210 protein-coding genes, 2 tRNA genes and 1 riboswitch (2 of these 213 running past the window's edge) are annotated in these 223108 nt (G+C 72.3%); of the genes, 116 read left to right on the plus strand and 96 right to left on the minus strand.

What is annotated here, in order from left to right; all coding sequences use genetic code 11:
• Positions 1-1004, plus strand: the 3' portion of a protein-coding gene (locus ACQP2Y_RS26610; RefSeq protein WP_433717754.1) for an FAD-dependent oxidoreductase. 115 nt of this gene lie to the left of the window's left edge; the window shows 1004 of its 1119 coding nt (coding positions 116-1119); its start codon lies beyond the left edge, outside the window; the stop codon is at positions 1002-1004.
• Positions 1005-1007: 3 nt separating this feature from the next.
• On the opposite strand, the gene ACQP2Y_RS26615 is transcribed toward ACQP2Y_RS26610, so the two are convergent.
• Together ACQP2Y_RS26615 and ACQP2Y_RS26620 are read right to left on the minus strand one after the other, a co-directional pair.
• Positions 1008-1556 carry a carboxymuconolactone decarboxylase family protein gene (locus ACQP2Y_RS26615; protein ID WP_433717755.1) on the minus strand — a complete coding sequence of 183 codons (549 nt, stop codon included), beginning with the start codon at positions 1554-1556 and terminating at the stop codon, positions 1008-1010.
• Between the two features lie 14 nt (positions 1557-1570).
• Positions 1571-1912, minus strand: a complete 342-nt coding sequence (locus tag ACQP2Y_RS26620) for a winged helix-turn-helix transcriptional regulator (RefSeq protein WP_433717756.1) — start codon at positions 1910-1912, stop codon at positions 1571-1573.
• Positions 1913-1999: 87 nt separating this feature from the next.
• Between ACQP2Y_RS26620 and ACQP2Y_RS26625 the strand changes: the two genes are divergently transcribed.
• Both ACQP2Y_RS26625 and ACQP2Y_RS26630 read left to right on the plus strand, forming a co-directional pair.
• Positions 2000-2995 (plus strand): NAD(P)H-dependent flavin oxidoreductase, encoded by a 996-nt coding sequence (locus tag ACQP2Y_RS26625; RefSeq protein ID WP_433717757.1) that lies wholly within the window; start codon positions 2000-2002, stop codon positions 2993-2995.
• Positions 2996-3047: 52 nt separating this feature from the next.
• Positions 3048-3818: an alpha/beta hydrolase gene (locus ACQP2Y_RS26630; protein ID WP_433717758.1), complete on the plus strand. Its 771-nt coding sequence runs from the start codon at positions 3048-3050 to the stop codon at positions 3816-3818.
• 7 nt (positions 3819-3825) lie between these two features.
• Here the strand turns inward: ACQP2Y_RS26630 and ACQP2Y_RS26635 are convergent, their stop codons facing one another.
• Positions 3826-4200, minus strand: coding sequence for a hypothetical protein (locus tag ACQP2Y_RS26635; RefSeq protein WP_433717759.1), 375 nt, complete (start codon positions 4198-4200; stop codon positions 3826-3828).
• A 113-nt stretch (positions 4201-4313) separates the two neighbouring features.
• On the opposite strand from ACQP2Y_RS26635, the gene ACQP2Y_RS26640 reads away from it, so the two are divergent.
• Positions 4314-5138, plus strand: a complete 825-nt coding sequence (locus ACQP2Y_RS26640) for an alpha/beta fold hydrolase (protein ID WP_433717760.1) — start codon at positions 4314-4316, stop codon at positions 5136-5138.
• Positions 5135-6025 (plus strand): ABC transporter substrate-binding protein, encoded by an 891-nt coding sequence (locus tag ACQP2Y_RS26645; protein WP_433717761.1) that lies wholly within the window; start codon positions 5135-5137, stop codon positions 6023-6025. The genes ACQP2Y_RS26640 and ACQP2Y_RS26645 overlap by 4 nt, the downstream gene beginning before the upstream one ends.
• A gap of 18 nt (positions 6026-6043) precedes the next feature.
• Here the strand turns inward: ACQP2Y_RS26645 and ACQP2Y_RS26650 are convergent, their stop codons facing one another.
• Complete coding sequence (locus ACQP2Y_RS26650; protein WP_433717762.1) at positions 6044-6850, minus strand: CDP-alcohol phosphatidyltransferase family protein; 807 nt, start codon at positions 6848-6850, stop codon at positions 6044-6046.
• 105 nt (positions 6851-6955) lie between these two features.
• On the opposite strand from ACQP2Y_RS26650, the gene ACQP2Y_RS26655 reads away from it, so the two are divergent.
• From ACQP2Y_RS26655 to ACQP2Y_RS26700, 10 genes are all read left to right on the plus strand, one after another.
• The gene (locus ACQP2Y_RS26655; RefSeq protein WP_433717763.1) at positions 6956-7939 is read left to right on the plus strand and encodes a zinc-dependent alcohol dehydrogenase; all 984 of its coding nucleotides are present in this window, start codon (positions 6956-6958) and stop codon (positions 7937-7939) included.
• Entirely contained in the window at positions 7940-8338 is a 399-nt protein-coding gene (locus ACQP2Y_RS26660) for a 6-pyruvoyl trahydropterin synthase family protein (protein ID WP_433717764.1), read from the plus strand.
• Positions 8335-9393 carry a glycosyltransferase family 4 protein gene (locus tag ACQP2Y_RS26665; protein WP_433717765.1) on the plus strand — a complete coding sequence of 353 codons (1059 nt, stop codon included), beginning with the start codon at positions 8335-8337 and terminating at the stop codon, positions 9391-9393. Before ACQP2Y_RS26660 ends, ACQP2Y_RS26665 begins: the two co-directional genes overlap by 4 nt.
• Positions 9390-10193 (plus strand): methyltransferase domain-containing protein, encoded by an 804-nt coding sequence (locus tag ACQP2Y_RS26670; RefSeq protein ID WP_433717766.1) that lies wholly within the window; start codon positions 9390-9392, stop codon positions 10191-10193. Before ACQP2Y_RS26665 ends, ACQP2Y_RS26670 begins: the two co-directional genes overlap by 4 nt.
• 61 nt (positions 10194-10254) lie before the next feature.
• A complete protein-coding gene (locus tag ACQP2Y_RS26675) occupies positions 10255-11295 on the plus strand; it encodes a lysylphosphatidylglycerol synthase transmembrane domain-containing protein (RefSeq protein WP_433717767.1) in 1041 nt (346 codons plus the stop codon).
• A 73-nt stretch (positions 11296-11368) separates the two neighbouring features.
• Positions 11369-12058 carry a RibD family protein gene (locus ACQP2Y_RS26680; protein ID WP_433717768.1) on the plus strand — a complete coding sequence of 230 codons (690 nt, stop codon included), beginning with the start codon at positions 11369-11371 and terminating at the stop codon, positions 12056-12058.
• Between the two features lie 49 nt (positions 12059-12107).
• On the plus strand, positions 12108-12770 hold the full coding sequence (locus tag ACQP2Y_RS26685) for a GTP cyclohydrolase II (protein WP_433717769.1): 663 nt from the start codon (positions 12108-12110) through the stop codon (positions 12768-12770).
• An 81-nt stretch (positions 12771-12851) separates the two neighbouring features.
• Positions 12852-14690 (plus strand): DNA helicase RecQ, encoded by a 1839-nt coding sequence (gene recQ / locus ACQP2Y_RS26690; RefSeq protein WP_433717770.1) that lies wholly within the window; start codon positions 12852-12854, stop codon positions 14688-14690.
• 76 nt (positions 14691-14766) lie between these two features.
• The gene (locus ACQP2Y_RS26695) at positions 14767-15624 is read left to right on the plus strand and encodes an NAD-dependent epimerase/dehydratase family protein (protein ID WP_433717771.1); all 858 of its coding nucleotides are present in this window, start codon (positions 14767-14769) and stop codon (positions 15622-15624) included.
• 145 nt (positions 15625-15769) lie between these two features.
• Positions 15770-17677, plus strand: a complete 1908-nt coding sequence (locus ACQP2Y_RS26700) for a hypothetical protein (protein ID WP_433717772.1) — start codon at positions 15770-15772, stop codon at positions 17675-17677.
• 23 nt (positions 17678-17700) lie between these two features.
• Here the strand turns inward: ACQP2Y_RS26700 and ACQP2Y_RS26705 are convergent, their stop codons facing one another.
• Positions 17701-18567 carry a hypothetical protein gene (locus tag ACQP2Y_RS26705; RefSeq protein ID WP_433717773.1) on the minus strand — a complete coding sequence of 289 codons (867 nt, stop codon included), beginning with the start codon at positions 18565-18567 and terminating at the stop codon, positions 17701-17703.
• 65 nt (positions 18568-18632) lie between these two features.
• Between ACQP2Y_RS26705 and ACQP2Y_RS26710 the strand changes: the two genes are divergently transcribed.
• The 3 genes from ACQP2Y_RS26710 to ACQP2Y_RS26720 all read left to right on the plus strand — a co-directional run bounded on the left by ACQP2Y_RS26710 (position 18633) and on the right by ACQP2Y_RS26720 (position 21251).
• The gene (locus tag ACQP2Y_RS26710; RefSeq protein WP_433717774.1) at positions 18633-18995 is read left to right on the plus strand and encodes a YybH family protein; all 363 of its coding nucleotides are present in this window, start codon (positions 18633-18635) and stop codon (positions 18993-18995) included.
• Between the two features lie 61 nt (positions 18996-19056).
• On the plus strand, positions 19057-20286 hold the full coding sequence (locus ACQP2Y_RS26715) for an EAL and HDOD domain-containing protein (protein ID WP_433717775.1): 1230 nt from the start codon (positions 19057-19059) through the stop codon (positions 20284-20286).
• 80 nt (positions 20287-20366) lie between these two features.
• On the plus strand, positions 20367-21251 hold the full coding sequence (locus ACQP2Y_RS26720; protein ID WP_433717776.1) for a glutathione S-transferase C-terminal domain-containing protein: 885 nt from the start codon (positions 20367-20369) through the stop codon (positions 21249-21251).
• On the opposite strand, the gene ACQP2Y_RS26725 is transcribed toward ACQP2Y_RS26720, so the two are convergent.
• On the minus strand, positions 21248-22405 hold the full coding sequence (locus ACQP2Y_RS26725) for an RNA polymerase sigma factor (protein WP_433717777.1): 1158 nt from the start codon (positions 22403-22405) through the stop codon (positions 21248-21250). The genes ACQP2Y_RS26720 and ACQP2Y_RS26725 overlap by 4 nt on opposite strands.
• Positions 22406-22461: 56 nt before the next feature.
• Positions 22462-22818, minus strand: coding sequence for a YciI family protein (locus ACQP2Y_RS26730; protein ID WP_433717778.1), 357 nt, complete (start codon positions 22816-22818; stop codon positions 22462-22464).
• A gap of 123 nt (positions 22819-22941) precedes the next feature.
• Between ACQP2Y_RS26730 and ACQP2Y_RS26735 the strand changes: the two genes are divergently transcribed.
• Positions 22942-24093: a hypothetical protein gene (locus tag ACQP2Y_RS26735; RefSeq protein WP_433717779.1), complete on the plus strand. Its 1152-nt coding sequence runs from the start codon at positions 22942-22944 to the stop codon at positions 24091-24093.
• Here the strand turns inward: ACQP2Y_RS26735 and ACQP2Y_RS26740 are convergent.
• Entirely contained in the window at positions 24090-25091 is a 1002-nt protein-coding gene (locus ACQP2Y_RS26740) for a 3-oxoacyl-ACP synthase III family protein (RefSeq protein ID WP_433717780.1), read from the minus strand. The two genes, ACQP2Y_RS26735 and ACQP2Y_RS26740, sit on opposite strands and share 4 nt — an antisense overlap.
• A gap of 111 nt (positions 25092-25202) precedes the next feature.
• Between ACQP2Y_RS26740 and ACQP2Y_RS26745 the strand changes: the two genes are divergently transcribed.
• On the plus strand, positions 25203-25472 hold the full coding sequence (locus tag ACQP2Y_RS26745) for a hypothetical protein (RefSeq protein WP_360542588.1): 270 nt from the start codon (positions 25203-25205) through the stop codon (positions 25470-25472).
• A 13-nt stretch (positions 25473-25485) separates the two neighbouring features.
• On the opposite strand, the gene ACQP2Y_RS26750 is transcribed toward ACQP2Y_RS26745, so the two are convergent.
• Positions 25486-25947: a hypothetical protein gene (locus ACQP2Y_RS26750; protein ID WP_433717781.1), complete on the minus strand. Its 462-nt coding sequence runs from the start codon at positions 25945-25947 to the stop codon at positions 25486-25488.
• A gap of 85 nt (positions 25948-26032) precedes the next feature.
• Positions 26033-28906: a M36 family metallopeptidase gene (locus ACQP2Y_RS26755; protein ID WP_433717782.1), complete on the minus strand. Its 2874-nt coding sequence runs from the start codon at positions 28904-28906 to the stop codon at positions 26033-26035.
• A gap of 153 nt (positions 28907-29059) precedes the next feature.
• Here ACQP2Y_RS26755 and ACQP2Y_RS26760 point away from each other — a divergent pair, with 153 nt between their 5' ends.
• From ACQP2Y_RS26760 to ACQP2Y_RS26770, 3 genes are read left to right on the plus strand one after another with little or no spacing between them, the layout of a single operon-like run.
• Positions 29060-30508: an FAD-linked oxidase C-terminal domain-containing protein gene (locus ACQP2Y_RS26760; RefSeq protein ID WP_433717783.1), complete on the plus strand. Its 1449-nt coding sequence runs from the start codon at positions 29060-29062 to the stop codon at positions 30506-30508.
• Positions 30508-31647, plus strand: a complete 1140-nt coding sequence (locus tag ACQP2Y_RS26765) for an FAD-binding oxidoreductase (RefSeq protein ID WP_433717784.1) — start codon at positions 30508-30510, stop codon at positions 31645-31647. Before ACQP2Y_RS26760 ends, ACQP2Y_RS26765 begins: the two co-directional genes overlap by 1 nt.
• Positions 31647-33023, plus strand: coding sequence for a (Fe-S)-binding protein (locus ACQP2Y_RS26770; protein WP_433717785.1), 1377 nt, complete (start codon positions 31647-31649; stop codon positions 33021-33023). Before ACQP2Y_RS26765 ends, ACQP2Y_RS26770 begins: the two co-directional genes overlap by 1 nt.
• Here ACQP2Y_RS26770 and ACQP2Y_RS26775 read toward each other — a convergent pair.
• A complete protein-coding gene (locus tag ACQP2Y_RS26775) occupies positions 32999-33562 on the minus strand; it encodes a TetR/AcrR family transcriptional regulator (protein WP_433717786.1) in 564 nt (187 codons plus the stop codon). The genes ACQP2Y_RS26770 and ACQP2Y_RS26775 overlap by 25 nt on opposite strands.
• A 68-nt stretch (positions 33563-33630) precedes the next feature.
• Here ACQP2Y_RS26775 and ACQP2Y_RS26780 point away from each other — a divergent pair, with 68 nt between their 5' ends.
• Entirely contained in the window at positions 33631-34155 is a 525-nt protein-coding gene (locus ACQP2Y_RS26780) for a hypothetical protein (protein ID WP_433717787.1), read from the plus strand.
• A 3-nt stretch (positions 34156-34158) separates the two neighbouring features.
• Here the strand turns inward: ACQP2Y_RS26780 and ACQP2Y_RS26785 are convergent, their stop codons facing one another.
• A complete protein-coding gene (locus ACQP2Y_RS26785; RefSeq protein WP_433717788.1) occupies positions 34159-36369 on the minus strand; it encodes a cellulose binding domain-containing protein in 2211 nt (736 codons plus the stop codon).
• Between the two features lie 196 nt (positions 36370-36565).
• Between ACQP2Y_RS26785 and ACQP2Y_RS26790 the strand changes: the two genes are divergently transcribed.
• Both ACQP2Y_RS26790 and ACQP2Y_RS26795 read left to right on the plus strand, forming a co-directional pair.
• Complete coding sequence (locus ACQP2Y_RS26790; protein WP_433717789.1) at positions 36566-37921, plus strand: glycosyl hydrolase; 1356 nt, start codon at positions 36566-36568, stop codon at positions 37919-37921.
• 5 nt (positions 37922-37926) lie between these two features.
• Positions 37927-39057 carry a cellulose binding domain-containing protein gene (locus ACQP2Y_RS26795; RefSeq protein ID WP_433717790.1) on the plus strand — a complete coding sequence of 377 codons (1131 nt, stop codon included), beginning with the start codon at positions 37927-37929 and terminating at the stop codon, positions 39055-39057.
• A 121-nt stretch (positions 39058-39178) separates the two neighbouring features.
• On the opposite strand, the gene ACQP2Y_RS26800 is transcribed toward ACQP2Y_RS26795, so the two are convergent.
• A complete protein-coding gene (locus ACQP2Y_RS26800) occupies positions 39179-39508 on the minus strand; it encodes a putative quinol monooxygenase (protein ID WP_360826678.1) in 330 nt (109 codons plus the stop codon).
• Positions 39509-39727: 219 nt separating this feature from the next.
• Here ACQP2Y_RS26800 and ACQP2Y_RS26805 point away from each other — a divergent pair, with 219 nt between their 5' ends.
• Both ACQP2Y_RS26805 and smpB read left to right on the plus strand, forming a co-directional pair.
• On the plus strand, positions 39728-40168 hold the full coding sequence (locus ACQP2Y_RS26805) for a helix-turn-helix domain-containing protein (protein WP_433717791.1): 441 nt from the start codon (positions 39728-39730) through the stop codon (positions 40166-40168).
• A 112-nt stretch (positions 40169-40280) separates the two neighbouring features.
• Entirely contained in the window at positions 40281-40742 is a 462-nt protein-coding gene (gene smpB / locus ACQP2Y_RS26810) for an SsrA-binding protein SmpB (RefSeq protein ID WP_433732076.1), read from the plus strand.
• Between the two features lie 10 nt (positions 40743-40752).
• Here smpB and ACQP2Y_RS26815 read toward each other — a convergent pair whose 3' ends face one another.
• From ACQP2Y_RS26815 to ACQP2Y_RS26830, 4 genes are all read right to left on the minus strand, one after another.
• On the minus strand, positions 40753-41064 hold the full coding sequence (locus ACQP2Y_RS26815; protein WP_433717792.1) for a hypothetical protein: 312 nt from the start codon (positions 41062-41064) through the stop codon (positions 40753-40755).
• Positions 41065-41121: 57 nt separating this feature from the next.
• Positions 41122-41700 (minus strand): hypothetical protein, encoded by a 579-nt coding sequence (locus tag ACQP2Y_RS26820; protein WP_433717793.1) that lies wholly within the window; start codon positions 41698-41700, stop codon positions 41122-41124.
• A 44-nt stretch (positions 41701-41744) separates the two neighbouring features.
• Complete coding sequence (locus tag ACQP2Y_RS26825) at positions 41745-43211, minus strand: FAD-dependent monooxygenase (RefSeq protein ID WP_433717794.1); 1467 nt, start codon at positions 43209-43211, stop codon at positions 41745-41747.
• Between the two features lie 82 nt (positions 43212-43293).
• Positions 43294-43902: a TetR/AcrR family transcriptional regulator gene (locus ACQP2Y_RS26830; RefSeq protein ID WP_433717795.1), complete on the minus strand. Its 609-nt coding sequence runs from the start codon at positions 43900-43902 to the stop codon at positions 43294-43296.
• Positions 43903-44027: 125 nt separating this feature from the next.
• On the opposite strand from ACQP2Y_RS26830, the gene ACQP2Y_RS26835 reads away from it, so the two are divergent.
• The 6 genes from ACQP2Y_RS26835 to ACQP2Y_RS26860 all read left to right on the plus strand — a co-directional run bounded on the left by ACQP2Y_RS26835 (position 44028) and on the right by ACQP2Y_RS26860 (position 48747).
• Positions 44028-45194, plus strand: coding sequence for a hypothetical protein (locus ACQP2Y_RS26835; RefSeq protein WP_433717796.1), 1167 nt, complete (start codon positions 44028-44030; stop codon positions 45192-45194).
• Positions 45195-45217: 23 nt separating this feature from the next.
• Positions 45218-46072 carry an SCO6745 family protein gene (locus ACQP2Y_RS26840; RefSeq protein ID WP_433717797.1) on the plus strand — a complete coding sequence of 285 codons (855 nt, stop codon included), beginning with the start codon at positions 45218-45220 and terminating at the stop codon, positions 46070-46072.
• Between the two features lie 98 nt (positions 46073-46170).
• Positions 46171-46902: an energy-coupling factor ABC transporter permease gene (locus tag ACQP2Y_RS26845; protein ID WP_433717798.1), complete on the plus strand. Its 732-nt coding sequence runs from the start codon at positions 46171-46173 to the stop codon at positions 46900-46902.
• A complete protein-coding gene (locus ACQP2Y_RS26850; protein WP_433717799.1) occupies positions 46899-47246 on the plus strand; it encodes a PDGLE domain-containing protein in 348 nt (115 codons plus the stop codon). The genes ACQP2Y_RS26845 and ACQP2Y_RS26850 overlap by 4 nt, the downstream gene beginning before the upstream one ends.
• On the plus strand, positions 47246-48007 hold the full coding sequence (cbiQ, locus tag ACQP2Y_RS26855) for a cobalt ECF transporter T component CbiQ (protein WP_433717800.1): 762 nt from the start codon (positions 47246-47248) through the stop codon (positions 48005-48007). The genes ACQP2Y_RS26850 and cbiQ overlap by 1 nt, the downstream gene beginning before the upstream one ends.
• On the plus strand, positions 48004-48747 hold the full coding sequence (locus ACQP2Y_RS26860; protein WP_433717801.1) for an energy-coupling factor ABC transporter ATP-binding protein: 744 nt from the start codon (positions 48004-48006) through the stop codon (positions 48745-48747). The genes cbiQ and ACQP2Y_RS26860 overlap by 4 nt, the downstream gene beginning before the upstream one ends.
• Here ACQP2Y_RS26860 and ACQP2Y_RS26865 read toward each other — a convergent pair.
• Positions 48744-49928 carry a thiolase family protein gene (locus ACQP2Y_RS26865; protein ID WP_433717802.1) on the minus strand — a complete coding sequence of 395 codons (1185 nt, stop codon included), beginning with the start codon at positions 49926-49928 and terminating at the stop codon, positions 48744-48746. The genes ACQP2Y_RS26860 and ACQP2Y_RS26865 overlap by 4 nt on opposite strands.
• An 82-nt stretch (positions 49929-50010) precedes the next feature.
• Here ACQP2Y_RS26865 and ACQP2Y_RS26870 point away from each other — a divergent pair, with 82 nt between their 5' ends.
• Positions 50011-50571 carry a TetR/AcrR family transcriptional regulator gene (locus tag ACQP2Y_RS26870; protein WP_433717803.1) on the plus strand — a complete coding sequence of 187 codons (561 nt, stop codon included), beginning with the start codon at positions 50011-50013 and terminating at the stop codon, positions 50569-50571.
• A gap of 225 nt (positions 50572-50796) precedes the next feature.
• Here the strand turns inward: ACQP2Y_RS26870 and nhaA are convergent, their stop codons facing one another.
• Positions 50797-52704: a Na+/H+ antiporter NhaA gene (nhaA, locus tag ACQP2Y_RS26875; RefSeq protein ID WP_433717804.1), complete on the minus strand. Its 1908-nt coding sequence runs from the start codon at positions 52702-52704 to the stop codon at positions 50797-50799.
• 91 nt (positions 52705-52795) lie between these two features.
• Between nhaA and ACQP2Y_RS26880 the strand changes: the two genes are divergently transcribed.
• Together ACQP2Y_RS26880 and ACQP2Y_RS26885 are read left to right on the plus strand one after the other, a co-directional pair.
• On the plus strand, positions 52796-54250 hold the full coding sequence (locus tag ACQP2Y_RS26880; RefSeq protein ID WP_433717805.1) for a peptide MFS transporter: 1455 nt from the start codon (positions 52796-52798) through the stop codon (positions 54248-54250).
• Between the two features lie 25 nt (positions 54251-54275).
• Positions 54276-54704, plus strand: coding sequence for a nuclear transport factor 2 family protein (locus ACQP2Y_RS26885; RefSeq protein WP_433717806.1), 429 nt, complete (start codon positions 54276-54278; stop codon positions 54702-54704).
• Here the strand turns inward: ACQP2Y_RS26885 and ACQP2Y_RS26890 are convergent.
• From ACQP2Y_RS26890 to ACQP2Y_RS26900, 3 genes are all read right to left on the minus strand, one after another.
• The gene (locus ACQP2Y_RS26890; protein ID WP_433717807.1) at positions 54694-55536 is read right to left on the minus strand and encodes a sugar ABC transporter permease; all 843 of its coding nucleotides are present in this window, start codon (positions 55534-55536) and stop codon (positions 54694-54696) included. The two genes, ACQP2Y_RS26885 and ACQP2Y_RS26890, sit on opposite strands and share 11 nt — an antisense overlap.
• A complete protein-coding gene (locus ACQP2Y_RS26895; protein ID WP_433717808.1) occupies positions 55533-57122 on the minus strand; it encodes an ABC transporter permease subunit in 1590 nt (529 codons plus the stop codon). The genes ACQP2Y_RS26890 and ACQP2Y_RS26895 overlap by 4 nt, the downstream gene beginning before the upstream one ends.
• An 85-nt stretch (positions 57123-57207) precedes the next feature.
• On the minus strand, positions 57208-58461 hold the full coding sequence (locus ACQP2Y_RS26900) for a sugar ABC transporter substrate-binding protein (protein ID WP_433717809.1): 1254 nt from the start codon (positions 58459-58461) through the stop codon (positions 57208-57210).
• 213 nt (positions 58462-58674) lie between these two features.
• Here ACQP2Y_RS26900 and ACQP2Y_RS26905 point away from each other — a divergent pair, with 213 nt between their 5' ends.
• Positions 58675-59727, plus strand: a complete 1053-nt coding sequence (locus tag ACQP2Y_RS26905) for a LacI family DNA-binding transcriptional regulator (protein WP_360828894.1) — start codon at positions 58675-58677, stop codon at positions 59725-59727.
• Between the two features lie 279 nt (positions 59728-60006).
• Positions 60007-61803, plus strand: coding sequence for a carbohydrate-binding module family 20 domain-containing protein (locus ACQP2Y_RS26910; RefSeq protein WP_433717810.1), 1797 nt, complete (start codon positions 60007-60009; stop codon positions 61801-61803).
• Positions 61804-61852: 49 nt separating this feature from the next.
• On the opposite strand, the gene ACQP2Y_RS26915 is transcribed toward ACQP2Y_RS26910, so the two are convergent.
• Genes ACQP2Y_RS26915 through ACQP2Y_RS26940 form a run of 6 tightly spaced genes read right to left on the minus strand, consistent with a single transcriptional unit; the run spans position 61853 to position 68232 of the window.
• Positions 61853-62779, minus strand: a complete 927-nt coding sequence (locus ACQP2Y_RS26915; RefSeq protein WP_433717811.1) for a 2-hydroxyacid dehydrogenase — start codon at positions 62777-62779, stop codon at positions 61853-61855.
• 5 nt (positions 62780-62784) lie between these two features.
• Positions 62785-63117, minus strand: coding sequence for a hypothetical protein (locus ACQP2Y_RS26920; protein ID WP_433717812.1), 333 nt, complete (start codon positions 63115-63117; stop codon positions 62785-62787).
• A complete protein-coding gene (locus ACQP2Y_RS26925) occupies positions 63114-64646 on the minus strand; it encodes a hypothetical protein (protein WP_433717813.1) in 1533 nt (510 codons plus the stop codon). Before ACQP2Y_RS26925 ends, ACQP2Y_RS26920 begins: the two co-directional genes overlap by 4 nt.
• Positions 64647-64650: 4 nt before the next feature.
• Complete coding sequence (locus ACQP2Y_RS26930) at positions 64651-66258, minus strand: hypothetical protein (RefSeq protein ID WP_433717814.1); 1608 nt, start codon at positions 66256-66258, stop codon at positions 64651-64653.
• A gap of 28 nt (positions 66259-66286) precedes the next feature.
• The gene (locus ACQP2Y_RS26935; protein ID WP_433717815.1) at positions 66287-67717 is read right to left on the minus strand and encodes an extracellular solute-binding protein; all 1431 of its coding nucleotides are present in this window, start codon (positions 67715-67717) and stop codon (positions 66287-66289) included.
• The gene (locus ACQP2Y_RS26940; RefSeq protein ID WP_433717816.1) at positions 67714-68232 is read right to left on the minus strand and encodes an RNA polymerase sigma factor; all 519 of its coding nucleotides are present in this window, start codon (positions 68230-68232) and stop codon (positions 67714-67716) included. The genes ACQP2Y_RS26935 and ACQP2Y_RS26940 overlap by 4 nt, the downstream gene beginning before the upstream one ends.
• A 180-nt stretch (positions 68233-68412) precedes the next feature.
• On the opposite strand from ACQP2Y_RS26940, the gene ACQP2Y_RS26945 reads away from it, so the two are divergent.
• Positions 68413-68784, plus strand: coding sequence for a hypothetical protein (locus ACQP2Y_RS26945; protein WP_360542655.1), 372 nt, complete (start codon positions 68413-68415; stop codon positions 68782-68784).
• A gap of 6 nt (positions 68785-68790) precedes the next feature.
• Here the strand turns inward: ACQP2Y_RS26945 and ACQP2Y_RS26950 are convergent, their stop codons facing one another.
• Positions 68791-69696 (minus strand): helix-turn-helix domain-containing protein, encoded by a 906-nt coding sequence (locus tag ACQP2Y_RS26950; protein WP_433717817.1) that lies wholly within the window; start codon positions 69694-69696, stop codon positions 68791-68793.
• A 213-nt stretch (positions 69697-69909) separates the two neighbouring features.
• Between ACQP2Y_RS26950 and ACQP2Y_RS26955 the strand changes: the two genes are divergently transcribed.
• The 6 genes from ACQP2Y_RS26955 (at position 69910) to ACQP2Y_RS26980 (ending at position 78349) form a co-directional block, all read left to right on the plus strand.
• Positions 69910-72693 carry a family 78 glycoside hydrolase catalytic domain gene (locus ACQP2Y_RS26955; protein WP_433717818.1) on the plus strand — a complete coding sequence of 928 codons (2784 nt, stop codon included), beginning with the start codon at positions 69910-69912 and terminating at the stop codon, positions 72691-72693.
• Positions 72694-72719: 26 nt separating this feature from the next.
• Positions 72720-74030 (plus strand): ABC transporter substrate-binding protein, encoded by a 1311-nt coding sequence (locus tag ACQP2Y_RS26960; RefSeq protein ID WP_433717819.1) that lies wholly within the window; start codon positions 72720-72722, stop codon positions 74028-74030.
• 64 nt (positions 74031-74094) lie between these two features.
• Entirely contained in the window at positions 74095-75021 is a 927-nt protein-coding gene (locus ACQP2Y_RS26965; RefSeq protein ID WP_433717820.1) for a carbohydrate ABC transporter permease, read from the plus strand.
• On the plus strand, positions 75018-75875 hold the full coding sequence (locus ACQP2Y_RS26970; RefSeq protein ID WP_433717821.1) for a carbohydrate ABC transporter permease: 858 nt from the start codon (positions 75018-75020) through the stop codon (positions 75873-75875). Before ACQP2Y_RS26965 ends, ACQP2Y_RS26970 begins: the two co-directional genes overlap by 4 nt.
• Before the next feature lie 230 nt (positions 75876-76105).
• Positions 76106-76939 (plus strand): DUF2268 domain-containing putative Zn-dependent protease, encoded by an 834-nt coding sequence (locus tag ACQP2Y_RS26975; RefSeq protein ID WP_433717822.1) that lies wholly within the window; start codon positions 76106-76108, stop codon positions 76937-76939.
• Positions 76940-76972: 33 nt separating this feature from the next.
• Positions 76973-78349, plus strand: coding sequence for a serine hydrolase domain-containing protein (locus ACQP2Y_RS26980; RefSeq protein WP_433717823.1), 1377 nt, complete (start codon positions 76973-76975; stop codon positions 78347-78349).
• 57 nt (positions 78350-78406) lie between these two features.
• Here the strand turns inward: ACQP2Y_RS26980 and ACQP2Y_RS26985 are convergent, their stop codons facing one another.
• Positions 78407-78883, minus strand: coding sequence for a DUF4241 domain-containing protein (locus tag ACQP2Y_RS26985; RefSeq protein ID WP_433717824.1), 477 nt, complete (start codon positions 78881-78883; stop codon positions 78407-78409).
• Positions 78884-78989: 106 nt separating this feature from the next.
• Between ACQP2Y_RS26985 and ACQP2Y_RS26990 the strand changes: the two genes are divergently transcribed.
• Positions 78990-79265, plus strand: a complete 276-nt coding sequence (locus tag ACQP2Y_RS26990) for a hypothetical protein (protein WP_433717825.1) — start codon at positions 78990-78992, stop codon at positions 79263-79265.
• A gap of 55 nt (positions 79266-79320) precedes the next feature.
• Here the strand turns inward: ACQP2Y_RS26990 and ACQP2Y_RS26995 are convergent, their stop codons facing one another.
• Positions 79321-80181 carry an alpha/beta fold hydrolase gene (locus ACQP2Y_RS26995; RefSeq protein ID WP_433717826.1) on the minus strand — a complete coding sequence of 287 codons (861 nt, stop codon included), beginning with the start codon at positions 80179-80181 and terminating at the stop codon, positions 79321-79323.
• Positions 80182-80271: 90 nt separating this feature from the next.
• On the opposite strand from ACQP2Y_RS26995, the gene ACQP2Y_RS27000 reads away from it, so the two are divergent.
• The 5 genes from ACQP2Y_RS27000 (at position 80272) to ACQP2Y_RS27020 (ending at position 84461) form a co-directional block, all read left to right on the plus strand.
• On the plus strand, positions 80272-80880 hold the full coding sequence (locus tag ACQP2Y_RS27000; protein WP_433717827.1) for a TetR/AcrR family transcriptional regulator: 609 nt from the start codon (positions 80272-80274) through the stop codon (positions 80878-80880).
• Positions 80881-80964: 84 nt separating this feature from the next.
• Positions 80965-81684 carry an SAM-dependent methyltransferase gene (locus tag ACQP2Y_RS27005; protein ID WP_433717828.1) on the plus strand — a complete coding sequence of 240 codons (720 nt, stop codon included), beginning with the start codon at positions 80965-80967 and terminating at the stop codon, positions 81682-81684.
• A 211-nt stretch (positions 81685-81895) separates the two neighbouring features.
• Positions 81896-82342 (plus strand): hypothetical protein, encoded by a 447-nt coding sequence (locus ACQP2Y_RS27010; RefSeq protein WP_433717829.1) that lies wholly within the window; start codon positions 81896-81898, stop codon positions 82340-82342.
• Positions 82343-82818: 476 nt separating this feature from the next.
• Positions 82819-83385, plus strand: a complete 567-nt coding sequence (locus tag ACQP2Y_RS27015; RefSeq protein WP_433717830.1) for a hypothetical protein — start codon at positions 82819-82821, stop codon at positions 83383-83385.
• Positions 83386-83963: 578 nt separating this feature from the next.
• The gene (locus ACQP2Y_RS27020) at positions 83964-84461 is read left to right on the plus strand and encodes an NUDIX domain-containing protein (protein WP_433717831.1); all 498 of its coding nucleotides are present in this window, start codon (positions 83964-83966) and stop codon (positions 84459-84461) included.
• Here ACQP2Y_RS27020 and ACQP2Y_RS27025 read toward each other — a convergent pair.
• A complete protein-coding gene (locus ACQP2Y_RS27025; RefSeq protein ID WP_433717832.1) occupies positions 84451-85176 on the minus strand; it encodes a DinB family protein in 726 nt (241 codons plus the stop codon). The two genes, ACQP2Y_RS27020 and ACQP2Y_RS27025, sit on opposite strands and share 11 nt — an antisense overlap.
• Before the next feature lie 108 nt (positions 85177-85284).
• On the opposite strand from ACQP2Y_RS27025, the gene ACQP2Y_RS27030 reads away from it, so the two are divergent.
• A complete protein-coding gene (locus ACQP2Y_RS27030; protein WP_433717833.1) occupies positions 85285-86523 on the plus strand; it encodes a serine hydrolase domain-containing protein in 1239 nt (412 codons plus the stop codon).
• A gap of 30 nt (positions 86524-86553) precedes the next feature.
• On the opposite strand, the gene ACQP2Y_RS27035 is transcribed toward ACQP2Y_RS27030, so the two are convergent.
• Positions 86554-87144 carry a PadR family transcriptional regulator gene (locus ACQP2Y_RS27035; protein WP_433717834.1) on the minus strand — a complete coding sequence of 197 codons (591 nt, stop codon included), beginning with the start codon at positions 87142-87144 and terminating at the stop codon, positions 86554-86556.
• A gap of 91 nt (positions 87145-87235) precedes the next feature.
• On the opposite strand from ACQP2Y_RS27035, the gene ACQP2Y_RS27040 reads away from it, so the two are divergent.
• On the plus strand, positions 87236-90052 hold the full coding sequence (locus ACQP2Y_RS27040; RefSeq protein WP_433717835.1) for an FtsX-like permease family protein: 2817 nt from the start codon (positions 87236-87238) through the stop codon (positions 90050-90052).
• 99 nt (positions 90053-90151) lie between these two features.
• Positions 90152-90781: an ABC transporter ATP-binding protein gene (locus tag ACQP2Y_RS27045; protein ID WP_433732078.1), complete on the plus strand. Its 630-nt coding sequence runs from the start codon at positions 90152-90154 to the stop codon at positions 90779-90781.
• Positions 90782-90788: 7 nt separating this feature from the next.
• Here the strand turns inward: ACQP2Y_RS27045 and fxsT are convergent, their stop codons facing one another.
• Positions 90789-93119, minus strand: a complete 2331-nt coding sequence (gene fxsT / locus ACQP2Y_RS27050; protein ID WP_433717836.1) for an FxSxx-COOH system tetratricopeptide repeat protein — start codon at positions 93117-93119, stop codon at positions 90789-90791.
• A gap of 145 nt (positions 93120-93264) precedes the next feature.
• Between fxsT and ACQP2Y_RS27055 the strand changes: the two genes are divergently transcribed.
• Positions 93265-94725, plus strand: a complete 1461-nt coding sequence (locus ACQP2Y_RS27055) for an aldehyde dehydrogenase family protein (RefSeq protein ID WP_433717837.1) — start codon at positions 93265-93267, stop codon at positions 94723-94725.
• A 1-nt stretch (position 94726) separates the two neighbouring features.
• On the opposite strand, the gene ACQP2Y_RS27060 is transcribed toward ACQP2Y_RS27055, so the two are convergent.
• From ACQP2Y_RS27060 to ACQP2Y_RS27075, 4 genes are read right to left on the minus strand one after another with little or no spacing between them, the layout of a single operon-like run.
• Complete coding sequence (locus tag ACQP2Y_RS27060) at positions 94727-95506, minus strand: ABC transporter ATP-binding protein (RefSeq protein ID WP_433717838.1); 780 nt, start codon at positions 95504-95506, stop codon at positions 94727-94729.
• Positions 95507-95520: 14 nt separating this feature from the next.
• Positions 95521-96288 carry an ABC transporter permease gene (locus ACQP2Y_RS27065; protein WP_433717839.1) on the minus strand — a complete coding sequence of 256 codons (768 nt, stop codon included), beginning with the start codon at positions 96286-96288 and terminating at the stop codon, positions 95521-95523.
• Complete coding sequence (locus tag ACQP2Y_RS27070; RefSeq protein ID WP_433717840.1) at positions 96285-97091, minus strand: ABC transporter permease; 807 nt, start codon at positions 97089-97091, stop codon at positions 96285-96287. The genes ACQP2Y_RS27065 and ACQP2Y_RS27070 overlap by 4 nt, the downstream gene beginning before the upstream one ends.
• A complete protein-coding gene (locus ACQP2Y_RS27075) occupies positions 97088-98053 on the minus strand; it encodes an ABC transporter substrate-binding protein (protein ID WP_433717841.1) in 966 nt (321 codons plus the stop codon). Before ACQP2Y_RS27075 ends, ACQP2Y_RS27070 begins: the two co-directional genes overlap by 4 nt.
• A 116-nt stretch (positions 98054-98169) precedes the next feature.
• Between ACQP2Y_RS27075 and ACQP2Y_RS27080 the strand changes: the two genes are divergently transcribed.
• Genes ACQP2Y_RS27080 through ACQP2Y_RS27120 form a run of 9 tightly spaced genes read left to right on the plus strand, consistent with a single transcriptional unit; the run spans position 98170 to position 105367 of the window.
• Positions 98170-99312 carry a 4-hydroxybenzoate 3-monooxygenase gene (locus ACQP2Y_RS27080; RefSeq protein ID WP_433717842.1) on the plus strand — a complete coding sequence of 381 codons (1143 nt, stop codon included), beginning with the start codon at positions 98170-98172 and terminating at the stop codon, positions 99310-99312.
• On the plus strand, positions 99309-100112 hold the full coding sequence (locus ACQP2Y_RS27085) for a CoA transferase subunit A (protein ID WP_433717843.1): 804 nt from the start codon (positions 99309-99311) through the stop codon (positions 100110-100112). The genes ACQP2Y_RS27080 and ACQP2Y_RS27085 overlap by 4 nt, the downstream gene beginning before the upstream one ends.
• Positions 100109-100867 carry a CoA-transferase subunit beta gene (locus ACQP2Y_RS27090; RefSeq protein WP_433717844.1) on the plus strand — a complete coding sequence of 253 codons (759 nt, stop codon included), beginning with the start codon at positions 100109-100111 and terminating at the stop codon, positions 100865-100867. The genes ACQP2Y_RS27085 and ACQP2Y_RS27090 overlap by 4 nt, the downstream gene beginning before the upstream one ends.
• Positions 100864-101535: a protocatechuate 3,4-dioxygenase subunit beta gene (gene pcaH / locus ACQP2Y_RS27095; RefSeq protein WP_433717845.1), complete on the plus strand. Its 672-nt coding sequence runs from the start codon at positions 100864-100866 to the stop codon at positions 101533-101535. The genes ACQP2Y_RS27090 and pcaH overlap by 4 nt, the downstream gene beginning before the upstream one ends.
• Positions 101532-102047 carry a protocatechuate 3,4-dioxygenase subunit alpha gene (gene pcaG, locus ACQP2Y_RS27100; protein WP_433717846.1) on the plus strand — a complete coding sequence of 172 codons (516 nt, stop codon included), beginning with the start codon at positions 101532-101534 and terminating at the stop codon, positions 102045-102047. Before pcaH ends, pcaG begins: the two co-directional genes overlap by 4 nt.
• Entirely contained in the window at positions 102022-103428 is a 1407-nt protein-coding gene (locus tag ACQP2Y_RS27105) for a lyase family protein (protein WP_433717847.1), read from the plus strand. Before pcaG ends, ACQP2Y_RS27105 begins: the two co-directional genes overlap by 26 nt.
• Positions 103425-104192, plus strand: coding sequence for a 3-oxoadipate enol-lactonase (gene pcaD, locus ACQP2Y_RS27110; protein ID WP_433717848.1), 768 nt, complete (start codon positions 103425-103427; stop codon positions 104190-104192). The genes ACQP2Y_RS27105 and pcaD overlap by 4 nt, the downstream gene beginning before the upstream one ends.
• Positions 104185-104565 carry a 4-carboxymuconolactone decarboxylase gene (gene pcaC / locus ACQP2Y_RS27115; RefSeq protein ID WP_360542698.1) on the plus strand — a complete coding sequence of 127 codons (381 nt, stop codon included), beginning with the start codon at positions 104185-104187 and terminating at the stop codon, positions 104563-104565. Before pcaD ends, pcaC begins: the two co-directional genes overlap by 8 nt.
• A 16-nt stretch (positions 104566-104581) precedes the next feature.
• Positions 104582-105367, plus strand: a complete 786-nt coding sequence (locus ACQP2Y_RS27120; RefSeq protein WP_433717849.1) for an IclR family transcriptional regulator domain-containing protein — start codon at positions 104582-104584, stop codon at positions 105365-105367.
• Here the strand turns inward: ACQP2Y_RS27120 and ACQP2Y_RS27125 are convergent.
• From ACQP2Y_RS27125 to ACQP2Y_RS27140, 4 genes are all read right to left on the minus strand, one after another.
• Complete coding sequence (locus ACQP2Y_RS27125) at positions 105348-106403, minus strand: diguanylate cyclase domain-containing protein (protein ID WP_433717850.1); 1056 nt, start codon at positions 106401-106403, stop codon at positions 105348-105350. The two genes, ACQP2Y_RS27120 and ACQP2Y_RS27125, sit on opposite strands and share 20 nt — an antisense overlap.
• Before the next feature lie 48 nt (positions 106404-106451).
• Positions 106452-106937, minus strand: a complete 486-nt coding sequence (locus tag ACQP2Y_RS27130; RefSeq protein ID WP_433717851.1) for a nucleoside 2-deoxyribosyltransferase domain-containing protein — start codon at positions 106935-106937, stop codon at positions 106452-106454.
• A gap of 167 nt (positions 106938-107104) precedes the next feature.
• The gene (locus tag ACQP2Y_RS27135; RefSeq protein WP_360827912.1) at positions 107105-107461 is read right to left on the minus strand and encodes an STAS domain-containing protein; all 357 of its coding nucleotides are present in this window, start codon (positions 107459-107461) and stop codon (positions 107105-107107) included.
• Positions 107458-107763 carry an STAS domain-containing protein gene (locus tag ACQP2Y_RS27140; protein ID WP_360827909.1) on the minus strand — a complete coding sequence of 102 codons (306 nt, stop codon included), beginning with the start codon at positions 107761-107763 and terminating at the stop codon, positions 107458-107460. Before ACQP2Y_RS27140 ends, ACQP2Y_RS27135 begins: the two co-directional genes overlap by 4 nt.
• Before the next feature lie 123 nt (positions 107764-107886).
• On the opposite strand from ACQP2Y_RS27140, the gene ACQP2Y_RS27145 reads away from it, so the two are divergent.
• From ACQP2Y_RS27145 to ACQP2Y_RS27160, 4 genes are read left to right on the plus strand one after another with little or no spacing between them, the layout of a single operon-like run.
• Positions 107887-108564: a response regulator transcription factor gene (locus ACQP2Y_RS27145; protein WP_433717852.1), complete on the plus strand. Its 678-nt coding sequence runs from the start codon at positions 107887-107889 to the stop codon at positions 108562-108564.
• Positions 108561-109913 (plus strand): sensor histidine kinase, encoded by a 1353-nt coding sequence (locus tag ACQP2Y_RS27150; protein WP_433717853.1) that lies wholly within the window; start codon positions 108561-108563, stop codon positions 109911-109913. The genes ACQP2Y_RS27145 and ACQP2Y_RS27150 overlap by 4 nt, the downstream gene beginning before the upstream one ends.
• On the plus strand, positions 109910-110464 hold the full coding sequence (locus tag ACQP2Y_RS27155; protein ID WP_433717854.1) for a GerMN domain-containing protein: 555 nt from the start codon (positions 109910-109912) through the stop codon (positions 110462-110464). The genes ACQP2Y_RS27150 and ACQP2Y_RS27155 overlap by 4 nt, the downstream gene beginning before the upstream one ends.
• An 11-nt stretch (positions 110465-110475) precedes the next feature.
• A complete protein-coding gene (locus ACQP2Y_RS27160; RefSeq protein WP_433717855.1) occupies positions 110476-110856 on the plus strand; it encodes a hypothetical protein in 381 nt (126 codons plus the stop codon).
• Here the strand turns inward: ACQP2Y_RS27160 and ACQP2Y_RS27165 are convergent.
• On the minus strand, positions 110841-112247 hold the full coding sequence (locus ACQP2Y_RS27165; protein WP_433717856.1) for a PLP-dependent aminotransferase family protein: 1407 nt from the start codon (positions 112245-112247) through the stop codon (positions 110841-110843). The two genes, ACQP2Y_RS27160 and ACQP2Y_RS27165, sit on opposite strands and share 16 nt — an antisense overlap.
• 50 nt (positions 112248-112297) lie before the next feature.
• Between ACQP2Y_RS27165 and ACQP2Y_RS27170 the strand changes: the two genes are divergently transcribed.
• From ACQP2Y_RS27170 to ACQP2Y_RS27180, 3 genes are read left to right on the plus strand one after another with little or no spacing between them, the layout of a single operon-like run.
• A complete protein-coding gene (locus tag ACQP2Y_RS27170) occupies positions 112298-113233 on the plus strand; it encodes a DMT family transporter (protein ID WP_433717857.1) in 936 nt (311 codons plus the stop codon).
• Entirely contained in the window at positions 113230-113907 is a 678-nt protein-coding gene (locus ACQP2Y_RS27175) for a B3/B4 domain-containing protein (RefSeq protein WP_433717858.1), read from the plus strand. The genes ACQP2Y_RS27170 and ACQP2Y_RS27175 overlap by 4 nt, the downstream gene beginning before the upstream one ends.
• Positions 113908-113944: 37 nt before the next feature.
• Positions 113945-115225 carry a hypothetical protein gene (locus tag ACQP2Y_RS27180; protein ID WP_433717860.1) on the plus strand — a complete coding sequence of 427 codons (1281 nt, stop codon included), beginning with the start codon at positions 113945-113947 and terminating at the stop codon, positions 115223-115225.
• Positions 115226-115281: 56 nt separating this feature from the next.
• Here ACQP2Y_RS27180 and fliQ read toward each other — a convergent pair whose 3' ends face one another.
• Together fliQ and add are read right to left on the minus strand one after the other, a co-directional pair.
• Positions 115282-115551: a flagellar biosynthesis protein FliQ gene (gene fliQ / locus ACQP2Y_RS27185; protein ID WP_360542727.1), complete on the minus strand. Its 270-nt coding sequence runs from the start codon at positions 115549-115551 to the stop codon at positions 115282-115284.
• Between the two features lie 68 nt (positions 115552-115619).
• Positions 115620-116585, minus strand: coding sequence for an adenosine deaminase (add, locus tag ACQP2Y_RS27190; protein WP_433717861.1), 966 nt, complete (start codon positions 116583-116585; stop codon positions 115620-115622).
• Positions 116586-116744: 159 nt separating this feature from the next.
• Here add and ACQP2Y_RS27195 point away from each other — a divergent pair, with 159 nt between their 5' ends.
• Entirely contained in the window at positions 116745-117716 is a 972-nt protein-coding gene (locus ACQP2Y_RS27195) for a SemiSWEET transporter (protein ID WP_433717862.1), read from the plus strand.
• Positions 117717-117730: 14 nt separating this feature from the next.
• On the opposite strand, the gene ACQP2Y_RS27200 is transcribed toward ACQP2Y_RS27195, so the two are convergent.
• Positions 117731-120475, minus strand: a complete 2745-nt coding sequence (locus tag ACQP2Y_RS27200) for a hypothetical protein (protein ID WP_433717863.1) — start codon at positions 120473-120475, stop codon at positions 117731-117733.
• Between the two features lie 117 nt (positions 120476-120592).
• On the opposite strand from ACQP2Y_RS27200, the gene ACQP2Y_RS27205 reads away from it, so the two are divergent.
• Positions 120593-122824 (plus strand): putative bifunctional diguanylate cyclase/phosphodiesterase, encoded by a 2232-nt coding sequence (locus ACQP2Y_RS27205; protein ID WP_433717864.1) that lies wholly within the window; start codon positions 120593-120595, stop codon positions 122822-122824.
• On the opposite strand, the gene ACQP2Y_RS27210 is transcribed toward ACQP2Y_RS27205, so the two are convergent.
• Genes ACQP2Y_RS27210 through ACQP2Y_RS27220 form a run of 3 tightly spaced genes read right to left on the minus strand, consistent with a single transcriptional unit; the run spans position 122805 to position 125477 of the window.
• A complete protein-coding gene (locus tag ACQP2Y_RS27210; protein ID WP_433717865.1) occupies positions 122805-123395 on the minus strand; it encodes a DUF305 domain-containing protein in 591 nt (196 codons plus the stop codon). The genes ACQP2Y_RS27205 and ACQP2Y_RS27210 overlap by 20 nt on opposite strands.
• A gap of 56 nt (positions 123396-123451) precedes the next feature.
• The gene (locus ACQP2Y_RS27215) at positions 123452-124723 is read right to left on the minus strand and encodes a primary-amine oxidase (protein WP_433717866.1); all 1272 of its coding nucleotides are present in this window, start codon (positions 124721-124723) and stop codon (positions 123452-123454) included.
• 16 nt (positions 124724-124739) lie between these two features.
• Positions 124740-125477: a hypothetical protein gene (locus ACQP2Y_RS27220; protein WP_433717867.1), complete on the minus strand. Its 738-nt coding sequence runs from the start codon at positions 125475-125477 to the stop codon at positions 124740-124742.
• A gap of 173 nt (positions 125478-125650) precedes the next feature.
• Here ACQP2Y_RS27220 and ACQP2Y_RS27225 point away from each other — a divergent pair, with 173 nt between their 5' ends.
• Positions 125651-126688, plus strand: a complete 1038-nt coding sequence (locus tag ACQP2Y_RS27225; RefSeq protein WP_433717868.1) for an LLM class flavin-dependent oxidoreductase — start codon at positions 125651-125653, stop codon at positions 126686-126688.
• Between the two features lie 31 nt (positions 126689-126719).
• Here ACQP2Y_RS27225 and ACQP2Y_RS27230 read toward each other — a convergent pair whose 3' ends face one another.
• The 6 genes from ACQP2Y_RS27230 to ACQP2Y_RS27255 all read right to left on the minus strand — a co-directional run bounded on the left by ACQP2Y_RS27230 (position 126720) and on the right by ACQP2Y_RS27255 (position 132748).
• Positions 126720-127511, minus strand: a complete 792-nt coding sequence (locus ACQP2Y_RS27230; RefSeq protein ID WP_433732080.1) for an SAM-dependent methyltransferase — start codon at positions 127509-127511, stop codon at positions 126720-126722.
• 29 nt (positions 127512-127540) lie between these two features.
• Positions 127541-129613 carry an EAL domain-containing protein gene (locus tag ACQP2Y_RS27235; RefSeq protein WP_433717869.1) on the minus strand — a complete coding sequence of 691 codons (2073 nt, stop codon included), beginning with the start codon at positions 129611-129613 and terminating at the stop codon, positions 127541-127543.
• Entirely contained in the window at positions 129610-130344 is a 735-nt protein-coding gene (locus ACQP2Y_RS27240; protein WP_433717870.1) for an RNA polymerase sigma factor, read from the minus strand. The genes ACQP2Y_RS27235 and ACQP2Y_RS27240 overlap by 4 nt, the downstream gene beginning before the upstream one ends.
• 83 nt (positions 130345-130427) lie before the next feature.
• Complete coding sequence (locus ACQP2Y_RS27245) at positions 130428-131414, minus strand: phosphotransferase (protein WP_433717871.1); 987 nt, start codon at positions 131412-131414, stop codon at positions 130428-130430.
• Positions 131411-131716, minus strand: coding sequence for a hypothetical protein (locus ACQP2Y_RS27250; protein WP_212988961.1), 306 nt, complete (start codon positions 131714-131716; stop codon positions 131411-131413). The genes ACQP2Y_RS27245 and ACQP2Y_RS27250 overlap by 4 nt, the downstream gene beginning before the upstream one ends.
• Positions 131717-131794: 78 nt before the next feature.
• Entirely contained in the window at positions 131795-132748 is a 954-nt protein-coding gene (locus tag ACQP2Y_RS27255) for a GlxA family transcriptional regulator (protein ID WP_433717872.1), read from the minus strand.
• 142 nt (positions 132749-132890) lie between these two features.
• Between ACQP2Y_RS27255 and ACQP2Y_RS27260 the strand changes: the two genes are divergently transcribed.
• Positions 132891-133022: a hypothetical protein gene (locus ACQP2Y_RS27260; RefSeq protein WP_360825430.1), complete on the plus strand. Its 132-nt coding sequence runs from the start codon at positions 132891-132893 to the stop codon at positions 133020-133022.
• Between the two features lie 74 nt (positions 133023-133096).
• Here the strand turns inward: ACQP2Y_RS27260 and ACQP2Y_RS27265 are convergent, their stop codons facing one another.
• Positions 133097-133858, minus strand: a complete 762-nt coding sequence (locus ACQP2Y_RS27265) for a hypothetical protein (protein WP_433717873.1) — start codon at positions 133856-133858, stop codon at positions 133097-133099.
• A 204-nt stretch (positions 133859-134062) separates the two neighbouring features.
• Here ACQP2Y_RS27265 and zwf point away from each other — a divergent pair, with 204 nt between their 5' ends.
• The gene (gene zwf, locus ACQP2Y_RS27270; RefSeq protein ID WP_433717874.1) at positions 134063-135457 is read left to right on the plus strand and encodes a glucose-6-phosphate dehydrogenase; all 1395 of its coding nucleotides are present in this window, start codon (positions 134063-134065) and stop codon (positions 135455-135457) included.
• Here zwf and ACQP2Y_RS27275 read toward each other — a convergent pair.
• Positions 135446-136066: a LysE family translocator gene (locus ACQP2Y_RS27275; protein WP_433717875.1), complete on the minus strand. Its 621-nt coding sequence runs from the start codon at positions 136064-136066 to the stop codon at positions 135446-135448. The two genes, zwf and ACQP2Y_RS27275, sit on opposite strands and share 12 nt — an antisense overlap.
• Positions 136067-136069: 3 nt before the next feature.
• Positions 136070-136816: a phosphodiesterase gene (locus ACQP2Y_RS27280; RefSeq protein WP_433717876.1), complete on the minus strand. Its 747-nt coding sequence runs from the start codon at positions 136814-136816 to the stop codon at positions 136070-136072.
• Positions 136817-136962: 146 nt separating this feature from the next.
• On the opposite strand from ACQP2Y_RS27280, the gene ACQP2Y_RS27285 reads away from it, so the two are divergent.
• From ACQP2Y_RS27285 to ACQP2Y_RS27310, 6 genes are all read left to right on the plus strand, one after another.
• Positions 136963-137036, plus strand: a tRNA-Cys gene (locus ACQP2Y_RS27285).
• A 37-nt stretch (positions 137037-137073) separates the two neighbouring features.
• Positions 137074-138603 carry an ankyrin repeat domain-containing protein gene (locus ACQP2Y_RS27290; protein WP_433717877.1) on the plus strand — a complete coding sequence of 510 codons (1530 nt, stop codon included), beginning with the start codon at positions 137074-137076 and terminating at the stop codon, positions 138601-138603.
• A 27-nt stretch (positions 138604-138630) separates the two neighbouring features.
• A tRNA-Glu gene (locus tag ACQP2Y_RS27295) sits at positions 138631-138703 on the plus strand.
• A gap of 22 nt (positions 138704-138725) precedes the next feature.
• A complete protein-coding gene (locus tag ACQP2Y_RS27300; RefSeq protein WP_433717878.1) occupies positions 138726-140057 on the plus strand; it encodes an SDR family NAD(P)-dependent oxidoreductase in 1332 nt (443 codons plus the stop codon).
• Positions 140054-141190 (plus strand): gala protein, encoded by a 1137-nt coding sequence (locus ACQP2Y_RS27305; RefSeq protein WP_433717879.1) that lies wholly within the window; start codon positions 140054-140056, stop codon positions 141188-141190. The genes ACQP2Y_RS27300 and ACQP2Y_RS27305 overlap by 4 nt, the downstream gene beginning before the upstream one ends.
• A 69-nt stretch (positions 141191-141259) precedes the next feature.
• Positions 141260-141517: a type B 50S ribosomal protein L31 gene (locus tag ACQP2Y_RS27310; RefSeq protein WP_360542768.1), complete on the plus strand. Its 258-nt coding sequence runs from the start codon at positions 141260-141262 to the stop codon at positions 141515-141517.
• 53 nt (positions 141518-141570) lie between these two features.
• Here ACQP2Y_RS27310 and ACQP2Y_RS27315 read toward each other — a convergent pair whose 3' ends face one another.
• Positions 141571-142452, minus strand: a complete 882-nt coding sequence (locus ACQP2Y_RS27315) for a TIGR03619 family F420-dependent LLM class oxidoreductase (RefSeq protein WP_433717880.1) — start codon at positions 142450-142452, stop codon at positions 141571-141573.
• Positions 142449-142952, minus strand: coding sequence for a nucleoside deaminase (locus ACQP2Y_RS27320; RefSeq protein WP_433717881.1), 504 nt, complete (start codon positions 142950-142952; stop codon positions 142449-142451). Before ACQP2Y_RS27320 ends, ACQP2Y_RS27315 begins: the two co-directional genes overlap by 4 nt.
• A 48-nt stretch (positions 142953-143000) precedes the next feature.
• On the opposite strand from ACQP2Y_RS27320, the gene ACQP2Y_RS27325 reads away from it, so the two are divergent.
• Complete coding sequence (locus ACQP2Y_RS27325; protein WP_433717882.1) at positions 143001-143360, plus strand: MerR family transcriptional regulator; 360 nt, start codon at positions 143001-143003, stop codon at positions 143358-143360.
• Here the strand turns inward: ACQP2Y_RS27325 and ACQP2Y_RS27330 are convergent.
• Entirely contained in the window at positions 143320-143886 is a 567-nt protein-coding gene (locus ACQP2Y_RS27330; protein ID WP_433717884.1) for a hypothetical protein, read from the minus strand. The two genes, ACQP2Y_RS27325 and ACQP2Y_RS27330, sit on opposite strands and share 41 nt — an antisense overlap.
• 101 nt (positions 143887-143987) lie before the next feature.
• Here ACQP2Y_RS27330 and ACQP2Y_RS27335 point away from each other — a divergent pair, with 101 nt between their 5' ends.
• Genes ACQP2Y_RS27335 through ACQP2Y_RS27345 form a run of 3 tightly spaced genes read left to right on the plus strand, consistent with a single transcriptional unit; the run spans position 143988 to position 146306 of the window.
• On the plus strand, positions 143988-144515 hold the full coding sequence (locus tag ACQP2Y_RS27335) for a SigE family RNA polymerase sigma factor (protein ID WP_433717885.1): 528 nt from the start codon (positions 143988-143990) through the stop codon (positions 144513-144515).
• The gene (locus tag ACQP2Y_RS27340) at positions 144515-145786 is read left to right on the plus strand and encodes a hypothetical protein (protein ID WP_433717886.1); all 1272 of its coding nucleotides are present in this window, start codon (positions 144515-144517) and stop codon (positions 145784-145786) included. The genes ACQP2Y_RS27335 and ACQP2Y_RS27340 overlap by 1 nt, the downstream gene beginning before the upstream one ends.
• Before the next feature lie 25 nt (positions 145787-145811).
• A complete protein-coding gene (locus ACQP2Y_RS27345; protein WP_433717888.1) occupies positions 145812-146306 on the plus strand; it encodes a pyridoxamine 5'-phosphate oxidase family protein in 495 nt (164 codons plus the stop codon).
• Here the strand turns inward: ACQP2Y_RS27345 and ACQP2Y_RS27350 are convergent.
• Positions 146293-146868, minus strand: a complete 576-nt coding sequence (locus tag ACQP2Y_RS27350; protein WP_433717889.1) for a DUF6197 family protein — start codon at positions 146866-146868, stop codon at positions 146293-146295. The genes ACQP2Y_RS27345 and ACQP2Y_RS27350 overlap by 14 nt on opposite strands.
• Before the next feature lie 114 nt (positions 146869-146982).
• Here ACQP2Y_RS27350 and ACQP2Y_RS27355 point away from each other — a divergent pair, with 114 nt between their 5' ends.
• Positions 146983-147564, plus strand: coding sequence for a GNAT family N-acetyltransferase (locus tag ACQP2Y_RS27355; protein WP_433717890.1), 582 nt, complete (start codon positions 146983-146985; stop codon positions 147562-147564).
• Between the two features lie 51 nt (positions 147565-147615).
• Here ACQP2Y_RS27355 and yjfF read toward each other — a convergent pair whose 3' ends face one another.
• The 4 genes from yjfF to ACQP2Y_RS27375 form a co-directional block, all read right to left on the minus strand.
• Positions 147616-148629, minus strand: a complete 1014-nt coding sequence (gene yjfF / locus ACQP2Y_RS27360; RefSeq protein WP_433717891.1) for a galactofuranose ABC transporter, permease protein YjfF — start codon at positions 148627-148629, stop codon at positions 147616-147618.
• A complete protein-coding gene (locus tag ACQP2Y_RS27365) occupies positions 148626-149657 on the minus strand; it encodes an ABC transporter permease (RefSeq protein ID WP_433717892.1) in 1032 nt (343 codons plus the stop codon). Before ACQP2Y_RS27365 ends, yjfF begins: the two co-directional genes overlap by 4 nt.
• Complete coding sequence (locus tag ACQP2Y_RS27370; RefSeq protein ID WP_433717893.1) at positions 149654-151177, minus strand: sugar ABC transporter ATP-binding protein; 1524 nt, start codon at positions 151175-151177, stop codon at positions 149654-149656. Before ACQP2Y_RS27370 ends, ACQP2Y_RS27365 begins: the two co-directional genes overlap by 4 nt.
• Positions 151178-151280: 103 nt before the next feature.
• The gene (locus ACQP2Y_RS27375; RefSeq protein WP_433717894.1) at positions 151281-152291 is read right to left on the minus strand and encodes an ABC transporter substrate-binding protein; all 1011 of its coding nucleotides are present in this window, start codon (positions 152289-152291) and stop codon (positions 151281-151283) included.
• 343 nt (positions 152292-152634) lie between these two features.
• Here ACQP2Y_RS27375 and ACQP2Y_RS27380 point away from each other — a divergent pair, with 343 nt between their 5' ends.
• Complete coding sequence (locus ACQP2Y_RS27380) at positions 152635-153636, plus strand: LacI family DNA-binding transcriptional regulator (protein ID WP_433732082.1); 1002 nt, start codon at positions 152635-152637, stop codon at positions 153634-153636.
• 56 nt (positions 153637-153692) lie between these two features.
• On the opposite strand, the gene ACQP2Y_RS27385 is transcribed toward ACQP2Y_RS27380, so the two are convergent.
• Genes ACQP2Y_RS27385 through ACQP2Y_RS27395 form a run of 3 tightly spaced genes read right to left on the minus strand, consistent with a single transcriptional unit; the run spans position 153693 to position 160486 of the window.
• Positions 153693-154820: a lytic polysaccharide monooxygenase gene (locus tag ACQP2Y_RS27385; protein ID WP_433717895.1), complete on the minus strand. Its 1128-nt coding sequence runs from the start codon at positions 154818-154820 to the stop codon at positions 153693-153695.
• A 10-nt stretch (positions 154821-154830) separates the two neighbouring features.
• The gene (locus ACQP2Y_RS27390) at positions 154831-157758 is read right to left on the minus strand and encodes a glycoside hydrolase family 48 protein (RefSeq protein WP_433717896.1); all 2928 of its coding nucleotides are present in this window, start codon (positions 157756-157758) and stop codon (positions 154831-154833) included.
• 28 nt (positions 157759-157786) lie between these two features.
• Positions 157787-160486: a cellulose binding domain-containing protein gene (locus tag ACQP2Y_RS27395; protein ID WP_433717897.1), complete on the minus strand. Its 2700-nt coding sequence runs from the start codon at positions 160484-160486 to the stop codon at positions 157787-157789.
• Positions 160487-160719: 233 nt separating this feature from the next.
• On the opposite strand from ACQP2Y_RS27395, the gene ACQP2Y_RS27400 reads away from it, so the two are divergent.
• Positions 160720-162096, plus strand: a complete 1377-nt coding sequence (locus ACQP2Y_RS27400) for a cellulase family glycosylhydrolase (RefSeq protein ID WP_433717898.1) — start codon at positions 160720-160722, stop codon at positions 162094-162096.
• A 222-nt stretch (positions 162097-162318) separates the two neighbouring features.
• Positions 162319-163896 carry a diguanylate cyclase domain-containing protein gene (locus ACQP2Y_RS27405; protein WP_433717899.1) on the plus strand — a complete coding sequence of 526 codons (1578 nt, stop codon included), beginning with the start codon at positions 162319-162321 and terminating at the stop codon, positions 163894-163896.
• Here the strand turns inward: ACQP2Y_RS27405 and ACQP2Y_RS27410 are convergent.
• The 7 genes from ACQP2Y_RS27410 to ACQP2Y_RS27440 all read right to left on the minus strand — a co-directional run bounded on the left by ACQP2Y_RS27410 (position 163880) and on the right by ACQP2Y_RS27440 (position 173530).
• Positions 163880-164695: a hypothetical protein gene (locus ACQP2Y_RS27410; RefSeq protein WP_433717900.1), complete on the minus strand. Its 816-nt coding sequence runs from the start codon at positions 164693-164695 to the stop codon at positions 163880-163882. The genes ACQP2Y_RS27405 and ACQP2Y_RS27410 overlap by 17 nt on opposite strands.
• Positions 164682-165224, minus strand: a complete 543-nt coding sequence (locus ACQP2Y_RS27415) for a SigE family RNA polymerase sigma factor (RefSeq protein ID WP_433717901.1) — start codon at positions 165222-165224, stop codon at positions 164682-164684. The genes ACQP2Y_RS27410 and ACQP2Y_RS27415 overlap by 14 nt, the downstream gene beginning before the upstream one ends.
• 228 nt (positions 165225-165452) lie before the next feature.
• The gene (locus ACQP2Y_RS27420) at positions 165453-168038 is read right to left on the minus strand and encodes a glycosyl hydrolase (protein WP_433717902.1); all 2586 of its coding nucleotides are present in this window, start codon (positions 168036-168038) and stop codon (positions 165453-165455) included.
• A 303-nt stretch (positions 168039-168341) separates the two neighbouring features.
• Complete coding sequence (locus tag ACQP2Y_RS27425; RefSeq protein ID WP_433717903.1) at positions 168342-170333, minus strand: beta-galactosidase; 1992 nt, start codon at positions 170331-170333, stop codon at positions 168342-168344.
• 20 nt (positions 170334-170353) lie between these two features.
• The gene (locus tag ACQP2Y_RS27430; protein WP_433717904.1) at positions 170354-171691 is read right to left on the minus strand and encodes an ABC transporter substrate-binding protein; all 1338 of its coding nucleotides are present in this window, start codon (positions 171689-171691) and stop codon (positions 170354-170356) included.
• Between the two features lie 22 nt (positions 171692-171713).
• The gene (locus tag ACQP2Y_RS27435; RefSeq protein WP_433717905.1) at positions 171714-172643 is read right to left on the minus strand and encodes a carbohydrate ABC transporter permease; all 930 of its coding nucleotides are present in this window, start codon (positions 172641-172643) and stop codon (positions 171714-171716) included.
• Positions 172643-173530, minus strand: a complete 888-nt coding sequence (locus ACQP2Y_RS27440; protein ID WP_360825673.1) for a carbohydrate ABC transporter permease — start codon at positions 173528-173530, stop codon at positions 172643-172645. Before ACQP2Y_RS27440 ends, ACQP2Y_RS27435 begins: the two co-directional genes overlap by 1 nt.
• Positions 173531-173714: 184 nt before the next feature.
• On the opposite strand from ACQP2Y_RS27440, the gene ACQP2Y_RS27445 reads away from it, so the two are divergent.
• The 4 genes from ACQP2Y_RS27445 to ACQP2Y_RS27460 all read left to right on the plus strand — a co-directional run bounded on the left by ACQP2Y_RS27445 (position 173715) and on the right by ACQP2Y_RS27460 (position 178357).
• The gene (locus ACQP2Y_RS27445) at positions 173715-174752 is read left to right on the plus strand and encodes a LacI family DNA-binding transcriptional regulator (RefSeq protein ID WP_433717906.1); all 1038 of its coding nucleotides are present in this window, start codon (positions 173715-173717) and stop codon (positions 174750-174752) included.
• A 35-nt stretch (positions 174753-174787) separates the two neighbouring features.
• A complete protein-coding gene (locus ACQP2Y_RS27450; RefSeq protein ID WP_433717907.1) occupies positions 174788-175189 on the plus strand; it encodes a hypothetical protein in 402 nt (133 codons plus the stop codon).
• A 50-nt stretch (positions 175190-175239) separates the two neighbouring features.
• Complete coding sequence (gene secD, locus ACQP2Y_RS27455; RefSeq protein ID WP_433717908.1) at positions 175240-177459, plus strand: protein translocase subunit SecD; 2220 nt, start codon at positions 175240-175242, stop codon at positions 177457-177459.
• Between the two features lie 103 nt (positions 177460-177562).
• Positions 177563-178357, plus strand: a complete 795-nt coding sequence (locus tag ACQP2Y_RS27460) for an SAM-dependent methyltransferase (RefSeq protein WP_433717909.1) — start codon at positions 177563-177565, stop codon at positions 178355-178357.
• A gap of 55 nt (positions 178358-178412) precedes the next feature.
• Here ACQP2Y_RS27460 and ACQP2Y_RS27465 read toward each other — a convergent pair whose 3' ends face one another.
• On the minus strand, positions 178413-179039 hold the full coding sequence (locus ACQP2Y_RS27465; protein ID WP_433717910.1) for a transglycosylase family protein: 627 nt from the start codon (positions 179037-179039) through the stop codon (positions 178413-178415).
• Between the two features lie 4 nt (positions 179040-179043).
• Positions 179044-179188, minus strand: a riboswitch (cyclic di-AMP (ydaO/yuaA leader).
• A gap of 173 nt (positions 179189-179361) precedes the next feature.
• Positions 179362-180219, minus strand: a complete 858-nt coding sequence (locus ACQP2Y_RS27470; RefSeq protein WP_433717911.1) for a GNAT family N-acetyltransferase — start codon at positions 180217-180219, stop codon at positions 179362-179364.
• Positions 180220-180503: 284 nt separating this feature from the next.
• Between ACQP2Y_RS27470 and ACQP2Y_RS27475 the strand changes: the two genes are divergently transcribed.
• From ACQP2Y_RS27475 to ACQP2Y_RS27485, 3 genes are all read left to right on the plus strand, one after another.
• Positions 180504-181403: a ricin-type beta-trefoil lectin domain protein gene (locus ACQP2Y_RS27475; RefSeq protein ID WP_433717912.1), complete on the plus strand. Its 900-nt coding sequence runs from the start codon at positions 180504-180506 to the stop codon at positions 181401-181403.
• Positions 181404-181500: 97 nt separating this feature from the next.
• Entirely contained in the window at positions 181501-182208 is a 708-nt protein-coding gene (locus ACQP2Y_RS27480; RefSeq protein ID WP_433717913.1) for a carbonic anhydrase, read from the plus strand.
• A gap of 26 nt (positions 182209-182234) precedes the next feature.
• A complete protein-coding gene (locus tag ACQP2Y_RS27485) occupies positions 182235-183551 on the plus strand; it encodes an acyltransferase family protein (RefSeq protein ID WP_433717914.1) in 1317 nt (438 codons plus the stop codon).
• On the opposite strand, the gene ACQP2Y_RS27490 is transcribed toward ACQP2Y_RS27485, so the two are convergent.
• The gene (locus tag ACQP2Y_RS27490) at positions 183512-184594 is read right to left on the minus strand and encodes a glycoside hydrolase family 26 protein (protein ID WP_433717915.1); all 1083 of its coding nucleotides are present in this window, start codon (positions 184592-184594) and stop codon (positions 183512-183514) included. The genes ACQP2Y_RS27485 and ACQP2Y_RS27490 overlap by 40 nt on opposite strands.
• A 365-nt stretch (positions 184595-184959) precedes the next feature.
• Here ACQP2Y_RS27490 and ACQP2Y_RS27495 point away from each other — a divergent pair, with 365 nt between their 5' ends.
• Positions 184960-185640: a hypothetical protein gene (locus ACQP2Y_RS27495; protein WP_433717916.1), complete on the plus strand. Its 681-nt coding sequence runs from the start codon at positions 184960-184962 to the stop codon at positions 185638-185640.
• 42 nt (positions 185641-185682) lie between these two features.
• On the opposite strand, the gene ACQP2Y_RS27500 is transcribed toward ACQP2Y_RS27495, so the two are convergent.
• Both ACQP2Y_RS27500 and ACQP2Y_RS27505 read right to left on the minus strand, forming a co-directional pair.
• Positions 185683-186555 (minus strand): NAD(P)-dependent oxidoreductase, encoded by an 873-nt coding sequence (locus ACQP2Y_RS27500; protein WP_433717917.1) that lies wholly within the window; start codon positions 186553-186555, stop codon positions 185683-185685.
• Between the two features lie 58 nt (positions 186556-186613).
• On the minus strand, positions 186614-187189 hold the full coding sequence (locus tag ACQP2Y_RS27505) for a DUF6642 family protein (protein ID WP_360831319.1): 576 nt from the start codon (positions 187187-187189) through the stop codon (positions 186614-186616).
• A 158-nt stretch (positions 187190-187347) separates the two neighbouring features.
• Here ACQP2Y_RS27505 and ACQP2Y_RS27510 point away from each other — a divergent pair, with 158 nt between their 5' ends.
• Together ACQP2Y_RS27510 and ACQP2Y_RS27515 are read left to right on the plus strand one after the other, a co-directional pair.
• A complete protein-coding gene (locus ACQP2Y_RS27510) occupies positions 187348-187479 on the plus strand; it encodes a hypothetical protein (protein ID WP_360831322.1) in 132 nt (43 codons plus the stop codon).
• A gap of 1 nt (position 187480) precedes the next feature.
• On the plus strand, positions 187481-188131 hold the full coding sequence (locus tag ACQP2Y_RS27515) for a DsbA family oxidoreductase (protein WP_433717918.1): 651 nt from the start codon (positions 187481-187483) through the stop codon (positions 188129-188131).
• A gap of 1 nt (position 188132) precedes the next feature.
• Here ACQP2Y_RS27515 and ACQP2Y_RS27520 read toward each other — a convergent pair whose 3' ends face one another.
• On the minus strand, positions 188133-189242 hold the full coding sequence (locus ACQP2Y_RS27520) for a DNA alkylation repair protein (RefSeq protein WP_433717919.1): 1110 nt from the start codon (positions 189240-189242) through the stop codon (positions 188133-188135).
• Positions 189243-189298: 56 nt separating this feature from the next.
• Positions 189299-190183 (minus strand): AurF N-oxygenase family protein, encoded by an 885-nt coding sequence (locus tag ACQP2Y_RS27525; protein WP_433717920.1) that lies wholly within the window; start codon positions 190181-190183, stop codon positions 189299-189301.
• 54 nt (positions 190184-190237) lie between these two features.
• Here ACQP2Y_RS27525 and ACQP2Y_RS27530 point away from each other — a divergent pair, with 54 nt between their 5' ends.
• Together ACQP2Y_RS27530 and ACQP2Y_RS27535 are read left to right on the plus strand one after the other, a co-directional pair.
• Complete coding sequence (locus ACQP2Y_RS27530; protein ID WP_433717921.1) at positions 190238-190909, plus strand: TetR family transcriptional regulator; 672 nt, start codon at positions 190238-190240, stop codon at positions 190907-190909.
• Positions 190906-191226, plus strand: coding sequence for a DUF4873 domain-containing protein (locus tag ACQP2Y_RS27535; protein ID WP_433717922.1), 321 nt, complete (start codon positions 190906-190908; stop codon positions 191224-191226). The genes ACQP2Y_RS27530 and ACQP2Y_RS27535 overlap by 4 nt, the downstream gene beginning before the upstream one ends.
• Here ACQP2Y_RS27535 and ACQP2Y_RS27540 read toward each other — a convergent pair.
• Positions 191180-192199 carry an AraC family transcriptional regulator gene (locus ACQP2Y_RS27540; RefSeq protein ID WP_433717923.1) on the minus strand — a complete coding sequence of 340 codons (1020 nt, stop codon included), beginning with the start codon at positions 192197-192199 and terminating at the stop codon, positions 191180-191182. The two genes, ACQP2Y_RS27535 and ACQP2Y_RS27540, sit on opposite strands and share 47 nt — an antisense overlap.
• A gap of 89 nt (positions 192200-192288) precedes the next feature.
• Between ACQP2Y_RS27540 and ACQP2Y_RS27545 the strand changes: the two genes are divergently transcribed.
• From ACQP2Y_RS27545 to ACQP2Y_RS27570, 6 genes are all read left to right on the plus strand, one after another.
• Positions 192289-193740, plus strand: coding sequence for a flavin-containing monooxygenase (locus ACQP2Y_RS27545; RefSeq protein WP_433717924.1), 1452 nt, complete (start codon positions 192289-192291; stop codon positions 193738-193740).
• A gap of 5 nt (positions 193741-193745) precedes the next feature.
• Positions 193746-194603: an SDR family NAD(P)-dependent oxidoreductase gene (locus ACQP2Y_RS27550; RefSeq protein ID WP_433732084.1), complete on the plus strand. Its 858-nt coding sequence runs from the start codon at positions 193746-193748 to the stop codon at positions 194601-194603.
• Entirely contained in the window at positions 194600-195463 is an 864-nt protein-coding gene (locus tag ACQP2Y_RS27555) for an alpha/beta fold hydrolase (protein ID WP_433717925.1), read from the plus strand. The genes ACQP2Y_RS27550 and ACQP2Y_RS27555 overlap by 4 nt, the downstream gene beginning before the upstream one ends.
• Before the next feature lie 105 nt (positions 195464-195568).
• Positions 195569-196630 (plus strand): S1 family peptidase, encoded by a 1062-nt coding sequence (locus ACQP2Y_RS27560; protein ID WP_433717926.1) that lies wholly within the window; start codon positions 195569-195571, stop codon positions 196628-196630.
• A gap of 46 nt (positions 196631-196676) precedes the next feature.
• A complete protein-coding gene (locus ACQP2Y_RS27565) occupies positions 196677-197909 on the plus strand; it encodes a PP2C family protein-serine/threonine phosphatase (RefSeq protein ID WP_433717927.1) in 1233 nt (410 codons plus the stop codon).
• Positions 197910-197937: 28 nt separating this feature from the next.
• Complete coding sequence (locus ACQP2Y_RS27570; RefSeq protein WP_433717928.1) at positions 197938-199149, plus strand: AGE family epimerase/isomerase; 1212 nt, start codon at positions 197938-197940, stop codon at positions 199147-199149.
• Between the two features lie 6 nt (positions 199150-199155).
• On the opposite strand, the gene ACQP2Y_RS27575 is transcribed toward ACQP2Y_RS27570, so the two are convergent.
• Positions 199156-200316, minus strand: a complete 1161-nt coding sequence (locus tag ACQP2Y_RS27575) for an MFS transporter (RefSeq protein ID WP_433717929.1) — start codon at positions 200314-200316, stop codon at positions 199156-199158.
• 177 nt (positions 200317-200493) lie between these two features.
• Between ACQP2Y_RS27575 and ACQP2Y_RS27580 the strand changes: the two genes are divergently transcribed.
• Entirely contained in the window at positions 200494-200700 is a 207-nt protein-coding gene (locus ACQP2Y_RS27580; RefSeq protein ID WP_433717930.1) for a hypothetical protein, read from the plus strand.
• 28 nt (positions 200701-200728) lie between these two features.
• Positions 200729-203413 carry a hypothetical protein gene (locus tag ACQP2Y_RS27585; RefSeq protein ID WP_433717931.1) on the plus strand — a complete coding sequence of 895 codons (2685 nt, stop codon included), beginning with the start codon at positions 200729-200731 and terminating at the stop codon, positions 203411-203413.
• Here the strand turns inward: ACQP2Y_RS27585 and ACQP2Y_RS27590 are convergent.
• The gene (locus ACQP2Y_RS27590) at positions 203408-204010 is read right to left on the minus strand and encodes a DNA-binding response regulator (RefSeq protein ID WP_433717932.1); all 603 of its coding nucleotides are present in this window, start codon (positions 204008-204010) and stop codon (positions 203408-203410) included. The two genes, ACQP2Y_RS27585 and ACQP2Y_RS27590, sit on opposite strands and share 6 nt — an antisense overlap.
• Positions 204011-204153: 143 nt before the next feature.
• Between ACQP2Y_RS27590 and ACQP2Y_RS27595 the strand changes: the two genes are divergently transcribed.
• Complete coding sequence (locus tag ACQP2Y_RS27595; RefSeq protein WP_433717934.1) at positions 204154-204510, plus strand: hypothetical protein; 357 nt, start codon at positions 204154-204156, stop codon at positions 204508-204510.
• A 199-nt stretch (positions 204511-204709) separates the two neighbouring features.
• Here the strand turns inward: ACQP2Y_RS27595 and ACQP2Y_RS27600 are convergent, their stop codons facing one another.
• From ACQP2Y_RS27600 to ACQP2Y_RS27630, 7 genes are all read right to left on the minus strand, one after another.
• A complete protein-coding gene (locus ACQP2Y_RS27600) occupies positions 204710-206044 on the minus strand; it encodes a nitrate/nitrite transporter (RefSeq protein WP_433717935.1) in 1335 nt (444 codons plus the stop codon).
• Positions 206041-206364: a Rieske (2Fe-2S) protein gene (locus tag ACQP2Y_RS27605; protein WP_212989015.1), complete on the minus strand. Its 324-nt coding sequence runs from the start codon at positions 206362-206364 to the stop codon at positions 206041-206043. Before ACQP2Y_RS27605 ends, ACQP2Y_RS27600 begins: the two co-directional genes overlap by 4 nt.
• Positions 206361-208817: a nitrite reductase large subunit NirB gene (nirB, locus tag ACQP2Y_RS27610; RefSeq protein WP_433717936.1), complete on the minus strand. Its 2457-nt coding sequence runs from the start codon at positions 208815-208817 to the stop codon at positions 206361-206363. The genes ACQP2Y_RS27605 and nirB overlap by 4 nt, the downstream gene beginning before the upstream one ends.
• The gene (locus ACQP2Y_RS27615) at positions 208817-209161 is read right to left on the minus strand and encodes a molybdopterin oxidoreductase (RefSeq protein ID WP_433717937.1); all 345 of its coding nucleotides are present in this window, start codon (positions 209159-209161) and stop codon (positions 208817-208819) included. The genes nirB and ACQP2Y_RS27615 overlap by 1 nt, the downstream gene beginning before the upstream one ends.
• Complete coding sequence (locus ACQP2Y_RS27620) at positions 209158-211242, minus strand: molybdopterin oxidoreductase family protein (protein WP_433717938.1); 2085 nt, start codon at positions 211240-211242, stop codon at positions 209158-209160. The genes ACQP2Y_RS27615 and ACQP2Y_RS27620 overlap by 4 nt, the downstream gene beginning before the upstream one ends.
• Positions 211243-211643: 401 nt before the next feature.
• Entirely contained in the window at positions 211644-212318 is a 675-nt protein-coding gene (locus ACQP2Y_RS27625; RefSeq protein WP_433717939.1) for a sirohydrochlorin chelatase, read from the minus strand.
• Complete coding sequence (locus ACQP2Y_RS27630) at positions 212315-213469, minus strand: uroporphyrinogen-III synthase (RefSeq protein ID WP_433717940.1); 1155 nt, start codon at positions 213467-213469, stop codon at positions 212315-212317. The genes ACQP2Y_RS27625 and ACQP2Y_RS27630 overlap by 4 nt, the downstream gene beginning before the upstream one ends.
• Before the next feature lie 244 nt (positions 213470-213713).
• Here ACQP2Y_RS27630 and ACQP2Y_RS27635 point away from each other — a divergent pair, with 244 nt between their 5' ends.
• Both ACQP2Y_RS27635 and ACQP2Y_RS27640 read left to right on the plus strand, forming a co-directional pair.
• The gene (locus ACQP2Y_RS27635) at positions 213714-215909 is read left to right on the plus strand and encodes a hypothetical protein (RefSeq protein WP_433717941.1); all 2196 of its coding nucleotides are present in this window, start codon (positions 213714-213716) and stop codon (positions 215907-215909) included.
• A gap of 61 nt (positions 215910-215970) precedes the next feature.
• Entirely contained in the window at positions 215971-217278 is a 1308-nt protein-coding gene (locus tag ACQP2Y_RS27640; protein WP_433717942.1) for a TIGR04013 family B12-binding domain/radical SAM domain-containing protein, read from the plus strand.
• Between the two features lie 97 nt (positions 217279-217375).
• Here ACQP2Y_RS27640 and ACQP2Y_RS27645 read toward each other — a convergent pair whose 3' ends face one another.
• Positions 217376-218494, minus strand: coding sequence for a threonine synthase (locus ACQP2Y_RS27645; protein WP_433717943.1), 1119 nt, complete (start codon positions 218492-218494; stop codon positions 217376-217378).
• 206 nt (positions 218495-218700) lie between these two features.
• On the opposite strand from ACQP2Y_RS27645, the gene ACQP2Y_RS27650 reads away from it, so the two are divergent.
• Both ACQP2Y_RS27650 and ACQP2Y_RS27655 read left to right on the plus strand, forming a co-directional pair.
• Positions 218701-219159 (plus strand): Hsp20/alpha crystallin family protein, encoded by a 459-nt coding sequence (locus tag ACQP2Y_RS27650; protein ID WP_433717944.1) that lies wholly within the window; start codon positions 218701-218703, stop codon positions 219157-219159.
• A 715-nt stretch (positions 219160-219874) separates the two neighbouring features.
• Positions 219875-221374, plus strand: coding sequence for a diguanylate cyclase (locus ACQP2Y_RS27655; protein WP_433717945.1), 1500 nt, complete (start codon positions 219875-219877; stop codon positions 221372-221374).
• Here the strand turns inward: ACQP2Y_RS27655 and ACQP2Y_RS27660 are convergent.
• Together ACQP2Y_RS27660 and ACQP2Y_RS27665 are read right to left on the minus strand one after the other, a co-directional pair.
• Entirely contained in the window at positions 221361-222263 is a 903-nt protein-coding gene (locus ACQP2Y_RS27660; protein WP_433717946.1) for a DUF5995 family protein, read from the minus strand. The genes ACQP2Y_RS27655 and ACQP2Y_RS27660 overlap by 14 nt on opposite strands.
• 60 nt (positions 222264-222323) lie before the next feature.
• Positions 222324-223108 carry the 3' portion of a threonine ammonia-lyase gene (locus ACQP2Y_RS27665; RefSeq protein ID WP_433717947.1) on the minus strand. It continues 187 nt past the right edge of the window, so the window shows 785 of its 972 coding nt (coding positions 188-972); its start codon lies off the right edge, out of view; it ends in the stop codon at positions 222324-222326.

The following is a 223108-nucleotide window of genomic DNA, read 5'->3' on the forward strand; positions in this document are numbered from 1 at the left end:
GCGCCGGCATCACGCTGATGGCCAACGCGCTGGCCGGGCTCGACGCCCTGGGCGTGGGCGACGAGGTACGCGCCCAGGGCCGGGTCGACGCGCCGGGCGGCACCCGTACGCCGGACGGCCGCTGGCTGGCCCGCATCAACGCCGCCGACCTGGAGTCGGCCCTCGGGACGGGTGCTCTCGGCATCCACCGCGCCACCCTGCACCGCATCCTGCTCGCCGCCCTGCCCGAATCCGCACTGGTCACGAACGCCGCGGTGAGCAGCGTCGAGCCGGGCGCGGTGCTCTCCTCGGCCGGCCGCTTCGAGGCCGACCTGATCATCGGCGCCGACGGCATCGACAGCGCCGTACGCCGCCAGCTCTGGCCGGACGCCGCCCTGCCGCGATACGTCGGGACGACGGCGTGGCGCGGCGTCACCGACGAACCGTGGACGGGCGAGCTCACGGTCGCCATCACCTGGGGCCCGGGCACCGAGTTCGGCATCGTGCCGCTCGGCGACGGCCGGGTCTACTGGTTCGCGGCCACCAACGCCTCGCCGGGCACCCGGTCCGAGGACGAGAAGGCGGTCGTCCGGGACATCGTCGGCGGCTGGCACGACCCCGTGCCGGCGCTGCTGGACGCTACGACGACCGTCCTGCACCACGATCTGCGGCACCTGCCGGCACCGTTGCCGACCTACGTGCGCGGCACCGTGGCCCTGCTCGGTGACGCCGCCCACGCCATGACGCCGAACCTCGGCCAGGGTGCGGCCCAGGCCATCGAGGACGCGGTGGTCCTCGGCGCCTCGTGCCCGCCGGGCCGGCCGCTCGCCGAGGGACTGGCCGACTACGACGCGCGGCGGCGGCCCCGGTCGCAGTCGGTCGCCCGGGCCTCGTACCGGATCGGGCGCTTCGGCCAGCAGCTCACCCAGCCGCTGCTGGTCGCCGCGCGCAACACCGCGATCCGCTGGACGCCGCCGCGCCTGGCGCTGCGGTCGATGGCCCGCTACGCCGACTGGCACCCGTGAGCCTCAGGGAGCGGCGACGTCCGCGAAGCGGGGAGCGCCCGGCTCCAGCGCGACCCGGACGGCTCGGGCGGTGAAGCTGATCGCGTGGTACCAGCCGCAGAGCAGCAGCAGGTCGAGCAGCTGGGGCTCGGTCAGCACCTCCCGCGCCGCCGCCCACAACTCGTCGCCGACGTCGCCGGTGTCGCACAGCGCGTCGACGACCCGGATCACCGCCCGCTCACCCGCCACCGTCCAGCACGGGTCATCGGCGGACCCGGCCGTCAATGAGCGGATCTGGTCTCCGGTGAGCCCGACGCGTTCGGCGAAGAACTTCAGGTGCACGCCCCACTCGTACTCGCAGCGGCACCGCGCGCAGGTCCGCACGATGGCGATCTCCCGCTCCCGCATGGACAGCGACAGCCGCGGTCCCAGCTCGTAACGGCCCCACCCGCTCATCGCGGCCGTCATCGGCAGGTTGCGCGCGAGGGTGCGGAACAGCCCGATCGGCGGCACCCCGGCCGGCATCATCGACTCCAGCTGGGCCGCCACCTCCGGCGCGTACGGGGGTTCCACGGGGGCGATCCTGGTCACGGGGCGCCGTCCTCGAGGGCGGTCGCCCAGTCGTCCGCCCACCGGACCAGCGGCCGCAGCGCCTTGTACGCGGCCAGGCCCAGCTCGGTGAGCGCGTACGCGGTGTCGGCCTCCTGCGCGACGATCCGGGCCTCGACCAGCTCGGACAGCCGTTGCCGCAGCACGCTGGAGGACATGTCGTCGCAGCGCTGCTGCAACGCCCGGAAGCCGAGCGCACCGTGCCGCAGCTCCCACACGATGCGCAGGCTCCAGCGCCGGCCGAACAGGTCGAGCGCCGCCATCAGCGGACGCCCGGTGCTCGATCCGCGTACCGGCAGTCCCGGTCTCGGCACCGTCATCGCGTTCCCACCTCTCCCCAAGTGCTTCTGTTTCCGATACGGTAACGCGTGGTGGGATGATTCGGAATCCGAAGCGGGGATCAGGTCATGACCGAGGGGATACGCACACCGCTGTGCGAGCGGCTGGGCATTGACGTGCCGATCGTGCAGGCGCCCATCGGCTCCGCGGCATGCCCGGAACTGGCCGCGGCGGTGGCGGACGCGGGCGGGCTGGGCATGCTGGCGGTGACCTGGCGAGGGGCCGAGCAGGCCCGCGACGACATCCGCCGGGTCCGCCGGCTGACGTCTCGCCCGTTCGGGGCGAACCTGGTGCTCGACTTCCCGGTGGCCGACACGCTGGACACGTGCCTGACCGAGGGCGTACCGGTGATCTCCACCTTCTGGGGCGACCCCGGGCCGGTCAGCGGGCCGATCCGGGCGTCCGGGGCGGTGCACATGCACACCGTCGGCAGCGTCGCGGAGGCCGTGCACGCCGCCGGCTGCGGCGTCGACGTCGTCGTGGCTCAGGGCTGGGAGGCCGGCGGCCACATCCGGGGCACGACGACCACCCTGGTCCTGGTGCCGGCCGTCGTGGACGCGATCGGCCCGGTCCCGGTCCTGGCCGCGGGCGGGATCAGCGACGGACGGGGTCTCGCCGCCGCTCTCGCCCTGGGCGCGCAGGGCGCGTGGCTTGGCACCCGCTTCCTGGCGTCCGCGGAGGCCCGCAGCCACGAGGTCTACCGCCGGCACCTCGTCGAGGCAGGCGCCGAGGACACCGTCCACACCCACTGCTTCGACGACGGATGGCCCGGCGCGCCGCACCGCGCGCTGCGGAACGCGACCGTGAGCCGCTGGGAGCAGGCCGGGTCACCCGCCGGCCCGGACCGCCCCGGCGAGGGTGACGTCGTCGCGGTCGACAGCACCGGCCGCGCCCATCACCGGTACGAGGACCTGATGCCCCTGCCCGGCATGACCGGTGAGCTCGCGGACATGGCCCTGTACGCCGGGCAGGCGGTGGAGCTCGTCCGCGACGTCGAACCGGCGGGCGAACTGATCCGGCGCATCGTGGCCCAGGCCACCGTGGTCCGGCCCGGCGCTGCCTGAGCCGCCGTCACCTCGCTGCCGCGAACGCCGTTGAAGGGGCAATGGAGATCGGGTGAGAAGGCGGACCCTGCTGGCCGGGGCCGGCGCGGCGGCGGGTGTCGCGGCCGTCAGTGGCTGGTATCAGCGGAGTGGCTCCGCCGTACCGGTGATCCCCGGGGCCCCGCTCGGCGACGAGCGGATGGAGCAGCGGCGATCGGCCGCCCGCGGCCGGACGGTCGACTTCTACACCGCCGTGCCGGCCGGGTACGGCGACGGCCGCGGCCTGCCGGTGCTGCTGGTCCTGCACGGCGCTTCGAAGACCGCCGCCGACTTCCCCGCGCTCGGGCTGGGCCGGTTCGCCTCCGACTCGGTCCAGCGGGGCAACGCTCCGTTCGTGCTGGCCGGGGCGACCGGGGGCCGGCTCTCCTGGCGACCGTCCGGGGCCGACGACCCGCAGCGGATGGTGCACGAGGAGATCCCGGCCTGGTGCGCCGAACGCGGTTTCGCCACCGACCGGCTGGCGGTGTGCGGCTGGTCCATGGGCGGGTACGGCGCCCTGCTGCTGGCCCAGACCTTTCCCGGCTTCGTGCGGGCCGTGGCCGCGTTCTCGCCGGCGGTCTCTCCCGGTGACGAGGTCTTCGCCGGCGCGGCCGCGTTGCGCGGGGTGCCGGTCGGGCTCTGGTGCGGCACCGACGACGGCCTGCTCGCCGACGTACGGGCGCTGGAACGGGCCCTGCCCCGGCCCAGGGCTGCCGGTTCGTACTCCGGCGGCCGGCACAACTTCGGTTACTGGAGCACGTGCCTGCCGGCCGCCTGTGATCTCGTCTCGCGAGTGTTCCGCTGACCGGCTGTCAGCGGGCGCGGGCCGGCGCGCGGTCGGCGGTGATCCACTGACCGGCCGGGGTGCGCAGCGCCAGCCCGGTCACCGGGGCGTCCGGCGCCGCGCCGTCGCGCAGGATCTCCACCACCGGGCAGCCCGCGGTCTCCGGATGCCAGAACCCGTCGGGGTCGTGGACGGACGAGAACCGGCAGTCCGGCTCGTCGGTCCAGCCCCAGGCCAGCAGCAGGTCACGGCCGCCCAGCGAGTAGCGGCCGGCCGAGGCCACCCGTTCACCCTCGGCGCGGTGGAAGAACTCGGCCCGCAGGCCCGGTACGGCGACGCCCTCGAAGGTGGCGTCCGTGACCGTGCGGTGCGGCGTGTAAGTGGCGAGATCGGGCAGAGGCACGGCCCGACCCTGACACGCACGATGATCTTCCGAGCCCGGAGCGCCGCGACGTGAGCCTTTCGGGGGACAGCGCGGCGCAGGAAACTGTCAGGCTGCGCGGCAATACTCCGGCCATGGGCGAGACGATGGTGCCGGCGAACGGGGTGGATCTGTGCCTCGAGGCGTTCGGCCGGCGCGACGATCCCGCGGTGCTGCTGATCGCCGGCGGCGCCCGGTCGATGGACTGGTGGGAGGACGGATTCTGCCGTCGGCTGGCCGACGGTGGCCGCTTCGTGATCCGCTACGACCACCGCGACACCGGCCGGTCGACGTCGTTCCCGGCCGGGGCGCCGCCGTACTCGCAGGTGGACATGGCCGAGGACGCGCTCGGGGTGCTCGACGCCCTGGGCGTGGCCCGCGCGCACATCGTGGGGCTGTCGCTCGGCGGCGGCCTGGCTCAGCGTCTGGCCGTCGAGGATCCGCCCCGGCTGCGCACGCTGACGCTGATCTCGACCACGCCGGGCCTGGTCGACGAGGTGCCGGCCGGGACGGTGCCGCCGCGGCCACAGCAGACCGACTGGTCGGACCGGGCGGCGGCAGTGGACGAGCTCGTCGCGTGCGTGGCAGCGGTGGGCGGGCCGTTCACTGCGGACGCGTTCCACCTGCGGCAGCTCGCCGAGCGGGTCTTCGACCGCACCACTGATCCGGCCGCGGCGTACAGCAATCACTGGCTGGCCGCCTGCGGCCCGCCGGTCCGCGACCGCCTGGGCACGGTCGGCGTCCCCACGCTGGTCATGCACGGCACCGTGGACCCGCTGCTCTCGATGGCGCACCCGGCCGCGCTGGCCCGGGAGATCCCGGACGCCCGGCTGGTGCCGCTGCCCGGCGTGGGCCACGAGTTCCCGCCGCAGGCCGTGTGGGGTGTCGTGATCGAGGAGATCCTGCGGCACACTGCATGACCATGCGCCTGGTCTCGCTGCTCCCGTCCGCCACCGAGATCGTGTACGCCCTCGGCCTCGGCGACAACCTCGTCGGCGTCACGTTCGAGTGCGACGAGCCACCGGCCGCCCGGCAGGAGAAGACGGTGGTGGTCGGCGGCCGCGACACCCGCGGCATGGACCCGGGCGAGATCGACGCGTACGTGAAGGAGCAGCTGGCGGCGGGCGGTGATCTGTACACGTTGCACGCCGACGCGCTGGCGGAGCTCGCGCCCGACCTGATCCTGACCCAGGACCTGTGCCGGGTGTGCGCGCTGCCCTCCGACCACGTGTCGGACGCGCTGGACTACCTGGGCTGCCGGGCCGACGTGCTGTCACTGGATCCGTACTCGCTGGACGAGGTGCTGGACACGTTCCTCGCCGTCGGCGCCCGGGCGGGTGTGCTGCCACGCGCGGAGGCACTGGTCGCGGGTCTGCGGGGACGGCTGGCGGCGGTCGCGTCAGCGGTGGCCGGCCGGGCCCGTCCCCGGGTGGCGATCGTGGAGTGGGTGGAGCCGCCGTTCACCGCCGGGCACTGGGTGCCCGACCTGGTCACGGCGGCGGGCGGTGACCCGGTCGCGGCCCGGCCGGGGGCCCGGTCCGTGCAGACGACCTGGGCCGAGCTGGCCGCTGACGAGCCGGAGATCGTGCTGGTCACCCCGTGTGGATTCCACCTGGACGGGGCCGCCGCCCAGGCCACGGGGATCCCGGCGCACTTCCCGGGAGCTCAGGTCTGGGCGATCGACGGTGACGCTCTGGTGGTGCGGCCCGGCCCACGCCTGGTCGACGGCGTCGAGGCGATCGCGGCGATCCTGCACCCGGACGCGGTGCCCGCTCCCCCGCCGGGCGCGATCGCCCGGGTCGCCTGACCGGTCCTGCTACCGGCCTCAGGCGTTCACCGAGGCGGGCCGGCGACGCGGGTCCGGCAAGAGGACCACTCGGCGCTGGGCTACGCGAGCCCGGGCGACGCTCAGCCGGCGGCGGCTCTCCTCGCGCCACAGCCACTGCACGTCGAGGCCGAAGGACCAGGTCAGCGAGGCCAGCGCGGCGGCCAGCACGACGAACGCGACGGCCTCGGGCAGCAGGCTCGCGGTGGCGACCACCAGCGCCACGCCCTGCACCGCCGCGACAACCTTGCGGGAGAACCTCGGCAGCAGCGGGACGCTGAGCCACGGCCACGCCCACGTGGCGGCGACGAAGACGTACCGGAAGGCGCCCATCGCGATCGTCCACCAGCCGAAGGTGCCGGCCACCGCGATGCTCAGCACCAGGACCAGGAACGAGTCGACCTCCATGTCGAAGCGGGCGCCCAGCTTCGTGGTGGAGTTGGTGCGCCGGGCCACCTGGCCGTCCACGCCGTCCAGAGCCAGCGCCACCCCGATCAGGGTGACCAGCACCGGCAACGGCACCGGCGCCGTGAAAGAGGTCACCACCAGGGCGGTCACGCCGCCGACCAGCGTCGCGCGGCCCAGGGTCACGGCGTTCGCGGGGCCGAGGGCGCGCATCCCGCTGCGGCGCAGACCCGCGCCGAGGACCACGGCCAGGACCACGGCGTACGCCGTACCGGCCAGCCAGCCGGCCGGGCTGACCCCCACGGTGGCGGCGAGGGCCGTCACCAGGATCAGATGAGCGGCCAGGCCGACGATCGGTCCCCGGCTCTCGCGAGCCGTCATCGTGGCGATACTGATAGTCACCGTGCCTCCGGGTGGGCAAGATCCGTTGCCGCGTATGGTTGCCGCTGTCGTCACTGAACACGCTTGATCCGCGCGTTCGGTTCAGCGCACGGAGGAGAATTACCGATGACGGGTGAGGCCCGCGCCTTCTGGCTCGCCGCGCCCGGCCGGGGAGAGATCCGGCCGGTGAGCGTCGGTCACCCCGGCCCCGGCGAGGTGCTCGTCCGCACTCTGCACTCCGGCGTGAGCCGCGGCACCGAGACCCTGGTGTTCCGCGGCGGCGTGCCGGAGAGCCAGCACGCGGCGATGCGCGCACCCTTCCAGGAGGGCGATTTCCCGGCCCCGGTGAAGTACGGCTACCTCAACGTCGGCGTCGTCGAGCAGGGCCCGCCGGAGCTGGTGGGCCGCACGGTCTTCGCGCTGTACCCGCACCAGACCCGCTACGTGGTGCCGGTCGACGCGGTGACCGTGGTGCCCGAGGGCGTGCCGGCGAGCCGCGCCGTGCTGGCCGGCACCGTCGAGACCGCCGTCAACGCGCTCTGGGACGCCGCGCCGCTGGTCGGTGACCGGATCGCCGTGGTCGGCGCGGGCATGGTCGGCGCGAGCGTCGCCGCCGTGCTGGCCCGCTTCCCCGGCGCCAAGGTGCAGCTGGTCGACGCGAACCCGGAACGCGCCACGCTGGCCGCCGCCCTCGGGGTCGGTTTCGCCCTGCCCGCGGACGCCACCGGCGACTGTGACCTGGTCGTGCACGCCAGCGCCACCTCGGCCGGCCTGACCCGGGCGCTGGAGCTGCTGGCCGCGGAGGCTACGGTCATCGAGCTCAGCTGGTACGGCGACCGCGAGGTCAGCGTCCCGCTCGGCGAGTTCTTCCACTCCCGCCGCCTGGTGGTCAAGAGCAGCCAGGTGGGCGGGATCGCCCCGGCCCGGCGCGGGCGCCGCAGTTACGCCGACCGGCTGGCGATCGCCCTGGACCTGCTGGCCGACCCGATCTTCGACGCCCTGCTCACCGGGGAGTCGGCGTTCGCCGAGCTGCCGGCGGTCATGCCGCGACTGACCAGCGGGGAGCTGCCCGCACTGTGCCACCTGATCACCTACCCGACAGGAGAGTGAATGTTCAGCGTCACCGTCCGTGACCACATCATGATCGCCCACAGCTTCTCGGGGGAGGTCTTCGGACCGGCCCAGAAGCTGCACGGCGCGACCTTCGTGGTCGACGCCACGTTCAAGCGTCCCGAGCTGGACGCGGACAACATCGTCGTCGACATCGGCCGGGCGAGCGAGGAGCTGCACGCCATCTGCGGCGCGCTCAGCTACCGCAACCTCGACGACGAGGCGGAGTTCGCCGGCGTCAACACGTCGACGGAGTTCCTGGCCAAGGTCATCGCGGACCGGCTGGCCGGCAAGGCGGAGTCGGGCGAGCTCGGGGCGGGGGCGCGCGGCCTGACCGGCATCGCGGTCACCCTGCACGAGTCGCACATCGCGTGGGCGAGCTACGAGCGGAACCTGTGACCGCTGCCCTGCAGGTGGTGCTGCCGGGTGGCATCGACGACCCGGCCGCCCCGAGCGGTGGCAACACGTACGACCGCCGGGTGCTGACCGGGCTGGCCGCGACCTGCGACGTCCACGAGATCGCGGTCGCGGCGGCCTGGCCGTACCCGGGGGAGGCGGCCCGCTCGGTGCTGGCGCGGGCGCTGGAGCAGGTGCCGCTCGGCTCGACGGTGCTGCTGGACGGCCTGGTCGGCTGCGCGGTGCCGGAGCTGCTGGAGCCGCTGGCGGACCGGCTCCGGCTGGTGGTGCTGGTGCACCTGCCGCTCGGTGACGAGACGGGGCTCTCCCCGGCCGAGGCCGCCGAGCTGACCGCCCGCGAGCGCCGATCGCTGCGTGCCGCCGCCGCGGTGGTGGCGACCAGTGCGGGTGCGGCGCGTCGCCTGGAGGCACTGCACGACCTGCCCGCCGGCAGCGTGCATGTCGCCGCGCCGGGCGTCGACCCGGCACCGCTCGCGGAGCCCAGCACCGGCGGCGACCGGCTGCTCTGCGTCGCGGCGGTGACCCCGCGCAAGGCCCAGGACGTGCTGGTCGAGGCGTTGCAGCTGGTCGCCGACCTGTCCTGGACCTGCACATTGGTCGGCGCCCTGGACCGGGCGCCGGCCTTCGTGACCCGGGTACGGGAGCTGACCGCGGCGACCCCCGGCCGGATCGAGTTCGCCGGGACGCGCACCGGGGAGGCTCTGGCCCGCACGTACGCGGAGGCGGACCTGCTGGTGCTGCCGTCCCTGGCCGAGACGTACGGCATGGTGGTGACCGAGGCGCTGGCGCGGGGCGTACCCGTGCTCGGCACCGAGGTCGCCGGCGTGCCGGAGGCGCTGGGCACCGCCCCGGACGGCAGCCTGCCCGGGGCGCTCGTGCCCCCGGGCGACCCGCAAGCACTGGCCGCTGACCTGCGCCGCTGGCTCACCGAGCCGGCGCTGCGCCACGACCGGCGGGCCGCGGCCCTCGCCCGCCGGGCCGGCCTGCATGGCTGGGACTTCACGACCCGACGATTGAGCGAGGTACTGCACCCATGACCGGAGAGTTCAGCTCGACCTGGCTCACCCTGCGCGAGCCCGCCGACGCGGCCGCCCGGGCCCGGGACCTGATCGCGACGCTGCGCCTGCCGGCCGCCGGTGGGCTGGTCATCCGTGACCTCGGCTGCGGCACCGGCTCGATGGGCCGGTGGCTGGCGCCGCAACTGCCCGGCCCGCAGCGCTGGGTGCTGCAGGACCGCGACCCCGCGCTGCTCGCCCACGCCGCCGCCCACCTGCCGACGGCCGCAGCCGACGGCACCGCGGTGACGGTGGAGACCGCCGAGGGTGATGTCACCGATCTGACGGTGGCCGACCTGGCGGACACGTCGCTGGTCACCTGCTCGGCGTTGCTCGACCTGTTCACCGCCGACGAGGTGACCGCACTGGCCGAGGTTTGTGTGGCGTCGGACACTCCGGCACTGTTCACCCTGTCCGTCGTCGGCGAGGTGGTCCTGGAGCCCGCCGATCCGCTCGACGCCCAGGTCACCGAGGCGTTCAACGCCCACCAGCGGCGCTCGGTGGGCGAGCGGCGGCTGCTCGGTCCCGAGGCGGTCGGCGCGGCGGCGGAAGCGTTCGCCGAGGCTGGGGTGTCGGTGAGCGTACGGCCGAGCCCGTGGCAGCTGGGGCCGGAGCAGGGCGCGCTGGCCGCGGAATGGCTGCGCGGCTGGGTCGCCGCGGCCGCCGACCAGCGTCCTGACCTGGACCTGGACGCCTACCTGGCGGCCCGGACGGAGGCGGCCGAGGCGGGCCGGCTGCGGGTAACGGTAGGGCATCAAGATCTTCTCGCGCAGAAAGACTGAACCACCTGCCGCCGCCGGGACGTACTAGTCCCAGTAAGGGTGAACCTGAGGGGGCAGTCGCATGAACCGATCGATCTGGGCGTGGGTACGGGTACTCGGCGGGGTGGGGATCCTCGCCGTGTTGCTCTGGCGCCTGGGCACCGGCGCCTTCCTCGACGGCCTCCGGGTGATCGACGGCCCGGCGCTGGCTCTTGCGTTCTCCATCGGCGTCACGACCACGGTGTTCTCCGCCTGGCGCTGGTGCCTGGTGGCCCGTGGCCTGGGCATGAAGCTCTCGCTGCGCGGCGCCGTCGCCGACTACTACAAGGCGCTGTTCATCAACGCGGCGCTGCCGGGCGGCGTGCTCGGTGACGTGGACCGGGCGGTGCAGCACGGCCGGGAAGAGGGCGACGTCGGCCGCAGCGTACGGGCCGTGGTGCTCGAACGGACCGCCGGTCAGGTCGTGCTCGTCTCGGTCGGCGTGACGGTGCTGCTGACCGTACCGTCGCCGGTTCTGTCCCACCTGCAGACCAACGCCCGCGGGCTCGCCGTCGCGGCCGCGACCACCCTCGGCCTCGCGGCCCTGATGGTCTTCTTCGTCGGGCGGCTGCGCAGCGGCGCCTCCCGGTGGGCCCGGGCCGCGCGGACCGGGATCACCGAGGTCCGCGCCGGGCTGCTGGCCCGCCGCAACTGGCCCGGCATCGTGCTCGCCTCGACGATCGTGCTGGCCGGCCACCTGGCCACCTTCGTCGTCGCGGCCCGGGCGGCCGGCTCCGACGCCTCGCTGCTGCGCCTGGCCCCGCTGATGCTGCTCGCGCTGCTGTCGATGGCGCTGCCGGTGAACATCGGCGGCTGGGGGCCGCGCGAAGGCGTGACCGCGTGGGCGTTCGGCGCGGCCGGCCTGAGCGCCACCCAGGGCCTGACCATCGCCGTGGTGTACGGCCTGTTCGCCTTCGTGGCCGCGCTGCCCGGCCTGGTGGTCATTGTCACGCGGGCCCTGGCCGGTGCCCGGGCGAAGGCGCGGATCCGGGCCGCCGCCGTGGTCAGGGCGGCCGAGCCGGTGGTCGTGCCGCCGCAGACGCTCATGCTGCCGGTGCGGGAGCTGGTCAGCACCGGTGCTTGAGGAGGCCTCCGCCGGCCGTTCGACTTATGGTGGACGCCGGAGTGACGATGGTCGCTCCCGAGGAGGAGCGTCCGTGCTCGACCGACCGTATGTGTTGCTCAGCTGTGGGATGTCGATCGACGGCTACGTCGACAGCCCGAGTGATGAGCGGCTGCTGCTCTCCAACGACGCCGATTTCGACCGGGTCGATGAGGTACGGGCGAGTTGTGACGCGATCCTGGTCGGCGCCACCACGGTCCGGGTCGACAACCCGCGGCTGCTGATCCGCGACGAGAACCGCCGCACCGCCCGGCTCGCCCGCGGGCTGCCGCCGGACCCGATGAAGGTCACCGTGACCAACGGCTGCGACCTCGACGCGGGGGCCCGCTTCTTCACCCTCGGCGACGCCGACAAGCTGGTCTACTGCGCCACCCCGGCCCTGCCGGGAGCCGAGGAACGCATCGGCAAGGTGGCCACGGTGATCGACGGCGGCGACCCGGTCGACCTGAGCCGGGTGGTCGGTGACCTGTCCGCTCGCGGCGTCGGCCGGCTGATGGTCGAGGGCGGCGGCACGATCCACACCGGCTTCCTCACCGCCGGCCTCGCCGACGAGCTGCAACTGGTGGTGGCGCCGTTCTTCGTCGGCGACTCCCGGGCACCGCGCTTCGTCGGCGACGGCAGCTTCCCGTGGGGCCCGCACCGCCGGGCCGACCTGACCGAGGTCCGGCAGATCGGCGACGTGGTGCTGCTGCGCTACGCCCTGTCCGAGCGCTACCAGGACTGAACGAGCCGTGATCTGGGAACCTGAACTGTCCGAACGAAATGGGGGGCCGATGTCCGAGACGGCCGGCTGGGGAACGCTCGACGTCGGGACGATTCCGCCAGCCACGGTACGGACGCGTGTCACGGTCCCGCTGCGCTTCGCGGACGGGTATGCGACCACCGCGCGGGTCCTGACCTTCGACGGCCTGGTCGACGGCCGCGAGCACCTGGCGCTGGGCCTGGGCGACTGGGAAAGCGCGGTGCAGGCGACACCACTGGTCCGCCCGCACAGCGAATGCCTGACCGGCGACGTGTTCGGCAGCCAGCGCTGCGACTGCGGCCCGCAACTGCGCGAGGCCGTCGAACGCATCGCCGAGCCGGGCGGCCTGCTGCTCTACCTGCGCCAGGAGGGCCGCGGCATCGGCCTGTACGCGAAACTGGACGCGTACGCGCTGCAGGAGGCGGGGCTGGACACGTACGAGGCGAACGTGGCGCTGGGCCGGGGCGAGGACGAGCGCGACTACACGGCGGCGGCGCAGATGCTGCTGGCCCTGGGCGCCAGGCGGATCCGGCTGCTGAGCAACAACCCGGACAAGGCGGCTCAGCTGGAGGCACGCGGGGTCGAGGTGACCGAGCGCATCCCGACCGGGGTGCACCTGTCGGCGGCGAACCTGCGCTACCTGGCGACCAAGGCCACCCACACCGCCCATACCCTGGACCTGCCGGGTCTGTAGAAGCCGGTTCGCCCGCCCGGCGATCCGCACGTTGTCCACAGGGTCCGAGCCCGCTCCGGAGGAAGTCACTACTATCGCGGGGTGACTTCCGCCCCCGAGATCCCCCGGTCCGCCGTCGACGTGCTCAACCGGGTCTTCGGCTACGACGCCTTCCGCGGCGAGCAGCGCGAGATCATCGAGCACGTCATCGCCGGCGGCGACGCCCTCGTGCTGATGCCCACCGGCGGCGGCAAGTCGCTGTGCTACCAGATCCCCGCGCTGGTGCGCGACGGCGTCGCCGTGGTGATCTCCCCGCTCATCGCCCTCATGCAGGATCAGGTCGACGCGCTGCGCACGCTGGGCGTGCGGGCCGGCTTCCTCAACTCGACGCAGGATCTCACCGAGCGCCGGCGGGTGGAGCAGGCCTTCGTCGCCGGCGAGCTCGACCTGCTCTACGTGGCGCCGGAGGGCCTCGGCGTCCCGGCCACCCAGCGGCTGCTGGACCGCGGCCGGATCTCGCTGTTCGCCATCGACGAGGCGCACTGCGTGTCGCAGTGGGGCCACGACTTCCGCCCCGACTATCTCAACCTGTCGATGCTGCACGAGCGCTGGCCCGACGTGCCGCGCATCGCGCTGACCGCCACCGCCACCGCGGCCACCCACGCCGAGATCGCCGAGCGGCTCGACCTGACCGGCGCCCGGCACTTCACCGCCAGCTTCGACCGCCCCAACATCCAGTACCGCATCGTCGCCAAGAACGAGCCCCGCCGGCAGCTGCTCGACCTGCTGCGCACCGAGCACCCCGGCGACGCCGGCATCGTCTACTGCCTGTCCCGGGCCTCGGTGGAGAAGACGGCCGAGTTCCTGGTGCAGAACGGCATCCCCGCGCTGCCCTATCACGCCGGTCTCGACTCACGCGTCCGCGCGGCCAACCAGTCCCGCTTCCTGCGCGAGGACGGCCTGGTCATGGTGGCCACCATCGCGTTCGGCATGGGCATCGACAAGCCCGACGTGCGCTTCGTCGCCCACCTCGACCTGCCCAAGTCCGTCGAGGGCTACTACCAGGAGACCGGCCGGGCCGGGCGCGACGGCCTGCCGTCCACCGCGTGGCTGGCGTACGGGCTGCAGGACGTGGTGCAGCAGCGCAAGATGATCGAGACGTCCGAGGGCGACTTCACCCACCGGCGCAACCTCGCGGCGCACCTGGACGCCATGCTCGCGCTCTGCGAGACCGTGCAGTGCCGGCGCGGCCAGCTGCTCGCCTACTTCGGCCAGAGCACGGCGGCGGCCTGCGGCAACTGCGACACCTGCCTCAATCCCCCGGAGTCCTGGGACGGCACGGTGCCGGCCCAGAAGCTGCTCTCCACGGTGCTGCGCCTGCAGCGCGAGCGCGGCCAGAAGTTCGGCGCCGGCCAGTCCATCGACATCCTGCTCGGCAAGACCACGGAGAAGGTCACCCAGTTCCGCCACCACGAGCTGAGCGTGTTCGGCATCGGCGCGGAGCTGCGCGAGGCGGAGTGGCGCGGCGTGGTCCGGCAGCTGCTCGCCCAGGGCCTGCTGGCGGTCGAGGGCGACTACGGCACGCTGGTGCTGACCGACGAGAGCGGCAGCGTGCTGCGCAAGGAACGCGAGGTCATGCTGCGCCGCGAGCCGGAACGCGCCGCCCGGGCACCCCGGGCCCGCACGGGCAAGGCGGCGGCACCGGCGGCTGACCTGCCGCCCGATGCGGCGCCGGTGTTCGAGCGGCTGCGGGCCTGGCGGGCCGCGGCGGCCAAGGAGGCGGGAGTCCCGGCGTACGTGGTGTTCCACGACGCCACGCTGCGGCAGATCGCCACCCAGCGCCCGGGCAGCCTGGCCGAACTGTCCACGGTGAACGGCGTGGGTCAGAGCAAGCTGGACAAGTTCGGCGAGCAGGTCCTGGCGGCGCTGCAGGAGGGCTGAGGCGCATTTTGTTCCCGGTCCGAGCGCGGCGATCGTCACGTACCGTGGTCGCCCGGCCGGGTCTAGCGTCGAGGTCATGACGATCGTAGTAACGGGTGGAACGGGTTATCTCGGGTCGGCGCTGATCGCGGAGCTGGTCGGCGCCGGGCACAGCGTCACCGCGCTGGTGCGCAACGAGGCGGGCGCCGCCAAGGCCACCGCGCTCGGTGCGCGGGCCGCCGTCGGTGACCTGTTCGACACCGGATGGCTCACCGAGCAGTTCGCCGCGGCCGACGCGGTCGCGCACCTCGCCGCCACCGGCGACGCCACCACCCGTGACCTCGACCGCGGTGTCGTGGCGGCGGCGACCACGGCCCTCGGCGGGACGACCAAGCCGTACGTGCACACCAGCGGCATCTGGATCTGGGGCGACAACGCCGACATCACCGAGCAGGCCCCGCTGAACCCGCCGGAGCTGACCGCGTGGCGCCTTCCGGTCGAGCAGTCCGTCCTCGAGTCCGGCCTGACCGCGACGATCCTCGCCCCCGCGATCGTGTACGGCCACGGCAGCGGCATCCCCGCCGGTGTCCTGAACCGCGACGGCCAGGGCCGCGTCCGCCTGATCGGCGACGGCCGCCAGCACTGGACAACCGTGCACGTCGACGACATCGCCACCCTCTACCGCACGGTCCTCGAACACGGCGAAGGCCTCGGCTACCTGGTCGGCGCGTCGGGTGAGAGCCCGACCGTGCGGGAGCTGGGCGAGGCGCTGGCCGGGGACGCCGGTGTGGCGCCCGAGGGTGTCGAGGCGTCGCGGGAGCGGCTGGGGGCGTTGTTCGCCGATGCGCTGCTGCTCGACCAGCAGGCGGGTGGGAGCAAGGCGCGGGAGCTGGGGTGGACGCCGAAGGGGCCGTCGCTGCTCGACGACCTGCGCACCGGCAGCTACGCCGCCTGAGCCGTCGCGGCCGCGGGGTTCGCCAACGTCATCGCCGGCGACCTCGGACTGACGATCGCCGGGCAAGGACCACCGGCGCCTCGCGTCACCGCACACGATTCGGTGAACGGCGGTTGCGCTGGACCGAGCGGGGCACCATGGTCGGGTGTCGGCCTCCTCAGCCCTGCACGACCCGCCCTTCGCACCCGACCTGAACGCTTGCCGGGAAGCAGCCCGTGCGGTGCGCGCGACGCCGTACTGGCCGCAGGTCAGGGACGTGGTGCGCCCGCCCGGCGTCGGCATCCACCGGTCCCGTCCCCCGCTCGCCCTGGTGCTCTACGGGGCCGCCCGTGACGGTCGTCTGGTGTGGCGGTCCGCCGACGAGTTCGCTCTGCTCGAGCCGCCGATCGCCCGGGGCAAGGAGTGGGCGAGCAGCGATGCCGGACGTACCTGGTCCGGCCGCTTGGATCGTTGGTGGGACCAGCTGGTGTTCGGCGTCCCACCGTTCCTGCTGCTGCTTCTCAGCGTTCCGACGGCGTTCGTTCCGCAGATGGGACCGCTCCTCGCGCTCCTGCTCGTCTGCATCGCGCTGCTGTACATCCTGGCGCAGATGACCTTCGGGCTTATCCCGCGTTCACTCAAGCGGATGCGGGGCACGCCCGACGACAGCGCCCGCAGTCTGCACTGGACCGTGGTCCTGGTCCACCTGGCCGACCCGGCGAAGGCCGATCGGCTGCTGCGGGCCGCCCTCGACCGGTCGCAGCACTTGACCAGGGCCAACATCCGGCCGGACGTCGCGGAGGGCACCCACGCGCTGATGTGCCTGGAGCGTGGAATCACGACCGGGGAGGCTCGGCGCGCTGTCGCGGCCGCGCCATCGGCGACCGGTTCGGGCCCCGACCGGCCTGGCGTGCTCGTCGTGCTCGACGGCGGTGATTTCGTGCCACCGGATCCAGGCGCACATCGGCCCATCAGCTTCATTCCGGTGCTCCTGACCGGTACGGCGCTGGTCGTCGGTGTGATCGGCCTGCTCACCGCGGACGCCGAGGCCACCGCGTGCGCCGCCGCGGGGGACTGCGCCGACCGGCCGGCGACCTGGATCGACGCCATGATGTGGCTGATCAATCGGATGGTTCTCAATGATGCCGGGTTGACCCCGGCGACCACGCAGGCACGGATTTTCGGCTGGCTGATGCCGCCGCTCGGCCTGGTCGTCCTGCTCTGCCTCGCGGTCGCGGGCCGGCGGCAGGCCAGCACGTTCAAGAAACGACAGGAGAGGACGTACACCCATCTGGACGCGACGATCAACCGGCGCATCCGCGTCCTCGTCCTGACCGTGCTCGACATCGAGCGAGACGCGATCATCAGCGCGGTCGCCGCCGGCAACGGCCGGCAGGCCGAACGGGACACACTGGTCGGCTATCCGATCTTCCGCCTGGGCCGGCTCGGTGACCACGGCACCGAAGTGCTGCTCGCCCAGGCCGCCCAGGGCATCGTGACCCCAGCGGCGATGATGCTCACCGCGGAACGACTCATTCCCGCCATACGGCCCGACTACGTGATCCTCGCCGGCATCTGCTTCGGGCTCTGGTCGCGCCGGCACGACAACGGCAAACAGGAGCTCGGCGATGTCGTCGTCTCCGAGTACGTGCACAACGTCGACCACCGCAAAGTCACCGACGAGGGCGGCCGCGAACGCATTGTCCGGCGCGGCGAGCGGGTCCAGGCGAGCACGCCACTGCTGCTGGCGCTCAAGGCGGCGACACACGGCTGGACCGGGCGACCGGTCCACTTCGGTACGGTCCTGTCCGGTAACACCCTCGTCAGCAGTGCGACGTTGCGCGCGGAACTGCGCCGGGAGTTCGAGGAGGCATCGGCCGGCGAGATGGAACTGACCGGGGTCTACGCGGCCACAGCCGGTCGCCGCAGCGGGTGGATCATGGTCAAGGGCATCTCCGACTGGGGCACCGGCGAACTGACCGACGACACCAGGCGGACCGCCGCGGAGGCCGCCGCCGCCTTCGTCGTGCAGGCACTCACCCTCGGCACGCTGCCGGTGCCCCCGCGAGGCTGACCGGTATCGCCATCGGCATCGGGTCAGGCCGGGCCGCCGACGGTGGCCCGGTGACCCGCCGTGCGGGCAGCGCCAGCCGCGATCAGCGCCGGCCCGGCCAGCAACGCCATCAACGCCAGCGCGGCACCGACCTCGAAGTCGACAACCACACTCGCCGTGGCCGAGGCGGACACATCCGTCCGAAGCCCGGGCTCCAGGAACGCCGAGCTGGTCTCGACACCCCGCAGCGACTCCGTGAGGTACCACGACCCCGACATGCTCCACGCCGCGTGCGCCGCCGCCAGTTGCACCAGCAGCGCGCCCGCCGGTGCCAGGAATCGCCGGTCCGCGCGGGACACGGCGAGCACCAGCAACAGCCCGCCGAGCACGGTCGCCAGCATCCCCGGCGCGACGTGCCGGAACAGCGCCCCTTGATCAGCGGCCGGCGCCAGCTGGTCGCGCTCGTCCGCGGCGTCCATCGCCACGACGGCGACCGGCACCAGCGCGACCACGCACGCGGCGGCGGTCAGCCAGACCGGCCGCCGGAACTGCGGCAGCGCCACCATCCCCACGGTCAGGGCGGCCACGGCGATGGCCAGCAGCACCGCCTCGGCGTACTGGCCTTCGGCCGCCGGCTCGTGGAACGTCGTGATCTCGGAGAAGCCGGCCGGAATCGGGTCGGTGTGCAGCTGGGTCACGATCGATGCGGCGGCCAGGACCACAGCAGCCGCGGTCAGGGTCCAGCGGGGCACCGGCTGCGCGACGTACAGGGCGGAGAACAGGGCGACCGTCAGCAGCGCCAGCACGCCGGACGCGTCCGGCAGCCAGCCGGTGAAGCCGGTGAGGGCGCTCAGCACCGCCACGGCGGCCGTGACGGCGAAGACCAGCACCAGGATCCGGCGAAGTGGCACGGGCCGAGATCCTGCCACACCGAAATCGGTGCCGCTGTCCCTCGCCCGGTGCCATGATGCGCGCCATGGACTTTCCCGCTGCTGTGAATCATCACCTGGCCGCCATCGCCCGCCGCGACCTCGACGGTTATCTCGCGACCGTGCATCCGGACGTCAATCTGATCATGCCGAACGGCACGCTGCTCAGCGGTCACGACGAGCTCGCCGCCTTCCACCGGGACTGGTTCGGTGACCCGGACTGGAGCTGGGAGCTGGACCTGCGGCGCACGGTGGTGGCCGGCGACACCGGCATCGCGATCTTCGCGGCCGACTACCACGACCTCGACGGCAAGGGCCAGCCGTACGAGCTGAGCTACCTGCTCACCCTGGTGTTCGCCCGTGACGGCGAGCGGTGGCTGCTGGTGCACGATCAGAACACGCTGCGATGACCGTGGCGGAAACCTCAAGCCGCCGCGGTGCCGGCCGATCAGTCAGGCCGTGAAACCCACGGTGCCGCTCCCCCTGCCGGGCACACAGCTCGTGCACGTCGGCCGGCAGCCGATCTTCGACCGGACCGGCGACGTCGTCGCCTACGAGTTGCTGTTCCGCGGCAGCATGGACGCCGTCGAGGCCGGCCGCCGCGACACGTACGCGACCAGCCAGGTCATCGTCAACACGTTCACCGAGTTCGGCATCGACGAGGTCGTCGGCGACCGGACCTGCTTCATCAACCTGACCCGCGAGTTCCTCACCGGTGAGCTGGTGCTGCCCTTCGGCCCGGAACACGTGGTGCTGGAGGTGCTGGAGACCGTCACGGTGGACGACGAGGTCGTCGCCGGGGTCACCAACCTGGTCACCCAGGGCTACCGGATCGCCCTCGACGACTTCGTCTACGGCTCCGGGCACGAGCGGCTGCTGCCCCTGGCCTCGTACGTCAAGCTCGACCTGCTCCAGGGCGACCTGACCCACCTCGACGACATCGTCGCGGCCTGCCGGGCGTACCCGGACATCCAGATCGTCGCCGAGGGCCTGGAGACGACCGAGCACCTCGCGCTGAGCAACCGCTACGGCTTCGAGCTGCGCCAGGGCTACGTGCTGAGCCGCCCGCAGGTCCTCACCGCCACCTCGCTGACCCCGTCGCGGCTGCGCCGGCTGGAACTGCTCGGCGCGCTCACCGCCCCCGACACCGACCTCGAGCGCATCCTGACGATCATCGCGGGTGACCCGGCGCTGACCATCCGGGTGCTGCGAGCCAGCAACTCCGCGGCGGTCGGGGCCACCACCAAGATCTCCTCGGTACGCCAGGCCGTCGTCATGCTCGGCGTCGCGCACATCCGGCAGTGGGCCATGCTCATGGTGGTCGACGACGTGGCCGAGGCGACCGAGGTGCAGATGGCCGAGGCGCTGACCCGGGCCCGGCTCTGCGAGAACGTGGCCGGTGCCTTCGGGGCCGCCTCGGACGCCGCGTTCATGGCCGGCCTGATCACCTCGGTGGCGGCCATGCTCGGCCTGTCCCCCGCCGCGATGGCCCACCAGCTGCCGCTGAGCGCCGACATCGCGTCCGCCCTGGAACGGGGAGCCGGACCGCTGGGTCAGGTGCTGCGGGTGGTGAACGCCTACGAGCGCGGTGACCTGGCCGAGGTGGCCGCCGCGTACGTCGGCGACGACCTGACCGGCACCGTGATGGACGCGATGCGCTGGTCCCGGATGGCCGTCCAGGCCACCCAGACCGCCGCGTAGGCCCCCGTCGCGGGCATTGCCCATTTCCTATCTCACAGCTAGGCTTTGGACGCCGTCTCGCCCGTGTGAAGGAGAGGGTCATGCCGAAGTTGTCGCCTGCCACCCGCCTGGCCAGCCCGGTCGACACCACGACCTTCGGCGAGTACCGGATACCGGACACCCCCGGGCCGCTGCTGCGCTTCACCGGCCGGATCACCACCGACGGCGAGTTCACCGCCCGCCCCTTCCGCTATCACGTGTACGGCGGCTGGTTCTGCCCCTGGTCCCACCGCGTCGCGATCACCCGCGCCTTGGCCGGCCTCGAGGACATCGTCACCATGTCGTTCGTCGACGGCGTCCGCGACGGGCGCGGCTGGGCCTTCCGCGAGCAGTACGGCCCCGACCCGGTCAACGGCTTCACCCTGCTGCGCGAGGTCTACGAGGCCACCGAGGAGGGCTTCGACGGCCACGTCAGCGTCCCCGCGCTCTGGGACCGGGCCGGGTCCCGGCTGGTCAGCAACGACAGCCACGGCATAGGCATCGACCTGGCGACCCGGTTCCGGCACCTGGCCGACCCGCTGGTGGAGACGTACCCGCCGCGGCTGCGCGAGCGCATCGAGGAGCTGGACCGCTGGCTCGGCCCGGCGGTCAACCACGGCGTCGGCGCGGCCGGGCGCCCCGGGCCGGTCCGCGAGGCGCTGCTGGAGGCGTTCGAGCAGCTCGACGGGCGGCTGGCCCGGTCGCGATATCTGCTCGGCGATGACCTGACCGAGGCCGACATCCGGCTCTGGGTGACGCTGGTGCGCTACGACGTGGGCGCCAACGCCTTCCGCGCGATCAACCCGGGCCTGCACGTCTACCCGCACCTGTGGTCGTACGCCCGGGCGCTCTACCGGATCCCCGCCTTCCGCGACACCACGGACTTCGCGGCGTTCGCCCGTCCCGGCGCGGCCCTGCCCGACTGGGACGCGCCGGTCGACCGCTAACGGACCTCGTTGAGCCGGGCCGTGAGGAAGGCCCGCTCGACGTCGTTGTCGGTCAGGGCCAGTGCCTCCTCGTACGCCCCGGCGGCCTCGGCCCGGCGGCCCAGCCGGCGCAGGAAGTCGGCCCGGGTCGCGCTCAGATAGCCGTACGTGGCCAGGGCGGGCTCCGCGAGCAGCGGTGTCAGCGCGTCCAGGCCGGCCCGCGGACCGTCGCGTTCCCCGAGCGCGACCGCCCGGTTCAGCTCGACCACCGGCGAGGGCCACAGCTCCCGCAACACGTCGTAGAGCCCGACGATCTCCGTGAAGTCGGTGTCCGCCCAGGTCGGCGCCTCGCTGTGGACGGCGGCTATGGCGGCCTGCACCGCGTACCGGGTCGGCGGCCCGGCCCGCAGCGCCTGGCCCAGCAGGGCCGCACCCTCGGCGATCTGGGCCCGGTCCCACCGGCTGCGGTCCTGGTCGGCCAGCAGGACCAGCCGCCCGTCGGCGGAGACCCGGGTGTCGCGCCGGGCGTCGGTGAGCAGTTCCAGCGCCAGCAGGCCGGCGACGTCGGCGTGCCCGGGCAGCAGCCGGTGCAGGGTCCGGGTCAGGTCAAGGGCGGCGTGCACGAGGTCGCGGCGCGCCAGCACCGCCCCGATCGGCGCCGTGTGGCCGGTGGTGAAGACCAGGTGCAGCACCGCCAGCACGGCGTCGAGCCGTTCCCCCAGCTCGTCCGGCCCCGGCACCCGGTATGGGATCCGCGCCGCGGCGATCTTCTTCTTGGCCCGGGTGATCCGGGCCGCCATGGTCGCGTGCTGAACCAGAAACGCCCGCGCCACCTCGGCGGTGGACAGCCCGCACAGCAGCCGCAGAGTCAGCGCCACCTGGGCGTCGCTCGCCAGAGCAGGGTGGCAGCAGGTGAAGATGAGCCGCAGGAGGTCGTCCTCGGCCGGGCCGGCCACCGGTTCCTCCATCACCAGCAGCGGCAGGGTCCGGCGCAGCACGGACGCGCGCCGCAACGCGTCCAGGGCCCGGTTGCGGGCGACGGTGGTGAGCCAGGCTCCGGGGCGGTCGGGGATCCCGTGGTCGGCCCAGCTGCTCAGGGCGTGGGTGTAGGCGTCCTGGGTGCATTCCTCGGCGAGGTCCAGGTCGCGGGTGACGCGCACCGTCGCGGCGAGCACCCGGGCCCACTCGCGACGGTGCGCGTCCGCGACGGCCTCGCGGACGCCCTCGGGGATCAGTTGTTCTCCCGGATCGGCCGGATCTCCACCCCGCTGTGGCTCGCGGCCACCTCCGGCAGCAGCCCGGCCAGGGCGATCGCCGCGTCGAGATCGGCTGCCTCGAGCACGTAGAAGCCGCCGAGCACCTCCTTGCTCTCCAGGAACGGGCCGTCGGTGACCGTCGGCCGTTCCGCCGGTCCCTGCCGCAGGCTGGTCGCCGTGCCGGGCGGCATCAGCTCGTGCCCGCCGATCACCGCGGCCCCGGCCGTGGCCGCGAACCGCTGGTGGCCGGCCTCGATCCGGGCCCGTTCCTGCGGTCCGGTGTTCGCCCATTCCTGCTCGTCGCCGTAGATCAGCACCAGGTACTTCGCCATGTCGGTCTTCCGTTCGCGCGGGACCCCGTGCGGGCCCGATCATCACTGCGACGTTTCAGCCGGCCGCGAATCGACAACCCGGCCCGGCTGTTCCGCAGTCATGCTGCCACTTAGCATCGTGCGGTGCGCTTCCCGCTTGCCATTGCCCTGACCGTGACCTGCGCCTTCACCGTGACCGGCTGCACCGGGGAAACGGTCGGCCCACCGCCGGCTGCCGGGGCGACCGCGCCGGCGAAAGCATCTGCGGCCCCATCGCTGTCCGCTGCCCCGGCGCCTTTCTCGGTCTCGCCGGCCCCGAAGCCGACCCCGAGGCCGCCACGGCCGCTGCCCAGCCCGGGCAACCCCGACGGTGACGCCGCGGTGCCGGCGGCGGCGAGGGCGGAGGACACCCGCAAGCCCGACCGGGTCGTCGGCCGGGGCACACCCGCGAGCTGCACGTCGGCCGCCGTGGTCGCAGCCGTCGCGGCCGGCGGGGTGATCACCTTCGACTGCGGGCCGGCGCCGGTGACGATCACCATGCACGCCACGGCCAAGGTCCGCAACGACCACGGCCCGGCCGTGGTGCTCGACGGCGGTGGCCGGGTAACCCTCAGCGGCGGCGGCAAACGGCGCATCCTCTATCAGAACACCTGCGACGAGGCCCAGCGCTTCACCACCTCGCACTGCCAGGACCAGGCAACACCCCGGCTCACCCTGCAGAACCTGACCCTCACCGGCGGCGACGCCACCGGCGAGACCGCCGAAGGCGGCGGCGGGGGCGCGATCTTCGTCCGCGGCGGCCGGCTGAAGGTGGTCAACTCCCGCTTCACGGCCAACCACTGCGACGGTACGGGCCAGGACCTCGGCGGCGCCGCGATCCGCGTGCTCTCCCAGTCGCAACCGGTGTACGTCGTGCACAGCACCTTCACCGGCGGCCGCTGCTCCAACGGTGGCGCGCTGAGCAGCATCGGCGTCTCGTGGACCGTGCTGAACAGCGTCTTCACCGGCAACAAGGCGATCGGCCGGGGCGCCAACCCGGCCCGCGGCGGCACCCCCGGCGGAGGTTCGGGCGGGGCGATCTACACCGACGGCAACGCGTTCGCCGTCACGATCCGGGACACCGTGATCCGCGACAACCACGCCAACGAGGGTGGCGGTGCGATCTTCTTCGTCAGCAACGACCGCACCGGCACCCTCACGCTCACCGGCTCGCCCCTGCGCGGCAACCGCAGTGCGGGCTTCGAGACCAGCGGGCAGCCGGGGATCTTCTTCCTCGGCGCGAAACTGAGCCGCTAGTTGCCGTACCAGCGCAGCAGCGCCGCGCCCACCGACATGCCGCCGCCGAAGCCGGCCAGCAGGACCAGCTCGCCGTCGTGCAGCTCGCCCGCCCGGGCGGCCGCGTCGAGCGCGATCGCCGCGGACGCGCTGCCGGTGTTGCCGTAGCGGTCCAGGACCAGATGGGTACGGGCGTCGCCCAGCCCGGCCGCCTCGACGAGTTCGCCGATCATCATGCCGTTGGCCTGGTGCGGCACGAAGTGGTCGACGTCGCCGGGCGTGACACCGGCCCGCTTGAGCAGGTCGGCCAGCACCGGCGGCACCCCGGCCAGCACGAAGTCGCGCACCCCGCGGCCGTTCATCCGGAAGTAGTGGTCGCCGTCGGCCACGGTCTCGGCGGACGCGGGCAGCCGGCTGCCCCCGGCCTTGACGTGGATGAGCTCGTGGGCGTCGCCGCGGGTGATCAGCTCGACGTCGACCAGCCCGTACGGCGCCGGCACGGCACCGACCACGGCGGCCCCGGCCCCGTCGCCGAACAGGATGGCGGTGCGCCGGTCGCCGAAGTCGAGGATCCGGGAGTAGATGTCGGCCGCGACCACCAGCACGACCGCCTCGGGCCGGGTGGCGACGAGGCTGTCGGCCAGGGCCAGGCCGAAGACGAAACCGGCGCAGACGACGTTGATGTCGAAGGCGGCCGCCCGGTGCGCGCCGATGGCGTGCTGCACGAGCGAGGCGGTGGGCGGCTGCGGCGAGTCACCCGTCGACGTGGAGACGATCAGGTAGTCGATCCGGTCGGCGTCGATCCCGGCCCGGCTGAGCGCCGCGAGCGCGGCCTTGGTGGCCAGGTCGGAGGTCGCCTCGTCGGGGGCGGCGAAGCGGCGGGCCTCGATCAGGGTGCGGCGGGAGATCCACTCCGGTGTGGTATCGGTCACCAGCTCCATCAGAGCCTCGTTGGTGACCTCGTGCTCGGGCAGGTAGGAACCCGTGCCCAGGATGCCGATTCGCGCTACCGGTTGCATGTCCCCGCTTATCGGCGCGGCGGTGACCCGGTTGAGGATCGGCCGGGCGCTTTTCGTCAGCCGGGGCCGGGCCCGCCGGGGCGTGCGGTCCGGCGATCACCAGTGATAATCATGACTGTGACGAATTGGGAGTACGCACGACTCGAGTACCGGGCGGCCGGCACCTTCGGGGCCGACAGGTTCATGGACTGGACGGCCACGTTCCACCACCCGGGTGGGACGCTGCGCTGGGGCACCGACGAGCGTTTCGACGACCTGCGTCACCTCAACCGGGCCGGGGCGGCGGGCTGGCAGGCGTACGACCGGGCCGCGATCCACGTGATCAACGAGCCGCACCGGCTGCACGGGGTCACCTACTCGATGCGGCGCCCGATCCCGTAGGCCCCCCCGCGGCCTACAGGCAGCACCAGCAGTAGAGGTGCTCGCCGGCGTCGCGGGCGCGCCGGGCCAGGCCGGCGATCTCCTCGATGACCGGCACCAGCTGCTCCGGCGGCAACGGGCCCGGCGAGGCCAGCTCCTCGATGCGGCCCCACTGCGCCGACAGCTCGCTCGTCCGCGCACCGGGGACGATGGCGGCTAGCGTGTCCCGGGTGGTGTCCTCGATGGACATCATCCAGGGACCCTCGTCGCCGCCGCTCCAGAGCAGCTCGGTGCCGACCAGGCGGGGCTGCCACGGGACATCGGCGGCAAGAGCCACGAGCTGGCCGAGGATCACATGCGGCTCGATGCCCTTCAGGTCGATCGCGTCCAGCCGGCTCTCACCCGCCACCGCGACGGGGCCGCCGTCGGTCTGCTCCATCAGGCTGATCGCCGCTGCGTCGTCCGCGGCGCGGAAGTAGTCGCACAAGACACCCATGCCGGGAAGCTGACCACATCGGTACGACACTTCCGGCGCCGGGAGGTACGCGGCCGCCACCGCGTACCTCCTCCGACCGTGCGGGTCAGCTGCTGAAGACCTCGAACTCCGCGGCCACCACGTTGGCGGCGGCGGGTGCGGCGGTCGCGCAGTCGCTGGCGCTGCGCGGGTCGTTCTCCTGCTCGCCGGCGTACAGCGGGTTGCCCGTGCACTGGTTGCTCAGGACCCGCAGCTTCACGTGGGTCGCCAGGGTCGGGCGGACGGAGAATGACTTGATCAGCAGGTTCGGCACCTTCGGCCGGAACGAGCCGGTGTCGAAGGCGTTCGCCGGGCTGGCGTACGCCACCTTGTAGCCGGCGTCGGTGGCGCAGTCCGCACCCGCGGTCGCGTTGCAGGTGAGGATCTCGAACTGGCGCACCGTGCTGTACATCGACGCCGTCGTGGCGCCCGGTCCCGGGAAGGTGCTCAGCTGCACCCGGGAGACCAGCTTGGCCGTGTCGGCCGGCAGGTCGACGGTGACCTGGCGGCCCGCCGCCCCGCCGGTGGCGGACCACGCGGCGTTCTCGGCGTCATCGGTGAGCCGGCCCAGGTTGGTGCCGTCGCCGGTGATCGTGGCGCCGGACGTGGCCGAGGCCAGGTTGGCCGGCATGACCACGCCGACCGTCGCGGTGACACCCGGGTAGACGGTCTGGGTGAACCGCTTGTGGCCGAAGCCCGCGCCGATGGCGAGGAACTTGTACGTGCCCGGGGCCAGCGTGACCGTGGCCGGCAGGTCGGTGGCCGGGTCGGTGTCGGCGATCGGCGTCGTGCCGAACTCGTGGTCGCCGACGTAGAGCCGGACCGGCTTGCCCGCCGCCTCGCCCAGCGCCTTGAACGTCACCTCGACGTTGTCGGCGTACGGCGACGCGAAGCTGGGCACCGGGTCGGTGTCCGACGGCCCGCTGGACGCGCCGGCGCCCATGCCCCGGGCGGAGAACGCGTTCCACAGCAGGTCGGCGTTCGCCCCGTCGAAGCGCAGCGCGTCGGCGGTGATCATGTTGTCGCGCATGTCGAGCATGCTGATCGAGCCGGTCGCCGCCAGCAGGTACGAGTCGAACACCAGCTGCGCCCAGCGCCGGTTGCCCGGGCACTCGGTCGCCGGCGTCGCCCCGGACGCGCAGCTCTCCTGCAGGGCCCGGGTGCCCGAGCCGTACCGGGTGACGAAGGCGCGCCGCACGTCGAAGTTCGTGGCGCTCCAGATCTCACCGTCGGCGTGCACGGCCGCGCCGCGGTCGTAGCCGTAGTTCGAGTAGTTGAGCGGGCTGGTGCTCATGTCGTAGTTGCGGATGCCCGTGCTCACGTCCCCGGTCACGTACGCGCCGGTGACGTACGGCGTGTTCCCCCGCGGGGTGTAGCCGCTCTCGAACAGGTACTCCATCGCCAGCAGGTCGGACCAGCTCTCGCCCATCGCCCCGCCCTGGCTGGAGCTGATGCCGCTGTCCGGCCCGGCGATCATCCGGTTGCTGATCGCGTGGGTGTACTCGTGCCCGATCACCGTCATGTCGAAGTCACCGTCGACACAGGGCGGGTACGCGCTGCCCGCGAACGGCTGCCACATGTACATGTTCGTGGTCGGCTGCATGCCGTCCGGCGGGGTCGCCTGGTTGGCGTTGTTGCGCGTGGTCGCCGTGGCCGCGCCCTGCTGGGCGTTGCCGCGCTCGGCGTCGCCGCCCTTGCCGTACGGCAGCACGTTGGTCTTCTGCAGGTTCCAGGTGGCCTCGGTGAAGCCGAGCCGGTAGGACCAGTCGTGCATCCGGTTGTGCATGGCGAACAGGTTCGCGGTGGCCGCGTCGGCGTCGGCCTGCTCGGGCGAGGTCAGCGCGTTCGGGTCGCACTTGCTGGTGTTCCACTGGTTGGTGAAGGGGTAGACGTACTCGCGGTCGGGCCGGGTGGCGGCCGGCACCGCCGGGTTCCCGTTGCCCCACAGCCGCACCGAGTCGGCGGAGTTGCCGCTGCTGGTGAAGGTCGGCGTGCCGGTGGCCGGGTCGATGTCCCAGGGCTTGCCGGTGGCCGGGTCGAGCACCTGGCGGGCGCAGCCGGGCGCGGTGGTCGCGCACCACGTCTGCCGGGTGTCGGTGCCGGCCGCGGTCGGCGTGGCCGGGAAGACCTTCCAGTGCGGGTCGTCCCCGGCGAAGTTGACGAGGTTCTCCCGGAGCAGCACCTTGCCGTCGCGGGCGTCGATGTAGGTCGTGTAGCCCAGCGGGTGGTCGGCGTCCTTGCTCAGCACGACCACCTCGTACGCCGTGCGCGGGGCGGCGCCGGGCATCGGCACCGCGACCTGACGGACCCGGGAGTCGGCGAGCTCGTCGCGGGCGATGCCGGCGTCGGCCAGGGCGGCGGCCAGCGCGGCGTCGGGCTCGATCGTCGCGGCGGCCGGTTCGGCGGTCTGCGGGCTCAGCGACGAGGTGACCCGCAGGACGTCGCCGCCCTTGACCGCCACGGCCACCAGGCCGTCGTGGGCGGCGGTGAGCTTGCCGTAGCGCTGGCGCATCAGCACGACCGTGCCCTCGCCGACCTTGGTCTGGGCGATGGTGTCCAGGTCGTCGACGGCGGCGCTGCGCAACGAGAACAGCCCCACGCTGTTCTTGAGGAACGCGCGCGCGACGGCCTCGGCGTCGCCCTTGAGGCCACCGGCGAGCTTGCCCTTGGCCGGGGTGACCGAGGCCGGGGTGCCCAGCTTGTTCCAGCGGGTGACCAGGTTGTCGTCGCGGACCAGGGAGCGCTGGCCGGCGGTGGGCGCGGCGCTGCCGCCGCGGTTGTCGACGAAGTCGTAGTCGTGGTCGGGGTGCTCGCCGGTCAGCGGCGTGGCCGCGGCCGGCTGCGGGTCGGCGGGTGCCGCGCTGGCGCCGATGGGCGCGGCGGCGATGATTGTGGTCGCGGCGAGGATTCCGGCGACGGCGGACCGTCTGCGTAAACGCACGCATGCCTCCTGGGATCGGCCTGGAGGATCTCTCCAGACGATCGAGACACTACGCGTGCATAGACGTGTATTGATGAACGAATTGTTTCAACCATGACGGCGGCTCTCGACTGCCGCGCCGGGGGAAGGTTACGTTGTCCCGGGGGGTCGCCGATGACCACGCTTGACGTACTCGCCGCCCGGCTGCGCGCCGAGCTGGGCGCCGACCGGATCGTGAACGACCGGCAGGAGCTGCGGACCTACGAGTGCGACGGGCTGGCCCACTACAAGGTCATCCCCGGCCTGGTGGTGCTGCCCCGCGACGCAGGCGAGTGCGCCCGTACGGTCCGCGCCTGTGTCGAGGCCGGGGTGCCGTTCGTGGCCCGCGGCTCCGGCACCGGGCTCTCCGGCGGCGCCCTGCCGCACGCCGAGGGCGTGCTGATCGTGACCTCCAAGATGCGCGCGATCGTCGAGGTCGCCCCGGACGACGAACGCGCGGTGGTCGAGCCCGGCGTGATCAACCTGCACGTCACGAAGGCGGCCACCCCGCACGGCTACTACTACGCCCCGGACCCGTCCAGCCAGCAGATCTGCTCGATCGGCGGCAACGTGGCGGAGAACTCGGGCGGCGCGCACTGCCTCAAGTACGGCTTCACCACCAACCACGTCACCGGCGCCCAGGTGGTCACCCCCGACGGCGAGCTGGTCGAGCTGGGCGGGCGCGCGCCGGACACCCCGGGCTACGACCTGCTCGGCGCGTTCGTCGGCTCTGAGGGCACGCTGGGCATCGCCACCCGGGTCACCGTCCGGCTGACCCGGCTGCCCGAGTCCGTGCGTACCCTGCTCGCCGCTTTTCCCTCCACCGACCAGGCCGGCGCCGCGACCTCGGCGATCATCGCCGCCGGGGTGGTCCCGGCGGCGGTCGAGATGATGGACGCGCTGGCCATCGAAGCCGCGGAGGCGGCCGTCGCGTGCGGCTACCCGGCCGGCGCGGGCGCGGTGCTGATCGTCGAGCTGGACGGCCCGGCCGCCGAGGTCGACGCGCAGTTCGACCAGGTCACCGCACTGTGCGAGGCCAGCGGCGCCTTCGAGCTGCGGATCGCCGCCGACCCGGCCGAGCGCGCGCTGTTCTGGAAGGGCCGCAAGTCGGCCTTCGCCGCGGTCGGCCGGATCAGTCCGGACTACATCGTGCAGGACGGGGTGATCCCGCGGACGGCGCTGCCCGAGGTGCTGCACCGCATCGGCGAGGTGTCGCGGGCGCACGGCGTACGCGTCGCCAACGTCTTCCATGCCGGCGACGGCAACCTGCACCCGCTGGTGCTCTTCGACAACGCGGTGCCGGGCGAGGCCGACCGGGCCGAGGAGGTCTCCGGCGCGATCATCGACCTGTGCATCGAGTACGGCGGCTCGATCACCGGCGAGCACGGCGTCGGCATGGACAAGGCCAAGTACATGCCGCGGATGTTCACCGACGACGATCTGGAGACCATGCACCTGCTGCGGTGCGCGTTCGACCCGGCCGGGCTGGCCAATCCCGGCAAGATCTTCCCGACGCCCCGGCTCTGCGGCGAGGTGCCCCGGCGGCACCGGGCCGGCGAGGCGACCCCGGCGGAGCTGTTCTGATGGCGCTGTGGAGCGACGCGACGGACGCGGACACGGTGGCCGGCGTGCCCGCGCGGTTCGTCGCCGCCCCGGCCAGCACCGAGGAGGCCGCCGCCGTCCTGCACGAGGCCGCGCGCGACGACCTGGCGGTGGTCGTCCGCGGCGGCGGCACGAAGCTGGACTGGGGCATGCCGCCGCGCCGGCTCGACCTGATCGTCGACACCCGGCGGCTGACCGGGGTGGTCGAGCACGCGGCCGGCGACCTGATCGTGGTGCTGCGGGCCGGGACCCCGCTCGACGGGCTGGACCTGGCCGGCCAGCAGCTCGCCCTGGACTCCCCGGTGCCCGGCGCCACCGTCGGCGGCGCCGTCGCGACCGCCACCAGCGGCCCCCGGCGCCAGCTCTACGGCACGGCCCGCGACCTGCTGATCGGCATGACGGTGGTCCGGCCCGACGGCCGGGTCGCGCACGCGGGCGGCAAGGTCGTCAAGAACGTCGCGGGGTACGACCTGGGCAAGCTGCTCACCGGCTCGTACGGCACCCTCGGCCTGATCACCGAGTGCGCGTTCCGGCTGCACCCGCAACCCCCCGTCTCGGCCCTGGTGCTGCGGACGGCCCCGGCCGCTGAAATCGGTGCGCTGCTCGCCGCGGTACGGGCCGAGCAGGTGGTGCCGTCCGCCGTGGAGATCGACGCGCCGGCCGCCGGCCCGGTCACGCTGGCCGTGCTGGTGGAGGGCACCGCCGCCGGCGTACGCGAGCGCGCCGCCCGGCTGGAGAAGGTGCTCGGCGGTCAGGCCACCGACGAGTTCCCGTCCTGGTGGGGCCGCTACCCGTGGGACCAGGCCGGGATGAAGCTCACGGTGCCGCTGTCGCACGTACCGGATCTGCTCGACGCCGGGGTGGCGGTCCGCGGCTCGGCGGGCACCGGCGTGCTCTACGCCGACGTGCCGGTCGATTCGGCGCCGACCGTGGTCGAGCGGCTGCGCGCGACCGCCGTCCGCGCGGGCGGGCACGCCGTGGTGCTCATCGCGCCGCAGCCGGTCCGGGAGATCGTGGACATGTGGGGACCGGTGGCCGGCCTGGCTTTGATGCGCCGGGTCAAGGACCGGTTCGACCCGGGACACCGGTTCGCCCCGGGACGCTTCGTGGGAGGCATCTGATGGTCGACGCGACCTGGGGCACCGGAGAAGCACCACGCGACGTGCTCGGCCCGGTCGCCGGCGAACCGGCCTTCGACGAGCACCGGCCGCCCCGGCGGGAGCTGGTGGACGACTGCGTGCACTGCGGCTTCTGCCTGACCACCTGCCCGACGTACGTGCTGTGGGGCGAGGAGATGGACTCGCCGCGCGGACGGATCTACCTGATGAAGCAGGGGCTGGACGGCGAGCCGATGAGCGACGCCATGGTCCAGCACATGGACGCCTGCCTGGGCTGTATGGCCTGCGTGACGGCGTGCCCGTCCGGCGTGCGCTACGACCGGCTGATCGAGGACACCCGCGCGCAGGTGGAACGGCGTCATCACCGGCCGCCCCGGCAACGGTTGCTGCGGGAGGCGATCTTCGCGCTGTTCCCGTACCCGCGGCGGTTGCGGTTGTTGCGGGTGCCGTTGCGGGCGTACCAGGTCACCGGCCTGCAGCGGCTGGTCGCCCGCAGCGGCCTACTGCCGCGGCTGGCGCCGACGCTGGCCACCCTGGAGTCGCTGGCGCCGCCGCTGACCCGGGTGCCCCGGCCGCCGCGCCGGGTCCGGGCCCGCGGCCCGCGCCGCGCGGTCGTGGGTGTGCTGACCGGCTGCGTGCAGGGCGCGTTCTTCCCGGACGTGAACGCGGCGACGATCCGGGTGCTGGCGGCCGAGGGCTGCGACGTGGTCGTGCCGCCGGGGCAGGGCTGCTGCGGGGCGCTGAGCGGGCACAACGGGCGCGACGAGGAGGCGCGGGGCTTCGCCCGCCGGCTGATCGACCGTTTCGAGCGGGCCGGCGTCGAGCGGGTGGTGGTGAACGCGGCCGGCTGCGGCTCGTCGATGAAGGAGTACGCGGACCTGCTGCGTGACGACCCCCGGTACGCCGAACGGGCGGCGGCGTTCGCGGCGAAGGTCCGGGACTTGTCGGAGATGCTGGTCGAGCTGGGCCCGGTGGCCCGCCGGCACCCGTTGCCGGTGACCGTCGCCTACCACGACGCCTGTCATCTGGCGCACGCCCAGGGCATCCGGGCGCAGCCGCGGGCGCTGCTCGACGGCATCCCCGGGCTCGAGGTGCGGGAGATCGCGGACCCGGAGATCTGCTGCGGCTCGGCCGGCATCTGGAACGTGCTGAACCCGGGCCCGGCGGCCGAACTGGGCGACCGCAAGGCCAAGGACGTGCTCGCCACCGGGGCCCAGCTGCTGGTCACGGCCAACCCGGGCTGCCTGATGCAGGTCGCGGCCTCGGTCCAGCGCCTCGGCGGCGAGATCGCGCTGGCCCACACGGCCCGGGTCCTGGACGCGTCGATCCGCGGCCTGCCGGTGTCGGCGCTGCTTCAGCCGGCCAGCTCGTCGAGGTAGGCGTCCAGCTCCGCCGCCGCCGCCTCGGGGCTCAGGTGGCCGGCCAGGACGTGCACCGTCAGGCCGTCGACGACCGCGTGCAGCCGGCGGGCGGCCGCCTCCGGCCCGGTAGTGACCATTTGGCGGACCAGGTGCAGGCAGAGGTCGTACATCGCGGTGAAGTGCAGGCGCTGCACCCGGGCCAGCGCCGGGTCGCCCAGGCCGAGCGTCAGGAACGAGAACATGATCGACGCCTCGGTGTGCCGTTCGGCGTCCAGCGGCATGGTCTGCGCCAGCACGGCACCGATCTGCTCGCGCAGCGTGCCCGGCGGGTCGAGCTCTCGGATGCGCTCGCTCGCCCGGGCGATGACCTGCTCGCAGGCGAACGCGAGCAGCTCGTCGCGGGTGGCGAAGTAGTGCCGCAGCGCGCCTGAGGACCAGCCCGACTCCGCCGCCACGGTGCGGATCGAGACGTCGGCGACGCCGTCACGGGCGATGACCCGCCACACCGCCTCGGCGAGTTCGCGGCGGCGTTCGGTGTGATCCACGACCTTCGGCACTCGCTCATTATCGCACGAGTGTGTTATCAAGGAAGCAACACAGTCGTGTGAAAACGGGGAGGGACGTCATGATCGCGCTGATCGTCGCGTGCGAGATCGGCTTCTGGGTGCTGCTCGGCGCCGGGCTGGCCGCCCGGTATCTGCTGCGCGCCCGGCGGCTGAGCACCGCCCTGCTGGTCGCCGTACCGCTGGTCGACGTGGTGCTGCTCGCGGCCACCGCCGTCGACCTGCGGCGCGGCGCCGAGGCCGGCTTCGAGCACGGCCTCGCCGCCGTCTACATCGGCGTCTCGCTGGCCTTCGGCCACCAGCTCACCAGCTGGGCCGACCAGCGGTTCGCCCATCGTTTCGCGGGTGGGCCCGCACCGGTACGCCCACCGCGTACCGGGCGGGCCCACGCCGCCCGCGAGCGCCGGCAGTGGCTGCGGCACTTGCTGGCCTTCGCCGTCGCCGCCACCGTGCTCGCTGTCCTCACCCTCATCGTCGGTGACCTGAGCCGGACCGTTCCCCTGTGGGCCGTCATGGCGCCCTGGTCCGTGGCTCTGGTCATCGACTTCATCGTGGCCTTCAGCTACACCCTGTCGCCCCGTTCCTGAGCGTCATGGCTGGGTGATGCTGGGCCGGGGCGGCGTCGCCATGTTCGCCCCGATGAAGAAGCTGGGGTGCGGGGGCTGGTTGTAGGCGGTGTTCTGCCAGGCGAGCGCGAGCCGGTACTGCGCGTCCTGGAGCAGGGTGGTGATCCGGCGGTCCGTGGCCGTGGGGGTGGCGTAGATCCGCAGCGCGGTGTTGTCCGCGGTCGGCCAGATCACCTCCTCCCGCCAGTCGCCGAACAGGTCGCCGGACAGCGACGGGGTCGACTTGGTGCCGTTGTTGGAGTGCACGCTCGCCGCGGTCAGCAGCCGGGTGTCGCCCGAGGTGCCGTACTTGTCGATGTGCGTGCCGTCCAGCAGCTCCCGGACCGGGTCGCCGTCCCACCAGGCCAGGAAGTTGGCCGAGCCGGGCTTGCGGGTGGCGACCACGGACCCGGTCGGGCCGCGGACGCCGTCGGCGGCCGACGACCAGGACTCCGCCCCGGCGCTGCCGGACCAGATGTCGGCCGAGACGCCGCGGCCGTTGTCACCGCTGGCCGGGGTCGACCACAGGACCTGACCGGTACGGGCGTCGGCGAACCACGACGACGGCTTGCTGGCGTCCTCGTCGACCTTGAAGACCTCGAGGCCGGCCCGCGCCGGGTTCAGATCGCCCACGTGCATCGCGTCTCCGTGACCATGGCCGGTGTTCCACAGCTTGGCCCCGTTGTCGTCGATGGCCAGCGAGCCGTAGACGATCTCGTCGCGGCCGTCGGCGTCCACGTCGGCCACCGACAGCTGGTGGTTGCCCTGCCCGGCGGTGCCCGAGTTGGTGGAGCTGTTGCTGTCGAAGGTCCAGCGCCGGGTCAGCGTGCCGTTGCGGAAGTCCCAGGCCACCACCACGGTGCGGGTGTAGTAGCCGCGGGCCATGATCAGGCTGGGCCGCTGGCCGTCGAGGTACGCCGTGCCGGCCAGGAACCGGTCGACGCGGTTGCCGTACGAGTCACCCCAGGAGGAGACCGTGCCGCGGGGCGGCTCGTAGTTCACCGTCGACAGCGCGGCCCCGGTGCGGCCGTCGAACATGGTCAGGAACTCCGGCCCGGCCAGCACGTAGCCGCTGGAGTTACGGTGGTCCGCCGAGGCGTTGCCGATCACCTGACCGGTGCCGGAGACGGTGGCGTCGGCGGTCTTCATGGCCACCTCGGCGTCGCCGTCACCGTCGTAGTCGTAGACCTGGAACTGGGTGTAGTGCGCGCCCGCCCGGATGTTGCGGCCCAGGTTGATGCGCCACAGCCGGGTCCCGTTGAGCCGGTACGCGTCGACGTAGACCGGATCGGTGACGCCGGACTGCGAGTTGTCCTTGGCGTTCAGCGGGTCCCACTTGAGCACGATCTCGAGCTGGCCATCACCGTCGAGGTCACCGACACTGGCGTCGTTGGCCGCGTACGCGGAGCCGTTGGGGTTCTGGATCGGCACGTCGAGGTAACCGTTGGCGAAGTTCAGCGCGGCGCCCGAGGCGGCCTGCTCCACTCCCCCGACCACGGCCCGCACGGTGTATGCCGCCCCGGCCGCGGCGCCCGCGTCGAGGTAGTTGGTCGAGGCGGTGATCGGGGTGGCGTTGACCTTGGTGGTGCCCCGGTAGACGTTGAAGCCCACGTCGGCCGGGTCGGCGGCGAGCCACCGCCAGCTGACCAGGTTGCCGCTGCCGGAACGGACGCTGATCAGGCCGCGGTCCAGGCGCTCCATCTGCCGCCCGCCGGCGTTCGCCGGTGGCGGTGAGGTCGGAGGGGTCGTGCTCGCCGGAGGTGTGCCGGCCGGGGTGGTGGGCGGGGTCGTGGTGGTGCCGCCGGTGCACGCGACGCCGTTGAGGGTGAACGCCGTGGGGTTCGTGTTGGCGCCGGTGAAGGCGCCGTTGAAGCCGAACGAGGCGCTCGCACCGGTGGCGATGGCCGCGTTGTAGCCCGCGTCGCGCACGCTGACCGCGGCCCCGGACTGGGTGACGGTGCCGCCCCACAGCTGGGTGACGGTCTGGCCGGACGGGAAGCTCCAGCCCAGCGTCCACCCGTTCACCGGGTCGCCGAGGTTGGTCACCTCGACAGCGGCACCGAAGCCGCCCTGCCACGTGTTGGTCACCGCGTAGGTGACCTGGCAGCCGGCCGCCGCCGACGCATTGACGGCCGTGAGCAACGCGGCGCCGAGCGCCACGACCCCCAGGCCGGCGAACTTGGTGATGGTGCGCATGTGGTCCCCTCGCAGTGACGCCCGTCGATTGGGAGCGCTCCCAACCTTGCCGTCGGGAAATGCTCCCGTCAAGCCCCGGAAATTTATTTGAAATTAACTTTCGTAAATCTGTGGCCTATTGCTGGGAGCGCTCCCATGTCACAATGCCGGGTATTCCTTACGCGGTTCAGCGCCGCGCCTCTCCCCGGGAGGAATGATGAGCAGAACCCGCCTGACAGCGTTGGCCGCGATACCGTGCCTGCTGGCGGCGACAGCGGTGGTCACCGCCGACCCGGCCGCCGCGGCAGCCGGTTGCCGGGTCGGTTACACCGTCACGAACACCTGGCAGGGCGGCTTCGGCGCGTCCATCGCTGTCACGAACCTCGGCGACCCGATCACCGGCTGGACGCTGGGCTGGAGCTTCCCGTCCGGCCAGACCGTCACCCAGTTGTGGAACGGCGTGGTCAGCCAGTCCGGCGCCACGGTCAGCGTGCGCGACGCCGGATACAACGCGGCCATCGCGACCGACGCATCCGTTTCAATCGGTTTCAATGGCGCGCTGACCGGTGGCAACACCTCGCCATCGGCATTCACTCTGAACGGCGTCGCCTGCACCGGTGGAGTGGGCACGCCACCGCCCACGACTCCGCCCACTTCTGATTCCTGCCCGGCCGCCCCGGTCGACCCGGCCGCCACGGCCGCGGCCCGGCGGTCGCTGTGCTACGTCTACAGCCAGTACGGCAACCACATCCTGTCCGGCCAGCAGGAGTCCACCTGGATCGACGGGCCGGACTACGAGATCAACTACATCCGCAACGCCACCGGCAAGTACCCGGCCATCCGGGGCCTGGACATGGGCGACTCCCCCACCTTCGGTGCCCGCGCGCTGGCCTGGTGGAACGCCGGCGGCATCCCGATGGTCGGCTACCACATGGGCGCGCCCAACCAGTCCCAGGACGGGTACGCCGGCTCGCAGCTCACCGCGAACATCAACGCCGCGCTGACCGAGGGCAGCACCGACAACGCCACTTTCAAGCGACGGATGGACGCCGTTGCGGCCCAGCTCGCACAGGTGCAGGCGGGCGGCGGTGCGGTGCTGTGGCGGCCGTTCCACGAGGCGGGCGGCACCTGGTTCTGGTGGAGCAAGGAGGGCGGCAGCCAGTACGTGCGGCTGTGGCGCTACATGTTCGACTACCTGACCCGGGTGAAGGGACTGCACAACCTGGTGTGGCTGCACCCGTACAACGGGGAGCCGCAGGCGTCGTTCTGGCCCGGCAAGGCCTATGTGGACATCGGCGGGGCGGACACCTATGCGGGCGATCACGGGCCGTTGACCGCGCTGTTCAACCGTACGAAGGCCATCGTCGGCAGCACTGTGCCGATCGCGTTGCACGAGAACGGCCGCATCCCCGATCCCGCCCAGCTGGAGTCGACCGCGACCCGCTGGGTGCTGTTCAACACCTGGCACAGCACGTTCGTCAGCGACACCGCCATCAACCCCGTGTCGACCTTCCAGGCCGTGTACGCCAGCCCGTACGTCGTCACCCGCGACGAAGTCCCCAACCTGAGGTGAATGTGATGTCGACGAGAAGAATCCTGGTCGCGCTGGCCGCGGCTGCCGCCGTACCCATCGGTCTGCTGGCCGCGCCGGCGTCCGCGGCCGCGGGCTGTCAGGTCACCTACACGGTGACCAGCCAATGGCAGGGTGGCTTCGGCGCGTCCGTGGCCGTGAAGAACCTGGGCGACCCGGTGACCGCCTGGACGCTGGGCTGGAGCTTCCCGTCCGGCCAGACCGTCACCCAGCTGTGGAACGGCGTGGTCAGCCAGTCCGGCGCCGCGGTGACCGTCCGCAACGCCGGCTACAACGGCTCGCTGGCCACCGGCGCGTCCACGTCGTTCGGCTTCAACGGCTCCTGGACCGGCAGCAACGCGGTGCCGAGCAGTTTCACGCTCAACGGGGTCTCCTGCACCGGTGGAGTCACCACCCCGCCCCCGTCGACCCCGCCGCCGTCCACTCCGCCGCCCACGACCCCGCCACCTACGACCCCGCCACCTACGACCCCGCCTCCCACCACCCCGCCGCCGGCCGGTGGCGTGGTCAAGGTGATGGCGCTGGGCGACTCGATCACCGGGTCTCCGGGGTGCTGGCGGGCCCTGCTGTGGCAGCGGTTGCAGCAGGCCGGGCGGGCCTCCTCGGTGGACTTCGTCGGGACCCTGCCGGGGCAGGGCTGCGGCTTCACCTACGACGGTGAGAACGAGGGCCACGGCGGCTTCCTCGCCACCAACGTCGCCGACCAGAACCAGCTGCCGGGCTGGCTGTCGGCCACGGACCCGGACGTGGTGATGATGCACTTCGGCACCAACGACGTGTGGAGCAACCGCTCCCCGGCCACGATCCTCGCGGCGTTCACCAAGCTGGTCGGCCAGATGCGCGCCTCCAACCCGGCGATGAAGATCCTGGTGGCGCAGATCCTGCCGATGACACCGAGCAACTGCGCCGAGTGCAACCAGCGGGTGATCGACTTCAACGCGGCGATCCCGGCGTGGGCGGCAGCGACCAGCACCGCGGCCTCGCCGGTGACGGTGGTCGACCAGTGGACCGGCTTCAACACGGCGACCGACACCCCGGACGGCGTGCATCCCAACGACAACGGGAACCGCAAGATCGCGGACCGCTGGTACCCGGCCCTGCTGGCGGCTCTCTCCTGAGCCGGCCTTCGAAATGGGCCGGCCTTCGAACTGGGCCGGCCCTCGAACTGGCCGGCCCGAGAGTTGGGCCGGCCCGAAGCGGCGGCCCCGGACCGGGCGGAGGTCCGGGGCCGTCCGGCGTTCACTCGCCGGGCACGGCCATCTCGCCCAGCTCGGACCAGTCGTCCTGCTCGACCGTCTGACTGACGATCTTCGGGGTCGCGGCCAGGTGCGGCGGCAGGTCCCGCTGGGCCTGCTTGAAGTGGGCCGACCCGACGTGCGCCGCCCCCGCCTCGCCGTCGCGGAAGGCCTCCACCAGCACGTACTCGGCGGGGTTGTCGAGGCTGCGGGACCAGTCGAACCACAGGCAGCCGGGCTCGGCGCGGGTCGCGGCGGTGAAGGCGGCCGCGATCTGCGGCCAGTTGTCGGCGTCCTCCGGCTTGATCAGGAACTTCGCGGTAATGAAGATCATCGGTGCCTGCCTCCCGTGCCTGCTCGCCGTGCCACCACGTACCCGGTCCATCTAACTCCGCGCGGCCCGCGGAGACGGCGGCGACAGGCGCGTGCAGATGGTGACAAGGGGTCACGCTGCGCCGGTCCCGGCGCTTGACAGTGCGACGCGGGCGCGCGGAAGCTACGAATCTGACTTCGCTGGAGCCACGGGACGCTGAGCACGGACATCGGGCAGGGCATGGACATCGGGCGGGCCGGGCAGATCACGCAGATCGTGCTGATCCTGCTGTCGCCGACACTGGCCTTCGGCGCGATCATCTACCTGCCCCGGGCCGCGCGCGCGGTGTGGCGCCGGGTGCACCCGGAACCTGACCCGGGCCCGCTGGCGCCGCCGATCGAACAGGTCGTGGCGAACCTGCACCGCCTCCTGCACCAGCACGACGCTCTGCTGCACTCCCCCGACGTGGCACTGCGGGCCCGGCGGCTCAAGGCACTCGAGGCCGCCATCACCGACAGCGCCCTGGAAGCGGCCCGCGCGCTCGACGTCCCGGCGCCGGACGCACCGGGGCACACCGGCCTGCGACCGGCCACGCTCAGCCGGCTGCTGCGTGACCTGGCCGCCGCCGGGCTGGTGCTGCCGCGCGGCATCGAGCTGGTCGACGGCGACCGGCTGAGCTGAGCTGCCCGGCCGGGGCGGTGGCGGGCCGGGACGTTTGCGAGGATGAGAGGCAGAGCGGCGGTCCGGCGACAGCGAGGGGGCGGCCACGGCCAGGGAGACCGGACGCAAGGTCATCGCGACGAACAAGAAGGCGCGACACGACTACGCGGTCCTCAAGACGTACGAGGCGGGCCTGGTGCTGGCCGGCACCGAGGTGAAATCGCTGCGCGCCGGGTACGCGTCGATCGTCGACGCGTTCGCCCAGGAACACGAGGGCGAGCTCATGCTCTACAACCTGCACATCGCCGAGTACGGCTTCGGCTCGTGGACCAACCATGCGCCGCGCCGTACGCGCAAGCTGCTGTTGCACCGCATCGAGATCGACCGGATCCTCGACAAGCTCCGGGAGCCGGGCAACACGCTGGTGCCGCTGTCGCTGTACTTCAACGAGGGCTGGGCCAAGGTCGAGCTGGCCCTGGCCCGCGGCAAGCGCGAGTACGACAAGCGCCAGGCCCTCGCCGAACGCGACGCCAACCGGGAGATCGCCCGCGCCATGGGCCGCCACCTCAAGGGCCGCACCGCCCGGGCGCGCTGAGCGGGCGCGCTCAGACCCGTACGAGATGGGTCGGGCAGTAGAAGTTCTGCGCGGTGTGCATGTCGTGCCAGTACGTCACCGGCACCGAGCTCTGCAGGCAGCCCTCATGGAAGCAGCGGACCCGCAGCTTGGTCCCGTCCGGCACGTAGTCGGTGCGGCCGGGATGACGCCGGCAGGTCGTGGTGGGCGTCAGGTCGTGCACGAAGTTGCGCCACTGACAGACCTCCTCACCGCAGACCGCCAGCCTCCCGCGCGGATGAGCGAAACGCGGGCCAGGAACGGGCAACAGCAGGGTCACCAGACCGAGCACGGCAGAGCGCATGCCGACCACCTCCGGGTGACGGGCTCCACCTCGGACGGTACGCCGCCCCACCGCCGGTCACAACGGCCGCTCGCCAGGCCCGAAAAGCGGAAGCTCGGTGGGCAGGGGAAGCGAAGCCGCCTCGCCCGGCAGGGGAAGCGAAGCGGCCTGACCCGGCCCTGGCAGGGGAAGCTCGGCCGCCTCGCCAGGGCCGGCCGGGGCCGCCGAATGGCTCGGAGCCGGCCGATCCGGCGCAGTCGTCCGCGAATACCGGCCACGACTCCGGGTCACCGGCAGAGTCACCAGCCGGATCGGCGATGGCGGCTCAGCGAACCGGCCCGGCCCCCAACGAACCCACACCGCGACGCGCCCCTCCGCAGCCTCGGCGAGCAGCTTCTCCACCGTCCGCTTGCGGTCGGTGTGGTCGACCTCGACGACGATCGGCGGCGCAGCCGGGCGAGCCAGGGCCACGTCGAGCACCGAATGCTGCTTGTCCATCGGCGGCGGCAGCCGGACCACGCTGGGCGCGCGCCGGTAGACGCGCCAGCCCTGGGCCAGGCCCCAGGCCGCCACCTCGTCGATGATCCGGCCGGTGACCTCGTCCTGGGTGAGGTCCGCGAACGTCAACTCCGCGAGCCGCTGTGCCAGGTCGTCCATCAGGGCAGATTAGCGGCACCCACCGACAACTCGTCCGGGGCCGGTCAGGGCTTGCCGAACCACGTCGCCATGGCCTCGGGTAGCCCGTCGCCGGTGGTGCCCTCCCAGGCGACGTAGCAGTCCGGGCGCAGCAGCAGCGCGGCCGGCAGACCCGGGGCGGCGGCGACGTCGACCCGGCCGGCCCACGGGCCCACGTCCAGCCGGCCGGTGGGGTCGAGCAGCAGCGGGCGCGCGGACCGGGTCAGTTCCCGCAGGCCCGGCACGTCCGGCGCCCAGCGTCCGACGTGCGGTCCTTCGGCCCCCGGGGTGTCGTAGCGGATGTCGGCCCCGGAGATCAGCTCGGCGATGTGCCGGCGGCCCTGCGGCAGCGCCAGCAGTTCGCCGACCAGCTCGCGCAGGGCGGTCACCTCACCGCCGGGGCCGATCAGGACGGACTGCGCCCGGGTGTGCATGGTCACCCGCCGGCCGACGGGCCGGCGCTCCGACTCGTACGTGTCCAGCAGCCCGACCGGGGCGTGGCCGAGCACCTCCGCGGCGAGTTTCCAGCCCAGGTTGATCGCGTCCTGGAGGCCGAGGTTGAGGCCGGGGCCACCGATGGCGGAGTGCACGTGCGCAGCGTCGCCGACCAGCAGCACCCGCCCGGCCCGGTACGCCGATGCCAGCCGGGTGTTGCCGCCGACGGCCCGCCGCAGCAGGTGTGGACCGGGCCCGTCCGGGGCGTCGAGCGGCAGATCGGCCCCGAGCACCCGGCCTGCGGCGGCGCGCAGCTCGGCAATGCTGGTCTCACCGTCACCCACGTCGTCGCCGGGCCGGTGGCGCTCCCCCACGCTGACCAGCGGGGCCCGGCCGGGCATCGGCGCCCACGCGATCAAGCCCTGCTCGGTACGGGTGTGCAGGAACGGCGGCAGCACCCCGAAGCCCGGCACGTGCAGCGCCCCGTGCGCGTCGACCATGCTCGCCGGCACGCTGACATGCGCCGTCCGCGACACCGTGTCGTCCTTGGTCACGCCGGGGAACGCGATGCCGGCGAACTTGCGTACCACGCTGTGCCCGCCGTCCGCGCCGACCAGGTAGGCCGCCTCGATCGGGGCCATGCCGGCGACCTCGACCGTCACCGACCGTTCGTTCTGGGTCAGGCCGAGGACCTCGTGACCACGGTGGATCGTCACGCCGAGCTCAGCTGCCCGCTCGGTGAGCATCTGCTCGATCCGCCGCTGCGGCACGAGCATCGTGTAGAGCGGGTTGTCCGGCAGGTCGTGCAGGTCGAGCGGGAAGGCGGCGAAGGTGAACCCGGGTGCCGGGCGGGGTGGACCGGGGGTGCCGGCGAGCCGCTCGTACAGGCCCCGCCGGTCGAGCATGCGGATGACCTGCCCGACCAGGCCGTTGGCGCGCTGCTCGGTGGTGGGCTCGGGCAGCCGCTCCAGGACCAGCGGCCGGACCCCGGCCAGGGCCAGCTCGCAGGCGAGCATGAGGCCGTTCGGCCCGGCGCCGGCGATGACGACGTCGATCATGGTGAAACCCTCTTCCGGGTACGGGGCACCGGCCCGCCGATGGACGGCGGGCTGACGCTGGGAATGTCGAGGTGGCGGCCGCTCAGGGCGGAGGCAGGCCCGCGGCGATCCGGGCGAGTGCCTCGGTCAGCAGCTCCGGCATCGACACGTGCGGGCCGGCGCGCAGGAAGTGGGCCTGGGCGACGTTGTTCGCGGCCATCACGACGGAGGCCACCAGGTGCGGATACATGTCCTTGCTCAGGTCGGTGCCGGTGCGCTCGGCGACGGCCGCGGCGACCTCCGCCTCGGCCAGCGCCCCGGCGCGCCGCAGGTCGCCCTGCAGGGCCGGCTCGGCGATCATCGTGCGCACCCCGGCGGCCCAGGCCTCCTGATCGGCCACCGGATGCGCGGCCAGCTCCGGACCGGGCTCGAGCTGGGCCAGGGCGACCGCGGTGATGGCCGTCCACAGCGGCTCGTCGGCCGGCCGGGCCCGCAAGTCGTCGGCGGCGCGCCGCAGCCTTTCGAGGTGACGCGACACGATGGCATCGCCCTTGCCGGCGAAATAGTTGTTGAAGGTGCGCGGGGACACCCCGGCCGCGGCGGCGATGTCCTCCACCTTGACGTTGTCCAAACCCCGCTCGACGGCGAGCCGGATGGCCGCCCAGCTGAGCGCGGCCCGGGTCTCGGCCTTCTTGCGCTCACGGAGTCCCATACCCACCACCGTAGCCGAAGTTGCGGGCCACGCAAAGATGCGGGACACGCAAGTTTCTGGGGAGAACCGATCCGGGGAGCGCCGGATTCCGTACCGGTGGACGGCACCGACATGGAGGTATCACCGTGCACGGAATCCCCGACGCCGGCTCCACCGACAGATCGCCGCAGCGGCCACCGCCGGACTGGCCCGAGCCCGGCACCCCGCTGGCCGGCGAGGAACCGACGGTCGAGCTGCCGGTCGTCACCGAAGCCATGCTCGCCGCGACCTCGACGCCCACCCTGGCCGGCGCCGCATTGTCGCTCGCGCTGAACAAGTCTTCGCGGGCCCGGCGCATCCCGGCCCTGGAGCGGCGCGGTCCCCGCCCCGCCCCGGCGAGGCAGGCCAGTTTGAACGACCTGCTGACCGGGCCGAACAACCCCGTCGGACCAACCCCATCCGCTCCGCCGAGTGACGGTGTCCGGCTTGATGACGGTGGCGGTGAGGAGCAACATTCGCCTGCTGCCCTGGCCGGGGGTCATCCGGTGAGCGGCGGGGAGCCGGCGCAGCCCGGCCGGGGCTGGCTGGTCGGTGCCGGAATCGCAGCCGCCGCCCTCCTGCTCACCGGCGCCGCCGTGGTGGCCCTGAGCCGCGACGGTGACCCCGGCGCCACCCCCTCCGGCTGGAGCCCGCCGGTGGCCGCCGCCCCCTCCGCCCCGCACCTGGCCACTGCCGCCCGCGACGGGCGTACCAGTGCCGGTTTTGATCTCATTGACGGCGCCGAGCGGGTCACCCTGCGGGCCGCCGACCTCGGCGACACCCTCTACCGGATCACCACGCCGGACGCCGGCGCCGTGGTGCCGCGCACCGACGAGCAGGACGGCCGGGTCCGGTTGCGCCTCGACGGTGATGCCGAGTCCGTCGACATCACCCTCAACGCGGCCGTGCGCTGGGATCTGCGGATCGCCGGCGGCGCCCAAGTGTCCACGATCGACCTCAGCGCCGGGCGGGTCGGCGGGGTGGATCTGACCGGCGGCGCGAGCCGGATCGCCCTGACGCTGCCGCGGCCGGACGGCACGCTGAGCGTCCGGATGTCCGGTGGGGTCAGCCTCTTCGACGTGCACACCGCCGAGCGGACGCCGGTCCGCGTGCGGGTCGGGCGGGGCGCCGGGCAGGTCACTCTCGACGGGCAGCGGCACGCCGGGGTGGCCGCCGGGCAGACCTTCACGCCGGCGAGCTGGGCCGCTGCGGTCGACCGGGTCGACGTCGATGCGGCAGCCGGGATGTCGTCCCTGACCGTCGCACCCTACTAGCCGGTAATGACAGGATGGCGGGCATGGATGTGACGCCCGCCCTCGCCCGTGAGGCCTGGCGGCTCGCCGAGCCGCTGCACGCGATGATCTATTTCGCCCCGGAGGTGCGGGAGCGTTTCGCGGCGCTCGGCGTGCCCGCCGGCGTCGACTACTTCGCCTCCCGGGGCGCCGCCTTCGGCCCGGTCGGTCCCGGGCCGGTGGTGGCCACGTTCTACAACTTCCACCCCGGCCTGGTGGCCCGGGCCCTGCCGGCGGCCTGGGAGATCGTGTCGCCGGCGACCGCGGTCGCGGCCCGGCTCGACGCCGCCGACGCGGCGCTGGTCCGGGGCCTGGGCGACGTCGTGCAGAGCCCCGAGGTGGCCGAGGCGGCGGAGCTGGCCCGGCGGGCGGCGGAGTCGGCGATCGCGTACGCCGCGGGACGGCCGCTGTTCGCCGCGCACGCGGGCCTCGACTGGCCGCAGGCGCCGCACCTGGTGCTGTGGCACGCCCAGACGCTGCTGCGCGAGTTCCGCGGTGACGCGCACGTGGCGGCGCTGCTGGTGGCCGGGGTCAGCGGGTTGCAGTCGATCATTCTGCACGCGGCGTCGGGCCAGGCCAACGGCCGGTTCCTGCGGGCCAGCCGGGGCTGGAGCCGGGAAGAGTGGGCGGACGAGGAGAGTGCGCTGCGGGAACGGGGCCTGATCTCCGGCGAGGAGCTCAGTGACGAGGGACGGGCGCTGCGGGACGGGATCGAGGCGGACACCGACCGGCTGGCCGCTCCGGCGTACCAGGTGCTCGGGGCCGACGGCGCGGCGCGGCTCGCAGAGCTGGCGCGGCCGCTCAGCCGGACTCTGGTCAAAGCGGGCTTTCTGAGCGCGGCGGCCCCGTCCCGGAAGTGATCCCGGTCGCAGCCACCCGGACGCTGTTGCCAATAGTTTGCAACTGCCACGGTGACCCATATGCTGATCGAGGCGTGCCCGCGGCCGGAGGGGGATCCATGGACGTCCAGACGATGCACATCGCCAACGGGATCGTGAACGGCCCGGTGTCGGCGATCTTCGCCGCTTTCGCCGCCCTCGCGCTGGCGTTCTGCGTGTGGCGGGCCCGGGCCGACCTCGACGACCGGCTGGCCCCGATGGCCGGCCTCGTCGCGGCCTTCATCTTCGCCGTGCAGATGCTCAACTTCCAGGTGCTGCCCGGCGTCTCCGGCCACCTGCTCGGCGGCACCCTGGCTGTCGTCCTGGTCGGACCGTGGGTCGGCGCGCTCTGCGTGTCCACCGTGCTGATCATCCAGTGCCTGCTGTTCGCCGACGGCGGCCTGACCGCCCTCGGGCTCAACATCACCAACATGGCGATCATCGGCACCGCCGCCGGTTACCTGCTGGTCGCCGGCCTGCTGCGGGTGCTGCCCAAGACCCCGTCCGGGCTCGGGGCGACCGCCCTGATCGCCTCGATCGTCGGGGTGGTGGCCGCCTCGCAGGGCTTCGTGTTCGAGTACTGGCTCGGCGGCACCACCCAGCTCTCCCTGCCCTGGGTCTCCGGCACGATGGCCGGCACCCACGTGCTGATCGGCATCGGCGAGGGCCTGATCGCGGCGACCACCGTGGCGACCGTGGCCAAGGTCCGGCCGGACCTGGTCTACGCGCTGCGCCGCTTCCGCACCCCACCGGCGCCGGTGGCGGCCACCCCCGCCGAAGCGCCCGCCACTGTCTCGGGAGGTAAGGCATGACCCGGCGACTCGGCTGGTTCCTGGCCGGCGGCCTGCTGGTCGCTCTGCTGCTGGCCGGCGTGGTCAGCAACTTCGCCTCCGGCAGCCCGGACGGCCTGGACGCGACTGCCCGCGAGGGCTGCACCTTCGACTCCCACGGGGAGATCACCGGCGGCACCTGCATGCTTCAGCGGGAGCAGGACCACCAGGTCGCCGACAGCCCGCTGGCCGACTACGGCATCCGCGGCATCGACAACCCGTACCTGTCGACCGGGCTGGCCGGGGTGCTGGGCGTGCTGGTGACGTTCGCGATCGGCGGCGGCGTCTTCTGGCTCGTCCGCCGGCGCAGCCCCGAGAAGGTCTGATGGGCGCGGGCCACGCCCACCCGCTGCACCTGGACCGGCCGAGCCCGGTGCACGCCCTGGCCCCCGAGGTGAAGATCCTCGCGACGCTGCTGTTCACCATCGTCGTGGTGGCCACCCCGCGCACCGAGTTCGCCGCGTTCGGCGGTTACGCGCTGCTGCTCGCGGTGGTGGCGGTGCTGGCCCGGGTGCCGCTGCCGTGGCTGGCCAAGCGCGCCACCATCGAGCTGCCGTTCGTCGTGCTCGCCGTCGCCCTGCCGTTCGCCGGGCACGGCGAGCGGATCACCTGGCTCGGCATGTCGCTGTCGGTGGACGGGCTGCACGGCGCGTGGAACATCGTCGCCAAGGGCACCCTGGGCGTGGTCGCCTCGCTGCTGCTGGCGGCCACCACCACCATGCGTGACCTGATCCTGGGCCTGGACCGGCTGCACTGCCCGCGGGTCTTCACCCAGATCGCCACGTTCATGCTGCGCTACCTGGACATCCTGGCCGACGACGCGCGCCGGATGCGCATCGCCCGGCTCTCGCGCGGCTACGACCCGCGGTTCCTGTGGCAGGTCAAGGCGTTCGCGGTCGGCGTGGGGGCACTGTTCCTGCGGGCGTACGAGCGCGGCGAGCGGGTGTATCTGGCGATGGTCTCCCGCGGCTACGACGGACGGCTCCCCCGGCCCGAGGCAGGCGGCGCCACGACCGCCGACTGGGCGGCCTCGGCCGTGCTGCCCGCCGCGGCCGCCGCCATCGCGCTCACGGCGGTGCTGGCGTGAGCCTGGAGATCGCCGGCCTCACCTACGCCTATCCCGACGGCAGCGTCGCGCTGCGCGGTGTCGACCTCTGCGTCGGCGCCGGGGACCGGGTCGCGCTGCTCGGGCCCAACGGCGCCGGCAAGACGACCCTGGTCCTGCACCTCAACGGCATCCTGCACGGCGGCGCCGGCACAGTCGACGTCGGCGGGCTGCGGGTGGACGCGCGCGACCGGGCCAGGCTGGCCGAGATCCGCCGGCGGGTCGGCATCGTCTTCCAGGACCCCGACGACCAGCTCTTCATGCCGACCGTCGCCGAGGACGTCGCCTTCGGGCCGGCCAACCTCGGGCTGCGCGGCGCCGAGCTGCAGACCCGGGTCGACGAGGCGCTCGAAGCCGTGGACATGGCCGCGCACCGCGACCAGGTGCCGCTGCACCTGTCGTTCGGCCAGCGCCGCCGGGTCGCAGTGGCCACCGTGCTGGCGATGCGGCCCGAGCTGCTGGTGCTGGACGAGCCCTCGTCCAACCTGGACCCGGCGAGCCGCCGGGAACTGGCCGAGATCATCGAACGGCTGCCGGTGACGGTGCTGATGGTGACCCACGATCTGCCGTACGCGCTGCAGTTGTGCCCACGCTCGGTGATCCTCGACGACGGCCGGATCGTGGCCGACGCCCCCACCGCCGATCTGCTGGCCGACGAGGAGCTGCTCCGGGCGCACCGGCTGGAGCTGCCGTTCGGCTTCCACCCGGTGCGACCGCTTTAGACCAGGCGCTCGATGACGGTGGCGTTGGCCGTACCGCCGGCTTCGCACATGGTCTGCAGCCCGAAGCGTCCCCCGGTGCGTTCCAGCACGCCCAGCAGGGTGGTCGCCAGCCGGGCGCCGCTGGCGCCCAGCGGGTGACCGATGGCGATCGCGCCCCCGTCGACGTTGACCTTCGCCGGGTCGGCGCCGGTCTCGGCCAGCCAGGCCAGCACCACCGACGAGAACGCCTCGTTGACCTCGAACGCGTCGATGTCGGTCAGGGTGAGACCGGCCCGGGCCAGCACCTTGGCGGTCGCCGGGATGATGCCGGTCAGCATCATGATCGGGTCGTCGCCCACGGCCGTCGCGGTGTGCACCCGCGCCCGCGGCCGCCAGCCCCGCTGCCGGGCGATCTCACTGGTGGTGACGACCAGCGCGGCGGCGCCGTCATTGACCGGGCTGGAGTTGCCGGCCGTGACCTTCCACTCCAGGTCGCCGAAGCGCTGGGCCCAGCGGTCGTCGGCGAACGCGGGCCGCAGCCCGGCCAGCGTCCCGACCGTGGTGCCGGGCCGGATCGTCTCGTCGGTCTCCAGTCCGGCCAGCGGCGCGACCTGGCCGGCGAACCAGCCCTGCTTCCACGCCTCGGCCGCCCGCTGGTGGCTGGTCGCGGCGAACTCGTCGAGCTGCGTGCGCGACAGACCCCAGCGCCGGGCGATCAGCTCGGCGCTGATCCCCTGCGGGATCAGCCCGCCGGGATAACGCTCCGCGACCGCGGGCCCGCCGACGAACGCCCGCGCGCCGTCGACCAGGGCGGAGCTGCCGATGGGTACGCGACTCATCGACTCGACCCCGGAAGCCACCACGATGTCGTAGGCGCCGGCGACGACCCCCTGGGCGGCGAAGCTCAACGCCTGCTGGCTGCTGCCGCACTGCCGGTCGACGGTGGTGCCCGGCACGGACTCGGGGAAGCCGGCGGCGAGCACGGCCAGCCGGGTGTTGTTGGTGCTCTGCTCGCCGACCTGACCGACCGTGCCCCCGATGACGTCGTCGAGCTCGGCCGGGTCGAGGCCGTCGAGCCGGGCGGTGACGGCGCGCAGGACGTGGGCGTGCAGGTCGACCGGGTGGATCTCCGCGTAGGCGCCGCCGGGCTTGCCCTTGGCCACGGGTGTGCGTACCGCTTCGACGATAACCGCGTCGCGCATGTCGTGCCTCCCCCTCGAATGGCGGACCGATCGGTCCGATCCTAAGGGCTGGGCGGACCGATCGGTCCGTTACATTGGCCACATGGCCCGCACGGCAGCACCCGGCACCCGCGCCCGCATCGTCTCGACGGTGGCCCCGCTCTTCTACAGCCAGGGCGTCCGGGCGGTGGGCATGGCCCAGATCGTGGCGGCGGCGGGCTGCGGCAAGAACCTGCTGTACTCGCACTATCCGGGCAAGAACGAGCTGGTGGCGGCTTATCTGTCCTTGGTTCGCGCCGAGCGGGAACGGTCGACCGAGCGGGCCCTCGCGGCGGCCGGTGAGGGGCGGGAGGCGGTGGTCGCTCTGGTGGCCGAGATCGCCGACCGGGTACGGGAGCCGGGGTTCCGAGGGTGCGCCATGCGCAACTACCTGACCGAGTTTCCGTCTGAGGACGACGTGCCGGGGCGGGTCGCTCGGGAGTACCTGGCGTCGTCGCGGGCTCGGGTTGATGAGCTTGCGCGGGCCGCTGGGGGTTCGCCGGGGCTGGCCGATCGGGTCTGGCTGGTCATCGAGGGCCTTTATGCGGTGGCGGGCCGGCCGGACGCTGCTCAGCAGGCCGATGTTGCGGTCGCCCTGGTCAAGGACCTCGTCGCGGCCAGTTAGAGCGCCGTCGCGGGCGCCTCGAGCGCCGGTCGCCGGTCGCCGGTCGCCGGTCGCCGGTCGCCGGTCGCCGGCAAGCATGCCCCTTCGTCGAGCAACCCCGAGGTGGGCGCGACGTGTCGCTCCTCTCACGGCGTAGGGCATCCTAGGTTACTGGGTTGAAGGGAGGGTCCCCCTCGCGAAGCTGGCCTTGCCTGCTGCATGGGCAAGCGGATGCGAGGGCCGCCGTCAGGCGGTCTCCTCCTCGTGGGCGGGCTGAGGAATCCGGGCCAGACCCGCCCGGACCCGAGCCGTCTTCACCGCCTGCTTGAGCGTCACGATGTCGTACGCCCCGTAGTGCCGGCTCCCGTTGATGAAGAACGTCGGCGTGCCGGACACCCCGCTCAGGTCGGCCGAGTCCACATCGTCCGTGACCCGTGGCGCGTGCCGGTGGTCCATCAGCTCGTCGTGGAAGCGGTTCGTGTCCAGGCCGAGCTGGTCGGCGTACCGGAGCAGGTCCATGATCTTGAGGTGGTCCTGGTGGGCCGGCAGCAGATCGTGGAACTCCCAGAACTTGCCCTGGCTGGCGGCCGCCTCCGCGGCTTCGGCGGCCAGCCGCGCCTGCGGGTGCACGTCCGGAAGCGGCAGGTGCCGCCAGACGTAGCGCAGATCCGTGTCGGTGATCAGGTCCCGGACCGCCGGTTCGGCCTGGCCGCAGTACGGGCACTGGAAGTCGCCGTACTCGACGACCGTGACCGACGCGTCCTGTGGTCCGCGGACGTGGTCGCGTTCGGGGTCGACGGCCGGGATCAGGTCGATCAGTTCCTCGGTGTCGCCGAGCATGGCCCGGGCCCGGCGTTGCGGGGCCAGCATCCGAGTCGCGCGGAAGACCGCCCAGGTGATCAGCGACGCGCCGGCCGCCGCGGTCAGCACGCCGATCTTGGCCTCGGCCAGCTCCGGGCCTTCGAACGCCAGCGCCGCGATCAGCAGCGACACGGTGAAGCCGATGCCGGCGATGGTGCCGCTGCCCAGCACCGCCGCCCAGCCGACCGTGGGGCGTACCCGGCCACCGGTCGCCGCCGTGAGCAGCGCGGACACCCCGACCACCGCGACCGGCTTGCCGATCAGGTAGCCGAGGATGACGCCCCAGGTCACCGGTGAGGTGAACGCCCGGCTCAGGAAGCTGCCGTCGATCGCGATGCCCGCGTTGGCCAGGCCGAACAGAGGCACGATCACGTAGCTTGACCAGGGGTGGTAGATCCGCTGGAGGCGGTCGTTGGGCGAGAGCGTCTGGGTGAGCCCGCGCGCGGCGGTACGGGCCAGCTCCGGCGTCGGCTGCTCGCGGAACAGCTTGAAGAGCCCGCTGGCGGCTTCGAGGTTCTCCCGTACCGGGGTGTAGGCCACCGCCGTGAGGCCCATCGCCAGGCCGGCCACCACCGGGTCGACGCCGCTGGCCAGCATCGCCGCCCAGAGCACCAGCCCCACGACCGCGTAGCTGAAGGCGCTGCGGACGCCGAACGTGCGCAGCAGCAGCCACACCCCGAAGGCCGCGCCGGCGATCAGCAGCGGCATCATGGCGATGTCCTCGCTGTAGACCACCGCGATGACCAGCAGCGCGACCAGGTCGTCGACCACGAACACGGTGAGCAGGAAGACCCGGATCGAGTCGGGCACGCCCCGGCCGACCAGAGCGAGCAGGCCCAGCGCCAGCGCCGTGTCGGTGGACATCGCGATGCCCCAGCCGTGCGCGCCCGGGCCGCCGTGGGTGACGGCCAGGTAGATCAGCACCGGGATCAGCATCCCGACCAGCCCGGCGGCGCTGGGCAGCAGGAAACGCCGCCGGTCGCGCAGGTCGCCGAGGTCGAACTCGCGCCGCGCCTCCAGGCCCACCACGAGGAAGAACAGCGTCATCAGCCCGCTGTTGATCCAGGTCCGCAGGTCCTCGGTGATCCCCATGGCGCCGAACCGCACCGAGAAATCGGTGCGCCACACCGCGTCGTACGACGCGGTGTCGACGTTGGCCCAGATCAGTGCGGCGGCGATGGCCGCGACGAGCACCCCGGCACTGCCCGATTCGGTACGCAGGAACGCCCGCAGCGGCGCACCGAGCCCCCGCGTCCACTGCGTGCGTTCCCGCATCCCACCCGACGTAGTCACGGCACCAGCCTGGTCATCCGCGCGCCGCGGGGCAAGATCCGGGCCGGCACGGTCGTTTACGGCGGCGTCGGATGCGGTATGCGACACAGTCATGACGCAGGAGACGGCACCGCGCGAGCGTACGTTCTTCGGTCAGCCACCGGTGCTGGCCAACCTGTTCGGGGTCGAGCTGTGGGAACGGTTCTCGTTCTACGGCATGCAGGGCATCCTGCTGATCTACCTGTACTACTCCGCGGCCGACGGCGGGCTGGGCCTGTCCGAGCAGACCGCCACGAGCATCGTCGGCGCGTACGGCGGCTCCGTCTATCTGGCCACGATCCTCGGCGCCTGGGCAGCCGACCGCCTGCTCGGGCCGGAACGGGTGCTGTTCCTCAGCGCGGTCCTGGTGATGGCCGGGCACATCAGTCTCGCGGCGCTGCCCGGGCTGACCGGTGTCACCGTCGGCCTGATCCTCATCGCGATCGGCAGCGGCGGGGTCAAGGCCACAGCCACGTCGCTGGTCGGCGGCCTGTACGACGAGCACGACGAACGCCGCGACGCCGGCTTCTCCCTGTTCTACCTGGGCATCAACCTCGGCGCCCTGGTCGGCCCGCTGCTGACCGGGCTGCTGCAGAAGAACTGGGGCTTCCACGCCGGCTTCGCACTGGCCGCGGTCGGCATGGCGATCGGGCTGATCCAGTACACGATCGGCCGCAAGCGGCTCACCGGGGCCGCCCGGGTCGTACCCAATCCGCTGCCGCCGCAGCGCCGCCTGCCGGTGGCGTTGGTCGTTGCCGCGGCCGCGGTGCTGATCCTGGTGCTGGCCCTGACCGGCGTGCTGCAGGCCAGTGCCTTGTCGAACGTGGTCATCGTGCTGAGCATCGCCGCGGCGGTCGCCTACTTCGTGGTCATCCTGCGCAGCCACCGGATCACCGACGTCGAGCGGCGCCGGGTGTACGCGTTCATCCCGCTGTTCATCGCCAGCGCGGTGTTCTGGTCGCTGTACCAGCAGCAGTTCACGGTCGTGACGATCTACTCCGACCAGCGCCTCGACCGTGACCTGTTCGGCTGGGAGATGCCGGTGTCCTGGGTGCAGTCGATCAACCCGGTCTTCATCATCGTGCTGTCCGGCGTCTTCGCCGCGCTGTGGACCCGGCTCGGCCCGCGCCAGCCGGGAACCCCGATCAAGTTCGCCGCCGGCACCGCGATCATGGGCGTGGCGTTCCTGCTCTTCCTGCCGCTGGCCGGCGGCGGCCCGAACAGCGCTCCGCTGCTCGCACTGGCCGGCATCCTGCTGGTCTTCACCGTCGCCGAGCTGCTGCTGTCCCCGGTCGGACTGTCGCTGTCCACCAAGCTGGCGCCGGCGGTGTTCCACACCCAGATGGTCGCGCTGTTCTTCCTGTCGGTGGCGCTGGGCACGGCGGCCTCGGGCACCCTCGCGAAGTACTACAGCGAGGACCACGAGACCGCGTACTTCGGCATCCTGGGCCTGGTCGCGATCGTGATCGGGGCCGCCCTGGCCCTGGCCGCCCGGCCGATCGGCCGGCTGATGAGCGGTGTGCGCTGACCGGCGCGCGTCCTATCCTGTCGGCATGACGAATGCGACCCGGACCCGCGGCGCGCTCGGCGTCGTCGAGCAGTGGCTGACCGCCGTCAACGCCGGCGACGGCGCCCGCGTGGAGTCCCTGAGCCAGGAGCAGGTCGACATCGTAGGACCCCGCGGGCGCGGCAGCGCTCCCCGCGCGGTGCTGAGCGAGTGGCTGGCCCGCTCGGGCTTCTCGTCGCAGCCGCTGCGCTGGTTCTGCGGCGGCGACGGCCTCGTCGTGGTCGAGCAGGACGCCACCTGGCACGACCCGGCCACCGGCGAGCCGCAGGACAGCTTCCGGATCGGTTCGCTGTTCCGGGTCGAGGACGGCCGGGTGGCCCGCTACGAACGCTTCGACGACGGGGCCGCCGGCGCGCTGGCCGCAGCGGGCCTCGACGCCGCCCGGGACGAGGTGACCCGCCCGGTCAGCCCTTGACTGCCCCCGCGGTGAGGCCGTTGACGATGTAGCGCTGCAGGAACTGGAAGACCAGCACGGTCGGGACCGCCGTCAGCAGGGTGCCCGCGCAGAACATTCCGAAGTTGTTGTTGCGCTCCCCCGCCACCAGGCCGTACATGCCGACCGACAGGGTCTTGGCGTCCGTGTCGGTCAGGAAGACGTTGGCGATCAGGAACTCGTTGATCGTGCCGATGAAGGCCAGCAGGCCGGTCACCGCCAGGATCGGGGCGACCAGCGGCAGCAGGATCCGGAAGAACGTCTGGGCGTGCGACGCGCCGTCCATCGTGGCCGACTCGTCCAGCTCCCTCGGCACCGTGTCGAAGAAGCCCTTCATCAGCCAGGTGTTCACCCCCAGCGCCCCGCCCAGGTAGAGCAGGATCAGGCCCCAGGCCTGGTTGAAGCCGATGGCCGGCCACAGGTCGGTGATGGTGGAGAACATCAGGAAGATCGCCACGATCGCCAGGAACTGCGGGAACATCTGGATCAGCAGCAGGGCCAGCAGGCCGATCCGGCGGCCGCGGAAACGCATCCGGCTGAAGGCGTACGCGGCCAGCGCCGACAGGAACACCGACGCCAGCGCCGACACGCCCGCGATCAGCACGGAGTTGCCGAACCAGCGGGCGAAGTCCGTGTCGGCGAGCAGGTTGCCGAAGTTGCCCAGCGACGCCCCGGTCGGCACGGCCGCGGTCGACGACAGCGTGCCCAGCGGGTTGAGCGCCGCCGACACCACGAACACGATCGGGAACAGCGAGAAGATCAGGGCCAGCACCGCGACCCCGTGCCGCCACCCGACCCGGGAGAACCAGCTCATGAGTAGACCTCTTCCTGGCGGCGGGTGCGGCGGAAGCTGACCGTGGAGATCACCGCGACGATCACGAAGATGAAGATGGACACCGCCGCGGCGAAGCCGTACTGGGCGCCGGAGCCGCCGAAGGCCAGCCGGTAGGTGTAGGTGATCAGCAGGTCGGTGGCGCCGTTGGCCGGGTTGTCGGCCGGGAACGGCGCGCCGTCGGTGGTCAGGTAGATCGCGTTGAAGTTGTTGAAGTTGAACGCGAACGACGAGATCAGCAGCGGCGTCAGCGCCACCAGCAGCAGCGGCAGGGTGACCCGCTTGAGCGACTGCCACGGCGAGGCCCCGTCGATGCGGGAGGCCTCGGACAGCTCGGGCGGGATCGCCTGCAGCGCCCCGGTGGCGACCAGGAACATGTACGGATAGCCGAGCCACAGCTGCACCAGGATCACCGCGATCCGGGCGGACGCGGCCCCGCCGAACCAGTCCACGTCCAGCCCGAACAGGTTGTTGATCAGCCCGAAGTCGGTGTTGAACATGTCCCGCCAGACCAGCAGCATCGCGAACGACGGCATCGCGTAGGGCAGCACCAGCAGCGTCCGATAGAGGCCCCGACCACGGACCCGTGGCGAGTGCAGAGCCAGAGCACAGCCCAGGCCGAGCACGAAGGTCCCGCCGGTGGAGGCCAGGGCGAAGAACAGGTTCCAGATCAGGGTACGGGCGAACGGGCCGGCGATCGCGGAGTCTGTGACGAGCCGGGTAAAGTTGCTCAGCCCGACGCCGACCCGCCAGCCCTGGGCCAGCCGCTCGCCGTCGGCCGCCACGAACGCGCCCACCTTCTCGTCCGCGGTCCAGGTCCGGCCGGTGGTCGTGTCCCGGACGCAGTCGCAGCCCGCTTCGTACGCCCGTCCGGCCTTGCCCTCGTACGCCCGCGACAGTCCCTGCGAGCGGATCGCCCCGCCCGCGGTCGGCACGGCCAGGTCGGTGATCTCCTGGCTGCGCGCGCTGGCCTGACCCCCGTTGAGCAGCGTGTAGCCCGCGGCGGCGGTGACCCGGCCGGTGGCGGTCACGGTCACGTCGCCGGCCGGGAGCGCCTTGAGCCCCTCGCCGGTGCCGGCCGAGACAACCTTGGTGGCCGGGTCGGTCACGAGGAAGGTCAGGGGCCCGGTCGCCGGGTCGCCGGTGGTGGCGACCGTCAGCGCGTACTCGGTGGAGCCCGGCACCCGGGTGACCGACGCGGTCTGGATGGCCACGACGGCCTCCCGCTTGTCCCCGCGGTGCCCGTCGCTGAAGTTGGTGAACGCGGTCGCCGCCGTGTACGCCACCGGGAACAGCTGGAAGACGATGAGGAACAGGGTGCCGGGCACGAGGTACTTGGCGGGCACCCGCCGGCGGCCGGTGTACAGGTAGAACAGTCCGGCCGTGGCGGCCAGCAGCACGGCCAGGCCGATCCAGGCCCGCTCGGCGATCAGCGGGAACGCCGCCCAGACGGCGAGCCCGGCGACCAGCCCGAGCAGGGCGATCTTGACGAGGGGGCCGGCGAGGCCACCCCGGCCGGGGCGCGGGGCCTCGGCCGGGGCGGTCTCCCGCTCGAGAAGAGCAGTCATTGCCGGGCCACCTTCGTCATGCCCTTCTGGCCCTCACCGGCGCGGCCGTCGGCGACTCCCGCCGGGCGAGGTTCGGTGCAGTCGGTCATGACTTGATCTGGCCCGAGATCGTCTTGGCTGCCGCGGTCAGAGCCGTCTTCGGGTCGGCGCCGCCGACCACTGCGGACTCCGCCTTGCTGAACGGGTCCCAGACCGACGCCATCTCCGGGATCGCCGGCAGCGGCACCGCGTTCTTGCCGGCCTCGACGAACTTGGCCAGGTCCGGGTCCGCTCCCTTGACCTGGTCGTAGGCCGCGGTGAGCACCGGCGGGCGGGGTTCGGCCTGGTAGAGCGCCACGGCGAGCTCCGGCGTGGTGACGTAGTTGGTGACGAACTCCTGCGCCAGCGCCTTGTTCTTGCCCTTCGCCGCGACGTAGAACGACTGCACACCCAGGAACGGCTGGGCCGGCTTGGCGCCGGCGAAACCGGGCACGACCGAGATGTCGTACGCGATCTTGGCCTTCTTCACGTCGGTGACCGCCCACGGCCCGGAGACCAGGTACGCGCACTTGCCCGCGGTGAAGGTGGCGATGGAGTTCTCCACGGTGATCGACCGCTTCAGGGCGCCGTCACCCTTCTCGCCCAGCGCCCGGATCTTCTGGAAGGCGGCGATCGACTCGGGCTTGGCGATGCCGAGGTCGTTCTTGTCGTAGTCGCCGTTGGCCGCGGTGCCGAACAGGTAGCCGCCGGCCGAGCTGAACAGCGGGTACGCGTGGTAGGCGTCGCCGTTCTGTCCCACCTGGAGGCAGAGCAGCTCGCTCGCCTTCTTGCCGGACCGCAGCTTCTTGGCCGTCGCGACCAGATCCTCCATCGTGGCCGGGGCCTCGGGCGCCAGCTTGGTGTTGCGGATCAGCGCCAGGTTCTCGGTCGCGTACGGCACGCCGTAGACCTGGCCGTTGAAGGTGACCGCCTTGACCGCGTTCGGGGCCAGGCCCTGCTGCTGCTCGGCGGTCAGCTGCACCGGGTCGATCGCGCCGTTCTGCACGAGGTTGCCGATCCAGTCGTGCGCGCCGACCATCACGTCGGGCCCGCTGCCCTGCTGCGACGCGGTGACGAAGGTGGTCTGCTGGTCCTTGGAGATGGCCTGCACCTCGACGGTGACGCCGTTCTCCTGGCCGAACTTGTCGGCGAAGGGCTTGAGGGCGGCGGCGCGCTTGTCGTCGCCCCAGATGACCAGCTTGCCGCCGGCTCCGGCGGGCGCGGCGGAGGAAGGGGTTTCGGGATCGCCGCCGCTGCTGCAGCCCGCGGCGGCGAGCGCCAGGGCGAGAGCGGTGACGACACCCGCGGTACGGATGCGCATAATCTTCTCCTATCGGGCACGGCACGGCCCGAAGAGGTGGCACGGACATAAAGGGGGGAACCGGAAGCAAGGCCCCCATAGGCCCAGCTCGGCTGTTGCGGGGACGTTAGCAAGGGATTACCACCAATGGAAGACCTTGCAATGCTTCCGCAAGAAGTTCCAGACGCGGTCAGTCGGCGATCCCGCATCGCGGACGGCTCTATAGTGACGCCCATGCGCGCACGTTTGTCCGACATCGCGCGCCAGGCCGAGGTCAGCGAGGCGACGGTGTCGCGGGTCCTCAACGACCGGCCCGGCGTCTCCACCGAAACCCGCCAGGCGGTGCTGACCGCCCTCGATGTGCTGGGCTACGAGCGGCCCGAGCGGTTGCGCAAGCGCAGCGCCGGGCTGGTCGGCCTGATCGTCCCGGAGCTGGAGAACCCGATCTTCCCGGCCTTCGCGCAGACCATCGAGTCGGCGCTGTCGCAGAGCGGCTTCACCCCGGTGCTGTGCACCCAGACGCCGGGCGGCGTCACCGAGGACGAGTACGTCGAGATGCTGCTCGACCGCCAGGTGTCCGGCATCGTCTTCGTCTCCGGCCTGCACGCCGACACCACCGCCGACCACGAGCGCTACCGCCGCCTGGTGCAGCGGCCGCTGCCGATCGTGCTGATCAACGGGTACGCCGAGGGCCTGGACGCCCCGTTCATCTCCTGCGACGACCGGCTGGCCGGCGAGCTGGCGGTCTCCCACCTGGTCGCGCTCGGGCACACCCGGATCGGCTTCGTCTCCGGCCCGGACCGCTTCCTCAACGTGCAGCGCAAGCTGGCCGGCTACCGCGCCGCCATGCGCCGTGAGCTGGGCGCCGGCGACCGCGAGCTGGAGGAGCTGGTGGCGCTGACCCTGTTCGGTGTCGAGGGCGGCGAGGTGGCGGCGGGTCAGCTGCTCAGCCGGGGTGCGACCGGCATCGTGTGCGGTTCGGACCTGATGGCCCTGGGCGCCATCCGGGCGGCCCGCCGGCGCGGCCTGAGCGTGCCCCGGGACGTCTCGGTGGTCGGCTTCGACGACTCGCCGCTGATCGCGTTCACCGACCCGCCGCTGACCACGCTGCGCCAGCCGGTGGCGGCGATGGGCAACGCGGCGATCCGCCAGCTCGTCGACGAGATCAACGGCCACGGCGCGCCCCGCTCGGAGTACGTCTTCTCCCCCGAGCTGGTGGTGCGCGGCTCCACCGCGATCCACAAGGCCGGCCGGGCCGCCGAGAGCGTGGACATCACCGCCGCCTGACATCGGCGCGTAACGCTTGTTAAGTTGATCTTTGAAATTTCTTGCGGATGCAACGACCTGCGAGAACGCCGTCGACCTGCCCTTTCTCGGTGTCGACGTCCTTGATCAACTGTCTTTACTGCAAGAAGAACAGGACAGTGCCCGACAATCCGGGCAGACGTATCGAGAGCGGTCTCTTTACCGGCGCGAAACACCCTGATAACTTTTCCGGCACTTGCGCAAGAAGTTTCACGGTGCCGTCCCCCGCCGTACCGCTCCTCGCGTCCCCTGGAGGTCTCCATGCGTACCCGTCAGGTTGTCGCCGCCGCGACGACCGCCGTCCTGGCCACGGCCCTGCTGGCCGTCGGCGTCGTCCGCAACGCCGAGAACGCCGAGGCCTCCACCGCCTCGCCCGGCGCCAAGGACGTCATCGTGCACCTCTTCGAATGGCCGTGGGCCTCGGTCGCGAACGAGTGCACGACCACGCTCGGCCCCAAGGGCTTCGGCGGCGTGCAGGTCTCGCCGCCCCAGGAGCACGTGGTGCTGCCCGGCAGCGGCTATCCGTGGTGGCAGGACTATCAGCCGGTCAGCTATCAGCTCACCACCCGCCGCGGCGACCGCAACGCCTTCGCGAGCATGGTGCAGACCTGCCACGCCGCGGGCGTCAAGATCTACGTCGACGCGGTCGTCAACCACATGGCCGGCGGCGCGTCCACCGGCACCGGCAGCGGCGGCAACGGCTACAGCCACTACGCGTACCCGGCCGTGCCCTACGGCACCGACGACTTCCACCACTGCGGGCGCAACGGCAACGACGACATCGCCAACTACGGCGACAAGTGGGAGGTGCAGAACTGCGAGCTGGTCGACCTGTCCGACCTCAAGACCGAGTCCTCGTACGTGCGCGGCAAGCTCACCGCGTACCTCAACGACCTGGTCGGCCTGGGCGTCGACGGCTTCCGGGTGGACGCGGCCAAGCACATGCCGGCCGGCGACATGTCGGCGTTCATCGCGCCGGTCACCGGCGACCCGTACGTCTTCTCCGAGGTGATCGAGGGCGGCTCCGGTGAGCCCACGCCCGAGGAGTACGCCGGCTTCGGCGACGTGACCGAGTTCCGCTACGGCGACGTGGTGGGCGGCGCGTTCCAGAACGGCAACCTGGCCAACCTCAACAACCTGGCGAGCTCGATGCGGCTCAGCTCCGGTGACGCGGTGGCCTTCGTGGACAACCACGACACCCAGCGCAACGGCCGGGCCAAACTGACCTACAAGAACGGTTCCGCGTACGCGCTCGCCGAGGCGTTCATGATCGCCTGGCCGTACGGTGTCCCGCATATCATGTCCAGCTTCACGTTCTCCGGCCCCGACGCCGGCCCGCCCGCCGCGAGCAACGGCACCACCAACCAGGTGAGCTGCGGCAACGGCTGGGAGTGCGAGCACCGCTGGCGCACGACGGCCAACATGGTCGCGCTGCGCAACACGGCGGCCGGCGCCGGCGTCACCAACTGGTGGAGCAACGGCTCGAACCAGATCGCGTTCGGCCGCGGCAGCACCGGTTACGTCGCGTTCAACCGCTCCGGCTCGGCGCTGACCCGCACCTTCCAGACCTCGCTGCCGGCCGGGACCTACTGCGACGTGATGGCCGGGGACCTGTCCGGCGGCTCGTGCACCGGGCCGGCGTACACGGTGAACGGCAGCGGCCAGGTCACCGCGACCGTCGCCGCCAACGCCGCGCTCGCCCTGCACACCAACGCCCGTACGAGCGGGACCGGCACGCCGACCACGCCGCCGGCGGGCTGCACCACCGCCGCGACCACCTTCGCGGCGACCGTCAGCACCACCTTCGGCCAGAACGTCTTCGTCACCGGCAACACGGCGGCGCTGGGCAACTGGAACCCGGCCAACGCGGTCGCGCTGTCCTCGGCGACGTATCCGGTCTGGCGGGGCACGGTGTCGCTGCCGGGCAACACCGCGGTGGAGTACAAGTACATCAAGAAGGAAGGCTCAGCCGTGGTCTGGGAGAGCGACCCGAACCGTACGCGGACCACCGCCGCCGCGTCACCGTGCACGGCGACCTGGACCGACACCTGGCGCTGACGCCCTCGGCCGCCGCTGCCCGCCTCCGGACGGGTGGCGGCGGCCGGCCTCAGGACCGCAGCACCACATTGACCGGCTCGGCCCCGGCCAGCAGCAGGTCGAGCTGCCGGCGCACCAGCCGGGCCACCCGCGGCAGCATGGCGCTGGACATGCCCCCGGCGTGCGGGCTGATCAGCACGTTGGGCAGCCGGAACAGCTCATGGCCGGCCGGCAGCGGCTCCGGATCGGTGACGTCGAGGGCGAACCGCAGCCGCCCGGACCGGGCCTCCCGCAGCACCGCGGCGGTGTCCGCCACCCGCCCGCGCGCGACGTTGACGACGATCGCACCGTCGGGCAGCGCGGCGAGGAACGCGGCGTCCACAAGGTGCACGGTGTCCTCGGTCAGCGGCACCCCGACGACGACAACCTCGCACGTGGGCAACAGCTCCGGCAGCTCCGCGATGCCGTGCACACCCTCGCGGGCGGTACGCGCGACCCGTACGAGATCAACCTCGAACGGCGCCAGCCGGGCCTCGACCGCCTGCCCGACCCCGCCCTGCCCGAGCACCAGCACCCGCCGGTCAGCCAGGCTCGGATACCAGTCGGGCGCGATCGGCCCCGCGGCCCGGACATAGTCGGGGATGCCCCGCTGCGCGGCGAGCAGCAACGCGAGAGCCAGCTCGGCGGTGGAGGTCTCGTGCACCCCGCGGGCGTTGGCGTAGACATGCCCCGGCGGCAACACCTCGGCCACGCCGTCGTAGCCCAGATACTGCGCCTGGACCAGCCGGGTCCGCACCCCGGCCAGCTTGCGCAAGTGCTCGTTGCCCGGCACGTACGGCACGACCACGAGGTCGATGTCGTCCGCGGGCGCGGGACCGGTCATGTCCCAGCGCAGCACCTCAATCCGGGCCGAGATGTCACCGAGCGCCCCGGCGAGCTCCTCGCTGGGCAGGCTGATCCGGAGCCGGGCGATTCCCGCCTGTCGTGCCTGTTCCACGCCGGTCACTTCTTCCGGCGCAACCGGCGGCCGTCGGGGGTGATCGTGATGTCGGCCCGGGCCCCCGGGCCGGTGAAGACCACGCCGGCATCCACGATGGTGTTGTGGGGAGGCGGATCCCCGGCGGCTGGTGCCTCCCTGATCGGAGGCGCCTCCGGCGCCGGTGCGTCACCCCGGTGGCGCAGGTGCAGGGCCACGCTGCCGCCGGCCACGGCCAGCGCGAGCAGGAAACTGCCGACGCTCGCGTACTGGTCGGCGCGGCCGAGATCCTGGACGGCGAAGAACACTCCGGCGCCGGCGAGCAGCACGGCGAGCCCGATCGGAGCCGTCCACCTCATGAGCGCGACTTCTTACCAGCGGGCCGCTCGGCCGCCCGGCGGGCTTTCTCGCGGCGCTTGCGAACCTGCCGGTCGAACCTGGCCAGGTTGCCCGCACCGGCCGGCCCCGCATTGACCTCGCTCTTGCGGGTCAGCGTGTTGCCGGCACCGACCATCACGGCAGCGGCGAGATCCACCCGCCGGGTGCCTGGCGAGCGCCGCACGGTGGTGCCTCCCCCGTCCCCGCCCGTCGCGTGCCGCAGCAGCGCCAGGTCTTCGACCTTGCCGAGGGCGTCCATGATCGGCTGCTCCAGGCCGGCGTCGCCCTCTCCCGCGGCCAGCGCCCGCACCAGATCCACGCGTTCGTTCAGCAGGTCGGCAAGGGGGACGACGGTCTCCCGGACGTGATAGTGCGTCGCCGAGCGCACGTGCGAATCGTCGCCGAGAACCGCGACGTCCGGGTGGTCGAGATGGGTGTTGACCCGCGGCGCCACCCGCTCCCGGTAGGACTGCCGGCCGGGCTCAGGCGCCGGGTCTGCGATCCGGCGCAGCTGGTCGCGGAAGTCCTGGATGGTCTCCTCGCAAGGCTCGGCCAGCATCGCGGCGAACGATTCGACCGCGGCCGCATCCCGGTAGAGGCTGGCGCAGTCGAGTGACACCCGGCGCAGGTGGTAGTGGTCGACGGCGTCGAGCTTGCAGTCGTTCGCCACCACCACGGCTTCGGCATCGGTGGCCGCCACGTGCCCGGGACGGAAGAAGGTGCGCGCACCCGCGACGTTCACCTGGCCGTGCGCCGGGGATGCCACATCCAGCCATTTCGGCTGGCGGGTGGGCGCGGCGACCTGCTCGAACCCGACGCCCAGGCAGCCGGCGAGGCCGCCGAGCTCCTGATACAGCTGGTCGCGCCGCTGCCCGGGCAGCACACCCAGGGACTCGGCGATGTCGAGCTCGCGGGCCAACTCCCGGGCGGCGATCAGGGTGCGGACCAGCCGGGCGGGACGCGGCGCGCTGTCTCCGGCCTCGGCGCGCGACTCATCCAGCCGGTCGCGCAGGCGGAGCGCGGCTTCGTGGGTGCGGTCGAGCCGCTCGGCCGAGGCGTGCTGCCGGATCCGGTCGACGGCCTCAGCCGCGCCCGCCCATGCCTTGGCCGTGGGGCGCTCCCTGACTTTCGCGGTCTGCGCGCGCTTTGGCCCGAGGAGCGGGCCCGTGGGAATGGTCGCCGCGCGGTCGGTGACTCCGCGCGGGCGCAGCGGCTGTGAACGCGGGCGGCTCCAACCGGTGATCGATCCCAGGGCGTCGCCTGCGACCGGCTGCTCGGCCGGGCGCACCGACGCGGGCGCGGGCGCGGCCGGCCGGGCCCTGGGCCGCTCCTGGAACATCATCAAGACCTCCCGGCCGCACCTCAGGCACCCGCGTCGCTCGGCGTCAGAAAAGCATGACACGAAACCGGGCGCCCCCGAGCGTCCGATCAAGGACTTCCGCAGCTCGGCGTTGTCGGGAAACGCGCGGGACGGGAGGACCGGCAGAACCCGCCGGCCCTCCCGCCTCATCCCCCTACCGGACCGCGGTGGGCACCGTCGACGGCTCCCACGTCGGCGGGCTCGCCGCGATCGTGTCCCGGAGCGTGGCGAACCGGGACCCGGACGCCGGCGCCCCGGTCACCGTCGCCACCGCGAAGCGCACCAGCCTTTCCCGTACGTACGCCACGTTGGCCGGCCCGTGCTCGTTCTCCGAGTGCGGACCGCGGACCAGCGCCAGTTCCGCCCGGCCGCCGGCCCGCCGGTACGCGCTGAACGACGCCAGCGGGCCCTGGTACTCGTCCCACGCGCCCTGGGCGATGAAGGTGGCCGGCCAATCGCCCAGGCCGGCCAGGGGTTCGCTGGTGGGTGCGTAGATGAAGTGGTTGACCTCGGCCTGCGCGGCGGCGTAGACGAGGTCGCCCGGGTCGAAGAACGGGAAGCCCCACTGGGCCGAGAGCAGGAGCGCGCCGCGGATGTTGCGGTGTCCCCACGGCTCGGAGCAGGGCTGCCCCGGCGTGTCGAGGGCGCACCAGCGGTGCAGGTTCGCGTTCATCGCCCACTGGGTCGCGTACGCGCCCTGGCTGGCCCCGCCCAGCAGGATCGGCATGGTGCGGGCCAGGTGGCCGGCGCCCAGCATCCGCCGGGCGGCGTCGGCGCCGGTACGGGTGGTGCCGTCCGGGCCGAGCGCCCGCAGGCCGGTGCCGTCCTGCAGGGCGTCCACCATGCGCAGCATGTCCAGGCCCTGTTGCAGGGTGTTGTCCGCACTGAGGCCGCCGGAGATGCCGTGCCCGCGCTTGTCGACGGTCAGCACGTCGAAGCCGGCCCGGTGCAGCGCGAGCAGGTACTCGCGCCACTGCCGCGCACCCCATTTCTCCGTGCCCCGCGACGGGTAGCTCACGCCCAGGTACGCCCCCGTGGCGTCCTTGGTGTAGAGCGGGTCGGCGGGATCCTGCACGGCCGTCGTCTCGATGGTCCGGCCGCCGAGCAGGACGGCCAGTGCGCGGACCCGCCGGCCACCAGGCGCGCTCACGCCGGTTCCGCGCAGGTACCAGCCGCGCAGCCGCACCGGCTCGGTGCTACCGCGGTTGATCACCTCGTACGGTTCGGCGGGCACGGTGAACTCGACGGTGGACGTGCTCTTCTCCGCGGCGGCGATGCCTTCGGAGTACGGCGCGCGGCTGAAGTACGCGGGCCGGCGGATGTCGGCCAGGTCGACCCGGGCCGCGAACGGGTCGATGGCCCCGGTGGGGTCGACCAGGCCGGTGGACCGGAACTGCCCGGGCTCGTAGCCGGCCACGTCGGACAGCGCCGAGCACGGTGGCACCGCCCGGCACTCGTCGAGCCGGCGCTGCGCGGCCGCGAACGAGAACTCGCGCACCCGATAGTCGCCGGAGTAGCCGGCCGGCGCGGGCGTGAGCTGGCTGAACGGCACGCAGACGCGTCCCAGCTGGCGGTCCGGCACGGCGTAGCCCGGCAACGCCTTGTTGTGCGGGTAGCCGACCTGCGCGGTGCAGTCGGTCGGTGGAGCGGCGGCGTTCTCGTCCGGCGGTGACCCGTACGCCGGGGCGGGCAGGGTCAGAGCCAGGGACAGGGCGAGCAGGACGCCGGTCGTCGCGGCGATCCGGGCATGCGGAATCAGCACAGGTGCCTCCCGTGAACGGTGGTGGTGGTCAGCGGGTCGCGGCCATGGCGGCCACGAACTGGTCGGGGGTGATCTCGAGGCGGAAGAGTCGTTCGGTCTGGTCCAGGAGCTCGCCGGCGACGCCCGAAGGCAGGGCCTGGTCCCAGACGAGGGTGAAGGTGGGCGCGTCGGCGGCCAGCCGGTGGGTGAAGCGGGCGAAGTCGGCGTGCGGGTGGGCGGCCAGCCGTGGTTCCAGGTCGCGGACCGCCGGCACCTCGCCGGCCTCGAGCAGGCCGTCCAGGTACGCGTCCGACGTCACGGTCCGCAGCAGGAAGTCCACCGCCTCCGTCCGGTACGGGCTCTGCGCGTCGACAGTGAGGTAGTTGGCCGGTACGCCGACGAGGGCGGCTGGATCACCGATGCCGCCGGCCACCCGGGGGAACGGCACCCAGCCCAGGTCCCGGGTCGCGAACGCGGAGTCGGCGCGCAGCTGGTTGCCGTACTCCCAGCTGCCCATGACCTGCATGGCTGCCTGGCCGGCCGCGAGCGCCTGGGACGCGGCCCCGGACTCGTAGCCCATCACGTCGGCGGCCGGGCCGAACGCGCCGCGGTTCACCAGGTCCCGCACCAGCGTGGCCGCCTGCTTCAGCGCCGGGTCCCGCCAGGCGCCCGGTCGTCCGGCGGCGATGTCGGCGAAGACGCCCGCGCCGCCGATCCGGTCGGTGAGGTAGGCGAGGTACATCAGTGCGGGCCATCGCTCGCTGCCGCCCAGCGCGATCGGCGTGATGTCCTTGTCGCGGAAGGTGTCCACCGCGGTGAGCAGCTCGGCGTAGGTCCGCGGCGGGTCGAGGCTCGCGTCGGCGAACACCTTCTTGTTGTAGAAGAGCACAACCGGCTGGACCCCGGTCATCGGCAGGCCGTACAGCAGGTTGTCGACGCGGGCGCCGGCGAGCACGCAGGGCAGCAGCACGTCGGCCACCTCGGGGTGCGCGGCGACCGCGTCGGTGAGGTCAGTGGCGTGGCCGGCCCGTACCGGCTCGGTGAGGCTCGCGCCGCCCCAGTTCTCGTACACGTCCGGCGCCGGATCCGGCCACGGCCCGGCCATCACCCGCTTGTAGGCGTCGTTGCCGAAGGTGGACAGCTGCACGCTCACGTCCGAGCGGTCGTTGAAAGCGCCGATGCGGTCGCGCAGGCCGGGATTGCGGTCGGCGGTGCCGAGCGTCCACAGGTGGATGATGCCGGTGTGCGGCGTGGCCGGGGTCGTACGCAGGCCGAGGCGCGGGCCGGCCACCGCCACCACTGTGGCCAGCGCGACGAGTGCGGCCGCCGCGCCGGTGAGCATCCGTACGCGGCGCCGGCGGCGGGCGAAGCGTCGCCGGACCGTGCCGACCGCGTCGGCCGGGGCGCCGGGCAGCGCGGTCGCGGCCTGGGCCAGCGTGACGGCGAGCCGCCGGGCGAGCATGTCGTCGTCGGTGGTCATGGCGTCATCCTCAGCATCCAGTCGTGGCCGGGCTCCGCGTCCGCCTGGGCGCGCAGATGCTGCCGCAGCGCGCGCAGCGCCCGGGTGTAGCGGCTGGACACCGTGCCGCGCGGCTCGCCGGACATCGCGGCGATCTCGTCGAACGTGTACCGGAACAGCACGTGCAGCACGACCACGGTCCGCTCCGGCTTGCCCAGCGCGTGCAGCGCGTCCCACAGCGCCGGGTCGGTGACCCGCCGGTGGGCCGGATCCTCGCCGTCGCGGTCGGCGATGGTCGACGGCACCTCGCGCCGCCAGCGCCGCCACCGGCTGACGTTGCGGGTCACGATGACGCGCCGGGCGTACGCCTCGGGGTCGGTACGGACCGTGGCCCAGCGCCGCCACACCTCCACGACGGCGACCTGGGCCAGGTCGTCGGCCTCGGCCGCGCTGCCGCAGACGAGGTACGCGAACCGGCGCAGCGAGTCCAGCCGGGTACGCGCGAACTCGTCGGCGTCCTCCCCTGCGGCGCTCATCAGCCACCTCCTCGCCGGGCAGACGCTCACCGTGGTCGATGTGCTGCATCGCCGGGTGTCGGGTAGCCGACAGTTGCCGGGGCCGCACACCCTGTCCGATCGAGATCAGTCTTCGCCGATCACGATGGAACGCGTGGGTAGCTTCGCACTCCGCCCACCCGACCCCTGGAGGACAAAGACATGGCCGAGATGGACATTGCCCTCAAGGACGCCATGACCATCGACGGCGCCATCGGTGTCGCGCTGGTCGACCACACCAGTGGCATGGCGCTGGGTATCGCGGGCGGCACCCGCGACTTCGACCTCAACGTGGCCGCGGCCGGCAACACCGACGTCGTCCGGTCCAAGCTGCGCGCGATGGAGCTGCTGGGCATCCAGGAGCAGATCGAGGACATCCTGATCACGCTGGAGAGCCAGTACCACCTGATCCGGCCGCTGACCGCGCGCTCCGGGCACGGGCTGTTCCTCTACCTGTCGCTGGACCGCTCGCGGGCCAACCTCGCGATGGCCCGCCACCACCTGCGCCGCATCGAGAACCTGCTCAACATCTAGGACCGCTCACGGGGACCAGGAGCGCAGGCCCACCGAGTTGTGGGTGAAGCGGGACCGGTAGGCCGACGCGCTCAGGCCGTAGTGGGCGCGGAACCGCCGGGCGAAGTAGTTCTGGTCCGGCCAGCCGACCGACTCGCCGATCCGGCTGATCGCGTCGTCGGTGTGCAGCAGCCGGGCCGCCGCCAGCTCCACGCGGTGCCGCGACAGGTACGCCATCGGCGGCAGCCCGGTCGCCGACTTGAACAGCCGGACCAGGTAGCCGGGCGCCAGGTGCAGTGCCTCCGCGAGCTCGGTGAGCGTCCACTGGTGGGCCGGGCGGGCCTCCATCATCCGCATGGCGTCGACGACCGCGGGATGGGTGTGCCCGGTCCCGGCATCGACCCCGTCGACGACCGCCCGGGCAAGGCAGCTGAGGAACAGCGAGAGCCGCCCGATGATGTCGCCGCGGTGCCGGCTCACCGGCCGGAAGCGCAACTGATCGAGCGCGTCCAGGTGTTGCACGCACTCGGCGAGCAGCTCGGGTCCCAGCCGGGCGGTCAGGATGCCGCGCCGCTGGTCGGAATACGGCCCGGTCCAGAGCAGGTAGCCCAGCAGCGGGTCGGCCCTGGTCCAGGCAAGCTCGCGTTGCAGCAGCTCGGTGGAGAAGCAGCAGTTGTACAGGTCCAGGTGCCGGCAGTCGTCGTAGCCGTGCCACACGCCGGGGCGCAGCAGGATGACGTCGCCGATCTGGAGCTGCTGGCGGCCGGCGAGGCTGTGGTGCACGCCCGCGCCGCCGGTCATCACGGCGACCTCGACGAAGCTGTGCGTGTGCACGGGGTGCATCCCCTCGTGCAGGTAGTGCCCGGCGTAGGCCAGTGAGCCGTCGGAGAAATACAGCATGGCGTGCGAGTTCTCCACCGGTGGCTCGGCCATCCGCTGACCATACGACACCGGGCCGCGACCGGCGCCAGGTGCATTTCGTGCTACCACCGGTGCACTGCGGCCTATGTCACACCCGGGCCCGGGCGCAGGATCAGGGGGCGGACGAAACGTTCTCGCCACCCAGCCGAAACATCTCCGACGGCGTTCCGCGGTGCCGTTCTTGAATCGTTTCAGCCGCGGTGACCGACTCCCTCTGGAGTGCCCATGTCCCCCGCCGCCGCCCCCGCCGGGCTCCGCTTCGAGCACCACACCGCTGACCGGCCCGTCCTCGGCATCGGCACGCCCGCACCCCGGATCTCCTGGTACGTGCCGACCGCCCCGGACGACTTCCGGCAGAGCGCGTACCAGGTCGAGATCAGCCGGGCCCGCGGGCCGGTCGAGCTCACCACGATGACCTCGGCCGAGCAGGTGCTGGTGCCGTGGCCGGCCGCGCCGCTGGCCTCGCGGGAGTCGGCGCAGGTCCGGATCCGGGTCGGCGGCGCGGACGACGATTGGAGCGGCTGGAGCGCGCCGGCGGTCGTCGAGCGTGGCATCGACGACTGGGCCGCCCGCTTCATCAGCCCGGCGACGCTCGGCGGCGAGGGCATGCCCGCCCCCGTGCTGACCGGGACCGTGGTCCTGCCCGACGGCATCGTCAGCGCCCGGCTCTACGCCACCGCGCACGGCCTCTACACCGCCGAGCTCAACGGCGCCCGGGTCGGCGACCACGAGCTGGCCCCGGGCTGGACCAGCTACCAGCACCGGCTGCGCTACCAGAGCTACGACGTGACCGGGCTGGTCCGGCCGGGCGAGAACCGCCTCGACGTGCTGCTGGGCAACGGCTGGTACCGCGGCCGGCTCGGCTTCCAGGGCCGGCGCGGCCTGTACGGCGACCGGCTGGCACTGCTGGCCCAGCTGGAGGTGACCACCGCCGACGGCACCGTGCACCGGCTCGTCACCGACGAGTCGTGGCGCGCCGCCGACAGCGGAGTGCTCGCCGACGACCTCTACGACGGCCAGCGCACCGACCTGCGGGCCGGCGAGCGGCGGACGGACACCGTCGAGGTGATCGACGCGGACCTGGGCCGGCTGGTCGCGCCGGACGGCCCACCGGTACGGGTCACCGAGGTGCTGGCGGCGCAGCGGGTGTGGACCTCACCGGCCGGCCGGACACTGATGGACTTCGGCCAGAACGTCGTCGGCCGGGTCCGGCTGCGGGTCCGCGGCCTCGGCGCCGGTCACGAGGTGGTGGTCCGGCACGCCGAGGTGCTGGAGCACGAGGAGCTCGGCGTCCGCCCGCTGCGTACGGCCCGGGCCACCGACTCGTACGTGCTGGCCGGACCGGACGAGACGGTGTGCGAGTCCACGCTGACCTTCCACGGCTTCCGGTACGCCGAGGTGACCGGGGTGCCCGACCTGCGCCCGGACGATATCGAGGCCGTGGTGATCGGCTCCGACCTGCGCCGTACGGGCTGGTTCGAGTCCTCGCACGCGCTGCTGAACCGCTTCCACGACAACGTCGTCTGGGGCATGCGCGGCAACTTCGTGGACGTACCCACGGACTGCCCGCAGCGCGACGAGCGGCTCGGCTGGACCGGCGACATCCAGGTCTTCTCCCCCACCGCGAGCTTCCTGTTCGACAGCGCCGGCTTCCTCGGCAGCTGGCTCGCCGACCTCGCCGCCGAGCAGCAGAAGGACGGCTCGGTGCCGTTCGTGATCCCGGACGTGATCCGGCAACCGGGTCCGGCCACCGCGGCGTGGGGCGACGCGGCCACCATCGTGCCGTGGGTGCTCTACCGGCGTACCGGTGATCTCGGTCTGCTGGCCCGGCAGTTGCCCAGCATGCGCGCCTGGGTCGACCGGATGGCCGAGCTGGCCGGTCCGGACCGCTTGTGGTCCGGCGGCTTCCAGTTCGGTGACTGGCTCGACCCGACCGCGCCGCCGGACTCGCCCTTCCAGGCGCAGGCCGACCCCGACGTCATCGCCACCGCGCACCTCGCCCGGTCGGCCGAGATCGTGGCCCGGGCCGCCGAGCTGCTCGGCGACACCGCCGGCGCCCGGCACTACGACCTGCTGGCGGCGCAGGTCCGGGCCGCGTTCGCCCGGGAGTACGTGACCAGCTCCGGCCGCGTCCTCGGCGACGCGGCCACCACCTACGCCCTGGCCCTGCAGTGGTCCCTGCTGCCCGCGGAGGCCCAGCGGCAGCACGCCGGGCGGCGGCTGGCCGACCTGGTCCGCACCGCCGGTTTCCGGATCGGCACCGGCTTCGTCGGGACGCCGCTGATGACCGACGCGCTGACCGACGCCGGGGAGGAGGAACTGGCGTACCGGCTGCTGCTGCAGACCGGCTGCCCGTCCTGGCTCTACTCGGTGACGATGGGCGCGACCACGGTCTGGGAACGCTGGGACAGCATGCTGCCCGACGGCAGCATCAACCCGGGCGAGATGACCTCGTTCAACCACTACGCGCTCGGCGCGGTGGCCGACTGGCTGCACCGGCGGGTCGCCGGACTCGCCCCGGCCGCGCCGGGCTACCGCCGGCTGCTGGTCCGGCCGGTGCCCACCCATGCGCTCACGTCCGCTTCGGCGCGGCACCTGACCCCGTACGGCGAGGCTGCCGTCTCGTGGCGGCGGGCGGACGGGCAACTGCGGCTCAGCGTCACCGTTCCGGTGGGTGCCGAGGCTGAGGTGCACGTGCCGGGCGTGGCGGCGGCGGTCGAGGTGCGGCACGGCACCCACGATTGGACCGTGCCCGACCCGTACGCCGAAGCGCCCGTCCTGGCCGCCGAGCCCACCATCCGCGAGGTCATGGACCACCAGCCGGCCTGGGCGCAGGTGGTGGCCGCGGCCGAGGCGGCCGGCGCCGGCGACGAGGCGCAGGTGGCCCGGCGGCTGCGGCCCTACCTGGACGCCCCGGCGACCGCCATGGTCGACGCCCTCACCGCCGGAGGTTTCGTCCCCGGCGCCGTCGAACTACAGGCCCGGCTGGCCGGGCTGTCCTTCCTCTGACAACAACTTCTCCTGGAGGCCCCCTGATGAGATTCCGACCCTTGATCCTGCTCGCCGCCACCGCGCTGGCCCTCTCCGCCTGCAGCGCCGGCAGCCTCGGCTCCAGCGACGACGAAGGCGGCGGCAAGGTCGCGCTCGCCTTCCTGGTCGACAACTCCGAGGACAGCGTGCGGATCGGCGAACAGCTCGCCAAGGACTTCACCGCCGCCAACCCGGACATCACCGTCAAGGTCGAGACCCGCCCGCAGGGCACCGAGGGCGACAACCTGGTCAAGACCCGGCTGTCCACCGGCGACATGACCGACGTCTTCCAGTACAACTCCGGGTCGCTGTTCCAGGCGCTCGCCCCGCAGAAGAACCTGGTGGCGCTGGACGACCAGCCCTGGGCGGGCCAGCTCGACGACAACTTCAAGACCACCGTGTCGACCGGCGGCAAGACCTACGGCGCGCCGTGGGGCGGCTTCATCGCCGGCGCCGTCATGTACAACCGGGCCGTCTACGCCAAGCTCAACCTCCAGGTCCCGAAGACCTGGGCCGAGTTCATGGCCAACAACGCCAAGATCAAGGCCGCCGGGATCGCGCCGGTGATCCAGACCTACCAGGACACCTGGACCTCCCAGCTGTTCGTGCTGGGCGACTTCCACAACGTCACGGCGGCCGAGCCGGACTTCGCCGACAAGTACACGAAGAACCAGGCCAAGTACGCCACCTCGGCGGCCGCGGTCAAGGGCTTCCAGCACCTGCAGGAGGTGCACGACGCCGGCTACCTCAACAAGGACTTCGCCTCGGCCAAGTTCGACGACGGGCTGAAGAAGCTGGCCAAGGGCGAGGGCGCGCACTACCCGATGCTGTCCTCGGCCATCAGCACCATCGTGGCCAACTACCCGGAGCAGGCCAAGGACGTCGGCCTGTTCGCCATCCCGAGCGACGACGCCACCCGAAACGGCCTGACGGTCTGGTCCCCGGCCGGCGTCTACATCCCCACCTCGACCGAGGGCGCCGCCCTGGAGGCGGCCAAGAAGTTCCTCGGCTTCATCGCCAGCCCGGCCGGCTGCGCCTCCGCCGGCACCGCGAGCACCCCGGTCGGCCCGTACGCGGTCAAGGGCTGCGCGCTGCCGGCCGACGTCACCCAGGTCGCCAAGGACACCCAGCCGTACCTGGACCGCGACGGCGGCTCCAGCCTGGCGCTGGAGTTCCTGTCCCCGATCAAGGGCCCGGCGCTGGAGCAGATCACCGTGGAGGTGGGCTCGGGGATCCGCAAGGCGGCCGACGGCGCGGCCCTCTACGACAAGGATGTGCAGAAGCAGGCCCAGCAGCTCGGGCTCGAGGGCTGGTAGCAACCGCGGTGGCGCCCCGGCCGGCCGGTGACGACGGGCCGGGGCGCAGGCCAAGGAGGACCCCATGGTGACGACAACCATCGACAAGACGCCGTCCCGGCCCCGGACCGCGGCCACCCCGGCACCGGGCGGCAAGGCGCGCAGCCCGTACCCGTACTGGTTCTACCTGCCCGCGGCCGTGATCTACGGCCTGCTGTTCATCATCCCGACCATCACCGCGTTCTACTTCAGCCTGACCCGCTGGACCATCTTCGACTCGCAGTTCATCGGCCTGGACAACTACGTCACGTTCTTCCGTGAGCCGGCGCTGGTCTCCGGCCTGACCCACACGCTGATCTACGCGGTGGTCACCTCCGCCGCCAAGGTCGTGCTGGGCATGCTGCTGGCGCTGCTGCTCACGTCCCGGATCGTCGGGCGCGGCTTCCTGCGCTCGGTGGTGTTCTTCCCAGTGCTGGTCAGCACGATCGGGGTCGGCCTGACCTTCACCGTGCTGATGAACCCGGACCAGGGCCTGATCAACGACGCGCTGGCGGTGATCGGCATCGACGGGCCGGCCTGGCTGACCGACCCTAGCTACGCGCTGCTGTCGGTGGCCCTGGTCGACGTTTGGAAGGGCGTCGGGCTGGCCACGGTCATCTACATCGCGGGCATCGTGAGCATCCCGAGCGAGTACTTCGAGGCGGCCAAGGTCGACGGCGCGGGCGCCTGGGACAACTTCCGCCGGATCATCCTGCCGCTGGCCCGCCCGGCCACGGTCACGGTCATCCTGCTGTCGCTGATCGGCGGGCTGCGCTCGTTCGACCTGATCTGGGCCATGACCCGCGGCGGGCCCGGCTTCACCTCCGACGTCATCGCCTCGGTGATCTACAAGCAGTACCAGGCCGGTTTCTACGGCCTGTCCACCGCCGGCAACGTCGTGCTGTTCCTGGTCGTGACGGCGATCGTGTTCCCGCTGTCCCGGCTGCTCAACCGCAAGGAGGTCGACCTGTGAGCGCCGCGCCCGCTTCCGTACCGCGCCGCAAGCCGCGCCCGAACTACCTGCTCAGCGCCGTCGCGATCCTGGCCTCGCTGGTGGTCTTCGTGGTGCCGTTCGTGTTCATCGTGCTGACCGCGGTGAAGGACCGGCGGCAGGCGGCCGAGTTCGACTTCTCCTGGCCGCAGCAGTTCCAGCTGGTGCAGAACCTCGTCGACGTGGTTCAGGCCCGCGACTACCTGCTGATCATCGCCTACATCAACAGCACCATCCTGACGGTGGCCAGCGTGAGCATCATGGCGGTCACCTCGGCGATGGTCGCGTACGTGCTGCAACGCCGGCGCAGCCGGTGGAACGGCTTCGTCAACTTCCTGGTGCTGTCCGGGCTGATCATCCCCCCGGCGGTGGTGCCGACGATCTGGGTGCTGCAACGCCTCGGGCTGTTCCGCACGATGCCCGGCCTGATCCTGGTCGAGGTGGCCTTCGGGCTGGCCTTCTGCGTGCTGCTGTTCCAGGCGTTCATCGCGACGATCCCCCGGGAACTGGACGAGGCGGCGGTGATCGACGGTGCGGGCCCGGTCCGGCTGTTCTTCCGGGTCATCTTCCCGCTGCTGCGCCCGGTGATCGTGACGGTCGTGCTGGTGCAGTCGGTCTTCGTCTACAACGACTTCGTGAACCCGCTGTACTTCCTGCCGGGCGAGCAGAACGCGACCGTGCAGCTGACCCTGTACAACTTCAACAGCCAGTTCAACACGCAGTACAACCTGCTGTTCATGGACATCCTGCTGATCACGATCCCGCCGCTGATCATGTTCCTGGCCTTCAACCGCCAGATCGTGGCCGGCATGACCGCGGGCGCGGTGAAGGGCTGACTCAGAGCCATGTCCCGGTCATGGCGACGAGGCGGGCGGCGACCGCGCCGGGATCGACCAGCTGTGCAGGTGGCCGCCGGGGAGCTGGTCGGCGTGAGCAACGTGGACGAGCCGCCGTCCTAGGGAGGGCACTGCGGTCGCCCCTCCGGAAGCGGCCAGCAAGCCGCCGGCCTTGATGGTCCTCATTGTCTCCTGGTGTACATCGCTGAGGGCTCTGCCACGATTTCACGATGATGATCCAAGACCTCGTGGCACCGTTCGCTGAGTTCGCCGACGAAAAGCCGGACGATGACATGACCACCCGATGGCGGAAACGGGTCGTCGAGCCCCATGCGGAGATCTATCGCGTGATCGAGCCGTGGATGGGCGTAGCCGACGCCGGTCAAAGACTGCCCGACCTGGTACGGAGCCGCGACGAGCTGGTGGTTCGGGCACGACGGGCTCAAGAGGCCGTGCACCGAGCTCACAGCTTGCTCAGGCGTGCCCTACCGGACGCCGGCCGGATGAATGCCGTGGTGCTTGTCGGGCTGGGTAAGGCGAATGGATGGGCTACTCCCGTCAACGGGACACCGACCCTGTTTCTCGCGGTCGACCGGCTACCCGAGCCCGGCTACGACGTCGTGCTGGCCCTGCACGAGATGCTGCACGCCGAGCACCTGCGACGCGCCTCCCATGACTGGCCGGACAACCGGGTGGATGCCGACCTCTTCCGGGAAGGGCTCGCCGTGCACGTCACGGCCCGCCTGATACCGGAGATGGATGCCAGCGGACACCTCTGGTTCGCGCCAGGACACCACGAGTGGATTCTACGATGCCAGGACCGAGAAATGACCTTGAGGCGGCGGCTATTGGCTGATCTGCGCCGTACGGACAGGTCAAGCGCCTGGTTCAGTGGCGCCGCTGATCGCGATGGTGACCTGCCCGGTCGGTGCGGTTACTGGCTCGGCTGGCGCCTGCTCGATCGCATGATGGTTGATACCTCGCTCGAGGCTGCGATGCACTGGCCTCTGCCTGAGGTGTCATCGAGGCTTCAGCACCTCCTGGAAGAGCCGGTGCCGGGTTGACACGGCTGTGCGGGCCGCCGATAGGTTCGCCGCATGTCATCGATCCCGCCAGAGCTGTTGCCGGATACTCGTCGTGCGCTGGTCCACCGGCTGGCCACAGGTCAGGTGCAAGGGCGGGCGCCTTCGGTCGTCGCTGCCGTGGTGCGTGACGGCCAACCGGTGTGGGTGGACGGCTGGGGAACGGTGGACGGCCGGGTGCCGGACGGTGACATCCAGTACCGGATCGGCTCGATCACCAAGACATTCGTGGCCGTGCTGGTGCTGCGCCTGCGCGACGAGGGTCGGCTCGCGCTGACCGACCCGCTGGCCCGGTACCTGCCCGACACGGTGGCGGGCGAGGTCACCATCGGTGCCTTGCTGGCGCACACCGCCGGCCTGGTCTCCGAGGCACCCGGTCCGTGGTGGGAACGAACCCCGGGGACGCTGCGCCCTGAGCTGCCCGACGTGCTGGGCAGCGATCCGCGGGTGCATCCGGCCGGACAGCGCCATCACTACTCCAACCCCGGCTACGCACTGCTCGGCGCGCTGGTGGAGCGAGTTCGCGGTCAGGCGTGGGGCGAGGTCCTGCGGCGTGAGGTGCTGGAACCGCTCGGGATGACCCGGACCACCCTGCTGCCGGTCGCACCGCACGCCACGGGCTGGGCGGTGCACCCCTGGGCTGATGTGCTGCAGGCGGAGCCCGCCGTGGACACCGGCCTGATGGCACCCGCCGGGCAGCTGTGGTCGACCGCAACGGACCTGGCCCGGTTCGCCGCGTTCCTCATCGACGGCGACGAGCGGGTGCTGCATCCGGACACCGTCGCGCAGATGCGCGCCCCGGCGAGTCCGCCGGAGGCGAAGGACTGGGACCACGGGTACGGGCTCGGCATGCAGCTGCTGCGCCGCGACGGCCGGCTGCTGGCCGGACACACCGGCTCGATGCCGGGCTTCGTCGCCACCGTCTGGGTCAGCCCCGAAGACGCCCTGGGCGCAGTCGCGCTGGGCAACGTGACCTCTGGCCTGGCCGTCAGCTCTCTGGCCGCTGACCTGCTGCAGACGGTCGCCGAGCGAGAGCCACGGATTCCGGCGCCGTGGCGTCCGTTGCCGTCGGTCGAGCCGCAGCTCCTGGAGATCGCCGGCCCGTGGTACTGGGGGCCGGCCCCGTACGTGTTGCGCCCGCTGGCCGACGGCTTCCTGGAGCTGGGCCCATTGTCAGGGGGCGGACGCGGCACCCGGCTGCGCCCCACCGGCGACGGCAGCTGGGAGGGGCTCAGCGGCTACTTCGCCGGCGAGCGGCTACGGGTCCAACGCGACGCTGCCGGCGCGGTCAGCCACCTCGATCTGGGCACGTTCATCTTCACCCGGCAGCCCTACCACCCCGAGGGGCCGGTGCCCGGCGGTGTCGATCCGGCTGGTTGGCGGGCCGGCTGACTGTGGCCGAGGCTCCAGCGATGCCCAGACCGCGTAGTTGTCGGTCGCGTTCCTGTGCTAATCGAGCGGGATGACGCGGAAGTCGGTGACGAAGCCGACGATCCGCCCGTCCTCGGCCCTGCCCACATAGGTTGCGTACACGCCGTCTCCCCACCCTGAACCGACGACGTACACGTTCGCCGCCGTGCGCTCGTCGACGACCGCGGCAATGACGGCTTCGATCGGGTCAGCGGGGATCTGCGCCGGGATGAACGTCTCTTCGATCTGCTCGTAGTCCCACTGGCTCAGCGCCTCGATCGCGACCTGGTCGGCGAGCGTGCCGGTGCCCGCGTCCACCCCGTATCCGAAGAAGCCATCGTCGCCCAGAGCGGTCACGTCCTGTCCTGGGAGCAGTGCCATGGTCCATTCGGCGACCGGCTCATCCGCGACCACCAGGTGCAGAGCGGCTATCCGCCGTTGCGACTCCGAGCCGTCCTTGGACAGAACCGCGACCGAGGCCCGCAGGGGGGTAACGGCCCGGCGCCACCGCGTCAACGAACGGCGTGGCCTGCGGGACGAGCGGGTCGCACCCGACGACCTTGCCGGTCGGCAGCACTACCGGACCGAGCTCACGAGGCTCGACAACGTAGACGATCCCGTCGTGCTCGACGCGATGCCCAGCGGTCAGGACCAGATCAAGATCGGGCACGTACGGCATGCCGCGCAGCCTATCCAGATCACCGTCGTGCGGGTGTGGACTGCGGCGGGTCCGCAGGTTTGGCCTTCTGTGGGTAGATCGTCAACTCTTCAAGTTCGGCTTTTGCCACCACGGCAGGCTGACCGCGCATCGCGACGGCAGCCCCCGCTCGGCCACGTCGACAGCCGGCAGCGCGCCTTGTCGGCGGCAGATCCGGATGTCTGGTTCTGGCAGGTCTGAGCGACCCATATCAATGACGAGGCTCGTTCATGGCGACCTACCGTTCAGGCGGATGTCAGCGCGGCATGCGGGCGATCACGTCGTCCCAAATGCTTTCGGGCCAGTCGTGGCCGACGCCGGGGTATTCCACGAACTGCGCGCCGGGGATCTGGGCGGCCAGGTCATGGCCCGCGCTCGGCTTGAGCATGGGATCGTCGGCGCCCGAGACGACCAGGGTGGGCGTGGTGATGCCGGACAGCGGCGGCAGCTTCACGGCCCGGCCGGCGGCGAGGTGCCGCTGGGTGGTGCGTGGATCGCGTGGCGCGCGGGTGTGGCTGAGCGTCGCCGCTTCGCGGACCCACTTCTCCGGGAACGGGTAGCCGGGCGAAGCCTGCGCCCGGTAGATCGCGACCAAATTGTCGATCTCCTGCTCGGGTGTGGTCGCCTTGGGCAGCTTGCGGAATTCGCGGAAGATGCCGAACTTGAGATAGCGAAGGGTCTGCAGAACTCCCGCAGTGGCCGGGCTGCTCATGCAGAGCGTGAGTCCGCGGACCCGCCCGGGGTGCAGCAGCGCTATGGCCTGCGCGATCGCCGACGTGCCGCCCAGGATGTGCGCTTCGGACCAGCCGAGCGCGTCCATCACCGCGAGCCCGTCGGCGGCCATGTCGGCGATTGTGTAGAGGGGGCGAGTGCGGCCGAGCAGCGCCCGCCAGGGGCTGCCGTCCGCCGGCTGCGGGTAGTGCGTGGACAGGCCGGTGTCTCGGTTGTCGTAGCGGGCCACGTGATAACCCGCCTCGACCAGGCGCTCGCAGAACTCGTCGGGCCACCAGACCATCTGATAGTCCAGTCCCAGGACCAGCAGCAGCGGCTCACCGGCCGTGCCGAAGGTCTCGTAAGCGATCCTGACGTCCCCGTTCACGGCGTACTCGATGCCCATGTCGGCCTCCCCCATATTTTGTAATGCGATCGCATGATAACGGTCTGCGGGCGGCTATGGCAATGCGTCCGCATGAGATAGGTTCGGTGGGTGCCGAAGCAGGTCGATCACGAACAACGCCGCCGCCTCCTGGCCACAGCGGTCTTCGCCGTCATCAGCACAGAAGGGTTCGAGGCAGTGAGCCTGCGTGACGTCGCCGACCAGGCCGGCGTCTCGATGGGCACCGTGCAGCATTACTTCCCCACCAAGCACCAGATGCTGTCGTTCGCGCTGTCTCACATGCGCGAACGCGTGATGGCCCGGCTCCAGGCCGCCATCGCCGCTCTGCGTGAGCCCACCCGGCGTGACCTGATTCGTGCCGCTACCGCGGTGATGCTCCCGGTCGACCCGGCCGGCCACGAAGAGGCGTGCGTGAACATCGCGTTCTTCTCTGCCGCGACTGTCACACCGACGTATGCCGAGCAGCTTCGCGACGGATACGGACGCATCCTCACGGTGTCGGTCGCCAACTTCCGCGAGGCGTCTCGGCTGAGCGAATTACGCGACGGGGTCGATCCCGACGTGGAAGCACCCGCCCTCTACTTCCTCACCCAGGGCCTCGTTGGGCCGATCCTTGTCGGCCTCTACAGCCCGGACCAGGCACTGGCCCTCATTGACGCCCAACTCGACCGAGTGTTTCGTCCGACATCACCGATCTGACCGGCGCTCTCCGTCCCGGGGATGACCGCAGGACCGATCCCTGGACCGATGCGATCGAGCCCCCGACAACGGTCTAGTAGAGGCATGACGAACGATCTCGCTCCCGCCCGCCACCGCGGTTCCTACGGCATCGACGCCCCGTACCTGCTCGCCGTACCGGCGGCGCTCGTTCTGTCCACCTGGTGGCAGGTCATCATCACGAAGTCCGCCTGGCCACTGGTCGGTGCGGGGCTGATCCTCGTCTGTGTCGGGCTTTCGGTGCATGCCACCAAGCGGGGCAAGTTCGTCGTCTGGGGCGAGCTGCTCAGGTCGCTGCGCGGCGACGAGCGGCTGCTCGACATCGGCTGCGGGCGTGGTGCGGTGCTGATGACCGCGGCCCACCGGCTGCCGCGTGGCCGGGCCGTCGGCGTCGACCTGTGGCGGACGCAGGACCAGTCGGGCAACTCAGCCCAGGCGACCCGGCGCAACGCCTTCCTCGAAGGTGTCGCCGACCGGGTCGACGTGGAGACCGGTGAACTGACCGACCTGCCGTTCCCGGCCGGATCGTTCGACGTGGTGGTCTCCATGGGCGCGCTGCACAACGTCGGCCGGGACCGGGTCGACCTGGCGATCGACGAGGCGGTGCGGATGCTGCGCCCCGGCGGCCGTCTGCTGATCGCGGACATCCGGTTCACCCGCCGCTACGAGCGGCGCCTGCGTCACCTCGGCTTCCGCGATGTCGCCCGGCGTGAGCTCGGCTGGCGGCTCTGGTGGAGCGGCCCGTGGCTGCGCTCGACCCTGGTCACGGCCACCCGGCCGGCGTAGCGGAACGGCGTCGCCGTACGGGAAACAAAGAAAGCCTGCGTGGCCATGTCGATCAGCTGACCGAACCGCCTCCGATCAGGCCCAGCACGTCGGCGAGCTTGCGCCGACGCGGGCCCGGCTCGTGCGGACTGAGGATCGCCGAGCCTGTTCGGACTGATCTTGCAGGCCAGCACCGGTAGGCAGGTGCCGGAGTCAGGGTGCGCCACCGCGGTTGACGGCCCCGGAGGCGGTCTGTATCCATGGCGATATGACGCGCCGGTCGTTGGTGGTTCCCGTGGGGATCGTGGTGGCCACGGTCGTCGCCGCGATGGTCGTGCTCGTGGGCGGAGGGCCGGATCGCTGGGGGTACGCGCTGGCGCTTCTGATCGGGGTTCCGCTTCTTGTCGCCATGGGCGGCGGTTCCGATGCCGGACGGGCCGCCATGCCGCCGCCGGCCGAGCCCTCATCGACCGCGGAGCGCACGATCCGGCTGGTGTCCGTCCTGCCCGTGGTGCTGCTACAGCTGGGGTTCGTGGCGGTGATGGTGTGGCAGGTGGTCGCCTCGGTGGCCGCCGGCGACGTGGTGTTCGCGGTGGCGCTGGTTCCGTTGATCATGTACAGCGCCTGGCGAGGCCGGCAGATCAGCCGACGGCTGGGGCGCCGGCCGGCGGAGCCGTGAGAGACGCCTGTCGGCGCTATGTAACGGGTGAGACCTCTTCGCCGGCTCCGGCTTCGCCGACCGGCTCGCAAGGCCTTGGCGTGGCTGACCGCCGACCGCAGGCTGGCCCGCGACTACGAAAGCCGGCCACGGGTCGCCGAGGCCCTCATCCCGCTGGGCCGCGATCGCCGGCACGGCCCGCCGGATCACCCGCGGGCGGCCCGCCCACCGTCAGATCCGCCGCGTCTTGACTTGACCCGGACCCCCATATGCCGATCATCGCCGAGAAGCACTCATCGCCACACGCCAACGCACCATGACCCGATTTCTCAAACACTCAGACAGCAGTTCGATGACATGAGCCAAGGCGAGTGCTTTTCGTCTTCGACATGACAATCGACACTGCCCAGCTATGGGCAAGCGACACTAAAATGTGATTCTCTTCGTAGAAAGGATCTTACATTGAGGCAGGACGACGTAACGAAGATCCACATGCCGTGACGACCGGAGAGAAGTGGACGGCATGGGGTGTCGGACTCACCTTTGGGGGACTGCTCATTGCCCTTGGTGCTTGGCTGCTTCCGATGGACAACTCGTCCTCAGACGGAGGCACCGGCAGCCGCCAGAACGACGGTGGTGGTGCCGGGCCAGCCGCGACGGTGCCTCCCGCGGCAACCGAGAACGACTCCGATGGTCAGCCTCAGGCGCGATCCGGAACTATCACTATCAAGGAAAGGCACAGCGTCGTCCTCGACACCAGCGCAACAAACTGGAGCGTGAGCAACGGCTGTGGCGACTGCAGTCTGTGGTTTCAGGGAGATCTGATGGCGGGCTACGGCGGCGATCTTGCTCCGCTGTCGTCCAGCGACAGCGAGTCCTACACGACTTGCGCGGCGGCCACGCAGTACCAACACACCATCAAACACGACGACATCAGCCCAGGTCTCCGTATGTGCGTCAGAACCCCGAAGGGCAATTTCGCCCTCGTGCAGGTGGCGGGATTCCACGACACCAACGGCTTCGAGGATGACTACGTCAAATTGGAAGTGACTTCCTGGTTCTAGTTCACCACGTCCAGCGTTGGCCACGGAGCGAGCTCAGGACTTCGTCATCGTCGCGAGTTCCACGATTTTGACCGCACCATGGGAGAGGGCAGATGATCAGGGCGGTTTTTGGCATCGTGTTCGTTCTGCTCGGTATGCTGAGCGTCCTGTGGCTCGGCATCGAGGGCTGCTTGTGGGCGGCTGGAAAAAACGGACTGATCTTCGGTCACGTCTCAAACTCCACCAGCTGCGCGCTGGTCGTCGCGGCTGCATTCTTCGGTCTCGTCGGCTATGGCCTGACTCAAAGCGGAGGCGACAAAGTCCAGCCGGGACCCTCTTACCCTGCGAACCGATGTCAGCTGTGCGGAGCCACCCACACTACGGCCTACCATCAGGGGCGCGGTGGACGATAGGTCGATGTGCAGACAATCAACGAATGGGAGTTATCGGCAGATCAGGATATCGGCGGCCGTCGGCGCGTGCGCCGGCCAGGCTCGGTTCCTTCCAACGTCCGCGCAACGCGAATGCGGGGCAACGCCAGAGCTGCTGCTCTAGCCCGGCGGATGCCGATCAGTCGCGTCAGCCCTAGCATGATCTCCATGAGCGACGTCAACGCTGATGAGCTACCCGAGCTGACGTTCGCACTCCCGACCATCCCGGCCTCCGCCGGAGCACTGGTACGTGGCCGCAAGGGCCGACTGCTCATCCTGAAGCCGACGTACAAGGGCGGCTGGACGATCCCAGGTGGAATCGTCGAGATCGGCGAATCACCCTGGGAAGCGTGTCGCCGCGAAACCAAGGAGGAGTGCGGCCTCGACGTCACCACCGGACGGCTTGTCTGCGTGGACTTCCTGCACCCACGGCCCGACCGTCGGGGTGGTATGCGCTTCCTGTTCGACTGCGGCGTCTTCGCCGACGCCGTCCTGGACACGGTGGTCATCCAACCGATCGAGATCGCCGAAAGCCGGATCCTGCCGATCGACACAGCGCTGCCGCTGCTCAGCGGACCGGTCCGACGTCGGGTACGCGCCGCCTGGAAGACAAAACAGGTGCGCTACCTCGAGGACGGCCGCCCTGTAGAGGGGATCAGCCCTTGAGGCGCTCAGAGCCGAGGAGATCGAGGTCGCGAACGCAGAAGCCGTGGTGCGCCCACTCCTCATTCAGCACCACCTGAACGCACGCCAGCATCGACCTTCCCACGGCGTACGGCGGCCAGCCCGGCCCCTCCGGCACCGGCGCGGGCCCAGAGAGCTCATCAGCCGTCACCGTCGACAGCCAACGCTCCAACTCAGCGCCTTGCTCGTCGCGCACGGCCAGCACCTCGTCGAGACCGGGGGCCGCCGCTCGGTCCAGGCCCTGCTCCTCCTGGTCGGGGACGAAGTCGGACGCCAGCCCGATCGCGGTGAACGGCTCCGTCGATCCCAGACAGCAGCGGCGGAACCACGAGTCGTGCACGAACACCAGATGGCGCAGGGTCTCCACCGCCGACCACTCGCCGCCGACGCGCTGGTGCTCCGAGCCCGTGGGCATCGCTCGCAGCCGCTCGACGGTCTCCGCCCAGCCGGCCCGCAGCTGCCGGACACCCTGCAGCAGCTCCGCCGGATCGGCTGAGCGCAGCAGCAGCCGCACCGGATACCGCCGATCCAGCTCGGCTTCGACGTACGACGTCACCTCGACTCCGTTGACCACCAGATTCGTGATCAGCCCGTCGATCACCGCGTCCTGCATCACCACCCCGATCAGCCGAGCCCGGGTCAGGTCACACTCGCGGAACTCGGCATCAGTCAGGTCCTGGTCCTCGAAGCTCGTCATGCCGGGCAGTATCCACCGGGGCACCGACAACTTTCGGGGACCGCCGTATTGCCGGCGTATCGAAATCCGCATACGCCACCGCAACGGACATTCGTCTTCAGTGGAGGCATGGACCACAACGCTTCATTGTCGAACTCAGGTGGCATCGGCCGGCGGCGACTGCTCACCTCAGGCGGGCTGGCCGCTGCCGGCGTGGTGGCCGGCGCCAAACCCGCGAGGGCCGGCCGCGACCAGATCCCGCCGGACACCCGGCCCGGTGGAGCCTTCGACCGGTACGTGGCCAAGCTCGCCGCCGACGGCAAGTTCTCCGGTGTGGTGCTGCTGGCACACCGGGGCCGGACGGTGCTGTCGCGCAGTTACGGCATGGCCGACAAGGAGAAGGGCATCCGCAACCACGAGGGCATCGCGTTCAACCTGTCCTCGGCCAGCCAGCCTTTCCTGTCGGTGGCCGTCCTGCAGTTGCTGCAGCAGGGCCGGCTGACGCTGTCCGACCCGGTGGGCCAGCACCTGAAGGACCTTTCCGGGGAGATCGCCGAGAAGGTGACCATCCATCACCTGCTCACCAGCACCTCCGGGCTGGACGCCCCGATGCCGGACTGGCAACGCGTCTTCCACAGCCGGCAGGAGGTGCACGACTACACCGAGCAGTGGGCGCGGCAGGCGACGCTGGTGGAGGTCCCCGGCGCGGCGTCCAACGGCCACCGGCCCGGCGGCGGTGTCGGCCTGGCCATGGCCGCGCAGATCGTGGAGGCCGTGTCCGGCATGACGTTCTGGGACTACGTGCACCGGCATGTCTTCCGGCGCTGCGGCATGACCGGCTCGGCGTTCTACACCCGGGAGCAGTGGCTCACCGAGAAGCACATCGCGCACCCGTACATGCTGCAGGCCGACGGCAGCCTCCTGGACGCCGTGCGGAACCTGGACAAGGGCAGCGTGTTCCCGCCCATCGCCGGCCGGAATCCGGGCCGTGGCTTCATCGGTCACGCCTCGGGCGGCGGTTTCGCCACCGCGCCGGACCTGGTCCGGTTCGCCGAAGCCCTGCGGGACGGCACGGTGCTGGACCGGCCCTACGCCGATCTGTTCGCCGGGGCCAAGCTCCCCGGTCCGGATCCCACGTCGTTCCACGGATACACGATGCCCATCAGCATCAGCAACGGCCAGTGGGTGATCGGGCGCGGCGGCGCGGACGCCGGCATCGGCGCCAACTGGAGCATCTACCCGGACACCGGCTGGGTGGGTGTCGTCCTCAGCAACGACGACAACCTGCCGATCCAGGATCTCCTCCTGCGGCAGGAGGCTGCCATCACCGGCGCGCCGGTCAACCCGCCTTCAGGGGGCGGCGGCTGAGGCGCGGGGACGGTGTCATCGACACAAAGATCACGAGGCGGCGTCGGCCACGTCCGGTGGCGCCGGACGGGGCGTCGCGCGTACCGCCGCGAGAGTGACCCCGCCGTCCTGCAACAGCGCCGCGTCGACGTCCTCGATGAACAGCAGATCGGCCTCCACGTGCCGGGCGGCGGCCGACAGCAGCAGATCGACGACCGGATCGGCCGCCTCAGCGCGCAGCGCCCCGACGTTACGCAGCTCGCGCAGCAGCAGGCCACGCTGGTGGCGCAACAGGACCCGCACGGTATCGGCCGAGCCGGTCCGCGCGGCGGCGGTCACTTTGAGGAAGAAGTCGTCCCGGAAGCCGCTGCCGCGCGGGCTGGGCTCCTCGAGCCAGCGGGCCAGCTCGGCGGCGCCGGACGGGGTGATCGTGTAGATGACGCGGTCGGGCTTGACCTGCTGGGAGTGCCGGCGGGAGGCCACGTGGCCGTCGCGGGAGAGCCGTTCGAGGACCTGGTACAGGTGCCCGATGTTGAGCGTCCCCCACTGTGGCCCGACGGCCGCCTCGAACGCGCTCTTCAGCTCGTAGCCGTAGCTCGGGCCCGCGGCCAGCAGGGACAGGACCGCGTGCTGGATCGGCATCGGAACCTCCGTCGGTCGCGCCCGGACGCGCTTGCATTGTGACAATGTATCGCGCAGAGTGGGCTCAGCGATCGGGGGAGGTCGGGATTCCGTGTTCCGCTTCGTGTGGCGGTACGTGCGCGGCCGGCTCGGCAGGTCGGTGGCGCTGCTGGCGGGCATGCTGGTGGCGACCACCGGCTTCGTCGTGCTCACCGGCTCGGCCGCCACGAGCCGCCTCGAGGTGACCGGCGCGGTCCAGGGCGGGACCCGGGCGGCGTACGACATCCTGGTCCGCCCGAAGGGCAGCCGCACCGGCCTGGAGGCCGCCGACGGCCTGGTCCGGCCCAACTACCTGTCCGGGCAGTTCGGCGGCGTGACCACCGGCGACTGGGCCGCCGTCCGGTCCGTGCCCGGCGTCGAGGTGGCCGCACCGATCGCGATGGTCGGCTACTCCACGATGGGCCTGCCGGCTCTGCTCGACATCACCGACGCCGTCGACCGCACGGCCGAGACCCAGGTGATCCGCGTCGACCCGACGTTCCTGGCCGAACGCGGCCTGTCGAAGGGCAGAGCCACACCCCTCTACGTGTACGTGACGCGCCGGCCGGTGATTCGTCCGGAGGTGCCGAAGGGGATCTTCAACGACACGGACGACATCCGCTACAGCGACGGCAAGTCGTACCCGATCGACCAATGCGGCGGCGGGGCGGTCCTGGCCGTCCGTGAGGTGCTGCCCGGCGGCCGGACCGCCCCGGTGTGCGAGGTGGCGTCGCAGGCACCCGAAGGCCCCGACCCGTACCAGAGGACTCCGGTCCTGGTCGCCCGGATGCTGCCGGACGGGCGCTTCGACATGCGCCGCAGCCAGGCCGTGGCCGACACCCGCCCCGAGGAGCGGCTCCGGGTCGACATCCCCTGGGAGATGCCGTTCCTGCTGGCCGCGGTCGACCCGGAGGCCGAGAGCCGGCTGGTCGGACTGTCCGCGGCGATGGTGAAGGGCCGGCCCCTGCGTCGCGAGGACGCGCCGTGGCGTCAGGACGGCGCCGACGTCGGGAACCGCACGTTTCCGGTGCTCGCCTCCAGCCGCGCCTATGTGGACGCGGTGGTGAGCGCGGCGTACACCCGGCTGCGCCCGCCGGTCGTGGCCGGCCTGCCGTCGAAGGAGCTCACCAACGCGCTCCGCGGTGCGCCGGCCACCGCGACCGGTGGCGGGCAGAGCGACGTCGACACGAACTACCGCGACCGGATGGAGCAGATCGTCGACCGGGGGCAGGGCGGCGCAGCCCTCGACGCCGTCATCCAGCCCGGGCCGACCCGGTACGACCAGTTGCCCGACGGCACGTTGCGCGCCGTCACCCGTCCCGGCGACGAGCGGATCTTCGACACGCCCAGTCAGATCGGCGGGTCGCGGCCCTGGCTCACCACCGACAAGTGGTTCCGGCCGCTCACCAACCAGGTGCTACTGGACGACCCCTCGGGGACGCGGTTCCAGAGCTGGACGCCGGTCGGCATGTTCGACCCCGAACGGCTCACCGGCTTCAGCGACCTGGCGCGCGTGCCCCTGGAGACCTATGAGGCGCCCTCGGCCCAGGGAGCGGACGCGGCCAGCCGTACGGCGCTCGGTGACCGCCCCCTGCTGCCCAGCGGCAACCCGGGCGGCTACCTGACGCCGCCACCGATGCTGCTCACCAGCATGAGCGTGCTGCCGGACCTGCTCACCGGTCCGGCCGCCGCCCAGGGCAAGGCGCCGATCAGTGCGATCCGGGTACGGGTGGCCGGCGTCGACGGTTACAGCCGCGAGTCCGCCGAGCGGGTCCGGATCGCCGCCGAGGAGATCGCCCGCCGCACCGGCCTCGACGTCGACATCACGCTCGGCTCGTCGCAGGCGGCGCGCACCGTCGAGCTGCCCGCCGGCGCGTTCGGCCGGCCGGTGCTGCGCCTGACCGAGCGCTGGTCGTCGATCGGCGTCGCGAGCCGGATCGTCGAGGCGGTCGACCGCAAGAGCCTCGTGCTGTTCGCGCTGGTCCTCGTCGTGTGCGCGCTGTTCCTGGGCAACGCGGTCAGCGCGGCCGTCCGGGACCGGCGCACCGAGCTGGCGGTGCTCACCTGCCTCGGCTGGCCGCCGGGACGGGTCACCGCGGCGCTGCTCGGTGAGCTGACGCTGCTCGGGCTCTTCGCCGGGCTCCTGTCGGTGGGACTGGCCTGGCCGCTCGGGCGGCTGCTCGGCGTACACGTGTCACTCGGTCATGCGCTGCTCGCCGTACCGGTTGCCCTGGTCCTGGCCGTCGGCGCCGGCGTCCTGCCGGCCGTGCGGGCCGCGCGGGCGCATCCGGCCGCCGCGCTGCGCCCGCCCGCCGGCCGGCCCGGGCGCCGCCGGCAGGCCCGCAGCATGTTCCGGCTGAGCCTGGTGAATCTGAGCCGGGTGCCCGGCCGCACGGTCCTGGGCGCGACCGCCCTGGCCATCGGCGTGGCGGCGGTGACCGTGCTCGCCGCCGTCACGTTCGCGTTCCAGGGCGCGATCATCGGCACCGTCCTGGGTGACGCGGTCGCGGTCACTGTCCGCGGCGTCGACCGGCTCGCCGCGGCCGCCGCCGTGCTGCTCGGCGTCATCGCCGTCGCCGACGTGCTGTACCTGAACATCCGCGACCGCGCCGGCGAGCTGGCCGCGTTGCGGGCCACCGGCTGGAGCGACCTGGCGCTGGTCCGGCTCGTCGCCGTCGAGGGGCTGCTGCTGGGCGTTCTCGGCGCGACGGCCGGCGCCGGTGCAGGGCTGGCCGCGGCCGGCTGGCTCGTCGGCGCGGTGTCCGGCCCGCTGGCCGTCGTCGCCGCGGCTACCGCGGCCGCCGGCGTGCTCGTCACCGGCGCCGCCGCGGTGGTGCCGACCCTGCTGTTGCGCCGGCTGCCGGCCGCGCGCCTGCTGGCCGAGGAGTGAGGCATGGCGTCCGCCGAGATCAGGATCGAGAACCTGTCCAAGACGTACGGGGAGCTGACCGCCGTCGACGCCGTCACCCTGGACGTGCCGGCCGGCTCGATGGTCGCGCTCACCGGGCCCAGCGGGTCGGGCAAGTCGACGCTGCTGCACCTCGTCGGCGCGATCGAGCGGGCCGACACCGGCACGGTCACCGTCGACGGCCGGGACATCACGGCGCTGCGCCGCGGCGCCCTGTCCCGGTACCGGCAGACCATCGGTTTCGTGTTCCAGCGCTACCACCTGCTGGCCCCGCTCACCGCGCTGGACAACGTGATCGCCCCGACGCTGCCCTACCGCGTGCCGTACGACCGGGTTGCGCGCGGCCGCGAGCTCCTCGACGCGGTCGGGCTCGCCGGCCGGGAGGGTGCGGTGCCAGCCGAGCTGTCCGGCGGGCAGCAGCAGCGGGTGGCCATCGCGCGGGCGCTCATGGTGGAACCGCGGCTGCTCCTCGCCGACGAGCCGACCGGCAACCTGGACTCCAAGACCGGCCGGCAGATCATCGACCTGCTCGTGCGGCTGCGTGCGGAGCGCGGCACGACCGTGCTGCTGGCTACGCACGAGCAGCACGTGGCGGCGAGGTGCGACCGCATCGTGCGCCTGACCGACGGTGCTGTGACGGAGGATCTGGACCTTCGCGAGGGCGAGTCCGAGCAGGAGACCCTGGCCCGGGTGACGACGCTGCGCCCGTGAAAGCCGGTCAGGGGTTCTCCTGCGCCCAGCGGGCGAGGCTCACCTGAGTGGCGCGGGTGAGTGGATGGTCGGCGCCCGACACGCGTTCACGGATCGGCAGCAGGTCGGCCAGGAGCCGGCGGGCGGTGGCGGGATCACCCGCCCGTCCGGTGTAGTCGGCGTGCAGGTCCTTGGCGACCAGAGTCTCGTTCGGATGCTCCTTGCCCCAGGCGCGCTCGAGCAGCGGGACCAGGTCCGCCAGGCGGTCGCGGGCCTGCCGGGGATCGCCTGCCTCGCCGATCCAGGTGGCGAGATCCCGGGACGTGGCCAGCGTTTCCGGGTGGTCGGGGCCGTTGACCCGCGTGCGGACCGCCAGCAGAGCCGCGTACTGGTCCCGCGCGTCCGGCGCGTTCCCGGCCTGACCCGTGAAATGGGCCAGGCAACCGCGCAGCGTCAGCGTGTCGGGATGTTCCGGTCCCCAGACCCGTTCGGCCGCAGGCAGCAGCGGACGACACACCTCCCGGGCGCCGGCGGGTTCACCCAGGTGGCCCATCCAGTTGGCGAAATCCATCCGCGCGTACAACGTGCGGGGGTGGTCCGGGCCCAGGACCTCGTCGAGGAGGGGCAGGAGGCGCTGGTAATCGCCGTAGGCGTCGGACCTGGCCCCGGCCTCACCGGTCCACTCGGTGACGTGGACCCGCAGAATCAGCGTCCGCTCGTCCTCGGGCCCGAACTGCCGCTCGAACAAGGGCAGCAGCTGCGCATACTGGTCGCGGGCAGCACCCGCGTCACCCGTCATGCCGGTGAACCGGGCCAGCTCGGCCTTCGCGACGAGCACCGACGGATCATCCGCGCCCGCGCGCTCCGCCATGGCATCAACGACGCGCTGCTGGAGCCGTACGGCCGTGGGGTAGTCCGCGATCGCGTCGAGATATCCGACGGTCCGCAGCAGGCCGGTGGCATTGCCCGGCAGGACAACGATGACGTGGGGCAGCAGGCGTGCGAAGACAGGCCGGCTCGCCGGATCCGCGGGACGAGCGGGCAGGCAGTCGTCCAGTGCTGCGCCGGCCCGGGCCCGCAGCACGTCGCGGTGCGGTTCGTCCAGTTGATGCAGCGTCACCGCCTGCACGAGCCGGTGCACCGAGACACCGTCATCAGCGAGACTGATCATGCTGAACGAGGCGAGGACACCCAGCGCCTCGACCGCGTCCAGTTCGTCGGCGTCCGCCGCGCGGACCAGCACGTCGCGGGGCAGGTCGTCCGGGGCGAAGCAGGCCAGCAGATCCAGCATCTCGATGGCCAGGGGGCTGATCTCCTCGATCCGGGCCCGGGTGACCGCCCACGCCTTGGCCACGAGCCGCTCGTGGTCACCGCCGGCCGGGGCCGAGGCGTACATGCGCGTCGGTGAGGCACGGAGAAGGTCGCGATACCGGCCCACCCCGATGCCGGGAGCCTGGGCGATGTAGGCGCCCGCCTGGGCCAGCGCGAGCGGCAGATCTCCCAGGTCGTCGGCCAGCGCGTCCAGCTGTCCGGTCTCGCCGGAGCGCGTCAGCTCGGCCAGCAGGAACACGGCCGCCGGCCGGGGCAGCACGCCCAGATCGATCGGGATGGTGAGGTCGTGCCAGCCGGCGGTCCGGCGGGTGGTGATCAGGACGTGGCCGCCGTGCAGCCGGCCGAGGTAGGACCGCAGCGACGCCGCCTCGGCCACGTCGTCGAACACGAGCAGCCAACCGGGATGGGCCGCGAGCCAGGCCATGACCCAGGTGACCGCCTCCTCGGTGGTGGCCCGGCTCGCGGCCGACGACGCGGTGCCGGCGGCGATGTTCCGGGCCAGGTCGGCCAGGCCGCTCCGAAGTGTCTCGGGGTCGGCCGCGTCGATCCACCAGATCAGCGAGAAGCGCCCACGGTTGCGGTGCGCGAACTGGAGGGCCAGTTCGCTCTTGCCGACCCCGCCGAGTCCACACACGACCTGCACGCCGAGGCCCGCCCCGTCGGCCGACCCGCGGTCGAGCCGCGCCAGTTCCGTCTCTCGCCCGGCGAACACGCGCGACGCGGGGCGCGGCAGCGCCGCCAGCCCTGACGGCGCCGGCAGGAGCGCGGCTTCGGGCAACGGCTGCGAGACCGCAGCGTCGGTGCCGGCCGGCTCTGTCCGGGACGCCGAATCCAGGGAGCGGCGCGCCAGCACGAGCCCGTACAGGGAACCGGCCAGACCGGCCACGCCGACGAACGCCCCGACGACGCTGGCCAGCTTGTCGGCGTTCTCCAGGCCCGTGGCGACGAACAACGCGGCCAAGGCGATCAGCAGCATGCCTGACGCGAGCGCCCCGGTCCAGGGCAGTACCTGCCGCCTGCGCACCATGACCCGCATTATCGGCCCGGTACGGCCCGGCCACGAGGGCGAGAGCGCCCACCGGTTGACCAGCCCACCCGGCCGCACTAGCGTTTCGAGCACGTTTCGGGGCGAACATGTGTTCGCATACCGAACACTCCCGCGGAGGTGGCCCGTGACCCAGACCAGAAGCCTGCTCATCGGTGGCGACGAGGTCGCCGCGGCGGACGGGCGTACCACCGAGGACCTCAACCCGCACACCGGTGGCGTCGTCGCCCGGATCGCCGCGGCCGGACCGGCCGACGTCACCCGGGCCGTCGACGCCGCCGAGGCCGCCTTCGCCGGCTGGTCCACCACCGCCCCCACCGAGCGGCGCCGGATCCTCACCCGGGCCGGGGACCTGCTCGAGGAACGCGCCACCGAGGCCGCCGCACTCATGGCCACCGAGACCGGCGGCACGCTGGGCTGGTCGCTGTTCAACGTCGGGCTCGCGGCCAGCATGTTCCGCGAGGCCGGCGCCCTGACCACCCTGCCGGTCGGTGAGGTGCTGGCCGGTGCGGATCCGACCGCGCTGTCGCTGGCCATCCGGCAGCCGGCCGGGGTGGTCGCCGCGTTCGCGCCGTGGAACGCGCCGCTGATCCTGGGGGCCCGGGCCGTCGCCGCGCCGCTGGCCGTCGGGAACACCGTCGTGGTCAAGGCCAGTGAGGACGCGCCGCTGGCCTGCGCACTGTTCCTGGCCGACGTCCTGCGCGACGCCGGGCTGCCGCCGGGCGCGCTCAACGTGCTGACCAACGACCGGGCCGACGCGGCGGTCGTCGCCGAGACGCTCATCGGGGACCGGCGGGTGCGCCGGGTCAACTTCACCGGTTCCACCGGCGTCGGCCGGCGCATCGGCGAGCTCGCCGCCCGGCATCTCACCCCGGCGGTGCTCGAGCTGGGCGGCAAGAACTCGGTGCTCGTGCTCGACGACGCCGATCTGGAGTACGCGGTGAACGCCGTCGCCTTCGGGGCGTACCTGAACTCCGGGCAGATCTGCATGTCCGCGGACCGGGTGATCGTGCACCGGTCGCTGGCTGACGAGTTCGCCGCCCGGCTGGCCGAGAAGGCCAAGGGGCTGCCCGCCGGGGACCCCACCGACCCGCACACGGTGATCGGGCCGCTGATCAACGCCGGCGCGGCCGAGCGGGTCGCCGGCCTGGTCGATCAGGCGGTCGCCGGCGGCGCCCGGGTGCTCAGCGGCGGCGGTACGCCGGACGGCGCGCACTACCCAGCGACGGTCCTCGCGGGCGTGACGCCGGACATGCGCATCCACACCGAGGAGATCTTCGGGCCGGTGGCGACCGTGCTGACCGTGGCCGACGAGGAGCAGGCGATCGCGGTCGCCAACGACAGCCCGTACGGGCTCACCGCCGGGGTGCTGACCCAGGACGTCAACCGGGGTTTCGCCGTCGCCCGGCGGTTGCGCACCGGCATCGCCCACGTCAACGACCAGTCCGTGGACGACGACCCGACCGCGCCGTTCGGCGGGATGGGCGACTCCGGCTACGGGCGGTTCGGGGGCCGGGCCGGCGCCGAGGCGTTCACCGATCTGCGTTGGATAACTCTCCAGCAGCGCCCGAAGCAGTACCCGTTCTGAGCTAACCCGCGGCGGAAAACCCAGGCGAAACCGTTTCGAGCTTCGCCCGCTGAATCTGCTCGTAGACGCGCGTCCGCAGAGTGACGAAGCGCGGGTCCGCCCGGGTGTGCAGCTGGTCGCGTTCGGCCGGCAGGTCGACGGTCAGCTCGTCCTGCACCACCGTCGGGGACGCGGACAGCATCAGCACGCGCTGACCCAGGTAGACCGCCTCGTCGATGTCGTGCGTGACGAACAGGATCGTCATGCCCAGCCGCTGCCACAGTGAGCGGACCAGGTCCTCCAGGTCGGCCCGGGTCTGCGCGTCGACGGCGGCGAACGGCTCGTCCATCAGCAGGATCGACGGTTCGTAGGCCACGGCCCGGGCGATCGCGACCCGCTGCTGCATTCCACCGGACAACTGCCACGGGTACGCGGACTCGGTGCCGTCCAGGCCGACCGCGGTCAGGGCCTCGGCGACCAGTTCCTTGCGGCGGGCCTTGGGGACCTTCTTCTGCCGCAGGGGCAGGTCGACGTTGTCGCGCACCGTCATCCACGGGAACAGGCTGCGGCCGTACTCCTGGAAGACGATCGCCAGGCCGCTCTTGTCGCCCACCGTGACCTCGCCGGAGGTCGGGTCGAGCAGCCCGGCGATGCAGCGCAGCAGCGTGGTCTTGCCGCAGCCGGACGGGCCGACCAGGCAGACCAGCTCGCCCTCGGCGACGGTGAACGTCAGGTCGCGCAGCGCCTCCACCTCGCGGCTGCCGGACCGGTAGACCTTGCGCAGGCCCTTGACCTCGAGCATCGTCGTCTCCTTCGTCACGAGCGCCGCTGGGCGTCGCGCAGGCCGTGGTACCAGGCCAGCGCGCGGCGCTCGGCCAGGCGGAACAGCTCGGACAGGCCGAAGCCGAGCAGCCCGAGCAGGATGATGCCGCTCCACATCTCCGGGATGGCGAAGCTGCGCTGGAACTGCACGATGGTGAAGCCCAGGCCGTTGCTGGCGGCGAACATCTCGCTGATCACCATGAGGATGATCGCGATGGACAGCGCCTGCCGCAGCCCCGCGACGATCTGCGGGGACGCCGCGGGCAGCAGGAGGTGACGCAGCCGGGCCGCGCCGGTGATCCCGTACGCGCGGCTGGTGTCGGACAGCACGCCGTCGGTGGCGCGGACGCCCTCGACGGTGTTGAGCAGCACCGGCCAGACGCAGCCGGAGACGATCACGATGACCTTCATGCTGGTGCCGATGCCGGCGAACAGCATGATGACCGGGACCAGCACCGGCGGCGGGACGGCCCGGAAGAACTCGAGGACCGGCTCGGCGGCAGCGCGCAGCCGCGGGTTGGCGCCGATCGCGACGCCGGCCGCGATGCCGATCAGCGCGGCCAGCAGGTAGCCGGCGCCCAGGCGGGCCAGGCTGGGCAGCACGTCGGCGCGCAGCCGCTCGGGGGTCCAGGTGTCGACGAACGCGGCCAGGATCTGGCGCAGCGGGGGCGCGTAGAAGTTCTCGCTGTTCGCGCTGGCCGCGTACCAGGTCAGGAAGAGCACGACCGGCAGGCCGAGGACCAGCAGCACGCGTCTGATCATGCCGGGGTCTCCCCGCGGACGGACTGGTGCCAGGCGAGGAAGTGGCGTTCGGCGTAGCGGGCGGCCAGGTTGATGGCCACGCCGAGCAGGCCGGTGACGACGATGAGGGCGTACATGGTGGGGATCGCGTTCGAGGTCTGGGCCACCGCGATGACCGCGCCGAGGCCGGGGGCGCCGATGACCAGCTCGGTCGTGACCGCGAGCACCAGCGCGACCGAGGCGGCGAGGCGGATGCCGGTGAAGACGTACGGCAGCGCGGTCGGCCAGAGCACGTAGCGGATCCGGGCCCAGGTGCCGAAGCGGAAGCTGCGGGCGGTTTCGTCGGCGACCGGGTCGACATCGGCGACGCCGTACAGGACCTGGACCAGGACCTGCCAGAAGGCCGCGTAGACCACCAGCAGCAGGGTCGAGCCCAGGTCCGAGCCGTAGAGCAGGACCGCGAGGGGGATCAGCGCAACCGACGGGATGGGCCGCAGGAACTCCACCGTCGAGGCGGTGACCGCGCGCAACACAGGCACCGCGCCGATCAGCACGCCCGCGGCCACGCCGGCCACGACCGCGATGGCCAGGCCGATCGCCCACGCGGTGAGGGTGTCCCCGACCGCCACCCAGAACGCGCCGGTGACCGCCTCGTCGGCCAGGGCGGCCAGGATCCGGCTGGTCGGCGGCAGGTAGCTGTCCGACACGATCCCGGCGCGGGGCAGCAGCTCGACCAGAACGAGCAGCCCGGCCAGGCCGGAGAGGCCGAGCAGCGCCCGGCCCCCCGGCACCGTCCGCGGCGCCGCCGCCCCGACCGCCGTCACGGGAGAATCTTGGCCAGGTCGGGCGTGGCCGAGCCGAAGATGCCGTCCTGGGCGCCGAGCTTGCTCAGCGTCTCGACCGACGGCTTGTTGATCTCGGTGGGCCACTTCGGCAGGGTCAGCGCCTCGCGGACCTTCGGGTCGATCTTGGTGTACGAGCCGAGGATCTCGCGGACCTCGTCCGGGTGCGCGTCGGCGTAGGCCAGCGACTCGTTCATCGCCTCGGTGAACCGCTTGACCAGGTCCGGGTCGTCGGCGATGAGCTTGCTGGAGGCGAAGTACGCCGCCACGGTCAGATTCGGCGCCGCGTCGACGTAGTTCCAGGCGACCACCCGGCCACCGGCGGCGGTCACGGCCGACAGCGACGGCTCCACCACCCAGGCGGCGTCAACCTGGCCGTTCTCCACCGCGGCCGGCATGTTGGCGAACGGCATCTCGACGAAGCTGATCCCGCTCGGGTCGCCGCCGGCCTTGCGCACCGACTCGCGCACGGTGGTGTCGCCGATGTTCTTCAGCGTGTTGACCGCGATCTTCTTGCCGGCCAGGTCGGCGGGCTTGGTGATCGGGCTGTCCTTGCGCACCGCGACGCCGCCGAAGTCCTTGCCGGCCGTACCGGTGGAGGCCACGCCGTTGCTGACCACCTTGATCGGCACGTTCTTGGTCTGGGCGATGAGCAGCGAGGTGATGTTGCTGAAGCCGAACTGGAACTGGCCGCTGACCACGCCGGGCACGATCGCCGCGCCGCCCTGGCCGCTCTCCATGGTCAGCTCGATCTTGCGATTCTTGAAGAATCCCTGTTTCTGCCCGAGGTAGATGGGCGCGACGTCGACGATCGGGATGATCCCGACCTTGACCTGCGCGACCCCGCCGTCGGTGGTGGCGGGACCCGAACCTCCGGAGGATCCGCAGCCCGCCCCGGCTCCGACGAGGGCGAGCACGGTCATCCCCGTGATGAACCGACGCATTCTTCAGACCTCCAGTGGGTTGTCCTTGTGCGCAGACCGCACGTAAGTTCTTATGAAGAACGTATGGTGTGGTCTGCCTCACGTCAACGACCATCATCGATTAACCGGAGGTCGCCGTGCGCACGCAGGTCGGCATAGTCGGGGCGGGCCCGGCGGGGCTCGTCCTCGCCCGGTTGCTGCAGCGGGCCGGGATCGACGCGGTGATCCTGGAACGCCGCTCGCGATCCTATGTGGAGAGCCGGGTTCGTGCGGGGGTGCTCGAACACGGCACCGCCCAGCTGCTCGACGAGCTCGGCGTGGGACAGCGGATGCGCCGGGAGGGCATGGTGCACCGCGGCATCGAGCTGCGCTTCGGCGGCGAGAGCCACCGGATCGACCTGGAAGCGCTCACCGGCAGGACCATCACGGTGTACGGCCAGCAGGAAGTGGTCAAGGACCTGATCGCCGCGCGGCTGGCCGACGACCTCCCGCTGCACTTCGAGGCCGAGGTCACCGCCGTCGACGGCACCGTGCTGGAGTACGAGCAGAACGGCGTCCGGCACCGCCTCGAGTGCGACTTCGTGGCCGGCTGCGACGGCTCGCACGGGGTGGCCCGCCTCGCCGTGCCCGACGGCGCGCTGCGGACGGCCGAGCGCGAGCACCCGTACGCGTGGCTCGGCATCCTGGCCCGCTCCCCCGCCGCCGCCGAGGAGCTGGTCTACGCCTACCACGAACGCGGCTTCGCCCTGCACAGCATGCGCACCCCGGACATCATCCGGCTCTACCTGCAGGTGCCGCGCGACACCGACCTGGCCGACTGGCCCGACACCCGGATCTGGGACGAACTGCGCACCCGGCTCGACCTGCCGCTCAAGGAGGGCGAGATCCTGGAACGCGGCATCACCGGGATGCGCAGCTTCGCGGTCGAGCCGATGCGCCACGACCGGCTCTTCCTGGCCGGCGACGCGGCCCACATCGTCCCGCCGACCGGCGCCAAGGGCATGAACCTGGCCATCGCCGACGTGCGGGTGCTGGCCGAGGCGCTCACCGCGCACTACCGGGAACGGACGGACGAGCTGCTGGACAGCTACTCACGGACCTGCCTCAAGCGGGTCTGGCAGGTGCAGCGCTTCTCCAACTGGATGACCACGATGCTGCACCGCCACGAGGGCGACGACGAGTTCGGCCACCGCGTCCAGCTCGCCGAACTGGAGTATGTGACCGGTTCCACCGCGGCCGCGACCACCCTCGCCGAGAACTACGTGGGACTCCCCCGGTGAGCGCCCGGATCGTCCCGCTCGCCGACGCGATCGCCGAGCTGGTGCACGACGGCGACACCGTCGCGCTGGAAGGCTTCACCCACCTGATCCCGGTGGCCGCCGGCCACGAGATCATCCGGCAGGGCCGGCGCGGGCTGACCCTGGTCCGGATGACCCCGGACATCGTCTACGACCAGCTCATCGGGGCCGGCTGCGCGGCCAAGCTGGTGTTCTCCTGGGCCGGCAACCCCGGCGTCGGGTCGCTGCACCGCTTCCGCGACGCCGTCCAGCACGGCTGGCCGGCGCCGCTGGAGATCGAGGAGCACAGCCACGCGGGCATGGCCAACCGGTACGTCGCCGGCGCGTCCGGCCTGCCCTTCGCCGTGCTGCGCGGCTACCTCGGCACCGACCTGCCGGAGCACACCGCCACCATCGCCCCGATCACCTGCCCGTTCACCGGCGAGACGCTCACCGCGGTGCCGGCGCTGAATCCGGACGTCGGCATCGTGCACGCCCAGCGGGCCGACCGGGCCGGCAACGTGCAGTTCTGGGGCATCACCGGGGTGCACAAGGAGGTCGTGCTGGCCTCGGCCCGGTCGCTGGTCACGGTCGAGGAGATCGTGGACGAGCTGACGCCGGTGCCCGGCGCGGTGGTCCTGCCGGGCTGGGCGGTCACCCGGGTCGCGCACGTGCCCGGCGGCGCGCATCCCTCGTACGCGATGGGCTACAGCGACCGCGACAACGACTACTACCAGGCCTGGGACAAGATCAGCCGGGACCGGGAGGCGTTCTCGCAGTGGCTGACGGGAGTGACGGCATGAGCTGGACCGCGGACGAGATGATGACCGTCGCGGCGGCCCGGGCCCTGCGCGGCGGCACCCGGTGCTTCGTCGGCATCGGCCTGCCCAGCACGGCGGCCAACCTGGCCCGCCGTACCCATGCCCCGGACCTGGTCCTGGTCTACGAGTCCGGCACGATCGGCGCCAAGCCGGACCGGCTGCCGCTGTCCATCGGCGACGGCGTGCTCGCCGCGACCGCCGACGCGGTGGTCAGCGTCCCGGAGATGTTCAACTACTGGCTGCAGCCCGGCCGGATCGGCGTCGGCTTCCTCGGCGCGGCCCAGATCGACCGGTACGGCAACATCAACACCACCGTCATCGGCGCCGACTACGCCGACCCCGGGGTACGGCTGCCCGGCGCGGGCGGCGCCCCGGAGATCGCGGCGTCCTGCGGCGAGGTGATCGTGGTGGTCCGGCAGAGCCCGCGGACGTTCGTCGACCGGGTCGACTTCGTCACCTCCGTCGGTCACGGCCGCGGTCCCGGCGACCGGGCCCGGCTGGGCCTGCGCGGACGCGGCCCGGTCCTGGTCATCACCGACCTGGGCGTGCTGGAGCCGGACCCGGAGACCCAGGAGCTGGCCCTGACCCGGCTGCACCCCGGCGTCACGGTCGAGCAGGCAGTCGCGGCCACCGGCTGGAAACTGCGCGTCGCCGACCCCCTGACCAGCACCGAGCCGCCGAGCGAGGACGAGCTGACCGCCCTGCGCGCACTGACCGGAGCGAAGGAGAACCCATGACCGTGCACCCGCCGCTGCTGTCCCCCGGCTACAAGTCGACGATCCTGCGGGCCCCGCACCAGGCGCCGATCCTGCTGCCGCACACGCTCACCGAGCTGACCGGGCCGGTGCTGGGCGAGGGCCCGGTGGCCGCCGCGGACGCCGACCTGACCCTGGACGGCACCGGCGAGGCGCAGGGCCAGCGGATCGTGGTGCACGGCCAGGTCCGCGACACCGACGGCCGGCCGGTGCCGGACACCCTGGTCGAGGTGTGGCAGGCCAACGCGGCCGGCCGCTACCTGCACAAGTGGGACCGGCATGACGCGCCGCTGGACCCGCACTTCACCGGTGTGGGCCGCACGATGACCGACGCGCAGGGCAACTACCGCTTCGTGACGGTGAAGCCGGGCGCGTACCCCTGGGGCAACCACCCGAACGCGTGGCGGCCCGCGCACATCCACTTCTCGCTGTTCGGCCGGGCGTTCACCCAGCGCCTGGTCACCCAGATGTACTTCCCGGACGACCCGCTGTTCGCCTACGACCCGATCTACCACTCGGTGCCGGAGTTCGCCCGCGACCGGCTGGTCGCCGGCTTCGACCTGGGCGCCACCGTCGAGTCGTGGGCGCTGGGCTTCCGCTTCGACATCGTGCTCAGCGGGGCGGCCGCGACGCCGATGGAGACCCGATGAGCACGAACGCGACGCCGTCGCAGACTGTAGGGCCGTACCTGTCGATCGGGCTCACCTGGGACGAAGGCCCGCACGTGGTCGCGGCCGACGCGCCCGGGGCCGTGTGGTTGCGCGGCGAGATCCGCGACGGCCGCGGCGACGTGGTGAAAGATGCCCTGGTGGAGACCTGGCAGAGCGACCCTTCGGGCCGCTTCCACACCCCCGGCTTCCGCGGCCTGGGCCGCTGCGCCACCGACGACGACGGCCGGTACGCGATCCGCACGGTCAAGCCGGGCGTGGTGCAGGACCAGGCCCCGCACCTGGACATGTCGGTGTTCGCCCGCGGGCTGCTGCACCGGGTCGTCACCCGCGTCTACTTCGCCGACGAGCCGGCCGCCAACGAGGCCGACCCGGTCCTGGCCCGCGTCCCGGCCGACCGGCGCGGCACCCTGATCGCTTCGAAGTCCCAGGACGGCTACCGCTTCGACATCACCCTGCAGGGGCCCGATGAGACCGTCTTCTTCACCATCTGACGCCGCCGGGCTGTTCGACGGGGTCCTGGCCGCCGGCGACGTGCGCGCGGCCGTGGCCGACGCGGCGTGGGTGCGGGCGATGCTCGACGCCGAGGCTGCGCTGGCCCGTGCGGCCGCCCGGTGCGGGATTGCCACGGCCGAGGACGCCGCGGCCGTCACGGCCGCCTGCGCGAGCCTGGAGGTGGACCCGGGCGAACTCGGTGCCGAGGCGACCGGTACGGGCAACCCGGTGGTGCCGCTGATCAAACGGCTGCGGGCGGCGGTACCGGAGCACGTGGCGCCGCTGGTGCACCGGGGTGCGACGAGCCAGGACATCGTGGACACGGCGGCGATGCTGGTCGCGCAGCGGGCGCTCGGGCCGCTGCTGGCCGATCTGGCCGCGGTGACCGAGCTGACCGCGGCGCTCGCCGACCGGCACCGGGGGACGGTGATGGCCGGGCGGACTCTGCTGCAGCAGGCGCTGCCGACGACGTTCGGTCTGGTCGCGGCGGGGTGGCTGACCGGACTCGACAGTGCACGACGCCGGCTGGTCGAGGTCCGGGAGCACCGGCTCGCGGCCCAGCTCGGCGGGGCTGCCGGCACGCTCGCGGCCTTCCAGCCCAGCGACCCGCCGGCCGGCCGGACCGGAGAAGCCGCGCACCGCGGAGGCGGCGGGCAGTCGGCGGGCGCCGCAGACATCGGCGATGTCGGGGTCTGCATGCTGGGGGCGTTCAGTGCCGAGGTCGGGCTGCCGGAGCCGGATCTGCCGTGGCACACCGAGCGCACCCGCATCGCCGACCTGGCCGGGGCGCTCGGCGCCGCGGCCGGCGCGATCGCCAAGGTCGCCCGAGATCTGGTGCTCCTAGCCCAGACCGAGGTGAACGAGGTGGCCGAGGGCGGCGACGGCGGCGGCTCGTCGACGCTGCCGCACAAGCACAACCCGATCGCCGCGATCAGCGCCGCCGCCGCGGCCGCGCAGGCGCCCGGGCTGGTCGCCACCCTGCTCGCCGCCATGGCGCACGAGCACCAGCGGGCCGCCGGCGACTGGCACGCCGAGTGGCAGCCGCTGCGGGCGCTGCTCACCTCGACCGGGTCGGCCGCCCATCAGCTGCGCCGGGCCTTGACGGACCTGCGGGTGGACGCCGCCCGGATGCGCGCCAACCTCGACCTCACCCACGGCGCCCTGCTGGCCGAACGCGTCGCTGGGGCGCTGCGGCCGAACCTGGGCACCGAGGCGCACGCGGTGGTCCGCGCGGCCGTCGCCCGCGGCGACCTGAGCACCGACCCCGCGATCACCGCCCACCTGGACCCGGCCCACCTGGCCGACCTCCTCGCGCCCGAGACCTACCTGGGCAGCTCCGACGTCCTGATCGACCGCGCCCTGAAAGCAGCCCGACGATGAGCGCGGTCGCGGTGCATCACCGCATTGACGGGCCGCCCGACGCTCCCCCGCTGCTCATGATCAACTCGCTGGGTGCGGACCTGAGCATGTGGGAGCCGCAACTGCCCGAGCTCAGCGCAAGGTTCCGGGTGATCCGGTACGACGCGCGCGGTCACGGTCGTTCCCCCGTACCCCCGGGTCGGTATGGTCTGGCCGATCTCGGGCGGGACGCGCTCGCCCTGCTGGACCGGCTCGGGGTCGCGCGGGCCCAGGTCGTCGGCCTGTCGCTCGGCGGGATGACCGCCATGTGGCTGGCCGCGCACGCGCCCGAGCGGGTCGACCGCCTGGTGCTGTTCTGCACGTCCGCCCGGCTCGGGCCGCCGGCCGCCTGGGCCGAGCGGGCCGCGACGGTCCGGGCCGGGGGCACCACCGCGGTCGCCGACGCGGTCGTCGCCCGCTGGGTCACCCCGGGCTACGCGGCGGCCCATCCGGACGAGGTGCGGCGGCTGCGGGACATGGTCGCGGCGACCCCGGCGATCGGGTACGCGGGCGCGTGCGCAGCGATCGAGGACATGGATCTGCGGCCCGACCTGCCCGGTGTCACCGCCCCCACGCTGGTCGTCGCGGGGGCCGACGATCCGGCCACCCCGCCCGCCCACGGTGCCGCCATCGCCGCCGCGATTCCCGGTGCCCGGCTCGAGGTCGTCGCGGATGCGGCGCATCTGGCCAGTTTCGAGCAGGCAGCGACCGCGAACCGACTCATTCTGGAGGCGCTCGATGGCTGACGACTACACCGACGGCATGGCCGTGCGGCGCGAGGTGCTCGGTGATGCGCACGTCGACCGGGCGGTCGCGGCCACCACCGGCTTCACCGCGCCGTTCCAGGAGTACATCACCCGGGCCGCCTGGGGGCAGGTGTGGACCCGGGAGGGCCTGGACCGGCGTACCCGGTCCTGTGTGACGCTCGCCCTGCTCACCGCCCTGCAGTGTCATGACGAGCTGGCGATGCACGTACGGGCCGCCCGCCGCAACGGGCTCAGTCCGGACGAGATCGCCGAGGTGCTGCTGCACACCGCCGTGTACGCGGGCGTGCCCGCCGCCAACGCCGCTTTCAAGATCGCCGAGGCCGTGCTGGCCGACGACGGGTCCGGGGCGTGACGCGGTGGTCGCAGCGATGAGTGACGACGTGCGCGAGCCGCACTTCGTGCAGTCCCTGGAACGCGGGCTCGCCGTCATCCGGGCGTTCGACGCCCACCACCGGGAGCTCACGCTCAGCGAGGTGGCCCGCATCTGCGACCTCACCCGGGCCGCCGCCCGGCGCTTCCTGCTCACCCTGACCGACCTCGGCTACGTCCGCACCGACGGGCGGCTGTTCTCGCTGACGCCGCGGGTGCTGGAGCTGGGGTACGCGTTCCTGTCCAGCCTGTCCCTGCCCGACGTGGCCGAGCCGCACCTGGAGCAGCTGTCCGCCGAGGTGCACGAGTCGTCGTCGGTGTCGGTGCTCGACGGTGACGACGTGGTCTACGTGGCCCGGGTGCCGACCCGGCGGATCATGACCGTGGCGATCAACGTGGGTACCCGGTTCCCGGCGTACGCTACCTCGATGGGCCGGGTGCTGATCGCCCACCTCCCCGCCGAGCAGGTCGAGGCGTATCTGTCGCGGGTACGGCTGGAGCGGCTCACCGCGCGGACGGTCGGGTCGGTCGCTGAGCTGCGGGCCGAGCTGGCGCGGGTCCGCGAGCAGGGTTACGCGATCGTGGACCAGGAGCTCGAGGAGGGGCTGCGCTCGATGGCCGCGCCCGTCGCCGACCGATCCGGGGCTGTCACCGCCGCCGTCAACGTCTCGGTGCACGCCAGCCGTACCTCGGTGGCCGCGATGCGGGCCGAGCTGCTGCCGCCGCTGCGGGCCACCGCCGAGCGCATCACGGCCGACCTGCGGGTCACGAGACCGGGGCGTTAGCCCGGCGCTTCTCCCTGTACATCTCCGCGTCCGCGGTCGCCACCAGCCGGGAGAAGTCCTCGCCGGCCCGGCCGATCGCATAGCCGACGCTGGCGCCGATGCGGTGCACGCCGGTGCTGCCGACGATCGGCTCGCGGATCGCCTCGCGCAGCCGCTGGGCGGCCTCCGGCAGGGCCCGGGCCAGGTCGTCGCCGGTCAGCACCGCGACGAACTCGTCGCCGCCGGTACGGGCCAGCACGTCGTCGGGGCGCAGGTGGTGCTGCAGGCGCTGGGCGACGATCCGCAGCACCTCGTCGCCGGCCTCGTGCCCGGCGTCGTCGTTGACCTTCTTGAAGCCGTCCAGGTCCACCACCAGCACCCCGACCTGCGGCGCGCCCTGGGCCGGCAGGGCGTCGATGCTGGTCTTGAGCAGGGCCCGGTTGGCCAGGCCGGTCAGGCTGTCGTGGGTCGCCGCGTACTCCGCCTCGGCCTGGCTGCGCTCGAGCTGCGAGTGCAGCCGGGCGTGCTGGATGGCGATGGCGGCGTGCTCGGCGAAGAAGGCGAGGATCTCCTGCTGCTGGGCGTCCGGGCGGCGCCCGTCGTCGGGCAGGTCGACGCTGAGCACGCCGACCCATTCCCCGGACGGCGCCATCAGCGGCGCGAACAGGCAGTCCAGCGGGTGCCAGAGCTCCGGGTCGTCGGTCGCCTCGATGTCCGGGACCCAGACGTAGAGCGACTCGGGCACGCCGTTGCGGTGGTCGACGAAGTAGAGCGAGCCCCAGCGCTCGGCGCGGCGGAACAGCTCCCGCCAGTTCTCCGCCGAGCCGCGGGTGCCCAGCAGCTCCCGGCGCAGGTCGTCGCTGCCGGCCACGGCCACGGTGGTGTAGTCGCCGTTCTCCTCGGCCAGGTTGACGGCGGCGAGGCCGAAGCCGGACGCCTCGACGACCCCGCTCGCAACGGCGTCCAGGGTCTGGGTGAGGTCCAGGCTGGCGTGCACGCGCTTGGTCACCGCGTGCAGGGCTCGCAGGGCCTGCAGCTGCGGATCGGAGGCCGTCACCCGCGCTCCTTTCGCCACACCGTGATCAACCGACCGTAGTGCATCCGCCTACGCCTCGTGGACCCCGCTCATCGGCGATCGGCCGGGTGAGCTGAGCACTTCGGCCGCCCGCACTGTGGCGGACAGCGTGTCGTGGATCCGCAGGCCGGGGCGGGCCAGGGCGAGCTGCACCTCGACGTCGTGCCGGCGCGGATAGCCCGGGTCGGCCCCGACCGCCAGCGGGACCCCGCGGGTGACGTGCACGCCCAGCTCGTACAGGGTGATGGGCTGGACGCTGCCGCCCGGGGCGAACCAGAACAGCACCACGTCGGCCCGGTGCAGGTGGGTGTGCTCCCAGGTGATCTGCTCGGTGGCCGCGTCCGGGTCGGCGAGGTCGAAGGTGGCGCGGCGGGGATCGAGGACGGTCAGCCCGGGCGTGTCGCGCAGCAAGGCCACGGCCTGCGACTGCCAGTCGGGGCAGTCCGTGATGCCGCCGGCCAGGAAGAGCACCGGGCCGGGCCCGTCGTACCGCTGCGGCGCCTGCACGTATCGCACGGTTGCCACGGTAGCCGTCACACAACCGTCATGTGGCCGCGGGCGGAACGCCATGTGCGTACCTGATCATGGGCCCGGATGACGCGGTCGCGTGGCCGCGCCGCTCGTGTGCCCCCGCGAGTGGCGGCGCCCGCGGCCGCGGCATCCCCTACCGGCGCCCGCGGCTGTCAGCGGGGGAACTCGGCGCGCAGCCACTCCAGGGCAGCCGGGCAGTCGTCGAAGATCGGGAACAGCCCGTCCACGTGCATCGTGTGCAGCACAGTGATGACGAACCGCGACGGACCGGCCAGGACCACGAGCCCGTCCCGGCGCCGGGCCCGCCGGTGCGCGCGCACCAGCAGACCGAGCCCGACGTCGTCCAGGGTCGGCACCTCCGTCAGGTCCACGACCACGTGCGGATGCCGGTCGACCGCGTCGGTCAGGCTTTCCCGCAACGTCGGCGCCACCGTGGCGTCCATCCCGGCCCGCACGTGCACGACCACGGCGTCCAGCCGTACGTCCAGCTCCACCTCGGGTGCGGTCATCGGGCCTCCTCGACCTCGAGCACGTGGTCCACCCGGGCCAGACCCAGCATCCGGCGGACCCGCGCGCCCGGGGCGCGCAGCGTCAGCCGGGCATCGGCGCGGATCAGCTCCCGGTGCAACTGCAGCAGCACCACGATGGCAGCCGCGTCTATCCGCGGGCTGTGCCGCAGGTCGACGATCAGCCGAGCCGGGCGCCCGGCCACCGCGTCCCGGAACCGGGACTGCCACCGGTCGACCGTCGCGCCGGCCAGCGCCTCGGTGACGACCACGGTCGTCTCCTGCATCGCGTGCTCACCGCTCACAGCTGCAAGGTTCGACCCGGTGTGTGGCGGGTGGTCCGCAGCCGTATGACGGTTGCGTGACAGTCCGGTCGCGCCCGCGCCGGTCCTTTGGCGGCACGCGGCCGGGCGGGGATGATGCAGAGCATGTCAGCAGTGCTGGTGATCGAGGACGACGACCGGATCCGGCTGTCGCTGGTGCTGGCGCTGGAGGACGAGGGCTACGAGGCCACCGGCGCCCCGACCGCCGAGGAGGGCATCGCCGCGCAGCGCCGTAAGCCCGCCGACACCGTGCTGGTCGACCTCATGCTGCCGGGCATCGACGGCTTCGAGTGCATCCGGACCCTGCGCCGCACCCACGACGTGCCGATCGTGGTGATCAGTGCCCGCGACGACACCCACGACATCGTGGCCGCGCTGGAGGCCGGCGCCGACGACTACCTGGTCAAACCGGTCGCGGTGAAGGAGCTGACGGCCCGGCTGCGGGCGCTGCGCCGCCGGGCCCGGGCCGGGGCCGGTGACGAGGTCCCGGTGCTGCGCTTCGGCGACCTGGAGATCTCCCCCGAGGCCGGTGAGGTCCGGCTGGCCGGCACCCAGGTCGCCGTCACCCGTACGGAATTCCAGCTGCTGTGCGAGCTGGCCGAACATCCGGGCCGGGTGCTGTCGCGCCACCAGCTGCTGCAACGGGTCTGGGGCTACGACGGTGGTGACGAGCGGCTGGTGGACGTGCACGTCGGCCGGCTGCGGCAGAAGATCGAGGACGGCGAGGGCGCCCCGCGGCACCTGGTGACCGTCCGCGGCCTGGGCTACAAGCTGCAGCGATGAGGCGCGCCGGGCTGCGGGTACGGGTGGTCGCCGGTTTCGCCGCGGGCGCGCTGGCCCTGTCGGCGACGATGGCGCTGGCGTCGTACCAGGTGGCCCGGCAGTCGCTGATCAAGGAGCGGGAGCGCACCGCCGTGCGAGCCGCGTACGACGACGCCGCCGTGGTCCGGGCCGGCCTGGGCGCCACCACCCGCCCGGATGTCGCCGCCGTGCTCCGCGTCCTGGACACCGGCGAGAGCCGCCGCGCGCTGCTGCAACGCCAGGGCAACTGGTACGCCCTCAAGGCCGACGAGGGCAGCACCGGCGCGATCCCGGTGGCCCTGCAGCGGCAGGCGGCCGCGGGTACCGCCTCGGTGCAGCGGATCCGCACCGGCGGACACGCCAGCATCGTGGTGGCGGTGCCGCTCGCCCCCGGCGACGTCTTCTACGAGGTCGACTCGCTGCGCGAGCTGGAGCACACCCTGAGCGTGCTGACGGTCGTGCTGACCCTGGTCGCGATGGGCACGGCGGTGCTGGGCGCCGGGCTCGGCTGGTACGCGAGCCGGTACGTCCTGCGCCCGCTGCGCCGGGTGGCCGACGCCGCCCAGGAGATCGCCGGCGGCGCCTCGAAGTACCGGCTGGACCCGGCGGCCGAGCCCGACCTGGCCCGGCTCACCACGTCGTTCAACCACATGGTCGACGAGCTGTCGGCCCGGCTGGAACGCGACCGCCGGTTCGCCGCCGACGTCAGTCACGAGCTGCGGTCCCCGCTGCAGACCCTCGCTGCGGCGGCGAGCGTGCTGGAGCGCCGCCGCGAGCACCTCGACGAGCGCACCGCCACCGCCGCGGGCCTGGTCACCCAGGAGATCGCGCACTTCCAGCAGCTGGTCAACGACCTGCTGGAGCTGTCCCGCAGCGACCGGCCGGCCGCCCGCACCACCACGGACGTGGCGGACCTGGCCCGGCAGGTGTGCCGGGAACGCCGGTTGCCGGCGACGATCGTGGCGGCCGACGGCGAGTCCCGGTGGAGCGTGGACCGGCGCCGGGTCGGGCAGCTGCTCGGCAACCTGCTGGACAACGCCCGCGCGTACGGCGGTGGCCCGGTCGCGGTGAGCCTGCGCCTGGACGGTGACGTGGGCCGGATCGACGTCGACGACGAGGGTCCGGGGGTCAGCCCGGAGGACAAGCCGCTGATCTTCGACCGGTTCGTCCGGGGCCGGTCCGCGGGCGCCCGGGCCGACTCGGGTGGCGCGGGGCTGGGTCTGGCCCTGGTCGCCCAGCACGCGGCCGCGCACGGCGGGACGGCTGCGGTGCTGGACCGGCCCGGTGGCGGCGCCCGCTTCCGGGTGGACCTGCCGGGGTGCCGCCCATGAGACGCGCCAGGATCCTGGGGACGCTGACGCTGGTCGTGCTGGCCGTGGCCGGGTGCGGGGTGCCGCTGGACGCCGAGCCGCGCAGCCTGGGCGCCTCGGGCCCGGTGGACCGGTCCGGCAGCCCGGCGGCGCAGGTGGCCGGCTCGACGGTGCTGCGGCTCTACCTGGTCCGCGACGGCCGGCTCGTCCGGGTGCCGCGCCGGGTGCCCGCACCGCTGACCCCGGCCCAGCAGCTCGACGCCCTGCTGGCCGGTCCGACCGCGGAGGAGAGCGAGGACGGGCTGTCCAGCGCGCTGACCACGACGACCGTGACGAGGATCGACCTGGCCGGCCGGCGCGCCACCGTCACCCTGGGCGACCGCGCCGGGCCGGGGGTACGCAGCGACGAGGTGCTCGCGTTCGGGCAGATCGTCTGCACGCTGACCAACCTGCCGGACGTGGGCACGGTGTCCTTCATGGCGGACGGCGCGCCGCTGTGGGTGCCCCGCTCGGACGGTTCACTGGCCGACACCCCGCTGACCATCGCCGACTACAGCAGCCTGCTCGACTGACGGCGCCGACGATGGCTTACGAGGTGGAGGTCGAGCGGGCGTTCCGGGCCCGGCAAGGGCTGCCGTCACCGGTACGGCAACGCCGCGGGCTGTCCCCGCTCGAGCCGGGCGCCGACGTCGAGGTGGTGCTGCGAGCAGCCGTGGCTTTCGACGACGCCCAGCTCACCGAGCGCGGCTGGTTCTTCGACACCGACGAGCTGGCCGAACGGCTCGACGGCTGGGCGCAGGTGCTCGGGACCGGCGTGTGGACGGCGCAGTTCGCCTTCCGGCCCACGTTCGAGCTGGTCGCCCGGCACCTCTTCGGCGAGCTGGCCGCGGAGGTGCCGCAGCTGGCCTGGGTCGAGCTCCAGGACCGGACCTTCGGCAGCCGTACCCGTTATCGGGTGCGCTGAGCGCCCAGCACGCGTCCCATCCGGCGGGCGGCCTCCAGCAGGCGGTCCGGGGGCAGGGCGGCGTAGCCCAGCACCAGGCCCGGCGGGCCGTCGAGCAGCCGGTGCCAGGAGAGCGGGTGGACGCGGACGCCGTCCTCCTCGAGCCGGCGCGCCAGCTCGGTGTCGTCGGTCGGCCCGGGCAAGGTGATGAGCAGGTGCAGCCCGGCGGCGACGCCTTCGACGCGCGCGTGGGGCACGTGCTCGCGCAGGCCGTGCAGCAGGGCGTCGCGGCGGCGGACCTGCCGGCGGCGGACCGTGCGCAGGTGACGTTCGTAGTCGCCGCCGGCCAGCAGGTGGGCGAAGATCAGCTGGGGCAGCGCCGGGTTGCCCAGATCGCTGGCGTGCTTGGCCGTGACCAGGTCGGCGTGCCGGGCGCGCGGCGCGATCAGCCAGCCCAGGCGCATGCCCGGGGCCAGGGACTTGGAGACGCTGCCGGTGTAGGCCACCCGGTCGGGCGCCGAGGCCTGCAGCGCGGCGACCGGCGCCCGGTCGTAGCGGTGCTCGGCGTCGTAGTCGTCCTCGATGATCAGGCCGGGCCGGGCCAGCAGGGCACGGCGCCGGGCCGGGCTCAGCACCACCCCGGTCGGGAACTGGTGGGCCGGGGTGAGCAGCACGGTCTCCAGCCCAGTAGCGGCGAGCCGGTCGACCCGCAGCCCCTCGTCGTCGACCGGGACGGGCACCGGGCGCAGCCCCCAGTGGGCCAGCTCGTCGCGGGTGCCCCGGGAGCCGGGATCCTCGACCGCCACCTCGGTGCCGCCGCGGGTCCGCAGGGTCTGGGCCAGCAGCGCGAGGGCCTGGGCGACGCCGCTGACGACGATGAGGTCGTCGGGGCCGGTCTGCACGCCGCGGGTCCGCGCCAGCCAGCCGGCCAGCTCGCCGCGCAGCCGCGGGTTGCCGCGCGGGTCGCCGTAGCCGAGGTCGGCGTTGGTCGCGGTCGCGAGCACGGCCCGCTCGGCGCGCAGCCAGGCCGCCCGGGGAAAGGCCGACAGATCCGGTACGCCGGGAGAGAGGTCCAGGTCGACGCCGGGTGAGGGCGGCAGCGGCAGCCGCATCGCGGACGGCTCCCGGGGCCGGCTCTGCGTCTGGGGCTGGGCCGCCAGCCCGGTCACCACGGTCCCGGCCCCGGTGCGCCCGCTGAGCAGCCCCTCGTCGGTCAGCCGCTGGTACGCCTCCACGACAACCCCGCGGGACAGCCCGAGATCACCGGCGAGCGCCCGGGTCGCCGGCAGCCGGGCCCCGGCGGCCAGCCGGCCGTCGCCGATCGCGGCGCGCAGCGCGTCGACCAGCCAGGCCGTCACGCCCTTGGCCGGTGCTGCGCCGGGATGCAGCTCCAGGAAGTCGATTTGGTCCACTCCTCGAACCGAAGATTGGTCCTTCCTGCTGGACCATACTCGCGTCGAACATGGTTCGTGTGTCCCGTTTCCTGCCCCTCGCCGCCGGGTCCGCGGCCATGTCCTGCGTCGGCGGCAGCGTCGCCGTCTCCGCCGAGATCGCCGACGCCCCACTGTTCACCATCCAGGCCCTGCGGTACGCGCTGGCCTGCCTGCTGCTGCTCGGCTTCGCCGCGTTGAGCCGCAAGCAGCCGGTCCGCCCGCGCGGCACCGAATGGCTCTGGCTGGCCGGCATCGCCGCGACCGGCCTGGTCATCTTCAACGTGGCGCTGGTGCAGGGCGCCCGGCACGCCGAACCCGCGGTGCTGGGCGTCGCGGTCGCCTGCGTACCGGTGCTCCTCGCCGCGATCGGCCCGCTGCTGGAAGGACGCGGCCCGGCGCCGGCGGTCCTGGCCGGCGCGGTCGTGGTGACCGTCGGCGCCGGGCTCGTGCAGGGTATGGGCCGCACCGACGGCATCGGGCTGCTCTGGGCGGTGGTCGCCTTCGCCTGCGAGGCGGCGTTCACCCTGCTCGCCGTTCCGGTCCTGGGCCGGCACGGCCCGGTCGGGGTGTCCGTGCACGCCACGTGGCTGGCGGCGGTGATGCTGGCGGTGCTGGGTGTGCTGCACGAGGGCCCGGCCGCGGCGCTCCGGCTGACCGGGAGCGACCTGGCCGCCGGGGCGTATCTCGCGGTCGCGGTGACAGCGGTGGCGTTCGTGCTCTGGTACGCCTGCGTGTCGCGGCTCGGCGCCGGGCGGGCCGGGCTGCTCACCGGCATCGCCCCGATCGCCGCCGCCCTGGCCGGGATGGCCCTGGGCGGACCGGCGCCCCGCCCGCTGGTCTGGGCCGGCATCGCCGTCGTGGCCCTGGGCCTGGCGATCGGCCTGCGCACCACCGCCGGGAAAAGTCCTGGCCGGCCGCTCACGGGCCACCGTCCGGTGCCCGCACTCACCGGGGAGATCGCATGAGGTTCCGGCATCACGACGACATCTGGCGGGAGTTCCCAGCTCTTGCCGCGGGCGCTCTGCTGGTGACGGCCGCACCCACCCCCGCGCACGCCGCCGAGGTGGTCGCGCAACAGCTCACGGTCGCGCGCGAACGGCTCGCGGCCGGTCCCGAAGGCCAGTTCCCGGAGATCCAGGCGTGGCGGCGTGCGTTCACCGCCCTGGGCGTCAGAGCCACCCAGTACCGCTGCGCCTCCGAGTCGCTGCTGCGCCGGCTGCGGCGCGACGGTGAGCTGCCCGCGGTGCATCCACTGGTCGACGTCTGCAACGCGATGTCCGCGGCGTTCGCGATCCCGGTCGCCGCGCTGGACGTCGCCCGGATCGACGGTGACCTCGAGGTCCGGCACGCCACCGGGGACGAGACCTACCTGACCTTCGGCGGCGAGAAGGAGCACCCGGCGCCCGGCGAGGTGACGTTCGCCGACACCGCCGGCAACGCCCACGCCCGGCGCTGGACCAACCGGCAGAGCGGGCTCTCCGCCGTCACCGCGGACACCACGACCGCGCTCATCGTGGCCGAGGCCCTGCACGAGGGCGCGGCCGCCGACATCGCCCGGCTGACCGCCGCGCTGGCCGAGGCATTGGGGGCGGAACGGGTGTCCGTTCTCACCCGGGACGCGCCCGGATTCACGATATAGTCACCCACGTCGATGCCCTCTGGTGAAGGCAGGTCCGATGCGTCTCGTCACCGTGATCGCAGTCAGCGCGGCGCTCCTGGCCGTTCCCCAAGCCGCCACGGCCGCAGGCCCCGCGGCGTGTTACGACCGCACAGCCCCCGTCACCTACGAGGAGGGCCGGATCGAGACCCCGGCCTTGCCCGGTGGGACGCGGGTGCCGTACGAGCTGGTCGAGGCGGGTGGTTTCACGCCGTACGCGCGGGCTCTGACGGGGTCGCTGTGCCGGACGCGGTCGGTCGCCGACGCCCAGCGGGTGCTGCGGCGCGAGGGCGACCGGCTGTGGCGCACGGCCGTGCTGCGGGCGCAGGGCAAGGTGCGGATGGGCACGATCGAGCGGTACGACGACCGCCCGCTGTACTGGACCCGGCTGATGGGCACGCGTGACCTGCGGCAGTGGCAGCCCGCGTTCCCGCTCACCGACGCCCAGCGCGCCGGCCTGCTGCGGACGTACGAGTACGCGGCCCGCGGGGTCTCCTCCACCGACTTCGCGCGCGGGGTGCGGCGGGTGCTGGTCAGCGGGTTCGACCCGTACCAGCTGAACGGGGAGATCCGCCGGTCGAACCCGTCCGGGGCGTCGGCGCTGCAGCTCGACGGCCTGCGCTTCACCGTGGCCGGCCACCGGGTGCAGGTGCAGGCCGTGGCGCTGCCGGTGACATGGAGCGGCTTCGACGCCGGCATCGTCGAGGACACCTTCGGGCCGTACCTGACCGCCCGGTCCCGGCAGCGCGCCGACCTGATCATGACGATCAGCCAGGGCAACCGCGGCCTGATGAACATCGAGCAGTGGGCCGGCGCCTGGCGCGGCGGCTCGCCGGACAACAACAACGAGGGCGTGGCCGAGCCGGTGCCCCCGGCGCCCCGCTGGCCGCAGCCGCAACCCCAGCCCGAGTTCATCGAGACGACGCTGCCGTGGGCGGCGATGGTCGCGGCCGGGACCGGCCCGTGGCCGACGGCGCTGAACCCCCGGCTGTGCGAGTGGCCGGCTGGCACCCGCCCGGACCCGGCCGCGGTGCGGTGTCACAACAACGGTCCGACCCCCGGGTCGCAGGCCCAGTCCGGTGGCGGCGGCAACTACCTGTCCAACGAAAGCATGTACAGGTCCAACCGTCTGCGGCTGGCGCTGGGCGCGACCGACGTCCCGGGCGGGCACCTGCACATCTCGGCGCTGGTCTACCCGGCCGACCCGCTGGTGCTCATCGACGAGGCCTTCGCCGCCGACCGCGCGGCGACCATCGACCAGACCGTAGAACTGGTGAAGGCGGCGGCCTCGGCCGTGTGACCCGGACAAACGAAAAGGGCCGCCCATCGGGCGGCCCTTTTTCGATGCTGGCGAGGTCAGCCGATCAGCGTCGGGATCTTCTCGAACAGCTGCGTCGTGAACGTGACCATCTCGTGCAACATCCAGTTACCCGAGAACAGGATCGCCGCACCCACGCCCACAGCCTTCGGGACGAACGACAACGTCGCCTCCTGGATCTGCGTGACCGACTGGAACAACGAGATCGCGAAACCGATCAGCAGCGCGGTCAGAAGCACCGGCGCGCACATCTTCGCGGCGATGGTCATGGCCTGCAGCCCCAGCTCAACGATCTGCGTGTCCGTCATGCCATCCCCTTCGGGCTCCCGCCGAAGCCGGAGAGCGCAGAACGGGGGCGCCACGGTTGCCGTTCGGTTCAGGCCTCCGGAAAGCTCAAGTCGGCGAAAGCGGCCGTCGCGGACTGCCGGGCGACCAGGCTCAGCTGCTCGTCGGTGAGGCCGGTGGCGTAACGGGCCAGGGCGTGCTCCTGGGACAGGGTGACGTCACTGACGCGCGGGTTGTCGGTGTTGAGTGTGACCCCGACTCCCGCCGCCAGCAGCGTGTGGATCTGGTGGTCGCGGTAGCCCGGCGCCGCCCCGGTCTGGGTGTTGCTGGTCAGCGCCACCTCCAGCGTCACCCCGGCCCGGGCCAGGTCCTCCAGCAGGCGCGGATCCTCGGCGGCGCGTACGCCATGGCCGATCCGCTCGGCGCCGAGGTCCTCGACCGCCGCCCGGACGCTCTCCGGGCCCGCCGCCTCCCCCGCGTGCACCGTGATGTGCAGTCCCGCGTCGCGAACCCGGGCGAACGCCGGGGCGAACAGCGCGGCCGCGTACCCGGCCTCGTTGCCGGCCAGGTCGACCCCGCACCACACGGCACGCCGGGTGAGGAACGTGGCGACCTGTTCCAGGGCGCGTTCCGGCCCGAGGTCGCGCAGGATCGTCGCGATCAGGCCGACTTGCAGCCCGGTGCCGCGGCTGCCGGCCGCGACACCGTCGGCGACCGCGTCGATCACCGCGGCCGGCGCAAGGCCGGTCTGCTGCTGGATGAAGTACGGGCTGAAACGCAGCTCCACGTAGTCGAGGCCGTCGTCGAAGGCGTCCTCGACCGCCTCCCGCCCGGCCCGCCGCCAGTCGTCGAGGGTCCGGAAGACCCCGATCTCGTCGTCGACCTTGGCCAGGTACGGCAACAGCCCACCCAGCGGCCCGTCCGCGACGAGCAGGTCCCGCGGCCGGGGTTGCGCCGCCAGCGGATGACCGTCACGGCGGGCCACATCCAGGAACGTGCTCGACCTGATCGAGCCCTCCAGGTGCCGGTGCAGGTCGATCAGTGGGCGCGTCGCCATATCGCTCGGTCCCTCCGGAACTTGGTTGCGAAACGGTGGTTTCCCGCCGTGTCACCTCTCACGGATGGATCTTGTCAGCCGGTCCGGCGGCGACGCCGATGGGGCACAGGTGGCCGGGACGCTCCGGCCGCCCACTGTCCCGACGACCGGATTTGGATCATGCACTCCATCGCTCTGCTCGGCTGGTTCGGCGCCGCTCTGTCCATCACTCTCCCCTGGCCCCAGGTCTGGCGTTCCGTCGCCCGCGGCCGCACCAAGGGCCTCTCCGCGACCGCCTGCTGGCAGGGCACGGCGATGCCGGTCGGCTGGATCACCTACGGCCTGCTGACCGGCGAGACCGTGCAGGTCGTGACCAACACCGTGACCGGTGTGGCCGGCCTCGCGGTGCTGGTGACGGTGCTGATGAAGCAGAGCGAACTGCGTACCGGCCGCAAGCTGCTGGTCAGCGCGGCCGGCGCGGCCGGAGTCCTCACGGCAGCGGCGGGCAGCGCGATCGCCGGCCGGCTGACCGACATCGGCGGCCACCGGGCCGCGGCGTTCCTGGGCGCGGTGCTGGCCTGCACGGCGATCCTGGGCGCGATCCCCCAGCCGCTGTCACTGCTGCGCGACCGTAACCAGGACCTGGCCGGGCTGTCCGCGATGCGCTGGTGGCTCGCGGCCTTCGCGTGCGGCTCGTGGTGCACGTACGGCCTGGCTACCGGCCAGCTGGCCGTCTGGTTGTCCGCGCTGGTGGGCCTGGCCAGCGCTCTGATCGTGTGCTGGGTCCTGGTCACCGACCGCCGCTCCCGCGCCGCTGTCTCCGCGGTCGCCGCCCCCGCCGCCCCCGCGGTCGCCGCAGTGGCCGCTCCCGCGGTTGCCGTCCCCGCGACCGCCACTGTTGCCGTCCGGACCGCGCGCAGCTCCGTCCGCGTTGTCCGCCCGGCTCGTGCGCCCGCGTCGGCCCTCTGCCCGACCAGGGCGGCCGGTCCGGGTGCTGCCGCTCGCGTCGTCCGTCCCGCTTCCACCGCGGCTCGCCCGGTCTACGGCGCCGCACGGGTGACACGGCCCCGGCCGGCGCGCGGCGTGGCCACCGTGCCCCACCCGTCCGAGGCCGCGACCATGATCATGGTCCGGGAGTTCGTCCCGGCCTGACGCCGGCGGGAGTGTCAGCGGGTGGCCCGTCCCCACAGCGCGGGCCAGTCACCGCCGCCGAGCCAGGAGGACGGCACCAGCGCACCGTGCGCGACGATCCGGGGCCAGAATCCCTCCGGCTCGGCGCCCAGCTCGACCGCGTCCGGCCAGGCCGCCTGCCAGCCTTCGTCGTTCAGCGACGACTGCGGATAACCCGGCACCCGCACCCGCCGCCGACCCGTCACCGCGGTGACCGCCCCTGCCGCGCCCAGGCCGCCCCACGACGTCACCGCCAGCACGCCCGCGCGCAACAGCTGCCGGGGCGGCCGTCCCGCCATGGCCTGCGCCAGCTCGGGTGCGTCCTCGCGCAGCAGATGCCCCAGTGCCGCGCGCAGCCGGATCGCCACCAGTTCCGCGTTGCGGGCCGGCGCGACCCGCGGCAGCCGGGCCAGTCGGCGCAGAGTCCGCGGGATCGGCACATCCGCACCCAGCGGCGCGAGCTTGTCCCGCACCGCCGCGGGCATGCCCGCCACCGCTTCCGACAGCGGCCGGTGCTCGCTCGCCTCCCAGAGCTCAGCGATCGGCACGTCGGTGAGCAGGCGCCGGCAGCCGCGGATCAGGGTCGCCGGACTGCTGCGCCGCAGGGCTACCAGCGCCGGCGGCCCCGGCTCGGCGCCGATCAGGGCGGCGAGCAGCGGGGACGGCCGCAGGGCGGCTTCGGCCAGCTCCCCGAGGCGGTCCCCCACCTCGGCGGTCAGCCGGGCGGCCGGGGCCGGTCGCTGCGCCCGCCGCACCGGTACGGGCAACAGCGGCTCGACTCCCGCGTCCAGCTCTTCCCCGACGGGCAGCGGCAGCGACGCGATCCAGTCGAGGGTCCGCCGCCGCAGGTCCTCATCCGGGTCCTCGTTGAACCGGGCCTTGATCTCGCCGATCCGCCAGCCCCGGCCGGTGAGCCGGACCTCGACGTTGGCGACGATCCGCTCGTCGGGCCCACGCAGGGCCACCAGGACCTGCCGGCCCACCGCAGCGCCGTCGGCGTACGAAGGTCCCGCAATGCAGTTGCCCATGTAGCCGGCCCAGCGCGCGAGCTGCCGTCCGGTCCGCGCCACCTCGATCCGGAGGTCGGTGCCCGGCAGCAGGGTGCCGTCGGCGGCCTCGGCCGGGGCCGGGACGGCGAACCGGCCCGGCTGGGCCTCGGCGGCGGTGACCCCGGCGAGCAGGCCACCGACGAGTTCCGCCCACGTGCGCGGGCGCGGCGCCACGCTTCCGCCGAGCTCGGCGAGCTGAGCGGTGCCGGCCGCGGCCGCTGCGACGGCGTCGAGGCGGGGCATCAGCGGGTCGTCCGGCGGGTCGGTTTCCGGGTCCGCGTGCGGGCCGTACTCGTCGGTGGTGAGTTCGGCGGCCGGGTTGCCGCGCAGCCGGGCCAGGGCGTCGGCGAGTTCGGCGTACCAGAAGAGGTCGCCGACCGTCTCCGTGGCCGCTGTCAGTTCGCCGGTGGCGTGTTCCCAGCCGGGCCGGCGTTCCGGGGAGAAGTAGCCGACCTGCTCGCGCCATGGGCCGAGCCCGGTGGCGGCCCAGGCCTGCCGGGCCGGGCGGGCCCTCTCGTCCTCGTGGAACCGGCCTTGAACGACATAGGCGCGGGCGTTCTCCAGGGCCAGCATGCCGTAGTCGCGGGCCAGCGCGAGCCGGTCGCGCACGTACCGGGTCTGTTTCTGGCTCAGCGGCCCGCCCGCCGGGATGCGCCGCAGATCCCGCAGGTAGCGGACCGGCCGCGACGGGTGCGTGCACAGGCCGGGCACCGGCCGACCGGCGTCGGTGGCCTCCCGCTTGGTGAGCGTGGCGATCGCCGCCGTGATCTCGTCGCTGTGCCGTCGCAGCGCCTCCGCACAGCCGTCGTCGACCGCCGTCGTCGCCAGCCGGGCCAGCACCGTCGCGGCCAGGGCGTCGCTGAGCAGCCGCGCCGCGCGGGCCGACCACACCTCGGGCGGGGGCTCCCAGAGCGCGGCCTGGACCAGGGTCGGTTCGGCCCCGAACCCGCGGCGCAGCCGCAGCAGGATCTCGTCGTGCTCGAACCGCTCGGCCCGGGCCTGGAGGTCCTCATAGCCCGCCGGGCGACGCTGGCTGTCGAGCAGCCGCTCGCGGCGCTGCCGGGCCAGCCCGGCCGCGCAGACCTGCTCCCACAGGTCGGTCAGCAGCCGCAGCCGTCGCGGCCCGGACAGCGGGCCGAGGACGCGGCCGAGGTGCGAACCGACGACCGAGGGCAGGCCGGACGGGAATGGGTCGACCCCCTGCGGCGCCCGCAGCGCGAGCATCCGGACGAGCTGCTCGGGCCCCAGCAGGTCGGCGGCGGTCACGGCGTACCGCAGCACCGGCCACCGGCCGGCGGTGATCGCCTCGAGGGCGGCCGCGCCCAGCGGCTTGGTCGCGTCCGGGCCGAAGAGCGCGACCAGCAGCGCCGGCGGTGGGCCCAGCCGGTCGGCGAAGCCCGGTGCGGCCAGCGCGGCCAGCACCGCGTCCCGGCGGTCCCCGGCACCACCGTCGATCCGCGCCGACCGGTGTCCGGCCCCCAGGTCGACGTCCGCGCCGGCCGCGACCGCACCGCCCGCGGCGACCAGTTCCCCCAGCCGGGCCAGGATCTCGGCCGCCACTTCGGCGCTCGTAGCGGGACCCACCGCGACCGGCGTGCCCGGTGCGAGCCGGGCAGCATCGCGGACCGGGCCGGCCGCGAGCACGCGGTGACCCGGTTTCGGCCTGATACCGCCCGAGAGGGTGACTCCCACCCGATCATGATGACGCCCGCGTCCACCGGAATACGCCGCCGGCGCCGGCCGATCACTCATGCCCGCCCGCGGGCCGCCGATCAGGTTCCAGACGGTTGACGAGACAGGAGTTCGACTATGCGCGGTTGGCTCCCGACCGGCGGCGGCTTGCGCGACGAGGACTGGGCTCGTCGCCACCGGCTGCTGACCATGCTGCTCGCCTCGACCGTGCCCGGCCTGACCGTGTTCGGCGCGGCGCGGGGCGGGCTGGACGCGGATTGGCTGGTGACAGTGCTGCTGGTCCTGCCGTGCGTCGTCGGCGCGGTGCTGATGCCGGCGCGCCGGTTGCCCTCGATCGCGGTCGCGGCCGGCTTCACCATCGCCTGTGCCGGTTTCGTCGCCATGTCCGACGGGCTCACCGAGTCGCACTTCAGCTTCTTCGTCGCCGTGGCCGCGCTGGCGTTGTATCGCGACTGGGCGCCGTTCGGCGCCTTCCTGGTCAGCACCACCCTGCACCACGCCGTCTTCGGCACGCTCGTCAGCGAGCACACGTACGACCACCGCAGCGCCGAGTTGCACCCGTTCACCTGGGCGCTGCTGCACGGGCTCGCGGTGCTGCTGGCTGCGGCGTTCCAGGTGGTCGCCTGGAGCCTGACCGAGGCCGAGGAGCGGCGCGCCGAGGACAACCTGGCCGAGAGCAAGGCGCAGCTCAGCGTCGCGTTCGACGAGACGCCCGTACCGATGGCGATGCTCGCGCCCGACGGGCGGTTGCTGCGCACCAACTCGGCGTACCGGTCCTGGCTGGGGCTGCCGGCGGAGCTGCCCGCGGGCTTCGGGGTGGCGGACCTGCCCATGACGCCGGTGGATCCCGCCGAGGCCGGGGTCTTCGAGGCGCTGACGCAGGCGACGGATCCCGTGACGTTCACGACGGCGTACCGGCGGCACGACGACGGTTCGGTCATGCACGTGGAGGTGCACAGCAACGGGCTGCGCGACCGCGACGGCAAGCTGCGGCTGATCTTCGTGCACTGCATGGACGTCACCCGGCAGCAGGAGCACGAGGCCGCGCTGCGCCGCCAGGTACGCCAGGACTCGCTGACCGGACTGCTGTCCCGGGCCGCCTTCGAGGTCGACCTGTTCGCCATGCTGAGCGCCGACACCGCCCCGGTCTCGGTGCTCTACCTCGACGTGGACCGCTTCAAGACGATCAACGACGGGTCCGGGCACTCCGCCGGCGACGACGTGCTGCGCGCCCTGGCCGAGCGGGTGACGCGGACGGTGCCGGCCGGTTCCCTGGTGGCCCGGCTCGGCGGTGACGAGTTCGTGGTCGCGCTGCCCGGCCCGCAGGAGACCGGCGTACGCGTGGGTCGGGCCGTGCTGGCCGCACTTGCCGAGCCGCTCCCGGTCGCCGGCGCCCAGCTGCAGATCGCGCTCAGTATCGGCCTCGCCGTCGCGCACGGGCCGCGCCAGGCCGAGCAGGCCGTGCTCGCCGCCGACACCGCGATGTACGCGGCCAAGCGCGCCGGCGGCAACCGCCTCGAACTGTTCAACGACGACATGCGGGTCGCGGTGCAGCAGCGCATCACCGCCGAGTCCCGGCTGCGGCAGGCCCTCGACGGCCGGCGCGAGGCGACCCTGCCGGTGTGGTTCCAGCCCATCGTGTCGCCCGCCACCGGCCTGATCGTCGGCGCCGAGGCCCTGGTACGGATGTGGACCATGGAGGGTGAGCTGCTCGCGCCCGGGCACTTCATCGCCGCCGCCGAGGAGACCGGACTGGTCGTCCCGCTCGGTGAGCACGTGCTGGCCCAGGCCCTGCGCCACCTGCACCGGTGGCGCGACGAGCTGGGCTACGTGTCGGTCAACGTGAGCCCGCGGCAGCTGTCCGAGCCCGGCTTCGTGCCGATGCTGGCCGGCCTGCTCGCGGCGAGCGGCCTGGACGACCGGGCGCGGCTGGTCCTGGAGATCACCGAGACGGCCCTGCTGTCCAACTCCGTGGACCTGCAGGATCGTCTGCACGCGCTCAAGGCGCTGGGCGTACGGATCGCCCTGGACGACTTCGGCACCGGCTACAGCTCGCTGACCTGGCTGCAGTCCGTGCCCGCGGACATCGTCAAGCTGGACCGCTCGTTCGTCGCCGGGCTGGCGAGCGATCCGCGCAAGGCGTCGATCATCTCGGCCGTGCTGTGGCTGGCCCGGTCGCTGGGCATGTCCGTGGTCGCCGAGGGCGTGGAGGACATCGCGGACTGGGACGCGCTGCGCACGGCCGACTGCCCGGCGATCCAGGGCTACTACTTCAGCCGGCCGCTCACGCCGGAAGACATGCACGCCATGCTGGTGCGGCCCCGCGAGCTCAGCCTGGAGGCGGCGTGACGAGCAGGGCCCGCATGGCGTCGTTCTCGGCGGTCTGCTCATTGATGATGTGGGTGGCCAGCGTACGGATGTAGGCGTTGCCGCCGTCCTCCAGCGCCGAGCGGGCCATGGTGATCGCACCGGTGTGATGGGCGATCATCTGCTGGAGGAAGAGCCGGGACGCCTCGGCCGGCGCCGCGTCGCGTACCCGATCGAGCTGGGCATCGCTGAGCATGCCGTGCGCCGCGGCCTCCCCGCCGCCGTGCAGCTGCCGCACCACCGGATCGGCCGGGTCCACCGCCGGCCGTCCCCAGGCGACCAGCCAGGCGTTCGTCTCATCGATCTCGCGCTGCTGGTCGCGGGCGATGAAGCCGGCGACGTGCCGGATCCGCTCGCTCACCCCGGGCTCGGCGGCGACGATGCGGCTCAGCTGCACCGCCTGGGCGTGGTGCACGACCATCATCTGGGCGAAGAGCAGGTCGACGCCGTTCGGCGCGGCGACGGACGCCGACGGTGCCGCCACGGGCGTGGATCGGGGCCCGCACCCGGCGACGGCCAGGACGAGGACCAGAACAAGGCTGCGGACGCGCATCAGTCTCCTCATCGGACGGCCGGCCCCGGGCGTCACCCGGGACCGGCGCGGTCACGTCAGTTCTGGCCGTTGACGCCGCTGAGGGCGGGCGGGGCGAGCCGGTTGATCTCGGTGAAGTCGCGCGGGACGAGGTCGAAACCCTGCCAGTGCAACGGCATCGGGCTCTGGTCCTCGTCGCGCGGTACGTGGTGGAAGCCGACCCGCACCCACATGATTGGATCCGCGAGAGTCTCGGGACGCAGCGCGTAGTCCACGATGCCCCGACGGCCGGGGCACTGCGGGTCGGCGTTGCCGGTCGCATACCGCTCGCAGGCGTGGAACTGGGTGAACGTCACGTCCGGGACCGTCTCCGGGTGCGCCTCGTAGACGTCGTTCGCGCCGGTGACCAGCTCGTACGAGCGGTTGTGCCCGTCGGCGTTCTTCGCGCCAGGGCTGACCACCCGCCACCAGCGGCGGTTGACCTTGGTGAAGCTGCCCTCCTTGGCGATGGTCTTGTGCACGGTGGCGATCTTGGCCGACACGCTGCCCGGGCCGGTCACCTTGGAGTCGTATTGCTCGACCTGCTCTTTACCGCCGCCGGCGATGTCGAAGTCCACCCGCCAGAACGCGCTGTGATAATGGTTGGTCGCGTACGCCTGCTTGCCCTTGCCGATCGGCCAGCCCTTGTCGGGGGTGGTGAAGTCGATCGGCGACAGGTCACCGGTGGCGCCGAGGCGGGCGGAGATCTGGCCGTCGTCGTGCAGGCGGTACTCGGTGACGTACTCGTACCAGCCGACCCGGCTCAGGGCGCGCAGGACCAGGTCGTGGCCCTGCTTCGCGTACGGCTTGCCCGGCGTCTCCTCGTTGGCCAGGTGGTACGCGAGCCCGGAAGCCTCCGCACCCACGCACAGCACCTTGCGCCGCTGCGGCTCGGCACCACCGTCCGAGCCGACCCGCGCGGAACCGCCCTTGCAGTCGTCACCGGCCAGCGTTTGCAGGTACTCGCCGCCGAAGCCGAACTCGGTGATGTCGTTGTACTCGGTCTCGCCGGAGTCGTACGGGACGTTGAGCTGGGCCAGGGTCAGCGACTTGAGGATCCGCACCGGCTGCGGATGGCGCGTCGAGGCGATCGAGACGTTCTCCAGCACGAGGCCGCTCTTCGCGTGCATCCGCCAGCAGAGCTGCCAGGTGGTGCCGTTCGGCAGGGTCTCCTTGACCGTGGTGGACGCCGCGCACTGCTGAGGTGCCGGGGCCTGGGCGGCGGCCGGGCCGGCCCCCGTACCGGTGATGCCGGCGGTCGCGAGCAGGGCGGCCGCCGCGGCCGCGCCCATGGTCCGCTTGATCTTCATCTGTGCGCTGTCCCCGTCACTTCAGCCGGGCGACCGTGCGCCCGGAGAGGTCGATGATGATGTCGTCGAGGTCGATGAACGGCCCGTCGGCGGCCTGGACCACCAGCCGCAGGCAGCGGTGGGCGCCGCAGCGGCGGACCGCGGCGGGATCGGCCGGGCGCGCCTGGTGGACGTGCGCGGTGACGACGACGTCCTGCTTGCCGGTCCAGGTCCGGCTGGTGGCCTGGGCATAGCGGTCGCGCAGGTCCTTCGCGTACGGGCCGGCCAGGACCAGGTCGAGCGCCGTGGCGACCTCGCGGTCGGCGGCGGGCTGCTGCATGCCGGTGGCCGTGTACGAGCCGGTCAGCTTGCCCGTGCCGAGGTCGACGACCTGCTTGACGAGCTTGTCGGTGCCGTAGTCGTAGAAGTAGAGCTCGGCGCGGCGCACGGAGCTGTCGGCGGACAGTTCGGCGGACAGGTACTCCGGCCCGGCGGCGCCCGTGACGTCCTTCGCGGCGGCCAGTTGCGGCGTCAGCGCGGCCGTACGGGCCTTGGCGAGCTCGCCGGTGGTCAGGGCGTCACTGCCCGTCCCGGCGGCCGGCTCGGCCACCGGGCTCGGATCCGAGACCCGGGGCTGCTCGGCCGCCGCTCCCGGCGTGGTCCCCGGCGTCGGCGCCGCGCTCGCCTGCCAGCCGGCCACCCCGAACGCGGTCACTGCCGTCGCCGTCGAGATGCCCAGCCCCCAGGCCCATCTCCGCACTGTGGTCGATCTCAAGTCGCCATTCCTCCCCCTCGATGCTTGCGGGCTGAGCCTGGGCGAGACACCGTGAGGCGGAGGTGAGGTTTGCCCCTTGGTGCCCAATTCCCGACACGAACGATCTATGCCGGCAGATCGGTATCAGCCGAGGCTCACGCGGCGCGCCGGCGGCGGTGAGGCATGATCGACACATGCTGCCCGTGGAGTTCGGACTGGACACGTTCGGCGACGTCACCGTCGGCCCGGACGGCGAAACGCTGCCGTATGCGCAGGTCATCCGCAACGTCGTCGAGCAGGCGGTGCTGGCCGACGAGGTCGGCGTGGACGCGTTCGGGCTCGGCGAACACCACCGCGACGACTTCGCGGTGTCGGCGCCGGAGATCGTGCTGGCGGCCATCGCCAGCCGCACCCGGCGGATCCGCCTCGGCACCGCGGTGACGGTGCTCAGCTCCGACGACCCGGTCCGCGTCTACGAACGCTTCGCCACCCTCGACGCGGTGTCGAACGGCCGGGCCGAGATCACCCTGGGCCGCGGCTCGTTCACCGAGTCGTTCCCGCTGTTCGGCTACAACCTGAACGACTACGACCGGCTCTTCGCCGAGAAGGCCGACCTGATGGCCGAACTGCTCCACGAGGAGCCGGTGACCTGGGCCGGCACGGTCCGCCCGCCGCTGGACGGCCAGCAGGTCTACCCGAAGACCGCAGCCGGGCGGATCCCGACCTGGGTCGGCGTCGGCGGCAGCCCGGAATCGGTGGTCCGCGCGGCCCGGTACGGCTTCCCGCTGGTCCTGGCGATCATCGGCGGCGACCCGGCCCGCTTCGCGCCGTACGTGGAGCTGTACCACCGGGCCCTGGACCAGTACGAACGCGAGCCGCTGCCGATCGCGGTGCACGCGCCGGGCTTCGTCGCGGCCACTGACGAGGAGGCGGTCGAGACGCTGTGGCCGCACGCCCGGGCGTCGATCACCCGGATCGGGGCCGAGCGGGGGTGGCCGCCGCTGACCCGCGAACGCTTCGAGGCGGACATCGCTGAGGGGGCTTGGCACGTCGGTTCACCGGAGACGGTGGCTCGCAAGATCGCCCGGACGGTGGGGGTGCTGGAGGTGCAGCGTTTTGATCTGAAGTACTCGGCCGGGACGCTGCCGCACGAGGATCTGATGACCGCGATCCACCTGTACGGGACCGAGGTCATTCCGCGGGTGCGGGAGCTGCTGGAGAACGATATCTGAGCTGCGCGACCGGCCGGGGCCGACACTCCACTCAGGGCTTCTGGCCGATTGCGGCGACCACCGCCATGTCGCCCGGGTCGCCGTCACCCTGCGGGCCGGCCGGCCATTCGTGCACCCAGACCAGCCCGGGCGGCACCAGCACCGTGTCGCCGAAGAACCGCATGATCTGCGACCGGCTGCGGCCAGTCGCCGTCGACACGTCCGTCCGCCGGTACAGGTCAGCGACCCCGTCCAGCGCCGCGTCCGCCGCGGTCTCCGAGACCCCGTGCGAGATCGCCACATACGACCCCGGCGGCAGGCTGGCGAGCAGCCGCTCGACCGCCGGATAGGCGTCGTCGTCCGGCACGAAGTGCAGCATCGCGACCAGCAGCAGCCCGATCGGCTGCTCCAGGTCGAGCAGCCGGCGCACGCTCGCGTGGCCGAGGATCGCCTCGGGGAAACGCATGTCGGCCTGCACCGCGGCGGCGAACCGGTTGTCGCGCAGGATCTCACCGGCGTGCGCCACCGCGACCGGGTCGATGTCGATGTAGACCACCCGGGCATCGTCCACGCGGCGCTGGGCGATCTCGTGCACGTTGCCGACCGTCGGGATGCCGCTGCCGATGTCGAGGAACTGCCGCACGCCCGCGTCGAGCATGAACTGCACGGCCCGGTTGAGGAACGCGCGGTTGGCCCGGGCCATCTCGCCCGCCGCGGGGATCATCGCCAGCAGCCGCTTGGCCGCCTCACGGTCGGCGGCGAAGTTGTGGCTGCCGCCGAGCAGGGCGTCGTAGATCCGGGCGCTGCTGGGCCGGCTGGAATAGTCCGCGTCCGCGTTCCCCATGCCGAGGAAGCCTACTCCACTGTGGTCGGTCACGAGGCCACCCGCCGGTCCGCGACGGTCACCATCCGGGCCGGCCCGCGCAGCAGTGCGGGCACCTGGTGCGGGGTCGTCGGCGCGCCGTAGCGCAGCCCCTGGGCGCCATCGACACCCGTTCCGGCCAGGCGGGCTTGGACCCCCTCCTCGTCCACGCCGTGCACGGTCAGGGTGAGGCCGAGCGCGTGCGCGACCCGGGCCATCCCGGACAGCAGGTCCCGGTCGGCGTCGGGGCCGGTGGCCGGGGATCGCAGCAGGCTCGCCGGCGACCGCAGGCCGTGCAGCGGAAGCTCCCGCAGGTACGGCAAACTGCTGTACCCGTTGCCGAAGTCGTCCAGCTGGAGCCGGACCCCGAGCGCCGCCAGCGCGGTCAGCACGGTGTGGCTGTGCTCCCCCGCCGGTACGGCGTCCAGCCCCGACAGGTGCAGGTGCAGCCGCCGGGGTGGCAGGCCGCTGCCGGCGAGCGCCTCCCGCACCAGGTCGACGATGTCCGGGTAGCCGATCTGGTGCACCGGCAGCTCCAGGCCGATGAACGGGCCCTTGCGGCCGCCGTCCCAGCTCATCGCCTGCCGGCAGGCCTGCCCGAGGAAGCTGCCGGCGAGCCGGGTCGTGGTGTCGCGGTCGCCGGTGAGCTGCCCGATCCGGGTGAGGTCGAGGATGCCCAGGTGCGGGTGCCGCCACGCCATCCGCGCGTGCAGCCCGGCGACGCGCCCGGTGCCCAGCTGCACCACCGGCTGGTACGACGGCGGCCCGGTGACGAGCCCGGACACACTGGTGGCGGCGCGCGGCCGGCCCGGACCGGCGGGTTGCGGGTCGTACGCGGCCCAGCCGGTGGTGCCGGCCCGGGCCTGGCGCAGGGCGATCTCGGCGTCGACCAGCACCCGGGTGACGTCGAGGCCGGCGGTCGGCACGTCGACGACCCCGACCGCGGCGTGCAGCGGGGCGGTCAGACCCGTGCCGGGCAGCGAGGCGGGCTCGGCCAGCTCGCGGGTGAGCTGCTCGGCCAGCTCGGCGAGATGCGCGAGGCCGCCGCTGTCCTGCACCAGCAGCACGAACGTGTGCCCGCTGTGCCGGGCCAGCAGATAGTCCGGGTGCCGGGCGACGCGCTGCAACCGACGGGCCACCTCGGTCAGCACGTGATCGCCGGCGTCGGCGCCGAACTGCTCACCGACCGCGACCAGACCGCCCAGGTCGATGAGGCAGAGTCCGACGTGCCGGTCCGGGTCGTCACCGTTGGCGGACTGCCGCAGGCGCTGCACGAGGCACGCCTTGTTGGCCAGGCCGGTGACCGGGTCGTAGTAGGCGAGCCGGTGGTAGCGGGCCTCGCTGTGCTGCAGGGCGGACTGGAACTCGCGGGCGGCCCGCTGGGTGGCCCGGTGCAATGACTCCTGCTGAGCCAGCGTGCGAGCCTGGACAGCGGCGGCGAATCCGGCGGCGAACGTACCGGCGACCTGGCGGGCCGGGCGCCGCACGGTGTCGCCGTCGCTGAGGTGGTCGAGCAGCAGGGTCATGCTGGCCGGCAGCGCTTCGGGCCGGCTGACGCCGAGGGCGACAACCTCCACCCCGACCTGGTAGGCCGCGTCGAGATCCGGCGGGCTCACCTGGGTGGCGGCCCGCAGACAATCCGCGTACGCCTCGAGCGTGCGCGTCGCGGCGTCCTCGGCGATCGGCAGGTAGACGCCAGCGGCCGCCGCGGCGGCGAACCACATGTCGCCCAGGCTCTGGCCGCGGGTGCCGGGGACCGGCTGCCGCGCCGGCTCCAGCGGGCGGGCGGCGGCGGGCAGGGGCGCGAGGGTACGGCGAGCGCTGAGCACCGTGCGCGCAGCCTGATCGAGGGCGGCATCCGTGTACTGCACCGCGGTCTCGAGCGCGGCGGCAACAATGCCGTCGGCGCGGTGGCGAGCGTCCTCGATCAGCCGGTCGGCGGGCGCCTCGGCCGAGGAGGGCTCGTCCTCCTCGGGCACCGGGTCGTAGCCGCACTCGGCGAGGATCTCGTTGAGCGCGGCGATCATCATCGCGTGGGTCAGGCCACCCTCATCCGGCGGAAACGGCTCGTCGCGCGGCGTCATGACCGGCCTCCCTCGGACTCGGGCTCGGACTTGGTCACTGATTCGGGCTTGGACTCGGGCTCGGGCTTGGACCCGGCCTCGGCCCCAACCTGCGGCTCGGTGGGCCGGGCCCCAGCTGCCTGCGCCTCGGCGCCAGGCTCAGCCGTCCGCCCACGCTGCGAAGGCGCCGCCTGCCACATGGCCACCGCCTGCTTGCGACCCAGTTTCAGGGCCGTTCGAACCGCCTCCGGCGTCTTGCCCACCTGCCGGGCGATCTCGGTCGGCGTCAGCCCCTCGGCCGACAGCTCCAACGCCTCACGCCGCGCCGGCGGCAGCTGGGCCAGCACCCCCGCGAACCATTCCTGCAGCTCGTACGCCACCAGCTCGGGGTCGGCCCGCCCGGTGCCCAGCTCGGCGACGTCGGCGACCAGCACCTCGACGTCGCCGCGCCCGGCGCTGCGTCGCTGTTTGAGCCAGTGTGACCGGGCCGCGGTGCGCACCCAGGCGACCGGGTGGGTCAGCTCCGACCAGCGACGCAGCGCCTCCCGGATCGCCTCGGCAACGGCGTCCTGGGCCTCCCAGCGGTCGGCGCCCTCCCGCAGCAGGCTGCGCACGAGGCCCGCCCAGTACCGCCGGAAGAACTCCTCGATCTCGTCGGCAGGAGGCGGCTCCGGAACAAGCGGTGGGGATATCGGCGGTGACGCCGCACGCTCCACGTCGGGTGTGTCGTGCGTGCCGTGCGCGTCGGGCACCGATGTCTCCGTTCGCCGTTGAACTCCCACCTAGTTAGGTCCGTGGGAACCGGTCGGCGTGACATCGACGATCAAGATTCTTTTCAGCGGCGGGCGAGGGCCTCCCGCATCGCGAGGCCGAGTCGTACGGTGCCCGCGAGGTCAGCGCGTCCGTCGGCCGCGGCGGCAGCCACTCCGAGCCGGTACGTGACCCGTTCGCGGGCGGTCATGGTGCCCCAACGCCAGTCGGCGCGCAGCATCCGGGCGAAGTGGTCGGTGCCCTGCCGCTCAGCCCGTTCCACGAGCGCGTCGCCCTGCACGACCCACCCCAGGCAGGCGTCGGCGAGGTCGCCGGGCGGGTCACCGCCGCGCAACGACCGCCAGGTCTCCCGGTACGCCTGCTCGGCGGCGAGCAGCACCGGCTCCGGCGTGGACCGCACGCACCAGCAGGTCGGGAAGCCGATCCGCAGGTACGCGAGCTCGTTGATCCCGGCACCGGCCGCGGCCCCTTCGAGGTCCACGAAGCGGATACCGCCGGTGGTCGTGATCTCGTTGCCGGGGCAGGGATCGCCGTGCAGCAGCGCCGCGGTTCCGGCTGCCCGCAGGCGCTCGAGCAGGGCCGCCAGCTCGTCGTCGACGCCGGCCGGGACAGTCACTCCCAGCGCGCGGGCCAGGTCGAGGAACGCCCGGACATCGCGCGGCGCGGGCCCGGTGTCGGCGGGCAGGTCCCCGGGGCCGAGGGCGTGCAGGCGGGCCAGTGCAGTGGCGTACCGGATCGCCCAGGGCTCGCCGTCGGGCACTTCGGTGAGGTGTTCGAGCACCAGTACCCGCCGCTGCGGGTCGGCGGCGAGCACCTCGGGCACTACGGCCGGGCGGGCGGCCCCGGCCAGGCGCAGGGCGGTCAGCTCCCGGTCGAAACGGCGGGCCGCGTCGGCGCCTCCGACGATCTGCTTGACCACTGCGGGCGTACCGGCGAACTCAGCTCGCCAGACCCGCGACCGCGGGCTGCTGGCGATGGTCCGCACCCGGCGCGGCCGGCCCAGCCGGTCGCGCAGCGCGGGCCCGAGCGGCAGGGCCCGCCGGAAGATCACTCGGCGATCATCCGGATGATCGCGTTGCCGCCGAGCATCAGCACGTCGGCGCCGGCCACCAGGGCCATGGCCAGGTGCATCCGGCGGCTGGTCAGCTCGGGGTCGGAACCGGTCAGCCCGAGCCCCGCGATGACCAGGGCGAGCAGGACCAGCGGGATGCCGAAGATGAGCAGCACACCGACCGAGCCGGGGGTCCGGCCCTGCACGACGAGCAGCGTGAGCATCACCGCCGGCCCGATGCCGAAGAAGAGCACGGCGAGCCCGCCGTACCACCGCAGCGACCGCGTCGCGTCCGTCACCATGCACCTCCGATGCGGCGCTCATGGTATCGAGTGCCGATCATCGCCCGGGCCGCCGCCACGGCGGCGCGGCGGGGCGGGTCAGTGGGTGCGGGTGCGGAACATCGACCGGTATGCCTGCGGTGTCGTGTCCAGCCGGTGTCCGAAGTGGTGCCGCAGCGTCGCGGCGCTGCCGAAGCCCGCCCGCACCGCGATCGTGTCGATGCCCAGGTCGGACTCCTCCAGCAGCCGCCGGGCCAGCAGCACCCGCTGGCCGGTGAGCCAGTCGTGCGGGGTCGCGCCGGTCTCGGCCCGGAACTTGCGGGCGAAGGTGCGCGGCGCCATGTGGGCCTCCGCGGCCAGGGTGTCCACCGTGTGCGGCTGGTCCAGGGTCTCCAGCACGTGGGTGAGCAGCGGCTGCAGCGTGTCGCACTCGATCGGCTGCACCGGCGTCTCGATGAACTGGGCCTGGCCGCCGTCGCGGTGCGGTGGCACGACCATCCGGCGGGCGAGCTGGGTGGCCACCGCCGAGCCCTGCTCCTCGCGGATCAGGTGCAGTCCGCAGTCGACCGCCGAGGCCGTGCCGGCGCTGGTGATGACGTTGCCGTCGGCCACGTACAGCACGTCGGGGTCGACCTTGGCCAGCGGGAAGCGGGCCGCCAGGGCGTCGGCGTGGCGCCAGTGGGTGGTGCAGCGGCGGTCGTCGAGCAACCCGGCCGCGCCGAGCGTGAACGCGCCGGTGCAGACGCTCATCACCCAGGCGCCGCGGGCGTGGGCGCGGCGCAGCGCGTCGAGGACCACCGCCGGCGGCTCCCGGTCGTTGGTGCCGGGCACGACCGCGACCAGGTCGGCCTCGTCGGCCGGCCCCAGGTCGTGGGCGGGCGAGATGCTGAAACCCGCATGGGTACGGACCGGAGCGCCGTCGACGCTGCAGACGGCGAACTCGTAGCTCGGCAGTCCCTCGGCGGTGCGGTCGTAGCCGAAGAGCTCACAGAGCACTCCGAGCTCGAAGACGGCCACGTCGGGAAGGGCGATCACGGCGACACTGCGCAACATGCGGCCAGCCTACGGCGTACTGGCAGGATTTTGAAGATGTATGGCATCTCTGCCACTGTCCGGGGCTTCGGCGCGGGTCCATGCTGGTAACAAGCCCGGTGCGCACCGGCCAACGAACCGCCGGAACAAGGGTGTGAACGTCATGGGATTCGCCGTCCTTCTCTTCTTCATCGCCATCGCCATCGCCTCGGGCGCCGGGCTCACCTTCGACAGCCGGGACAGCGGCGACTGGAAGCCCACCGCCGACGGCGTGCGTACGCCGGACAGATTTTGACCTTGGGTGAACACGGCACCGGCCCGTCCCGCGGATGAGTGCGGGACAGGCCGGTGCCGTTCGGTGCTCAGCGACTACTTCTTCTTGACCGCGCCCTGCTCCTCGGCGGCGCCGGCCTCTTCGCCAGCACCGGCCTCGTCACCGGCACCGGCCTCCTCACCGGCACCAGCGTCACCGGCGGCCTCGCCCGCGGCGGCCTTGGCACCGGAGAGGTCCAGGCAGGCGACCAGCAGAGCGGCGCGGGCGTCCGTGACAGCGGCGTCGAGCTCCTCGGCACCGGCAGCGCCCTCTTCAGCGGCACCTTCCTCGGCAGCGCCCTCCTCAGCGGCGGCACCCTTCTTCTTGCCCGCCGCCTTCTCGGCGCCCATGCCCTTGGCGTACTTCTTGGCCACGGCCTTCTTGGCCTTCTTGGACATCTCGGCCGGAGCGGCCTCGTCACCGGCGGCGCCCTCTTCGGCGCCTTCCTCGGCGGCGCCGGCCGCTTCCTCATCCGCGGCGGCCTGATCGATCGCGAACTGATCGCAGGCGGCTTCGAGCGCCAGCGCCGATGCGGCGGCCGCCTCGGCGGCACCGATCTCGTCCTCCGGCGCCAATGGTTCGCCGTCACAGACAACGGCGCCCGCGTTGATTTCCAATTTCTCGCAGCCCGCGATGTCGAAGTTCTGGCCGTCGACCACCACGATCTCCGACGCCTGCGCCTGCTCGCCCGCCGAGGCGAGCTGCAGACCGGTGACACCGCCCACCACCAGCACACCAGCGATGACCGCGCCGCCGATCGCCTTACGGTTGACCCCGGTCCGGCCGGTCCCGATGCGTCGTCGCTGTCGCAGTCTCATCACCACTCCTCGTCGTCGGACATCAATGTCGTTCCGGCAGCAAGTACGCGACCACATAGCGATCTGGTTCAGATCTTCGGCGAATTCAACCGGTTCAAAATATTGGCGACTTTTTTCGGCACATCGTGCGCGCGCGTCCGGCGTCACACCCGCGGTACGCCCATCCGCGGTTAATCGGCCCCGCGAACGGTGAATGCTGGAGGCATGGCGACGACGAAGACCGTGTTCGTACTGTTCGGGGCCACCGGTGACCTGGCGAAGCGGATGGTGCTGCCCGCCTTCTACACCCTGGCCATCGAGGGGCTGCTGCCCGCCGACTGGGTGCTGGTGGGCAACGGGCGCGGCGACGTCGCCCACGAGGACTTCCGCAAGCACGTGCACGACGTGCTGGTCGAGTTCGGACCGCACCCGGACAAGGGCCCGTGGCGCGAGTTCGAGCAGCGGCTGCTGTTCGCCGGCGGCGGCTTCTCCACCGACTCCCCCGGCAGCCTGCTCGACGTGATCGACGGCGCCCGCAAGAAGCTGGGTCCCAAGGCGGAGCTCGTGCACTACCTGGCCGTGCCGCCGCAGACCTTCCCCGAGCTGACCCGGGCGCTCGGGCAGCACGGCCTGGCCGAGGGCGCGCGGGTGGTCTACGAGAAGCCGTTCGGCACCTCGCCGGGCAACTTCCGGTCGCTCAACCGGATCGTGCACAGCGTGCTGGACGAGTCGCAGGTCTACCGGATCGACCACTTCCTGGGCAAGGAGGCGACGCAGAACCTGCACGTGCTGCGCTTCGCCAACGAGCTGTTCGCCGCGATGTGGAACCGCGAGCACATCGAGAGCGTGCAGATCGACGTCCCGGAGGACCTCGGGGTCGACGACCGGGCCGGCTTCTACGACGCGACCGGCGCGGTGCTCGACATGCTCGTCACCCACCTGTTCCAGGTCGCCGCCGAGGTCGCCATGGAGCCGCCGGCCAGTCTCGGCGCCGCCGACCTGCAGTCCGCCCGGGAACGGGTGATCCGCTCGTTCCGGCCGCTGGACCCGGCCGAGGTGGTCCTGGGCCAGTTCGACGGCTACCGCGCCGTCAAGGGCATCGACCCCAAGTCGAAGACGGACACCTTCGTCGCCGCGAAGCTGTGGATCGACAACGCCCGCTGGAAGGGCGTGCCGTTCCTGCTGCGCACCGGCAAGCGGATGGCCGCTAGCGAGCAGCGGGTCACCATCGTGCTGCGGACCCCGGACCGGCCGATCGAGGGGCTGCCGGCCCAGGCGAACGCGCTGACCTTCTCGCTGTCCGGCGACGGGCAGATCGAGCTGCGGCTGCTGGCCAAGAAGCCGGGCGTCGAGCTGCAGGTCGAGCCGGCCACGATCAAGCTGCCGCTGGCCGAGCTGCCGGACGCCGAGCCGCTGCCGCCGTACGTGCGGCTGATCCACGACGTGCTGCTCGGGGACCGTTCGCTGTTCACCCGGCCGGACGGGCTGTCGGCGGCGTGGCGGGCGGTGCAGCCGATCCTGGACGCGCCACCCCGGCTGGCGAAGTACCCGCAGGGCTCGTGGGGCCCGGCGGCGGCCAAGAAGCTGGTGGCGCCGTACCGGTGGCTGTCAGGCCAGTGAGGCCGCCGAGCGGATGCCGAGCGCCACGAGGATCACGCCGCCGACCCGGTTGATCACCCGCCGGGCCCGGTCGGTGCGCAGCATGCGGGCACCCGCCGACGAGACGACGATCCAGGCGCCGAGCCAGCCGACGACGAAGAGTGCGTGCGCGGTGACCAGGACGATCATCGGCGCCCACACCGGGCGCTCCGGCACGAGGAACTGGGGCGCGAGGGTCAGGTAGACGGCGGCGGCCTTCGGGTTGAGCACGTTGCCGAGCAGCGCCTGGCCGTACGGGTGGCGCAGGCCGACGCGCCGCGGCCGGGGCGGTGGCTCCCGGCGGCGGAGCGTCGAGACGATCATCCACAGGCCCAGGCCGGCCAGATAGACCGCGCCGGCCGCCTGCACCAGCCGGAAGGCCTGGGCCGAGTGCAGCACCAGCGCGGCGAGCCCGGCCGCGGCGAGCAGGCCGTGCACGTACAGGCCGGTGACCGTGCCGGCGACCACCCACCAGCCGTGCCGCCGCCCGGAGGTGGTGACGCCCGAGACGACCAGGGTCAGGCTGGTGCCCGGGCTCATGCTGATCGGGGCGACGACGGCGAGGAAGCCGAGCACCGCGGCGAGGCACACGGCTCAGACCACGACGCGGTAGTGGGTGGTCAGCCGGCCGGTGTCGTCGTGGACGTGGAAGGCCACGCCGGGCGGCTGATCGCGGGTAGCCAGTGGGCCCGGCCCCTCCCAGGGCATCCGCAGCGTGGAGATGACCCCGGGCGCCACGAGCAGCGGCCGGCCCGCGAACGTGCTTACCGCCGCGGTGTGCGCGTGGCCGGTCAGTACCGCCTTGACCTGCGGGTGCGCCGCGATCAGGGCGGCCAGTGGCTCGGCGTCGAGCAGGCGGATCGAGTCAGGCGCCGGGTGGTGCAGCTCGACCGGCGGGTGATGGAAGGCGATGAAGACCGGTGTCTCCGCCGCGACCGTCGCGAGCTGTCCGTCGAGCCAGGCCATCGTGGTCTCGTCGAGCCGGCCCTCGTCCGCGCCCGGGATGCTGGAGTCGCCCAGCAGGAAGACCGCGCCGGCCACGTCGTGCCGGCTGTTGATCGGGGCGGTGCCGCCCTCGGCGATCCCCAGCAGACCCTTGCGGTACGCGTCCCGCACGTCATGGTTGCCGGGGCAGACCAGCACCGGCAGCGGCGAGGCGAACAGCTTGGCGGCGAGCCGGTACTCGTCCTCGCGCCCGTTGTCGGCGATGTCGCCGGTGATCAGGATGGCGTCCACCGGCCCGGGCAGGGCGTTCAGGTGGTCCATGACGGCCACGGTCCGGGCCGCGGACTCGGGGGTGTCGTCCAGGTGGGTGTCGCTGAGATGGGCGAGCACGAACATCGGCAGCTCCCTGCTGGCAGATGCGGCAACCGTCAGCCGCGCACGCTAGCAACGGCCCCGGTCCCCGCGCCGCCCCTTTTCCCAGGAAAGCCGATCCGGCGCGGGCGGACAGCGCGGTCCTGGTGCCGCTAGAGTCCTGCGGCGGCGGGCCGTAGCGCAGAGGTCGTCGCGCCGCACTGCAGATGCGGAGGACGCCGGTTCGATTCCGGCCGGTCCGCCACCTCCGGCGGGGAGGTCCGGCGACGGGAGGGGTCGGCGTGGAGCGGCGACGGGAACGCCTGCGGTACCGGCGGGAGCTCAACCTGTGCGCGCCGCCCGCGATGATCGCCGCGGCCACCGAGCGGCGGCTCGCCGGCGACTGGCGCGGGGCCTGCGCGGCCGCGCTCGTCGAGGTGGATCTCGATCTGCGGGCGGTGGCGTCCTCCTACGGCGCCGCGCACGCCGAGCGGATCGAGGCCGAGCTGACCGGCTTCGCCCCCGACCTGCTGCGCCGGTTCCTGCCCCGGTCGGAGGGCCGGCTGGTGCCGCGGGCCACGGTGGTGCTGTCCCGCTTCGACGAGCCGTGCCGCGGGGCCCGGGAAGGCACCCGCCGGCATGGGCCGGTTCTGGTCGCCACCCACCCGCGCAGCTGGCAGGTCGTCCGGCAGGCCGTCAGGCTGCAGGTGGTGCACAAGTTGCCCACCCACTTCTACGACCTGCCGGAATGGACGTGGCGTGCCGATGCCGTGGCCGACCGGCGCTGGGTGTACGGCGCCGGCCCGGACCGGCTGCCGTGGCATTTCGCCGACGGGTCCCCGTACCCCCAGGGCACCGTGACGCCCCCGGAGCAGGCGGCGGACCGCACCGGTGAGATCGAGCGGATCGCCGCGGCGCTGGCCGCCGGGCGGCCGGTAGAGGCCTTCGAGCTGGCCGGCTTCGACGTCGACCAGACTCCGACCCACCACTACGGCCCCGAGCTGCCCAAGCTGCTGGCCCGGATGGGCCGGGCCCTGCCGGTGGCCCGCGCCGAGCTGCTCCGGCTCGCCCGCCGGTACGAGCAGGAGCGCTTCCGGGCCCAGTACGGCCTGATCGGCGTCTCCCGGTTCACCGTGCGCCGGCAGGACTACTCCCGCGCCGACTCCGGCCCGTGGATGTTCGACGTGCCGGCCCCGGCCGAGGTGAGCCTGCTCCGCTTCGGTGACATCGGCCCGGACGAGCTGCACCCGCTGGTGCACGAGGCGCTGTTCCCGGACCGCGTCCAGCGGTGGCGGGCGCAGGTCCCGCACGTGCCGGAGCCGATCCGGGTCCGCTGCGGCACCGACTGGCACACGGTCCTCGCCACCGGCGGACACCTGCGCACCCCGCACCACGGCGACGCCGACGCGGGCGGGCCGATGAGCGGCTGCGCGGCTGCGGTGCGGGGCTGGCGCACCGGTGTCCGGCCGATGCCCAAAGACGTCCGCAAGGACCGGCAGGCGTTGTTCGCCCTGGCCCTGCACGGCGACACCGACGGGCTGCTCGCGCGGCTGGCGGACGGTCTCGACCCCGGCCTGCGCGGCCCGGGTGGCGGCACCCTGCTGCACTGGCTCGCCCACCTGGACCACGAGCGGCTGCTGCCGGTGCTGCTGGGCGCGGGCCTGTCGCTGGAGGACCGCGACCACGAGGGGCGTACGGCTCTGCACGCTGCGGCCGAGTCATCCGCCGAGGCCACGATGGCGGCCCTGATGGCGGCGGGCGCCGACGCGGACGCCCGCGACCAGCGTGGACGGACCCCGGCGCGGGTGCTGGCGGAGGTACGCGGCCCGTAGCGGCGGTTGGTTATGCTTCCGCGCGGCGAGGCCGTAGCGCAGAGGTCGACGCACCCGCCTCTCAAGCGGGGGGACGCCGGTTCGATTCCGGTCGGTCTCGCCCCGGGCCGCAGGAGGGTGCAGTGTCGGTCGACCGTACGGAACTGGCGGTGTGCCTTTCCGTGCTCGCGCGGCTCGGCGACCCGGGCCTGGACGACGCCACCCGGCTGACGCTGGAACGAGCCGTCACCTCGGCCGCCCGTGATGTGAAGCGCCGGGCCAAGGTGCGCCGCGACGGGGAGACCCGGGCCGCGGACCGGGCCGTGCTGGCGGCGGCCACCCGTTTCCACACCGAGATCCCGCCGGAGCTGCCCGGCCCCTCCCCGGCCGCGCCCACTCCCGCCGGCACCCTGCGGCGTGAGCGCCGGTGCTACGTGTGCAAGACGGCGTACCGGGAGGTCGACGCCGACTATCACCTGCTCTGCCCGCCCTGCGCGGAGGAGAACAGGGTGCGCCGGCACGCCCGGTGTGACATGTCCGGGCGTACCGCTGTCGTCACCGGCGGGCGGGTCAAGATCGGCTTCCACACCACGCTGAAGCTGCTGCGCGACGGCGCCGAGGTCATCGTCACGACCCGCTTCCCGCGCGACGCCGCCCGCCGGTACGCGGCCGTGCCCGACTTCGCCGCCTGGGGACACCGGCTGTCCGTGCACGAGCTGGATCTGCTGGACCTCAACGCCACCCTGGATTTCGTGGCGCTGGCCGGGCGGCGCTTCGCCGGGCTGGACATCCTGGTCAACAACGCCGCGCAGACGCTGTACCGGCCCGAGGCGTACCACCGTGAGGTGCGCGAGGCCGAGACCGCGGCACTGTCCGGGCCGGCCGCCCGCATCGCGATCACCGCCGGCGACCCGAGTCTGCCGGTGGCCACCGGTGACCCGCTGTTCCCCGCCGGGCACCGTGACGAGACCGGCCAGCAGCTGGACCTGCGGGCAGTCAACTCCTGGGTGCTGCACGACGGCGATGTCAGCCCGCACGAGTGGCTCCAGGTGCACGTCGTGAACGCGTTCGCGCCGTTCCTGCTGACCTCGCGCCTGCGTCCGCTGCTCGCCGCCAGCCGGCACCCGCAGCGGCACGTCGTGCAGGTTTCGGCGATGGAGGGCAGCTTCTCGCGGTGGGGCAAGACCGTGCGGCACCCGCACACCAACATGGCCAAGGCGTCGCTGAACATGCTGGTCCGCACGGTGGCCGCGGACTACGCGCGGGACGGCATCCACATGAACAGCGTGGACACCGGATGGGTCACCGACGAGCGCCCGCACCCGGCCAAGACGGCCGTGCGGCAGGCCGGCTTCCGGCCGCCGCTCGACGTCGTGGACGGCGCCGCCCGGGTGTACGACCCGATCGTGCGCGGGCTGCGCGGTGACCCGGTGAGCGGCCAGTTCCTCAAGGACTACCGGAGTGTGCCCTGGTGAGCGACGCAACGCCGGTGCGCTGCCCGGCCATCACCGACCCCGGCGCCGGGCTGACCGACCCCGCGGACTTCGCTCCCCTGCTGGCTCGGCTCGCCGCCGCGGGCACGGTCGCGCAGCCCGAGGAGTTCCCGCGCGGGACGGTCCAGCCGGACGGCCGGCTCGACCTCTGCAAGCAGGGCCTCGGCCCTGCGCAGGCGGCCCGGATCGTCGCGGCGGCCGTCGACTCGCCGCTGGTGCGCCACCTGCTGCTCGGCACCAACGGCCTCGGTGCCGACGGCGCCCGCGCGGTCGCCGGCGCGCTGCGGCCCGGCCACCACGTCGAGACGCTCTATCTGGGCTGCAACCGGATCGACTCGGACGGCGTGGACGCGATCGCCGCCCGGCTGGCTGAGGACGACACCGTGCGGGCGCTCTGGCTCAAACGCAACCCGGTCGGCGACGACGGCGTGGCCCGGCTGGCCGCCGCGCTGGCCACCAACCGGGCGATCCGTACGCTCGACCTGGTCAACGTGGGCATGACCCGGCACGGCCTGCGGGCGCTGGCCGCCGCGCTCGCCGCCCGACCGGCCCGGTTGCAGCGCCTCTACCTGGGCGGCAACGGCTTCGGGCCGGACGTCGTGCCGGTGCTGGGCACGCTGATCCACGAGGCCGGAGTGCACGAGATCTACCTGGCCGCGAACCACCTCGGTGACGCCGGGGTGGCGGCGCTGGCCGAGCTCGCGGACGGGGTGGCCCTGACCCTCGGGCTGGGCGGCAACGGCCTGAGCCCGGCCGGGGCCACGGCACTGGCCCGGCACCTGGGCGCGTGGACGGCGCTGGACCTGGCCCGGCCGCCGTCGGAGCGGTCGCTGGGCGCGCACGGCAACGTGGTCGGCGACGAGGGCGCGTACGCGCTGGCCGACGCCCTCGGCGGGGCCCGGCTGCAGCGGCTGGACCTGCGGCGGACGGAGATCGGCGGGCGCGGCGCCCGGCGGCTGGTGGCGGCGGTGCCGGGGCATCCGACGCTGGCGTACCTGGGACTCAACGGCGGGGTGCCGCGCCGGCAGCGGCGCAGGGCGGCGGAGCTGCTCGCGGGGCAGCCGGCGCCGGTGCCGCACGCCGACGTCCGGGCGATCGCGAGCGTTTACCGATAGCCCGCGGTGAGTGGAATAACCGGCGTCCTCCTGCGTTCTACCCCCTGGATCCACTTGGAGGACTGAGATATGAAGACCGGAATCCACCCCGCGTACGGTTACGTCGTCTACCGCGACCGCAGCGCCGACTACTCGTTCCTGACCCGGTCCACGGCGACCAGTGACAAGACGGTCGAGTGGAGCGACGGGCAGACCTACCCGGTGCTCGACGTCGACATCTCCAGCGGCAGCCACCCGTTCTGGACCGGCAAGCAGCGCCTGCTCGACACCGCCGGCCGGGTCGAGAAGTTCCGCGCCAAGTACGCCCGCGCCCGCGGCGGAAAGTAAGCCGTCACCGCGCGACCGGCGGCACCCCTCACCGGGGTGGCCGCCGGTTTCGCTTATCCGGCCGCGTACGCCTGCCTGATCTCGGCCAGCTGCCGCTGCTCGGCCGCGTAGTCCCGCGGGCCGGGCTCGTCCGGGTTGGGGTCGAGGATCACCTCGCTCGCACCCAGCCCGACGAGCGCGTGCACGTCCCCCACGACCTGCTCCAGCGTGCCGACCCCGGCCGGGCGGTCCGGGCCGGCCGGCTCGGTCTGCAGCCGCGCCTTCACCCGCACGACCAGCTCCGGCACCGGCCTTTCCTGCTCCGCCGCCTCCTGGCGCAACGCCGGCAGCCCCTTGTCCCGGAGCCAGTCCAGGTCGGGGTTGATGGGATGCCAGGCGCTCCCCGAGCGGACCGCGCGCCGGATCGCCCGGCGCGACGCTCCGCCGACCCAGACCGGCACCCGGCCCTCCGGCGGCCGCGGCCCCGTCTGCACCCCCTGATAGCCGGGCCCGTCGACCCGGTCCGCGGCCCACGCCCCCGTGATGATCTCCAGGTACTCGTCCGTGACCGGGCCGCGCCGGGCATGGTCGGCGCCCAGCGCGGCGAACTCGGTGGCCGACCAGCCGGCCCCGACGCCGAGCACGAACCGGCCGCCGCTCATCAGGTGCAGCATCGCGCTCATCCGGGCGGTGTGCAGCGGGTGCCGGTACGGCAGCAGCACCACCGAGGTGCCCAGCCGCACGGTCGAGGTCTGCCCGGCCAGCCAGGCGAGCAGCACGAACGGGTCGTGGAACGGCTCGGGATAGATCGCGGCGACCTCCGGGGTCAGCACGACGTGGTCGGAGACCACCAGGGTGTGGAAGCCGCCGTCCTCGGCGAAGCGGGCCCAGCCGAGCAGCGCGTCGTAGCTGGATTCGGGCCCGAAGTTGGGCACGTTCACGCCGAGCCGGATCATCGGGCGACCGCCTGCTCGTAGCGCCGGAAGGGGGCGGCGGCGTCGGCGTCGGTGTGCCCCGGGCGGGCGATGCCAGGCAGGACCGCCGTGACCGCGTCGATCAGCCGGGCCGTGGTCGCCGCGTCGCCGTCAATGGCCGCGGGGACCAGGGACTTGTCCGCGGCGTACACGATCTCGCCGATCCCGGCCGCGGCGGCGACCAGCCGGCAGATCGCGCACGGCTCGCAGCTGGAGTAGACGACGGCGCCGGACAGGTCGGCCGTGCCGAGCCGGCGGGTGGCGTCGCGGACGGCGACGACCTCGCCGTGCCCGGACGGGTCGTGGTCGTCCACGACGGTGTTGGCGCCGCCGCCGAGCACGACGCCGTCGCGCACGACCAGCGCCGCGAAGGGCAGCCGGCCGGTGGCGGCCTGGTGCAGAGCCAGTTCGACGGTACGGGCCAGCGCCGCCCCCTCGTCGAGCGGGACGCCGATCAGCGCATTGACATCAACGGTGGTCATCCGATGAGACTAGAAGTTGACATCGGTGTGAGGGGCAAGGGAGTGATGATGCGGATCGGTGAGCTGTCCGCCCGGACCGGCGCGAGCACGCGGTCGATCCGCTACTACGAGGAGCAGGGGCTGCTGACGTCGGTGCGCTCGGGCAGCGGTCAGCGCACGTACCCGGAGGCGGCGGTCGAGCGGGTGCTGCTGATCCGGCGGCTCTTCGACGCGGGCATCGGCAGCCGGACGATGTCGGACCTGCTGCCCTGCCTGAGCGACCCGGCGATCCGGACCCCCTGGCTCAGCGACCGGCTGCGGGCCGAGCGGGAACGCATCGTCGCCGAGATCGCCGAGCTGACCGGGACCGTCGCCGCCCTCGACGCCGTCATCGGCGATCTGGCGATCCCGGGAACACCACCTCGGTGATCGTCGCCGTGCCGGTCGTCGCGCCCCGCTCGTGCATGGTGATCCGGTCACCGGGCTCGAGATGATGCCAGCGGACGGCGGTCAGCGGGGCCAGCCGGACCGGACCGGCGCCGCCCGGCGCCAGCTCCTGGGCGTACTCGACCCAGATCAGCGCCACCGCCAGGTCCGGCGCGCCGGCGGGGGTGAGCAGACCGGTGTCCCACAGCGGCCGTACCGTCCCGGCGCCCGGGATCGCCGCAGTGCGCGTGCCGGGGATGAGCCGCAGCTCGGCGCGGATGACGCCGTGCAGCACCTCGCGGCGCCGCCACGCGCACCACGCGGCGCTACGCTCCAGGCCCATCCGGTACGCGGCTTCCTCGAGGATCTGGAAGTAGGACGTGGTCACCGGATGGTCGTCGCCCCGGTCGAGCAGCACGTCCAGGGCGAGCTCCCACTCGTGCTGGGCCAGGTACTCGTCGAGGTCGGCCCGGGGCAGCCGGGCGGGCAGCTCGCCCGCCGCCTGGCGCAGGAGTCCGGGCACATCCACGCCAGCGATTGTGCCCGGGTCACGATCGGGCCCGGCGACCGGACAACCGGGTGGTCCTCCGTACCCGTCTGAGAAGTGATGACCCGACGGAGGGCGGCACGATGCGGGACGGTTCTGAAGCGGAGTACGTCGACTACGTCACGGCGCGGATACCCGCGCTGCGGCGGCTGGCGTTCCTGCTGGCGGGCGACGAGCACCGCGCCGACGACCTGGTGCAACAGACCATCACCACGCTGTACGTGAAATGGCAGCGGGCGGCCACGGCCACCCACCTCGACGGGTACGTGCGCACCATGCTGGTCCGCACGTTCGTCGACGAGCGGCGGCTGGCCTGGGCCCGGGTCCGGCTGCTGCGCGAGACACCGGAGCCGCTGCCGCCGGCCGGCGGCAGCGGCATCGAGGATCGCCAGGTCGTCCGGGTGGCGCTGGCCCGGCTGCCGCGCCGGCAGCAGGCCGTGCTGGTGCTGCGCTTCTTCTACGACCTGCCGGTCGACGAGGTGGCCGCGATCCTCGGCTGCTCGGCCGGCACGGTCAAGAGCCACACCTCCCGCGGTCTCACCACCCTGCGACGCCTGCTCGGCGAGCGGGAACTGACGGGCTTTTCCACCCAGGAACTGAGGAGCCGATGATGCCGTCCGATTTCGACCTGCTGCGGTCGCTCGACGACCAGCCGCGTACCGCGTCCACCGTGGACATCGGCCGCGCGATCGCCGACGGGCGCCGCCGGCACCGCACCCGCCGCGCGGCGGGCTACACCGGCGCCGCCGCGGTGACCGCGCTCGCCGTGGCCGGCGCGTCGGTGGCGGCCGGATCGGTCACCGAGCCCCGTCCGAAGGTCGCCGCCCCCACGAGCGCTTCGGTCAAACCGCCGCTCTACACGATCCCGGGCACCCCCGGGTGGACCGCGCCCGCGGCCACCCCGCCGAGCAGCTGCACGCTGGACCGGCTGCCCGCGCCCGACAACGCACCGATGGCCCTGGTCTCCGGAGCCGACCCCGGCGGCCGGTACATCGTCGGCCGCTCGTACCCGAAGGCCGGCGGCTACCAGGCGGTCATCTGGCACGACGGCCAGGCGCGCAAGGTGATGCTCCCCGGCGACCTGGAGGAGTCCCTGCGCGACGTCAACTCGGCGGGCACCGCGGTGGGCTGGAGCTACGCCGGCAGCGGCCCGGTGCCGTACGTCTACCGCGACGGCAAGGTGGCGAAACTGCCGGGCGTACGGCGCGGCTCGGCGCTGGCGATCAACGAGGCCGGCGCGATCGTCGGCGACAACGACACCGGCAACGCCGCGCTGCTGTGGCGCTCGGCGACCGCCAAGCCGATCCGCCTGCCGGTGCCGGCCGGCACGTCCCGGGCCCAGGCGACGGACATCGACGAGGACGGCACCGCGGTCGGCACCCTCGACGACGAACGGCCGTACGTCTGGTTCCCGGACGGCACCCACCGCGAGCTGCCGATGCCGGCCGTCGGCGGCAAGCCGGCCGTCACCGCCCGGGCCTTCAGCATCCGCAACGGCTGGGCGACCGGGGTGGCCACCGACGGCACCGGCCGCGACGGCAGCAACCCCTCCCCCGGGGCCGAGGGCAGCGACAAGAAGGCACCGGCCCGCGTGACGGCCGTCCGCTGGAACGTCCGCACCGGCGAGGTCCGGCTGATCGACGGCCTGGAGATCGGCGCGAACACGGCGAACGCCCACGGCTGGCAGGTCGGCACGGACAAGCAGGGACGCGCGGTGCTCGTCGCCGACGGCAGGACGGTCGTGCTGCCGGACCTGGCCACGCACGAGCCGGGCGGCCTGGCCAACATCGCCACCACCCTGAGCGACGACGGCCGCACCATCGGCGGCCAGTCGGACGACGCCTCCGGCACGATCCAGGCCGTGGTGTGGCGCTGCCGGTGACGTGCAGGTGAGGCAGAGTGCTCGCATGACCGACGACGATCTCCTGGCCCACGCGCGGGGCATCATCGCGAGCAACCACTACCTCGTGCTCGGCACGACCGGGCCGGACGGGCATCCGTGGACCGCCCCGGTCTACTTCGCCCCGTCCGGCGACCGGGACTTCTCTTGGGTGTCCGAGCGGGACGCCGTCCACTCCGGTCACCTTGCCGCGCATCCGCGGGTGAGCATGGTCGTCTTCGATTCCACCGTGGCGCCGTACCACGGCCGGGCCGTCTACGCGGTCGGGGAGGCGCGGGAGGTGGCCGGTGCGGACCTCGAGCACGCGTTGCGCAGCTATCCCCGGGCGGACGGCGGCGGGGCGGCACCGGTGACCCGGGAGGACGTGACCGGGTCTTCCTCGTACCGCCTCTACCGGGTGACGGTGTCGGACATGTGGGTGCTGTGCCCCCGGGAGCCGCGGGAGCCCTGCCCGCGGCACGGCCTCGCCAAGGACCACCGGGCCCGGGTCATCGGGGGGTGAGCCGCCGGTCCGCGTCGGCGATCCGGGCCATGGTGCGGTCCAGCAGGTCGAGCACCTCGGCCCGGGTCCGGTAGGGCCGGTCGTTCCAGGTGGTCAGGTCGCGGACGCGGGCGACGCGCACCGGCGGCGCGGAGAGCGGTCCGACCGGGTCGGCGTCCGGGGTGCCGCCGAGCAGGGTGCACCAGAGCGCGTCCACCGCGGGGTAGGCGTGCTCCGGCCGCGGACTCTGCTGCCAGGCCGCGTGCATCACGGCGCCGACCAGGCAGGCCTCGACGACCCGGGTGCGGTCCAGGCGGCTGGGGAAGATCGACGACATGGTGCGGCGGCGGCCGGCCGGCGTCTCCATGACGTACCAGGTGTGTTGCGTCCAGCCGTGCCCGACGACGGCCCGGGCGGCCGTCAGCACGGCCAGGGCGTCCTGGTGGCGGTGACTGCCAGGGCTGCGGGCCGCAGACGGTACGGGGTCAGCCTGCACCGGTGGCCGCCGGGACACCGCGGTGATGGCGGAGCCGAGCCGGGCCAGCACACCCCGCTGAGGTCGGCGGGTGATCGCTTCGTTCATGTCCGCCTCCGGGTGCGAGCAGCGTGACCTCGGTCGATTGTCCCCCGCCGGACCGCAGCTGGGAAAGATGACCTGTGTGCCATCCCGGGCGGCCGGGCTGCGAAGCTGGCTGACGTGACCGCCTTCTCGACGCCGCCCACCATCGTCGCCGGCACCCTCGCCGCCGGCCCGCAACCCGCGCTGTCCGCCCCCGGTGACCTGCTGCTGCGGCCGTGGGAGGCGGCTGACGCCGGGGTCTTCCTGGACGCCTACAGCGACCCGGAGATCCGGCGCTGGCACACCCGCCGCCCCTCGTCGACGGAGCAGGTCGACGAGTGGTTCGACCAGTACCGGCGGGACTGGGCGCAGGAGCGAGGCGGGCACTGGGCGGTGACCCGGGCCGGCGATGTCGTGCTGGGACGCATCGCCCTGCGCGGCTTCGACTTCTCCGACGGCGTCGCTGTGTGCGCGTACTGGGTGCTTCCGGCCGCCCGGGGTGCGGGGGTGGCCTCGCGGGCGCTCACCGCCGTGAGCGACTGGGCTCTGGGCCCGGCCGGGTTCCACCGCCTGGAGCTGGATCACTCGACCGGCAACCAGGCGTCCTGCCGGGTCGCCACCAGGTCCGGCTTCCGGCTGGAGGGCACCAAGCGCAGCGCCGCCGTGCATGCCGACGGCCGGCACGACATGCACCTGCACGCCCGCGTGCGGGGCGACTGACCGAGAACTGCCCGGCGGATGGCGGTCCGCCGGGCAGTTCACGTGGTGCCGCTAACGGGCCCGTCTGGTGACCAGGCGCTGCAGCACGATGAACGCGAACAGCAGGATGCCCACCACGATCCGGGTCCACCAGGAGCTGAGCGTGCCCTGGAAGGTGAGGATCGTCTGGATCAGGCCCAGCACCAGCACGCCCAGCACGGTGCCGAACAGGTAGCCCGAGCCGCCGGTCAGGATCACGCCGCCGATCACCACCGCGGCGATCGCGTCGAGCTCCATGCCCTGCGCGTGCAGGCTGTAGCCGGACAGCATGTAGAAGCTGAGCAGCACGCCGCCCAGCGCCGACAGGAACCCGCTGATCGTGTAGACGGCGATCCGGGTCCGGCCCACCGGCAGACCCATCAGCAGGGCCGAGTCCGCGTTGCCGCCGATCGCGTAGACCGTGCGGCCGAACCGGGTGTACGCCAGCACGAACGCCCCGGCCAGCACCACCACCAGGGCGATCACCACGCTGGTGGAGATGAAGATGCCCGGCCCGAACCGGATCCGCTCCTGGGCCATCGCGGTCCAGAACGGGTCGGTGATCGGGATGGAGTTGCGGTTGATCAGCAGCGACAGGCCGCGGGCCAGGAACATGCCGGCCAGCGTGGCGATGAACGGCTCCACCTTGAAGTAGTGGATGACCAGGCCCATGCCGAGACCCAGCGTCGTGCCGATCAGCAGCACCAGCGGTAGCACCAGCGCCGCCGGCCAGCCGTCGTTGAGCAGCGTCGCGGCGACCACGGTGGTCAGGGCGACCACCGCGCCCACCGACAGGTCGATGCCGCCGGTGAGGATCACGAAGGTCATCCCGGCCGCGACGACGAGCAGGAAGGCGTTGTCGACGAAGACGTTGAGCAGGACCTGGGTGTCGGAGAAGTTGTCGTAGTTGGCGACGCCCAGGCCGTACATCAGGGCGAGCAGAGCCAGGGTGGCCAGCACCGGGATGTGCCGCCGGTCGAGCCGGCGCCGCTTGTGCGGCGGGGCCACGGTGACCGCCGGCTGCGGCGGAGCCTTCACGTCGGTCATGCGGGCACCTCGGCTGCGGGAGTGACGGCGGGGGTACGGCGGCGGCGGAACACCGCGGCGCGGAAGGCGGCGGACTGGCTCAGACACAGAATGACAACCACGACCGCTTTGAACAACAGGGTCGTCTCGGCCGGCACGCCGATCGTGTACGTCGTGATGTCCAGCGCCGAGATCAGCACCGCCCCGAGCACGCTGCCCGCGATCGAGAAGCGGCCGCCGGTCAGCGCCGTACCGCCGATCACCACCGCGAGGATGGCGTCCAGCTCGATGAGGTTGCCGGCCGCGTTGCTGTCGGCGCTGGCCACGTTGGAGCTGAAGATCAGGCCCGCGATGCCGGCACAGACGGCGGCGAACATGTACGCCATGATGGTCAGCCCGCGGGACCGGATGCCGGCCAGCCGGCTCGCGGTCGGGCTGGCGCCCACGGCCTCGACCAGCACGCCCAGCGCCGAGCGGCGGATGAGCAGCACGGCCGCGGCCACCACGACCGCGACGATGATCACCGAGACCGGGATGGCCAGCGCGTAGCCCGCGCCGATCACCCGGAACGGCGGTGACGACACGTTGATGATCTGGCCGCCGGTGAGCAGCTGGGCGATGCCCCGCCCGGCCACCATCAGGATCAGCGTGGCGATGATGGGCTGGATGCCGATCACCGACACCAGTACGCCGTTCCAGAGGCCCGCCACCAGCGACAGGACCAGGGCCAGGCCGACCGCCAGCAGCACGCCGCCGACGCTGCCCGGATCGCTCAGGTCACCGATGAACAGACACGCCACGGCGCCGGAGATCGCCATCACCGAGCCGACCGACAGGTCGATGCCGCCGGTGGCGATGACCATCGTCATGCCGAGGGCGACCAGGGCCAGCGGGGTGGCCGAACGCAGCACGTCGATCAGCGAGCCGTACAGGTGGCCGTCCTGCAGGGTGATCGTGAAGAAGCGCGGGGCGAAGAAGACGTTGCTGACCAGCAGCAGGACGAGCACGACGGCGGGCCAGAAGAGCCGGTGCTTGACGATGGCGGTCACGGGTTAGCTCCACTCGCGATGGCCTGCATGACGCGGTCGGCGTCGACGCCGCCGCCGGTGTTGTCGAGTTCCTCGACCAGGTGCCGCTCGCGCAGCACCTCGATCTTGTGGCTGAGCCGGAGCACCTCCTCGAGCTCGGCACTGACGAAGAGCACGGCCATCCCGCCGTCGGCCAGCTCGACCAGCAGCCGCTGGATCTCGGCCTTGGCGCCGACGTCGATGCCGCGGGTCGGCTCGTCCACGATGAGCAGCCGGGGCTCGGTGATGAGCCAGCGGGCCAGCAGCACCTTCTGCTGGTTGCCGCCGCTGAGATTGCGCACGGCCACGTCCGGGTCGGCCGGGCGGATGCCCAGGGTCTTGATGTAACGCTCGACCAGCTCGTCCTGCTTGCGCCGCGGGATCGGCCGGGACCAGCCGCGGGACGCCTGCAGTGCGAGCACGATGTTCTCCCGCACGCTGAGCTCGCCGACGACGCCCTCGGTACGGCGGTTCTCCGAGGAGAACGCGATGCCGTGGTTCATGGCCACCCGCGGGGTCCGCAGGGCGACCGGCTTGCCGTCGATCTTGATGGTGCCCTCATCGGGGCGGTCCGCACCGAACAGCAGCCGGGCCAGCTCGGTCCGGCCCGAGCCGAGCAGCCCGGCCAGCCCGACGATCTCCCCACCGCGGATGGTCAGGTCGAACGGGGCGATGGCGCCGGTACGGCCCAGCTCGTGCGCCTCGATGATGGGCTCCCGCGGCGCGTCGGCCGTGACCGTGCGCGGCTCCTCCTCGAGGCGCTCCAGCACCGTCAGTTCCTTGCCGATCATCTTGGTGACCAGCTGCATCTGGGTGAGCTCGGCGGTGGCGTACTCGCCGATGAGGGTGCCGTTGCGCAGCACGGTCATCCGGTCCGCCACGGCGTAGACCTGGTCCAGGAAGTGCGAGATGAACAGGATGGCCACGCCGTCGCGCTTGAGCCGGCGCATGACCTCGAACAGGCGCTCCACCTCGGAGGCGTCGAGGCTGGAGGTGGGCTCGTCCAGGATCAGCACCTTGGCCGAGATGTCGATCGCCCGGGCGATGGCGACCATCTGCTGGATGGCCAGCGAGTACGTGCTCAGCGGCGCGGCCACGTCCAGGTGCAGGTCCAGCCCGGCGAGCAGGGCGGCCGAGCGGCGGCGCATCTCCGACCAGCGGATCTTGCCGAAGCGCCGGGGCTCGCGGCCGATGAAGATGTTCTCGGCCACGGAGAGGTTCGCGCAGAGGTTCACCTCCTGGTAGACCGTGCTGATGCCGGCCTGCTGGGCCTGCAGCGGCCCGCCGAAGCGCACCGGGGTGCCGTTGAGCCGGATGTCGCCGGCGTCGATGCCGTACACCCCGGTCAGGACCTTGATCAGGGTCGACTTGCCGGCACCGTTCTCGCCCATCAGGGCGTGGACCTCGCCCGGACGCAGCGAGAAGTCGACGCCGTCGAGCGCGACCACGCCCGGGAAGGTCTTGCGGATGCCGGTCATCTGCAGGATCGGCGGGTCACCCATCGTTTTGCTCCTTGTCGGCGGCGGACCGCCCCGGCTTGCCGGCCGGGGCGGTGCCGCTCGTGCGTGATCGGTGAGGATCGTTCAGGGTGCCCTGAACGAACCCTCAGTACTTGCGGTCCGGCAGAGCGGCCTTGGCCTGCTCCTGGGTGAAGGTGGTCTCCTCGGTGAGCACGCGCTGCTCCACCGTGTCGCCGGCCTTGACCTTCTTGGCCAGGTCCATCAGCTGTGGGCCGAGCAGCGGGCTGCACTCCACGATGTAATTGATCTTGCCGCCGGCGAGCGCCGTCATGCCGTCCTTGACCGCGTCGACCGTGATGATCTTGATGTCGGTGCCGGGCTTCTTGCCGGCCGCCTCGATCGCCTCGATGGCACCCAGGCCCATGTCGTCGTTGTGCGCGTAGAGCACGTCGATCTTCGGGTGGGCCTTGAGGAAGGCCTCCATGACCTCCTTGCCGTCGGTCCGGGTGAACTGACCGGTCTGCGAGGCGATGACCTTGAACTTGGGGTCGGCCTTGATGACGTCGGCGAAGCCGGCCTTGCGGTCGTTGGCCGGGGCCGCGCCGGGCGAGCCCTGCAGCTCGACGATGTTGACGTCGCCGGTCTTGCCCTCGTACTCCTTGACCAGCCACTCGCCGGCCTTCTTGCCCTCGAGCACGAAGTCGGAGCCGATGAAGGTCTTGTACAGCGACTTGTCCTGCGAGTCCACCGAACGGTCGGTGAGGATCACCGGGATGTTCGCGTCCTTGGCCTCCTTGAGCACGGTGTCCCAGCCGGACTCCACGACCGGCGAGAAGGCGATCACGTCGACGCGCTGGGCGATGAAGGACCGGATCGCCTTGATCTGGTTCTCCTGCTTGCCCTGCGCGTCGGAGAACTTCAGATCGATGCCGGCCGTGGCAGCCGACTCCTGGATCGACTTGGTGTTCGCCGTACGCCAGCCGCTCTCGGCGCCGACCTGGGAGAAGCCCATGGTGATCTTGCCACCGCCGCCGCCGCTGTCGCCGCTGCCGGCGTCGTCACCGCCACCGCATCCCGCGAGGGCGCCGACCGCCAGCGCGCCGGCCAGGACCGCAGCGGACCATTTCTTGAGCACAACGTCCTCCAGGTATCTCATTTGTTAGCGTTCACAATCTGAACTTCGCGAAGCCGGTGTTCAATTGACAGGAAGGAGAGCGGCAGTCCCACGGCGTCCGGGGGTGGGAACGCGCGGAGCAGCCAGACGACAGCCAAACCGCTCGATGCAGTGGCTCCCGTCACACGGTGCGTTTCAGGAGTGTTACCGTTCCCAATCCCGGCGTCAAGAGATCGTTCCGTATCGTGACCTAGCAAGCGCTGACCGAGCGCCGACACCGAGGTCAAGGGCACTGTTCGGAAACTTGAAAGAACTACACTGTGGCCGACACCGGTGCGGGAGCGACAAGGGGAACTGCGTGCCATCGAAGAAGCCGGCGGCGGTCATGCGTGACGTCGCCAAGCTCGCGGGCGTCTCTCACCAGACGGTGTCGCGGGTCCTCAACGAGCACCCGAACGTCCGGCAGGAGACCCGCGCCCGGGTCCTGGAGGCGATGGAGTCGCTGGACTACCGCCGCAACCTCGCCGCCCGTACGCTGGTCACCCGCCAGTCGCACACCCTGGGCATCATCGGCTTCGAGACCACGCTGTTCGGCCCGGCCTCCATGCTGTACGGCATCGAGGACGCCGCCCGCACCGCCGGTTACCTGGTCAGCATTGCCACCTTCCGCAACCTGGAACGCCGGCCGGTGCTGGAGGCTGTCGACCGGCTGCGCCAGCACGCGGTGGACGGCATCATCGCCATCGCCCCCAAGCACGCGGTCACCGATGCCCTGACGCAGGCCCCGGCCGGCCTGTCGTGTGTGGCGGTCGGCGGGGCCGGTGGCGCCGACGGGGTCCCGACCGTACGCGTGGACAACGCCGGCGGCGCCCAGCTCGCCACCCGGCACCTGCTCGACCTGGGCCACCGCACGGTGCACCACGTCGCCGGTCCGGGCGACTGGCCGGAGGCGCAGGAGCGCATCGCCGGCTGGCGCGACACCCTGACCGCGGCCGGCGCCGAGGTGCCGCCGATCCTGCCGCAGTCCTGGAACGCCGAGACCGGTTACGTGCAGGGCCAGGCGCTGGCCCGGGACCCGGCGGTCACGGCGATCTTCTGCGCCAACGACCGGATCGCCCTGGGCGTGCTGCGCGCCCTGCACGAGGCCGGCCGCAAGGTGCCCGAGGAGGTCAGCGTCGTCGGCTTCGACGACATGCCGGACTCGGGATACTTCCTGCCCCCGCTGACCACGGTGCGCCAGGACTTCGCCGAGCTCGGCCGGCTCAGCCTCGCCCTGCTGCTGGAGCACATGGCCGGTCCGGAGTCCCCGGCCCACGTCGTCGTCACCCCCGAGCTGGTCGTGCGGGCCAGCACCGCGGCCCCGGCCAAGCGCCGGGCCCGTCGCTAGCGTTCCCCGGACAGGCGGAGGCCCGGAGCGCTCACGCGCCCCGGGCCCCCTTTGTGTCACGCGGTGGTGCAGCTCAGGTTCTGCACCGTGAGTGGCGTCGATCCGGTGCCGGTGAAACCGAACGTGGTGTAGTTGTTGGCCGCGATCGAGCCGTTCCACGACTCGTTCGTCACCGTGGCCAGTGATCCGCTACCGGTGTACTTGCCGCTCCACAGCTGGCTGACGGTCTGCCCGCCGGGGAACGTCCACGACACCTTCCACTTGCTCACCGGCGTGCTCGCCGCATGGACCATGACCTCGCCCTGGAAGCCACCGCCCCAGGACCCCGTGACGTTGTACATCGCGGAGCAGCCGGTGTCGGTGCCCGGCGGCGGGGTGGTCGGGCCGGGCGGCGGGGTCGTCGGGCCCGGCGGCGGGGTGGTCGGGCCGGGCGGCGGGGTCGTCGGGCCCGGCGGCGGGGTCGTCGGGGTGGTCCCGTCACCGACGCCGGTCACCTCACCGTTGCCACCGTCGAAGGTCACGTCCGAACAGCCGTAGAAGGTCTCCTGGCTGTCCGAGCGGGACCACACCGAGTAGATGAGGTGCTTGCCGCTCTTGCCCGAGGGCAGGCGCCCGGTCCACGAGTACCGGCCGTCGTTGGTTCCCGGACCGCCGACCGACTCGGGGTTGACCACCTGCGAGAACGGGGTCGACTCGAGGTCGCTCCAGGCCAGCGGGCGGGTCGGGCTCCAGCTGTCCTTGGTGATGTACAGCGAGAACGTGCCCGGGTGCTTGGCCCAGTTGTTGTAGTCGAAACGCATGCTGGCGCCCGCCGTGAGGTGGGTCTGCGGCCAGTCGTTGCGGGCGGCGTTGTAGGCGGTGAAGTTGTACGGGCCCCCGGTTCCGCCGCTGCACAGCTGGCCGTCCGGGATGAAGCCGGCCATCCGGCCGCCCCCGTCCGAACGCAGCACGGCGAACCAGTTGTAGAGCGGGGTGGTGCCCCCCTGGGCCACCGCGGCGGCGCAGGCCGGGTTCTTCGGGATGATCGCTCCGTTGGTCCCGGAGAGGCCGTCCTTCCAGCAGAAGTAGGTCCGGCTACCGGGGACCATCATGGCCCCGTGCGCCGATGCGCTGGTCTGCACCACGGTCACGCCGACACCGGTGGCGAGCAGTACCGCGGCCGCGTACAGGAATCTTCTTTTCATCTCGGTCCTCTCAGCCGTTCGGGAAGAGGCGGGCGAAGTCCGCGTAGCCGGTGGCCACGTCGACCTGGGCCCAGAATCGGTGGTAGTTGAAGGTCGGGGCCGCGCCACCCTTGAGGTAGGCGTCCACCTTCGGGTAGTCCGGGTCGTTCTTGTAGAAGGAACGGATGTCCAGGAAGGACACGCCCGGCTTGATCTCGTCGCCGTTCGGCATCTTGCCGCTCCAGCCCGGCGGGATGTAGATGCCCTGGCCGGTGGCCGCGTCGTAGCGGTCGTCCATCCGGTTGTAGTCGGCGCGGGTCTCGGTGACCGACACGCCCTTCGGGTCCTTGTACGCCCAGATGGCGTCCAGCAGGCCCTTGGCGGCCGTCTTGGCCCGCGCGTTGCCCGACTTGGCCGCGTAGTACGCGAGCAGCTTGGCGTACGAGCCGGCGACCCCGAGGTCCTGGCCCTTGCTGGTGACCTCGACGTGCAGGCCGGTGTTGGCGGCCGGGCTCGACGGGTTCCAGGTGACCGGCTTGCCGGTCCACGCCAGGTCCGACGGGATGGCGAAGCTCGACGTGCCGATCTCGGTGTTGTCCAGGGCCCAGGTGACCCACTTGTCCAGGACGGACTTCGCCTTGGCGTCGTTGGTCAGGTAGTAGTACTCGGCGAGCCGCTCCAGCGACCAGGTCTGCATGCCGAACCACCGGTTGGACGGCGGGTCCTCGTAGACCGGCGCCTCGACGTAGGACAGACCGTAGAACGTCGGGGTGCCGGCCGGCGGGGCCTTGTACGCACCCTGCCAGCTGTTGGTCGCGCCGCCGGCGATACCGCCCTCACTGGACTGCAGCCACTGGTAGAACTCGAGCTGCCGGTTGAGGCTGGCCTGCCAGTCGGCCTTGGCCGTGGGCGACTTCGGGGCCATCGCCGGGACGTTGGACAGCACGTACGCCGCCATCGGGTTCTGGTAGCCGAAGTGGCTGGTGCTGGAGCCGATCCGCCAGGCCCAGCCGGCCTGCGTGTCGGTGGCGCCGCCCCAGGCGTAGTACCAGGACATCAGGTTGTTCGAGCTGCTCTTGCCGGAGCCCGCGGCGCAGGACGTCGAGGTGCAGCCCGGGTTCTTGAAGTACTTGTCGTAGAAGGAGTAGCGCAGGTAGTCGCCCATCTTGGCGGCGTTGGCCACCGCGGCGGACAGCTGGGACTGCTTGCCCTGCGCGGTCGCCCAGGTCAGCGCCCAGTAGGCGGCCTGCACGGCCCGCGAGTCGGCGTCGGGGGCGTTGGTGTACTTCCACTGCTTGGCGTACGACGCGTCCTTGGTGAACAGGTCGAGGTAGCCGTTGGGGCCGCCGTGCTTGAACGTGTCGCAGGACGGCTGCGGCACGGTCTCGAAGGTGGACTCCTGCGGGCCGCGCTGGAAGGTGTTGATGTACACGTTCTTGGTGGTGCCGTCACCGCAGTGGCCGAAGCCGTACACGTTGTCGACGTCCAGCAGCCAGTGCATGCCGTAGATGTCCGAGGTGCCGTACGCGCTCTTCAGCTCGTTGGCCAGCGGGTCCGTGCCGACCGACACGCCGCTCTCCAGCTGCGACGGGTACTCCGACGGCAACGGGTGCTCGGCGGCGTAGGTGGCCGGCTTGCTCGGGTCGTACTTGTCGTTGGTGGGCTGGTCGGCGTGCGACGGGATGATGTACTGCTCCATCGTCTTCCACGCCGCGTTGAACGGCGCCCAGTCCCCGCTCACCTGACCGTGCTCGGCCTCCAGCCACAGCCAGTAGCTGAACGCCTCGGAGGTCGTCTCGTGGCCGTGGTCGGGCGCCTCGTCGATCAGCGTCTCGATCGAGTGGTAGGGCACGCCGTCCGGGCTGAAGTAGCCGTTGGCCGGGTTCTTGATGTCGCTGTAGAGCTGGGTGAACCGGGCGTCGGCGCTGCCCTTGGCCAGCACCGTCACGGTCACGCTGGCCGCGGTGTGCCCGGTGGCCGTGGCGCTGAAGGTGGCGGTGGAGTTCAGCGCCGCCGCGGCGGTCGCGGCGACGGTGACCGTCTGCGCCGTGTTCCAGTTCGCGGTCGTGAAGGTCAGCGACGCGGGCGTCGCCGAGACCGTGGTGGCCCCGGCGCTCCGGGCGATGGCCACGGTGGTGCTCGCGGTCGGCGCCTTGGACAGCGCCACCTTGAACGTCGCGGTCTCGCCAGGAGCGACGGTCAGCGAGGTGGGATCGGTGACGACCGCCGGGCTGGTGGCGGCGTCGACGAACACCGGTACGTCGGCGGTCGCGCTCTTGGCGTTCGTCGAGTCGTACGCGATGGCCTGCAGGTGGTACGCCGCGGTCTGGGCCGGGACGCTCGCCCAGGTGTAGGCGTAGGGCGCCGTGGTGTCGGTGCCCAGCAGCAGGCCGTCGTGGTAGAACTCGACCTTGCTGATGGTCCGGCCGCTCGTGGCCGTGGCGGTCGCCGCGATCGGGATCGAGGCGGGCGCGTTGAACCGGGTGTTGGCCGCCGGGCTGCTGATCGACACCGTCGGTACGGCGGCGGTCTGGTTGCAGGCGGTGCCGTTGAGGGTGAACGCCGTCGGGACCGGGTTGGCCGAGCCGAAGGTGCCGTTGAAGCCCGTGCTGATCGTGGCGCCGGTGCCGAGGGTGCCGTTCCACGCCGCGTTGGAGACGGTGACGTGCTGACCGCTCTGCGCGTACGTGGCGCTCCAGCCCTGGGTGACCTTCTGCGCCGCGTCCGGGAAGTCGTACTCCAGCTTCCAGCTGCTCAGCGGGTCACCGGAGTTGGTGATGGCGATGTCACCGGTGAAGCCGCCGCTCCATTGGCTCTGCACACGGTAGACGACCGTGCAGCCGGCGGCCGCTTGCGCGGGCGACGAGCCGGCGACGACCAGGCCGGCGGCGAGTAACGCCGCAGCCGAGGCCGCGAGACCGCGTCGATAACGCGATCGGGTGGACAGGGGGGATCTCATCGCGGGTCCTTCCTGGGGGTGGGGCGGGTCATGACGTGGCCGCACAGGTGATCGGCGACGGAAGGGGGTTGGTGCCGGTGGTGGAGGCGAGGAAGCCGAACGTGGTGGTCGCGTTCGCGGCCAGCACGCCGTTCCAGCCGGCGTCGCGCACGGTCACGGCCGTGCCGGTCTGACCACCGGTGCCGCCCCAGACCTGCGAGACGACCTGGCCGTTGCCGAAGGTCCAGCCGACGGACCAGGTCTTCGTGGGGGCTGTGCCGGTGTTGCGGACGGTCACCTCACCCTGGAAGCCACCGCCCCAGGAACCGGTGATCTTGTAGGTCGCGGTACAACCGGTCGCCGCCGGCGGTGGGGTGGCCGACGCCGAGGCGGACGGGGACACCGGCGGCGGGGTGGACGGGGTCACCGGTGGCGGCGAGGCCGAGGCCGAGGCGGACGGGGTCACCGGCGGCGGGGTGGATCCGCCGGTGCGGTCGGCGTAGAGGATGCCGCGGCCGTTGGTGCCGAGGTAGACGCGGCCGTACACCCGGGGGTCACCGGCCAGCGCCTCGCCCGCGTTGCCGTACCGGTGGGCGTCGTCGTTGATCCGCACCCAGCCGGCGCCGCCGTTGTCGGAGCGGAAGACCCCGGCCACGCCGTCGACCGTGCCGATCGTGAAGACCGCGGGGTACGCGGCTCCCGGCGCGGCCTTGCCGGTGGAGACGTTGATCGCCTTGCTGACGCCGGCGACCGCCGTGAACGTCGCACCGGCATCGGTGGAGTGCAGCAGCCCGGTCTCGCCGGCCAGCCACACGTCCCCGGTACGGCCGGCGACGGTGTGCAGCTTGACGTTCCCGGTCGACGGCACGGTTGCCGCCGAGGCGGTGAAGGTGGCCCCGCCGTCCTTGCTGACGTAGACCTTGCCGGCCGCGTACCCGTAGAAGGTCTTCGGGTCGACCCGGTCACTGACGATCTCGGCGCCGGCCGGGATGCCGGTGGACGCCGTCCAGGAACTGCCCCGGGTGGTCGAGTAGTGCACGCCCACACCGGCCGGGGCCCAGACCACGGCGTTGGCGTCGGCCCCCACGGCCACCTTGCCACCGCCGGTGACGCCCGCCGGTTCCTGGCCGTTGTACCAGTTTTTGCCGCCGTCGTTGGAGACACCGATGTGCGGTGCCGCGTCGGCGTTGCCGACCCGGACGAAGAACGCCGGGCTCAGCTCGGCGAAGTCCAGGCTGGTGTTGCTGCCCAGGCTCGGGGTGTCGTGGAAGCTCGCCGGGACGGTGTCCAGGTCGGCGTGGTAGAACCCGCCGATGTCACCGAGCGCGCTGACCAGAGGCGCCCCGGACGGCGGGCTGGCCAGGTCGAGCACCGCGGTCTCCTCGAGACCCTTGGCCATCGGCTTGATGGTGAACGTCGTGTTCTTGTCCCAGTTGGTCAGCTGGGTGGTGCCGTAGACGGTGGCGCCGGTGCCGTAGAGCAGCCGGTTGGAGTCCAGCGGGTCGATCTCGACCGACTCGTTCATCCAGCCGAGCTTGGGCGTGGCCTCGGGCGGCTGCGGGTTGGTGTTGAAGTCCAGCCACGGGTTCGCCGAGATGTCCATGGTGTAGCGCTTGGACTGGCTCGGATAGCTGGTGAAGTCCCAGATCCGGGTCCAGGTGGCGCCGCTGTCGGTGCTGCGGAAGAAGATCGCGTCCGGCCACCAGGAGATCTGGGTGGCGACCATCAGCGTGCCGGGCCGCTGCCGGTCCACGGTCAGGCCGGAGTAGCCGAAGTAGAGGTCGGCGCCGGCGCTGAGCTTGACCGGGCTGACGTCGGTCCACTCCCCCGTCACCGTGTTGAGCCGCGAGACCTGCCCCTTGCCACCGTCGTACGGGCCGCCGGTGTCGCTGGTGGCCACGTAGAGGTAGTGGTTGACCGAGTCCAGGACCCCCTTGTGCGGCAGGTAGCCGGTGGGCTGGCCGGGGACCCGCGCCCAGGTGCTGCCGCCGTCGGTGGAGCGGTAGACCGGATTAGCCTTGTCGGCCACGCCGACGTAGACATCACGGCTGACGTCGTCGAAGGTGACCCAGGTCAGGCCCTGGTTCTGGCTCAGGTAGCCGTTGGTGTCGGCCGGATCCTGCACGTAGTTGCCGGCGTTCGGGAACGCGGTGACCTTCGCCCAGGTCGCGCCGTAGTCGGTGCTGCGCCAGAGGCCGTTGCCGCCCTCGGCGGCGTAGAACACGTGGCTGTGGTCGTGCGGGTCGATCGCCAGCCGCTCACCCATGCCGCGGCCGGGCATGTTGCCGCCGTTCTTGAACGGCAGCGTGGTGACCTGCCAGGTCGCGCCGCGGTCGGCCGAGCGCAGGATCGCGCCGTTGTTGGGATCCCAGCTGTTGGTGTACATGCCCACCGCCGCGTAGACCCGGCCGGGATCGACCGGGTCCGTCGCGATGCTCGTGACGCCGTTGTAGCCCCAGTTCTCCTGGCCCACCCAGTCCAGGAGCGGCACCCAGTTCTGCCCGGCCTGGTTCCACCGGTACGCGCCGCCGATGTCGGTGCGCGCATAGATCAGGTTCTTCTCGGTCCGGTTGAAGATCAGGCCCGGCACGAAGCCGCCGCCGTCGATCCGGACGTTCTTCCAGTTGTACGCGTCGACAGCGGCGGCCGCGGTGGCCGGCCGGGGACGGTCGGCCGCAGTGGCAACGAATGTCGTCGCGCCGATGAGCAGCGCGGCGACGGCCACCGTGGTGAATCTTGGTCGTCGCAAAGGGGTTCCTCTCCGGGCACGGCTGCGACGCCGCGGATGCGCCATCGACGGTCATGAACATGGGAGCGCTCCCATGAATGTGGGCCGTTGACATTTCGTTGTCAAGAGCCGGAAACAAATGACCCACCTGTCACGCCGAGGTTTCTGCCGTGTTGACAAGGACTGAACCGAGTAGGTAGGAAGATGTCGGTCAATCGATCGTGGGAGCGCTTCCGACATCGATGGAGGACCACATGAGACGCAGACTTCTGGGTGGCCTGGCCGCCCTGCTGGTCACGGTGACCGGCCTGGTCACCGTGGCGGCCCAGCCCGCGCAGGCGGCGGTGGGCTTCACCGTCAGCGGCAGCCGCATCCTGGACGCGAACGGCAACGCCTTCGTCATGCGCGGCGTCAACCACGCCCACACCTGGTACCAGGACCGCACGCCGCAGGCACTGGCCGACATCAAGGCGCTCGGCGCCAACACGGTCCGGATCGTGCTCGGCAGCGGGCAACGCTGGGGTCCTGACAACGCTGCCAACGTGTCCGCCGTGATCAGCCAGTGCAAGGCCAACCGCCTGATCTGCGTGCTCGAGGCGCACGACACCACCGGGTACGGCGAGCAGGCCGGCGCGGCGACCCTCGCCCAGGCCGTCGACTACTGGATCAGCGTCAAGAGCGCGCTCGCCGGCCAGGAGCGCTACGTCATCCTCAACATCGGCAACGAGCCGTACGGCAACACCAACGCCGCGGGCTGGGTCGCGGACACCAAGAACGCGATCACCCGGCTGCGCGCCGCCGGCTTCGAGCACTCGATCATGGTGGACGCGCCGAACTGGGGCCAGGACTGGTCCTTCACCATGCGCGACAACGCGGCCTCGGTGTTCGCCACCGACCCGCAGCGCAACACCATCTTCTCGATCCACATGTACGGCGTGTTCGACACCGCCGCCGAGATCAACGACTACCTGGGCCGGTTCATCACCGCCGGGCTGCCCATCGTGGTCGGCGAGTTCGGCCACAACCACTCCGACGGCGACCCCGACGAGGACACCATCCTGGCCACCGCCCAGGCCCGCGGCATCGGCTACCTGGGCTGGTCGTGGAGCGGCAACGGCGGCGGCGTGGAATACCTGGACCTGGTCACCAACTTCAACGCCGCGGCCCTGACCTCGTGGGGCCAGCGCCTGTTCAACGGCGCCAACGGCATCAAGGCGACCTCCCGGGAGGCGTCGGTCTTCGGTGGCGTTCAGCCCACCACGCCGACCACGCCGCCGGTCTCACCGACGGTCTCGCCGACGCCCGGCACGTCGACCCCGCCGCCCGCGGGCAAGGCCTGCACGGCCACCTACACGGTCGGCGGCCAGTGGGGCGGCGGCTTCCAGGGCGCGGTCACCGTCAAGGCCGGCAACGCGGCGATCACCTCGTGGACCGTGACGTGGACCTGGCCCAGCGGCCAGCGCTTCACCAACACCTGGAACGCCACGGTCACCAGCTCCGGTGACGCGGTGACCGCCCGCAACGCGCCGTACAACGGCTCGCTGGCGGCCGGCGCGAGCACCACCTGGGGCTTCACCGCGAGCTCGACCGGCACCAACACCGCGCCGGCGGTGACCTGCGCGGCTGCCTGACCCCGGCCCGCACCGCCCCCCCCCCCCCCCCCCCCCCCCCCCGCACCGCACCTGTCACCACCGCCGCCTGCGCGGCCGCCTGACGCCCCGTGCCAACCGGGGTTCCCACAGCGGCCCGGTCCGTCACCCCCGGGCCGGGCCGCTCCCCGATCGCCACCGCCGCGCACCCGTGCTGCACCCCCGGACCGCCAGTCTGGGGAGCCATCCAGCCCTGGGAGCATCGTGACCACGACACACGCGCCGGTCGACGCCGGCCGCCTGGCCGATGACCTGCTGACCCTGGAGATCGGCTTCACCGCCTCCTTCCACGACGACGCGGCCGTGGCCGAGCGCATCGAACGCGCCGCCGCCGGGTCCGGCCGCCCGGACCTGGTGCTGCGGGCCCGCCTGGCGCGGGCCGTGGTCATGCTCCGCGAGGGCGAGACCGTCGAGGGCGGGCGACTGACCCACCGGGTCTATCCCGAAGCCGTGGAGCTGGGCGACTACTACCTGCTGGCCCGCTGCCACCGGGCGCTGTCGATCTTCTTCCGGCAGCTGGGCGACAACGCCACCGCGCTGGCCCACGCCGTGCAGTGCATGTCGCACACCGCCGCCGACGTGCCGCCGGCCATCCGCAGCCGGCACCTGATGTGCCTGGCCGTGCTGCTGGACGAGACCGGCTCACCGCAGGAGGCGCTGCGGGCGTTCACCGAGGCGCTCGGGCTGGCGACCGCCCACCACGACAGCGAGCTGGCCCTGCATCTGCTCAACAACATGACGTACACCGCGTACGAGCGCGGTGACCTGCCGGCCGCCGAGGAGCTCGTGCGCCGGATGCGGGCGACCGCCGAGAGCGCCGGGATCCAGCTGAACGCCACCTGCCTGGACACTCTGGCCCGGGTGGCGATGCTGGGCGGGCGGCACCGCGAGGTGGCCCAGATCCTCGCGCCCCTGTTGGCCGACGACGCGCCCCGGCACCTCATCGACGTGGGCAACGCGCTGGAGGAAGCCCTGCTCACCGCGGCCGAGGCGTACCGGGAGCTGGGGGCGGCCGAGCGCGCCCAGACGCTGCTCGACCGGCTGTTCCGGTTGTGCACCGAGCACGACCTGGCCGGGCTGCAGGCCCAGGGCCGTGAACAGCAGGCGCTGCTGCACGCCGCCACCGGCCGCTACCAGGAGGCGTTCGAGGAGTACCGCCGCTTCCACGTGGAGACCCGGGTGCTCACCTCGGCCCAGCAGGACGCCCGGTCCCGGGCCCTGCAGGCGGTCTACCAGGCCGAGGAGGCGCGCCGGGCCACGGACACCTTCCGCGAGCTGGCCCACCGCGATGCTCTGACCGGCCTGCACAACCGGCGCCACGCCGACGAGGAACTGCCCGCGGTGCTGGCCACCGCCGCCGACGGCACGCCGGTGTCGGTCGCGCTGCTCGACCTGGACCACTTCAAGCGGGTCAACGACACGCGGTCGCACGCGACCGGGGACCTGGTGCTGCGGCGCCTGGCCGGGGTGCTCACCGCGGCCGCACCGCCGGACTCGATGATCGCCCGGATCGGCGGCGAGGAGTTCGTCGTCCTGCTGCCAGGGACCGACGCCGTGCTGGCCCGGCAGGCCTGCGAGCGGATCCGGTCGGCGGTGGCCGGCGAGGACTGGGCCGCGCTCACCGGCGGCCTGCCGGTGACGTGCAGCATCGGCATCACCACCGTGACCGGCGCTGCGGCGACCCCGGCGTCGGCACTGGCCGCAGCCGACCGCAACCTCTACGCCGCGAAGCGCGCCGGCCGCGACCGGGTCTGCGACGACGCGGTCACTGGTGCGGCATGAAGGTGCCGCTCACCTTCGCGTCCTTGCCCTCCCCGGTGATCTTGGCTTCGTAGCTGTCCTCGGCCGGGGAGTGCTTGCCCACGGTGTGGTTGAACTGCGCGGCGAACGTGTACTCGCCCGCTGCGAGAGTTTTGCCCGGCCGCAGCGTGAAGCGGAAGACCAGCATCTTGCTGGTCCGGCTGCTGCTGATGGCGAGCAGGTCGTTGGACACCGTGCTCCAGCGGCCGGTCTCGACGACCCCCGGGGTCAGCGCGACCTCCACGGTGACGTCCAGGGCGGTGACCTTGCGGGTCGACTTCAGCACCACGCTGTCCTGCGTCCAGCCGTCGCTGGTGTTCGGGTCGATCTTGCCGGTCGAGCTCAGGTAGCCGTCACGATCGGTCTGGGGCGCGGAGCTGGACGGCGTGGTCACCGACGGGGACGACGGCGTGCCGATGGTGGTGCGAGGTGGCTTGGGGTCCGTGGCGGTCGCAGCGGGGGTGGTCGGCCTGGGCGCGTTCGTGGTGGCCGGGGCCGGGGTCGTGGCCGGTACGGCCGAGGGAGCCGCCACCGGGGTGTCGTCCACGTCCGGCTCCCGGTTGCTCAGCCGGACTCCTGCGACGGCGAGCACCAGCACCACCGCCACGGCCAGCGCGGCCGCGGCCGGCCGGACCAGAGCGAAGAGCCGGTCGATCGGGCGGCGGGCGTACGCCGCCCGGCCGTGGGCTATCCGGTCCAGCATCGCCTGCCGGTCCGGCCGGTGCCGGTCGGCCTCCTCGCGCAGCGCCGTGCGGAGGTCACGCTCGTCATGCTGACGCACTCAGTCCTCCCGTCGTCACTGGCAGATCCTTCAGGTACTGGCTGAGCTGGGCCGCTCCCCGCGACGTCAGGCTCTTGACCGCGCCGACCGAGATACCCAGGATCTCGGCGACCTCGCGCTCCGGCACGTCGAACGCGTACCGCAGGACGACACACTCGCGCCGGCGCAGCGGCAGGTGCCGCAGGGCCGCCCGCACGTCGAGCACGGCCGGGGTGTCCGGTTCCGCCCGGTCCCGGCGCAGCAGGCCCAGCCCGAGCAGCCCGAGCCGCTCCCGGCTCTGCCGCTTGATCCACTGCCGGGCCAGGTTGGCCAGGATGCCCCGGGCGTACGCGATCGGGCTGTCCGCCGCCTGGACCCGCTCCCAGTGCCGCCACACCTCGACGAACGCGTCCGCGGCCAGGTCGTCGGCCACGCCGGACTCCCCCGTCACGAGGTACGCCAGCCGTGAGAGGTCCGCGTGGTGCTGCTCGAAGAAGCGCCGGAAGGCACGCTCGTCGTCCGGGTCCGTCACACGTTCCTCTCCGGTCATCGGTACGGGTGGAGGCCGGCTGCCCCGGCTGTGGGGGTAAACGGAACCGGAGCAGCCGGGGTTCAGTGGATCGACACGAAATACTCCGAGGTATGGGGGACGACGTCAAGAAACCCGCGAGGAGGCCGGGTGAGGTCCTGATGGAACGGCCTCCTCGCAGGTCACTTATCCCCAAGTGGGCGCCCGCCGGCAAAAGGTTGCCGGCGGGCGCCAAGTTTTTTCTCCGGGTCAGCGGCGGGACAGTTGGTTGAGGTCGTACGACCAGATTCCCCGGCCGTGGGTGGCCGCGTAGAGCGTGCGGCCGTCCGGGCCGAGCTTGAGCTGCAGCGTGGTCGTGGTGGGCAGGTTGCGGCCGAGCACCGACCAGCGGCCGGCCGGCCGGGCCCGGTAGAAGATCCCGGTGTCGGTGCCCACGGCCAGACCGCCGCCGCGGACCATCCGCACCGTGTTCGCCGGGACGTCCGGCAGATCGGCGGAGATGTCGGTCCAGTGCTCCCCGGCGTCGCGGGACTCGAAGACATGGCCGACGCCGGCGCCGGGGCCCTCGGTCCACTTCCGGGAGAAGCCGTTGATCGCCACGACGACGTGCCGGGGGTCGGCCCGGTCCACGTCGAAGCCCGAGACGTACCGGTTCGGCACGGTGCCGTCGACCGGCAGGGTCAGCTGGTGCCATCCCGTCCCGTCGGTGCGCCCGACCGCGATACCGCGGGTGAAGCCCTGGTTGTTGCAGGGCCCGCACCAGCCGGCGTAGACGTGGCCGCCGGAGGTGGCGACCGCGGTGGCCACGTGGCCCTCGCCCAGGTCGAACAGGTTGCGCCATTCCTCCCCGGAACGGATCGCGAAGCCGTTGGTCTGGATCCACACGTGCTGACCGCCGGCGACCCAGGTCCGGCTGTCGCGCGGATCCATGGTCAGCGGCGCGATGAACCGGGCGGCACCTGTCTCGGCGTCCGGCGGGGCGACCTCGTAGCTGGTGGCCAACGCCGGGTCCCGGGTCCACGCGCCGTTGTTGACCGCACAGTTGTTGGTCACCCACACGTCCAGGTAGACGTACTCCTCGGCGATGTTGCAGCCGTTCGCCGGGTCGACGATGGTGTCGCCGCCGTCGCCGCCGAAGTTGGAGCCCATCACCCGGTCGCCCGGGCGCAGGATGGACTGGCCGTTGTCCTGCAGGCCGCCGGAGACCGCGACGCCGCGCCGATCGCGGCCGACGCCGACCGAGTAGTACTGCAGCACGTCGATCGTGCCGTCGTTGAGCGAGACCCAGTCGGTGGCGTGCCCGGAGGCGTCCGCGGCACCTCGCACCGGACGGCGGTAGGCGCCGCCGTCGTTGCCGACGACCACGAAACGCTTGCCGTGGTACGACCCGATCGCGGCCGACTGCTGGTCGGGGTGGGTGGTCTGGTGGCAGTCACCGGTCTGCTTGGCCGGGTCGATGCTCCAGCACGGGAAGTCGAAGTTCCAGTACGGCCCCGGGGTGCTCCAGCTCAGGCCGCCGTCGGTCGACTCGAAGACCTCCTCCAGGCCCGCGTACACGTGCTTCGGATCGGCCGGGTCGACCTGCAGGAACTGGTTGTACCAGGACTGGACGCCGGGCATGTAGCCCGGCTCGGTGAGCGCGGAGCCGGACTCGGCCAGCTCGTGGTAGTCCGCGCCCAGGGTCCACGGACCGAACGGTGAGCCCGAGAGCGACACGTAGAAGCCCTGCAGTGCGCTGTCCGGGTTGGTCGCCAGCAGCGTGGGCGACTGCTCGATCGCGTAGTAGCGCGACCCGTCGGCGGACGGCGTGAAGGTGACCGTGCCGACGTCGCCGGCACCGGACGGCAGGCCGGCCAGGACGGTGCGCTGCCAGGTGCCGCCGCTGCGCGTGTAGAAGCCGTTGTAGTCGTCGCCGCTGCGCCAGCCGGCCGCGATGATCACCCGGCGGGAATCGCGGGGGTCCACGGCGAAGTCGTTGATGATGTTCTTGTACGGCGCGTTCGGGTCCGTTGCCTGCGCACCACCCGGCAGGAAGGCAGGATTGGGCACGAACTCGGCGCGCCAGGGCCCGGACAGATCCGTGAGCGAGTGCGTGTAGGCGCCACGGTTGGTCGCCGCCCACACGGTGTTGCCGAAGAACCGGAGCTTACGAATGGTCGTGCTCTCCAGTTCGGTGCCGCCGACCCGGTCCGAGGGCCGGAACGTGCGGTGGCGCGGGTCGCGGAGCACGTACACGCCGGTGCCGACGAACGAGGTGGCGCTCGTGTTCGCCTCGCCGGTCGCGTACCAGAGCCGGCCCGTGCGGTCCAGGCGCAAGTCACCGGTGGACGGTGACGGCAGCCGCTCCGAGATGGGCTGCCAGCGGCCGCCGCCGGTACGGGAACGCCATACACCGCCGTCGGCCGCGCCCGCGTACACGTATCCGGCGTTGTCCGCCGCCATGCCGGTGAGCCGGCCGGTCACCTTGCCGGCGCCGCCGGAGGAGTTGCTGTCGATGTCGCGGTAGCGCGGGTCGTCGGAGTTGTAGGGCAGGTCGGTGATCTCGTTCCACCGGCCGGCGGTCCGGGGCAACGACTGCTGCTGCGCCCAGGCGGCGGAGTACGCGCCCGGCGCGACGATGCCCGGCGCGCTGCGCGCCTCCGCCCACTGCTCGGCCCGCTCGGCGATCTCCTCGGCCTCGCCGCCCTCGTCCTCCTCGTGGGCGTCGAGGGTCTTGAGCTGGGCAGCGTGCTGGACCCGCCAGTCGGCCAGCTCCGCCTGGTGGCGGTACGGCACCGGCCGGCTGTCGTCGCCGGAGGCGGCCGTGGCGGTCACCGCCGGGACGAGGACCAGCACCGGTGACAGCGCTGCGGCGACGAGCAGCCTGAATTTTCGGGAATGTTCGGGTTGAGGCGACACTGCCTTTCCTCCCATGAGACCGGCCACGAAGGACGCTCGTGGCGCGAGATCGAGCCTCATGAGTGCGTACGGTGACCACAACCGTCCTTACGGTCATCGATGCTGCGGGAGGTGCTGGGAGGCACCCCGGCGGGACCCAAGCCGCCGATTGGGAGCGCCTTGCCCCGCTAAGCCTTAATCGACGCCTACCGCGAGGGCCGGTGCCGGCCACGGACACCGGTGGTGCCCGTGGCCGAGGCGTCAGGCCGGGCCGCGCAGGACCGTCACTCCCCGCGGCTCCAGCAGGCCCGGGGTGCCGTGCAGGAGCTCGCCGGGCAGGCCGGCCAGTTCGACCGGTTCGGCCGTGCGATTGATCAGGAAGTGGAAGTCGCCGCGGACCGCCAGTTCCACCCGGCCGCGCAGCTCCGCCGGCAGTTCGCTCCGCACACCGGCCCGGCTGAGCAGGTCGCGCAGCACCGGCGCCAGGCCGTCCGGGCCCAGGCGGGTCGACACGTACGCCGCCGAGCCCGTTCCCACCGTGCGCCGGGTGATCGCCGGGGCGCCGCCCTTGTACGACGCCAGCACCTCCACGTCCGGTCCGGTGACCGTGATGCCGTCGGTCCACACGGTGCCGGTCAGGCCGTTGTCCAGCTCGGCCCGCTCGTCGTCGCCCAGCGGGGCGAACTCCTCGATCCGGATGCCCAGCAGGTCGCGCAGCGGTCCCGGGTAGCCTCCGAGCCACACGTGGTCGTGCTCGTCGACGATGCCCGAGAAGTACGTGGTGACCAGGTGACCGCCGGCCGACACGTACGACTGCAGGCGCTCGCCCAGGGCGGCCGGGACCACGTGCAGCACCGGCGCCACCACGAGGTCGTAGCCGGACAGGTCCGTGTCCACCGGCACCACGTCCGCCCGTACGCCCAGGTCGAGGAACGCCGAGTACCAGTCCAGCGCCTCCTGGCGGTAGCGCAGCCGGTCCGTCGGGTGCGAGTCCTGCTCGCTGGCCCACCAGGAGGTCCAGTCGAACAGGATCGCCGCGCGGGCCGGGGTCTGCGCCGTACCCGCGACCGGGGCCAGCTGCCGCAGCGTCTCGCCCAGCCGGACCACCGACCGGTAGATCTCGCTGTCGGTGCCGGCGTGCGGCAGCATCGCCGAGTGGTACTTCTCCGCGCCGGCCCGGGACTGGCGCCACTGGAAGAAGCAGACCGCGTCCGCGCCGTGGGCCACGTGCGTCAGTGAGTCGCGGGCCAGCTCGCCCGGCTTCTTCGGCACGTTGATCGGCTGCCAGTTGACCGCGCTGGTCGAGTGTTCCATCAGGAACCAGGGCCGGCCGCCGGCGATGTGCCCGGTCAGGTTGGCCGAGAACGACAGCTCGTCCTGGGCCCGGGGGCCGCGCTGCACGTAGTGGTCGTTGGAGACGAAGTCGACCTCGGCCGCCCAGTCGGCGTAGTCCATCGGCTTCTGCTCGCCCATCACCATGAAGTTGGTGGTGGCCGGGATCTGCGGGGTCAGCTCGCGCAGCACATCGCGTTCGGCGCGCAGGTAGTCCTTGAGCGCGTCGGAGGAGAACCGCTTGAAGTCGAGCTGCTGGGTCGGGTTCGGGTGGGTCGCCGCCTGGCGCGGCGGCAGGATCTGCGCCCAGTCGCTGTAGTGCTGCGACCAGAACGCCGTGCCCCAGGCGGCGTTCAACGCGTCCAGGTCGCCGTAGCGCTCGATCAGCCAGGTGCGGAACGCCGCCGCCGCGTCGTCGGAGTAGTCATAGACGTTGTGGCAGCCCAGCTCGTTGGAGATGTGCCAGGCGGCCAGCGCCGGGTGGTCGCCGTAGCGTCCGGCCATGGTGCGGACCAGCCGCAGCGCGTGCTCGCGGAAGATCGGCGAGGTCGGCCGCCAGTGCTGGCGCCCGCCCGGCCAGATCGTCGCGCCGTGCGCGTCGACCGGCAGGATCTCCGGGTGCTTCGCGGTCAGCCACGGCGGCGGGGACGCCGTCGCCGTGGCCAGGTCGACCGCGATGCCACCCGCGTGCAGCAGGTCCATGACCTCGTCGAGCCAGCCGAAGTCGTACTCGCCCTCGGCGGGCTCCAGCCGTGCCCACGAGAAGATCGCGAGCGAGACGATGGTGACGCCCGCGGCCCGCATGGCCCGAACGTCGGCGTCCCACGTGGAGCGCGGCCACTGCTCCGGGTTGTAGTCGGCGCCGTAGGCCAGGGCGGGTGCCCGGTCGTGCAGGCGCAGCCAGCGGTAGGGGGTTTGCACGCGATCTCCTCGGGGGGACGTCACTTGACGGTGAAGCCCTGCTCGTTGCCGTACTTCGCGGACTGGTCCTGCCACGCCTTCAGGCCGTCGGCCAGCGGCGTCGCGGACACGTAGGCCTTGCCCACGGTGTCGTTGAAGATGCTGTTCGCGTACACCTGGAAGGGCAGGTACGACCAGCCGGGCACCACGTTCTGCGCGGACTGGGCGAAGATCTCGTTGGCCTTCTGGCCGCCGAAGTACTTGAACTCGGTGTTGAGGAACTCGGGCTTGGCGATGTCGGCCGAGGTGGCCGGGAACGCGCCCTCCTTGATCCGGGAGTCCTTGCCCTCGTCGACCGCCGCGTACTTCAGGAACGCGTACGCCAGCGCCTTGTTCGCCGACTTCTCCGGCACGGCGAGCGAGCTGCCGCCGTTCTCCGCGCTGGCCTTGCCGCCGGCCTCCCACTGCGGCATCGGGGCGACGCGCCACTTGCCGGACGCGGCCGCCGCGCCGGTGACCAGGTTGCCCGGCATCCAGGCGCCGGTCGGCAGGCTGGCGATGGTGCCGTCGCCGAGCGCCTTGAACCACTCGTCGGACCACGGCGGGATCGACGCGACCAGCTTCTCGGTGATCATCGGCTGCCAGGTCTGGGCGAACTTGGCCGCGCCCGGGTCGGCGAGGTTGATGGTGACGTCGGTGCCCGAGGTCTGGAACGGCTTGCCGCCGGCCTGCCAGATCATGCTGGTGGTGAAGCCGGCGTCGCCGCTGTCCCCGGTGATGTAGACCTTCGGGTCAGCCTTGTGCAGCTTGCGGGCGGCCTCGACGTACTCCGCCCAGGTGGCGGGCACGGTGATGCCGTGCTTGTCGAAGACCTCCTTGTTGTAGAACAGCGCCATCGGGCCCGAGTCGATCGGCAGGGCGTAGACCTTGTCACTGCCGAGCGTCACCGAGTTCCACGGGCCCGGGGTGAAGGTGCTCTTCAGGCCGGACGCGCCGTATCCGCCGACGTCGGCGATGGACTTGGCCAGGGCGAACTGGGGCAGCGCGTAGTACTCGATCTGCGCCACGTCGGGCACGCCGCTGCCGGCCGCGATCGCGTTCTGCAGCGCCGTGTACTGCTTGTCGCCGGTGCCGGCGTTGACCAGCTCGACCTTCACGTTCGGGTACTTGGTCTGGAAGGTGGAGACCACGTTCTTGAGCGTGTTGTCCCACGCCCACACGGTCAGCGAGCCGCCCTTGGCCAGCGCGGCGTCGACGTCGGCCGCGGAGGTGCTGCCGCCGGACGTACCGGTGCCGGAACTGTCGTCGTTGCCGCCGCAGGCGGCGAGCGCCAGCGTCGCGGCGGTCGCCGCGGCGACCACCTTGAGGAATCGTGTCATCTGGTGTCCTTTCGGGGGAAATTCATTCTTTGACGCTGCCGGCCGCCAGGCCGGACTGCCAGTAGCGCTGCAGCAGGAGGAACGCCGCGAGCAGCGGCAGGATCGTGAGGAGCGATCCGGTGATGACCAGGTTGAACACGGCCTCGCTGCCGGCCGTCTGGGCCTGCTCGTTCCAGGCGTTCAGGCCGATGGTGAGCGGGTACCAGTCCGGGTCCTTCAACATGATCAGCGGAAGGAAGTAGTTGTTCCAGGTGACGACCATGTTGAAGAGCAGCGCCGTGACGATGCCGGGGCCCAGCAACGGCACGGAGATCCGGAAGAAGGTGCGGAACTCCCCCGCGCCGTCCACCCGCGCGGCCTCCAGCATCTCGTCGGGCACGGCCTGGGCGGAGAAGGTCCACATCAGGTAGAGCCCGAACGGCGAGACCAGCGACGGGATGATTACCGACCACGGGGTGTTGGTGAGGCCCATCTTGCTGAACATGAGGAACGTCGGGACGGCCAGCGCGGTGCCGGGCACGGCGACGGCCCCGATCACGATGGCGAAGACCGCGCGCCGGCCCACGAAGTTGAACTTGGCCAGGCCGTACCCGGCCAGCGTGGACAGCAGCGTGGCGCCGCCGGCGCCGACCACCACGTACATGACGGTGTTGCCCAGCCAGCGGACGAAGACGCCGTCGTCGTAGGTGAACGTCTGGCGCAGGTTCGACCAGAGGGCGAACTCCCCATCGTCGAACCACAGGCCGAACGAGGAGAGCAGGCCCTGCTGCGTCTTGGTCGCGTTGATCACCAGCCAGACCAGCGGGATCAGGCTGTAGATGGCCACCAGGCCGGTGAGCAGCGTCAGCACGGTGCTGCGGCGCGGGGCCCGGCGGTACGGCTTGAACTTGGTGCGCGGGACGTCAGCTGTACGCCCGGAGGAGGACGACGACGACTGCACGGTGGTGGTCATCAGATCTCCCTCGTGCCGCGGAGCTGCACGACATAGGCGATGACCATCGTGATGAGACCCATGATGATCGCCACGGTGGCCGCGTAGTTGTACTGCTGGCCGGAGAAGGACAGCTGGTAGGCGTACATGTTGGGGGTGTATCCGGTAGTGAGCACGTTCTTGGCCAGCGGCCGCAGGATGGCCGGCTCGTTGAAGAGCTGGAAGCTGCCGATCACCGAGAAGATGGTGGCGATGACCAGGGCGCCGCGGATGGCCGGCAGCTTGATCGCGGTGATGATCCGGAACTGCCCGGCGCCGTCGATCTCGGCGGACTCGTAGAGCGAGGCCGGCACCACGCGCAGCGCCGAGTAGAAGATCAGCATGTTGTAGCCGACGAACTCCCAGGTCACGATGTTGCCGATGGAGGCGAGCGCGAGGCTGCCGCCCAGCGGGTCGGGCAGCGTGATGTTCAGCGCGTCGTTGATGTTGCCGACCAGGCCGAACTGGGGGCCGTACATGAAGCCCCACATGAGCGTGGCGACCACGGCGGGCACCGCGTACGGCAGGAAGATGGTGACCCGGAAGAACGCCTTGCCGTAGAGCCGGCCGCTGTCGATGGCCAGCGCCACCAGCAGCGCCAGGATCAGCATGATCGGCACCTGGACGACCAGGAAGAGCGCGACCCGGCCGAACCCGGCCCAGAACTGCGCATCCTGCAGGGCCTGGGTGTAGTTGTCGAGCCCCACGAACGAGTTGCCGCCGATGAGCCGGTTGCGGTACAGGCTCAGGTAGATCGAATATCCGATCGGAGCCAGGAAGACCAGGGCGAAGACGGCCATGAACGGGCCGACGAACTTCCAGCCCGCCCAGGAACGGCGTTTTCTGCTCACGACGAGGGTGTCGGCCATGCGTTGTCATCCTTCCCGCCGCTCGGCCGTTGCCGCGGCGACTCCCGGATGTTTGCGTTAACATCACGCTCCGCGCGGGCTCCGCCTGCTGGTGTTCCATGGAGATGAGCGAAGTGATGTTTACGTAAACATCGGGGTGATAGTTTCACTGCGTTTCCGGCTCGTCAAGAAGGAGTTGCCAACGATGACCGCTGGCCGAACCCGCCGCCCGGCCCGAGGGGTCTCGATGGCGGACGTCGCCCGGCTCGCCGGCGTCTCGTCGCAGACGGTCTCGCGGGTGTCCACCGGGCACCCCAGCGTGGTCGAATCCACCCGCCAGCAGGTGCTGGCGGCCATGCGGCAGCTCGGTTACCGCCCCAACAGCGCCGCGCGGGCCCTGAAGCGGGGCGAGTTCCGCACCATCGGCGTCATCCTGTTCACCCTGGCGACCACCGGCAACAGCCGCACGGTCGAGGCCATCGCCGGCTACGCCGCCAAGGAGGGGTACGCGATCACGCTCATCCCGGTGGCGGCGCCCACTCAGGACGGCGTGCTGGGCGCGTTCAGCCGGCTCGGCGAGCTGGCGGTGGACGGCATTATCGTGATCATGGAAGTGCACCTGCTCGACGCGGCCAACCTCAACCTGCCGCCGGGCGTACAGGTCGTGGTGGTGGACTCCGACGCGGGCGACCGCTATCCCGTGGTCGACACCGACCAGGCCGACGGCGCCCGGCAGGCCGTACGGCACCTGCTGGAGCTGGGCCACGAGACGGTCTGGCACGTGACCGGGCCGGCGGAGTCGTTCGCCAGCGAGCGCCGCACCCAGGCGTGGCGCCGCACCCTGCTGGAGGCCGGCCGGACTGTGCCGCCGGTGCAGCGTGGTGACTGGACGGCCGATTCGGGTTACCGCGCCGGGCTGGTCCTGGCGGCCGAGGCGGAGTGCACCGCGGTGTTCGCCGCCAACGACCAGATGGCGCTGGGCCTGCTGCGGGCGTTCCACGAAAGCGGCCGGACCGTTCCGCGCGACGTGAGCATCGTCGGCTTCGACGACATCCCGGACTCGTCCTCGTTCATCCCGCCCCTGACCACGGTGCACCAGGACTTCGCCGAGGTGGGCCGGCGCTGCGTGCAGGGCCTGCTGCGGCAGATCCGCAAGGAGCCGGAAGGCCCGGGCACGGTGCTGGTCCCGACCCGCATGGTGGTGCGGAGCAGCACGGCTCCCCCGAGCTCCCGCCGCGAATGACCCCCGGCCGCGCGCGGCCACGGTACGGTGCAGCCATGTCGGCACAGGGCGCACCGCCCCCGGTGTGGTGGCGCCGGTGGGCGAGCCTGCCGGTCCTGCTGGCGCTGCTGTTCGCCACGACGGCCGTCGCCGCGTCCAGCGAGGCAGCGGCCGCGAGCGGCCCCGGCCGCGTACCGCCGGCCATCCAGGCTGTCACCGCGTCCGCGCAGCAGACCCTCGGTCAACGCCCGGACGTCCGGGTCGACGCCGGCAGCGGACTGGGCACTGCCGCCCCGCTGCTGCAGGTCCTCGGCTGGCTGCCGGCCCGGGCCGGCGCCGGGATCGCGGCGTGGTGGCACCGGCGGCAGGACGTCGACGGGCACCGGGCGCAGGCGCGCCGCGAGACGTATCAGGGCCGGGGTCCCCCGGGACGGCGTGCGGTAGACGCCCCGTCCTGACCCCGGCGCGCGGCATGGCGCGCCACCCTGCCTGAGGAGACAACCCCATCGTGACGCGCGCTACTGCCGCGCGCGCATTTCTCGCCCTTGTCGTGCTCGTCGTATCCGGGTGGCTCGTCGCCACCCGGCCGGCGCGGCTCGGGCTGGACCTGCGCGGCGGAACCCAGATCGTGCTCCAGACCCGTGACGGCGACCAGAGCAAGGCCGACGCCGCCACCACCGACCAGGCCATGGAGGTGCTGCGCCGGCGGGTCGACGAACTCGGCGTGGCCGAGCCGGGCCTGGTCCGCTCCGGCGACCGGCGGATCATCGTCGAACTGCCCGGCGTCACCGACCCGCGGGAGGCGGCCGAGGTCATCGGCCGTACCGCGCAACTGACCTTCCGGCCGGTCCTGGGACCGGCCGCCTCGCCCACCGCGGCTCCCGCGACCGGCGAGCTGGTCCGGCCCGATGAGCGCGGCAACCCGCTGCGGCTGGGGCCGGCGGCGCTGTCCGGCCGGCAGATCGACGGCGCGCAGGCCGGTGTTCAGCCGCCGGGTGGCTGGGAGGTGGCCGTCGACTTCGCCGGGGACGGCGCCCGGGACTGGCGGAAGCTGACCGCCGACGCCGCCTGCTCCCCCGTGGGCGACCCGGCCCGCCGGGTCGCCATCCTGCTCGACGACGAGGTGATCAGCTCGCCCGAGGTGAGCCCCGAGGCGACCTGCGAGGTCGGCTTCGCCGGGGAGGCCATGCGGATCACCGGATCGTTCACCGCGGCCGAGGCGCGCGATCTCGCCCTGCTGATCAGGGCGGGTGCGCTGCCCGTGCCGGTGGACATCATCCAGCAGCAGGTGGTCGGGCCCACGCTGGGCCGGCAGGCGATCGAGGCGTCGGCGCAGGCGGCGCTCATCGGGGCGCTCGCGACCATCGCGTTCATCGTGGCGGTGTACCGCCTGGTCGGTGCGCTGGCGGCGGTGGCGCTGGTCGCGTACGGGTTGATCTCCTACGCCGCGCTGCTGGCGGTCGGCGCCACCCTGACCCTGCCCGGCCTGGCCGGGTTCGTGCTCGCCATCGGGATGGCGGTCGACGCCAACGTGCTCGTCTTCGAACGGGCCAGAGAGGAGTACGCCGGCCGGCCCACCCTGCGCAGCGCGATCCGCGGCGGCTTCGCCCGGGCCTGGTCCGCGATCGTCGACTCCAACGTGACCACGCTGGTGGCCGCCGCCCTGCTGTTCCTGCTCGCCTCCGGCCCGGTACGCGGCTTCGGCGTCACCCTGGGCATCGGCGTGCTGGCGTCCATGTTCACCGCGCTGGTGCTGACCCGGCTGCCGGCCGAGGCCCTGTTGCGCCGGCGGTGGCTGGTCGTGCGCCCACGGTGGAGCGGCATCGCCCACGCCGGCCGGGTCCGCCGGGCGATCGAGTCCCGCGGCCCGGACCTGATGCGCCGCCGGCGACTGTGGCTGGCCGTCTCGGCGGCGGCGGTGCTGCTCTCCATCGGCGGCGTCGCCACCCGCGGGCTGAACCTCGGCGTCGAGTTCACCGGCGGCCGCATGGTCGAGTACGCCACCAGCCGGCCACTGTCGACCGACGCGGCCCGGGCAGCCGTGGAAGCCGCGGGCGTCGACCGGGCCGTGGTCACCCAGGTCGGCCAGGGCAACGTCTCGGTGCGGGCGGGCGCCTTCGACGACGCCACCGAGCAACGCGTACGCGCCTCGCTCGGCACGGCCGGCGGCGGGGACATACAGCAGTTACGGGACGACAAGGTCGGGCCCAGCCTCGGCGCCGAGCTGCGGGACAAGGCGCTGCTCGCGGTGGCGATCGCTCTCGGCGCGCAGCTCGCGTACCTGTCGGTGCGGTTCCAGTGGCGCTGGAGTGCGGCGGCGGTGCTGGCGATGGTCCACGACGTGGTCATCCTCATCGGGGTGTTCGCCTGGCTCGGCAAACCCGTCGATGGCGTGTTCCTGGCCGCGGTGCTGACCGTGGTCGGCTACTCGGTCAACGACTCGGTGGTGGTCTTCGACCGGATCCGGGAACTGGTCCACGGCCAGCGCAAGATCAGCCCCAGGCTGCGGGTGCCGTTCGCGCGGCTGGCCAACACGGCGTGCCTGCAGACGGTCCCGCGTACGGTCAACACCGGGCTCGGGGCGGTGTTCATCCTGGCCGCCCTGGCCACCCTGGGCGGGGCGTCGCTGGTGGACTTCGCCGTGGCGCTGCTGGTGGGGATCGTGGTGGGCACGTACTCGTCGGTGTTCCTGGCCACGCCGCTGGCGATCACCTTCCGGTCCCGCTGACCCGGGGCAGCGGGGTGGGCGCCGCCGTGCGCCCACCCCGCTGCTTCTCGGAGTAGGGTTCCCGCCACCGATCGATGCCGCCGGCAGCGGAAGGACGAGCCCGATGACGGATCCCGCGCAGCTCAACGCAGACCTGCCGCACTCCGCGCGGGTCTGGAACTACCTGCTCGGCGGCAAGGACAACTTCGCGGCGGACCGGGAGGCGGCCGACTACGCCGTCAGGCTGATGCCCGAGCTCGTGCTGTCGGCCCGGGCCAACCGGCAGTTCCTCGGCCGGGCCGTGCGGTTCCTGGCCGGCGAGGGCCGGATCCGCCAGTTCCTGGACGTCGGCACCGGGCTGCCCACCGCCGACAACACCCACGAGGTGGCCCAGGCGGTCGCCCCGGACGCCCGCGTCGTCTACGTCGACAACGACCCGCTGGTCCTGACGCACGCCTGCGCGCTGCTGACGAGCAGCCCCGAGGGGGCCACCGACTACCTCGCGGCCGACGTCCGCGATCCGCAGGCCATCCTCCGGGCCGCCGCCACCACACTGCACTTCGAGCGACCCACCGCCGTGGTGCTGTCCGGCATCCTCAACTTCGTCATGGACGACGCCGAGGCCCGGTCGGTCGTCGAGCAGTTCATGGCCGCGGTGCCCGCCGGCAGCTACCTGTTGATCTCGCATCCGACCACGGAGGTCAACGGCGAGGCCGTCGAGGCGTCGATGCGGCAGTGGAACGAGAGCGGCGCGGCGCCGATCAGGACCCGCACCATCGAGGAGATCCGCGGCTTCTTCGACGGGCTGGAGCTGCTCGACCCCGGCGTCGTGACCTGCACGGCCTGGCGGCCGGACCCGCGGCACCCCGGCATCACCGAGGTCGTGTCCGAGTTCGTCGCGGTGGGCCGCAAGCCCTGAGCACCGGTGGGGGGGCCCGGCTGCCCCACGGGGGCAAGGCAGCCGGGCCGGCTCATCACAGCGACAGGCGCTGACCGGGGAAGATCAGGTTGGGGTTGCCGCCGAGCTGCGCCCGGTTGAGCTGGTACAGCGCCCGCCAGCCGCCCTTGACGTGCTGGGCCGCCGCGATCTTGGCGAGCGTGTCACCGGACTTCACCGTGTAGTGCCGGCCGGTGGCCTTGACCGACGTGCGCTTGGTCGCCGCCGACTTCTTGTGCGTGGTGGTACGCGACGCCGTGGCCTTCTTGCCGCTCGACGAGGAACCGCCGGTGTTCTTCGCCTGGTAGGACTTCGACGAGCCGGCCTTCTTGCCACACACCGGCCACGCGCCGATGCCCTGGCCGTCGAGCACCTTCTCGGCGATGCGGATCTGCTCCGCGCGGCTCGCCTTGTTGGCGGTGCTCGCGTACTTGCCGCCGCCGTACGCCTTCCACGTGCTGCGGCTGAACTGCAGGCCACCGTAGTAGCCGTTACCGGTGTTGATGCTCCAGTTGCCACCGGACTCGCACTGCGCGATCGCGTCCCAGTTGACACTGGACTGCGCCGCGGCCGGAGAGGCCGGGCCCAGCAGAGCGACGGTGCCCGCGGCACCGGCCACGACCAGGCCGAGGGCGCGCAGGGACTGCTTGTGGATCTGTGCCATCGAGTGAACCTCCACGCCTGCGAGGTCAGCTGTCGGGTTCGGGCTGAGGTTGCCCGGCCGCTGTGGTGCCGCGGCTTCACCCCGAGGCGCGCGGTGAGCGCGCCGGAGAACCTGTGGGTCCCCCGCTCCATGCCTGAGTTGAGTTCCCAGCCCGGTCGGCGGCAGGACTCGGCGTTACCGACCGCGGGGCCCGCGTCAGCGGACCGGCCGACGGTAACCACGTTCCCCGCCGCGGAGCCAACCTCCGGGGGCCTAACGTGACGTTGTTCTCAGCTTTTGCCCACTTTTGATCTTGGCCAGAATCGGGGCAAGACGGTCAATATCACCGGCCGTACTCCCCGGGGCCGCGGGTGAGGACGTACCAGCCGTCACGGTCGAAGCCGGCGAAACGCAACCGGTCGGCGAGCAGGGTGCTCAGCGTCTCCCGTACGGCGACCCGCCAGTCCTTGGCCGCACCCGGAGCCCGGCGGCGCAGACTCTCGATGTCCTCCGGCACAGCCACCACCACGGTCTGCCCCCGGAACGAGCCCGGCACCGGCCCACCGGTGCCCGAACGGCGCAGCGCCACGGTGGCCGTCGGCGTCCGCACGCAGCGCACCGGCTTGCCGGCGCTGGCGGAGACGACCGCCGGGGCGGCGAGGTCCCAGCGCACCATCAACCGGTCGCTGTCGTCGTCGCCGTTGATCCGGTCGTGCATCGGGCCGTAGAAGTTCGCCAGGTACTCCGTCGGCACCGCGCCCAGCTTGGCCAGGTTGAAGTAGGCGTTGCGGGCCACCAGCGGGTCGAACGTCCAGCTGATCGTGCTGATGCCGCGCTGCAGGGCCCAGACCCGCTGGTGCTGCTTGAGCGCGAAGCCGACGTTGCGTCCGGCCGCGGTGGCGGACACCCCGGCGATGTGGCTGTGCAGCTCGCGCTCGCCCGGAGCGGCGAAGAACGCCACCGCGGCCCCGACCAGGGTGCCGCCGTCGAAGGCACCGGCCACGTAGTTGCCCGACTTCGCCAGCGCGCGCAGCAGCTCGGTGCTCAGCAGCGGGCCGCTCGCGTCGTCCTGCCAGATGCCGGCCAGCATCCGGTCCAGCGTGGTCAGCTCGGCCAGGCTGCTCACCGGGCGGACCAGCACCCGCGCGGCCCGCGCGGCCACCGTGGCCGCCTCCATCGCCGCCACGATCACCCTGCTCACGACGGCGGCTCCGGAGCGGACACGTCGGCGGCCGGGCCGGCGACGAGGGTCGCGAGATCCATGTGTGCTCACCTTCGGCGGTGACGGGTGTGCTCAGCGTAGGCCCCGGCCGGGCCGTCCGGGGGGCGTCCGAACCCTGAGGTCTACCCGTCTTGACCAGCCTTTCTCCCCGAAGGTCCAGAAAGGGTGGACATCAAGTGATCTCTTGCCGGCGGCCTCGCGTATCTTGACGTACCGGTCGGCACCCCCGTGGCCACCGGCCTTTCCCACGGCAGGACGACGAGATGGCTGACGATTCCGAGCGCGACGACCCGGTGCTGGTCCGCCCGTACATCACCACCCAACCGGCTGAGTCCGGCGACCGGCAGGCGCCCACCTGGCCGGCGACCGCGGATCTGCCCGAGGAAGGCACCGGCGAGGTGCCGGTTGCCGGGCCGGCGCCCGTCACCGTCACCGATCCGGCGGCGAAGAACACCGCGTTGCGCCGCCAGAAGCTGCTGGTGCTGGCCGGGATCGGGGTGCTCGCCCTGCTCGGCGGGGCCGGCCTGTTCCTGCTCCTGCCGTCCGGTGAGAGCGACCCGCCCGTGACGGCGCTTCCGGCTCCCTCGGCGCCGGGCGTCACCCGGTCCGCCGGGGCAGCGCCGGTGGCGAGCACGGGCACGATCAGCGCCTCCCCGGGTAGCAGCAGCACTGTCAACCGGTCCGCGACTGCCACGAGGCCCGCGGCCTCCACGGGCGCGGCACAGGGCGCGCCCGGGCCGGCGACGACCACGACTGCGGCCGCCGGCCCGCCGACGCCGACGCTGTCACCGCCTCCCGGCGCGGCCAGGACCGGCGCGATCACCGCGGCCGGCGGACGGTGCCTGGCCCTCGGCAGCCTCCTCGGTCTCGAGGGTGCTCCCGTGCAGACCTCCGGCTGCGCCGACGTGAGCTACCAGCGGTGGACGCTGGCCACCGACGGCACCCTGCTGGTCACGAACCGGTGCGCCGCGGTGGGCACCGACGCCGCCGTACGGATCGCCGCTTGCGACGACCGGCCCGCGGCCCAGTGGCGGGCCGGACCGAACGGCTCGCTGGTCAACCCGCAGACCGGCCGGTGCCTGACCGATCCCGGCGCCCTGACCGTCACCGTCACCGTCACGGACTGCACGGGCGCGGCGAATCAGACCTGGACCCTGCCCTGAGACCACGCTGCCGGACCGGCCGGGCGGGCTGATAGAACGGCGTCTGTCCCTCTTGGACCGACCCGGCCCCGCCGGGAGCACCCCTCAGGAGTCCGCCATGCCCGATCTGTCCCGCCGTTCGCTGCTGCTCACCGGTGGCGCCGCGGCCCTCGGCGCCGGCCTGCTCACCGGCGCGGCCCCCGCGTCCGCGTCCCGGCCCCGCACCGAGGAACCCGCCGTCACCCCGGCCGCAGCCCTCGCCCGGCTGCTCGCAGGCAACCAGCGTTTCGTCTCCGGGCACGCCCGCCACCCGCACCAGACCCTCGCCGACCTGCACGAGGTCGCCGCGGGTCAGCACCCCTTCGCGATCACGATCGGCTGCGCCGACTCCCGGGTCTCCCCCGAGTTCCTCTTCGACCAGGGACTGGGTGACCTGTTCGACAACCGGGTGGCCGGGAACATCGTCGACGACCTGCTGCTGGGCAGCATCGAGTTCGCCGTCGAGGAGTTCGGCAGCCCGCTGGTCGTCGTGCTCGGCCACGAGCGGTGCGGCGCGGTGACTGCCACCATCGACGCCATCGAGAGCGGCACCGGCGCCCCCGGGCACATCGGCACGATCGTCGACGCGCTGCGGCCGATCGTCGAGCCGGAGCTGAGCCGCCCCGGCGACGTGGTGGACAACGCCGTCCGCGCCAACATCCGGGCCCAGGCCGCCGAGCTGACCGCCCGCAGTGAGCTGCTGGCCGGGCACGTCCGGGCCGGCGAGCTGCGCATCGTGGGGGCCCGCTACGACCTCGACACCGGCCGGGTCGCGCTGGTGAGATAACCCGCGCATCCGGCTATCGTTCGCGGATGCCCGCCGAGCCGACCGCCCCCGCCGTGCGGCCGGCGGACCGGCTGGCCTGGCTCGACGGGCTCCGGGCCGTGGCGGTCCTGCTGGTTGTCTACGCCCACCTCAGCCGCATGCTGTTCCGCGGGGCGCGGGAGGTCTCCGCCGAGTGGCTGCACGCCGGCAGCGCCGGGGTCATGCTGTTCTTCCTGGTCAGTGGCTACATCATCCCGGCGTCGCTGGAACGGCACGGGAGCCTGCGTACGTTCTGGGTGAGCCGGCTCTGCCGCCTGCTGCCGCTCTACCTGGTGGTGATCGCCCTGGTGGTCGCGCTGGGCGCCGCCGGGCTGATGCCGCTCGACCCCGCGCTGCGGGCCGATCCGCTGACCGCGGCCGTGGCCCACGTGACAATGCTGCCGCATCTGCTGGGCGTACCGCTGATCACCCCGGTGATCTGGACGCTCACCTTCGAGATGGCGTTCTACCTGCTGGTCGGCGCGCTGTTCGCGGTACGGCTGCACCGGGCCGGCACCGTGCTGGCGGTGGTGCTGGCCGTGGTCGCCGTCGGCACCGCTCCGCTGGCGCCCCGGTTGCTCGCGGCGACGCCCGGCGCCGCGCGGGAGCTGACCCTGGTCGTGGCGGTCGCGCTGGTGCTCGGGCTGGGTGCGGTCGCGACCGGGCGGCGCGCCGTCGTGGTGGCCGGCGCGCTGCTGCTGGGCGGGCTCGCGGTGACGCTGCTGGTCGCGGGCCAGGATCCGGCCCACGTCTGGGACGGCCTGCTGATCGTCGCGGTGATGCTGGTCGGTACGGCGGTCCACCGCGCCGACCACGGGCGGATCCGCTGGTGGCAGGCGGGCGCGGTGGCCGCGGTGGTGGCCGCCGCGCTCATGGTGAACTGGATCGCCGAGCTGGAGTCCCTCGGCGGGCTCACCCCGCGGTACGTGACCCGCTCGGTCGTCACCCTGCTCGTCATCGGCGGCGCCTTCGCGCTGGGCCGGCTCACCCGGGGCCGGCGCACGCCGCGAGCGCTGGCCCGCCTGGGCCTGATCAGCTACTCCGTCTACCTGGTGCACTATGTGCTGATCGTGCTGCTGCGTCCCCTGCTGATCCCGCTCGGTGAGCGGCTGCCCGCTGTGGCCGAGGTGCCGGTCGCGGCCGCGTACCTGGGTCTGGTCGTCGGGATCTCCTGGCTGACGTACCGGTTCGTGGAGGTGCCCGGGCAGCGGTTCGGGCGCCGGGTCGCACGGTGGATGACCGCCCGGTGGGGCTCCGACGCCCAGCCGCCGGGCCCGCCCGGGCCTCAGCCGGCGAAGCGGGACCTGCGCGCCATTGCCCGGTAGGCGGCGAGCGCCGCGCTGTCGGTGTCCGGCCGGAAGTTGTGCGGGCTGTCGTCCTGGGTGTCGGTGTCGAACCAGACCACGGCGCCGACGGCGGGAGTGTCCTCCACCCACGAGGACAACTTCTTGATCCAGGCGGCCTTGCTACCCCGGCCGTGGTCCACTGCGGCGGTCTCGCTGAGGATGATCGGCTTGCGTTCGCCGTACGCCCCAACGACGGCGCTGAACAGCGTGCGCGGCGACTCGGAGAAGAAGTCGTAGCCGGAGACCCCGACCCAGTCGACGTAGTCGTCGCCCGGGTAGTACCGCTGGAACCTGTTCCACGACGTGTCCGGCGACGAGTTCCAGTTCGGGCTCCACACCCAGGCGACGTTGTCCGCGCCCTGCTCCCGGAAGATCCGGTGCAGCCGCCGCCAGGCCTTGACGTAGCCGGCCGGGTCGTCGCCGTTGTGGCTGCCGTCCCACTCGAACCAGTCGCCGTTCATCTCCCAGCCCCAGCGCAGCAGGATCGGCCGCTTCATCCCGGCCAGCTTGCGGGCCACCCGGGCGATGACCCGGTCCGACGAGCCGTCGACGATCCGCCGGTACGGCGCCCCGTGCCACGACACCATCAACGTGCTGGAGGAAGCCACGGCCGGCTCGGAGGAGGGCACGTAGCCGTCCCACGGGTAGAAGACATGCACGATGCGCTGCTCACGGCCCAGCTGCCGGCGGCGCAGCGCGAGGCTCTCCTTGAGCGACATGCCGCTCAGCGCCAGGTAGGAGCCGAACATCGCCTGGCCGGTCTCGGCCGGCACCGGCCCGCCACGCCGGGGCGCCGCTTTCTTGGGGGCCGGCGAAGGTTTTTGCGAGGGCGTCGGGGACAAGGACGGCGAGGAGCTGGCAACGGGTGAGCCGGACGACGCCGCGGGGGCGACAGTGGTGGGCGAAGCGGGCGGCGGCGCCGCGGACGGCGCAGTCGAACAGGCAGCCGGCAGCGCAAGCGCCGCGAAGGCGAGCAGCCGACGACGGGGCAGCCCGCGGCCGCCCAGGGATTCGGCGGTCATGGTGGGCTTCCTCTCACCGGCACGCGGACACGGCGGTCGCATCCGGCTCCACCATGCCCGCGTCATCGGTCCGAGACGTCGGCCGATCGCCCGCAAGACCCTGCCTGACCAGGCCTTTTACCGGCGCGCAGCTCGGACAGGGAGGCCCGCCGCGCCAGCAAAGGGGCGAACCGACCACCGCCCCGGCCGGGCCGTGGGCATCTCCATCACCGCGGCCGGGCCCGCCGCCGCCCGGGCACGGCCGAGGACGGGCCCGGGCCGGTCGAGTGGCTCGGCACCCTCCGGGCACACCTGGATTCCTGACGCCTGGCGCGGCTAGTGTCCTCTTTCGACGGACGGCACATCGAGAACGTACGGCGGGGGCGATGACACCGGACCAGCGGGGACAGGGACAGAACGAGCAGCGGGCCACCCGACAGCGGCGGACGGACCCGACCCACCTCAACATGTGGCTGACCTTCGCCGGCACCGTGCTCGCCGCGGTGATCGGCGGCATCTTCGCCCTCATCGCTGCCGGCGGCGACGACGATCCGGCGGCACCCGCCGCCGACAACGTCGCGCCCGCCGCCACCACCGCTTCGCCCCCAGCCGCCCAGCCGGCTCCTTCGGACGCGTCTGCCTCCACCGGACCGAGCTCCGCGACGGGCGTACCGGTGCGGTGGTCCGGGCGTCTCGTCGTCTCCGCGGTCCCGAGCCTGAGCGACGCCGTCGACCTGGACCGGGAGCCGCCCCGGGCCACCGACGACACCGCGGCCGCCGCCGATCTCAGCCTCGGGCGGCTCGACGCCGGGGAGGTCGACGTGGGCAAGGCCGCCCTCGGCCTGCCGTCCGCCTTCGCCCTTTGGGACGGTTCCGGCACACCGGAGTTCGCGCAGTGCCAGGAGGCGTCCCTGGCTCAGGGCGTGGCGAAAGTCACCGCTGTCGAGACCGGGGCGGTCATCTGTGCGCGGACCAACCAGGACCGCATCGCCCGCCTCACCGTACGCAAGATCGACAGCCGCCAGGACTCGGTCACCTTCGACGCCGTGGTCTGGGACAACGACTGACCGGCCGGTCTCGGCCGGGCTGACCGCACCGTCGTGCTCAGCTCAGCCCGCGTCGGTACGCGCCTCGATCGCCCGCACCACAGCCGCCATGTCCTCCGCACCGTGGCCGAGCGCCAGCGCCTCCCCGAACAACCGGTGGCACTCGTCCAGCAACGGCGACGCGATCCCGGCCGACCGCGCCGCGTCGGCGATCAGCTGGTTGTTCATCAGCACGTCCCGGATCGACGCCTGCACCGTGAAGTCCCGGCTGACCAGCTTCTCCACCTTGACCCGGGAGACGCCACTGGCCATCGGCCCGGCGTCCAGCACGCCCCGCAGCAGGTCCAGGTCGAGACCGTGCCGCTGGGCGAAATGCGTGGCCTCGGCCAGCCCGGTGACCAGGCTGATCAGGAACAGGTTCACCGACAGCTTCATCAGCAGCGCCTGCGGGACCGGGCCGCACTCGACGACCTCGCGGCACATCGGGGCCACCAGCGGGCGTACCTCTTTGACGGCATCGGGATCGCCGGCCAGCATCCCGACCAGCTCGCCGGCCACCGCCGGGGTCCGCGACCCGGACACGGGCGCCTCCACATAGCGCCCGCCGGCCGCCACGACATCGTCACGCAGGGCAGCCGAATACTCCGGCGCGGTGGTGCCCATGTGCACGATCGTGTGCTCTTGCACCAGCTCCGCGAAGCCCGGGCCGCCACGGCCCAGGACCTCGTCGATCGCGTCGCTGCCGGAGAGCATGAGCAGCACGATCCGGGCCTGGGCGAAGACATCGGCCGGCCGGTCCGCGAGACTCACCCCGGGCACCGACCGAGGGGTACGCGACCAGCCGACCACCGGCACCCCGGCCGCGGCGAGGTTGCGGGCCATCGGCTCACCCATGATGCCCAGCCCCAGAAAACCGACGTTCTCGCTGTGATCCATGGCCGTACGGTAAAACGCCGGCCGCCGCCCCGGCTGCGGCCAATTCACGACTCCTGGCTCAGCTCCGGCCGTTGGCGTAGACGACGCGGAAGCCCAGGTGATCCGACAGGGCCGTCCAGCGGGACGAGCGCATCAGGCGTTCCGCGCTGTCGATCTTGCCGCCGTTGACCAGCGTGTTGAGGACCACGGTTTCGAAGGCCGCCGATTCCACCCAGTCGATCGACTTGGTGAAGCCGCAGAGCATGGCCGCCTTGGTCTCGTGCAGGAAGTCCTTCAGGACGCGGTCGGAGGCGCGCAGGACCAGGCAGCTGCCGAAGTACAGGATGCGGCCCGCGCACCGGCCCGACATCCAGGCCGCGATCTCGTCCAGCTCGACCGTCTGCTTGCTGGTCAGGCACAGCTGGGTGGGCTGGCCGTGCAGGGCGAAGAAGCCCACCTTGTAGTCGGCGTACTTGCGGGACAGCCAGGTGTCCAGGTAGTAGTGCAGCTCCTCGGTGGTGGCCGTGTCCCGGTGGATGTAGCGGATGCTGCCGAGCCGTTCGAGCAGTTCGAGGGTGGGCAGCACCGACCCGCGGCTGTTCAGGTCGTCCTCCCACTGCCCCTCGACGCAGAACACTCCCCCGGCCTTGGCCACGACGCCCCCTGACAGCTCAGCACGAAAGGTCGACGCTAGCCCACCGGCGGTCGATCGACGGGGCTGCCCGACCTATCGGGCAAATGCCTCACACCTGGGGGGCACTTACCCGGAAGTGCCTTCTTAACGATCTCCGATTCTCGACGCATGATGGATCGGTGACCGATGTGCAGAAGCAGTCCGCTCCCCCGCCCCCGCCGCCTCCGGCGCAGCCCGCGAGCACCCCGCAGCCGTTGATCGTGCTGGGTGCCGAGGATGCCGCGACCTGCACCGACGGGATGTGTGGCTGACGTGGCCGGCGTTCTGGTGGAGATCTGGTCGGACATCGTCTGCCCGTGGTGCTACATCGGCAAGCGGCGGCTCGAGACCGCGCTGCGCACATTCGAGCACGCCGATGACGTGGAGCTGGTGTGGCGCAGCTTCCAGCTCGACCCGACGATCGGAAGGGGCACGGCCGAGCCGGTCTACGACGCCCTGGCCAAGAAGTTCGGCGGGTCGAAGGACCAGGTCAAGGCCATGACGGCGCAGGTCGCCGAGCTCGCCGAGGCCGAGGGCCTGCACTACGACTTCGCGAGTGCGGTGAGCATCAACACATTCGACGCGCACCGGCTGATCCACCTGGCCAAGGCGCACGGGCTGGGCGCGGAGGCGCACGAGCGGCTGATGCGGGCCAACCTGATCGAGGGCGCGACGCTGGACACCGAGACGCTCGTCCGGCTCGGAGCCGAGATCGGCGTGCCGGCGGCGGAGGCGCAGCGGGTGCTGGCCGGCGACGACCACACCTCCGACGTCGAGGACGACATCCGCCAGGCCCGCCTGTACGGGGCCTCCGGCGTGCCGTTCTTCGTGCTCAACCAGGCCTACGGCGTCTCCGGCGCCCAGTCCGCCGACGTGTTCCTGCAGGCGCTGCGCACCGCGTACGAGGCGGCGCCGGCCCGCTGAGTCAGCCCGCCGGCGAGCCCAGCACGAAGTCCGCCCAGCCCGAGCGCACGCCGTTGACCTGCAGTTCGACGGCGTGCGCGCCGGGGTGGTAGCGCCGGGTGGTGATCTCCCGGAACGAGTGCCGGCGCTCCAGCGACAGCCGTTCCCCGGGTCCGAGCGTCGCCGTGGTCAGCTTGAACGTCTTGCCGGTCTGCGTGCCGTTGGCCTTCCGGTGGTGCACGACGTAGTCGATGGCCAGCGTGGCCGCGGCGTCCCCGGTGTTCGTCACGGTCGCGGTGAAGGCCAGCTCGCCGCCGAAGGGCACCTCGCCGGGCGCGATGAGCGGGCCGGTGACCTCGACGGTGGCCGGGGCGAAGCCGAGCAGGGCCAGCGCGCCCGGGTGCCCCTGCTTGACCAGCGTGCGCAGGCCGTGCCGGACCAGCCGGGGTGTGTGCCGGTCCGGCTCCGCGAGCCACCCGGCCGCGGTCCGGACCACCAGGTCGCCGTGGTGGCGGCTCAGGTCGTTGAGGTGGTTGGCCACCGAGCGGCGCACGTACTCGCTGTCGTCGCGGTAGAGCGCCCCGATGATCTCCAGGGTGTGCTCGGGGCGGTCCAGCAGCGCGGGCACCCGTTTCGCCCAGGGCAGGAAGGGCCGGGTGCCCTCGGAGGCGAGCCGGCGTACGTGCTCGTCCGGCGAGCCGGTCCAGGTGGCGACGATGGCCAGCGCCCGGTCCGGGTCGTGGTCCAGCAGCGTCCGGATGGCGAACTCGGCGGTCAACCGGCCGGTGAGGGCGGCCAGCAGCGCCATCGCGTCGTCGAACGCCGTACCGCTGCCGTCGGTGACCGCGCGGGCCGCGACCGCGCCGGTGACCGGCCAGATCAGCCAGCCCTCGAACGGCAGCGGGCCGGCCGCGGCGGTCCGGACCGTCGCGGCCAGCTCCGGGTAGCCGCCCGGCAGGTCGGCGAGCAGGCCGTCGCGCAACAGGTCGCTGCGTTCGCGCAGCGGGCGTCCGGCCAGGTCACCGGCCGCGGTACGCAGCGACGGCCACCCGTTGCCCGGTGCCGCGGCAGCGAGCGCGGCGATCAACGCCCGGGCGGTCTGGTCCCCGATGAGCTCGTCGGCGAACGGCACTGCGGATCTCCCCTGGCTCGGCTGCGGCGGACACCGCACATCGTGCCAGGGCGCCCTCACAGCAGGCCGGAGCGCCGCCACAGGGCCATGCCGGGCCCGCCGATCAGGTCCAGCTCCCGCAGGTACGCGACGATCCGCTCGCCCGCCCAGCGCATCGTCTCGCGGTGGTACGGGTTGGCCCGCGCCGCCCGCCGTCCCACCTCGGGCTCGATGCCGACGGACCGGTAGACCTGCGGCGAGATGATCCGGGTGCCGGTCAGGTAAGCCGCCCGCGCGATCACCACCCGGTCGAACGCGAGCCGCCGGGTGCCCGCCGCGCGCACCTGGCGGGCGAGCTCCTCGCGGGCGTAGCGCACGTGCCGGGCCTCCTCGATGACGTGGATCCGCGACACCATCCGGACCAGCGGCTGCACCGTCTCGTCGGCCGCCGCCTCGCGTTGCAGGGCGTCCAGGATCTCCTCGGCGATGAGGATGGCCGCGTACATCCGGGGGCCGGTGGCGGTGGCGGCGATCCACTTGCCCAGCGCGTCGTCGAACGCGCCGACCCGGTAGACCGGGCAGTCCAGTTTGGCGATCATCCGGCCGAACATGACCGAGTGCCGGCACTCGTCGGCGACCTCGGTGAGGGCGTACTGGGAGTGGGCTGCGGTCGGGTCGGCGCGGTAGTACTCGCGGATCAGCAGCTGCATGAGGATGGTCTCGAACCAGACGCCGAGCCCGGCGATGCTGGCCACCTCGTGCCGGGTCAGGGTGATCCGCTGCTCCTGGCTGAGTCCCTGCCACAGCTCGGTGCCGTAGAGGCTGGACCGGTGCTCCGGGGTGTAGAACCGGTCGGTCGCCAGCGGCGCGTCCCAGTCGATCTCCACTTCCGGGTCGTACGAGTGCTCGGCCGACGAGCGCAGCAGCCGGGTCGCGGTCCGGTCGCGGTCGGAGACGACCATGGAGAACCTCCAGAGGGGTTGACGTTACCGGAAGTAACAGCTACTTCTCGTACTATGAACTCTGCCGATGAAGGCGTCAACCGTCCCGACGGGCGCAGCCGCCGCTGGGCCGATCACCGCGAGCGCCGCCGCGCCGAGCTCGTCGAGGCGGTGATCGAGGCGATCCGCGAACTCGGGCCCGAGCCCGGCATCGACGCGGTGGCCGCGCACGCCGGGGTCAGCAAGCCCGTGCTCTACCGCTACTTCGAGGACAAGTCGGGGCTGTGGCTGGCGGTGGGCCGGCAGGCGGCGACCGCGGTGGTCGAGGCCATCGCGCCGGCCGTGGCCGCGGTCCGGGAGGAACGGGAGGTGGTCGCCGCCGCGATCGACGCGTACCTGACGTTCATCGAGGCGGACCCGCACGTATACCGCTTCGTGGTGCACCAGCGCGGCATCGCCCGCGACACCGACGTGGTCGCCGACGCGATGGACACCGTGGCCAGCGGGCTGGCCCGGATCCTGGGCGACCGGTTGCGCGCGCTGGGCCTGGACTCGGGGCCGGCGCTGCCGTGGGCGTACGGGATCGTGGGTTATGTCCAGACGGTCGCCGACTGGTGGCTGCGGCAGCAGCAGCCGATCAGCCGGACCGCCCTGGCGGAGTATCTGACGACGTTCCTCTGGGGCGGCATCGCGGGCATCCGCGCCGCTGCCGACACTCCGGGCGGGCTGGCGGTGACGGGGCGATGATCGAGGACATTGTGGGCGGGGACGGCCGGGACGAGGACTACCGCGGCGAGGCGACGATCGAGACCGGCGAGCTCAGCGTCACCGTCGCGGTACGGCTGTCCGCGCACTTCGAGCCGATCGAGGGCCGCTACCGCTGGGCCGGGCGGGCCGCTCCCGACGACACGCTCACGGCGCAGCTGCGGGCCGGGCTGCGCGAGGCGACCGTACGCATCGGCGGCGTGCCGGCCCGGGCCCGGCTCGGCGAGCCCGATCCCTGGGGTGGGGTGCGCCTCACCGGGACGGGTCGGCCGCCGTGGCACGCAGCTCCCGCGGGCTGACCCCGAACCAGCGGCGCGCCGCCCGGCTCAGCGCGGACTGCTCGGCCAGCCCCACCATGGCCGTGACCTGGCTCAGCGGCAGGTCGGTCTGGGTGATCAGCCGGGCCGCGGTGACCCGCCGGACGTCGTCCAGGATGGCCTCGAAGGTGGTGCCCTCGGCCGCGAGGCGGCGCTGCAGGGTCCGCGGATGGGTCCGCAGCAGCCGGGCGATCGCGCCCACCTCGACCGGCGAGGTGCCCAGCGCCTGGGACAGCAGCAGGTGCACCCGGTCGGACACGGACCGGCCCGGCGCCGGGAAGTGGCTGGTGATGTAGTCGACCGCGATGTCGCGCAGCACCTGGTTGCCGCCCGGCACGGCCATGCTGGCCAGACCGCCGGGCACCCGCAGCACCGCGTCCGGGCGGTCGAAACGCACGTCGGCGCCGAAGAACGCGGTGTAGCTGCCGACCGGCGCGAGCGGCGCGTGCGGCAGGTGCACCGAGCGCAGGCCGTACGGGCCGCCGTGCAACAGCACGATGATCCGGTGGAACAGGCCCAGCCCCAGGTCGACGACCTGCGGTGGCAGCGGCTCGGCCTCCGTGCCGCGGTAGAGCAGGCCCACCACGCCGGGCCGGCCGGCCGGGTCCGGGATCTGCGAGACGGTCAGCGCCGGGCTGTGCACGAACAGGAAACGGTTCGCGGTCTCCAGCGCGGCGCCGAACGTCGGGGAATTCTCGATGGCCAGGGCGAGCGGGCCGAGCACGGTGGCGTTCTGCTGCCCGGCCAGCCGCAACCCCAGGTCGGGGCAGTCCAGCTCGGCCGCGGCCGTCTCCAGAATGCGCCCGGCCGCCGGCGACGGGATCACCGCGTCGTCGGAGTCCAGCGCGGGCGCGGGCACCCGGAACCGGGCCAGCAGTGCCGCGCCGTCGCCGCCCAGCCCGTCCACCAGTTGAGGCAGTCCACGCAGGGACGCCGCCCGCACCATCGAGTCCATGCCGAACCCTAACCGCGGTGTCGCGCAGAGGTAAATGAGTGTCGCGTGAAGACAAGTCGGCGCCGGGCGCGGTGACCGAGACTGGCGCCATGGCCGAACACTTCGACGTGCTCATCATCGGCGCCGGGCTGTCCGGGATCGGCGCGGCGTGGCGGCTGCAACAGGAGCGGCCGGGCACCAGCTACGCCATCCTCGAGGCTCGCGACGCCATCGGCGGGACCTGGGACCTGTTCCGCTACCCAGGCGTGCGCTCGGACTCCGACATGTTCACCCTCAGCTACCCGTTCCGCCCCTGGCAGGGCGACCGTTCGCTGGCCTCGGGCGAGAGCATCCGCGAGTACATCCAGGACACGGCGGACGAGGGTGGCATCACGCCGCACATCCGCTTCGCCGCCCGGGTCGTCGCCGCCGACTGGAGCGCCGGCCGCTGGACCGTCCGGCTGGCCGGGGGCGAGACCCTGACCTGCCGTTTCCTGTACGCGTGCGCCGGCTACTACGACTACGCCCGGGGCCACCAGCCGGACTTCGCCGGGCTCGACGACTTCACCGGCCGGTTCGTGCACCCGCAGTCGTGGCCGGACGACCTGGACCATGCCGGCAAACGAGTAGTGGTGATCGGCAGCGGGGCGACCGCGGTGACCCTCGTGCCCGCGATGGCCGAGACGGCCGCCCACGTCACCATGCTCCAGCGCTCGCCGTCGTACCTGACCGTGCTGCCCGGGCGGGACGTGGTCGCCGACCTGTTGCGCCGGCGGCTGCCCGCCCGCGTCGCCCACAAGGTGGCCCGGGCCAAGAACATCGTCCTCTCGCAGGGCTTCTACCAGCTCGCCCGGCGCCGCCCGGAACGCGTCAAAGCCATCCTGCGCCGCTTCGCCGTCCGGCACCTGGCCGACCCGGCCTACGTCGACGAGCACTTCACCCCGGCCTACCAGCCGTGGGACCAGCGGCTGTGCGTGATCCCGGACGGCGACCTGTTCGCGGCGATCAAGAACGGCACCGCCTCGATGGTCACCGACCACATCGAGCGGTTCGTGCCGGAGGGCATCCGGCTGCGCTCGGGCCGCACGCTCGAGGCGGACATCGTGGTTTCGGCCACCGGGCTGTCATTGCTGCCGATCGGCGGTGTCACCCTCACCGTCGACGGCCGCGAGGTCGAGCCGGGCAAGAGCGTCGCGTACCGCGGGGTGATGCTCAGCGGGGTGCCGAACTTCGCCTACTGCATCGGCTACACCAACGCCTCGTGGACGCTGCGCGCCGACCTGTCGCACCGGTACGTGTGCCGGCTGCTGGCCTTCCTGGACAAGAACGGGTACGTCAGCGCCACCCCGAACGAGGGGCCCGGCAACCGGCGGCCGCTGCTCGACCTGACGTCCGGCTACGTGCAACGAGCGCTGGACCGCTTCCCGCAGCAGGGCGACAAGGACCCGTGGACCGTCCGGCAGAACTACCTGCTCGACGTGCTCACCACCCCGCGGGCCGACGTACGCCGGGACATGACCTTCACCCGATCCACCGCCCCCGTGCTGGAGGAGATCCGATGACGCGGCTGAGCCCGTACCGTTTCCCGGGCCGGACGGCCGTGCTGACCGGAGCCGCCAGCGGCATCGGTGAGCAGCTGGCCCATGGCCTCGCCGCCCGCGGCAGCGACCTGGTCCTCGTCGACCGCGACGCGTTGCGGCTCGACGCGGTCGCCGAGCGGATCCGGGCCACGCACCCCGACCGCGCGGTCGAGACGCTGGTCGCCGACCTCGGTGACCGGGCGGCCGTGCTGAGCACCGCGGCCGGCATCCGCGAGCGGCACCCGACGATCGGCCTGCTGGTCAACAACGCCGGGATGGCGCTGGGCGGGCGCTTCGACCAGCTCGACGTGGCGCAGTTCGAGCAGGTGATGGCGGTCAACTTCACCGCGCCCATGCTGCTCATCCACCACCTGCTGCCGGCCCTGACCGCCGAGCCGGGCAGCCACCTGGTCAACGTCTCCAGCCTGTACGGGCTCATCGCACCGCCGGGACAGTCGGCCTACAGCGCCAGCAAGTTCGCGCTGCGCGGGCTCAGCGAGGTGCTGCGCGGCGAACTGCTGGAGTCGGGCGTGGGCGTGACGACGGTGCATCCGGGTGGCATCCGTACCCGGATCGCCGAGAGTGCGCAGATCGGCGCGGGAGTGCCGGCCACCGAGGTCGAGCCGCAGCAGCGGGTCTTCGCCGCCCTGCTGACGTATCCGCCGGAGAAGGCGGCCCGGGAGATCCTCGACGCCGTCGAGCGGCGCCGCGCCCGGGTGCTGATCGCCGCGAGCGCGAAGATCCCCGACGTGCTCGCCCGGCTGCTGCCGGTGAGCCACATGCGGGTGATCGGGCGGCTGACCGCCGCGGCCGGTCGCCGCGCCCGTACGGCGGTGACCCGGTGAGCGGCCCGGGACCGGTGCGGGAGCTGACCGTCCGCGGCGCGCGGATCCGGGTGCGCGAGAGCGGCGACCCCGGCCACCCGCCGGTGCTGCTGCTGCACGGCATCGGCCGCAGCCTGGAGGACTGGGATCCGCAGCACGAGCGGCTGGCCGGCGACCACCGGCTGATCAGCGTCGACCTGCCGGGCTTCGGGCTGTCCGAGCCGCTGCCGGGGCGGGTGACCCTGGCCGGGCTGGCCGACGGAGTGGCAGCCACCGTCGACGCGCTCGGCGAGGACCGGCCACTGCACGTGATGGGCAATTCACTGGGCGGCGCGGTGGCGATGCAGATGCTCACCGCTTCTCCCGACCGGATCGCCACGCTGACCCTGGTGAACAGCGCCGGCTTCGGCAAGGAAGTGGCGCTGGCATTGCGTATTCTCGCCGTTCCGGGCCTCGGTAAGCCGTTGTTGCGGCGCATCGATGCTCGCTCCGCGTATCGGATCGAACGCAGCCTGTTCCATGACCGCGCGCATGTGACCCAGGAGCGGGTGGACCTTGCCCTGCGGGTGGCGGCGCGGCCGCACAATGCCCGGGTGTTCCTGGAGACCGCGAGGGAGCTGGGCACCCTGCGGGGCATCCGCGCACCCTGGCGGGAGACGCTGTTGGGCCAGGTCACGGCCCACGCCCGGCCGGCGTTGATCGTCTGGGGCGACCGCGACCTGATCCTGCCGGCGGCCCACCTGGCCGCCGCCCGCGCGGCCTTTCCGCACGCCCGGACCCATTTGTTCCCCGACACCGGGCACATGCCGCAGATCGAGCGGGCCGACGATTTCGCCGACCTGGCCCGGGTGTTCCTGGCTGCCCATTCCTCCAGCGTTTAGCGCAAAGTCAGCGGGCCGTTCCGGAGAGAAATTGTATTGGCGCTTGCAACTTAAGATACGTTTCCCACGTCTTGTTGCACAGTTGCTCTCCGGAAGGACCGCCCTTTGCGACCCCGCTCCGCCACGATGGCGCTGGTGCTCCTGCTGCTGCCGGCGATCGCTGCCGCGCTCGTGCTCGGCGCCGGCGCCCCGGCGCGGGCTGCCGTGGCACCACCGGCGATCGCCAACGGCGAGGACGCCGTGCCGGGCCGGTACGGCTTCGCGGTGAAGCTCACCATGACCGGCATCCCCGAAGCGGGTGGCGGGCGCCGCGACAGCTCCTGTACCGGCGCGCTGGTCGCACCCCGCTGGGTGATCACGGCCGGGCACTGCTTCAAGAACATCAAGGGCACCCACGTCTCGCGCCTGGTGGCCCGGCTGACCACCGCCACCGCCGGCCGCACGGATCTGTCCGGCACCGCGGGGCACAAGGTCAAGGTCATCGCGGTGCGCCAGTCCTCGACGACCGACGTGGCGCTGGCCCGGCTGGCCGAGCCGATCACCGACATCGCCCCGGCCAAGCTCAACCGCAAGGCGCCCAAGGTCGGCACGATCGTGCGCCTGGCCGGCTACGGCCGTACGGTCGACGACGACCCGTCGAGCCTGGCCACCCACCTGCAGACCGGCCAGTTCAAGGTCGCCTCGCTCAGCCGCGCGTACGTCGGCATGCGCGGTCACGCCCCCCGCGCCACCACCAGCCCCTGCTCGCAGGACTCGGGCGGCCCCTACTTCACCCAGCAGGACGGCGACGCGGTGCTGATCTCGGTGGTCAGCCACGGACCGTCGTGCCCGCACGCGAAAGTCGACCTGAGCGGGCGGATCGACACCATCGCCGGCTGGATCACCGGCATCATCGGCCGCCCGGCACCGGCCACGAAGGCGCCGTCGTCCAAGGCGTCGTCCAAGACGCCGGTGAAGAAGCCACCGGCCGCGACACCGAGCGCCCCGCCGGCCGACGACAGCTCGCTGGCGGCCGCGGTCCGCGGCCCGGCCGCCGATCCCGTGGTCCGCACGGCGCTGGCCACCTTCGTGGTCGTCGGCTTCGGCGCGGTGCCCGCCCTGGTCCTGGGCAACCGCCGGCGTAGGCGCGACCACCAGCGCAGCGGCGTGCGCCGGCACCGCCGCTGACCCGCCTCCGCTCGCCCACCGCCGGGCAGGATGAAAGTATGTGCTGATGGACGCGGTCTCGTCCCGCTCCGTCGGGGACCCCTCGGAGCTTGCCGCCCTCATCGGCGACGACACCGACGAGCTCTACGACAACGCCCCCTGCGGCAATCTCGCCACCCTGCCCGACGGCACGATCGTGCGGGTCAACTCCACACTGCTGGGCTGGCTCGGGCACACCCGCGAGGAGCTGGTCGGGCGGCGGCGCTTCGTCGACCTGCTCACCGTCGGTGGCCAGGTCTTCCACGAGACCCACCTGGCGCCGCTGCTGCGGATGCGCGGCGAGATCAACGGCATCGCCCTGGAGCTGCGGGGCGCCGACGGCACCCGGCTGCCGGTGCTGGTCACCGCCACGGTCAAGACCGGCGCCGACGGCACCCCGCTGATGGTGCGCACCACGATCTTCGACGCCCGCGAGCGCCGCGCGTACGAGCAGGAGCTGCTGCGGGCGCGCCGCGACGCCGAGGGCGACCGGGAACGGCTCCGCGGCCTGGTCTCCGGCCTGCAACGCAGCCTGCTGCCGGTCAGCCTGCCCGCACCGGCGGGCATGCGCACGGCCGGGCACTACCGGATGGCCTCACCCGACGAGGTCGGCGGCGACTTCTACGACCTGTTCCCGCTCAGCGAGGGCCGCTGGGGGTTCTTCCTGGGTGACGTCTGCGGCAAGGGCGTCGAGGCGGCGGCCGTGACCGCCGCGGCCCGCTACACGCTGCGCGCCGCCGCCGTCTACGACCCCACGCCCGAGGCGGTCCTGCGCAACCTCAACTCGGTGCTCCACCAGGAGTACCGCAGTCAGGCCCACCGGCACTGCACGGTCGTGTTCGGCCTGCTGACCCCGGACGGGACCGGCTGGACGGCCACCATCGCCGGCGGCGGGCATCCGCCACCGCTGCTGCTGCGCCCCAACGGCACCGCCCGCCACCAGCACACCACCGGCGGCACCCTGATCGGCATCATCGCGGAACCCCGGCTGGTCAGCCGGACGCTGCGGCTGGACCCGGGCGACACTCTGGTGCTGTACAGCGACGGCCTCACCGACGCGAAGACCGGCGATGAGCGCTACGGCAGCGAGGCCCTGGAAGCGTTCGCCGGCACGCTGACGCCCATCGACGCGCCCGGGGCCGTGGCGGCGTTCGTGGAGCTGCTGGGCACCTTCGACGAGCTCGACGACGACGTCGCCCTGATGGCCATGAGTGTCGACCGGCCCGGCAGTGCCGTGCCACAGGGGATTGCTCCGGCATGAGGACGGCGGTCCCCCTACAGTGATCCAGATGTCCTCCTGGCCGACGAACCCCGCCCATCACCGCTGGCTGGACCAGCACACCCGGGAGCTGCTGGCGTTCGGGCGCCGGACCGCCGATCCGGCCGGCGGCGCCCGCTGGCTCGACGCCCACGGCCGGCCGGACCCGCAGCAGCAGGTCTCCACCCTGCTCAGCTCGCGGATGACACACGTCTACGCCGTCGGCACCCTGCTCGGCGTGCCCGGCGCCGCGCCGATCGCCGAGCAGGCCCTGCGCGGGCTCACCGGGCGGCTCTGCGACGAACAACACGGCGGCTGGTTCCCCGCGCTCGGCGATCGGACGGTCAAGGCCTGCTACGACCACGCGTTCGTGCTGCTCGCCGGAGCCTCCGCGACCAGCGCCGGGCTGACCGGCGGGCCGGCCCTGCTCGCCGCGGCCGAGGGGGTGTTCGTCCAGCGCTTCTGGGACGACGACGCCGGGCGCTGCGTGGACACCTGGAACGCCGACTTCACGGTCCTGGACGGCTACCGGGGCATCAACGGCAACATGCACGCGGTCGAGGCGATGCTGACGGTCGCCGGCGTGACCGGCGACGAGGCGTGGCTGGACCGGGCGCTGCGGGTCTGCCGGTTCGTGGCCGACACCGCGCGGGCGCACGACTGGCGCATCCCGGAGCACTACGACGAGCACTGGCGGCCGCAGCCGGACTTCCACCGCGAGCAGCCGGACCACCCGTTCAAGCCGTACGGGGCCACGGTCGGTCACGGCCTGGAGTGGTCGCGGCTGTTCCTGCACGCCGAGGCCGCTCGCCCGGCGGAGTCCTGGCTGGCCGGAGCCTCCCGGTCCCTGTTCGACCGGGCGGTGAGCGACGGCTGGTCGGTCGACGGGCGGCCGGGCTTCGTCTACACCACCGACTGGGACGGCAAGCCGGTGGTCCGCGACCGGATGCACTGGGTGACCACCGAGGCGATCAGCGCCGCCGCGGCCCTGCACCGGCGCTTCGGCGACGAGCAGTACGCGACCTGGTACCGCACCTGGTGGGACTACGCGGCGGCGTACCAGCTCGACCACGACCACGGCTCGTGGTTCCACCAGCTCGACGCGGAGAACGTGCCGACCGAGACGGTGTGGCCGGGCAAGCCGGATCTGTACCACAGCCTCCAGGCGACGCTGACCGCCCGGCTGCCACTGACCCCGATGCTGGCGCCGGCCGTCGCGCAGACGCTGACCGGCCCGGCGTAACGAGGCTTACCGGCGGACGCGGCGCAGGGCAACAGCCAGCCCGAGGTCCAGGATGATGACCGCGGCCAGGGCCGGCACGATGGCGGCCGGCCCGAGCCCGTCGTGGGTCAGACCGATCAGCGGCGAGATCACGATCGGTCCGAAGCTCGCCCCGGCGATCACCAGCGCGGTGGACGTGCCGGCCGCGGGGTGGACCTGGACGAACCACGACAGGGCGGTCGGGAAGACCGGGGCCAGGAAGAGGCCGGTCAGGATGAAGCTGTAGCCGGCAGCCGGTGGCCACCAGGCCAGGGTCATGCTCGCGGTGGCCAGGAGCAGGGTCAGGGGCACCAGCCGGGCCGGCGGCAGACGCAGACTGAGCGGGGCGGCGAGCAGGCGGCCGACGGTGAAGGCGACCCAGAACGTCGCGGTGGCCCCGGCAGCGGTGTCGGCGCTGGAACCGACGACTTCGATGAGGTACGTGGCGGCCCAGCTGGCCACGCCGGTCTCGGCGCCGACGTAGAGCAGGAAGAGCGCCAGGAACGCGGCCACGATCAGGGGCCGGCCGCCGGCTGCCGACCGGTTCCGGGCCGGGCCCGCCGGCAGCACGGTCGGGGCACCGGCCAGCAGCGGCATCGTCGCCACGGCGATGACCAGGTACGTGCACCCGATGGCGAGCCGGTTCCCGTCGGTCGCCGCCACCAGCAACGGACCGGCGACGGCACCGACTCCGAAGGCGGCGCTGAGCAGGTTGAGGACCACGGCGCCGCGCTCGCCGTACGCGGAGGCGAAGTAGACGTTGAGGTCGAGGTCGAGCCCGCCGAAACCGAGCCCGAGCAGGAACGCTCCGCCCAGCAGAACCGGCCAGGCGGGTGCGGCCATCAGCACGAGAGCGCCGGCCGCGACCACGATCAGCTCGACGAGGAACCGGGCGCGGAAGGTGCTGCGCCGGTCGGCCACGCCCGCCGTCAGCACGCCGAGGACGGATCCGGCGAAGTGGGCGCTGACCAGCAGGCTGGCCGCGGTCGCCGAGCCGCCGAAGGTCGCGCGCAGGACGGGGATGAGCGGGCCGTACACCGCGACGAGCAGCCCGATCAGGAAGAACGCCGCACCGCCGCCGATGGCTACCCGCAGCGACGGCGGACGCTGGCGCACCGGCGCCGGGGACGGTGCGAAGATCTCGGCCACGGGCTCAGTATGCAGATCACGGTGACCGCGGACCGCCCGCCCGGACCTGCACCTCCAAGGCAGGGCAGCGATCGGCGTGGTCACGCCGCCGCTGGTCACCCCCGGGCGGACGATCTTCGTCAACGGCGGCTCGACCGTGCGGGAGATGTCCGGCAGCTCAGGACCCGCCGACTGAGCGTGATCACCAATTCCAACGCCGATGCACAGGGCGGACTCGCGTCTCGATCAGGCACCGGCGAGTTCGCGGGCGAGTCGCAGCCGGAACCGCTGAAGAGGAACAACGCGATGAGACCGATCGAGAACCTGCCGCAGAACAGCAGCGAGCGTCACCTTTGCGGCCTCATGGTGACGATGGCGATCAATGTGGCGGTCGTGGCATCGTAAGTGCGCCACACCTTCCGGGAGGTGATAGATGCCATCGCGTGGCCGCCTCCGCGTCTTCGGCGCTCTGTTGATCGTTGTCGGCACCGCCACCTTAAGTACTTTGATCGCGATCGCGGTGAACGCGGCCACAGCTAAAGCGGGATGGCCCTGGCCTCTGCACCTGATCGAGGAGGATCCTTGGCATTGGGTCGTTGCTTTCGCTGCACTCACCGCGGTTTTTTCCGTTCTAGCCTGGAAAAATCTAGACCAGGGCAACGACCGGCAGTCAACCGATGTCTCTACGTCCGCAGTCTCCGGCGGCAGCACAGGACCGGTGGCTAACCTGGGTCAGGCATTCACCGGCCCCATCACCGGCAACGTCTACGTAACCAACGAGATGCCGGGCACCAGGAGTGCTGCTGTAGTCGAACGCCCGCCGATCGAAGCGAAGAGAATCGTGAGTGGGCTGCCCGAATTCATATCAGCGACACTGTGCGATCGACGCGACGAGTTTGAAGCGGTTGTTGAGGCACTCGCGGACCCCGAAGCAACGTTTGTGACGCTGCAGGGAGATGATGGTGTCGGCAAAACTGCGATCGCGGCGGACATTGCCCAGAATGCTCCGACGGACGTTGCTGTCTCGTACCTCGACGCACGCGGCTATCCCGGCGTGACTGCCGACTCCATCCTGGAGTCACTCGTCGGTACAATCGCGAACAGTGAAATTCGCCGGCGGGTCCGCGAACGCCTCAACGGTCCTTCCGGCGATTTCCTGATGAAGTGGAATGACGTGGCCGCCGAGCTTGCAGGCCAACGCGTCTGGCTGGTCCTAGACGACGCACAGGAGCTGCTCCGGCCAGACGGAGGCGGCTTTCGTGACCAGATGCTCCACAACCTGCTCATGAGGATTGAGAACGTTCCGCGCAGGGAAATCAAGGTGCTTCTCGTGACCAACGCGCCGATGCCGATTGACGAGCGTGAGCCGGTCCGCATTGTCGAAGGTCTGCCGGAGGACTTCTTCGATGAGTTCTTGACCGATCTTGCGGCGGTCGGGCTTGCCCGGTCCTCCGACGTATCCAGCGCCGATCTGTGCAGAGCGACCAGAGGGAACCCGCGGATCACCGAGTTGCTGTTGGGTACTTGGAAGGCGTCGCCGTCCTTCCGTTTCCGCGACGTCGTGCGTGCCGCTGGCTCGCCCGAACGGTTCGTGCGCACCCTGCTGGGCAGTCTGGATCGGCCACAGCAGCGCGTCATGCAGGTGCTGGCCGCTCTGGACCACCCCGTCAGCTCCCCGGTGGTAGGCCACTTGACTGATGCGACCTCCGGCGATGCGGACGCCGTCCTGGAGGATCTCGCGAACTACCGCGTCGTGCGCCGCAGGCGCCACCGGTACTACATACCCACCGGTGAGGCTGCCCGCATAAGAGGCGCGATAGCCGTCGACGAGCTTCGCACGCTGCAACGGCACGCAGCGCGGTTCTTTGAGGAGGAGAACGCACACCGGACGCCGACGAACCTGGCCGACCTCGAAGAAGCGTTTCTGGCGGTGGATCTGTACGTAACGTCGGGCCGGCCCGTCGATGCATTGCGCGTGATTCTGGCGCTCGAAGAGGAGTGCCTGATGGACTGGGGCCAGGTGCACACGCTCGAACCCTGGTTGGACCAGCTGACCGAAGAACTCTACGGCCTCGGGGACCAAGTACGTCTCGCTTCGATGCGTGCCAGGGCTTACGCCGAACAGGGCCGGTTGCACGAGGCCATTACCATGGTCCACTTAGCCGGCCGTATCAACGAGGGAGTCAGGAGCACAAAGAACAAAATTATGTTGCGGCTGCAGCTCGGCGCCTATCATTTCCGTGCAGGCGAGGTCCGTAGTGCCGCGGTGCAGTACAAGACCATCGTCGATTCAGTAGCGGAAAAGCTTCCGGAAATGACGGCCGATGCGCATCTGGGTTTAGCGTTGTGCTTGACGGAGACAGGCCATTTCGACGTCGCGACCACACATCTCGACATGGCCGAGTCTCCGATGGAGGACCGTCGCGAGGTCCGCATCATGCTGCAACGAGCAATCATCAGTCTTGAGCAGGGCGACGATCGCGTCGCCCTCGATCAGCTTGGTCGAGCCAGACGGGCCGCCGGTGAGCAGGACCGAATCTCGGCAGCGCGCTGCGACGAACTCGAGGCCTGGGTGTGGCTCTATCGGGAAGACGCCGACCGCGCCTTGCACTTAGCGGAACGTGCGTTCGGTGTAGCGTCCCGGCTCGGCGATCCCTCGTTGCTCGGACCATCTGGGGCCACGCTCGCAATAATTCAACTTCGCCGGCACGAATCCGCCAAGGCTCTCGCGGCGGCGAGCGTGGCCGCACGATACTCCGTCGGCGTGTACGCCGCCGAGACCAGTGCGATAAAAGGTCTGGCCGCTCTGCATCAGCCACATTCCGGCGAGTCGGCAGTGCAGTTGTTCGAACACTCGGCGCGGCTGGCCGAGGATCTCGAGGGAACCGCGCCCGGCAGTTACCTGGCCTACGAGGCACACGGTCTGGCCCTAGGCGGACTCGCCCTGCTAGGGAAGGAACATGGAGAAGAACTGGCGCTCGAACAATTCCGCCTAGCGGTGGACTCTGTGAACCTGCCGGGTGCACGGCACCGCCGGCGAGAGTTGTTTCTCATCTTGACCGAGGGACAGCCCAGGGATGTCCTTCCGGAGCTACGGAGATTACTCGCCTCGTCATAACCAGCCCTTGTGCTGAGCTCTGATCAACGCGTCGGTACGGTTTTGGGCACCTATCCGGGTGTACAGGTCGCGAAGCAACCGGAACATCATGCGCTCGGAATACCCGGCATCGGTAGCCAGCCGCCCGACGGTGGCTCCACCCGCCAACCGGCGAAGCCAGTCGCGTTCGGTAGGAGTCGGCTCGTTGGCCGGCGGTAAAGTCGGCGGGGAAGCGACCAGTGCCCGCAGTGCGTCCACAGGAACTCGGCTCTCTCCGCGGACCACAGCCTGAAACCCTTCACGCAGTTGCGCAGGGCTGGCGTCGCGCGGCAGAACGCAGACCGCCCCAGCCCGAAGTGCGCGAACCGAGTCCACCACCGACATATTTTCCAGCAGGGCGACCAGCATAAGGTCGGCTGTCGCGCGGTGCAGGCTTCCGAGCAGGTGCCAATCTTCCTCGGAGCGCAAGGTCAATACGATTACTTTCGCCTGACGATCGCCGGCCCACGCAAGGAGGTCCTCGGGTGTCTCCGACTCGAATCCGGCGGCACGCAGTATCTCCATGAGTCCGTACCGGAAGACCGGCAGGGGATCGGCCACAGCGATCCGCACCTGCATGGAACCGGACCTCCGACCGCCGGGAGCAATCCGTAGATCCTTGCCCATGTGTGCTACGAAAGCCATCCAGCCACGCGGTGGCGCAACCCTGCGGGCATTTGGCGTCATGGACCGGCAGACCGTGCCACGCCTACCGTGACCATATGTCACCGAGAAATGACCCTCCGCAAAGGCCATCGTCCGGATTCTCGGACGACGAAGATTGGGACTTCGAAACCGGGGGTGACTTCGGCAGTGTCGGGGAGATCATCGTAGCCGTTCGAAATTGTGTCACTGCGACGACCCGCACCCATTCGGATCTAGAACGCTACGCCCAGCGACTGAAACGCGTTGCCGCTCGCCTGGCAGCCATTCGCGGACGCTCGAACAACGAACTGCTGGCCGAGACGGAACGCCGTATCGACGAGGCCGCCAACATCGTACGACGGGCCTGTCTTGAGGCGCGGCAGGCAGAAGCCAGCGGCCAGCTCTACATCAGTAGGCTCCAACACCGGCGTTGACAGCGATACAAGTCAATGCCGGTAGCGAAGGGGAAGAGGGATGACCGACGGACCACCGCGGCGGTACCCTGATGGGCGTCCGCCGCGGGAATCACGCGTTCAATAGACGTTATGGGCAGATGTAGCGCCTCACGTGAGGTAATGCTCCGGGCGCGCGGTAGCGGGGATCCAGAGGCCGAGGGGCCGCACGGCCAAGGATTCAGACGCCGGCGAGCTTGCGGCTCGACGAGCGCAGGTAGACGGCCCAGGTGACCAGCACACAGAGCGCGTAGAAGGCGATGAACGCGATGTAGGCCGCGTCCGCGGTCTTGTAGGTCAGGAACGACTGCCGGAACGCCAGGTTCACCAGCACCCCGCCGAAGGCGCCGATCGCCCCGGCGATGCCGATGACCGCGCCGGACAGCCGGCGGGCCTCGTGCTCGTCGCCCGGGTTCTTCAGCGCGAAGATGCGCGGGATCATCTTGTACGTCGAGCCGTTGCCGATGCCGCTGAAGATGAACAGGGCGATGAAGCCGACCAGGTAGAGCGGCAGCGAGCGCAGTTGCGAGGCCAGCAGCACGATGCTGGCGCCGGCGGCCATCGCGATGAAGTTGACGAACGTGACCCGGGCGCCGCCGAGCCGGTCCGCCAGCGCCCCGCCGACCGGGCGGATCAGCGAGCCCAGCAGCGGGCCCAGGAAGGTCAGGTAGGCGGCCTTGACCGGGGTGTTGAAGTCCTGCGCGAACTGCACCTGCAGCACCTGGCCGAAGGCGAAGCCGAAGCCGATGAACGAGCCGAAGGTGCCGATGTAGAGCAGCGCCATGATCCAGGTGTGGCCCTCGCGGGCGGCGTCGCGCATGCCGCGCTTCTCGTTGCGGGCCTGGGTCAGGTTGTCCATCTTGAGCGCCGAGCCGAGCACGGCCACCACGATCAGCGGGATGTAGATGCCGGCGACGATGCCCGGGTGCCCGGCGCCGAAGACGGCCAGCACGAACAGGCCGACCAGCTGCACGGCCGCGACGCCGAGGTTGCCGCCGCCGGCGTTGATGCCCAGCGCCCAGCCCTTGAGCCGGTCCGGGTAGAACGCGTTGATGTTGGCCATCGACGACGCGAAGTTGCCGCCGCCGACGCCGGCGATCGCAGCCAGCAGGATCAGCGTCGTGTAGGAGACGCCGGGCTCGATCAGGAAAGCGGCCAGCACTGCCGGGATCAGCAGCAGGGAGGCGCTGATGATGGTCCAGTTGCGGCCGCCGAACCGGGCCACCGCGAAGGTGTACGGGATCCGCAGCGCGCCGCCGACCAGCGCGGGCACGGCGGTGAGCAGGAACTTGCCGGCCGGGTCGATGCCGTACGCGGGGCCGAGGAACAGCACCAGCACCGACCACAGCGTCCACACCGAGAAGCCGATGTGCTCGGAGAAGATCGAGAAGATCAGGTTGCGCCGGGCGATCGGGGCGCCGGTGGTGTCCCAGAAGGTCCGGTCCTCGGGCCGCCAGTCGTCGATCCAGTGCCCGCGGACGGTTCTCGCCGCGGGACGTTCCAGGGTTGCGGTCATGACGGGACCTCCGAGGCGGTGAGCGACGAGATGACGAGGTGACCGTCGGCGTCGACGGTGACGGGGTAGACGGTGAGATCACTGATCCCGGACAGCGAGCAGCCGGTGGTGATGTCGAAAGCCATGAGGTGCAGCGGGCAGACCAGCACCTTGTTGTCGATCTGGCCGTCGGCCAGCGGCCCGCCGCGGTGCGGGCAGACGGCGGACAGTGCGCGTACCGAGCCGTCGCGCAGCCGGAAGACAGCGACCATCTCGCCGTCGACCTCGTAGGTGCGTCCCTCGCCCAGCGGGATGTCGGTGACCGGCCCCAGGATCCTCATCGGACCGGCACCTGCGGCAGCACGACCAGCGGCAGCGACGTGCGGAACTGCCCGGGGGTGGCCGGTTCGGCCCGTTCCTTCCACGGATCGCGGTAGGCGGCGACCGAGGCGGCCATCGCGGCGTCCAGGTCGGCGGCGATGCCCTCGGCGTCGTCCACCACCACCGCGCGGATGTGCTCGATGCCGAGGCGGGGCACCCACGCGTACGTGCGCTCCAGCCAGTTGGCGCTCTCCCGGTAGTACTGCAGGAACCGCCCGGTCAGCGTGATGACCTCCTCGGGCGACTCGACCGTGGCCAGCAGGTCGCCCTTGCGGACGTGGGCGCCGGCCGCACCGCCGACGTAGAGCTCCCAGCGGCCGCCGTCGATGGCCACCACGCCGAGGTCCTTCACGTACGCCTCGGCGCAGTTGCGCGGGCACCCGGTGACCGCGAGTTTCATCTTGCCGGGCCCCTCGATGCCCTGGTAGCGCTCCTCGAGGGCGATGCCCAGGGCGGTGGAGTCGCCGACGCCGAAGCGGCAGAAGTCCGAGCCCACACAGGTCTTCACCGTGCGGAAGCTCTTGCCGTAGGCGTAGCCCGAGGGCATGTCCAGGTCGGCCCAGATCTTGGGCAGTGTCTCCTTGGGAATCCCCAGCAGGTCGATGCGCTGCCCGCCGGTCAGCTTGACCATGGGTACGGCGTGCTTCTCGGCCACCTCGGCGATCCGCCGCAGCTGGGCCGGAGTGGTGACGCCGCCCTTCATCTGCGGCACCACCGAGAACGTGCCGTCGCGCTGGATGTTGGCGTGCACCCGGTCGTTGATGAACCGGGCGTCGCGCTCGTCGACGTAGTCCTCGCCCCACATCATCTTGAGCAGCGAGGCCAGGCCCATCTTGCTCTTGGCGTCCTCCTCGCCGCCGGGCACGAGCTTGGCGAAGACCGACGACACCGAGCGCAGGTCGTGTGTGCGGATCGCGGCCATCAGCTCCGCCTTGGGCATCGGGACACCCGGCACGTACCAGCTCGCCTTGGGGTCCTCCTCGACGGCGCCGCCGGCGGCCCACTCGACGATCTGCGCGACCAGGCTCTTGCAGGTGCCGCAGCCCTTGCCGGCCCGGGTCTTGTCCATCACGCCGCTGACCGTCTTGCAGCCGCCGTGCACCGTCTCGGCGATCGTGCCCTTGGTGACGCCGTTGCAGTTGCAGACCTGGGCGTCGTCGGCGAGCTCGGCCGCGCTCACCTCGGCGGGCGGGCCGCCCAGGTCGAACATCAGCTCGACCCGGTCCTCGGGCAGGGCCAGCCCGCGGTCGAAGGCCTGCATCAGGAACGCGACCTTCTTGACGTCACCGACCAGCGTCGCGCCGACCAACCGGCCGTCGCGGATGATCACGCTCTTGTAGATGCCCTTGCGCGGCTCGCTGAAGACCAGCGTCTCGTCGTCCTCGCGGTCGGACTCCTTCAGGCCCATCGAGGCGACGTCGACCCCGGCCACCTTGAGCTTGGTGGCGATCCGGGAGCCGTGGTACGCGGCCTGCGGGTCCCGGCCGGTGAGGTGGTCGGCGAGCACCTTGGCCTGGTCCCAGAGCGGGGCGACCAGCCCGTACGTCTCGCCGCGGTGCTGGGCGCACTCCCCCACCACGTAGATGTCCGGCTCGTCCTGGGCGCGCATCTGGTCGTCGACCACGATGCCGCGCTCGACCACGAGACCGCTGGCCGCGGCCACCTCGGTGTTGGCCCGGATGCCCGCGGCGACCACGACCACGTCGCAGTCGATGACCCGGCCGTCGGCAAGCTTGACCCCAGTGACCTGGTGCTTGCCGAGGATCTCGGTGGTCATCGCGTCACAGACCACCTCGATGCCCAGCTTCTCCACGCTGCGCTGCAGGATCGCGCCGGCCTGGGCGTCCAGCTGGGTGTTCATCAGGTGCCCCATGGCGTGCAGCAGCGTCACCTGCGAGACGTGGTTCTGCAGGCCGCGGGCCGCTTCCAGACCGAGCAGGCCGCCGCCGATCACCACGGCCCGCTCGTGCTCGCGGGCGTAGCGGATCATGCTGCGGGTGTCGTCGAGCGTGCGGAACGCGAAGACGCCCTGGTGGTAGCCGCGGCCGGGGCGGTGGATGCCGGGGATCGGCGGGACGAACGCCCGGCTGCCGGTGGCGATGATGAGCTTGTCGTACGGGGTGGCGGTGCCGTCCTCGGCGTACACCTGCTTGGCGAACCGGTCGATGCGGCTGATCCGGCGGCCGGCGTGCAGGGTGATGCCGTTGTCGGCGTACCAGCTCAGGTCGTTGAGGAAGATGCCGGACTCGTCCTCGACCCCGGCCAGGACGTTGGACAGCATGATCCGGTTGTAGTTGCCGTACGGCTCGTCGCCGAACATGGTGATGTCGAAGTCGCCGCCGCGGCTGAGGATCTCCTCCACCGTGCGGGCGCCGGCCATGCCGTTGCCGATGACGACCAGTCGCGGGGCCATCAGACCTCCACCAGCCCGAGATCGAGAACCACGGTGCCGGTCACTCCGGCCGGTGCGGCCAGCCACAGCTCGACGGCCGTCCCGGAGTCCAGGTCCTCGACGACCCGCAGCGGGACGTGCACGTCGGCCTTGGCGCCGACCGGGAAGTACCGCATCGGCTTGCCGTCCCGCATCAGCACGACACAGATCAGCTCGTCGGCCGAGTTGCCGCCGCGGAAGTAGACAGCCTGCGCGGCCACGCCGGCGGGCACGACGTAGCCCGGCACGCCGATCGGGGCCGGCTGGTCCAGGCCCTTGCCCTCGAAGGGCAGGACGCCCTGCAGGAAGCGGGGTGTGGAGTTCACCTAGGTGTTCCTTTCGTGATGGCGACCGCGCACGCCTTGAAAGCGGGCATCTTGGAGTGCCGGTCGAGGGCCGGGTCGGTGAGCAGGTTGACGGCCTGGTCGCCGCCCCAGTGGAACGGCGCGAAGACGGTGTCCGGCCGGATGCCGGGGTTGAGCCGGGCCCGGAACACGGCCCGGCCGCGGCGGCTGGACAGCTCGACCATGTCGCTGTCGGCGATGCCGAGCCGGCGGGCCAGGTCGGGGTGCAGCTCGACGCGGGGCTCGGGCAGCGAGACGGTCAGGGCGGAGACCCGGCGGGTCTGGTTGCCGCTCTGGTACTGCTGCATGTTGCGCCCGGTGGTGAGCACGTACGGGTAGTCCCGGTCGGGCATCTCGTGCGGGTCGCGGTGCTCGACGCGGACGAACTTCGCGCGCCCGTCCGAGGTCGGGAACGAATCGGCGAACAGTCGCGGCGTACCCGGATGGTCCTCGGCCGGGCACGGCCAGAAGACGCCCTGCTCGGCCTCGATCCGCTCGTAGGTGATGCCGGCGTAGTCGGCGATCCCGCCGGCGCTGGCCCGGCGCAGCTCGTCGAAGACGGTCCGCGGGTCGTCGCTGAAGAACTGCCCGCGGCCCAGCCGGTCCGCCAGCCCGCTGAGGAACTGCAGGTCGGTACGCACGTCCGGCGGCGGCGGGAGGGCCATCCGGCGGCGGATGACCCGGCCCTCGAGGTTGGTCATCGTGCCCTCCTCCTCGGCGAACTGGGCCGTGGGCAGCACCACGTCGGCCAGCGCCGCGGTCTCGGAGAGGAAGATGTCGGAGACGACGAGCAGATCCAGCGCGCGCAGCCGCTCGATGACGTGCCCGGCGTGCGGGGCGGAGACGGCCATGTTGCTGGCCAGCACGAGCAGCGCGCGGACCCCGCCGTCGGTGCCGAGCCGGTCGAGCATCTCGTACGCGGACTTGCCGGGCTGCGGAAGCTCGTCCGGGTCGACACCCCAGACGCCGGCGACGTGCGCGCGGGCGGCCGGGTCGTCCAGCCGCCGGTAGCCGGGCAGCTGGTCGGCCTTCTGCCCGTGCTCGCGCCCGCCCTGCCCGTTGCCCTGCCCGGTGATGGTCCCGTAGCCGGAGTAGGGCCGCCCGATCAGGCCCAGCGCGAGGGCGAGGTTCAGATACGCCTGCGCGGTGTCGGTGCCGTTGCTGTGCTGCTCGGCCCCGCGAGCAGTGAGGATCATCGACGGTCGCTCGGTGGCCAGCAGTCGGACGGTCTCGCGTAGGTCGGCTTCGCTGACCCCGGTCATCCGCTCGACCCGTTCCGGCCAGTAGGCGGCGACGGCCGCGCGCACGCCGTCGAAGCCGGTGGTCCGGTCCCGGATGTAGTCCTCGTCGACCAGGCCCTCCCGGACCGCGATGTGCAACAGGCCGTTGGCCAGCGCCAGGTCCGTGCCGGGCAGAGGCTGCAGATGCCGGTACGCGCCCGCGGCGGTCGCCGTACGCCGCGGGTCGACAACGATGTGCCGCGCCCCCTCGGCCCGCCCGGCGTCGAGATACTGCATCGACGGCGGCATGGCGTCAGCCGGATTGGCCCCGACCAGCAGCACCGTCCGGGCCTGGGCCACATCCTCCAGCGGGAACGGCAGCCCCCGGTCGATACCGAGAGCACGGTTGGCGGCGGTGGCGGCGGACGACATGCAGAAACGCCCGTTGTAGTCGATCGAGGCGGACCGCAACGCCACCCGCACGAACTTGCCGAGCGTGTACGCCTTCTCGTTGGTCAGACCACCGCCACCGAAGGCACCGACGCTGTCGACGCCGTACTCCCGCTGACAGCGTTCGATACCGGCGACGATGCGCTCGTACGCCTCATCCCAGCTGGCCTCCCGCAGCGGGCTGCCCCGATCCGCGGGATCCTTGCGCACCAGCGGCGTGAGCAGCCGATCCTTGTGGTCGAGCAGCTCGGCCGCGGTCCAGCCCTTGGCGCATAGGCCACCCCGGTTGACCGGGAACTCGGTAGGCTCCAGCCGCACCCGGGGAATCTCAGGCGTCAGCGCGATGCCGCACTGCAAAGCGCAGTACGGGCAATGCGTCTCGGTCACCGTCACACCGATGATGCTCGGCGGTAACCATTTCCTCACCGGACCGCCACGATTGCCGCGGCGTTCAAAAAACCCTACAACCGCCCCGGCCCCGTTGTGAGATCGAACCGGTCCGGTGCGCCAGGTGGATTTCTCATCAGCCGTGCTCGGCGCGGCGCAGCTGCGCCCGCGCCGCCGACATGTAGGCGACACCCTCGCCGCCGCCGAGGCCGGTGTCGTCGTCCGTGGACAGTGTGATGGCGAAGGGCACGATCCCGGACAGTGTTGCGCGAGGCGTTGTTGAACTCCTCGCGAAGCTCCAGCTCCGCCAAAGCCCCCTTCCTGTTGGAATGAGCCCTATGGCAGGTCTCGACGGGACAATACCGTTCACTACTCCGCAGATTTTGATAAGAAAGAGACGGAGTGAACTAGCGCCTCGCCAGCTGCTTTCCGCACACGTCCTCGTAGCGCCGCAGCACCAGGTCCTCCACCGCCGGGTCCGCGCACAGCGGCGGCGTCACCAGATCCGCCCCCGCCCGGTGCAGCGACCGGTAGAACAACCCCTCAGCCAGCAGATAAGCCGCAACAGCGACCCGCCGGGCCCCCTGCTCCCGCAGCCCGGCCACCACATCAGCCACCCGCAGCTCAGCGCCCGACGCGTACGCCACGTGCGCGCCCAGTCGAGCCGCGACCCCGGCGATGTCGGCCCGCCACGCCGGGTCGCTGGATCCCGCGGCCGCCAGCACGACAGCGTCCGCCGACGACCCCGCGATCCCCCGTTCCAGGCTGCGCACCAGCAGCGGGTCCGGCCCGAGCGGGGCCGTGGCCACCGCGTCGTTCGCTGCGACCGCCTCGGCGATGTCCACCCGGACGTGGTAGCCGGCCGAGAGCAGCAGCGGCACCACCACCGCCCGCAGACCTTGGATCGCCTCGCCGACCCGGGGCTGCTGCACGTCCACATAGGCCAAGCGAACGTCCAGGTCGGGGCGGCGGCACGCGATGCGGTCCACCAGGTCGCGGATCTGCGCCTGGCCGGCCGCTGAGCGCGTACCGTGCGCGACCGCGAGCAGGACCGGCGGCCGGTCCTTTGTCGGGGCGGTCATCCGGCCTGCTCGTCGACGCGCAGCCGGTAGCCGCGTTTGATGATGGTCTCGATGTGTCCGGCCGGGCCCAGGGCCGTCCGGAGCCGGGCGATCGCCACGTCGACGGCGTGGCCGTCGGTGCCGCGGGGCAGGGCGGCGGCGAGGCGGTCCTTCGAGACCACGGCGCCGGGGCGGCCGGCCAGGGCGGTGAGGATGGCCATCGCCGCTGGGGGCAGGGCCTGCAGCCGGCCGTCGATGAGGACGGCGTGGCCGCGGATCTCCAGGACCGTTCCGGCGACGCCGAGCCGGACGGCCCGGCGTGGTAGTTCGTCGGTGACGACCTTGACCAGGGCGCCCAGCCGGGACCGGTGCGGGGTGACCACGGGTACGTCCTGCTCGACCAGGGACGCGGCGGTGACCGGCCCGACGCAGGCGGCCATCGTGGCGCCGCGGAAGCGGTCGAGCACCTCGTCCGCGCTGTCACCGGCGATCTCCAGCAGGGCCTGCACGGCGGGGGCGCTGGTGAACGTCACGGCGTCGACCTGGCCGGCGGCGAGCTGGGCGACGAGACGCCGTACCGGGGCCAGGTCCGGCGGCAGCGTCCACCGGTAGACCGGGATCTCCACGACCGCGGCACCGGCTGCCCGGAGGGCGCCGGTGAACTCGGCCTGCGGGCCGCCGTGCAGCTGCACGGCGATGCGCCGGCCGGCGATGCCCTGCTCCAGCAGCCGCTCGAGGATCTCCTCGGACGACTCCGACACGGCCGACCAGTCCTCGGTGAGGTCGGCGGCCCGGATCGCGCCGCACGGCTTGGCGCCGCGGGCGATGAGCCGGGCCCGGCTGAGTGCGGCCCGCAGCGTGTCGCCCATCCCCCAGCCCTCGGCCGCCTCCAGCCAGCCGCGGAAACCGATGCCGGTGGTGGCCACGACGATGTCGGGGGCCAGGCCCACGCAGGCCTCCGTGGCGGCGTGCAGCGCCTGGTCGTCGCCGAGCGGCACGATCGTGATCGCCGGCGCCACCAGCACCTTGGCGCCACGCCGCTCGAACAGGGCGGACAGTTCCTCGCGGCGCCGCTCGGCGGTCACGGCGATCGTGAAGCCGGCCAGCGGGGCGGCGGGTGTTACGGGCCCGCCGACGCCCGCGGGCGTCACCGGCCCGGTCGAGTCGGCCATGGCAGCAGGCTCTCCACCAGCCATTACCTCCCGGGGTAGGACGTGTTACGACGGTGAAAACCATGACTCACTTCGCCGATCTTGACGCCGTGAGAGCCGATCCTGACGCCGTGAGACTCGTCTCAGCCGTTCGGGGTCGGAGGTTCGCCCAAGATTGCCGCCCACCCGGCCAAGGGGCGCGTCGCCGGTGGCCCGCGGGGCGTTCGACGGGAGTAGTCGCCCGAACCCCGTGGATGTGAGTGCTTTGAGACGTACCTTCACCCTGCTGGCCCTGGCCGGTCTCGGTGGCACGGCCCTGCTGGTCCTGCCGGACGCGTCGGCCTCGGCCGTGCCGGACACCACACCGGCCCTGGTCGCCACCGGCGCCGACGCGATGCGCCTGGTCTGGCGCGGTGCCGAGCCGCGCCGGCTCAACGAGCAGGTCTCGACGCTCGGGCGCTGGGGCGAGGCGAGTGCGTTCACCGGCGCGCGGCCGCTGGACGACACCAGCGGCGTCGGGCTGGGCGCGGACCCCGCCTCCGGCAAAGTGCTGGCCGCGACGGTCGCCGACGAGCAGGTCTGGGTGCGTACCGAAATGGGGGGTGCCTGGTCCGGCCTCGGCGGCTCCGCCACCGGCGCGCCGGCCGTCGCCGGTCTCGGCGGCGGCGCGTTCGCGGTCGTGGTCCGCGACGACGAGGGTACGGTGCGAGTCCGTCACCTGCGCGGCGGCAAGTGGAGCGGCTGGACGTCGCTGGGGGGCCGGTTCAGCACCTCGCCGGCGGCGGTGGGCCGCTCGGGCAGCCTGGTGATCGCCGCGGCGGGCCGTGACCGCAAGGTCCGCACGACCGTGGTCACCGGCGGCCGGCCCGCGGGCTGGCGCAACACCGGCATCATCTCCACCGCCACGCCCGGCCTGGCCGTGGAGCCCGGCACCGGCAAGCTGCACCTGATCACCCGCAACCGGGACCTGACCCCCGCGGCCCGGGTCTCGGTCAACGGCGCCCGCACCTGGGGCCGGGCCACCCGCCTCGACGCGCGGCTGGGCTCGGGCATCGCCGCCGCCTCCGGCGCGTCCGGCGCGGTGGACATCGCCGCCCTGGGCCTGGACGGGCGCGTGGTGCAGAGCAGCCTGCGTTCCGGCCGGTGGAGCGACTTCCGCCTGGTCGCGGCGAGCAGCACCACCGTGCTGCCGGAGACCGCCCTCACCGCGGTGACCGGCGACCCGGCCGGCCGGCAGACGCTGCGCTTCGCCGCCGGCGCGCGGCTGCCGAGGCCGGGCGAGATCCTCGCGGCGGGCAGCACCCCGGTCACCCCGAACGGCCTGCTGGTCAAGGTGGTGGCGGTCGACGGCCGTACGGTCGAGGCCGGGCCGGCGAAGCTCACCGAGGCGATCGCCGAGGCCACGATCGACGAGACGTTCGCCCTCGGGACCGGCGACATCAGCGCCCGCTCGGCCGGCGGGCCGGTGGTCCAGCCGATCAGACGTACGGTGTCCTGCACCAACGCCGCGAAGGCGGAGATCACCGGGTCGATCAGCATCACGCCGAGCTTCGACTTCGACGCGTCGTGGAGCCCGCGCGGGGTTTCCGCCGTGTCGTTCACCGGGACGCTGACCGAGGACGCGCAGCTCAAGGCCTCGATCAGCGGCAGCGCCTCCTGCTCGCTCAAGGAGACGGCACTGCTGGCCGAGCCGATCCGGTTCCAGCCGATCACCTTCTCGGCCGGCCCGGTGCCGGTCGTGATCACCCCGGAACTCCAGCTCTACCTGGACGCGTCCGGCTCGGTGCAGGCCGCGCTGGAGACCTCGGCCGGGCAGACCGCGGCGGTCAAGGCGGGCCTGGCCTACCGCGACGGTACGGTCAGCCCGGTCGCCGACTTCAGCACCAAGTTCACGTACCAGCCGCCGACGGTCAGCCGGAACGCGACCGCACAGGCCGGGGTGGCACCGAAGTTCAGCTTCCTGATCTACGGCGTCGCCGGGCCGCAGCTGAGCACCCGCGCGTACGTCCACCTCGACGCGACGCCACAGTGGACGCTCAAGGCGGGCCTCACCGCGGGGGCCCGGCTGGTCGTCCCCCAGCTGGGCGTCGCCCAGGGCAAGGACGACATCATCCGGTACGAGAAGACGCTCGCCACCGCCGGCAGCCCCACCACCGGAACCAGGACATCCATCGCGGCCAGCCGGGCCACCGCGAAGGTCGGTGACCAGGTCACCATCACCGGCAAGGTCCTCAACGGCGACGGCAGCCCCGTGCGCGACGGCTTCCTCTACGTCGCGTGGCACTCCCCGAGCCGTACCGGCAAGGGCAAGGTGAGCGACCTGCGGACAGCCGCGGACGGCTCGTTCAGCTTGACCGTGACCGTGGACGAGAAGGGCCGGCACTCGTTCTCGGCGACGTTCCCCGGCTCGGCGGACGCCGACAACGGCTCCGAGGCCTCGGTGACGGTGACCGTCGGCTGACCCGTTCGGGGGCGGCCCGGCGCGCACCGGGCCGTCCCCGCGCCTGGCAGGATGCGACGGCATGGATGTGGTGCTGATCCTGCGCTACCGCAAGGCGGTCACGTACGGGTTCCACGTGCTGCTCGGCGCCCTCGAGGAGCACCGGACCGGGACCTCGTACGAGGTCCGCTTCGCCGAGTCGGCCGAGGCCACCGCGGCCGAGATCCGGGCGGCGGCCGGCTCGCGGGTGCTGGTGCTCTGGTCGTTCTACTCCCCCGACGCGGCCGCGCTGGCCGAGGAACTGGCCGAGATCCGGACGCTGGCCGACGGACCGCACGTCACCCACGTGGCGGGCGGGGTGCACGCCACCGCGGAGCCGGTGCAGACGCTCGACGCCGGCTGGGACGTGGCGGCGGTCGGCGAGGGCGAGGCCACGCTGCTGCGCCTGGTCGACGCCGGCGGCGACCCGACGGGCGTGCCGGGCCTGGTCTACCGCGACGCTGCCGGCACCGTGGTGAAGACCGGGAGGGCGGCGCGGACCGGCTCGCTGGACGAGTTCCGCGGCTTCTCGCTGCGCTGGAACCGCTTCAACGCCCTGGAGATCACTCGTGGCTGTGTCTACGCCTGCCGGTTCTGTCAGACCCCCTTCATGTTCTCGGCGAAGTTCCGGCACCGCAGCGTGGCCAACGTGCGCTGGCACGTCGACCGGATGCGCGAACGCGGCCTGCGCGACGTCCGCTTCATCACCCCGACGGCACTGTCGTACGGCACCCAGACCGACGAGCCGGACCTGGCGGCGGTGGAAGAGCTGCTGGCATCGTGCCGCGAGGGCATCGGGCCGCAGGGGCGGGTGTTCTTCGGCTCCTTCCCGAGCGAGATCCGCCCGGAGCACGTGAGCCGCGAGGCACTGCGCCTGGTCCGGCGCTACTGCGACAACACCAACATCATCGTCGGCGCCCAGTCCGGCTCGGACCGGGTGCTGGCAGCGGCGAAACGCGGCCACGGCGTCGAAGAGGTGCGCCGCGCGGTCCGGCTCGGCCTCGAGGAAGGCTTCAAGATCAATGTCGACATGATCTTCGGCATGCCCGGCGAGGACCGTGCTGACGTGGACGCGTCGCTGGGGCTGGCCCGGGAGCTGGCCGATCTGGGCGCCCGCATCCACGCCCACACGTTCATGCCGCTGCCGGGCACGCCGTGGCGGGACGCCCCGGCCGGGGACGTCGACCCGGAGACGATCCGGGAGGTGGATCGGCTTTCGCAGCGGGGGGCGCTGTATGGGCATTGGCAGCGGCAGCGGGACCACGCGAGCCGGCTCGCGGCGGCGGCCGAGGCCTACCCGCGGCCCGGGCGCAGCCGCACGATCCTGCCGGTGCTGCCGGACAAGCCCTGATCAGCCGGCGGCGCGAGTTCAGCTCGCGGTCCTTCTCGGCCCGCGGCGCCAGATCAGCCGCGCTCAGCAGGCGGCCCCGGACCTGCGGGCGGCCGGATCAGGTCGCGGTCAGCAGGCGGCCGACCGCGTCCGAGGCCTTCAGAGCTGAGCCGGTCAGAATGACCACGGTCGTCTCGCCCGGGCGCAGACTGCCGCGCCGCACGAACTCGCGGATCGCCGGGACCACGATGGAGCTGGTCGGCTCCGCGTACAGGCCGCGGCGAGCCAACTCGAACGTCGCCGGGCCGATCGCCGCCTCGGGCACGGCCGCCAGGTCACCGTCCGACTCGCGGATCGCCGCCAGCACCTCGCGGTCCCGGACCGGGACCGCGATCGCCGTACCCTCGGCGACCGTCGCGCTCCACGGCCCGGGCGACACCGCCGGGGCCCCGGCCGCGAAAGCGGCGACCAGCGGGCTGCAATGTTCGGGCTGCGCGACCAGCAGCCGGGGACGGCGCCCGATCGCGCCGGACCGCAGCAGCTCGCCGAAGCCGACGTGGAAACCCAGGACCAGACTGCCGGCGCCGGCCGGCAGGACGACCGCATCCGGCGCGCGGAAGCCCAGGTCCTCCCAGATCTCGTACGCGAGGAGCTTCGTCCCCTGCAGAAAGAAAGGGTGCCAGTTGTGGCTGGCGTAGAACGTCGAAGCCGACCGGCGCACAGCCTCGTCAGCGGTGGCCTGCCGGCTCCCGGGCACCAACTCCACGGACGCCCCGTGCACCCGGCTCTGCTGGATCTTCGCCGGCGAGGTCGACTCGGGCGCGAGGATGGTGGCCCGGATGCCGGCCGCCGCCGCGTACGCGGCCACCGAGGAACCGCCGTTGCCGCTGCTGTCCTCGAGCATCTCGGTGACGCCCTGCGTGGCCAGGGCCGACATCATCACGGTGGTGCCGCGGTCCTTGAAGCTGGCGGTCGGGTTGAACCACTCCGGCTTGACCGACAACGGCACCCCGTCGACATCGAACGGCAGCAGCGGCGTGAGCCCCTCGCCGAGGGTGATCCGCCGTCCGAGCGGCTGCGGCAACGCGGCGGCGTAACGCCACTGCGACCGTACCGTGGTGTCCACGTCGTCGCGGGTGATGCCGGGCAGCGGCTCGACCAGCAGCGGCGATCCGTCGTCGCCGCGCCAGCGCGGCTCGTCCAGCGGGTAGCGGCGCCCGGCCCGGTCCACAAGCATGGACCGATCTTGCCAGAGCCGGCGATTTTTTCCGCCGAAGGACTTGGCACTCCCTCGGGGACAGTGCTAAACAATTACTTGTCGCTGCTGCTCATCGCGGTGATGGACCACCTCGATGCGCGGCGCGACCTCGGCAGATTTGATCTGAGCCGAGCGCCACGAGCCCGCCGGACAGGCCGGCGGGCCACGTCGAGGAGGTGGATCCCGTGGTGCTGACTTTCGATCCTTTCCGCGAGTTCGACCGGCTGGCCGGGCAGATGTTCGGCGGAGCGGCGGGCAGCACGGCAACCATGGCGATGCCGATGGACCTGTACCGCTCAGGCGACCACTTCGTCCTGCACTGCGACCTGGCCGGCATCGACCCCGGCTCCGTCCAGGTGGACGTCGACAACCGGGTCCTGACGATCCGCGCCGAAAGAAGCGCGCGCACCGACGCCGACGTGCAGTGGGTCCGCCGCGAACGCGCAACCGGCACCTTCGAACGCCGCCTCACCCTCGGCGACGGTCTCGACCTCGACAAGATCGCCGCAACCTGGCAGGACGGCGTCCTGACCCTGACCATCCCGGTGGCCGAAGCCGCCAAGCCCCGCCGCATCGAGATCACCACCGGCACGCCCGCTGTGACCAGCGAGACGGCGCCGCAGCAGGCGATCACGAGCTCCTGACCGCACTCCTCCCGAACGCCCGGCGGGCGGTTACGCCCGCCGGGCACCAAGCTGGGGTTGGGGCCGGGGCGGGCGGTGCGCTCGCCGGGCATCGAGCTGCGGATGGGGGCCCGGGCGGGCGGTGCGCCCGCCCGGGCCTGAGATACGGCATCGCTTCGAGCAGGCGGGCCATGCGGCGGCAGCGGCAGCGGCAGTGGAGACGAGACGGCGGGCGACGCATCCGGCAGCGAGAGTCCGGCCCCGGCCAGCGGGCGGTGCGCCCGCCGTGAGGAAAGGTCCGACCGGGGAAGAGAGCGCGGGATGCGCCCGCCGCGGGCCAAGGTCCGACCGCGGGATGACGAGCGGGCGATGCGCCCGCAAGACCGAGCCTGCAGCGTGATGCACCGCAGGCGCTCCGAGACCGCCAGGCACGTGATCACAGGCCGGCGGGCGATACGCCCGCCGGCCGCAGGCAGAGCCGGCGCCGGACAAGCCGACAGCGCACCCCACCCAGCGCGTGACCCGGCGACCAACCGCAGAACCCCATGCCTGAAGCCTCAAGGGCAACCGCCCGGCAGGTCTGCGCGCAGTTCGGTTCCGGAGTGTCCGGCGGCAGGGCTAGGGTCGGGGTGATGAGCCCGGTCGAGCTCCGCCCCGCGATTCACCCCGGCGCGTCCGCGTCCGGTGCGGGTGGGGACCGCTCAGGAGTTGCCGTGGCGAGCCGATAGGGCCGGGCGTGCAGGTACGTCCCGCAGTTGCCGCCGCGTTCGAGTCGTTGATCGCGGATATCTATGTGCGTCATGACGGGCTGGCCGGGCGGGCCCGGGAGCTGGTCCGGCAGGCCACCGCCGACGGTGATCAGCGGCATGCCGATCTGGGGCGGCTGGTGCTCGCCGAGCTCGACAATCGGGGCGGGCGGGTCGCTGACGGGGTTCGGCAGGCGCGGGAGCTGCTCACCAGCAGCGAGGACCGGGTTGTTCTCGCCCACGCCCATGCGGTTGTCGCCGGCGGGTTGTGGCGGGCGGGTGACAACGCCGAGGCTGTGCGGCATGCGTATCCGGCGAACCGGATGCTCGAGGACGGTGATCCGCTCACGCTCCGGGTGGATCACGCGATCATTCTGGCGTTGCAGGTCAATGATCAGCGGATCGGCGGGATCTCGCACGGGGAGTTCGAGGCCGCGCAGCAGCTCGCCGATGCCTGTGGCCGGCCCGCGCTGATGCTGGCCAACCTGAACAACTGGGCCTGGTGTTCGTACACCCATGGTGATCTCGACAGTGCTTCGGCGCTGGTCGGGCGGATGCGGGCGCACAGCGAGCAGGCCGGGGAGCCGTTGAATGCTTCCTGTGCCGACACCGTCGCCCGGATCTTGTTGGAGACCGGGCGGCCGCGGGAGGCCACTCTGGTGATCGAGGAGGCCATTGCCGGCGCCGCGCCGACCGATTCGGATGCGATTCCGGCCGCGCTCATCACGTTGGCCGACATTCAGCGGCGGGACGGCAATGTCGGCACCGCCATGCAGACCTTGGCGAGGTGCCGGGAGATCGCCGAGCGGGACCGGTTGCCCGATGTCGACGCGCTGGCGTTGCGGATGCTGGCCGGTTGCCATGCCGAGCTCGGTGACTTCCAGGCCGCGTACCAGGAGATGGTCGATTTTCATGAGGCCTGGACCGTGCGCCGCAGCGAGCAGAGTGAGGTCATGGCCCGGGTCGCGCACGCGCAGTACGCCGTCGACGAGGCGCACCGCAACACCGAGCTGTTCCGGGAGATGGCCGAGCGGGACGCGCTCACCGGCCTGTGGAACCGGCGCCGGTCGGACGCGCAGCTTTCCGCCGTGCTCGCCGCCGGGCGTCCGGCCGGAGTGGCCCTGCTCGACCTTGATCACTTCAAGCTGATCAACGACACCTGGACGCATGCCGTCGGGGACGTCGTGCTGTGCCGGGTCGCCGACATCCTGCGGTCGCTGGGCGGGCACGCCGGCCGGCACGGCGGGGAGGAGTTCATCCTCGTGCTGGACGCCGCGCTGCCGGACGCGGCGGCGACCTGCGAGACGGCCCGGGCGGCCGTCGGCGCGTACGACTGGGAGGCCGTCGCCCCCGGTCTGCGGGTGACCACCAGCATCGGGCTGACCTCGCTACGCCCGGACGACGACGTCCACTCGGTCGTCCGGCGGGCCGACGAACACCTGTACGCCGCCAAGCGGGCGGGCCGGGACCGGGTGGTCAGCGGCCCCTGACGTCGTCGCCGCGGCCCGGGCGCCGTCCGCGCAGCAGCTTGCCGCCGAGGTTGACCAGGTCGTCGCCGACCAGCAGGAGCTCGCCGACGTAGGCGGACGCGCGGTCCATCACCAGCAGCGCCCGGTCCAGGTCCTCTCGGTCGTCGCGCAGCGCCCACAGCCGTTCGGCCTGCTCCCAGGCGTGGGCCCGGGTCACCGACACCAGCACCCGCTGGCTCCAGTCGTCCAGGTTGCCGACCAGGCGGTCGATCTTGAGCTGGAACGGTGTCGAGTAGCGCCGGCGCAGCCCGGGGATCTCCTCGAAGAAGATCTTGTTGACCAGCAGGTAGTCCGGGTGGATCTCGTCCGGGTCCGGCGGGCCCAGCTGCTCCCACGTGCTGACCAGGGCGAGCGCCAGGTCGTGGTTGATGTGCGCGTTGACCCCCAGCATGGCGGCGGCCAGCGGGGTCACGCGGTCGTCCTGGGCCCGGCGGAAGAGCACCTCCCACGCGTCCGGGGTGGCGGCGTCGTCGTCGCCCCACAGCCGCAGCGCGGAGAAGTAGCGCTTGGCGAACTCGACGTCGAGCAGCTCCAGGAAGTCCTTGTTGCGCACGTCGGCGGTGCGCAGGGCCTGGGCCACCCGGTCGGTGATGGTGAAATAGAGCGAGTTGAACGCGGCGACCCTGTTTGCCGAAGGCGGTGGCAGGCGGTCGAAGATCTGCTGCGCGGTGGTCAGGTGTTTGAGTACCGTGCTGATGTCGGGGCACTCGGCGCCGCACAGGTCCGCGACCTCGATGTGCGCGGGGGCCCAGCCGCGCCCCCGCGGCACGGCGGGCGTGAGCTGCAGGCGCTCGTCGCGCAGCACGCCGGCGCTGCGCTGGGCGTCGTCACGATCGAAGGTGACTGTCATCGATTCCTCCACGCCGTACACCATGGAGAACACGGTCGCGGCTGACCAGGGTCCCGGCGGCTACCCGACAGTAAATGCCGGATTGACCAGCTCTGCGAAGCGTACGGCGTCGACGTTGCCGCCGGACAGGATGACCCCGGTGCGGCGCGGCAGTGGCCGGACCCGCCCGGCGAGCAGCGCAGCGAGGCCGGTGGCGCCGCTGGGCTCCAGCACGATGCGCAGCCGCTCGAAGGCGAACCGCATGGCGTCGCGGATCTCGTCGTCGCTGACCAGCACGACCTCGTCGAGCAGCCGGCGGTTGATCGAGAAGGTCAGCTCGCCGGGGATGTCCGCGGCCTGGCCGTCGGCGATCGTGCGGGGCACCGGCACGGCCACCCGCTCCCCCGCCGCCAGCGACCGCCGGGTGTCGTCGCCGGCCTCCGGCTCCACGCCGATCGTCCGGATCGCCGGATACAGCCCCTTGGCCGCCGTGGCGCTGCCGGCCATCAGCCCGCCGCCGCCCACCGGCGTCAGCAGGGCGTCCAGCTCACCGGCCTGGTCGAGCAGCTCCAGCGCGGCGGTGCCCTGCCCGGCGATCACGTGCGGGTGCTCGTACGGCGGGATCAGCGCCAGCCCCCGCTCGGCCGCCAGCGCGGCACCGAGAGCGACCCGGTCCCCGGTGTAGCGGTCGTAGGTGACGATCTCGGCGCCGTACCCCGCGGTGGCCTCCTGCTTGGACGCCGGGGTGTCCGCGGGCATCAGGATGACCGCGGTGGTGCCGAACTCGCGGGCGGCCAGCGCGACCGCCTGCGCGTGGTTGCCCGACGAGTACGCGGTGATGCCCCGGGCCCGCTGCTCAGGGTCGA

The sequence above is a fragment of the Actinoplanes sp. CA-051413 genome (assembly GCF_050955795.1).
GTDB lineage: Bacteria > Actinomycetota > Actinomycetes > Mycobacteriales > Micromonosporaceae > Actinoplanes.

Coding starts and splice junctions, on each gene's coding strand:
- ACQP2Y_RS26620 (WP_433717756.1), bottom strand. CDS start 1,912: ATGACGGTGCCGAGACCGGGACTGCCGGTACGCGGATCGAGCACCGGG.
- ACQP2Y_RS26625 (WP_433717757.1), top strand. CDS start 2,000: ATGACCGAGGGGATACGCACACCGCTGTGCGAGCGGCTGGGCATTGAC.
- ACQP2Y_RS26640 (WP_433717760.1), top strand. CDS start 4,314: ATGGGCGAGACGATGGTGCCGGCGAACGGGGTGGATCTGTGCCTCGAG.
- ACQP2Y_RS26645 (WP_433717761.1), top strand. CDS start 5,135: ATGACCATGCGCCTGGTCTCGCTGCTCCCGTCCGCCACCGAGATCGTG.
- ACQP2Y_RS26655 (WP_433717763.1), top strand. CDS start 6,956: ATGACGGGTGAGGCCCGCGCCTTCTGGCTCGCCGCGCCCGGCCGGGGA.
- ACQP2Y_RS26660 (WP_433717764.1), top strand. CDS start 7,940: ATGTTCAGCGTCACCGTCCGTGACCACATCATGATCGCCCACAGCTTC.
- ACQP2Y_RS26670 (WP_433717766.1), top strand. CDS start 9,390: ATGACCGGAGAGTTCAGCTCGACCTGGCTCACCCTGCGCGAGCCCGCC.
- ACQP2Y_RS26675 (WP_433717767.1), top strand. CDS start 10,255: ATGAACCGATCGATCTGGGCGTGGGTACGGGTACTCGGCGGGGTGGGG.
- ACQP2Y_RS26685 (WP_433717769.1), top strand. CDS start 12,108: ATGTCCGAGACGGCCGGCTGGGGAACGCTCGACGTCGGGACGATTCCG.
- ACQP2Y_RS26695 (WP_433717771.1), top strand. CDS start 14,767: ATGACGATCGTAGTAACGGGTGGAACGGGTTATCTCGGGTCGGCGCTG.
- ACQP2Y_RS26710 (WP_433717774.1), top strand. CDS start 18,633: ATGGACTTTCCCGCTGCTGTGAATCATCACCTGGCCGCCATCGCCCGC.
- ACQP2Y_RS26720 (WP_433717776.1), top strand. CDS start 20,367: ATGCCGAAGTTGTCGCCTGCCACCCGCCTGGCCAGCCCGGTCGACACC.
- ACQP2Y_RS26730 (WP_433717778.1), bottom strand. CDS start 22,818: ATGGCGAAGTACCTGGTGCTGATCTACGGCGACGAGCAGGAATGGGCG.
- ACQP2Y_RS26740 (WP_433717780.1), bottom strand. CDS start 25,091: ATGCAACCGGTAGCGCGAATCGGCATCCTGGGCACGGGTTCCTACCTG.
- ACQP2Y_RS26745 (WP_360542588.1), top strand. CDS start 25,203: ATGACTGTGACGAATTGGGAGTACGCACGACTCGAGTACCGGGCGGCC.
- ACQP2Y_RS26750 (WP_433717781.1), bottom strand. CDS start 25,947: ATGGGTGTCTTGTGCGACTACTTCCGCGCCGCGGACGACGCAGCGGCG.
- ACQP2Y_RS26760 (WP_433717783.1), top strand. CDS start 29,060: ATGACCACGCTTGACGTACTCGCCGCCCGGCTGCGCGCCGAGCTGGGC.
- ACQP2Y_RS26765 (WP_433717784.1), top strand. CDS start 30,508: ATGGCGCTGTGGAGCGACGCGACGGACGCGGACACGGTGGCCGGCGTG.
- ACQP2Y_RS26770 (WP_433717785.1), top strand. CDS start 31,647: ATGGTCGACGCGACCTGGGGCACCGGAGAAGCACCACGCGACGTGCTC.
- ACQP2Y_RS26780 (WP_433717787.1), top strand. CDS start 33,631: ATGATCGCGCTGATCGTCGCGTGCGAGATCGGCTTCTGGGTGCTGCTC.
- ACQP2Y_RS26785 (WP_433717788.1), bottom strand. CDS start 36,369: ATGCGCACCATCACCAAGTTCGCCGGCCTGGGGGTCGTGGCGCTCGGC.
- ACQP2Y_RS26790 (WP_433717789.1), top strand. CDS start 36,566: ATGAGCAGAACCCGCCTGACAGCGTTGGCCGCGATACCGTGCCTGCTG.
- ACQP2Y_RS26795 (WP_433717790.1), top strand. CDS start 37,927: ATGTCGACGAGAAGAATCCTGGTCGCGCTGGCCGCGGCTGCCGCCGTA.
- ACQP2Y_RS26800 (WP_360826678.1), bottom strand. CDS start 39,508: ATGATCTTCATTACCGCGAAGTTCCTGATCAAGCCGGAGGACGCCGAC.
- ACQP2Y_RS26805 (WP_433717791.1), top strand. CDS start 39,728: ATGGACATCGGGCGGGCCGGGCAGATCACGCAGATCGTGCTGATCCTG.
- ACQP2Y_RS26815 (WP_433717792.1), bottom strand. CDS start 41,064: ATGCGCTCTGCCGTGCTCGGTCTGGTGACCCTGCTGTTGCCCGTTCCT.
- ACQP2Y_RS26820 (WP_433717793.1), bottom strand. CDS start 41,700: ATGGACGACCTGGCACAGCGGCTCGCGGAGTTGACGTTCGCGGACCTC.
- ACQP2Y_RS26825 (WP_433717794.1), bottom strand. CDS start 43,211: ATGATCGACGTCGTCATCGCCGGCGCCGGGCCGAACGGCCTCATGCTC.
- ACQP2Y_RS26830 (WP_433717795.1), bottom strand. CDS start 43,902: ATGGGACTCCGTGAGCGCAAGAAGGCCGAGACCCGGGCCGCGCTCAGC.
- ACQP2Y_RS26840 (WP_433717797.1), top strand. CDS start 45,218: ATGGATGTGACGCCCGCCCTCGCCCGTGAGGCCTGGCGGCTCGCCGAG.
- ACQP2Y_RS26845 (WP_433717798.1), top strand. CDS start 46,171: ATGGACGTCCAGACGATGCACATCGCCAACGGGATCGTGAACGGCCCG.
- ACQP2Y_RS26850 (WP_433717799.1), top strand. CDS start 46,899: ATGACCCGGCGACTCGGCTGGTTCCTGGCCGGCGGCCTGCTGGTCGCT.
- cbiQ (WP_433717800.1), top strand. CDS start 47,246: ATGGGCGCGGGCCACGCCCACCCGCTGCACCTGGACCGGCCGAGCCCG.
- ACQP2Y_RS26865 (WP_433717802.1), bottom strand. CDS start 49,928: ATGCGCGACGCGGTTATCGTCGAAGCGGTACGCACACCCGTGGCCAAG.
- ACQP2Y_RS26870 (WP_433717803.1), top strand. CDS start 50,011: ATGGCCCGCACGGCAGCACCCGGCACCCGCGCCCGCATCGTCTCGACG.
- ACQP2Y_RS26880 (WP_433717805.1), top strand. CDS start 52,796: ATGACGCAGGAGACGGCACCGCGCGAGCGTACGTTCTTCGGTCAGCCA.
- ACQP2Y_RS26885 (WP_433717806.1), top strand. CDS start 54,276: ATGACGAATGCGACCCGGACCCGCGGCGCGCTCGGCGTCGTCGAGCAG.
- ACQP2Y_RS26890 (WP_433717807.1), bottom strand. CDS start 55,536: ATGAGCTGGTTCTCCCGGGTCGGGTGGCGGCACGGGGTCGCGGTGCTG.
- ACQP2Y_RS26895 (WP_433717808.1), bottom strand. CDS start 57,122: ATGACTGCTCTTCTCGAGCGGGAGACCGCCCCGGCCGAGGCCCCGCGC.
- ACQP2Y_RS26900 (WP_433717809.1), bottom strand. CDS start 58,461: ATGCGCATCCGTACCGCGGGTGTCGTCACCGCTCTCGCCCTGGCGCTC.
- ACQP2Y_RS26905 (WP_360828894.1), top strand. CDS start 58,675: ATGCGCGCACGTTTGTCCGACATCGCGCGCCAGGCCGAGGTCAGCGAG.
- ACQP2Y_RS26910 (WP_433717810.1), top strand. CDS start 60,007: ATGCGTACCCGTCAGGTTGTCGCCGCCGCGACGACCGCCGTCCTGGCC.
- ACQP2Y_RS26920 (WP_433717812.1), bottom strand. CDS start 63,117: ATGAGGTGGACGGCTCCGATCGGGCTCGCCGTGCTGCTCGCCGGCGCC.
- ACQP2Y_RS26925 (WP_433717813.1), bottom strand. CDS start 64,646: ATGAGGCGGGAGGGCCGGCGGGTTCTGCCGGTCCTCCCGTCCCGCGCG.
- ACQP2Y_RS26935 (WP_433717815.1), bottom strand. CDS start 67,717: ATGACCACCGACGACGACATGCTCGCCCGGCGGCTCGCCGTCACGCTG.
- ACQP2Y_RS26940 (WP_433717816.1), bottom strand. CDS start 68,232: ATGAGCGCCGCAGGGGAGGACGCCGACGAGTTCGCGCGTACCCGGCTG.
- ACQP2Y_RS26945 (WP_360542655.1), top strand. CDS start 68,413: ATGGCCGAGATGGACATTGCCCTCAAGGACGCCATGACCATCGACGGC.
- ACQP2Y_RS26950 (WP_433717817.1), bottom strand. CDS start 69,696: ATGGCCGAGCCACCGGTGGAGAACTCGCACGCCATGCTGTATTTCTCC.
- ACQP2Y_RS26955 (WP_433717818.1), top strand. CDS start 69,910: ATGTCCCCCGCCGCCGCCCCCGCCGGGCTCCGCTTCGAGCACCACACC.
- ACQP2Y_RS26960 (WP_433717819.1), top strand. CDS start 72,720: ATGAGATTCCGACCCTTGATCCTGCTCGCCGCCACCGCGCTGGCCCTC.
- ACQP2Y_RS26965 (WP_433717820.1), top strand. CDS start 74,095: ATGGTGACGACAACCATCGACAAGACGCCGTCCCGGCCCCGGACCGCG.
- ACQP2Y_RS26975 (WP_433717822.1), top strand. CDS start 76,106: ATGATGATCCAAGACCTCGTGGCACCGTTCGCTGAGTTCGCCGACGAA.
- ACQP2Y_RS26980 (WP_433717823.1), top strand. CDS start 76,973: ATGTCATCGATCCCGCCAGAGCTGTTGCCGGATACTCGTCGTGCGCTG.
- ACQP2Y_RS26995 (WP_433717826.1), bottom strand. CDS start 80,181: ATGGGCATCGAGTACGCCGTGAACGGGGACGTCAGGATCGCTTACGAG.
- ACQP2Y_RS27005 (WP_433717828.1), top strand. CDS start 80,965: ATGACGAACGATCTCGCTCCCGCCCGCCACCGCGGTTCCTACGGCATC.
- ACQP2Y_RS27020 (WP_433717831.1), top strand. CDS start 83,964: ATGAGCGACGTCAACGCTGATGAGCTACCCGAGCTGACGTTCGCACTC.
- ACQP2Y_RS27025 (WP_433717832.1), bottom strand. CDS start 85,176: ATGACGAGCTTCGAGGACCAGGACCTGACTGATGCCGAGTTCCGCGAG.
- ACQP2Y_RS27030 (WP_433717833.1), top strand. CDS start 85,285: ATGGACCACAACGCTTCATTGTCGAACTCAGGTGGCATCGGCCGGCGG.
- ACQP2Y_RS27035 (WP_433717834.1), bottom strand. CDS start 87,144: ATGCCGATCCAGCACGCGGTCCTGTCCCTGCTGGCCGCGGGCCCGAGC.
- ACQP2Y_RS27045 (WP_433732078.1), top strand. CDS start 90,152: ATGGTCGCGCTCACCGGGCCCAGCGGGTCGGGCAAGTCGACGCTGCTG.
- fxsT (WP_433717836.1), bottom strand. CDS start 93,119: ATGGTGCGCAGGCGGCAGGTACTGCCCTGGACCGGGGCGCTCGCGTCA.
- ACQP2Y_RS27060 (WP_433717838.1), bottom strand. CDS start 95,506: ATGCTCGAGGTCAAGGGCCTGCGCAAGGTCTACCGGTCCGGCAGCCGC.
- ACQP2Y_RS27065 (WP_433717839.1), bottom strand. CDS start 96,288: ATGATCAGACGCGTGCTGCTGGTCCTCGGCCTGCCGGTCGTGCTCTTC.
- ACQP2Y_RS27075 (WP_433717841.1), bottom strand. CDS start 98,053: ATGCGTCGGTTCATCACGGGGATGACCGTGCTCGCCCTCGTCGGAGCC.
- ACQP2Y_RS27090 (WP_433717844.1), top strand. CDS start 100,109: ATGAGCTGGACCGCGGACGAGATGATGACCGTCGCGGCGGCCCGGGCC.
- pcaH (WP_433717845.1), top strand. CDS start 100,864: ATGACCGTGCACCCGCCGCTGCTGTCCCCCGGCTACAAGTCGACGATC.
- pcaG (WP_433717846.1), top strand. CDS start 101,532: ATGAGCACGAACGCGACGCCGTCGCAGACTGTAGGGCCGTACCTGTCG.
- ACQP2Y_RS27105 (WP_433717847.1), top strand. CDS start 102,022: ATGAGACCGTCTTCTTCACCATCTGACGCCGCCGGGCTGTTCGACGGG.
- pcaD (WP_433717848.1), top strand. CDS start 103,425: ATGAGCGCGGTCGCGGTGCATCACCGCATTGACGGGCCGCCCGACGCT.
- pcaC (WP_360542698.1), top strand. CDS start 104,185: ATGGCTGACGACTACACCGACGGCATGGCCGTGCGGCGCGAGGTGCTC.
- ACQP2Y_RS27120 (WP_433717849.1), top strand. CDS start 104,582: ATGAGTGACGACGTGCGCGAGCCGCACTTCGTGCAGTCCCTGGAACGC.
- ACQP2Y_RS27135 (WP_360827912.1), bottom strand. CDS start 107,461: ATGACCGCACCCGAGGTGGAGCTGGACGTACGGCTGGACGCCGTGGTC.
- ACQP2Y_RS27145 (WP_433717852.1), top strand. CDS start 107,887: ATGTCAGCAGTGCTGGTGATCGAGGACGACGACCGGATCCGGCTGTCG.
- ACQP2Y_RS27150 (WP_433717853.1), top strand. CDS start 108,561: ATGAGGCGCGCCGGGCTGCGGGTACGGGTGGTCGCCGGTTTCGCCGCG.
- ACQP2Y_RS27155 (WP_433717854.1), top strand. CDS start 109,910: ATGAGACGCGCCAGGATCCTGGGGACGCTGACGCTGGTCGTGCTGGCC.
- ACQP2Y_RS27160 (WP_433717855.1), top strand. CDS start 110,476: ATGGCTTACGAGGTGGAGGTCGAGCGGGCGTTCCGGGCCCGGCAAGGG.
- ACQP2Y_RS27170 (WP_433717857.1), top strand. CDS start 112,298: ATGGTTCGTGTGTCCCGTTTCCTGCCCCTCGCCGCCGGGTCCGCGGCC.
- ACQP2Y_RS27175 (WP_433717858.1), top strand. CDS start 113,230: ATGAGGTTCCGGCATCACGACGACATCTGGCGGGAGTTCCCAGCTCTT.
- ACQP2Y_RS27180 (WP_433717860.1), top strand. CDS start 113,945: ATGCGTCTCGTCACCGTGATCGCAGTCAGCGCGGCGCTCCTGGCCGTT.
- fliQ (WP_360542727.1), bottom strand. CDS start 115,551: ATGACGGACACGCAGATCGTTGAGCTGGGGCTGCAGGCCATGACCATC.
- add (WP_433717861.1), bottom strand. CDS start 116,585: ATGGCGACGCGCCCACTGATCGACCTGCACCGGCACCTGGAGGGCTCG.
- ACQP2Y_RS27195 (WP_433717862.1), top strand. CDS start 116,745: ATGCACTCCATCGCTCTGCTCGGCTGGTTCGGCGCCGCTCTGTCCATC.
- ACQP2Y_RS27205 (WP_433717864.1), top strand. CDS start 120,593: ATGCGCGGTTGGCTCCCGACCGGCGGCGGCTTGCGCGACGAGGACTGG.
- ACQP2Y_RS27210 (WP_433717865.1), bottom strand. CDS start 123,395: ATGCGCGTCCGCAGCCTTGTTCTGGTCCTCGTCCTGGCCGTCGCCGGG.
- ACQP2Y_RS27215 (WP_433717866.1), bottom strand. CDS start 124,723: ATGAAGATCAAGCGGACCATGGGCGCGGCCGCGGCGGCCGCCCTGCTC.
- ACQP2Y_RS27225 (WP_433717868.1), top strand. CDS start 125,651: ATGCTGCCCGTGGAGTTCGGACTGGACACGTTCGGCGACGTCACCGTC.
- ACQP2Y_RS27230 (WP_433732080.1), bottom strand. CDS start 127,511: ATGGGGAACGCGGACGCGGACTATTCCAGCCGGCCCAGCAGCGCCCGG.
- ACQP2Y_RS27235 (WP_433717869.1), bottom strand. CDS start 129,613: ATGACGCCGCGCGACGAGCCGTTTCCGCCGGATGAGGGTGGCCTGACC.
- ACQP2Y_RS27250 (WP_212988961.1), bottom strand. CDS start 131,716: ATGGTGACGGACGCGACGCGGTCGCTGCGGTGGTACGGCGGGCTCGCC.
- ACQP2Y_RS27255 (WP_433717872.1), bottom strand. CDS start 132,748: ATGTTGCGCAGTGTCGCCGTGATCGCCCTTCCCGACGTGGCCGTCTTC.
- ACQP2Y_RS27260 (WP_360825430.1), top strand. CDS start 132,891: ATGGGATTCGCCGTCCTTCTCTTCTTCATCGCCATCGCCATCGCCTCG.
- ACQP2Y_RS27265 (WP_433717873.1), bottom strand. CDS start 133,858: ATGAGACTGCGACAGCGACGACGCATCGGGACCGGCCGGACCGGGGTC.
- zwf (WP_433717874.1), top strand. CDS start 134,063: ATGGCGACGACGAAGACCGTGTTCGTACTGTTCGGGGCCACCGGTGAC.
- ACQP2Y_RS27280 (WP_433717876.1), bottom strand. CDS start 136,816: ATGTTCGTGCTCGCCCATCTCAGCGACACCCACCTGGACGACACCCCC.
- ACQP2Y_RS27310 (WP_360542768.1), top strand. CDS start 141,260: ATGAAGACCGGAATCCACCCCGCGTACGGTTACGTCGTCTACCGCGAC.
- ACQP2Y_RS27315 (WP_433717880.1), bottom strand. CDS start 142,452: ATGATCCGGCTCGGCGTGAACGTGCCCAACTTCGGGCCCGAATCCAGC.
- ACQP2Y_RS27320 (WP_433717881.1), bottom strand. CDS start 142,952: ATGACCACCGTTGATGTCAATGCGCTGATCGGCGTCCCGCTCGACGAG.
- ACQP2Y_RS27325 (WP_433717882.1), top strand. CDS start 143,001: ATGCGGATCGGTGAGCTGTCCGCCCGGACCGGCGCGAGCACGCGGTCG.
- ACQP2Y_RS27335 (WP_433717885.1), top strand. CDS start 143,988: ATGCGGGACGGTTCTGAAGCGGAGTACGTCGACTACGTCACGGCGCGG.
- ACQP2Y_RS27340 (WP_433717886.1), top strand. CDS start 144,515: ATGCCGTCCGATTTCGACCTGCTGCGGTCGCTCGACGACCAGCCGCGT.
- ACQP2Y_RS27345 (WP_433717888.1), top strand. CDS start 145,812: ATGACCGACGACGATCTCCTGGCCCACGCGCGGGGCATCATCGCGAGC.
- ACQP2Y_RS27350 (WP_433717889.1), bottom strand. CDS start 146,868: ATGAACGAAGCGATCACCCGCCGACCTCAGCGGGGTGTGCTGGCCCGG.
- yjfF (WP_433717891.1), bottom strand. CDS start 148,629: ATGACCGACGTGAAGGCTCCGCCGCAGCCGGCGGTCACCGTGGCCCCG.
- ACQP2Y_RS27370 (WP_433717893.1), bottom strand. CDS start 151,177: ATGGGTGACCCGCCGATCCTGCAGATGACCGGCATCCGCAAGACCTTC.
- ACQP2Y_RS27375 (WP_433717894.1), bottom strand. CDS start 152,291: ATGAGATACCTGGAGGACGTTGTGCTCAAGAAATGGTCCGCTGCGGTC.
- ACQP2Y_RS27380 (WP_433732082.1), top strand. CDS start 152,635: ATGCGTGACGTCGCCAAGCTCGCGGGCGTCTCTCACCAGACGGTGTCG.
- ACQP2Y_RS27385 (WP_433717895.1), bottom strand. CDS start 154,820: ATGAAAAGAAGATTCCTGTACGCGGCCGCGGTACTGCTCGCCACCGGT.
- ACQP2Y_RS27390 (WP_433717896.1), bottom strand. CDS start 157,758: ATGAGATCCCCCCTGTCCACCCGATCGCGTTATCGACGCGGTCTCGCG.
- ACQP2Y_RS27400 (WP_433717898.1), top strand. CDS start 160,720: ATGAGACGCAGACTTCTGGGTGGCCTGGCCGCCCTGCTGGTCACGGTG.
- ACQP2Y_RS27415 (WP_433717901.1), bottom strand. CDS start 165,224: ATGACCGGAGAGGAACGTGTGACGGACCCGGACGACGAGCGTGCCTTC.
- ACQP2Y_RS27430 (WP_433717904.1), bottom strand. CDS start 171,691: ATGACACGATTCCTCAAGGTGGTCGCCGCGGCGACCGCCGCGACGCTG.
- ACQP2Y_RS27435 (WP_433717905.1), bottom strand. CDS start 172,643: ATGACCACCACCGTGCAGTCGTCGTCGTCCTCCTCCGGGCGTACAGCT.
- ACQP2Y_RS27440 (WP_360825673.1), bottom strand. CDS start 173,530: ATGGCCGACACCCTCGTCGTGAGCAGAAAACGCCGTTCCTGGGCGGGC.
- ACQP2Y_RS27445 (WP_433717906.1), top strand. CDS start 173,715: ATGACCGCTGGCCGAACCCGCCGCCCGGCCCGAGGGGTCTCGATGGCG.
- ACQP2Y_RS27450 (WP_433717907.1), top strand. CDS start 174,788: ATGTCGGCACAGGGCGCACCGCCCCCGGTGTGGTGGCGCCGGTGGGCG.
- ACQP2Y_RS27460 (WP_433717909.1), top strand. CDS start 177,563: ATGACGGATCCCGCGCAGCTCAACGCAGACCTGCCGCACTCCGCGCGG.
- ACQP2Y_RS27465 (WP_433717910.1), bottom strand. CDS start 179,039: ATGGCACAGATCCACAAGCAGTCCCTGCGCGCCCTCGGCCTGGTCGTG.
- ACQP2Y_RS27475 (WP_433717912.1), top strand. CDS start 180,504: ATGGCTGACGATTCCGAGCGCGACGACCCGGTGCTGGTCCGCCCGTAC.
- ACQP2Y_RS27480 (WP_433717913.1), top strand. CDS start 181,501: ATGCCCGATCTGTCCCGCCGTTCGCTGCTGCTCACCGGTGGCGCCGCG.
- ACQP2Y_RS27485 (WP_433717914.1), top strand. CDS start 182,235: ATGCCCGCCGAGCCGACCGCCCCCGCCGTGCGGCCGGCGGACCGGCTG.
- ACQP2Y_RS27490 (WP_433717915.1), bottom strand. CDS start 184,594: ATGACCGCCGAATCCCTGGGCGGCCGCGGGCTGCCCCGTCGTCGGCTG.
- ACQP2Y_RS27495 (WP_433717916.1), top strand. CDS start 184,960: ATGACACCGGACCAGCGGGGACAGGGACAGAACGAGCAGCGGGCCACC.
- ACQP2Y_RS27500 (WP_433717917.1), bottom strand. CDS start 186,555: ATGGATCACAGCGAGAACGTCGGTTTTCTGGGGCTGGGCATCATGGGT.
- ACQP2Y_RS27525 (WP_433717920.1), bottom strand. CDS start 190,183: ATGGTCGTCTCCGACCGCGACCGGACCGCGACCCGGCTGCTGCGCTCG.
- ACQP2Y_RS27530 (WP_433717921.1), top strand. CDS start 190,238: ATGAACTCTGCCGATGAAGGCGTCAACCGTCCCGACGGGCGCAGCCGC.
- ACQP2Y_RS27535 (WP_433717922.1), top strand. CDS start 190,906: ATGATCGAGGACATTGTGGGCGGGGACGGCCGGGACGAGGACTACCGC.
- ACQP2Y_RS27540 (WP_433717923.1), bottom strand. CDS start 192,199: ATGGACTCGATGGTGCGGGCGGCGTCCCTGCGTGGACTGCCTCAACTG.
- ACQP2Y_RS27545 (WP_433717924.1), top strand. CDS start 192,289: ATGGCCGAACACTTCGACGTGCTCATCATCGGCGCCGGGCTGTCCGGG.
- ACQP2Y_RS27565 (WP_433717927.1), top strand. CDS start 196,677: ATGGACGCGGTCTCGTCCCGCTCCGTCGGGGACCCCTCGGAGCTTGCC.
- ACQP2Y_RS27570 (WP_433717928.1), top strand. CDS start 197,938: ATGTCCTCCTGGCCGACGAACCCCGCCCATCACCGCTGGCTGGACCAG.
- ACQP2Y_RS27585 (WP_433717931.1), top strand. CDS start 200,729: ATGCCATCGCGTGGCCGCCTCCGCGTCTTCGGCGCTCTGTTGATCGTT.
- ACQP2Y_RS27590 (WP_433717932.1), bottom strand. CDS start 204,010: ATGCAGGTGCGGATCGCTGTGGCCGATCCCCTGCCGGTCTTCCGGTAC.
- ACQP2Y_RS27595 (WP_433717934.1), top strand. CDS start 204,154: ATGTCACCGAGAAATGACCCTCCGCAAAGGCCATCGTCCGGATTCTCG.
- ACQP2Y_RS27600 (WP_433717935.1), bottom strand. CDS start 206,044: ATGACCGCAACCCTGGAACGTCCCGCGGCGAGAACCGTCCGCGGGCAC.
- ACQP2Y_RS27605 (WP_212989015.1), bottom strand. CDS start 206,364: ATGAGGATCCTGGGGCCGGTCACCGACATCCCGCTGGGCGAGGGACGC.
- nirB (WP_433717936.1), bottom strand. CDS start 208,817: ATGGCCCCGCGACTGGTCGTCATCGGCAACGGCATGGCCGGCGCCCGC.
- ACQP2Y_RS27625 (WP_433717939.1), bottom strand. CDS start 212,318: ATGACCGCCCCGACAAAGGACCGGCCGCCGGTCCTGCTCGCGGTCGCG.
- ACQP2Y_RS27630 (WP_433717940.1), bottom strand. CDS start 213,469: ATGGCCGACTCGACCGGGCCGGTGACGCCCGCGGGCGTCGGCGGGCCC.
- ACQP2Y_RS27640 (WP_433717942.1), top strand. CDS start 215,971: ATGGATGTGGTGCTGATCCTGCGCTACCGCAAGGCGGTCACGTACGGG.
- ACQP2Y_RS27645 (WP_433717943.1), bottom strand. CDS start 218,494: ATGCTTGTGGACCGGGCCGGGCGCCGCTACCCGCTGGACGAGCCGCGC.
- ACQP2Y_RS27660 (WP_433717946.1), bottom strand. CDS start 222,263: ATGACAGTCACCTTCGATCGTGACGACGCCCAGCGCAGCGCCGGCGTG.